This window comes from Paenibacillus sp. FSL K6-2441, from assembly GCF_037964765.1.
GTDB classification, from domain to species: Bacteria; Bacillota; Bacilli; order Paenibacillales; family Paenibacillaceae; genus Fontibacillus; species Fontibacillus phoenicis.
Genome location: NZ_CP150174.1, coordinates 170,001 through 400,686, shown reverse-complemented (window position 1 = coordinate 400,686; position 230,686 = coordinate 170,001). Strand labels below are relative to the sequence as shown.

General features: G+C 51.0%; 183 protein-coding genes, 9 tRNA genes, 1 rRNA gene, 2 other RNA genes, 6 pseudogenes and 3 CRISPR repeat arrays (2 of these 204 only partly in view). Of the genes and pseudogenes, 42 read left to right on the top strand and 159 right to left on the bottom strand.

The features are described 5' to 3' along the window. The 3 genes from NSQ80_RS01755 to NSQ80_RS01745 form a co-directional block, all read left to right on the top strand. A protein-coding gene (locus NSQ80_RS01755; protein ID WP_260070097.1) for an ABC transporter ATP-binding protein crosses the window boundary here: on the top strand, positions 1–1,622 show its 3' portion. It extends 133 nt beyond the left edge of the window; only the last 1,622 of its 1,755 coding nucleotides appear in the window; the start codon falls outside the window, past its left edge; it ends in the stop codon at positions 1,620–1,622. Then, positions 1,612–3,447, top strand: coding sequence for an ABC transporter ATP-binding protein (locus tag NSQ80_RS01750; RefSeq protein WP_339301092.1), 1,836 nt, complete (start codon positions 1,612–1,614; stop codon positions 3,445–3,447). Before NSQ80_RS01755 ends, NSQ80_RS01750 begins: the two co-directional genes overlap by 11 nt. Positions 3,448–3,576: 129 nt before the next feature. Continuing rightward, positions 3,577–4,245, top strand: a complete 669-nt coding sequence (locus tag NSQ80_RS01745; RefSeq protein ID WP_036644361.1) for an SGNH/GDSL hydrolase family protein — start codon at positions 3,577–3,579, stop codon at positions 4,243–4,245. A 53-nt stretch (positions 4,246–4,298) separates the two neighbouring features. Here NSQ80_RS01745 and NSQ80_RS01740 read toward each other — a convergent pair whose 3' ends face one another. Then, positions 4,299–4,511 carry a DUF378 domain-containing protein gene (locus NSQ80_RS01740; protein WP_009223806.1) on the bottom strand — a complete coding sequence of 71 codons (213 nt, stop codon included), beginning with the start codon at positions 4,509–4,511 and terminating at the stop codon, positions 4,299–4,301. 198 nt (positions 4,512–4,709) lie between these two features. On the opposite strand from NSQ80_RS01740, the gene NSQ80_RS01735 reads away from it, so the two are divergent. Beyond that, on the top strand, positions 4,710–5,396 hold the full coding sequence (locus tag NSQ80_RS01735) for a hypothetical protein (RefSeq protein WP_339301089.1): 687 nt from the start codon (positions 4,710–4,712) through the stop codon (positions 5,394–5,396). Positions 5,397–5,453: 57 nt separating this feature from the next. On the opposite strand, the gene NSQ80_RS01730 is transcribed toward NSQ80_RS01735, so the two are convergent. Beyond that, positions 5,454–5,642 carry a hypothetical protein gene (locus NSQ80_RS01730; RefSeq protein WP_036644358.1) on the bottom strand — a complete coding sequence of 63 codons (189 nt, stop codon included), beginning with the start codon at positions 5,640–5,642 and terminating at the stop codon, positions 5,454–5,456. Positions 5,643–5,832: 190 nt separating this feature from the next. Here NSQ80_RS01730 and NSQ80_RS01725 point away from each other — a divergent pair, with 190 nt between their 5' ends. Further along, complete coding sequence (locus NSQ80_RS01725) at positions 5,833–6,741, top strand: DMT family transporter (RefSeq protein ID WP_260070102.1); 909 nt, start codon at positions 5,833–5,835, stop codon at positions 6,739–6,741. Positions 6,742–7,124: 383 nt separating this feature from the next. Further along, complete coding sequence (gene mscL / locus NSQ80_RS01720) at positions 7,125–7,520, top strand: large conductance mechanosensitive channel protein MscL (RefSeq protein WP_009223803.1); 396 nt, start codon at positions 7,125–7,127, stop codon at positions 7,518–7,520. A 62-nt stretch (positions 7,521–7,582) separates the two neighbouring features. Here the strand turns inward: mscL and NSQ80_RS01715 are convergent, their stop codons facing one another. The 17 genes from NSQ80_RS01715 to NSQ80_RS01635 form a co-directional block, all read right to left on the bottom strand. After that, positions 7,583–8,617 (bottom strand): SPFH domain-containing protein, encoded by a 1,035-nt coding sequence (locus tag NSQ80_RS01715; RefSeq protein WP_009223802.1) that lies wholly within the window; start codon positions 8,615–8,617, stop codon positions 7,583–7,585. A 21-nt stretch (positions 8,618–8,638) separates the two neighbouring features. Then, positions 8,639–9,442 (bottom strand): TPM domain-containing protein, encoded by an 804-nt coding sequence (locus NSQ80_RS01710; protein WP_085169381.1) that lies wholly within the window; start codon positions 9,440–9,442, stop codon positions 8,639–8,641. After that, on the bottom strand, positions 9,439–10,470 hold the full coding sequence (locus NSQ80_RS01705) for a hypothetical protein (RefSeq protein WP_028538570.1): 1,032 nt from the start codon (positions 10,468–10,470) through the stop codon (positions 9,439–9,441). Before NSQ80_RS01705 ends, NSQ80_RS01710 begins: the two co-directional genes overlap by 4 nt. A 40-nt stretch (positions 10,471–10,510) precedes the next feature. Beyond that, positions 10,511–11,194 (bottom strand): PspA/IM30 family protein, encoded by a 684-nt coding sequence (locus tag NSQ80_RS01700; protein WP_036644501.1) that lies wholly within the window; start codon positions 11,192–11,194, stop codon positions 10,511–10,513. A gap of 189 nt (positions 11,195–11,383) precedes the next feature. Next, positions 11,384–11,533 (bottom strand): hypothetical protein, encoded by a 150-nt coding sequence (locus tag NSQ80_RS01695; RefSeq protein WP_009223798.1) that lies wholly within the window; start codon positions 11,531–11,533, stop codon positions 11,384–11,386. A gap of 78 nt (positions 11,534–11,611) precedes the next feature. Then, positions 11,612–12,631 (bottom strand): PHP domain-containing protein, encoded by a 1,020-nt coding sequence (locus NSQ80_RS01690; protein ID WP_260070105.1) that lies wholly within the window; start codon positions 12,629–12,631, stop codon positions 11,612–11,614. 17 nt (positions 12,632–12,648) lie between these two features. Then, entirely contained in the window at positions 12,649–13,485 is an 837-nt protein-coding gene (locus tag NSQ80_RS01685) for an alkaline phosphatase family protein (protein WP_323078654.1), read from the bottom strand. Between the two features lie 16 nt (positions 13,486–13,501). After that, complete coding sequence (locus tag NSQ80_RS01680; protein ID WP_260070106.1) at positions 13,502–14,290, bottom strand: DeoR/GlpR family DNA-binding transcription regulator; 789 nt, start codon at positions 14,288–14,290, stop codon at positions 13,502–13,504. A gap of 5 nt (positions 14,291–14,295) precedes the next feature. Beyond that, entirely contained in the window at positions 14,296–15,339 is a 1,044-nt protein-coding gene (locus NSQ80_RS01675) for an ABC transporter ATP-binding protein (protein WP_009223794.1), read from the bottom strand. After that, positions 15,336–16,145: an ABC transporter permease subunit gene (locus NSQ80_RS01670; protein ID WP_339301079.1), complete on the bottom strand. Its 810-nt coding sequence runs from the start codon at positions 16,143–16,145 to the stop codon at positions 15,336–15,338. The genes NSQ80_RS01675 and NSQ80_RS01670 overlap by 4 nt, the downstream gene beginning before the upstream one ends. Beyond that, positions 16,145–17,065 carry an ABC transporter permease subunit gene (locus NSQ80_RS01665; protein WP_028538575.1) on the bottom strand — a complete coding sequence of 307 codons (921 nt, stop codon included), beginning with the start codon at positions 17,063–17,065 and terminating at the stop codon, positions 16,145–16,147. The genes NSQ80_RS01670 and NSQ80_RS01665 overlap by 1 nt, the downstream gene beginning before the upstream one ends. 95 nt (positions 17,066–17,160) lie before the next feature. Further along, positions 17,161–18,297 (bottom strand): ABC transporter substrate-binding protein, encoded by a 1,137-nt coding sequence (locus NSQ80_RS01660; RefSeq protein ID WP_339301077.1) that lies wholly within the window; start codon positions 18,295–18,297, stop codon positions 17,161–17,163. Positions 18,298–18,739: 442 nt separating this feature from the next. Beyond that, entirely contained in the window at positions 18,740–18,985 is a 246-nt protein-coding gene (locus NSQ80_RS01655; protein WP_254899822.1) for a hypothetical protein, read from the bottom strand. A gap of 290 nt (positions 18,986–19,275) precedes the next feature. Further along, on the bottom strand, positions 19,276–20,712 hold the full coding sequence (locus tag NSQ80_RS01650; protein ID WP_164744097.1) for a TIGR02679 domain-containing protein: 1,437 nt from the start codon (positions 20,710–20,712) through the stop codon (positions 19,276–19,278). An 11-nt stretch (positions 20,713–20,723) separates the two neighbouring features. Further along, the gene (locus NSQ80_RS01645; RefSeq protein ID WP_339301074.1) at positions 20,724–24,929 is read right to left on the bottom strand and encodes a TIGR02680 family protein; all 4,206 of its coding nucleotides are present in this window, start codon (positions 24,927–24,929) and stop codon (positions 20,724–20,726) included. A gap of 38 nt (positions 24,930–24,967) precedes the next feature. Beyond that, a complete protein-coding gene (locus NSQ80_RS01640; RefSeq protein WP_009223784.1) occupies positions 24,968–26,176 on the bottom strand; it encodes a TIGR02678 family protein in 1,209 nt (402 codons plus the stop codon). Further along, positions 26,177–27,853: a TIGR02677 family protein gene (locus NSQ80_RS01635; protein ID WP_323078639.1), complete on the bottom strand. Its 1,677-nt coding sequence runs from the start codon at positions 27,851–27,853 to the stop codon at positions 26,177–26,179. It lies immediately after the preceding gene. 430 nt (positions 27,854–28,283) lie between these two features. Between NSQ80_RS01635 and NSQ80_RS01630 the strand changes: the two are divergent. Next, a pseudogene (locus NSQ80_RS01630) lies at positions 28,284–29,565 on the top strand (arsenic transporter). A 23-nt stretch (positions 29,566–29,588) separates the two neighbouring features. On the opposite strand, the pseudogene NSQ80_RS01625 reads toward NSQ80_RS01630, so the two are convergent. After that, a pseudogene (locus NSQ80_RS01625) lies at positions 29,589–29,807 on the bottom strand (DUF6809 family protein). Between the two features lie 44 nt (positions 29,808–29,851). Here NSQ80_RS01625 and NSQ80_RS01620 point away from each other — a divergent pair. Beyond that, complete coding sequence (locus NSQ80_RS01620; RefSeq protein WP_339301071.1) at positions 29,852–30,400, top strand: nucleotidyltransferase domain-containing protein; 549 nt, start codon at positions 29,852–29,854, stop codon at positions 30,398–30,400. Beyond that, positions 30,397–30,808: pseudogene (locus tag NSQ80_RS01615) on the top strand (DUF86 domain-containing protein). The gene NSQ80_RS01620 and the pseudogene NSQ80_RS01615 overlap by 4 nt, the downstream one beginning before the upstream one ends. A gap of 295 nt (positions 30,809–31,103) precedes the next feature. Then, a CRISPR array of direct repeats spans positions 31,104–35,747; the repeat unit is 32 nt; unit sequence ATTTCAATCCACGCACTCACAAGGAGTGCGAC. A gap of 170 nt (positions 35,748–35,917) precedes the next feature. On the opposite strand, the gene cas2 reads toward NSQ80_RS01615, so the two are convergent. The 7 genes and pseudogenes from cas2 to cas3 form a co-directional block, all read right to left on the bottom strand. Continuing rightward, positions 35,918–36,208, bottom strand: a complete 291-nt coding sequence (gene cas2, locus NSQ80_RS01610) for a CRISPR-associated endonuclease Cas2 (RefSeq protein WP_009223774.1) — start codon at positions 36,206–36,208, stop codon at positions 35,918–35,920. Between the two features lie 10 nt (positions 36,209–36,218). Then, positions 36,219–37,252: pseudogene (gene cas1c, locus NSQ80_RS01605) on the bottom strand (type I-C CRISPR-associated endonuclease Cas1c). Beyond that, entirely contained in the window at positions 37,249–37,908 is a 660-nt protein-coding gene (gene cas4, locus NSQ80_RS01600; protein ID WP_339301068.1) for a CRISPR-associated protein Cas4, read from the bottom strand. Before cas4 ends, cas1c begins: the two are co-directional and overlap by 4 nt. Beyond that, on the bottom strand, positions 37,898–38,749 hold the full coding sequence (gene cas7c / locus NSQ80_RS01595) for a type I-C CRISPR-associated protein Cas7/Csd2 (protein ID WP_009223771.1): 852 nt from the start codon (positions 38,747–38,749) through the stop codon (positions 37,898–37,900). The genes cas4 and cas7c overlap by 11 nt, the downstream gene beginning before the upstream one ends. After that, a complete protein-coding gene (gene cas8c / locus NSQ80_RS01590; RefSeq protein WP_339301066.1) occupies positions 38,746–40,626 on the bottom strand; it encodes a type I-C CRISPR-associated protein Cas8c/Csd1 in 1,881 nt (626 codons plus the stop codon). Before cas8c ends, cas7c begins: the two co-directional genes overlap by 4 nt. A gap of 1 nt (position 40,627) precedes the next feature. Beyond that, positions 40,628–41,341 (bottom strand): type I-C CRISPR-associated protein Cas5c, encoded by a 714-nt coding sequence (gene cas5c, locus NSQ80_RS01585; RefSeq protein WP_009223769.1) that lies wholly within the window; start codon positions 41,339–41,341, stop codon positions 40,628–40,630. A gap of 465 nt (positions 41,342–41,806) precedes the next feature. After that, on the bottom strand, positions 41,807–44,224 hold the full coding sequence (gene cas3 / locus NSQ80_RS01580; protein ID WP_339301064.1) for a CRISPR-associated helicase Cas3': 2,418 nt from the start codon (positions 44,222–44,224) through the stop codon (positions 41,807–41,809). A 490-nt stretch (positions 44,225–44,714) separates the two neighbouring features. Then, a CRISPR array of direct repeats spans positions 44,715–45,215; the repeat unit is 32 nt; unit sequence ATTTCAATCCACGCACTCATATAGAGTGCGAC. An 81-nt stretch (positions 45,216–45,296) separates the two neighbouring features. Between cas3 and NSQ80_RS01575 the strand changes: the two genes are divergently transcribed. The 3 genes from NSQ80_RS01575 (at position 45,297) to NSQ80_RS01565 (ending at position 51,449) form a co-directional block, all read left to right on the top strand. Next, positions 45,297–46,417, top strand: a protein-coding gene (locus tag NSQ80_RS01575) for an IS3 family transposase (RefSeq protein ID WP_157274695.1) whose coding sequence is annotated in 2 segments (ribosomal slippage) — positions 45,297–45,546 and positions 45,546–46,417 — 1,122 coding nt in all. Because the reading frame shifts where the segments join, the coding sequence is not laid out codon by codon here. 53 nt (positions 46,418–46,470) lie between these two features. Next, positions 46,471–49,524: a CRISPR direct-repeat array (repeat unit 32 nt; unit sequence ATTTCAATCCACGCACTCATATAGAGTGCGAC). 496 nt (positions 49,525–50,020) lie between these two features. Further along, complete coding sequence (locus tag NSQ80_RS01570; RefSeq protein ID WP_164744094.1) at positions 50,021–50,170, top strand: hypothetical protein; 150 nt, start codon at positions 50,021–50,023, stop codon at positions 50,168–50,170. A gap of 151 nt (positions 50,171–50,321) precedes the next feature. Next, complete coding sequence (locus NSQ80_RS01565) at positions 50,322–51,449, top strand: ROK family transcriptional regulator (RefSeq protein ID WP_260070120.1); 1,128 nt, start codon at positions 50,322–50,324, stop codon at positions 51,447–51,449. An 85-nt stretch (positions 51,450–51,534) separates the two neighbouring features. Here NSQ80_RS01565 and NSQ80_RS01560 read toward each other — a convergent pair whose 3' ends face one another. The 5 genes from NSQ80_RS01560 to NSQ80_RS01540 form a co-directional block, all read right to left on the bottom strand. Next, complete coding sequence (locus NSQ80_RS01560; RefSeq protein ID WP_260070121.1) at positions 51,535–52,572, bottom strand: NAD(P)-dependent alcohol dehydrogenase; 1,038 nt, start codon at positions 52,570–52,572, stop codon at positions 51,535–51,537. 35 nt (positions 52,573–52,607) lie between these two features. After that, positions 52,608–53,612 (bottom strand): sugar ABC transporter substrate-binding protein, encoded by a 1,005-nt coding sequence (locus tag NSQ80_RS01555; RefSeq protein WP_323078621.1) that lies wholly within the window; start codon positions 53,610–53,612, stop codon positions 52,608–52,610. Between the two features lie 43 nt (positions 53,613–53,655). Further along, positions 53,656–54,675 (bottom strand): ABC transporter permease, encoded by a 1,020-nt coding sequence (locus NSQ80_RS01550; RefSeq protein ID WP_323078619.1) that lies wholly within the window; start codon positions 54,673–54,675, stop codon positions 53,656–53,658. After that, positions 54,676–56,184 (bottom strand): sugar ABC transporter ATP-binding protein, encoded by a 1,509-nt coding sequence (locus NSQ80_RS01545; RefSeq protein WP_323078617.1) that lies wholly within the window; start codon positions 56,182–56,184, stop codon positions 54,676–54,678. A gap of 237 nt (positions 56,185–56,421) precedes the next feature. Next, positions 56,422–57,258, bottom strand: a complete 837-nt coding sequence (locus NSQ80_RS01540) for a YitT family protein (protein WP_323079168.1) — start codon at positions 57,256–57,258, stop codon at positions 56,422–56,424. A 417-nt stretch (positions 57,259–57,675) separates the two neighbouring features. On the opposite strand from NSQ80_RS01540, the gene NSQ80_RS01535 reads away from it, so the two are divergent. After that, positions 57,676–60,738 carry an endo-1,4-beta-xylanase gene (locus tag NSQ80_RS01535; RefSeq protein ID WP_339301059.1) on the top strand — a complete coding sequence of 1,021 codons (3,063 nt, stop codon included), beginning with the start codon at positions 57,676–57,678 and terminating at the stop codon, positions 60,736–60,738. A gap of 53 nt (positions 60,739–60,791) precedes the next feature. On the opposite strand, the gene NSQ80_RS01530 is transcribed toward NSQ80_RS01535, so the two are convergent. The 17 genes from NSQ80_RS01530 to NSQ80_RS01450 form a co-directional block, all read right to left on the bottom strand. Next, positions 60,792–62,312, bottom strand: coding sequence for an ABC transporter substrate-binding protein (locus NSQ80_RS01530; protein ID WP_009224887.1), 1,521 nt, complete (start codon positions 62,310–62,312; stop codon positions 60,792–60,794). 27 nt (positions 62,313–62,339) lie between these two features. Continuing rightward, on the bottom strand, positions 62,340–63,101 hold the full coding sequence (locus tag NSQ80_RS01525; RefSeq protein ID WP_339301056.1) for a response regulator: 762 nt from the start codon (positions 63,099–63,101) through the stop codon (positions 62,340–62,342). A 7-nt stretch (positions 63,102–63,108) separates the two neighbouring features. Continuing rightward, positions 63,109–64,836, bottom strand: a complete 1,728-nt coding sequence (locus NSQ80_RS01520) for a histidine kinase (protein ID WP_009224889.1) — start codon at positions 64,834–64,836, stop codon at positions 63,109–63,111. A 135-nt stretch (positions 64,837–64,971) separates the two neighbouring features. Next, complete coding sequence (locus NSQ80_RS01515) at positions 64,972–66,483, bottom strand: ABC transporter substrate-binding protein (RefSeq protein ID WP_009224890.1); 1,512 nt, start codon at positions 66,481–66,483, stop codon at positions 64,972–64,974. Between the two features lie 64 nt (positions 66,484–66,547). Further along, positions 66,548–67,477: a carbohydrate ABC transporter permease gene (locus tag NSQ80_RS01510; RefSeq protein ID WP_009224891.1), complete on the bottom strand. Its 930-nt coding sequence runs from the start codon at positions 67,475–67,477 to the stop codon at positions 66,548–66,550. Positions 67,478–67,489: 12 nt separating this feature from the next. Further along, a complete protein-coding gene (locus NSQ80_RS01505) occupies positions 67,490–68,434 on the bottom strand; it encodes an ABC transporter permease subunit (RefSeq protein ID WP_339301053.1) in 945 nt (314 codons plus the stop codon). 170 nt (positions 68,435–68,604) lie between these two features. Beyond that, positions 68,605–70,134: an alkyl hydroperoxide reductase subunit F gene (gene ahpF / locus NSQ80_RS01500; protein WP_009224893.1), complete on the bottom strand. Its 1,530-nt coding sequence runs from the start codon at positions 70,132–70,134 to the stop codon at positions 68,605–68,607. Positions 70,135–70,145: 11 nt separating this feature from the next. Beyond that, a complete protein-coding gene (ahpC, locus tag NSQ80_RS01495) occupies positions 70,146–70,709 on the bottom strand; it encodes an alkyl hydroperoxide reductase subunit C (RefSeq protein ID WP_009224894.1) in 564 nt (187 codons plus the stop codon). A 241-nt stretch (positions 70,710–70,950) separates the two neighbouring features. Next, positions 70,951–71,370, bottom strand: coding sequence for an HNH endonuclease (locus NSQ80_RS01490; protein WP_339301050.1), 420 nt, complete (start codon positions 71,368–71,370; stop codon positions 70,951–70,953). A gap of 120 nt (positions 71,371–71,490) precedes the next feature. Next, positions 71,491–71,709 carry a hypothetical protein gene (locus tag NSQ80_RS01485; RefSeq protein ID WP_009224896.1) on the bottom strand — a complete coding sequence of 73 codons (219 nt, stop codon included), beginning with the start codon at positions 71,707–71,709 and terminating at the stop codon, positions 71,491–71,493. A 111-nt stretch (positions 71,710–71,820) separates the two neighbouring features. Further along, a complete protein-coding gene (mnhG, locus tag NSQ80_RS01480) occupies positions 71,821–72,243 on the bottom strand; it encodes a monovalent cation/H(+) antiporter subunit G (protein ID WP_339302148.1) in 423 nt (140 codons plus the stop codon). Then, complete coding sequence (locus NSQ80_RS01475) at positions 72,218–72,496, bottom strand: Na(+)/H(+) antiporter subunit F1 (protein WP_269724334.1); 279 nt, start codon at positions 72,494–72,496, stop codon at positions 72,218–72,220. The genes mnhG and NSQ80_RS01475 overlap by 26 nt, the downstream gene beginning before the upstream one ends. Further along, complete coding sequence (locus tag NSQ80_RS01470; protein WP_260070132.1) at positions 72,496–72,975, bottom strand: Na+/H+ antiporter subunit E; 480 nt, start codon at positions 72,973–72,975, stop codon at positions 72,496–72,498. The genes NSQ80_RS01475 and NSQ80_RS01470 overlap by 1 nt, the downstream gene beginning before the upstream one ends. Before the next feature lie 13 nt (positions 72,976–72,988). Then, on the bottom strand, positions 72,989–74,464 hold the full coding sequence (locus NSQ80_RS01465; protein ID WP_339301047.1) for a Na+/H+ antiporter subunit D: 1,476 nt from the start codon (positions 74,462–74,464) through the stop codon (positions 72,989–72,991). After that, on the bottom strand, positions 74,457–74,795 hold the full coding sequence (locus NSQ80_RS01460; RefSeq protein ID WP_009224901.1) for a Na(+)/H(+) antiporter subunit C: 339 nt from the start codon (positions 74,793–74,795) through the stop codon (positions 74,457–74,459). Before NSQ80_RS01460 ends, NSQ80_RS01465 begins: the two co-directional genes overlap by 8 nt. Positions 74,796–74,797: 2 nt before the next feature. Continuing rightward, a complete protein-coding gene (locus NSQ80_RS01455) occupies positions 74,798–75,220 on the bottom strand; it encodes a Na(+)/H(+) antiporter subunit B (protein ID WP_036645051.1) in 423 nt (140 codons plus the stop codon). Further along, positions 75,207–77,624, bottom strand: coding sequence for a Na+/H+ antiporter subunit A (locus NSQ80_RS01450; RefSeq protein WP_339301044.1), 2,418 nt, complete (start codon positions 77,622–77,624; stop codon positions 75,207–75,209). Before NSQ80_RS01450 ends, NSQ80_RS01455 begins: the two co-directional genes overlap by 14 nt. 122 nt (positions 77,625–77,746) lie before the next feature. On the opposite strand from NSQ80_RS01450, the gene NSQ80_RS01445 reads away from it, so the two are divergent. Then, on the top strand, positions 77,747–78,433 hold the full coding sequence (locus NSQ80_RS01445; protein ID WP_009224904.1) for a universal stress protein: 687 nt from the start codon (positions 77,747–77,749) through the stop codon (positions 78,431–78,433). A gap of 93 nt (positions 78,434–78,526) precedes the next feature. On the opposite strand, the gene NSQ80_RS01440 is transcribed toward NSQ80_RS01445, so the two are convergent. The 8 genes and pseudogenes from NSQ80_RS01440 to NSQ80_RS01405 form a co-directional block, all read right to left on the bottom strand. Next, entirely contained in the window at positions 78,527–79,090 is a 564-nt protein-coding gene (locus NSQ80_RS01440) for a tyrosine-type recombinase/integrase (RefSeq protein WP_009224905.1), read from the bottom strand. A gap of 247 nt (positions 79,091–79,337) precedes the next feature. Beyond that, a complete protein-coding gene (locus NSQ80_RS01435; RefSeq protein WP_339301043.1) occupies positions 79,338–79,514 on the bottom strand; it encodes a hypothetical protein in 177 nt (58 codons plus the stop codon). Positions 79,515–79,695: 181 nt separating this feature from the next. Then, positions 79,696–81,060, bottom strand: coding sequence for an ISNCY family transposase (locus tag NSQ80_RS01430; RefSeq protein WP_339300023.1), 1,365 nt, complete (start codon positions 81,058–81,060; stop codon positions 79,696–79,698). A gap of 169 nt (positions 81,061–81,229) precedes the next feature. Then, entirely contained in the window at positions 81,230–81,763 is a 534-nt protein-coding gene (locus NSQ80_RS01425) for a sensor domain-containing protein (protein WP_339301041.1), read from the bottom strand. A 131-nt stretch (positions 81,764–81,894) separates the two neighbouring features. Next, positions 81,895–82,077: a hypothetical protein gene (locus NSQ80_RS01420; RefSeq protein WP_085169414.1), complete on the bottom strand. Its 183-nt coding sequence runs from the start codon at positions 82,075–82,077 to the stop codon at positions 81,895–81,897. 41 nt (positions 82,078–82,118) lie between these two features. Continuing rightward, positions 82,119–83,261 (bottom strand): enolase C-terminal domain-like protein, encoded by a 1,143-nt coding sequence (locus NSQ80_RS01415; RefSeq protein WP_085169416.1) that lies wholly within the window; start codon positions 83,259–83,261, stop codon positions 82,119–82,121. Positions 83,262–83,347: 86 nt separating this feature from the next. Beyond that, complete coding sequence (locus tag NSQ80_RS01410; protein WP_339301038.1) at positions 83,348–87,040, bottom strand: GH92 family glycosyl hydrolase; 3,693 nt, start codon at positions 87,038–87,040, stop codon at positions 83,348–83,350. A 190-nt stretch (positions 87,041–87,230) separates the two neighbouring features. After that, a pseudogene (locus NSQ80_RS01405) lies at positions 87,231–87,746 on the bottom strand (slipin family protein); the annotation flags it as partial. A 19-nt stretch (positions 87,747–87,765) separates the two neighbouring features. On the opposite strand from NSQ80_RS01405, the pseudogene NSQ80_RS01400 reads away from it, so the two are divergent. Then, a pseudogene (locus NSQ80_RS01400) lies at positions 87,766–88,053 on the top strand (WYL domain-containing protein); the annotation flags it as partial. Further along, positions 88,040–88,858: a WYL domain-containing protein gene (locus tag NSQ80_RS01395; RefSeq protein WP_323078588.1), complete on the top strand. Its 819-nt coding sequence runs from the start codon at positions 88,040–88,042 to the stop codon at positions 88,856–88,858. The pseudogene NSQ80_RS01400 and the gene NSQ80_RS01395, both read left to right, overlap by 14 nt. On the opposite strand, the gene NSQ80_RS01390 is transcribed toward NSQ80_RS01395, so the two are convergent. The 11 genes from NSQ80_RS01390 to NSQ80_RS01340 all read right to left on the bottom strand — a co-directional run bounded on the left by NSQ80_RS01390 (position 88,855) and on the right by NSQ80_RS01340 (position 100,528). Then, on the bottom strand, positions 88,855–89,460 hold the full coding sequence (locus tag NSQ80_RS01390) for a response regulator transcription factor (protein ID WP_009224921.1): 606 nt from the start codon (positions 89,458–89,460) through the stop codon (positions 88,855–88,857). The genes NSQ80_RS01395 and NSQ80_RS01390 overlap by 4 nt on opposite strands. Positions 89,461–89,466: 6 nt before the next feature. Continuing rightward, positions 89,467–90,576, bottom strand: a complete 1,110-nt coding sequence (locus NSQ80_RS01385) for a sensor histidine kinase (RefSeq protein ID WP_009224922.1) — start codon at positions 90,574–90,576, stop codon at positions 89,467–89,469. Between the two features lie 27 nt (positions 90,577–90,603). After that, positions 90,604–91,758, bottom strand: coding sequence for a DUF418 domain-containing protein (locus NSQ80_RS01380; protein WP_339301036.1), 1,155 nt, complete (start codon positions 91,756–91,758; stop codon positions 90,604–90,606). 197 nt (positions 91,759–91,955) lie between these two features. Then, positions 91,956–92,081 carry a hypothetical protein gene (locus NSQ80_RS01375; RefSeq protein WP_232228314.1) on the bottom strand — a complete coding sequence of 42 codons (126 nt, stop codon included), beginning with the start codon at positions 92,079–92,081 and terminating at the stop codon, positions 91,956–91,958. A 346-nt stretch (positions 92,082–92,427) separates the two neighbouring features. After that, positions 92,428–93,180 carry an ATP-binding cassette domain-containing protein gene (locus NSQ80_RS01370; protein WP_028538461.1) on the bottom strand — a complete coding sequence of 251 codons (753 nt, stop codon included), beginning with the start codon at positions 93,178–93,180 and terminating at the stop codon, positions 92,428–92,430. Next, positions 93,177–94,241: an iron chelate uptake ABC transporter family permease subunit gene (locus NSQ80_RS01365; RefSeq protein WP_339301033.1), complete on the bottom strand. Its 1,065-nt coding sequence runs from the start codon at positions 94,239–94,241 to the stop codon at positions 93,177–93,179. The genes NSQ80_RS01370 and NSQ80_RS01365 overlap by 4 nt, the downstream gene beginning before the upstream one ends. Continuing rightward, positions 94,241–95,254: an iron chelate uptake ABC transporter family permease subunit gene (locus NSQ80_RS01360; protein WP_028538463.1), complete on the bottom strand. Its 1,014-nt coding sequence runs from the start codon at positions 95,252–95,254 to the stop codon at positions 94,241–94,243. Before NSQ80_RS01360 ends, NSQ80_RS01365 begins: the two co-directional genes overlap by 1 nt. Positions 95,255–95,273: 19 nt before the next feature. Next, a complete protein-coding gene (locus NSQ80_RS01355) occupies positions 95,274–96,326 on the bottom strand; it encodes an ABC transporter substrate-binding protein (protein ID WP_260071194.1) in 1,053 nt (350 codons plus the stop codon). Positions 96,327–96,467: 141 nt separating this feature from the next. After that, positions 96,468–97,832, bottom strand: a complete 1,365-nt coding sequence (locus tag NSQ80_RS01350) for an ISNCY family transposase (protein ID WP_339300023.1) — start codon at positions 97,830–97,832, stop codon at positions 96,468–96,470. A gap of 514 nt (positions 97,833–98,346) precedes the next feature. Next, positions 98,347–99,807, bottom strand: coding sequence for a HAMP domain-containing sensor histidine kinase (locus NSQ80_RS01345; protein WP_339301030.1), 1,461 nt, complete (start codon positions 99,805–99,807; stop codon positions 98,347–98,349). After that, positions 99,797–100,528: a response regulator transcription factor gene (locus NSQ80_RS01340; protein WP_339301028.1), complete on the bottom strand. Its 732-nt coding sequence runs from the start codon at positions 100,526–100,528 to the stop codon at positions 99,797–99,799. The genes NSQ80_RS01345 and NSQ80_RS01340 overlap by 11 nt, the downstream gene beginning before the upstream one ends. Positions 100,529–100,679: 151 nt before the next feature. Here NSQ80_RS01340 and NSQ80_RS01335 point away from each other — a divergent pair, with 151 nt between their 5' ends. Both NSQ80_RS01335 and NSQ80_RS01330 read left to right on the top strand, forming a co-directional pair. Beyond that, positions 100,680–102,977 (top strand): MFS transporter, encoded by a 2,298-nt coding sequence (locus NSQ80_RS01335; protein ID WP_339301026.1) that lies wholly within the window; start codon positions 100,680–100,682, stop codon positions 102,975–102,977. Beyond that, a complete protein-coding gene (locus NSQ80_RS01330; protein WP_339301024.1) occupies positions 102,974–103,729 on the top strand; it encodes a CPBP family intramembrane glutamic endopeptidase in 756 nt (251 codons plus the stop codon). Before NSQ80_RS01335 ends, NSQ80_RS01330 begins: the two co-directional genes overlap by 4 nt. 285 nt (positions 103,730–104,014) lie before the next feature. Here the strand turns inward: NSQ80_RS01330 and NSQ80_RS01325 are convergent, their stop codons facing one another. Continuing rightward, positions 104,015–104,461, bottom strand: a complete 447-nt coding sequence (locus NSQ80_RS01325) for a hypothetical protein (RefSeq protein ID WP_323078576.1) — start codon at positions 104,459–104,461, stop codon at positions 104,015–104,017. Positions 104,462–104,741: 280 nt separating this feature from the next. On the opposite strand from NSQ80_RS01325, the gene NSQ80_RS01320 reads away from it, so the two are divergent. Continuing rightward, on the top strand, positions 104,742–104,885 hold the full coding sequence (locus NSQ80_RS01320) for a ribbon-helix-helix protein, CopG family (RefSeq protein ID WP_084770855.1): 144 nt from the start codon (positions 104,742–104,744) through the stop codon (positions 104,883–104,885). A gap of 92 nt (positions 104,886–104,977) precedes the next feature. Here NSQ80_RS01320 and NSQ80_RS01315 read toward each other — a convergent pair whose 3' ends face one another. Both NSQ80_RS01315 and NSQ80_RS01310 read right to left on the bottom strand, forming a co-directional pair. Then, complete coding sequence (locus NSQ80_RS01315; RefSeq protein ID WP_339301022.1) at positions 104,978–107,365, bottom strand: DUF2357 domain-containing protein; 2,388 nt, start codon at positions 107,363–107,365, stop codon at positions 104,978–104,980. Beyond that, entirely contained in the window at positions 107,337–109,553 is a 2,217-nt protein-coding gene (locus tag NSQ80_RS01310) for a DUF3578 domain-containing protein (protein WP_339301020.1), read from the bottom strand. The genes NSQ80_RS01315 and NSQ80_RS01310 overlap by 29 nt, the downstream gene beginning before the upstream one ends. A gap of 481 nt (positions 109,554–110,034) precedes the next feature. Here NSQ80_RS01310 and NSQ80_RS01305 point away from each other — a divergent pair, with 481 nt between their 5' ends. Then, positions 110,035–111,690 (top strand): IS5 family transposase, encoded by a 1,656-nt coding sequence (locus NSQ80_RS01305; protein ID WP_339301019.1) that lies wholly within the window; start codon positions 110,035–110,037, stop codon positions 111,688–111,690. Between the two features lie 115 nt (positions 111,691–111,805). Here NSQ80_RS01305 and NSQ80_RS01300 read toward each other — a convergent pair whose 3' ends face one another. From NSQ80_RS01300 to NSQ80_RS01290, 3 genes are all read right to left on the bottom strand, one after another. Continuing rightward, positions 111,806–113,170, bottom strand: a complete 1,365-nt coding sequence (locus NSQ80_RS01300; RefSeq protein WP_019007868.1) for an ISNCY family transposase — start codon at positions 113,168–113,170, stop codon at positions 111,806–111,808. A 216-nt stretch (positions 113,171–113,386) separates the two neighbouring features. After that, entirely contained in the window at positions 113,387–115,276 is a 1,890-nt protein-coding gene (locus NSQ80_RS01295; RefSeq protein WP_339301017.1) for an ATP-dependent helicase, read from the bottom strand. Continuing rightward, the gene (locus tag NSQ80_RS01290; RefSeq protein ID WP_339301015.1) at positions 115,269–117,347 is read right to left on the bottom strand and encodes an AAA family ATPase; all 2,079 of its coding nucleotides are present in this window, start codon (positions 117,345–117,347) and stop codon (positions 115,269–115,271) included. The genes NSQ80_RS01295 and NSQ80_RS01290 overlap by 8 nt, the downstream gene beginning before the upstream one ends. Before the next feature lie 662 nt (positions 117,348–118,009). Here NSQ80_RS01290 and NSQ80_RS01285 point away from each other — a divergent pair. Next, positions 118,010–118,195, top strand: coding sequence for a hypothetical protein (locus NSQ80_RS01285; protein ID WP_339301013.1), 186 nt, complete (start codon positions 118,010–118,012; stop codon positions 118,193–118,195). 199 nt (positions 118,196–118,394) lie between these two features. Continuing rightward, the gene (locus NSQ80_RS01280; RefSeq protein WP_339301011.1) at positions 118,395–119,513 is read left to right on the top strand and encodes an IS110 family transposase; all 1,119 of its coding nucleotides are present in this window, start codon (positions 118,395–118,397) and stop codon (positions 119,511–119,513) included. A gap of 575 nt (positions 119,514–120,088) precedes the next feature. Here the strand turns inward: NSQ80_RS01280 and NSQ80_RS01275 are convergent. The 3 genes from NSQ80_RS01275 to fliD form a co-directional block, all read right to left on the bottom strand. Then, positions 120,089–120,778, bottom strand: a complete 690-nt coding sequence (locus NSQ80_RS01275) for a 2OG-Fe(II) oxygenase (protein WP_339301009.1) — start codon at positions 120,776–120,778, stop codon at positions 120,089–120,091. Positions 120,779–121,166: 388 nt separating this feature from the next. Continuing rightward, on the bottom strand, positions 121,167–122,078 hold the full coding sequence (locus tag NSQ80_RS01270) for a phosphotransferase family protein (RefSeq protein ID WP_339301007.1): 912 nt from the start codon (positions 122,076–122,078) through the stop codon (positions 121,167–121,169). A gap of 91 nt (positions 122,079–122,169) precedes the next feature. Continuing rightward, positions 122,170–123,417, bottom strand: a complete 1,248-nt coding sequence (gene fliD / locus NSQ80_RS01265) for a flagellar filament capping protein FliD (RefSeq protein ID WP_339301005.1) — start codon at positions 123,415–123,417, stop codon at positions 122,170–122,172. A gap of 301 nt (positions 123,418–123,718) precedes the next feature. Between fliD and NSQ80_RS01260 the strand changes: the two genes are divergently transcribed. Next, positions 123,719–124,537: a type II CAAX endopeptidase family protein gene (locus NSQ80_RS01260; protein WP_339301003.1), complete on the top strand. Its 819-nt coding sequence runs from the start codon at positions 123,719–123,721 to the stop codon at positions 124,535–124,537. Positions 124,538–124,592: 55 nt separating this feature from the next. On the opposite strand, the gene ssrA (NSQ80_RS01255) is transcribed toward NSQ80_RS01260, so the two are convergent. The 7 genes from ssrA (NSQ80_RS01255) to NSQ80_RS01225 all read right to left on the bottom strand — a co-directional run bounded on the left by ssrA (NSQ80_RS01255) (position 124,593) and on the right by NSQ80_RS01225 (position 133,674). Next, positions 124,593–125,087, bottom strand: a transfer-messenger RNA (tmRNA) gene (gene ssrA / locus NSQ80_RS01255). Positions 125,088–126,538: 1,451 nt separating this feature from the next. After that, positions 126,539–127,903: an ISNCY family transposase gene (locus NSQ80_RS01250; protein WP_019007868.1), complete on the bottom strand. Its 1,365-nt coding sequence runs from the start codon at positions 127,901–127,903 to the stop codon at positions 126,539–126,541. A 159-nt stretch (positions 127,904–128,062) separates the two neighbouring features. After that, the gene (locus NSQ80_RS01245) at positions 128,063–128,962 is read right to left on the bottom strand and encodes a hypothetical protein (RefSeq protein WP_339301001.1); all 900 of its coding nucleotides are present in this window, start codon (positions 128,960–128,962) and stop codon (positions 128,063–128,065) included. Between the two features lie 184 nt (positions 128,963–129,146). Next, positions 129,147–130,745 carry a recombinase family protein gene (locus NSQ80_RS01240; protein WP_339300999.1) on the bottom strand — a complete coding sequence of 533 codons (1,599 nt, stop codon included), beginning with the start codon at positions 130,743–130,745 and terminating at the stop codon, positions 129,147–129,149. A gap of 92 nt (positions 130,746–130,837) precedes the next feature. Beyond that, positions 130,838–131,680: a recombinase family protein gene (locus tag NSQ80_RS01235; RefSeq protein WP_339300997.1), complete on the bottom strand. Its 843-nt coding sequence runs from the start codon at positions 131,678–131,680 to the stop codon at positions 130,838–130,840. Between the two features lie 252 nt (positions 131,681–131,932). Continuing rightward, positions 131,933–132,808, bottom strand: a complete 876-nt coding sequence (locus tag NSQ80_RS01230; protein ID WP_339300995.1) for a hypothetical protein — start codon at positions 132,806–132,808, stop codon at positions 131,933–131,935. Continuing rightward, positions 132,805–133,674, bottom strand: a complete 870-nt coding sequence (locus NSQ80_RS01225) for a hypothetical protein (RefSeq protein WP_339300993.1) — start codon at positions 133,672–133,674, stop codon at positions 132,805–132,807. Before NSQ80_RS01225 ends, NSQ80_RS01230 begins: the two co-directional genes overlap by 4 nt. A gap of 179 nt (positions 133,675–133,853) precedes the next feature. Here NSQ80_RS01225 and NSQ80_RS01220 point away from each other — a divergent pair, with 179 nt between their 5' ends. Both NSQ80_RS01220 and NSQ80_RS01215 read left to right on the top strand, forming a co-directional pair. Then, positions 133,854–134,093 (top strand): hypothetical protein, encoded by a 240-nt coding sequence (locus NSQ80_RS01220; RefSeq protein ID WP_339302147.1) that lies wholly within the window; start codon positions 133,854–133,856, stop codon positions 134,091–134,093. 127 nt (positions 134,094–134,220) lie between these two features. After that, positions 134,221–139,752 (top strand): DUF3320 domain-containing protein, encoded by a 5,532-nt coding sequence (locus NSQ80_RS01215; protein WP_339300991.1) that lies wholly within the window; start codon positions 134,221–134,223, stop codon positions 139,750–139,752. Positions 139,753–140,168: 416 nt separating this feature from the next. Here the strand turns inward: NSQ80_RS01215 and ssrA (NSQ80_RS01210) are convergent. The 14 genes from ssrA (NSQ80_RS01210) to rnr all read right to left on the bottom strand — a co-directional run bounded on the left by ssrA (NSQ80_RS01210) (position 140,169) and on the right by rnr (position 155,553). Continuing rightward, positions 140,169–140,536: a transfer-messenger RNA gene (gene ssrA / locus NSQ80_RS01210) on the bottom strand. 175 nt (positions 140,537–140,711) lie between these two features. Then, the gene (gene smpB / locus NSQ80_RS01205; protein WP_036645069.1) at positions 140,712–141,191 is read right to left on the bottom strand and encodes an SsrA-binding protein SmpB; all 480 of its coding nucleotides are present in this window, start codon (positions 141,189–141,191) and stop codon (positions 140,712–140,714) included. A 375-nt stretch (positions 141,192–141,566) separates the two neighbouring features. After that, positions 141,567–143,309 carry a phosphoenolpyruvate--protein phosphotransferase gene (gene ptsP, locus NSQ80_RS01200; RefSeq protein WP_339300989.1) on the bottom strand — a complete coding sequence of 581 codons (1,743 nt, stop codon included), beginning with the start codon at positions 143,307–143,309 and terminating at the stop codon, positions 141,567–141,569. After that, a complete protein-coding gene (locus tag NSQ80_RS01195) occupies positions 143,306–143,572 on the bottom strand; it encodes a phosphocarrier protein HPr (RefSeq protein WP_009224955.1) in 267 nt (88 codons plus the stop codon). Before NSQ80_RS01195 ends, ptsP begins: the two co-directional genes overlap by 4 nt. Further along, on the bottom strand, positions 143,566–145,608 hold the full coding sequence (tkt, locus tag NSQ80_RS01190) for a transketolase (RefSeq protein ID WP_339300988.1): 2,043 nt from the start codon (positions 145,606–145,608) through the stop codon (positions 143,566–143,568). Before tkt ends, NSQ80_RS01195 begins: the two co-directional genes overlap by 7 nt. A 20-nt stretch (positions 145,609–145,628) precedes the next feature. After that, positions 145,629–146,081, bottom strand: a complete 453-nt coding sequence (rpiB, locus tag NSQ80_RS01185; RefSeq protein WP_009224957.1) for a ribose 5-phosphate isomerase B — start codon at positions 146,079–146,081, stop codon at positions 145,629–145,631. A gap of 199 nt (positions 146,082–146,280) precedes the next feature. Then, positions 146,281–146,964: a ribulose-phosphate 3-epimerase gene (rpe, locus tag NSQ80_RS01180; RefSeq protein WP_323078555.1), complete on the bottom strand. Its 684-nt coding sequence runs from the start codon at positions 146,962–146,964 to the stop codon at positions 146,281–146,283. 203 nt (positions 146,965–147,167) lie between these two features. Beyond that, the gene (locus tag NSQ80_RS01175) at positions 147,168–148,199 is read right to left on the bottom strand and encodes a zinc-binding dehydrogenase (protein ID WP_009224959.1); all 1,032 of its coding nucleotides are present in this window, start codon (positions 148,197–148,199) and stop codon (positions 147,168–147,170) included. Positions 148,200–148,490: 291 nt separating this feature from the next. After that, entirely contained in the window at positions 148,491–149,753 is a 1,263-nt protein-coding gene (locus tag NSQ80_RS01170) for a PTS galactitol transporter subunit IIC (RefSeq protein ID WP_339300986.1), read from the bottom strand. A 28-nt stretch (positions 149,754–149,781) separates the two neighbouring features. Beyond that, a complete protein-coding gene (locus tag NSQ80_RS01165) occupies positions 149,782–150,066 on the bottom strand; it encodes a PTS sugar transporter subunit IIB (RefSeq protein ID WP_009224961.1) in 285 nt (94 codons plus the stop codon). Beyond that, positions 150,059–150,553 carry a PTS sugar transporter subunit IIA gene (locus tag NSQ80_RS01160; RefSeq protein WP_009224962.1) on the bottom strand — a complete coding sequence of 165 codons (495 nt, stop codon included), beginning with the start codon at positions 150,551–150,553 and terminating at the stop codon, positions 150,059–150,061. The genes NSQ80_RS01165 and NSQ80_RS01160 overlap by 8 nt, the downstream gene beginning before the upstream one ends. Beyond that, positions 150,534–151,151 (bottom strand): PTS sugar transporter subunit IIA, encoded by a 618-nt coding sequence (locus tag NSQ80_RS01155; protein WP_339300984.1) that lies wholly within the window; start codon positions 151,149–151,151, stop codon positions 150,534–150,536. Before NSQ80_RS01155 ends, NSQ80_RS01160 begins: the two co-directional genes overlap by 20 nt. An 85-nt stretch (positions 151,152–151,236) precedes the next feature. Next, entirely contained in the window at positions 151,237–152,595 is a 1,359-nt protein-coding gene (locus NSQ80_RS01150; RefSeq protein ID WP_339300981.1) for a transcription antiterminator, read from the bottom strand. A gap of 228 nt (positions 152,596–152,823) precedes the next feature. Further along, the gene (rnr, locus tag NSQ80_RS01145; protein ID WP_339300979.1) at positions 152,824–155,553 is read right to left on the bottom strand and encodes a ribonuclease R; all 2,730 of its coding nucleotides are present in this window, start codon (positions 155,551–155,553) and stop codon (positions 152,824–152,826) included. Between the two features lie 236 nt (positions 155,554–155,789). Between rnr and NSQ80_RS01140 the strand changes: the two genes are divergently transcribed. Next, positions 155,790–157,430, top strand: a complete 1,641-nt coding sequence (locus NSQ80_RS01140) for a methyl-accepting chemotaxis protein (protein ID WP_339300977.1) — start codon at positions 155,790–155,792, stop codon at positions 157,428–157,430. A gap of 54 nt (positions 157,431–157,484) precedes the next feature. Here NSQ80_RS01140 and NSQ80_RS01135 read toward each other — a convergent pair whose 3' ends face one another. After that, positions 157,485–158,057 (bottom strand): GNAT family N-acetyltransferase, encoded by a 573-nt coding sequence (locus tag NSQ80_RS01135; protein WP_009224966.1) that lies wholly within the window; start codon positions 158,055–158,057, stop codon positions 157,485–157,487. Positions 158,058–158,647: 590 nt separating this feature from the next. On the opposite strand from NSQ80_RS01135, the gene NSQ80_RS01130 reads away from it, so the two are divergent. Then, entirely contained in the window at positions 158,648–159,553 is a 906-nt protein-coding gene (locus tag NSQ80_RS01130) for an IS1595 family transposase (RefSeq protein WP_339300975.1), read from the top strand. 265 nt (positions 159,554–159,818) lie between these two features. Here NSQ80_RS01130 and NSQ80_RS01125 read toward each other — a convergent pair whose 3' ends face one another. From NSQ80_RS01125 to NSQ80_RS01065, 13 genes are all read right to left on the bottom strand, one after another. Further along, entirely contained in the window at positions 159,819–159,977 is a 159-nt protein-coding gene (locus tag NSQ80_RS01125) for a hypothetical protein (protein WP_323078546.1), read from the bottom strand. 200 nt (positions 159,978–160,177) lie between these two features. Next, positions 160,178–160,411, bottom strand: a complete 234-nt coding sequence (gene secG, locus NSQ80_RS01120) for a preprotein translocase subunit SecG (RefSeq protein ID WP_260071836.1) — start codon at positions 160,409–160,411, stop codon at positions 160,178–160,180. Positions 160,412–160,621: 210 nt separating this feature from the next. Then, entirely contained in the window at positions 160,622–161,914 is a 1,293-nt protein-coding gene (gene eno / locus NSQ80_RS01115; protein ID WP_009224970.1) for a phosphopyruvate hydratase, read from the bottom strand. A 53-nt stretch (positions 161,915–161,967) separates the two neighbouring features. Continuing rightward, positions 161,968–163,515, bottom strand: coding sequence for a 2,3-bisphosphoglycerate-independent phosphoglycerate mutase (gpmI, locus tag NSQ80_RS01110; RefSeq protein WP_339300972.1), 1,548 nt, complete (start codon positions 163,513–163,515; stop codon positions 161,968–161,970). Then, entirely contained in the window at positions 163,516–164,268 is a 753-nt protein-coding gene (gene tpiA, locus NSQ80_RS01105) for a triose-phosphate isomerase (RefSeq protein ID WP_260071835.1), read from the bottom strand. Positions 164,269–164,383: 115 nt separating this feature from the next. After that, on the bottom strand, positions 164,384–165,565 hold the full coding sequence (locus NSQ80_RS01100; protein WP_323078541.1) for a phosphoglycerate kinase: 1,182 nt from the start codon (positions 165,563–165,565) through the stop codon (positions 164,384–164,386). Between the two features lie 218 nt (positions 165,566–165,783). After that, complete coding sequence (gene gap, locus NSQ80_RS01095; RefSeq protein WP_260071834.1) at positions 165,784–166,794, bottom strand: type I glyceraldehyde-3-phosphate dehydrogenase; 1,011 nt, start codon at positions 166,792–166,794, stop codon at positions 165,784–165,786. Between the two features lie 70 nt (positions 166,795–166,864). Continuing rightward, positions 166,865–167,914 (bottom strand): sugar-binding domain-containing protein, encoded by a 1,050-nt coding sequence (locus NSQ80_RS01090; RefSeq protein WP_260071833.1) that lies wholly within the window; start codon positions 167,912–167,914, stop codon positions 166,865–166,867. Between the two features lie 335 nt (positions 167,915–168,249). Further along, positions 168,250–169,596 (bottom strand): glycoside hydrolase family 30 beta sandwich domain-containing protein, encoded by a 1,347-nt coding sequence (locus NSQ80_RS01085; RefSeq protein ID WP_339300969.1) that lies wholly within the window; start codon positions 169,594–169,596, stop codon positions 168,250–168,252. A 34-nt stretch (positions 169,597–169,630) separates the two neighbouring features. After that, positions 169,631–171,274, bottom strand: coding sequence for a sugar ABC transporter substrate-binding protein (locus NSQ80_RS01080; RefSeq protein ID WP_009224977.1), 1,644 nt, complete (start codon positions 171,272–171,274; stop codon positions 169,631–169,633). A 78-nt stretch (positions 171,275–171,352) separates the two neighbouring features. After that, on the bottom strand, positions 171,353–172,240 hold the full coding sequence (locus NSQ80_RS01075; protein WP_339300965.1) for a carbohydrate ABC transporter permease: 888 nt from the start codon (positions 172,238–172,240) through the stop codon (positions 171,353–171,355). Positions 172,241–172,256: 16 nt separating this feature from the next. Then, positions 172,257–173,213: an ABC transporter permease subunit gene (locus tag NSQ80_RS01070; RefSeq protein WP_260071830.1), complete on the bottom strand. Its 957-nt coding sequence runs from the start codon at positions 173,211–173,213 to the stop codon at positions 172,257–172,259. A 120-nt stretch (positions 173,214–173,333) separates the two neighbouring features. Beyond that, entirely contained in the window at positions 173,334–174,338 is a 1,005-nt protein-coding gene (locus NSQ80_RS01065) for a LacI family DNA-binding transcriptional regulator (protein WP_009224980.1), read from the bottom strand. A 148-nt stretch (positions 174,339–174,486) separates the two neighbouring features. Between NSQ80_RS01065 and NSQ80_RS01060 the strand changes: the two genes are divergently transcribed. From NSQ80_RS01060 to ade, 3 genes are all read left to right on the top strand, one after another. Further along, positions 174,487–174,561: transfer RNA gene (locus tag NSQ80_RS01060), tRNA-Arg, on the top strand. Between the two features lie 216 nt (positions 174,562–174,777). Further along, complete coding sequence (gene clpP / locus NSQ80_RS01055) at positions 174,778–175,374, top strand: ATP-dependent Clp endopeptidase proteolytic subunit ClpP (RefSeq protein ID WP_009224981.1); 597 nt, start codon at positions 174,778–174,780, stop codon at positions 175,372–175,374. 380 nt (positions 175,375–175,754) lie between these two features. Beyond that, complete coding sequence (ade, locus tag NSQ80_RS01050) at positions 175,755–177,545, top strand: adenine deaminase (protein ID WP_339300961.1); 1,791 nt, start codon at positions 175,755–175,757, stop codon at positions 177,543–177,545. Between the two features lie 83 nt (positions 177,546–177,628). Here ade and NSQ80_RS01045 read toward each other — a convergent pair whose 3' ends face one another. The 16 genes from NSQ80_RS01045 to NSQ80_RS00970 all read right to left on the bottom strand — a co-directional run bounded on the left by NSQ80_RS01045 (position 177,629) and on the right by NSQ80_RS00970 (position 194,072). Continuing rightward, positions 177,629–178,639 carry a LacI family DNA-binding transcriptional regulator gene (locus tag NSQ80_RS01045; protein ID WP_339300959.1) on the bottom strand — a complete coding sequence of 337 codons (1,011 nt, stop codon included), beginning with the start codon at positions 178,637–178,639 and terminating at the stop codon, positions 177,629–177,631. A gap of 19 nt (positions 178,640–178,658) precedes the next feature. Beyond that, positions 178,659–180,071 (bottom strand): glucuronate isomerase, encoded by a 1,413-nt coding sequence (gene uxaC / locus NSQ80_RS01040; protein ID WP_339300957.1) that lies wholly within the window; start codon positions 180,069–180,071, stop codon positions 178,659–178,661. A 179-nt stretch (positions 180,072–180,250) separates the two neighbouring features. Beyond that, on the bottom strand, positions 180,251–181,030 hold the full coding sequence (locus NSQ80_RS01035; RefSeq protein ID WP_339300955.1) for a DUF3298 and DUF4163 domain-containing protein: 780 nt from the start codon (positions 181,028–181,030) through the stop codon (positions 180,251–180,253). A gap of 131 nt (positions 181,031–181,161) precedes the next feature. Further along, positions 181,162–182,208: a spermidine/putrescine ABC transporter substrate-binding protein gene (locus tag NSQ80_RS01030; protein ID WP_036645077.1), complete on the bottom strand. Its 1,047-nt coding sequence runs from the start codon at positions 182,206–182,208 to the stop codon at positions 181,162–181,164. Between the two features lie 46 nt (positions 182,209–182,254). Then, positions 182,255–183,061 carry an ABC transporter permease gene (locus NSQ80_RS01025; RefSeq protein WP_339300953.1) on the bottom strand — a complete coding sequence of 269 codons (807 nt, stop codon included), beginning with the start codon at positions 183,059–183,061 and terminating at the stop codon, positions 182,255–182,257. After that, on the bottom strand, positions 183,058–183,909 hold the full coding sequence (locus NSQ80_RS01020; RefSeq protein WP_009224988.1) for an ABC transporter permease: 852 nt from the start codon (positions 183,907–183,909) through the stop codon (positions 183,058–183,060). The genes NSQ80_RS01025 and NSQ80_RS01020 overlap by 4 nt, the downstream gene beginning before the upstream one ends. Further along, the gene (locus NSQ80_RS01015) at positions 183,906–184,880 is read right to left on the bottom strand and encodes an ABC transporter ATP-binding protein (RefSeq protein ID WP_009224989.1); all 975 of its coding nucleotides are present in this window, start codon (positions 184,878–184,880) and stop codon (positions 183,906–183,908) included. The genes NSQ80_RS01020 and NSQ80_RS01015 overlap by 4 nt, the downstream gene beginning before the upstream one ends. 180 nt (positions 184,881–185,060) lie before the next feature. Beyond that, positions 185,061–185,684, bottom strand: a complete 624-nt coding sequence (locus NSQ80_RS01010) for a hypothetical protein (RefSeq protein ID WP_339300950.1) — start codon at positions 185,682–185,684, stop codon at positions 185,061–185,063. A gap of 100 nt (positions 185,685–185,784) precedes the next feature. After that, positions 185,785–186,564: a hypothetical protein gene (locus tag NSQ80_RS01005; protein WP_339300948.1), complete on the bottom strand. Its 780-nt coding sequence runs from the start codon at positions 186,562–186,564 to the stop codon at positions 185,785–185,787. 417 nt (positions 186,565–186,981) lie between these two features. After that, positions 186,982–187,737, bottom strand: coding sequence for an SIMPL domain-containing protein (locus tag NSQ80_RS01000; protein ID WP_339300946.1), 756 nt, complete (start codon positions 187,735–187,737; stop codon positions 186,982–186,984). Positions 187,738–187,891: 154 nt separating this feature from the next. Beyond that, positions 187,892–188,161 (bottom strand): HPr family phosphocarrier protein, encoded by a 270-nt coding sequence (locus NSQ80_RS00995; protein WP_009224994.1) that lies wholly within the window; start codon positions 188,159–188,161, stop codon positions 187,892–187,894. 109 nt (positions 188,162–188,270) lie between these two features. Then, positions 188,271–189,200, bottom strand: a complete 930-nt coding sequence (gene whiA / locus NSQ80_RS00990) for a DNA-binding protein WhiA (protein WP_036645079.1) — start codon at positions 189,198–189,200, stop codon at positions 188,271–188,273. Between the two features lie 5 nt (positions 189,201–189,205). Further along, a complete protein-coding gene (locus tag NSQ80_RS00985; protein ID WP_260071877.1) occupies positions 189,206–190,150 on the bottom strand; it encodes a YvcK family protein in 945 nt (314 codons plus the stop codon). Between the two features lie 124 nt (positions 190,151–190,274). Further along, positions 190,275–191,165, bottom strand: coding sequence for an RNase adapter RapZ (gene rapZ, locus NSQ80_RS00980; protein WP_009224997.1), 891 nt, complete (start codon positions 191,163–191,165; stop codon positions 190,275–190,277). Between the two features lie 308 nt (positions 191,166–191,473). Continuing rightward, positions 191,474–192,424: an ROK family glucokinase gene (locus NSQ80_RS00975; protein ID WP_260071473.1), complete on the bottom strand. Its 951-nt coding sequence runs from the start codon at positions 192,422–192,424 to the stop codon at positions 191,474–191,476. 376 nt (positions 192,425–192,800) lie between these two features. After that, the gene (locus NSQ80_RS00970; protein ID WP_260071474.1) at positions 192,801–194,072 is read right to left on the bottom strand and encodes a DUF438 domain-containing protein; all 1,272 of its coding nucleotides are present in this window, start codon (positions 194,070–194,072) and stop codon (positions 192,801–192,803) included. 198 nt (positions 194,073–194,270) lie between these two features. On the opposite strand from NSQ80_RS00970, the gene NSQ80_RS00965 reads away from it, so the two are divergent. From NSQ80_RS00965 to NSQ80_RS00945, 5 genes are all read left to right on the top strand, one after another. After that, positions 194,271–194,951 carry a response regulator transcription factor gene (locus NSQ80_RS00965; RefSeq protein WP_323078521.1) on the top strand — a complete coding sequence of 227 codons (681 nt, stop codon included), beginning with the start codon at positions 194,271–194,273 and terminating at the stop codon, positions 194,949–194,951. After that, positions 194,948–196,345, top strand: coding sequence for a HAMP domain-containing sensor histidine kinase (locus tag NSQ80_RS00960; protein ID WP_339300942.1), 1,398 nt, complete (start codon positions 194,948–194,950; stop codon positions 196,343–196,345). The genes NSQ80_RS00965 and NSQ80_RS00960 overlap by 4 nt, the downstream gene beginning before the upstream one ends. Positions 196,346–196,469: 124 nt before the next feature. Continuing rightward, positions 196,470–197,384, top strand: a complete 915-nt coding sequence (locus tag NSQ80_RS00955; RefSeq protein ID WP_260071477.1) for an ABC transporter ATP-binding protein — start codon at positions 196,470–196,472, stop codon at positions 197,382–197,384. Beyond that, positions 197,381–198,097, top strand: coding sequence for an ABC transporter permease (locus tag NSQ80_RS00950; protein WP_260071478.1), 717 nt, complete (start codon positions 197,381–197,383; stop codon positions 198,095–198,097). Before NSQ80_RS00955 ends, NSQ80_RS00950 begins: the two co-directional genes overlap by 4 nt. A gap of 1 nt (position 198,098) precedes the next feature. Then, positions 198,099–198,839 carry an ABC transporter permease gene (locus tag NSQ80_RS00945; RefSeq protein WP_260071479.1) on the top strand — a complete coding sequence of 247 codons (741 nt, stop codon included), beginning with the start codon at positions 198,099–198,101 and terminating at the stop codon, positions 198,837–198,839. A 162-nt stretch (positions 198,840–199,001) separates the two neighbouring features. On the opposite strand, the gene NSQ80_RS00940 is transcribed toward NSQ80_RS00945, so the two are convergent. The 3 genes from NSQ80_RS00940 to NSQ80_RS00930 all read right to left on the bottom strand — a co-directional run bounded on the left by NSQ80_RS00940 (position 199,002) and on the right by NSQ80_RS00930 (position 202,308). After that, positions 199,002–199,856, bottom strand: coding sequence for a carbohydrate ABC transporter permease (locus NSQ80_RS00940; protein ID WP_009225005.1), 855 nt, complete (start codon positions 199,854–199,856; stop codon positions 199,002–199,004). A gap of 3 nt (positions 199,857–199,859) precedes the next feature. Then, positions 199,860–200,831: a sugar ABC transporter permease gene (locus NSQ80_RS00935; protein WP_009225006.1), complete on the bottom strand. Its 972-nt coding sequence runs from the start codon at positions 200,829–200,831 to the stop codon at positions 199,860–199,862. Between the two features lie 70 nt (positions 200,832–200,901). Next, positions 200,902–202,308: a carbohydrate ABC transporter substrate-binding protein gene (locus NSQ80_RS00930; RefSeq protein ID WP_323078519.1), complete on the bottom strand. Its 1,407-nt coding sequence runs from the start codon at positions 202,306–202,308 to the stop codon at positions 200,902–200,904. A gap of 278 nt (positions 202,309–202,586) precedes the next feature. On the opposite strand from NSQ80_RS00930, the gene NSQ80_RS00925 reads away from it, so the two are divergent. The 4 genes from NSQ80_RS00925 to NSQ80_RS00910 are packed head-to-tail and all read left to right on the top strand — an operon-like array spanning position 202,587 to position 206,058. After that, positions 202,587–203,498, top strand: a complete 912-nt coding sequence (locus NSQ80_RS00925) for an ABC transporter ATP-binding protein (protein ID WP_323078517.1) — start codon at positions 202,587–202,589, stop codon at positions 203,496–203,498. Between the two features lie 2 nt (positions 203,499–203,500). Next, positions 203,501–204,238: an ABC transporter permease gene (locus NSQ80_RS00920; protein ID WP_323078516.1), complete on the top strand. Its 738-nt coding sequence runs from the start codon at positions 203,501–203,503 to the stop codon at positions 204,236–204,238. A gap of 6 nt (positions 204,239–204,244) precedes the next feature. Then, a complete protein-coding gene (locus NSQ80_RS00915; RefSeq protein WP_009225010.1) occupies positions 204,245–205,459 on the top strand; it encodes a sensor histidine kinase in 1,215 nt (404 codons plus the stop codon). Beyond that, complete coding sequence (locus tag NSQ80_RS00910) at positions 205,456–206,058, top strand: response regulator transcription factor (protein WP_323078513.1); 603 nt, start codon at positions 205,456–205,458, stop codon at positions 206,056–206,058. Before NSQ80_RS00915 ends, NSQ80_RS00910 begins: the two co-directional genes overlap by 4 nt. Positions 206,059–206,356: 298 nt before the next feature. Here NSQ80_RS00910 and trxB read toward each other — a convergent pair whose 3' ends face one another. Beyond that, entirely contained in the window at positions 206,357–207,316 is a 960-nt protein-coding gene (gene trxB, locus NSQ80_RS00905) for a thioredoxin-disulfide reductase (protein WP_323078510.1), read from the bottom strand. A gap of 108 nt (positions 207,317–207,424) precedes the next feature. Continuing rightward, positions 207,425–209,170 carry a tetratricopeptide repeat protein gene (locus NSQ80_RS00900; protein ID WP_323079166.1) on the bottom strand — a complete coding sequence of 582 codons (1,746 nt, stop codon included), beginning with the start codon at positions 209,168–209,170 and terminating at the stop codon, positions 207,425–207,427. Between the two features lie 348 nt (positions 209,171–209,518). On the opposite strand from NSQ80_RS00900, the gene NSQ80_RS00895 reads away from it, so the two are divergent. Next, positions 209,519–209,920, top strand: coding sequence for a DUF1801 domain-containing protein (locus tag NSQ80_RS00895; RefSeq protein ID WP_260071482.1), 402 nt, complete (start codon positions 209,519–209,521; stop codon positions 209,918–209,920). Positions 209,921–209,982: 62 nt separating this feature from the next. Here the strand turns inward: NSQ80_RS00895 and NSQ80_RS00890 are convergent, their stop codons facing one another. From NSQ80_RS00890 to NSQ80_RS00840, 11 genes are all read right to left on the bottom strand, one after another. Next, positions 209,983–210,930, bottom strand: coding sequence for a ribose-phosphate pyrophosphokinase (locus NSQ80_RS00890; RefSeq protein WP_009225015.1), 948 nt, complete (start codon positions 210,928–210,930; stop codon positions 209,983–209,985). 114 nt (positions 210,931–211,044) lie between these two features. Next, complete coding sequence (gene hisJ / locus NSQ80_RS00885) at positions 211,045–211,875, bottom strand: histidinol-phosphatase HisJ (protein WP_323078506.1); 831 nt, start codon at positions 211,873–211,875, stop codon at positions 211,045–211,047. A 17-nt stretch (positions 211,876–211,892) separates the two neighbouring features. Beyond that, positions 211,893–212,588: a bifunctional phosphoribosyl-AMP cyclohydrolase/phosphoribosyl-ATP diphosphatase HisIE gene (hisIE, locus tag NSQ80_RS00880; RefSeq protein WP_009225017.1), complete on the bottom strand. Its 696-nt coding sequence runs from the start codon at positions 212,586–212,588 to the stop codon at positions 211,893–211,895. Further along, the gene (gene hisF, locus NSQ80_RS00875) at positions 212,585–213,343 is read right to left on the bottom strand and encodes an imidazole glycerol phosphate synthase subunit HisF (protein ID WP_260071485.1); all 759 of its coding nucleotides are present in this window, start codon (positions 213,341–213,343) and stop codon (positions 212,585–212,587) included. The genes hisIE and hisF overlap by 4 nt, the downstream gene beginning before the upstream one ends. A gap of 48 nt (positions 213,344–213,391) precedes the next feature. After that, positions 213,392–214,135 carry a 1-(5-phosphoribosyl)-5-[(5-phosphoribosylamino)methylideneamino]imidazole-4-carboxamide isomerase gene (gene hisA / locus NSQ80_RS00870; RefSeq protein ID WP_260071486.1) on the bottom strand — a complete coding sequence of 248 codons (744 nt, stop codon included), beginning with the start codon at positions 214,133–214,135 and terminating at the stop codon, positions 213,392–213,394. A 490-nt stretch (positions 214,136–214,625) separates the two neighbouring features. Then, on the bottom strand, positions 214,626–215,249 hold the full coding sequence (gene hisH / locus NSQ80_RS00865; protein WP_339300935.1) for an imidazole glycerol phosphate synthase subunit HisH: 624 nt from the start codon (positions 215,247–215,249) through the stop codon (positions 214,626–214,628). Positions 215,250–215,252: 3 nt separating this feature from the next. Further along, positions 215,253–215,867 carry an imidazoleglycerol-phosphate dehydratase HisB gene (gene hisB / locus NSQ80_RS00860; protein WP_323078502.1) on the bottom strand — a complete coding sequence of 205 codons (615 nt, stop codon included), beginning with the start codon at positions 215,865–215,867 and terminating at the stop codon, positions 215,253–215,255. Continuing rightward, positions 215,851–217,164, bottom strand: coding sequence for a histidinol dehydrogenase (gene hisD, locus NSQ80_RS00855; protein WP_339302146.1), 1,314 nt, complete (start codon positions 217,162–217,164; stop codon positions 215,851–215,853). The genes hisB and hisD overlap by 17 nt, the downstream gene beginning before the upstream one ends. 67 nt (positions 217,165–217,231) lie before the next feature. Next, a complete protein-coding gene (gene hisG / locus NSQ80_RS00850) occupies positions 217,232–217,876 on the bottom strand; it encodes an ATP phosphoribosyltransferase (protein WP_016314048.1) in 645 nt (214 codons plus the stop codon). 35 nt (positions 217,877–217,911) lie between these two features. Continuing rightward, positions 217,912–219,111, bottom strand: coding sequence for an ATP phosphoribosyltransferase regulatory subunit (locus NSQ80_RS00845; RefSeq protein ID WP_339300931.1), 1,200 nt, complete (start codon positions 219,109–219,111; stop codon positions 217,912–217,914). Between the two features lie 255 nt (positions 219,112–219,366). Further along, positions 219,367–220,584 carry an acyltransferase gene (locus NSQ80_RS00840; protein WP_339300929.1) on the bottom strand — a complete coding sequence of 406 codons (1,218 nt, stop codon included), beginning with the start codon at positions 220,582–220,584 and terminating at the stop codon, positions 219,367–219,369. Positions 220,585–220,800: 216 nt separating this feature from the next. On the opposite strand from NSQ80_RS00840, the gene NSQ80_RS00835 reads away from it, so the two are divergent. Continuing rightward, a complete protein-coding gene (locus tag NSQ80_RS00835) occupies positions 220,801–221,325 on the top strand; it encodes a sigma-70 family RNA polymerase sigma factor (protein ID WP_339300927.1) in 525 nt (174 codons plus the stop codon). Then, positions 221,318–222,709, top strand: a complete 1,392-nt coding sequence (locus NSQ80_RS00830) for a DUF4179 domain-containing protein (RefSeq protein ID WP_339300925.1) — start codon at positions 221,318–221,320, stop codon at positions 222,707–222,709. The genes NSQ80_RS00835 and NSQ80_RS00830 overlap by 8 nt, the downstream gene beginning before the upstream one ends. 415 nt (positions 222,710–223,124) lie before the next feature. On the opposite strand, the gene NSQ80_RS00825 is transcribed toward NSQ80_RS00830, so the two are convergent. The 15 genes from NSQ80_RS00825 to NSQ80_RS00755 form a co-directional block, all read right to left on the bottom strand. Beyond that, a complete protein-coding gene (locus NSQ80_RS00825; protein WP_339300923.1) occupies positions 223,125–223,613 on the bottom strand; it encodes an acyltransferase in 489 nt (162 codons plus the stop codon). Next, positions 223,610–224,263: a pyrophosphatase PpaX gene (gene ppaX, locus NSQ80_RS00820; RefSeq protein ID WP_316009680.1), complete on the bottom strand. Its 654-nt coding sequence runs from the start codon at positions 224,261–224,263 to the stop codon at positions 223,610–223,612. The genes NSQ80_RS00825 and ppaX overlap by 4 nt, the downstream gene beginning before the upstream one ends. A gap of 7 nt (positions 224,264–224,270) precedes the next feature. Continuing rightward, positions 224,271–225,311 carry a prolipoprotein diacylglyceryl transferase gene (gene lgt, locus NSQ80_RS00815; RefSeq protein ID WP_339300920.1) on the bottom strand — a complete coding sequence of 347 codons (1,041 nt, stop codon included), beginning with the start codon at positions 225,309–225,311 and terminating at the stop codon, positions 224,271–224,273. An 11-nt stretch (positions 225,312–225,322) separates the two neighbouring features. Then, positions 225,323–226,264 (bottom strand): HPr(Ser) kinase/phosphatase, encoded by a 942-nt coding sequence (gene hprK / locus NSQ80_RS00810; RefSeq protein WP_009225031.1) that lies wholly within the window; start codon positions 226,262–226,264, stop codon positions 225,323–225,325. A 260-nt stretch (positions 226,265–226,524) separates the two neighbouring features. Continuing rightward, a complete protein-coding gene (gene ugpC / locus NSQ80_RS00805) occupies positions 226,525–227,646 on the bottom strand; it encodes a sn-glycerol-3-phosphate ABC transporter ATP-binding protein UgpC (protein ID WP_009225032.1) in 1,122 nt (373 codons plus the stop codon). A 136-nt stretch (positions 227,647–227,782) separates the two neighbouring features. Beyond that, positions 227,783–228,883, bottom strand: a complete 1,101-nt coding sequence (locus NSQ80_RS00800) for a helix-turn-helix domain-containing protein (RefSeq protein ID WP_339300918.1) — start codon at positions 228,881–228,883, stop codon at positions 227,783–227,785. 133 nt (positions 228,884–229,016) lie between these two features. After that, positions 229,017–229,089, bottom strand: a tRNA-Lys gene (locus tag NSQ80_RS00795). A gap of 8 nt (positions 229,090–229,097) precedes the next feature. Beyond that, positions 229,098–229,183, bottom strand: a tRNA-Tyr gene (locus NSQ80_RS00790). A gap of 52 nt (positions 229,184–229,235) precedes the next feature. After that, positions 229,236–229,308: transfer RNA gene (locus NSQ80_RS00785), tRNA-Phe, on the bottom strand. An 83-nt stretch (positions 229,309–229,391) separates the two neighbouring features. After that, positions 229,392–229,468 (bottom strand) — tRNA-Asp (locus NSQ80_RS00780). Positions 229,469–229,477: 9 nt separating this feature from the next. Continuing rightward, positions 229,478–229,553 (bottom strand) — tRNA-Thr (locus NSQ80_RS00775). A gap of 34 nt (positions 229,554–229,587) precedes the next feature. Then, positions 229,588–229,663 (bottom strand) — tRNA-Val (locus NSQ80_RS00770). 9 nt (positions 229,664–229,672) lie between these two features. Beyond that, positions 229,673–229,749, bottom strand: a tRNA-Met gene (locus NSQ80_RS00765). A 19-nt stretch (positions 229,750–229,768) separates the two neighbouring features. Further along, positions 229,769–229,860, bottom strand: a tRNA-Ser gene (locus tag NSQ80_RS00760). Between the two features lie 142 nt (positions 229,861–230,002). Continuing rightward, positions 230,003–230,686, bottom strand: a 23S ribosomal RNA gene (locus tag NSQ80_RS00755) (it continues 2,375 nt past the right edge of the window).

Below are 230,686 nucleotides of genomic sequence, written 5' to 3'. Positions count from 1 at the left end.
ACCTCCAGCAAGGCGGGCTGACGAGAAGCGGAGTGGGCCGATACGCGCTGACTCTGGCTGCCATCGCCGTCGTTTATGGCCTGTGCTTCGGATTCGGGCAGTACATGAATCATCGCCTGGGGCGAATGTTCGAATTTCGTGCCCGGAACCAGTTGTTTCGGCATTTTACTCAATTAAGCGAAGCGTTCTTCTCGAAACACGGGATCGGCAAGCTGCTCAGCTACGTGATGAATGACGTCACCGGCGTGCGGGAGTCGATCGCCAACGGGTTGAACCAATTAACCAATGCGTCGGTGTTGTTGATCTCCGTCATTACGATGATGACAGTCAGCGATATTCCGGCGCTTTTGATCGTGGTATGTGTTTTGCCGCTGCTTGCGATCCCGTTTATCGTAAGCGGATTCGGCCCCAAAATCCGCGATAACTCGCGGAAGGTGCAGGAGTCGCTTGCAGCGATGACGGAAGCCGCGGAAGAACAATTTGAAGGCATCAAAGTGACGAAGAGCTTCGCGACCGAAGAGATTGCCCGCGCCCGGTTTGGGCAAACCGTGGACCGCATCCTAAGCAGCCAGCTGTCGCTGGTCCGGATGAGCTCGCTATTTCAGGTGCTGCTGCCGTTTACCGGCGCGGTTTCCATGGCCGTGGCCATCGCTTACGGCGGCCTGCTCGTCTCGCGTGGCGAGCTGTCGCTCGGCAATTTTGTTGCCTTAACCTTATACCTGCGGATGATAATGAACCCGCTTCGGCTCATCGGCAACGTGATTAACTTCATGCAGCGTGCGCGTGCTTCACTTGACCGGCTGAACCACCTGCTGTCTATGAAGCCGGACATCTACGATGAAACCGGGGCCCTGCCGCTGCCGGAGGATCCGCGCAGCCTCAGCATCGAGATCCGCGGATTGACCTTCACCTATCCGGACGCTGCCCGCGCCTCACTGCAGGACATTCATCTCCGGCTCAACCCCGGAGAAACGCTGGGTATCGTGGGCCGGACCGGCAGCGGTAAAACGACGCTCGTCAAGCTGCTGCTGCGGGTATACGATCCTCCCCGCGGCACGATCTTCATCGGCGGCCGCGATATCCGAAGCTTGAGGCTGGAGAGCCTGCGTACCCGGATTGCCTACGTGCCGCAGGACGGTTTCCTGTTCAGCACGACGCTCCGCGACAACATCGCCTTCTTCGACCGAACCTCCGAGCTGCGCAAAGTGGAGGATGCCTCAAGGCTGGCGGATCTCTATGACAACGTTATAAAATTCCCGAAGCGGTTTGATACCGAGCTGGGCGAACGCGGCTTGACGTTGTCCGGCGGGCAGCGCCAGCGGACCAGCTTGGCCCGAGGGCTGATCAAGGACGCTCCGATCCTGCTGCTCGACGACAGCGTCAGTGCGGTAGATTCCGTAACGGAGACGCGTATCCTCTCCAATCTGCAGGAAGTCCGTAAGGGAAAAACAACGCTGATCATCGCCCACCGCATCAGTGCGGTGAAACATGCCGACCGCATTCTCGTGCTGGACGACGGGCGGATTGCCGAGCAAGGAACGCATGAGCAGCTGCTGCAAGCCGGGGGCTTGTACGCTGACCTGCATCACCTGCAGGAAGGAGACGATCGCGATGTCAACTAATTCCGAAACGGCCGATACCCGCAGGAAATACGAGGTGACTCCGGAGCAGCGGCGGAAGGCGTTTGCGGCGCTGCTCGCCTATGCCAAACCGCACCGGAAAGCGTTCCTCGCCGTGTTTGGCTTTGCATTTCTGGCCATTTCCGCTGACTTGCTGCAGCCGTTCCTGATCAAATATGCCATCGATGAGAAGGTGCTGTTTGGCGTACACGGACCAAGCATCCTGCTTGGCCTCGCTTTGGCCTACCTCGCGCTTGAGGCGGTGAGCGGCGTGTTCTCTTATTGGCAGGCAAACCTGCTGCAACGGGCCGGGCAAAGCATCGTCGCCTTGCTGCGCAAAGACCTGTTTAAACAGATCACAAGGCAGTCGATGTCCTTCTTCGATCGCAACTCGGCTGGCGGCCTCGTCACGAATGAGTCAAGTGATACAGAGACGATCAACCAGTTTTTTACCCAGGTGCTGTTGAGTCTGGTCCGCGACGGATTATCGCTCATCTTGGTTGTCGTCTTTATGTTTGCGCTAGATGTCGAGCTGGCCTTATATTGTTTAATTCTCTTTCCAATCATCACGGTCATTGCGATCGCCTTCCGCAAGTATTTGCGCACCAGCTATCAGCGGGCCCGCTCGCTGCTGTCCCGGCTCATCGCGTTTACGGCCGAAAATCTGAGCGGGATGAGCTTGATTCAGTCGTTCCATCAAGAAGGGGAGCAAACATCCCGCTTCGGGGAGCGGAACACCGCTTATTTGAAGGCGAATCTGCGGGAAGTGCAGGCCACGGTCCTGTTTAACCGTTCCTTTGATGTGCTTGGCAATTTGTCGGTGGCCTTCGTCGTTTGGATCGGCGGCTTCGCGGTGCTGGGCCATCGCATCGAATTTGGCGTGCTGTACGCCTTCATCAGCTATATCCGCCAATTCTTTCAGCCGATCAACCAGATTACCCAGCAGTGGAATACGCTGCAGTCCACCATCGTATCGGTAGATCGCCTGTGGCGAATCTTCTCCGCTGAGCCGGAGGTGAAAGACCCTGCGCCGGAGGAAGCCAAGACGTTGCCGGCCCAGGCGGTTCGCGGGCGGATCGATTTCAATCACATCCGCTTCTCATACACGGAAGGCCAGGAGGTGCTGCATGGCCTCGACCTTCATGTGCGAGAAGGAGAGTTCATCGGCATCGTAGGCACGACCGGCGCAGGCAAGAGCTCCCTGGTAAACCTGCTGACGCGGTTCTATGACGTAGACGATGGCAGCGTCGAAATCGACGGCACGGACATTCGCCGCCTGCCGCAAGCCTCGCTGCATCGCATCGTCGGACTGGTGCAGCAGGACCCGTTCTTGTTCGCCGGGTCCATTATTGACAACGTCCGCCTCTTCCGCGAAGACATCAGCCGCGAAGAAGTGATCGAAGCCTGCCGGCGCATCGGCGCAGAGCCCATGATCACGCGGCTGAAGGACGGCTACGACACCCGGTTGTCCAATCGGGGCAGCGGACTGTCCGCCGGAGAGCGCCAGTTGATCTCCTTCGCACGGATCCTGGTCTTCCGTCCGAAAATCCTCATTCTCGATGAAGCGACGGCGAACCTGGATTCCCAAACCGAGCTGTTGATCCAGAATGCCTTAAGCGTGGTGTCGGCTGGCCGGACAACGCTAGTCATCGCGCACCGGCTGTCCACCGTCCAGCACGCTGACCGCATCCTCGTGATCCAAAGCGGTCGGATCGCCGAGCAGGGCACGCACGAAACGTTGCTGGCCCGCGGCGGCTACTATGCGGAGCTGGTACGCCACTCACGGCAAGGTCGTGTGGAGTTGCAGCAGCTAGCGCCGCGCAGGTAAATCTATCAGGTATCATGCCTAAGGGCTGGTCCGAATGGAATCGGGCCAGCCCTTTTTTATAACCTGCACCTCCCCACCTTGTTCGCAATACTATAGTTGTAAAGTCTATCTTAGGTGGGTGACCTGGAGATGATTTACACCGCACTTGGGGATTCCATTACGTATGGCGATAACGCTTCCTCGCCGCGGCTGGCCTATCCTCAGTTGATCGTATCGGATTATAATCGCTCTAACCCCCGGCCTATCCGGGGTTATGTATTAGCCCGGTCCGGCTGGACCAGCAGCAATCTGCTGGACGCCGTGCTGTGGCAAGGCTCGGACATGATTAGAAGCTCCTCTGTCGTATCGGTCTGGATTGGCGGCGTCGATTTGGCAAATTCGGCGATTACGCCGCTTGTGAATGGCGGTCCGTTTCCGAATATGGAGCTGCTCTTCCAATTCCGCCGGAATCTGAGCGCCATCCTGGAGCGTATCCGCAAAACCAGCTCCGCCCGGATCGTATGCTGCACGCAGTACAACCCGTTCCCGAGCAGTTCACTTGCCGTCGAGTGGATCGGCCGCCTGAACCAGACGACCCATGGCATCGCCGCCGCTTACGGCGCCAAAGTCGCACCGGCGCACAAATGGTTCGAAGGGAAGCAAGCTGAACTGATCGACGGGTACCGAGGAGGCCAATTGGAGGACATCCTCGGCGGAACGCTGCCGATTCATCCGAACAATCGGGGGCATCGGGTGATTGCGAGCGGCCTTGCGCCCTATCTTTTTCCTAAAACCAATGTGTCTTCGAAAAAAAAATAGCCGGGATGCTCCCGCATCCCGGACTTCCCGCATACTTCCACGGATTCCCCGGCTTATCTGGCGACTTCATCGTCCGTGACATCGTTGAAGAACTTAAACGCATAGATGGCGCAAATGCCGACGAGCGTGTAGATGATCCGCGACATGGTCGAATCTTGCCCGCCGAAAATGCCTGCCACTAAGTCATATTGAAAGAGCCCCACCAACAGCCAGTTTAATCCGCCCACAATCAGTAGTGCGAGCGCTATTGCGTTTAACGTTTTCATTCCGGGCCAACTCCTCGGTCGAATTTTTTATTCATTAGTTAAATTTCCAAGTTGCCCAAAATTTATTCAGGTGCCGGCAAATATCACGAAACGGGCCAAAAACTGAGGAACAAGCACAGGCAGCGCACCAAATTCGGAAGTAAGATATATCGAGCAAAACGTCTACCGTAAAAATTTTAGCACCGAGGTGATCCTTGCATGGCAAGTTCGGCAAACATTCGCAAACGTGCGAAACAGCTGAAGGGCCAGCCGGTTCGCGTGGTATTGCAAGACGGGCGTTCTTATATCGGATGGATCGCCGGGCTGGATCCGAACGGCCTGCTTCTCTCCGTGCCCCCGCGCGGCAAGAAGAAAACGAAGAAAAAAACGGCAGCCCGCAGCAAAAAAGCACGGTCATCGGCCATCCAGCAGCCATTTGACAGTGGCTTCCCAAGGGATCCCCGCTTCGTCGAGGGCATTCGTCCCAGCGTCGGCTGGGGTTTAGGCGGCGTGCCCATGGGATATGGCCCTGGCGGCAATTGGGGTAGACCCCGGGAACTGAGCTATGGCGAAAGCTTTAACGGAGGTTGGGGAAGACCCGGAGGTTATTATGGCTTTAGTGCAATTCCAGGAAGACCCGGCCCCGGACCCTTTGGCTATGGCTTCGCTGGAGGGCCAGGGCGTCCGCGGAGACCCGGGTTAATTGGCTTTGGCGGATCAAACGGAGACTCCGGCGGAACGCAGGAGCAAAACACGGAGACCTCTCCTTTGGAAAGACCCCGCCGGCCAGCCATTCTCGGAATGGTGCAAAAAGTGCAAAAATACGTGCCCCTGATGAAGATGGGCTATAACGCCATCAAATCGATTATCCCGTTGTTTAACGGCATCAAAGCCTTGATGGTCTGACCTATTAGGAATGGCTCCAAACAACAAAGAGACGCAAATCCTGCGTCTCTTTGTCTATTACTTGCGGCGGTTCTTCGAAAATCGGGTATACACGATCAAAGCGGCGAGCATCATCGCCACGAATCCGATATTCCCGGCAGCTTCAGTCGACATTCCAAACAAGATGCAAAGGTTCGTCACCAAACCGTTGGTCAGCAGCGCGATCAAGATCAAAAATACCGGCCGCCACAAGTTATATCCTCTCATACCGCGACACTCCTGCCCCTTTATTTTCAACGAATCTATGATTTCATGTTAGTAGCATTTTACCATAAGTAGAGAGCGTTTGCATTTTTACGGGGTGCGGCCGGCTCACGGTAAGTTTTTTCATAGACACTCCCCGCAGGCTGGTTTGTATAATCAGTAAGATTGTTATTTTCATGGAAGGAGCAAAGACATGTGGTTTCTATTTGCACTACTGACGTCTCTAGCTTGGGGGAGTGCCGATCTGTTCTATAAAAAAGGCAGCGACAGCCGGGACCCGTTCAGTCATCTGAAAATCGTCGTCATGGTGGGTCTGGTGATGGGGATTCACGGCACAGCCTATCTGTTGATCCAAGGGCTGTCCTTTGATCCGATCGATATGATTCGTTATTTGCCGGTATCGGCGCTGTACATCTTATCGATGGCGATCGGCTACTTCGGGCTCCGGTACATCGAGCTTTCCATCGCATCGCCGGTACAGAACTCGTCCGGGGCGGTGACAGCGATCCTGCTGTATCTGTTCTTCCCCCATGATCTCGGATGGATGGACATTACAGGGGTAGCGATCATTACCTTCGGCGTTGTAGGGCTGGCCATTCTGGAGAAGCAGGAAGAGCGAATGGCTCTGAAATCCGGGACTGAGAACCTTAACGCCAAATATCAAATCGGCGTGATGGCGATCACCTTTCCGCTGCTGTACTGTCTGCTTGACGGCTTAGGCACGTTTGCCGACGGCATTTATCTGGACGAGCTGAAGCTGATTGGGGAAGATGCTGCACTTCTGGCTTACGAGTTCACGTTTTTCCTGTGTGCTGCGGTGGTCTATATCTACTTGGTTGCGGTCAAAAAACAGCGGTTCAACCTCTGGAGAGAACGCGTCAAAGGCGTTGCCGCGATCTTCGAGACGGCCGGCCAGTTCTTCTACGTATTCGCTATGGCCAGCAACGCCATCGTGGCGGCTCCGCTGATCGCTTCGTACAGCGTCTTCTCGGTGATTTTATCCCGCCTGTTCCTTAAAGAACGGCTCAGCCGGTTGCAATATGCAGTCATCGTACTCGTGCTGGCGGGGATCGCCTTGCTTGGCTTGGCGGACGAGCTGTAGGGTGAGGCGCGGGACCTCGGCAAGGCGAGCATCGGGCCGAGTGAGGGGCTGAGTGAGGGGCCGCGTAACGAGTTGGCCGCAGTAGCTATTGCTGTAACTGCTTGCCTTAACACGTAACGGACCGTAATGACCTTATTCGCACATTTCCCGGGTATTTCCCAGTGTAACGGACTTCACGGGCCTTATTCGGCTTGGAGAGCTGCAATTCACGGTGACTACCCTGAAATAACGTCATCTCTGTCCGTTACGTTCCAGAAGTCCCCGATGGCTCCCTATTAACGTCTCTAGTGTCCGTTAGAACACCCTGCCTTCCCTCCTATGGACTACCTCCGGTTCGCTTATGGTATACTGCTAATATTATGCCGAATGCGAGGTACTCCATCATGTGGAAGGAATTTAAAGCCTTTGCGCTCAAAGGGAACGTGCTTGATCTGGCCATCGGGGTGATTATTGGTGCCGCCTTCGGAAACATCGTGACTTCCCTGGTCAACGACATGCTGATGCCGGTTATCGGGTTGCTGGTAGGCGGTATTAACTTGAAAGAGTTACAGTTTCAATACGGAGACACGGTGTTGAAATACGGAGCTTTCCTGCAAACCGTCATCGATTTCTTTATTGTCTCCTTCTCCATCTTCCTCTTCGTCAAGGGTATCAACAAACTGAGACGCAAAGAGAAAGAGGAGCCCAAGTCCGAAGCGCCGCCCGCCCCTTCCAAAGAAGAGGTGCTGCTGGCCGAAATCCGTGATTTGTTAAAGCAAAGAGCGTTGGAGGAGAAGTGACTCCTTTGAAGCCAAAAACCCGCCCGAGCCGTTTATGCTTAGGCGGGTTTTCTCGTATGCGCCTACACCAGCTTCTGCCCGCAATTCGGACAGAAGTTCGCGCCTTCGTTCTTATTCCCGCAGTTGGGACAGAAGTTCGGCCGCTTAGAGTCCGCTTCCGAGGCGGAAGGCGCTGCAGGTTGCGACGGTTGGCTCGCCCCCGAGTTTTGCGACTGGGACTGCGGCTGCGGATGATCTTTCCCCTGACCCGGTTCCGGATTCAGGTTTTTCATCATTTCCTTGGCCAGGTTCATCCCCATCATCATCCCCGCCATATCCGAAGCGGCCCCGCCGCCTTGCACCTTGCCTGAGGCGATGCCGTCCGTCATGCTGACCTGCTGGTATTTCGCTAAATTGCCGATCATTTCATGCGACGCCGTCTTCGTGATCATCTCCTGAATTTCCTTCGGATAACTGAAGCTCATCACCTGGAAGCCTGTGATGGCCAATCCGTCGTCCATGACCTGCATATCGAGGTCTTCCCGAATGCCTCGTGCGATCTCCGCGGCGTTGGCCTGCAGATTAAACATATCTTTGCCTTCCCGGCTAATCCACTTCATCAGCAGTTGATCGAGCACGGAGGTGATCCGAAGCTTGACGTCCTCCACCAAATAGCTTTGCTTGACCCCTGCAATCTTATCGATTAAGGTCACATAGTCGTTGACCTTGAAGTTAAACGTGCCGTTCGCACGAATCGGCATTCCGCCGGGGAGCTGCGGCGTAGGGATTAACACCGGATTTTGCGTGCCCCACCGGACGGTAAACTCCTTCGTATTGACGAACAACACCTCAACCCGCATCCCGCTGTTGAAGCCGAACTTAAACCCCTTCAGCGTGGACAGGAACGGCACGATCTCCGAGGCAATGTTATATTCGCCTTCCTCCTTAAAAATCCCCTCGATTTTCCCGTTATTCATAAAAATCGCGTCCTGCCCCGAGCGGATGATCAGCTTACTCCCTTTTTTAATTTCACGGTTGCTCCATTTCCAGAAAATCATGTCGTCCCGGAATTCTTCCCACTCCACGACATTGGCAAATTGGCTCTTAAAAAAACTCATCAGCTCTTCCTGCCCCTTCCTTTAAAATGATCCTCGGCTTCCGCTATGGGAGTGTCCGCCGCTGGTTGTACCGCCGCCGCCACCTCCACTGCTGCCACCGCCGCCGCTGTTGCTGCTCTCAATCTTCGTCTTCGTTACCGTCGTATGCAGATAATTGTCTTGTCGCCAAATGACGCCAGAATTGGCCGAATCCTCATAGGTACGACCGCTCACCGTGATCCGACCGCCGCTTCGGAACGCCATCATGAAGACGACCCCCGCCCCGATCACCAGTGCAATCACAAGCTGAATGCCGGTGTTGAACAGCGGGTTATCCGGATTCACCCCCGGCCGAAACTCCGCGTACCGGTAGGCCGTGCGTATGTATTCTGCAAACGCACCGTGATAATCGCCTGCGGACAGCATCGGGGTAATCTTGTTGCGGATTTTGTCCAAACGGCTGTCGTCCAGGTATTTCTCCCCTTTATAGAACCCTGCCAGATATAGATCCCGGTTCAGCATATCCAACGTCAAAATCACGGCGTTGCCATGCGGTTTGTCGTAACCCGGAGCCCGTTCATCGTAGAAATCCTCCGTCAGCTTCACAACATCCTCGCCTTCAGGATTGTCCGTGGTATAGATGATGATGTCGAGCTCTCTTTTGGGCCCATATTCATTCGCCAACGCGTTTAGGTCTTCAATTTCTCCCGGAGAGAGAAGTTCGGCCTCGTCATAAATCAGCTGCTTATTCGCAAGCGGCGATTCAGCCTGAGCCGTTAACGGGGTCAGCATATTTAGCATGATCAAGAGCAGCAACGAGTACACCACGACCCATCGCTTGTTCATAAGAATACGCCTCCCCACAGCCAGGCCAATATTTTAAGTCCAACAAAAGAGAGGGCCGAAACGCCGGCAAACCATGCCGCCATTTTCCCTTTGCTTAGCGGCGGCTTTCCGACCACTTTGCCTGTTTGGCCGTTCATCGCGAACGTGTACTGCTTCCCCTTGTAGTTGTAATAGACCATCCAGACCGGAAGCAGCACATAATTCGCTCGTTTGACCGTCGTATCGATCTGTTTGTCCGCGTAGCTTACCGTCGTGTATTCGGAAACGGTTGAAGAAATATAGGATTCGATATAAGGCATCGTTTTTTCCCGAGCTCTCGGGGTAAGCTGCTCGCTGGTATAGTTGTATTTTTCAGCAATGTATCCCGCAAGATATGGCGTCTTAAACGTCTTTAATTGGTCGTAGGGAAAAGGCTCCAGCTTATCCATCAGCTCATCGTCCATCTTCGCCGAGGCATCGATCGGCAGCCGGACATAATTCAGCCGAATTCTCCGGTAAAACTCGTAATGATCGGTTTCGGTATATTGATAATCGCCTCGGCGATAGCTTCTTACCTTCGTTCCTCGGCCGCGAACATCGATATTGTTCAGCAAATCGTACAGCCAGAACGGCACGTACATTCCGGTAATCCCCTGGATGCGGTTCGCGGTCATGAAGCCGCGGGGCGTAAGCAGCCCTTTTCGGCACCATTTCTTGAAAGCCGCCATCGCTTCTTCCTTGCTGATCGCAAAAGGGATCACCTGCTGCGGCGCCAGCTTCCCGGTCAGGCGATCGCTAAGCACCACAGCGGAACCGCAAAAGCTGCACGTCGTTGCGCTGGTTTCCGGCTCCGTTACGATGACCGCCCCGCAGCTTTCGCAGTGGTATTCCCGAACCTCGTCCTCCGTGAACACCTGTTGCTTCAATGGGTCGGGAAGTTGCTCGATGTTGTCCTTGCGACCGCAGCTTGGACAGGACAGCATACCTGTTGTGCTGTCAAACGTCATGCCGCTGCCGCAGCTCGGACATTTGTATTCAATGACCGGCAAATCGTTCACCTCAATCCATCCAAAATCAAGTTCAGGTAGCTCATTTATTTAATTTCGCCTTGAGCGCCGCTAGTTCATCTTCAGGAGTCGATGCTGTTGCTTCCTCCGGCTTCGCTCCCGCAGCATTGCTCTTCTCCAGCTCCGCGAAGATAGCGTCCAGATCGTCTTCCTGCGATCCCGCCCGAAGCTCCGCCAAAGCCATCGCTTCATTCAACGCTTGATCGGCCTTCGCCTCCAGCTCGCGAAGCGCCGCTTCTGTTCCCCCAGCAGCCTGGGCCTTGTTCAACGCAGCGGCCTCTGCCAGCTTGCTCTTAAGCGTCGCTTGCCGCGCTTCCAGCTTCTGCAGATCGGAGACCAGCCTCTCCTCCATCTGCTTCATCTGGGCGGCCTGATTCGCTGCTTGCTCATAGGCCGTCTGCAGCTCCTGCAGCCGTTCCGCCTGCTTCGCCTTCCGCTCCAGGAATTTTAGCGCGGCAGATTCATCGCCCGATTCCACCGCCTTCTCCGCATACCGTTGCAGCTTCCGGACTTCCTCGGCACATTCGTCCAGCGCGCGCTTCGCCCGGTCTTCCGCCGCCTGAACCGCAGCTGACTCCGCCTTGACCTGCCCTAAATCCAGCCGTAATTGACGCAGGTATTCATCCACCGTCGCCGCCGGATCCTGCGAACCCTCCAGCATGGCGGAAAGATTCGACCGCATCACATCTTTAAATCTCGACAACATCCCCACTTCCCGTCCCTCCTTCAGTTGGTCACTTACTTAATAATACATCAGATCCAACCGATTGGTTTCATTGCGGTACCAAAGGCAGGGCAAAATAAAAACGCCCCTAAGGGCGTTATCCCGTACAAGTGTTATCGCAGACCGCATGAACCATGGGATCAACCGATCCTCAAATTCGCAAATGGCGTTCTAGTGATTTGGCTGCTCTTTTTTCTCGGAATATGCGATCAGATTGACCTTCTCTCCGATGGACTGCTCGATTTTTTCTTCCAGCTTCCGAATCTCCTGAACTAACGACTCCCGGCCTTCCAGATCCGTGAATACGTAATCTTGCTGCATGATGCACGCTCCTCCCTGTTTTTTTAGGTAACTTGCGCGGAAAAGCGTGGTTCTATGCAGGCGAGGTTGGCAAGCCCCCTACTTGGCCGCTGTGTGATTTGCGAAGATCGGCACCATCCGCCGCTTCCCGTCTCGAAACACTGCCAGCTCCTTGTATCCCTGATCGATCGCATCGGCCAAGGCCGTATCAAGCAGCGTACCGATATCGTCCGGAAAATGAGCGTCCGAGGATAACGTCAACGGGACCCCGTAATGGGCTAATACAGACAGGAACAATGGGCTTGGGCAACTCTCCGCGATAGGATAGCGGTATGCGAGACCGGTATTGATCTCCGTAGCTACGCCGCTTCGCGCCATTTCCTTGGCGATGCTCCGGTAATACGGCAGCAGCTTCTTCTCATCGGCCGGCCGGAACCCAAACACCTTCAAGTTATCCGGGTGCGCGATGATGTGAAACAACCCTGAGACGCAGGCCTGCCGCAGCAATTCATAATAATCTGCGTACGTTTGCACGGGGTCCCGGCCGTCGAAGCCTGTCTTGGCCTCCGGATTGTCGAACCCCCATCCTTCCAGGAAATGCACCGAGCCAATCACGTAATCCCAATCATAACCCGCCAAAATTTCGCCCAACTCCGCTTCGCCGCCGGGGAAGAAATCCGCCTCGATGCCAAGCGCGAGATCGGGCCGCGTCTTCTTCGCTTCCGTCACAAAGTCAACGAAATCCTGGATGGAAGCTACGCACACCTGATCCAACCAGGCCCGTTGCAGCTTGCCAACCCGGCTGTCGTCCAGCAGCATGTGTTTTTCGTAATATGGCCGACACTCCCGGAACCGGTATAAATGATCAACGACGCCAAACTCCTGAATTCCGCGTTCGCGTCCCCGGATCAAGTAGCGATCCAACCACTCTTCGCTATAACATCCCTTCTCCATCCGCCGGGACAACAGCTTTGTCATTTCCTCGGCATATTCGATCGTATGATGCCCCAAGGCCGGATCCGGCCCCGGCTCGGTCGCCGCCAACCCTTGCAGTGTACGCGAAAGCCAGCGCAAGGAATACGGACCTTCCTCCAGATGAAAATGCATATCAACCTTCACCCGCAAACTCCTCCTGTCTACTCCCATTTCACCATGGCCTCGGAAGGCTCGATTCCTAGATAATGGCACATCAGCGGAGCCAAGTAGAGCTGTGACAGCCCCTGATCGCCCTGGAGCTTCGGCGAAGGAATCGGCAGCTCACCAAACACATACAGCGGAACGTTGCGCTCCTCCGGCTGAGTGCCGCCGTGTTGCCCCATCGCGTTCATCCCGTGATCGGATGTGACGATAATCTCATACCCTTGCGATCTCCACAGCGGTACCAGCGTAGCCAGAATCCCATCCACCGTCCGGACGGCGCCCTCATACTGCTTGCTTTCCCCGCCGTGCTTATGCCCCATATCGTCGATGTTCATCGAATGGATATACAGGAAGTTGGGGTCGTACGTTGTGCGCAAATGCTCCGCATCAAGGAACAGATGGCTGTCCGGATAGTGATCCTCGAAATAAAAAATCCCGTGCTGTATCGGCTGCTTCTCGTCATGCTGATGCCGGTCGGTCACCGGGTTAAACGGCGCACGGTTGTACAGCTCGCTAACCCAGTGGTACGCGGCGGCAGCCGTTCGTAATCCCGCGGCGACGGCAAGGTGAAACACGCTTTGCTCCCGGCTTAGCCTGCTGATATGGTTCGCCGTAATGCCGTTTCGGGTCACCGGCGTACCGGTCAGCAGCACTTCATAGAGCGGGCGCGATAGGCTCGGCAGCTGCGACTGCACTTGATAGCAGGCCGCCTCCCCTTGCTCTACAAGATGCTCCATATACCCGAGATACTTGCGGGCCGCATCATATCTTAATCCATCCAGCACAACCACAACGAGCTTCTTGGCTTCTGCTTCTGCCTTTGCGAATGACATCCATCTCTCTCTCCCTTCAGTTAGTGGCCTCGATCCATTGAATGCGATGGCCGCGCAGCTTCTGCAGCCATTCCTTCGGGGCGGCAACGTCGCTGACAATGGCGTGTACTTGGCTCAGCGGCGCGATCTCCACGAATGCTTCCTTGCCCAGCTTTGACGCATCAGCCAGCACAATCGTACGGGATGCCGCCTCGATCATCCGGCGCGACATGCCCGTTTCATCGACGTCATAATCGCTGATCCCCCGCTCCAAGGATATTCCGCCAATGGAGATAAACGCCTTGTCGACCCGGAATTGCGACAGAATGTGCTCGCCAATTGTCCCCGATAACGACTGCTGCTCCGGATTTAATTCCCCGCCGACCACAAAAATCTTCCCGGAAAACCTCCCGCCATTCAGCGACTCCATCAGGTGATACGCCACCGCCAGCGAGTTCGTCAGGATCGTCAGCCGCTCCCGGCCGGCGATCGCCTTGGCCATCTCCAGCGTTGTCGTCCCGATGTCGATGGCGATGGTGTCCCCAGATTCGATCAGCTCGGCAGCAGCGCGGCCGATCCGCTCCTTCTCCTCCGCCTTGTCCTTCTGGCGCTGCAAATACGGCGGCTCGTAGCTGGTCAATTTGGGGAGGACCGCACCGCCGTAGACTCTTTTAGCCAAACCTTCTTTCTCCAACAGGATCAAATCGCGGCGCACGGTCTCCTCCGATACGGTAAAACGATGCGACAGCTCCGGGACCTTCACCTGTCCCTCCTGCTTCAACTGCTCCATAATGACGCGCTTGCGCTCCTCAGATGAAATTGACAACTTGCCTAAGCCCCTTCCTTCTCTAGCTGCAGCAATTGCGCGTGATCCATAACGAGGGTGACAGGGCGGTTCTCCTCGAACCGCCGAGAGCGTCCATCGTTCAGCACATCCACCGTCAGGCGGATGCCGGCGGCATCGATGGCGTAACGAATAACGTTGCCGAGGATCGACGCCGAGTGAACGTTGCCCTCCACGATGGGCTTGCCCGCATGGGCCGGGTCAGCCGCTTGCTCCGGTCCAATAAGCGAGAGCGCCTCCGGCCGGATGGCGTAACTCTCCGCATCGCCGGGCACCGTGCCGAATAGCCGTAACGCTTCGGCCCGCGTCAGCACGTTATAGCTGCCCATGAACCGCGCAACGAACTCCGTTGCGGGCTTGGCGTACAACTCCTCCGGGGTCCCTTGCTGTATGATATTCCCCTGGTTCATCAGGCAGACCCGGTCGGACAAGGTTAACGCTTCTTCCTGATCGTGCGTGACGAAGATCGTGGTCATGTTGAATTGCTTCTGAATCTCGCGGATTTCTGTGCGCAGATTTTTGCGAATTTTCGCATCAAGCGCGCTGAGCGGCTCATCCAACAGCAGCACCTTCGGACGGACGGCCAGGGAACGGGCGAGCGCTACGCGCTGCTGCTGTCCCCCCGACAGCTGTGCGGGATAAGCGTCCCGCTTATCGGTCAAATCGATGAGCTCGAGCAGTTCGCTGGATCTCTGGCGGCGTGCTTCCTTGGCCATGCCGCGCATCCGCATGCCGTATTCGATATTTTCGCGGACCGTCAAATTCGGGAACAAGGCGTACGATTGGAACACCATGCCGATCTCCCGACTGCGGGGAGGCAGGTTGACGATGTCCTTATCGTCCAGCCAGATCTGCCCTTCGTCGATCTCCGTCAGGCCGGCGATGCAGCGCAAGAGCGTGCTTTTTCCGCAACCCGAAGGCCCGAGCAGCGTAACCAGCTCCCCTTCGCGGATATCTAAATTCACACGATTCAGCACCGCCGCCGATCCGAACTGCTTACGGATCCCTTCCAGCTTCAGATATGGCTTCATTCCGAAATCCCCCTGTTTACTTGTTTGCCGAGCTTCATCAAGACCATGGACAACGCCAGAATAAACAAAAAATACGAAATCGCAATCGCGCTGGCCAAATGCCCGCTTTCATTCATCCGCCGCGACAAATACACCTGGATCGTCTGAATATGACCGCCCACCAGCATGTTCGTCATGACAAACTCCCCAAAGAGGACGGAAAAAGACAGCAGCGTCGACGTCACCACCCCCGGCCAGATGTTTGGCAAAATCACGGTCACAAACGCCTTTATGCGGCCGGCGCCCAGCATCTCCGCGGCATTCAGCAGCTCTGGTGCCGATACGGTGAGCAGGCTGTTGCGGATACCCTGATACATATAAGGCAGGACGATGACGAAATACGCGCCGATCAAAATATAAGCGGTCCCCGAAATATTCATCGGGCCGGAGGAATACGCTCGGATCAGCCCCACTGCGGCAACGACGCCGGGCACAGCATAAGGAAGCACGACAATTCCCTTCATGAAGCTCTCCATCCGGGGCAAATAGACGGTGATAATGAACACTGCCGGCAGCATGATGGCTAGGCTAAGCACGATGCTGATCGCGCAGAGGTACAGCGACTTCCATAACGCATCCAGAAAACGCGCATCCTGAAACATCTCACCAAACCATTCCAGCGTCCAGCTTTCCGGCAGAAGGGTTGCTTGCCACTCTTTCGCAAACGCGTAGATCATCGTTGCCAGCAAGGGAAGCAGCAAGTAAATCATGAGCAGCAGCATCAGGGTTCTCGGTGCCCACCCTGCTTTTTTGCTTGGGGTCTGCATCACAATTCCTCCTTCAGCGCAGGCGACTTCAGCTTTGGCCATTTCCGATGGTTGCGTGCCTTCTGTTCCGCCGAGCCGGGTTGGAACCGGTGCAGCCGCTGAGTCATCTTGTGGTTCAGGTACACCGCCAATAGCGTCGACAGGCCTAGGATTACTGCCAGCGCATTCCCCAGCTGCGGCTCGGTTACAACGTCACCGGAAACCAGGTTGCCAATCCGTACGGCGAGCAGGTTGAAGTTACTTCCGACGAGGGCATAAGCAGTCGCGTAAGCACCCATGGCATTCGCGAATAAAATCCCCAGCGTACCGAACACGGCTGGCAGCAGTACCGGAATCCCGATCGTTCTCCAAAACTGCCAAGGACTTGCGCCCAGCAGCGATGCCGCCTCTTTCCATTGCTCACGAATGCCGTAAAACGAAGGGTACAGCAGCAATAAAGCCAGGGGAACCTGGAAATAGACATACACCAGCACCAGCCCCGACCAGCTGTATAAGTTAAAACCGGCAAGCACGTCCCAGCCCCACTGCTTAAAGAGCAAAGTAAATACCCCGTTACTCCCCAGCAGAATAATGTACGCGAAGGCGAGCGGTACGCCGGCGAAATTCGATGTCATATTGGACACCATGATCAGACGGTCCCGCATCCTCGGTGCAAATCGCGTCACCGCGTAAGCGCAGGCCAATCCAACGGCAATCCCGATCACGCTTGAAAAGACCGAAATCAGCAAGCTGTTCTGAATCGCTTTGAGATAATACTCGCTTTGAAAAATTCGGGTGTAATACCCCAACGTCATTCCGGCGCCGTCCTCCAGGCTGACGCTTCCCGTAATCATCGACACGATTGGCACCAGCTGGAACAGGGCCACCATGACGACGAAAGGAACGAGCCCAAGCAAATACCGGCGATTTTTCCGCTTCACGCCACTCCCTCCTTGTTAAAAAAAGGGGCGCCTCCCGTCCAAGACGTTTGACGCACCCCTTCAAATGGTTGAACACGGGCCCGTGATTTGCCCGATTAGTTCATATGAACGAGCACGCGCTCCTGCCACAGCTGCGGCAGCTTCTTCGCCGTCTCTTCCCAGGCCTTGTAGTCGCTGACCGGTTTCACATTGGCATAGGCCTCAGTCGGCAGCAGCTTGGCAGCAACGTCTTCCGGAAGCTGCACGCTATCGCGGATCGGACGGGCATAGCCCTTCGCCAGGTTGATTTGGCCGGCATCGCTCAAGATGTATTCCCGCGTCAGCTTGGCGGCATTCGGATGCGGCGCGTATTTGTTGATGATCGTGGCGTAGCCGCTGACCACGCTGCCTTCCTTCGGAATCGCCACGTTAAACTTCTCCGCGCCGCCCAGTTGATCGCGGTAGTTCAGGGCATTGAAGTCCCAGAACAGGGTCACTTGCACTTCGCCCTTTTCGATGTTGGCCAGCGAAGCTTCCGCACTGGACAAGCGGCCTTTTTTCGCCAAGTCTTCGAAGTAAGCAATCCCCGGCTCGATGTTTGTCTCGTCCCCGCCGTAGGCGATGGCGGCCGCCAGCACGGCCATTTGCGCTTGCGCAGCTTTGGTCACATCGCCAACAATGATTTTGTAGTCGTCGTTCTTCAGGTCTTCCCAGCTTTGCGGCGGATTTTTGACCAGGTCCGTGTTCGTGAAGAATGCGATGGAACCTTGATAACCTACGACCCAGTGGCCGTCCTTGTCCTTGGCCCAATCCGGGATCTCGTCCCAGTACGAGGTTTTGTACGGTTGAGTTACGCCCTTATCCACCGCAACCGGACCAAATGCGATACCGACGTCACCGATGTCCGCGGTCGGCTTATCCTTCTCCGCTTCGAATTTGGCGATCTCTTCGGCGCTCGACATATCCGTATCCGTGTGATCCAACGAATACTTCGTTTTCAGATCCGACCACGTATCTTTCCAGTTCGCCCATGTGTCCGGCATGCCAACGCTCACGACGGAACCTTCTTCTTTGGCCCTCGCTTCCAGATCGGCCAGCGAGAGCTCTTCCGCCTGCGCCGCCCCGCTTGTATCCGTTGCAGTTGCGTTACTCCCGTTGCCTCCGTTGCCCCCTGCACCACAAGCGGCCAGCATCAATACAAACAAGGATAAAACCAGACCCAGCGCTAACTGCCTCTTTAATCCGAATTTCATGGTTTCTATGCACTCCCTGTGGATTATTGTGGGTTCGCTATGTATTTCTGTTGATTTCGACCCAAGAAGAGTATAGGTTTTGACTGTTTACGCTGGATTAATGGAGATGGCGAAGTTTATTAAAATCATCATAATCATGCACATTGTCACCCCAGGCGGAAATAAGGGACTTTTATGGCCTTATTTCACCTTTTGGTCCCTTTTTGCGTTGAATAAGGGAATTTTGTGGCCTTATTTTCCTGAACTCCCGTCAAACTCACCTCTTCACCGCCCATTTTTCAAAGATAAGGGTAAAAATGTCCGCTATTTCAAGCCAAACTCTATCTTTGGAGCGAATAAGGCCCTTTTTTACCTTTATTACTTACGGCACGCTCATGCAAAAAAAGCCCGGAAGGCCTCCGCCCCCGGGCTTGCAAATCGTAATCTCACGGCAACCCGCCGCTCACCCCTTGATCGAACCGATCATCACGCCTTTTTCGAAGTATTTTTGAATGAACGGTCGCGTGAACGTGTCCATCGACGTCATGAACTGCTCCGTGATATGAGCGTTCCAATCCATTTCCTTCGCTCTCACCGCCGTCGCCGACTGCGGATAATAATAGAACAAAATGATCAGCACCGGAAACAGCAGCACAAGCCAATAGGAAATCAACAGCTTGGTCAGCAGATTGATCTTGTTCTTCCCCAAGCAGATCACCTTCCTTTCCGTCCTTGTCCACACCAAAGTTACTTTAAGCATACGGGATCGGTGCCGAAATGAGAACGTCCTTTGTGCTCGATATGGACAGGAATGCAGGGTTGGCGCGAGAAATGGGAATAAAGAACAGAAAACAAAAATAAGACCAGCACGAGGCAGCTCCTAGACAGAACCACAGCACCGGTCTTAAGAAGAATACATTTACAGCTTTCACTTTAACGTCATATCGCTCATAAATGTCCAGCTTAATTCTGTACATCCGTTGCATGATATTGCGCACTTCATTTGGAATGCAAACGGCCGCCGATCTCCCCTCCTATGACCGCTTTTCGCCAATCATTGATCAAATTTACGATTATTTGCTCTTGAAATAGCTTACGTCCTACATCGCGCATCGTGTTGCACAGCGAGTTATCCCAAATGGCCTGCATCTTAGCCAAACGAAGCCGCTCTTCTGTTGATAAGGTTACGCCATTGGGAAGCGCCAAGGCACACCCCTCCATGTAACTTTCCCGGTTAAAACGCCAGGCGGTAAATCGGTCCCCATAACGGGAAGCCAGAACATTTCCGATCGAAATCCCTTTAACATCAAAATCACCAGAGTAATATAGGTGGCCGGAAACCAGGTTTTCCTCCAAATAACGATCGATCAGGCGCAATGCCGCTGCGCTTGCCGGTCCACTGGTGCAAACTAGCATCGGTCCCGCAGTATAGGCGGATTCATTGGCTTCATTCAAATCAACCAAAGTGGAAAATACCGCTGGATTCTCTACCACATAAAAATCGGTGATCGGAGAAAGCACGCTGGTTATCTCAACTTGCCTTAACGATAAAACATATGGCCCGTTACCGCCGTCCCAAGGGCAATAAATATGAACGAGAGAAGATATGTCGTCATCAAAAATTCCCGCGCTGCGGTAAATCTCCCGCGCCTCCAAGGTATCCACTCCGGATGACAAGCCGGGTATCGCCTCGGGATCTGATGGGTCAGTTTGATCCGTTTCGGCAAACTGCTTCCCAAGCTCCTTGGAGCGTAAGGCCTGGAACAGCAGCCGCCCTGCCGGGACGTTCCGGTCCAGCGCATGCGGATCGCCGGTAGTTTGCGCGGCCAGCACCGGTAGGCGGACAGCTGATGGTGGGCTACCGTTCTCGCCCAAACCTGCTGTTGCATCCCCCGCAAGCAGCAGGTTCCACGCGCATGTGGCACTCGCCAGCTCTCTTTGCGCCGTCTCGGGAGCAGCGCGCCACAGCTCACGCAAGGTGCGGTAACCGGCTGCACGGCCGTGGCGCAAACCACTTAACCATTCCGCCACAGCCGGCTGGAGTGGCGTTCCTTGCTCCGCAAACTGGGCTTCCAGGGTCTCAAACAACCTCCCCCACTCCTGCATCGCCAGCAATTCCCGATCCGATTTGGTTCGCAGCGGCTCGCCGGTCAGGACTTCATGAAGTTCGGTAATCGTGAAGGTAAATGCCGATTCCAGCAATTCCTGTTCAAAATCCGCAAGTGGTACTCGGATATCGTCCCCCGGTTTTTTGTACCAGCCAAAAAAGGTATTGATCGCCTCGCATTCCGCTGCAGTAGATCTACTGATGACGGCGTGCCCGCCCGCCTTCTCCAGACTGGCGTATCGCTTCCAGACGGCTTCGAGCATTCTCTTGAACCCGGGACGAGAAAAATAGTCCCGGGCTTTGGCCGCCTGATCTGAACGATCGTTCATCCGCCCGCCGCTCATTCTTCTGCACCGCTTTCTATATATTCCTTGATTTTGCCATTCCAACGGTAGCGGAACAAGGTAACGAAATCGACGTCCTTCGGCCGGTAAATCTCATAAATCGCCAGCTTTGGAACCGTATCGTAGCAACCCCACAGCACCTGGGAGGTCATCATATAGTCAAAGCCCATATCCGTCAGCAGCTTGAACATATCCCGCATGTTCTCCTCATCCACGCCCGCGAACGCTTCGTCAAGAGAAATAAGCCGCGGCGCGTCGGTTCTCGCGTCGGAATACCGCGACCATGTGGCGGCGAACAGCGGAATATACATGGCCATTGCCTTTTCGCCCCCGCTCAGCACGTTGAAGCGCGCATCGGTGAGCGGACGGTAACCAATCTGCTCACCTTTTTTGTATTTCAGTTCAAACTGGAACCAGTTGCGATAATCTAGCACTTGGTAGAGATGTTGACGCAGCGATTCCTGCTCCTCCTGGGCTGCCTGTTTTGCGCTGACGATTTGCCCACGAAAATGCTCGATCATCGCGTCGATTTCGTCCTCGCGCAGCCTATGAGAATCCCGCTTCAACAGTTCGACCAGGTCGGAGACATCGAGTTGCTGTTCCCCCGCCGCGACTTTAGGTTGCCACTCAAGCTTCAAGCGAAGACCGCTTGATGTGTCTCGCTCCTCCATTAGCTTGTTCATTTCCCGCACCCATTGCTCCGCACGGTGAATTCGCTGCCGGATCGCTTTGCCAACACTGCGGAGAATGATTTCCTCATACAGTTCGCGGTCTTTCTCACTTAACAAAGCGCTTTGCTCCGCTTCCTGCTGTTCGAGTTCTTCCAGCAACGCCTGCGGCGGCAGCGGCTGGCGGGGGTTACGCATGGAAAGCAGCAACAAACGTCCGGTTGTTTCATCCGCAACCGTCTCCAGCACATACTCCGTCAGCAGCATGCGCGCGGCATTAAACTGCTCCAACAAACGGTTAACGATGTTTTCGGCATTACGCCCGGTAAACAAGGGTTCGTATTGCCGCAGAATTTCTTTGGCAGAGGCCTGCAGGAAAACTGCCCGAGTTGTGGCTGCGCCCGAGTTCGCCGCGTTCGCTGTATCCGCCTCAGTCGCTACGCTCCGCCACTCGTCAACCAGACCTTGGCGCAGCTCTGCTAGCAGTTGCTCCAGCGTTCGTTCCAACTCGACGTGCAGCACTTCTGCCTGCTCCCGCAGCAGCACCAGCTGTGCTTCCGCCCGGGATGCCTTGTCTTTGGCCGCATCGAGCAGCCGCTCCTGTTCTTTGACGCGGACAAGTAACGCAGATTGCTCGCGCTTCAGTTCCTCCAGCCTCCGCGCAACATCGGCCAACCCTAACTCCTCGATCAGCCTCCGCAACGTATCCACCTGAGCGCGCTGATCCCGCTGCCGCTCGCCGAGCTCTTCCGCCAGTGCTTCTTCATCCTCCAGTTCCAGGATCAAAGCGTCCAACTCATCCTTGAACCGCTCCCAAGACGCGTGAGCGTCCCTGTACTGCCGCCAGGCGGAATGCAGGTCCGAAAGCGACGCTTCATAATCGCGCAAGGCGTTAACCGCCGCCGCAAGATCCGGCTCGCGTTTCAACCGGGTCCAGTTCGCGGTCAGCTCTACCAACTCTCGCTGCAGTTCGCGCCACTGCGCCGACTTCGCCTTGAACCGCTCATTGGCCTGCGCTTCCTGCCGGGCCGCAGCCTGCAGCCGATAATCCGCTGCCTGTAGTTCGCGCAGGGCTCCAGCCAGGTCCGCCCCGCCGGGAAAAAGCTCACGCTCTACCGCCAACTGCCTTTCCGCTGCCTCCTGACCGGCAAGCCGTTCGTCCAGCTCTCGCAGCACGGCGTCCAATCTGGCGATCGCCTCGCCCAGCCGGGCAATTTCCATCATGCGGGTACGGCGGCGCGTCTCCTTGCCGATATACTCCGCCCGCTCCTTCACCGCCGCCTTCCCGGCGAGCGGGCCAAGCCGGTAAGAGCCGTCGGCTGCGATCATGCCGCTCCAGTCGCCGTCATCCAGTAGGCCACCTTCCTCGTCCCACAAAAAGCTGCGCAGTACCGCATCGATCGCCGCGGCCGTGAGCCCGCTTCCCTCTGGTGGATCGGCAACCAACATGTCCGCCAGCGTATAGCCGAATTCCTGCGGACGAGGTACGATCCAGGCTTCTTCATCGTCATTGCCACACTCCTGCACCCGGCCGTCCGGGGACAGCCAGGCATCAAGCAACCCCGAACGCTCCAGCGCTTCCTCGATCCGCGCCTTGGTGTCATCGCCTACGTGCGGCCGGAAATCGCACGCAGCGAAGAGCGGCGCCCCGCCTCGCTCTGCATTAGCTTCGCGGAATTTCGCACGTGCCGTGCTGCGCCCGGGTTCCGGCTCCCGACTTTGCTCCCAGCCGCGCTTCTCTTCCTGCAAGCTCGAGCGCTCCGCCAACAAATCCCTCCGCTGCTTCTCCATATCGAGCCGGCGGGCCACCAAACGATCCCGGGCCGCTTCGTACCGGTCCAGCAGCGGCCCCCGCACCGGCTCCAGCGAGGCCTGCTCCAGTCCGTACTCGCGTAGCGCCCCAAACGTCTCGCGCAGCGCCTCCTCATTAAAAGGCAGTTGCCGTAGCCCGCTTTGCCAGGCGACAATCTCGTCCTTAAACGCCTCCTTGCTGTCAGCAAACCGCTTATCCCGCTCGCCGCGCTCGCGCTCCGCCTCATCCCGCGCTCGGCTCGCTTCACCCAACTCGATTTCGCTTTCCTTGACCAGCGCAGCCGCCATTTTTTCCTCCGCCGCCTTGGCCAGGCCCCGTTCCACAGCATCGCGATGCGTGCGCAGATCTTTTCGCCACGCCTCTTTCCACAGATCATCCACCGGCACGTTCGCTGTCCAATACCGGTGATATACGACATGCCCGGCAAACTCCATGTCGCCCGCAATCGCCTCCAACTCGTTCAGGAGTTCCCGTTGCTCCCGTTCGGCGGTGTCCCGCTTGGCTTCGGCCTCCTGCAGCCCGCGCTCAAGTTGCTCTTGCTTTATGCGGGCCTTGCCCGCTTTTTCCTTTGCGCGTTCCAACTGCTTTTCCGTGTCCGCCAAAGCCGCCGCGGCCGCCTCATACTCCCGTTGCTTGCCGATAGCTTCATGCTTCTCCAACAATTCGCGCTCGACGGCAATCTCCTGCAACCGGTTCTGGATGCCGCTGCGCTCTGTCACAGCCCCCGCCTTTTCCGCCTCCGCTTGCGCCAGCGTCTCTTCGGACCTTCTTACTCTGGCAGCGACTTCATCATAAGCAGCTTTGGCCTCCAACATGTCCTCAGATTTCGTATACAACACATGCTTGTTGTAAAAATCGTACCGCTCCTGCAGCTTCACCATCTCGGCGCGATGCCGCTTCAGTTCGTCCAGCCGGTCGGTCATTTGGTCCATGTCCTCCAGCACCTCTGACAACGGCCGCAGCTCCTCCTCCATCAACGGCGGCAGCGCCTGATGGAGAATCTCATAGATCGCCGACGGCTTGAAGTCCTTGGACAGCTTTGGACTCCGCAACTGAATCATGAGTTGGAGCAAGTCCTGATAAGCATCCGTATCCGCGAACCCGAAAATATGCTTGTTCACCATATCCTGATACGATTTCTGATCCAAAACGACCTGGCCGCCCGTTCCCACCTTCGCTTCCAGTTCCTTGCGGTCGAGAGGAATGCGTACGCCGTCCTCCAGCCATCCATTACGGTCGTAAAGCCAGAAGTCACGCCCGATGCGCCGCCCATCCTCCAGCAAAAACCCCCAGAACTGCACCTGGGCCGCGTTTCTTCTCGCCCGCAGCCCGATGCCTACCGTTCTGTACGCTCCGGTCGCACCATGCTTGAATTCCATCCATAAGTAGCCCGTCGTATCCGTCTTACCGCCGTCCTCCTCGCCAAGCAAATAATACTCGATGCGGCGGTCCCGCGAACCGAACGGGTCAAGCCGGTGCGCCCGCTTGTCGCCGTCCAGCACGAGCGGCAGGAAGCTTTGCATTGTAACCGACTTGCCCGACCCGTTGGCGCCGCGCAAGATCAGCCGGCCTTCCTCGAGTTGAAATTCCTCTTCATCGTAATACCAGAAATTCAAAATCCCGACGCGATGCATCTGCCACCTTGCGGCCGCTCGGCCGCCTTGACCGGAAGCCCCGTCCGCTCTCAGACCGCTTTCCTGCTCCACCATTTGCTGTTCCACCAGTTAAATCCTCCCGTTTGGATGTTGATCCACCACACCTAAGTATCAAAATCGTTATTTGCATATTCCGAACTCCATCTAGCCAGTACGGGCGAGATCAGGAACGAAGTCTCGCCCTCCCACTCTCCCAGCCCCCATTCGGCTAAATGGTTCATACACAGTTCCGCCAGTTCCTGGGAGGCAGCTTCCCGAAGATCCTTGCTCCAAAACTCTTTATGTTTAAGCTGTAGCCTGTACAGAAGCGTCTCGATATCCGCCTTGGTCAATCGGACCGTGCCGTTGTCCTCCACGTACAATACGCCTCCCTCCGCCAGTTCCTTGCGGATTTCGCTCGCAAGCAGCAGCGCCAAATCCGAAGCGGCCGACATCGTCGGAAACAGCTCGCTCTCGCCGGTCAGCTCGGGATGGAAAAACCACAGCCCTTCCCGGTAACGCCGCCCGGTCCAGCCGAGCATATTTTCCAGTTGATCGATGATCGCCCGCCGCTGCCACAGCACATAATTCAAATCTTCCTCATCCCAGTGCCTGTCCACCACCGCCGGCTCCAATAGCAGCCGGCGGTATATCCGGTGCCGCCGCCGCATCGACTGCCCGTCCTGTGTGTCGGCGTACGGAATAGGGTCTTCCAACTCCTCCAGCCGCGAGCAGCCCGTCAAATCGCGCGGAAAGCGCCGAAGCACATATCGGGCCAAAGGCGAACACTCGTACAATGCATTGCGCTCCGCGTCCTGCGCCCACTGGCCCTCATCGCCGTCGACGCTGTGCAGCACGCCAAGCGCCCGCAGCTTCTTCAGCGCTCTGGCCATCGACAAGCGGTCATAGTAATTCCGCCAGTCGGCCTCCAGCCCCGCGCTCAGCATCTGCTCGCGGATTTCCTCCACGATGTCGGTGAGCAGGAACTGGTCCAACTCCGTTTTTCCTTCCAAATACCACAGTCCATAGGTAAAAAAAACGTAGTCCCGCTTTTCGCGAAACTCAGGAAAACCCATCCACGGGTGCGCCTTCACAGGCGTCTTGTCCAGCTTGGCGATTGTCCGGGTCATAATCAGCGGAAAACCTGCCTTATCCATAAACCAGTCGCGCAGCTCCTCGTAATGGTCCCGGATGGCAAAATACAAGTCCGGGTCTTCCTCCTTTGCAACCCACGGACGGTTCAAGAGCGCGTGCATGCACGCGCGCTTTCGTTCGGCCGCCTGCTCGGCGTTTATTCCCCGTTTGCTTAGTCTTTTGAGCGCACCTCCAGCCATCTACCGCCCCTGCCTTTCCGCCTCGTTTTCGGATCGGACCTCCGATTCAAATCTTGATCCGGCTTCTCCCTCGACTTCTGCCGTATCGGCCGCCGCAGCCGCTTCCGCAGCGGCAATATCGGCCCCGTTTGCCCCCTGCTTTGCGGCTGTTCCCACGGCCAAGCCATTCGCCGCTTCCGTCAGCCTAAAATGCAGCTCGTAGTTTGCCATTTCCAACTCGCCGTCTTCCGCGTGCAAGATTGTCCGCTCCGCCGTACGCGGATTGCTCATCCGAATCAACACGCCTTCCGGCGTAACAAACGAGTGGCCATTTCCTGTCGTCATGCACCGGCCGATCCACTGCAGCAACCGTAGCCGCTCCTTGGCCGTCACCGGCCCGAGCTCCGACACTTTGACGGAGCTCCGCTCTAGTAACGCCGCGATCATCCGCCATTCCTCTGCCTGCCGCAGTTTGAACGCTTCCCGCTCCCGCTGCTTCCGCCGCTCGTTGTCACGCACCGCGTCCGCCGGCTGACGCTCTCCGCGCTTGCGGCTGCGCGAACGCAGCATGCGCACCATCGGCCGCTCCTCCCAGGACGACATGTCCGCCCGGTCCGAGTCGCGCAGATCCTCGCCCTGCAAGTGCCTCGTCGGGAACAATCCGAAAGCGTATGCGGACAACCTGTGCGCCTCCTCGACCGTTTCGATCGAAGCAAACCAGCGGGCCAAGTGCTCTAGCTCCTTTTTGCGGCTTAGTCCCGAACGCTTCCGTTCCTGAATACGAATCGCGCTGCGTACAATACGGGCAATCGCATCCTTCGTCGCCCGCTCCAGCAAGGTGAGCTCGCTGGGCGCAGCCCCCTCGCCCACAAACCAGCGCCGGATATTCGTCCAGCCTTGACGAAGTTCTTCCAGCAGTTCCTCCCGATCCGGTTCGTCCTCCAGCCGCGGCTTTCGGAGCTCACCTTCCACGACCTGCTCTAAAAACAGATCCCGTACCGAATCGTTAATTCGCTGCAAATTACCTTCGATTTTATAAGCGCTCCGCTGTAGCGCCTGTACGAAATTTTGCAGGTAATCGGTCAACTTTTCCTTAAAGATCAAGAAAGCTTCCGTCACCATCATCTCTTCCGCCCGAGCCGTATGCAGGCTAGCGATATAGTCCGCCGCATTTTCATGGAGGTTAACAAACGAACGGTACAAGACGTTCCACAGCTCCAGCGCCGCGTCCGGCTCCAGTTCTCCGACCTGGCTACGAATGTCAAACAGTTTATCCGCAATCGTGTCGAATAAGGAAGCTTCCAGCGAACCGCCATACCCCGTTACCTTCTCCAGCGTCTCCAGCAGCCGTTCGATTTCGATGGAATACGGGCGGAGCAAATACTGCATCTTCTTTTTGAGATACTCTTCCAGCGTGGAGGAGCGTCCACCGTCGTGACGGGCAGTCAGGTTTTGCCACTCCACCAATTGATCCAGGTCGCCTTGGCACAGTTCAAGTGTATAATCCGGCCACACGTTCCAAGCCTTGACCGCTTCAAAGACGTCTTCCGGCTTCAGCCAATACCGCAGTCTTTTATACTCCTGATAGAAAAAACGCATGATCGCCCGGTAGCGAACCACGTTGTCAGCATTGACATACTTCAACTCGGGTATCCCCCGCAACGATTGCACCGGCAACCCCGGCAAATGAGACTCCATTCTCGCCCCCCCGTTCCTTTCAGAAAACTACTTTCATCTTAAAATACCCGCCACCTTGTGACAAGCCGAGAGGGGGGAAGTCATACGATGTTATTACTTGTCGTTGATGGATCGGGGACAAACTGAAACCACAAAAAAACGGTACCTTGGAAATGCGATGTATAACAAGTAAAACAGAGCCAGCAACCATCGGCTAGTCCTGGCTTGGCTGGGAATGATGCTCCGTCTTCGATCGAATGGAGCTTCTATAGCAAAAGAAAACAGCCGCCGGCTCTTCAAGCCGATCCCAAATTTCATTTGATTCGACATCAGAAATCCTCCGAATTGGGACGCTAGTCCCCTCCACCCTATGTACAAAAAAGGAAAGCAGTGAGACAATGATAAACGGCTTGTTTACAGAGAGAGATTTTTGGGGGAAGAAGAGAAACCGATGGGATTTGACATCATTGCGGCAGCACTTATTTTTGGAATGACTTTAACCTTTGTGATTTGGCAGCCGAAGGGGCTGAATATCGGGTGGTCCGCGTGCGGCGGTGCGGTGTTGGCGCTGCTTGCCGGCGTCGTCGGCTTTGACGATGTGGGGGAAGTCGTGCAGATCACGTGGAACGCCACTCTAACGTTTATCGCAATCATCATCATTTCGCTGATCTTGGATGAGATCGGCTTGTTCGAATGGCCCGGGCTGCAAAAAACAGCGGCATCCGCATGTTCATTTACGTCAGCTTGCTGGGGGCGGTGGTCTCGGCGTTTTTTGCCAATGATGGGGCAGCCTTAATCCTCACGCCGATTGTGCTGGCGATGGTTCGCCATTTGAGTTTTGAGGAGAAAATGATCTTCCCGTTCATTATGGCGAGCAGGTTTATCGCGGACACTACCTCTTTACCGCTGGTTGTCAGCAACCTGGTGAACCTCGTGTAGCGGATTATTTCGGAATTGGCTTCGCGCAATATGCCGCTCGGATGATTGTTCCAAACCTGTTCTCGCTCGGGGCAACGGTGGCGGTGCTGCTGCTTTATTTTCGCAAAGGTATTCCTCGCACCTATGACCCGTCCAAGCTGAAAGCACCATCTGAGGCCATCAAAGACCAGCGCCTGTTCCGCATATCTTGGGTGGTGATGGGAGTCCTGTTGATCGGCTACCTCGTGAGCGAGTTCCTTCATCTTCCGGTATCCTTGCTCGCCGACACCGTGGCTTTGATCTTCTGGGCCATCGCCCGCCGAAGCCAAGCGGTCGATACGAAGGCCGTCATGAAAGGCGCGCCATGGAACATCGTCGTCTTCTCGATCGGGATGTACGTTGTCGTGTACGGCCTCGGCAATGCCGGGCTGACCGAAGTCTTGGCCAAGCTCCTCCAAACGGTGGCAGATCAAGGCCTATTCGTATCCACGATGGCCATGGGCTACATCTCGGCGTTCCTATCGTCGATCATGAACAACCTGCCGGCCGTCATGACCGGCGTACTCGGCATCGCCGACACGGCCACCTCCGGCACGATCCGCGAGTCACTGATCTACGCCAACGTCATCGGCACCGACCTCGGCCCGAAGATCACACCCATCGGCTCACTCGCCACTCTCGTCTGGCTCCATGTCCTCGCCAAGAAGGGCGTCCGCATCTCCTGGGGCACGTATTTCAAAGTTGGCATCGTGCTGACGATCCCGATTTTGTTTGCGACGTTGTTGGGGTTGTGGGTGGTGTTGTGGGTGTTTTAGGAGGGGCAAATTGCCCCCTCCTTTCATTCCACGAATAACAGCACCTCAATCATCAACCCCACACCCAACCTAAAACCCTGCGCGAACGCGGCTGCCATCTCCATCTCTTGAATTTGCTGCTGTAAGTCGATTAGCGCCTCAATTTGGTAAAATCCTCACCAGATCGTTTCTCTCTCCAAGCCATTGTTGGCTTCGGATAATGCGTTGCTGAGTTGGCGGTATTGCGGGTCTTTGGGGGCCATCTGCTCGGGGATGAGATGACCGTAGTAGAGAGATTCCAGAAAGGATGGCATCGAAAAAAGAAAATAGCAAAATCGGTGGCCGCATGTGGTACGTATCTGCGAAACACTTGTATTTTCAAGCACATTTGGATACGCTCAAGATAAGGTTCCAATTTGACAGAATGAATGGATGGTGTCTTATGCCTAATCCAAAACTTGAACCACAACAAATATCCGCCATAATCGATTATTTAAACGAGCGTTTCAATGCGCATACCGTGATATTATTCGGGTCAGCAGCAAGGGGGGAGATGCGCCAAGACAGCGATGTAGATATTGCCTATATTTCTGAAGATCCACCTCACTCCGCGTATGAACTATTTATGGCTGCTTCTGAACTAGCCAATCGGGTAGGGCTTGAGGTAGACCTGATTTATTTTCCCCAGGCGAATCCCGTCTTCAAAGCACAGATCATTGGAACAGGTGAGGTATTGCAAGATGTCGAGCCTTATGTCCGGCAGACCGCATTTATGCAAGCCCTCAAGGAATATGCCCTGCTTAACGACGAGCGCAAAGAAATCATGGAGAATTACCAGAGAGGGGGAGCCAATTGAACCGCGATATACTAGCGAACAAAACAGAAACGATCAACCGTTGCCTGAAACGGATCCATGAAGAGTATGAAGGAAAGCGAGAGAACCTCGAAAATTACACCAAACAGGATTCCATTATCTTGAACCTACAGCGGGCCTGTGAAGCTTGTATCGATTTAGCCATGCATCTGGTCTCAGAAAATAAATGGGGAATCCCTCAGAGCAGTCGGGAGGCTTTTTGATCTTCTATTAGATAATGGAGTGATTGACAAAGAACTTAACCGTAATCTGAAAGCCATGGTTGGTTTTAGTAACATAGCCGTACACGATTATCGAAGTATACAAATCGAAATCGTCCAGGCCATTCTTGATCACCACCTCGGAGATTTCGTTCTTTTTGCATCAAAAGTCAGAGATTTTGGTGCTTAAAGCCTCCGGAAAGAAACTATGTTTTCCAGGGGCTAGTATCTACACCCCCCCACTCCATTCTGCCGCCCTTTTGCAACAAATCCACGCAATACCCGCAATGCGTTTGCGGAGTTTTTTTCCTATTTGGAAAAAGACACTTGCGACCATTCATTGCTTCGAGACTATGATCCTGTAAATTATCAACCAACAGCCGCTCCCAACCGGAGCACAAGCAAACAAATGCCATGACCAGTCTGTACTTTGACTCCCGAGTAATCAGTAACAAGTGAATCCGGTCATCCGGAGTACGGCTCCTGTTTCGATCTACGCACTCACGAGGAGTGCGACGAAAGAGATCAAGCGGGAGCTGCCTAAGTTTATCATTTCAATCCACGCACTTACAAGGAGTGCGACTCCATATATGGGCGGATTTTCGTGGTTTTATGGGATTTCAATCCACGCACTCACAAGGAGTGCGACTCTTGCATCTCCCGGTCATAGTCCAGGACATAGGGATTTCAATCCACGCACTCACAAGGAGTGCGACCGAGCGAGAGCCGTTACGGTACGTCCGGCCTGACGGATTTCAATCCACGCACTCACAAGGAGTGCGACAGACGTTCCATACCGTCTCGAATCGCTTAGCGGTATTTCAATCCACGCACTCACAAGGAGTGCGACGGTTTTCGCTTGTTCTTCGGAGTTTGCAATGACGATTTCAATCCACGCACTCACAAGGAGTGCGACGCATTCTCTCCGTTGAGCGTCATTTTGAGCAGATTCATTTCAATCCACGCACTCACAAGGAGTGCGACTCCGCCGGATCCGCTCCGGTGCCGGTCGGGATGATATTTCAATCCACGCACTCACAAGGAGTGCGACATGCTAAATGGTGGACAAGTTTTTTAGGTGACGCTATTTCAATCCACGCACTCACAAGGAGTGCGACACGAGCTTACAAAAACGCCAACACCGCCTGATTTTATTTCAATCCACGCACTCACAAGGAGTGCGACGCTCAATTTATCAAAATGGTAGATCGGCAAATCAGGATTTCAATCCACGCACTCACAAGGAGTGCGACATAATCTCCTGGGGGTGGCCTTCCAAAACATCTGATTTCAATCCACGCACTCACAAGGAGTGCGACCTTGTTTATTGATGTGGCTTCCGATGCGGCCAAGCTATTTCAATCCACGCACTCACAAGGAGTGCGACAAAAAGTCAGCGCCGAAGAACTCGCGGAAGAAGCATTTCAATCCACGCACTCACAAGGAGTGCGACTTTGAGAGTCGCACGATTCCCGCTTCGGTCAACATTTCAATCCACGCACTCACAAGGAGTGCGACTGAGGGAGGTCAAAAAATCCCTCCAAGCCGCTGAATTTCAATCCACGCACTCACAAGGAGTGCGACCGTTCCTCCGGAGCTTGGGGGCGTCGATATGATCATTTCAATCCACGCACTCACAAGGAGTGCGACGATGGTAAATTTGCTGTATTTGGCGACCTGACTGATATTTCAATCCACGCACTCACAAGGAGTGCGACGCATAGATTCTTTAATCATCTGATCGAGGACACAATTTCAATCCACGCACTCACAAGGAGTGCGACCTTTTCCTTTGCCATTCATCTCACCTCACACATAATATTTCAATCCACGCACTCACAAGGAGTGCGACGAAAACGCCGCAGCCTTTGGCATGAGCCGTTTGATTTCAATCCACGCACTCACAAGGAGTGCGACTTTTACATGTTAAAAAACGGAATATTTGTGGAGGTCATTTCAATCCACGCACTCACAAGGAGTGCGACTAGTACTTCCGCCGAATTGGAAGATGCAATCAGCTTTATTTCAATCCACGCACTCACAAGGAGTGCGACAAAAAACTAGATGCCGATCCATTGGTATATCAAGATTTCAATCCACGCACTCACAAGGAGTGCGACTGGTACGGTAAATGTGATATTGTCGGCATTTGTCATTTCAATCCACGCACTCACAAGGAGTGCGACCGCCTTCTGGGGTGGGGACGCTGCCGATCTACATTGATTTCAATCCACGCACTCACAAGGAGTGCGACAATGAAAGGCAAGCGCAACAGCAAGTAAGCGCGATTTCAATCCACGCACTCACAAGGAGTGCGACCGATAAGCTCGTCGCGAAGTATAAAGAGCTGAACATTTCAATCCACGCACTCACAAGGAGTGCGACACGGCAGTGAGATATCGGGATTACAAGGCAGATCGATTTCAATCCACGCACTCACAAGGAGTGCGACATGACGATGAGCGGTATGCATCCACGATCATCCAGGCATTTCAATCCACGCACTCACAAGGAGTGCGACGCGATCTCAATGATCTGGTCCGTCGACATCTCATATTTCAATCCACGCACTCACAAGGAGTGCGACGCTTGGACAGCATGCCACCTGAAGATCGCTGAAATCATTTCAATCCACGCACTCACAAGGAGTGCGACGGGATAAATCCATATTCCTGTTCAAAAAACGTTTATTTCAATCCACGCACTCACAAGGAGTGCGACTTTTTCGCCATATACAGGTTGCCTTTGCGATCCCGGTATTTCAATCCACGCACTCACAAGGAGTGCGACGTAAGCCGCTGGAATACTTCAAAAAACGCTGGCCATTTCAATCCACGCACTCACAAGGAGTGCGACGATCGGCGAGATGGCTGGCGAAGTGGTGGACCCGATATTTCAATCCACGCACTCACAAGGAGTGCGACAATCGCCTCCGGCGGCCAAAGGACACGTCCTTTGATTTCAATCCACGCACTCACAAGGAGTGCGACGCTTGATACCGGGAGTCTGAACATCTTTCACAAAAAGGAATTTCAATCCACGCACTCACAAGGAGTGCGACAAAACGCCGCACAGCGCGACGAATACGATCGGATCAATTTCAATCCACGCACTCACAAGGAGTGCGACGCTGTAAGTAGTAATAATCATTACCAAAAGCTATATTTCAATCCACGCACTCACAAGGAGTGCGACAAATTCTATTACCCGTCCTGTACCTACTTCATCAAGATTTCAATCCACGCACTCACAAGGAGTGCGACTGAAAGTTACTGTTGAGGGAGTAGTAACATCTATCATTTCAATCCACGCACTCACAAGGAGTGCGACATCAAGTAGAAATTTTTGCTGGACAGTTGGTCATGTGATTTCAATCCACGCACTCACAAGGAGTGCGACTACAAAAACGCCAACACCGCCTGGATTTGAGGCGATTTCAATCCACGCACTCACAAGGAGTGCGACAACAGCTATTTGTTCCTAAAGCCTTGGAGTAACGGATTTCAATCCACGCACTCACAAGGAGTGCGACACAAAAACGCCAACACCGCCTGGATTTGAGGCGATTTCAATCCACGCACTCACAAGGAGTGCGACTGTTTCAGGCTATTATACAAGTGTTTTTGATCGTATTTCAATCCACGCACTCACAAGGAGTGCGACCGGATGTACATGCAAAAGGTCGAGAGAGCTGTCAGTATTTCAATCCACGCACTCACAAGGAGTGCGACACTTTCTCTCTTTCACGGAGTTTAGCTATATACGCAATTTCAATCCACGCACTCACAAGGAGTGCGACAGATCTTCCCACGGGCCAGACAGGTCGCGCAGCAATTTCAATCCACGCACTCACAAGGAGTGCGACTCCTCTTCCCCATCACCGTAATCGACGACGATATATTTCAATCCACGCACTCACAAGGAGTGCGACGCAAATGCAATACCAGCGATCAAACCAACAGCAAAATTTCAATCCACGCACTCACAAGGAGTGCGACAGGGGTATCCGGGTAATAGTAGTCATCTCGATACAGATTTCAATCCACGCACTCACAAGGAGTGCGACGCCGATCAGCTCAGGGAAGTACGACAAGATTCGCTGATTTCAATCCACGCACTCACAAGGAGTGCGACGCGTTCCAATCGGGTTATCCTCCGTATCAGGAAATTTCAATCCACGCACTCACAAGGAGTGCGACTCTCCAGCAGCCATGATATCCCAGCACACCTGGCATTTCAATCCACGCACTCACAAGGAGTGCGACGGGACAGGAATGATTCAGATGTTTTTCAACCGGAAATTTCAATCCACGCACTCACAAGGAGTGCGACGGCAAATTGACAACAAACGGTATCAGATCAAGCAATTTCAATCCACGCACTCACAAGGAGTGCGACGTAGTGTTGGGTAGCTGCCCTCATCACTTCTTTTATTTCAATCCACGCACTCACAAGGAGTGCGACCTTTTTATCCATCATCGCCGGCCTGTCGTTTCTCGATTTCAATCCACGCACTCACAAGGAGTGCGACTTCGATGATGACGAAAATCAGATGACGCTAGATATTTCAATCCACGCACTCACAAGGAGTGCGACCAACTTCCGCGCCGACCATGATCTTCGGAATAACGATTTCAATCCACGCACTCACAAGGAGTGCGACAAGGAGCTGGTAACCATGTGGAACCCGTTCGCAGCATTTCAATCCACGCACTCACAAGGAGTGCGACGCATACCTGGACATCATACTTCGCGTTGTGAGCATTTCAATCCACGCACTCACAAGGAGTGCGACAATAACATGTCTTTGAAATCAACGGGAATTGTAAATTTCAATCCACGCACTCACAAGGAGTGCGACCGTTCACCATTGACGATCCGAAGCAAGGTGACGGATTTCAATCCACGCACTCACAAGGAGTGCGACGCTTGAAGACGAGAAAATCTACATCCAAGCCAAATTTCAATCCACGCACTCACAAGGAGTGCGACACGCGAGTCGTACGTTTTCGGACGGGCCTTACCGCTGATTTCAATCCACGCACTCACAAGGAGTGCGACTTTTCGTTGTTATATGCGTAATTGATATCCGTTTCAATTTCAATCCACGCACTCACAAGGAGTGCGACTGCGGGCCTTGTGAAGCCTTGAGCCACAAGGCCTCACATGCCCAGAAGTGCGAACCTGTTTTGTGAGTGCGAAATGTTATTGTTTATTCCAACAAAAAACTCAACAACCCCAGTAATAGCGCGGGGTGCGAACCTCATAGGGATTTTATGTGCGCTTGGGGTTCGCACCGTTAGAAGATGAGCGGGTCCTCTAAATCGATCGACGGCTTTGCACCAATATGCTCGACTTTGGTTTTGTAGTTATTGCCCAGCCGATAAAATCGCAGGCTGTCTTTTTCATGATCAATGAGTTGGGATAACTCCAGTTTCAGAGCGGTGAACTGGGATGCATCGACGTTACATTCAAACACGGAATTCTGTACCCGTTGTCCGTAGTTCTGACATGCCTTAGCCACTCTACGGAGCCTCGCAGCTCCTCCCACGCCTGAGGTTTGAACATCATAAGTAATGAGTACAAGCATCCCGAGTCACCTACTTCCATAAAAATGGCGGATACTCATCTAAATCACCGCGCAAGAAACGTGCCAATAATAAGGCCTGAGCGTAAGGAACCAGCCCCCAGGAGATTTTTTCATCCAGGAAAGGGTGGGTAATCCTCTCTTGCTTCTTGGTTTGCCATGCTTTCAAAAACTTTTTGCGAGCCTCGTCCGTCATCAGCACAGCCCCGTTTTCTTTTGTCACAAAATCAGTTGCTGTCACTTCTTTCCGATTAATCAACGAAAGCACAAACCGATCGGCATAAATTCCTCGCAGCTCTTCCATCAGATCCAAAGCCAGGGATGCTCGGCCAGGACGGTCCTGGTGCAAAAAGCCGACATAAGCGTCGAGCCCCACGGTCTCCAAAGCCGCAGCCGTATCTCTAGCCAAGAGAGTGTAAGCGAACGACAGCATGGCATTTACGTTGTCCTTTGGGGGCCTTCTGGATCTCCCGTGAAAAAAGAAGCTCTCCTTCTGCTGCAAAATCATCTGATCAAACACCTGGTTATAGAGAACCGCGGCTTGGCCTTCCCAACCCCGCAAGCTTTCCAGGTTATTACTGTCACGGACTTCACGCAAAATATCCGAAAGCTGGCCTGATATGGACTTGAATATTGTTCAACATCAATCCGAAGCGGATAATCTCTCGTCATCCGTTCGAGGATCCACTTGTGGTTATAAATCTTCCCTGTAATGAAGTTTCGTGCGATTTTTGCAGATCCCTCTTCATGATCCGAAATCCGGTACTGCGTTTTTCTCAAAATGACATTTCCCCGGCTTTCCCCAATGACTCTTGCCAGAAATCTTCCGTTTTGTGTCAAAAAGGTGATCGAAATATTCCGATCCGCACAATACCCCATTAATGCAGGACTCGCCCCCGTGTAGCCAAAGCTCACGATCGCTTCCAGATTATGAAGCGGCAAACGGCCAATCTTTTCATCGCCTTTAAGTAATAACACATTATCACCATCAAGCGCCAAGTACGTATCCGGCTGAGTAACATATAACGTATTTAACAGCTTCTTCAATCACTCAGCCTCCCTTCGATGTAGCTTTGGACCGAGCGTTTGTGCATTAAATGAGGCACGCAGATATGCTGCAACGAGCAGTTTTTGCAAAAGGGCCCCGTCTTTACCTTCGGCGTATGGCGTTTATCGTAATAATGATGCATTTCTGCAGCCATCTGTCTCACTTGATCTCGCAGCCTGTCATGAATTGGCACTTCAACACGATGCTTGATTTCGTTGTAGAATATGTACCCCGTGTCCACGCGGCATAACATCATCTCTTCCAGGCACATCGCTTGGGCTGCAAGCTGGATGATGTCTTCATCACCTGTCTTCGGCTTCCCCCGCTTATACTCGACAGGGTAGACCTTATAAGTGCCTTCCGCTCCCGCCACTTCAACTCCTTCAGGGTCTTGAACAAATTCGACAACATCACAGATTCCGCTTAATTGCAGTTCCGTTGACTGAATCGGCATCGCGCGAACGATTAACTTGTCTCCACGCTTTTCCCGGATAAACGGCTGATCCGCCTTTTGATGTAAATGCTGCCCTTCGATGGTTCTGACATTTTCATCCCACTGTTGTTCGATATGAATCAGGGCCCACTGACGTTTACAAAATTGGAAATGCTGGAGCCCTGACAACATCAAATAGCGATCCTCATCATTAACGACCATTAATAACCTCGACATTCAAGCCATCGAGTTCCTCAAGTTCAATCGTATAATCCTCAAATCGTTTGGGTTCAGGAGTTGTAGAGTATACTTTTAAAGACCGGTGCACTTTGGCCGAAGAATATTGCCCCAGCTTGGAGGAATGATTCCACCAATATACCTTATGGACTTCCATACTGCCGTCCGGCCGGGCAGAAGAACTGTCATTTTCAAAAAGCGTGATCAGCGCCTGCTTAATCTTCTCTGCATCTTCTTCGGTAAAACCTGTCTTCTCCGCAAGTTGCGTATTAATGCTGCCCTTGAACAGATATACGCCAAAATCTACACGATGCTTCATTCCCATCGTATCGGAGCTGCGTTTGTCCCCTGTTACGGAGTTAACGCTTTTGGTAATCTGGGTGCTGACAATGTCAATCGGATCAATACTTGTAGCGGTATGAATGGAAACAGGACCGCGAACGCCTACAGACAGCTCGGAACCTTTAAAAGCGAAAACTTGTCCAAAACTGCGTACATCGATCCACTCCTGGCAAGCCAGCTTGGCAAACTCGTCGGCCGATGCATTTTTACTTTTCAGCATCTTTGCCAGCTCCGGATGGGCATCCGCACGTTCACGCAAACTTTTGAAATCATCCACTTTTCTGTCATCCGACTGAACAAAAATCTTTTCTCCCATATCCAGCAAGCGATTGCGGATTTTACGCTTAATAGCCACATCGGAGATTTCTCCATGGCCGTCGTAATTTTGGCGTGGTCGGTTACCATTCAGAGGGTCCCCGTTTGGATTGGCTTTTGTCACAGACAAAATCACAGCAAAATCGATTTTATGATCAAGCGTGCTCATTCGTTTGTATCCTCCTCTTTTTTCTTATAGAGTTCACGGCGCTGACTGTAAAATCCAAGCAAATATTGTTCTGTTAATGGAAGATTATTGAAATCTCCTTCCTCAAATTGATCGGCGATTTCATCAATCAGCTTGGATAAATAGGTCGCTTTCGTTCCCAGCTTGGCTTGATAAGGCTGAAGGCTGGCCTGAATTGTCTTCCAGGTTCGACCCGGATTCTGGGCATACGAGTTCATATAACGAATCGCATTGGTAGACCTTGTCTCGTCTTTGCCGAGTGCTCCTCGTTCAAGCACATCCGCCACAGCCAACAATCGGCCAAACAGATAACTCCGTTCCCTGGATTCGGTGTTCAGCGGCACGTTCCATTCCTCCCCTTTTTCCAACAGCATTTTTCGAATCAATGCGCATGCGATGCTTAACGTCTTCTCCCAATCCCAACGTTCCATTGATACTGGATTGGAAGCCCGGTGGAAGGCGCTTCTGACAATATCTCGAGGGACTGCACGTCTATCGACAATACAAGGAATCATCCGTTCCATCGTCCCTTTGATGATCTTCTCACTTGCTCTGGGACCATAAGCAGCAAATGCAATATCCTTCGTTGCCGGCGCTCCATAAAAAGTGATAAGCTGCTCTTCTTCCTTGCGGTAGCGGTGCTCCCAGGCACAAGAGTTATGCCACTCTTCCAGACGATTCAAATACAGCTCCTTATTCAGATGACGATAGTAAAGCACCGCCATCCGGCCGGTCGTTGCCGAGTCCAGAACGAGAATATTCACCTCTGCTTGATACGTCAGATCATTCCGAAACCCGTCGATTGCCCGTCTAACCTGATCAGCATAAGGCTTGTCCGTATCCGGTTCTCTTTCGATTTCCCGGCCCGAATGACGCATCATGTCCACAATATCCTCATCGGTATTCGGAACGGGATCGTTATCGTTGCCCCACACTAGAAAGACGCGTTCATCCATCGTTTTCCCCTGACGGTGAATCAACCACTTCAAGGCATTGTGCGCTTTCTGCGACACCTCATAACTGATGGATACCGCTTCCTTGCTTGTTTTGAAGCGTCCTCTAAAGGTGAAGCCCGAATTGTCATTCGCAGAAATTAACTTGGCTTTATCAGCTGCATGACGAATTTTGTTCGCATGCCGTTCCGTACTCGGACGCATTTCTCCTGTAACGAAACAAACGTCCGTTTCTCCCAGCTTCTGATTATAAAAGGCAATAAATGAATCAAACATCGCCTGATCTTTCCATACTTCTTCGGGTGAATCAGGGGAGAGCACATTAAATCTGATAAAAGCACTGGATGTCTCCGCAGCCCCGCTTGAGAAAATGGGCGGCTTTTCCCCGAACTTAGCCGTATATTTCTCATCCCATTTCTCGATCAGATGCTGGTTCTCATCAAGCCTGATGATTTTGGCGGCGACCAGGTCCTCGATTAACTGCCCCTTGCGCAAATACGTATAAATACATTTCAATTTCTCTGTGGCATAGGGCGAATTGGCCCATTCCTCCAAGTTGCGGATGTACTTGTCAAAAGGTACTTCATCCGGATTTTTGATCTGCCCGCCATACTTCACGAAGTCGCCAGCGACATAACTAAGCTTATCGTGTAACGGGTAAGGTGCGACCTTAGAGCCTGACCGACTGGCTGATTCCTCTGTACAGGGAATTAAGGTGCTCTCCTTCTCCAACACTCTGGCTTCAAGAAAGTCCCCGTCTTCATCGATCGTAACTTCAATGTGAGCATTCTGGGTTGTATGTGAAACCGGCAGCAGGGTGTATTCTCGGTCGCGTTTTTTTACCGTTTTCCCGACTTGATCCAGATTAGCCTCATACGTTTCATACAGGTGGAGCAGCCAACTCATCTCATTCACCTCCTAAATTACGGAGCAGTTGTTCCGCAGACTCTATGCTATCCGAATGGAACGATTTAGGCTCCATTTCTCTGACTGAACGGACAATGGAGCACTCCTCTGGCTTTGGAAAACGGATATACCCTTTATTCATCTCAACAGACCATAGCCTTACCGAAAGCTCATTCCTCCCCGTTTCATCGGGATAATTGAACCCGTGAACCATCGTTCCTAAATAATGCGTTCTTTCATCCGTATCGTAATAACCTGCTCCACTGCCAAATTCACAAGGCTGCACATACCCCTGACACTCTCGAGTACCCAGGAAAATATCCCTGCGCCCACCCGCTTTCAACGAACGTTGAAGGATGCTGTAATGCTTCCCTTCATTACGGTCAAAGGCGAGATCCGGCCGATGTTCGTTAAAGACAAAGTGGGCCTTTACTTGGTAATGAACATCCTTCAGATACGTATAATTAGCCAGCGTGTTCCCGCCCCCATAGTCAATCGGGCGCACTCCCTTCGATTCCATTTGGATCGGCTTCATGACACGCAACTCGTCGATGATGTACATGATCGTCGGCTTCCAGTAAACGGATTCGAGGATTCCCTTGATCGCTTGATAGGTAGGGACACTATAGGACAGCTTCTCACCGCCTATTTTGGTTAACGGATCGGTGAATAAAGCGTAGTCGCCGAAAACTTCGAACTGGACTTCGTTTCTCATGGTTTAAATCACCTCCTTTACAGGAGCAGCCTGATAAAGATTTTTATTCCTCTCAGGCTGCAACTTTCATTATCTAGCTAGTTCTTTTTTAATTACTTCAACAATTTGCTTTAAAATCTCAGCATAGACCAACTCGACTTTCTCACTCATCGACTTAGTTTGGTAAGAATACATTTACATTCACCTCCTAGGATCTTTATAACAACCACGGATTGACATACTTCTTTATTGAAATTAAGTCTTAATCCTTAATCACTATATGAATCATTCCAGAAGAAAGTGCAAAATTACATGAAGCTTATAAAATTGTTCTTATAAAAGGTCCTTAGTTATATACATTAATCAAGTCCTTATGAAATTAATCCTACTGAGGTTCAACATTTGATTAGACTAGAGTCGCATCCTAGACGAATGCGTGGATTGAAATAATAATGAAGTATGTCAGAAGCCTGTTTAGGGATGGACTTACCAACCTATAAAGTCCATTCCCCCCTCCCCCTTCAAATCCACACCGTACTCATCGCTGTACCAATTCTCTTTCAATTCATAAATCATGCCGTCCAAGTGCATTACAATGGCATTATCCCGTTTTAATTGCTCCATCTCTTGCGAGTACAGGTTCACCGTAAACTGCTGCGCTTGTTTCAAAAATTTGGTTACATCTTCAAGCCAAGCTCCGCTGTTCAATTGAGCAATCAGTTCTTTGCCTCCTCCATAAGGCACGAGGACGGAAGTCGTTTTTTGATCAATGACCCGAAAATGCTCTGCTGCTGTTTTGTAGCTGCCATTTAAAATTAATGGAAAGCTTGTCCCATGTTTCTTTCGGTAGTGAGTCACATAATCATTTTCCTGGGAGAGCGACATCAGGAGCTTGGTCATCTCTTTATCTAATTTCTTAACGTAATAGTTTAAATTGGCCTCCATTCGATTGTAGTAATAGCGGAAATACTCACTCATCGCCTTTGGCAAAAGCAAGTTTCCTTCATATTGATCCGCTTTCTTCTTAAACCGCGCTAGTACGTGGCTGGACATCTCCTTTCCGACTTTAATCTCCTTCAGCTTCGAGACGGCTTCCTCCGCATGGTTAATAATGTATACATTCTGCGATTCATCTTCTCCATGCCGGTTGCATCGTCCAGCTGCCTGGGCAATCGAGTCCAGCCCGGCCAGAGAACGAATCACACATTTAAAGCTGACGTCGACCCCAGCTTCTATCAATTGTGTAGTCACACAGATGAAAGGGACTCGCTGATCCAGCATATCTCGGATTTCTTTGAGCTGATCTTTTCGGTGTGCCGCACACATGGACGTGCTGAGATGATAGACAGGCATAGCGGCATCCTTTAGCTTTTCATATAGATCCTTGACCACCTTTTTGGTATTCAGAATGATAAGTGTGCTGCCCCATCCGTTGATTTCCGACTTCACCCAATCGGCTAACGTCTCATTCGTCATAGGTTCTTCCGTTCGGTCAATAAGTTCAACTCGCTTAAACGCCTTCGCAACTTCAGTAAGATTCGACACAATCTCCCCATCCCGCTCCTTCAAGAGGCTATGCTTCACATTCTCCAGAGTAGGTTGAGTCGCCGTGCAAAGGAGGATGCTGCAATGGGCATCTTGTTTCAAGAAATTCAACGCCTCATTAAACAGGGATATGCAATGAATGGGAACCTTCTGTACTTCATCAAACACAATCACCGAATGACTCAAATTATGCAAACGACGAGTATTGCGGTTGCCTTTGGCATAAAAGACATTGAGAAATTGGACAAGGGTCGTAAAAATGATCGGGCTATCCCAGTTGTCGCGAGCAAGCCGGAGTTTCTCTTTGTCTGTAATGAGCCCGTCATCTGCTTCATCACCATCCTCCATATCTTTCTGTTCTTCCTCGATAACATTGGAGTGGTGTTCTAAAATATGTTCGTTGTCCTGCAGAATTTTTCTGACCTCATCCGCGTTTTGTTCGATGATTGTCGTAAATGGTACGACATAAATGATCCTCTGTTTCTCGTACTTGCAGGCATGTCGAAGAGCATATCGCAGACTAGCCAGTGTCTTGCCTCCACCCGTGGGGATAGATAACGTATAAATGCCGGACGGACGTTCAGCAGCGAATACATCGCACTGTTCCGACATTTGGGCTCTTAGCACGTTGATCGGTTCGCTTGCATTACTTTTATCTTTTAATTTAGTCAGATGATTCATTAAACGACGATAGTAGGTTTCAAATAATTGAAGATGCTGGTTGGACTCCGCTACCTCAACCTGTTCTTCAAAACAACGTGTGTCGGTCCGATCCGCATCAATTAAACAGCTGAAAATATACTTTGTAACAAAGAAACTTTGTGCAGGCGTGCGATCCCAAAATTGTTCCAGTTCATTTACGGCAGCTTGAATATAACGAATAAGCTCTTCCTCGGACATCGTGTCCTGAAAAAAACGTTCAACAGCCAAATCGTATTCAGGAAGGTCCGTATCATGTACTCTTCTTAAGTAGTCAGATTTGATTTCAGGTGAGAGATAGTCTTGGAGGTTAGAGTGATGAGATATGATAGCATTGCCGACGATTTCAGCTAATAGCTTCTCTAGGAAGGTACTTTCTTTATGATGGAGCAGCGAAAACAGTAATCTGCCTCCAGCTGTAGAGTGATCAACCTCACCGCGCTTCGGTTGAGGCCATCCAGGGTGAAAGGCAACGACGTCTATATATTCTTGGAACTTATCGCTATATTTCCCCAGATCGTGAAGCAAACCGGTTAACCCTGCGACATGTTTCAGACCCAACTTTGCTCCGAATTGTTCCGCCAGTCGTTGCACTCCAAGTAAGTGTGCTTTTAACGGTTGGATTTCTTTATCAAGTTCTCGTACATGAGCAATAAACACAAGCACATCTCCTCGCACATGATCATATACAATCTAGTTCTATTTTACCGCATTGATTGTCATATTTCACCAATATTCGGGCAAAAAGTACTATGATTACAAATAAAGGAGAAGTTGAATTGATAGAATGTGGAGAATAAGAAAGAAGCTGTTTGTCTCGGGGAGGAATGTTCGTATTCCATGAAGGACAAGCTGGGATTAGGGAAAGCTTGGTGACCGCTCTCCGGTGGATACCGGGAATCGATTTTGCTTAATATACCTCTTTTCTTACTGTCTGTTTGACGAAAAAGGTGACCTCCACACCATATAGAGTGCCGACAAGGAGTGCAAGACCGTCGATCTAACGCTCACCCCATTTCAATTCCACGCACTCATATAGAGTGCGACGCTGCCCGTTGTCGGCAGATCCGTAATACTTGAGCAAATTTCAATTTATGCACTCACAAGGAATACGGCGGCGTGCTGGGCATTGATTCAGGATCCTGATGCACTTTCAATCCACGCACTCTTATAGAGTGCGACGCGGAAACAATTACGCGTGCTCTCCTCGGATTTAACATTTCAATCCACGCACTCATATAGAGTGCGACCCAGGAATGGTGCCATTTACAAAAACGAGATGACAATTTCAATCCACGCACTCATATAGAGTGCGACAAGCCACCGGGCGGGACTTCGAGATGCTCCGGGAATTTCAATCCACGCACTCATATAGAGTGCGACGCTATACAACGACTTGGACATGGATGCCAACATCCTTATTTCAATCCACGCACTCATATAGAGTGCGACCCTTTTTGATCGTTATTCCCGAAGCGACCTTGCAATTTCAATCCACGCACTCATATAGAGTGCGACTAACGTTTCCCCATGCATCTAAACTATTCTTAATATTTCAATCCACGCACTCATATAGAGTGCGACCAAGCCGGCTGCGGGACAATTGGAGTTCAGTCTATATTTCAATCCACGCACTCATATAGAGTGCGACTTGGATCGGCTACACTTAGTTGGACAATAAAAATAAGGGCTTGTAGAATAGACCTATCATGTTAAGGAGTGGATCTCAACAATGCCTAAACAACCACGACGCACGTTTACAACCGAGTTCAAAAAGCAAATGGTGCAGCTCTATGAAAACGGGAAATCCCGCGCAGCGATTGTGGAGGAATATGACCTCACTGCGTCTGCTTTAGACCGCTGGATCAAGCAAGCCCAGACCACAGGCTCCTTCAAGGAGAAGGACAATCGCTCTTTCGAAGAAAATGAACTCATCACTTTACGTAAAGAGATTCAACGACTTAAGATGGAGAACGATATTTTAAAGCAAGCCGCGCTGATCATGGGACGAAAGTAGCTATCATCCAGAACAACCGTGATAAATACTCGGTATCAGCAATGTGCGACGTCCTACAAATTGCAAAGAGTACGTTCTACTATGAAGCAAAGGAACGAGCGAAGGAAGATGAACTAACAGAAACGATTGTGGAGATCTTCCACAAGAACCGCAAAGCCTACGGCACGCGCAAGATTAAAGCCAAGCTAAAGGAACAAGGAATAGTTGTATCTAGACGTCGCATTGGCCGCATTATGAAGGAGCAGGGGTTGGTCTCCACCTACACGATCGCTCAGTATAAGCCCCACAAAGCGGCCTCCAATGAAGCAAAGACGGCAAATGTGCTGGCTCGTGAGTTTGAGCAGACAGAAGCAAAGCGCTTCGTCGTTAGCGATCTAACGTATGTAAAGGTTCAAAACAAGTGGCATTACATTTGTGTGCTGATCGACTTGTTCAATCGAGAAATCATCGGGCATAGTGCGGGCCCAAACAAGGATGCGGCTCTGATTTCCCGTGCCTTCTCTACCGTACAAGGTGATCTGCGTCAAATCCAGTGGTTTCATACGGACCGCGGTAGTGAGTTTAAAAACGAAAAGATGGACGAGCTATTGGAGACCTTTAAAATCGGTCGATCTCTCAGCATGAAAGGCTGTCCCTATGACAATGCCGTGGCTGAAGCTACCTATAAAATTATGAAAACGGAGTTCATTAACCAGATGAGCTTCCACAGCCTTCTTCATCTAGAGGTGGAACTGTACGATTACATCAACTGGTTCAACAAGCATCGGATTCACGGAACACTGGGATACCTGACACCTGTTCAGTATCGTCAAGAAGCCCTTAATAAAGTTGTCTGATTTACTGTTGACAATCCAACTGATCAGCAGCCCCATGCCGGTTGCGATAGTTAATTTCAATCCACGCACTCATATAGAGTGCGACCTTCCAAGCTCGTTATTACCATTCGCACCGGAGAATTTCAATCCACGCACTCATATAGAGTGCGACTGTTTTCTCGGCCCACACTAAGAAATTAAAGTCAACATTTCAATCCACGCACTCATATAGAGTGCGACCCAGTTGTCGCCATCGGCAATCTCCGTGTTATCCGGATTTCAATCCACGCACTCATATAGAGTGCGACCAGGACTTTGATAGATTTGTGCAGCTTGGCCTAATTTCAATCCACGCACTCATATAGAGTGCGACAATGCGTATCTTCAACGAAAATCAGCCGAAACGATGATTTCAATCCACGCACTCATATAGAGTGCGACGCCGGGCCCGTTCCGCTTCGTTCTCCTTGATCTGAATTTCAATCCACGCACTCATATAGAGTGCGACGTACCACGACCGAAATAGCATTGCCGCGCGTCCCGATTTCAATCCACGCACTCATATAGAGTGCGACGTGTGGGACTCGCTCGACGCGATGAACTTACTTAATATTTCAATCCACGCACTCATATAGAGTGCGACGTAATTGAACAGGTTGATATGGTGCAAGCGTGGATTTCAATCCACGCACTCATATAGAGTGCGACGATGAAAACGCCGCAGCCTTTGGCATGAGCCGTTTGATTTCAATCCACGCACTCATATAGAGTGCGACCTGAGATATCCGGGAAAGCTTCCTCTACCGGAGATTTCAATCCACGCACTCATATAGAGTGCGACCATGATCAGCAGCCCCATGCCGGTTGCGATAGTTAATTTCAATCCACGCACTCATATAGAGTGCGACAAGCTCACCGATGGCGGCTGCTGTCTCCTCAATGATTTCAATCCACGCACTCATATAGAGTGCGACGAAAGCTCACCGATGGCGGCTGCTGTCTCCTCAATGATTTCAATCCACGCACTCATATAGAGTGCGACGTTTACCGGAGGATGACGCGTCGACCATCGTTCCGATTTCAATCCACGCACTCATATAGAGTGCGACCGCTTTTCGCGCGTTATCTCCGCGTTGATTTCGCATTTCAATCCACGCACTCATATAGAGTGCGACGCGAACTCTACCAGTGGTTCGGCCAAGCGTGTCGCATTTCAATCCACGCACTCATATAGAGTGCGACGCTTAGGTGGAGGGATTTTCCCCTCACCTACAGGAATTTCAATCCACGCACTCATATAGAGTGCGACTCTGTTGGTCAATCATCTTCATCAAACGGTTTGTTCATTTCAATCCACGCACTCATATAGAGTGCGACTACAGCGTTGGTGCCGGGATAACGGTAAGCCGGTTATTTCAATCCACGCACTCATATAGAGTGCGACAGACGTTGTGTGTATCGTGTCACAACAAGAAGCATGATTTCAATCCACGCACTCATATAGAGTGCGACCTGTATCGCAGGAAAGATAATACCCATTACAAGCCCATTTCAATCCACGCACTCATATAGAGTGCGACCGGATCCGGACCGGTACCCGTCGGGATGATCTCCAATTTCAATCCACGCACTCATATAGAGTGCGACCACCTTGTTGACGTTATCTCGGCAGTTTGATGACGAATTTCAATCCACGCACTCATATAGAGTGCGACACGATCTGTTTTTTCAGTGGGCCTATTTTCGCCGATTTCAATCCACGCACTCATATAGAGTGCGACATTATTGGACCGGTATGCTTAGGGTTTTCCTTGATATTTCAATCCACGCACTCATATAGAGTGCGACGAGGTAAAGGGAGATTCGTCGGCTGAGAAATCATTCATTTCAATCCACGCACTCATATAGAGTGCGACGAGATAATCGCGAGCACATGACCCGGACCTCCCGTCATTTCAATCCACGCACTCATATAGAGTGCGACCACGGGAGTTAACCCACAGGTCATTACGCTTCTATTTCAATCCACGCACTCATATAGAGTGCGACACAAATCGGAGAGAGCAGTTCTCGGCCGCGAAGTTATTTCAATCCACGCACTCATATAGAGTGCGACTTCATCAAGGGTGGATCCTGACCAATCTCTCAGAAAATTTCAATCCACGCACTCATATAGAGTGCGACGTTTTTGCTATTTTGGATATGCGTTTTAAGCTGCGCATTTCAATCCACGCACTCATATAGAGTGCGACTATCGCTACCTTCAATGTAGACAAGCAGATTCAACGATTTCAATCCACGCACTCATATAGAGTGCGACCTGGCTTGGTTCGTGGAAAGAGCACCGAGCCGAACTATTTCAATCCACGCACTCATATAGAGTGCGACTGCGCGGCGATCGTCGCAATCGCAATTATCATTATATTTCAATCCACGCACTCATATAGAGTGCGACCTTCAGGTCTTCTTCCTTCTTGTCGACGATCCCCCGATTTCAATCCACGCACTCATATAGAGTGCGACGGAGACCAGTCCAGTTCACCAAACACGATAACGTTAATTTCAATCCACGCACTCATATAGAGTGCGACATTTCCCTTCGCATGGCCGAAAAATCCGCGCCCGCCCATTTCAATCCACGCACTCATATAGAGTGCGACAACAAAGCTATAGGATCGTATGGACAGACGGAGGGATTTCAATCCACGCACTCATATAGAGTGCGACGACAACGTACAGCGTACGCAACGCCGGACCAACTCATTTCAATCCACGCACTCATATAGAGTGCGACAAGAAGAGCGGCGTATGGAGGAGTCCGGCAAATCCATTTCAATCCACGCACTCATATAGAGTGCGACTGGAAAGCGCGATTGTTGGCGTACATGACGCGGTTGAATTTCAATCCACGCACTCATATAGAGTGCGACGCGTGCACAGTGCGCGTGTTCCAGTGTTCTAACGATTTCAATCCACGCACTCATATAGAGTGCGACCCAAAGGCTGCGGCGTTTTCGTCAGCCCATTTGCGATTTCAATCCACGCACTCATATAGAGTGCGACGATTGCGCCTGTGCAGCGCCTATCATTTGGTATATTTCAATCCACGCACTCATATAGAGTGCGACTGCGATTTCACGCATATTTTTTAACTATGAATTAACAATTTATGAAAATAATGCACGAAAAGTGGCCGGTTCATTTGAATTTAATGGTAAAAATGGAAAAATAAAAAGAAATTTGTGGTGCGAACCTCCTAGGAAAATCATGTTCACTTCAGATTCGCACCAAGTTAATCACATTCATGACGAAATGCATAAAAAAATTTTTTCACCACGAATCTCCTACTATTTCATTTTGAACTGCACATTACCAGTGAAATGCCCCTCTTCTGTAACATCCCATACGGCAGCTTCCATCAGGTAGATTCACATTACTTTTGGGTGGCCCTATTCATAAGTGAATTATAGCATGAAACCCTGTCTGTTAATCTGTCGTTTATCATGCCCCTTCCCCAACACCGCCCTTTTGCAACAAATCCACGCAATTGGGGGCAACGCCTCTGTGGATTTTTTTCCTATGCAATAATTTGGGGAAAAGATCACCTGCGATCTCACAGGAGGCATGCCGCATGGCTGGATTGACAAACCGCCGGCGCAAGCGAGTACACCGTCTGTGGATACCGCCGTCCCGGTCAAAGCCCTCCAGCTGGTCGTTGAGGAGACGAACGGGTCGCAGTTTTCTGAAGTAATTGAGATTCGAGTGTATGGGTAACCCCAGCATAAAAGAAACAACCAGTCCTTCACTGATAGGGCTGGTTGTTTTGTTACTACTATGACTTTATTGGTTTGCAAGATTGGGCGGTTCCGTATAATATAAAGTAATTAATAAAAGACATTTATTAAAGTTGGTGAACCTGCTCGTTATGAAGACTCCCCGCGCTAACAGCATTGAGGTCAAGAAGATCAATCGCAAAATTATCTACCAGTTCTTATACCGACATGATCCGATATCTATCCAGGAAATTGCGCATACCTTGAAGCTCTCGCTGCCAACCGTGACGCAGAACCTGAAGGAACTTCAGGAGCGGGACCTCGTCATCGAAACCGGGCTTTTCGAATCGACGGGCGGCCGAAAGGCCAAGGCGATCTCCTATAATCCCCTGGCCAAGTATGCTCTAGGACTAGACGTGACGCGCAATCACATCGGCATCGTTTTGATCGACCTTGGCGGGAACGTGATTCACCACGTGCGCCACACGTATCCGTTTGTGAACCAGCGGGTCTATTTCGAAGGAATTGGCCAACACGTGGAGCGATTCCTGGACGAATCCGGAGCCGACCGAGAGAAGCTGCTTGGCGTTGGCATTGCGCTGCCAGCTATTTTATCTCATGGCAATGAGACGGTTCAATACGCCTCTGTGATCGACTTTCAAGGAGGCAGCGTCCGCAGCTTTGAAGAGTTTATTCCTTATCCATGCGTTTTGATCAACGACGCCAATGCCGCAGGGATGGCCGAATTCTGGAACGAGGATGGCGTCGAAGACGTTGTCTATTTGTCCCTTAATAACAGTGTCGGCGGTTCAGTCATTATCGGTCAAAGCACCTATGCCGGGCAGAATCAACGAAGCAGCGAATTCGGGCATATGACGATCGTGCCGGACGGTCGAACCTGCTACTGCGGGCAGCGCGGCTGTGTAGATGCCTATTGCTCCGCAAAGATTCTGTCGGATAGCACAAACGGAAATATGGCAGAGTTTTTCCGTTTACTCCGGGAGAAAGCCCCCGTGCAACAAGCCCTTTGGGAGGAATATCTCTCTTATTTGGCTATCACGATAAATAATTTAAGAATGCTGTATGACTGCAACGTTATTGTCGGGGGCTATGTGGGGGCCTATATGGACGAGCACCTCGGCCAGCTTCAGGAGCTCCTGGCCCGCAGGAATACGTTTGAGCCGGATGGCACCTATTTGCAATGCTGCAAATATAAACTGGAGGCAACGGCCGTAGGCGCTGCCCTGCAGCTGGTGAAGAAATTTATCGAGGAGATTTGATAGGCCCCTCGTGGGCCGCAGCACAACGAAAAGGCGGACTCTTTCCTAATACTAGGGAAGCGTCCGCCTCTTTTACCATAAAAAGCTATAATTTTATCAATGCCTTCACGACCTCATTCTTGTTCTCGATGACGAAGTCAAACGCCTGCTTGCTGTCTTCAAATGCAAATTCGTGGGTAATCATCGGCTTCACATCAATCCGCCCGTCCGCCAGCGCTCCAATGGCTGGAGGGAACAAGTTGCGGTAACGGAACACCGATTCAATCCGGGCTTCCTTCAACAGGATCTGCATGAAGTCATATTCGATAATATCCTTCGGCGGGAACCCTACAAGCACAATTGATCCTCCCCGTTTGACGAGGTACGGTGTCTTCTTCATCGTTATCTCGCTTCCCGCCGTTTCGATCACAACATCCACGCCCTGTCCGTCCGTGCATGCCGCGACGACGGTAGCGACATCCTCCTGTCTTGCCTGGACGACCCGTGTAGCGCCCAACTTCTTGGCAAATTCCAGCCGATTCTCGATCACATCAACCACAATCGTCTCCAAGGCTCCGTAGGCACGACAGGCCAGCAGCGTCATGAGACCGATAGCGCCGGCACCCAAGATCACGACGCGGTCCCCTAGCTTTACATGTCCTTGGCTGGCTGCGTGTAATCCTACAGCTAACGGTTCTACAAGCGCACCTTCGCGTGTGCTGACCTGCTCCGGAAGCTTGAAAGCCATATCAGCTGGATAAGCGATATAGTCGGTCAGGCACCCGTGAATCGGCGGGGTGGCCAGGAAGCGTACATCCGGACACAGGTTGTAACGGCCGGATTTGCAGAACTCGCATTGTCCGCAGGTGAGCCCCGGCTCCAGGGCAACCCGGTCGCCTACCTTCAAATGCCGGACCGCCGATCCGACCTCTGTGATCGTCCCCGCACATTCATGGCCGAGGATGAAATCCCCCTCAACCACGAAGCTGCCGATCCGTCCGCTTTCATAATAGTGGACATCGGAGCCGCAAATCCCCACGTATTCCAGTTTAACAAGCACCTCATGATCTTGCGGTACAGGGATATCTCTCGTTCGAAGCTCCATATCTCGAAGTCCTGTCATGTAGGCTACTCTGTTCAGCATGGTTTTCTCCTCCTAATAAGTTATAGAGTATTCCATCATTGAATTGCGCCGGCCTTCTTCAGCAGCTCAATGTACTCGTCGACATTCTCTTTGTTAATCAGCGGATTGCCGATATCCGTATCGATTTGCTTCTCTTCACCGGTTAGTAACTTATGGCTCGTATCGAGCAGCTTCTCCGCAAGCTCAAATGCGTTTTGCAGCGTTGTGGAAGTCATTTTCCCCTCTTTGATCAAAAGCACTGCCTCAGCCGTCCCGTCCACACCGTAAACCAACATATCTTTGTATTTCGGGTTATCCTTCACCACTTCGATGGCTCCGGCAGCCATATTGTCATTCATCGAGATGACGGCATCGATCTTGTCGTTAGCCTGCACCCAGTCCTCCATGTACCGCATGGCCTCGTCCTTGTTCCAGTTCGCGATCTGCTCACCGACAATCTGCACATCGGGGCGTTTATCGAAGAACTCTGCCTGCCAGCTTTTGCGACGCTCATCGGCATGGAAATTGCCAGATGGACCTTGAAGGACAACGACTTTGGCGTTCTGCGGCACCTGTTCAACGGCAACCCGGGCATTAACGGCCGCTTGCTCATAAGGCTGGGCATCTACCGATGAAGCCCCTTCGATCCCCGAAATCCGGGCATTTGTCGTAATCGCAAAGATCCCGGCCTGCACCACCTTCTCGACATAAGGCTGCTGGGCCTCACCATTGTTGGGCTGAACGATCACCAGGTCGTATTTGTTCGTAATCGCATTTTCGATTAACGAATTCTCTTTCTCGTCATTCGCCTCGCCGTCGAAGACATCCAGCTTGATATCTTCATATTTCTCAGCCTCCTCCTTGACCGCATTCGCCAGCCACGCTGCGAACGAATCGGATTGTGCCCGGGCAATATAGGCAACCTTGTAAGTTTTACCGGATGCCTCGCCGCTGGAGGAAGCGTTGGATGGAGATGGAGCTGCCCCATTGTTCGAGCTGCAGGCAGCTAAGATCAGAGCAAATAAACAGATCATTCCCGTGGAAAATCTAATTTTTCTCACATTGCATCCATCCTTTATCCTTAAATTTGAATTCCTTGGTTTCTTAAACTGAAGTGTTCTTCGATTGCTTCTGCCGGATCGCCTGGCGATTGTCCTCTACGCGGCCAAGCAGACTTCTTGTTTTCCGTTTCTTCGTTTGGATATCATAAATAACAGCTAAGGCAATGATCGCTCCACGAATAATTTGCTGCATGTAGGAATTTACACCGCTGAGGTTCATGATGTTGTCCAGGAAACCTACAATAAAAGCCCCTACCAGGGTTCCCCCAGCTGTACCAACGCCTCCCGAGAAGCTGGTGCCCCCGATAATAGCGGCGGTCAGAGCCGTAAATTCATAGTTCACTGCGCCATTGGGCAATCCTGCGTTCACCCTTGCCATGAACAGCACCCCAGCTATTCCGACAAAAATGCCATTGATGATAAAGGCGGTGTATTTGATCTTGTGTACGTTAATCCCGGAGGCAACCGCCGCCTCCTCATTGCCTCCCACAGCGTATACGGATCGACCAAATCGAGTATGGCTGAGCAAATACCAGGTCAGCACGCCAATTGCGGCTAGAAATATCACCGGAATCGGGATTCCCAGCAGCTTCCCTTGCCCAAGGACGACGAAGTCTCCCAGCTGGAGAATATTTTGACCTTTCGTATAGTGAAGGGCGACACCGCGAGCCATGGCCATCATCGCCAAAGTTGCGATAAACGGCGGCGCCTTGAACGTGCTGATCATCACTGCGTTGATTACGTTACATACGACGCCGGTCAATATGCCGACAAACACGGCCAAGAGCATCGAACCGGTCGATTTATATGCAGATACAGCGAAAACTCCGGATAATGCCAGTACAGAACCCGCGGACAGGTCCAACATACCGCAGATGATCAGGATCGTGGCACCAAATGCAAGAATTGTCGTCACCGCCAACTGAGTTGATACGTTCGTTAAGTTCGTAACGGAGAGAAAGTTTGGATTCGCGAACGTACAGATCAGAAACAGCACGAGCAGCACCAGGTAGATACTGTATTTCCGCTTGATTAATTGCCAGATATGAAGAGTGGCATCCATCTATTTCACCTCGCTGGTCATCATTCCAGTTGCATATCTCATAATGGTCTCCTGGGAAAAATCCTCGCGGCCGAGCTCCCCCGTCACCTGACCTTGTGCCATCACATAAATTCGGTCGCACATCCCGATCAACTCCGGCAACTCGGAGGAGACCATGAGAATCGCTTTGCCCTGTTCGGCCAGTTCACCGATCAGCTTGTAAATTTCGTATTTCGCCCCGACATCGATCCCCCGGGTTGGTTCGTCCAGGATCAGGATATCCGGTTGGAGCAGCATCCACCTGCTAAGCAGTACCTTCTGTTGATTCCCGCCGCTGAGTGACGCAATAGGCGTTTCCAAAGAGGGGGTTTTCACTCTCATCTTGTCGAACATCCCCTTGACCAGCTCCTGCTCTCTCTTCGGACGGTGCCGTAACCCGTAAAACACCTGCCCCAATACGGACAGCGTTGTATTCTCCCGTACGGAACGAACAGGAATAATCCCGTACCTCCGCCGATCCTCCGAAAGCATGACCATCCCTTTCTCTAAACTGCCTTGCACAGTGGGCTTGATCACACCCTCATCCTTAATCCGGATCGTGCCGGAGGTTAACGGATCAAGACCAAACAGGGATCGCATCACCTCTGTCCGTCCCGCTCCCATCAGCCCCGCGAAACCAATGATTTCGCCTCTCCGTGCGGAGAAGCTTACATCGCGAAATACCCCCTTACGAGATAGTCCATCGACTCGGAGAATTTCCTCCCCGATCTCCGCCTTCACCTTCGGGTACGTATCCTTCAGCTGACGTCCGACCATCAAGCTGATCACGGTCTCAATATCCAGCTCCTCCTTGGGTCTGCTATCCACTACAGTCCCGTCTCGGAACACGGTGATTTCATCAGCAATCTGAAAAATCTCGTCCAGCTTATGCGAGATGTAAATGATGCTAACGCCTCTGGCTTTGAGCTCACGAATCTTAGCAAACAGCCGGTCGACCTCCTTTTGCGTGATGGCCGACGTCGGTTCGTCCATAATGATGAGCTCCGCTTGATTTGATACCGCTTTCATAATTTCTAGCATCTGAATGTCCGAGACCGTCAAGTCCTTAAGCAGCGTTTTCGGGTCGTACGGCAGCTGCTCCGCTTGCAGTAATTGCAGGGTTTGCCGGGTCACTTCTTTCCAGTTGACCTTCCCCCATCGATTGACCGGCAGCCTTCCCAGGAATAGATTTTCCTCCACGGACATCTCCGCCACATAATTCAACTCCTGGAAGATCATCGATATCCCTAGTTGGCGCGCTTGCAGCGGACTGCCAATTTTCACAAGCTTCCCATCCAGATAAATCTCACCCGCATCCGGCTGGTACACACCGTTGATGATCTTCATTAAAGTGGATTTCCCCGCTCCGTTCTCGCCGCAAAGGACATGCACCGTCCCCTTCTTGACGGAAAAATCGATCTTATTCAGCGCTTTGACCCCGGGAAATGACTTTTCAATTTGAGATACCCTAAGCTTAATGGGTTCTCCCATACTCTCCCTCCCTGCTTCTTCATTTTTGCGGTTTCTCCACGTTTGCTATCCTTATTTCTTTTGAACTTCATTTTAGATAATACTTTTTTAAATGCTTTTAATAAAAGTATATTGATAATCTATTGGTTGTCAATACATCAAAATGGTGTTTTAAGAAAAAAACCATCAGAGAGATTACCCTGATGGTTAATTTTAGGGGGATATTTCATCTTCTACAAATTTCTAACTATGGTTACCTCACTTCGATATATCCAAAAATCCCTCCCCAAACACATCCCGCACGTCGTGGATTGTCAGGAATGCGGAGGGGTCGATGGAGCGGACGATTTTTTTCAAGGTGGATACCTCTTGCTTGCTGATAACAATATAAAGGACCTCCTTCGGGTTCTTCGTATAGTAGCCATGACCCGACAGGACGGTTACGCCGCGGTCCATTTCGGTGATGACCATTTCGGCGATGTCATTCTGCTTCTCGGAAATGATGGTGACGGCTTTCTTGGGATTGAGACCTTCGATCATGAAGTCCATCACCTTCGTGCCTACATATAAGATCACGATCGTCAGCATCAGCTTTTCCGCGCCAATGATGAAATAAGAAGAGAACGCCACGATCAGGTCAAAAAACAACAGCGCGTAACTGATATTCCAATCCAGATATTTATTGGCGATCCGAGCCAGAATGACGGTTCCCGCCGTTGTCCCGCCGACCCGTACGATCAGACCGATGCCAACTCCCACGATCACGCCGGCGAACACTGCATTGATGGTTGGCTCGTGCGAATCGATGCGCCAGTTCTCCGTCAAATGCAGGAACAACGAGTTAAACGCAACCGCAATGATCGTATAGATCGTCGTCCGCCGATCCAGAAATTTGTACCCGACAATCAGCAGCACCCCGTTGATCACGATATTCACCAGCGACGGCGACCACTGGAACAGGTAGTACAAAATGATCGTGACCCCCGTGACGCCTCCCTCACCGAAGTCGTTCGGAATAATAAACAAATTGACGGCCAACGCAAATAAAAAAGCCCCAACAATTAAAACCGCGATATCCGCGATATACTTCTTCATCTTCATCCTAACTTTAAACCTCTCTCCACCATGTTTCTGCCATAACAACCAGAACATCGTAGCGATTCGGATTTCGAAAGTCAAGATGACTTTAACACTTTATTTCTCTAGTCCGCTCGCGTGAATGCCTCCTGTGCGGCCGCTTGGAAGTTCCCCCTCTGCTACACCCACAAGCCATAAACGTCAGGGGAAAATAGGCCAGCACTGAAATGAAAAAGACACCCATCCTAGAGCTCGCTCGGCTTATTGCGGCCATGTCAATCCAATTTATATAAAAAAAGTACGATATCCCCTTTAATTTCGAGAAAGCCGAGGCTGCCGGCGGGATGGTATGATTTGTGGCAGGAAAGGAGGAGCCTTCCAATAAAAAATGAAAGCGCTTAACAAAACTATTCCAAGACAAAGGGGAGTGAGTCAATGAATCAAACGATGAAACGTATCTTCATGCTGCTGATCGCCGCTGTTTTACTGCTGCCTGCAGGATGGCCGGCCAAGGTCACGAAGGCCGAAACCTCGGCTTCGGACGGCACGGTGACGGTGTATCATGAGGACTTCGCGAGTGGAATTGGCAAAGCGGTTCAATCGGGGGGCGCGACCCTGACAAAGGTATCCGGCAAGGTGTTTAACGGCAACGAGGACGGAGGTGCCCTTTATGTTAGCAACCGGGTCAACAACTGGGACGCCGCCGATTTCCGGTTTAGCGACATTGGCCTCACGAACGGCAAGACCTATACGGCGCACGTTACGATTTTTGTAGACGCTAACGTTAGTTTGCCAGCCGGCGCGAAAGCCGCGCTTCAAACCGTGGACAGCTATGGCAATTATGCCGAGACCGACTATGTCGCGGGGCAAGCGGTGACGCTGACGAAGGAATTCACCGTGGATACGAGCGTGGACAAGGCGTTGCGCATTAACTCCAACGAAGCTGGCGCTGCGGTTCCTTATTACATCGGAGATATTCGCATCACGGAAAAAGACGGCTCCGGCGGCGGCGAACAACCGCCAAGAGATCCGGCCTTGCCTTTCTCCACGATCACCTTTGAAGATCGAACCACCGGCGGCTTCACGGGCCGGGCGGGTACCGAAACGCTGACCGTGACGAACGAAGGTAATCATACGCCGGGCGGCGCCTATGCGCTGAAGGTAGAGGGCCGTACCAACACCTGGCACGGGCCAACGCTGCGCGTCGAGAAATACGTGGACCAAGGCGCCGAATACAAAATCTCGGCATGGGTGAAGCTGATCGATCCCGCCAGCTCGCAAATCCAGCTGTCCACGCAAATCGGTGATGGCAGCAGTGCGAATTACGTGGTTCTTTCCCCCAAGACCCTCAGCACCGGGGACGATTGGGTTCTGTTTGAAGGAACCTACCGTTATAACAGCGTGGGCGGCGAATATTTAACGATCTATGTCGAGAGTTCAAATAATGCGACCGCTTCTTTTTACATTGACGACGTCACCTTCGAACGCACCGGATCCGGTCCGATTGCGATCCAGAAGGATCTAGTCCCGATCAAAACGGCTTACCAAGACGACTTCTTGATCGGCAGCGCCATCTCGGCGGAGGATTTGGAAGGCGTGCGGCTGGAGCTGCTTAACATGCACCACAACGTCGCCACGGCCGGCAATGCGATGAAACCCGATAGCTTGCAGCCGACGAAAGGCAATTTCACCTTTACCGCGGCCGATGCCATGGTGGATCAAGTTCTTGCCGAAGGCATGCAAATGCATGGCCATGTATTAGTATGGCATCAGCAGTCGCCCGCCTGGATGAACACCACGACGGATGCGCAAGGCAACACGGTGCCCTTAAGCCGGGAAGAAGCCTTGGCCAACCTGCGCACCCATATTCAAACCGTCATGGAGCATTTCGGCGACCGGGTCATCTCCTGGGACGTCGTGAATGAAGCAATGAACGATAACCCGGGGAACCCGACGAATTGGCAAGCCTCCTTGCGGGAAACCCCATGGAAAACCGCGATCGGCGCCGATTATGTTGAGCAGGCGTTCCTCGCGGCTAGAGAAGTGCTCGACCGCCATCCGGAATGGGATATCAAGCTGTATTACAATGATTACAACGAGGACAACCAAAACAAAGCCCAGGCCATCTATCACATGGTCAAAGCACTAAACGACAAATATGCGCTGACGCATCCCGGTAAACTCCTCATCGATGGCATCGGCATGCAGGGTCACTATAACGTTAACACGAATCCGGAGAATGTGCGGCTCTCCCTGGAACGCTTTATCTCCTTGGGTGTGGAAATCAGCATCACCGAGCTGGACATCCAAGCCGGCAGCAACTACGAGCTGTCCGAGAAGCTGGCTAATGCACAGGGGTATTTGTACGCGCAGTTGATGCAGATTTTCAAGGCCCATACGGATCACATTGCGCGCGTGACCTTCTGGGGTCTGGATGACGGCACAAGCTGGCGCTCCTCGACCAACCCGTTGCTGTTCGACAAGAATCTGCAAGCCAAACCGGCTTATTACGGCGTGATTGATCCCGCCAAATTCATCGAAGAGCACCAGCCGGATGTGTCGGAGGCAAACCAGTCTACCGCCCTCTATGGTACGCCTGCCGTAGACGGAGCCGTGGACGCGGTTTGGAACCAAGCGCCGGCGATGCCGATCGAGCGATACCAAACGGCTTGGCAAGGGGCGACTGGCACGGCCAAAGCGCTTTGGGACGACCACAACCTGTATGTCCTGATCCAAGTCAGCGATGCGCAGCTGGATAAGAACAGTCCCAACCCATGGGAGCAGGATTCCGTCGAGGTGTTCCTGGACGAAAATAACGCCAAAACCTCGTTCTACCAATCCGATGATGGACAATACCGCGTGAACTACGCGAATGAGACCAGCTTTAATCCGGCGTCCATCGCTGAAGGCTTCGTATCGGCGGTCCGGGTCAACGGAACGAACTATACGGTGGAAATGAAGATCCCGTTGAAAACCATCACCCCGGCGAACGATGTAAAAATCGGCTTCGACGCGCAGATCAACGATGCCAAAGACGGCGCGCGCCAAAGTGTAGCCGCCTGGAACGACACCACCGGCAACGGGTATCAGGACCCCTCCGTCTTCGGCGTGCTGACGCTGACGGGCAAAGGCCCTGTCGATACGACGCCGCCGGTCTTGAAGTTGACCGTTAGCCCGTCCGTCCTTTCCACGCCAAATCACAAGCTAGTTCCGATCAAGGTCACCTGGAAAGCCACCGACAAGGGATCCGGCATCAATACGATCAAGCTGGTCTCCATCACCAGCAACGAGAGCGATAACGGGCTGGGCGACGGCGATACAGCAAACGACATCCAAGGCGCTGACTACGGGACAGCGGATCAAGAGTTCCTGCTTCGAGCCGAGCGTTCGGGCAAAGGGAACGGAAGAATCTACACCATCACCTACGAAGCAACCGACAAGGCTGGCAACAAGACGACGGCCCAAACCACAGTCAAAGTCCCGAAGGGGAAAAAATAACACCAAAAACGGCGGTGCAGGATTCCAACTCCTTGCACCGCCGTTTTTCAGACTCACCGCTGATTCGAAGCCCGCCAGGCGTCCAGCTGCTTCTGCACCTCGGCCCGGACCTCGTCCAGCCCCGCCTGCTTCAGCTCCTCGTTAAACTTCGGCAGCTCGGTGTCCACGTCCACGCTGCCGGTCATGAGGCTCGGATAGTATTTTTGCCACACCATCTTGATGTTCTGGATCTGGATCGGCATCATCGATAAATCCGGCGTAAACCCCAACGTGCTTGATTTCATGGCCCGGGCGTTCGAAGCGCGGAACTCCTCCCATTTGTTTAACGGCTCCGGATCTTCTCCGCCTCGCGTCTTAAGAATGAACCAGTTGCCTTGCGTATATGTCACGCCCGTATACCCCGGCAAAGCGCCCGGGATCGGGTTGCCGTCGGCATCCTTCCGGGGAATCAGCACGATTTGACCGTTCTTGTCTAGGGTGTAATGCACGCCTTCGATCCCATAGTTAAACAGGTTCCGCACCTCAGAATCGGTGTTCAGCAAATTCAGGAACTTAATACATTCAACCGGGTATTTCGTATCCGCGCTCACCGCCATAACGCCTCCCCGCACGTCTTCGGTCGTCACGACCTCCGTCGTTACGGGATGCGCCACCACTTTGTACCCGCGATCCTTGCTCCAGCTATGCTCGGACAAGGGGCCGCCGCTCGACGCTTTCCAGAACACCTTCTTCCCGCGCTCCAGCTCCTGGCTCTCCCGCAAGGCCGCATCCTCGTTGATGTAGCCAGCCTGATAATAACGTCGCAGCGTATCCATCACCTGACGGGCTTCCGCCGTTTCAAAGATGTTCACGACTTGAGGGTTTGGGTCTAAGGACCGCACCATCAACGGGAGCTCCTTGTCAATGACGTACTCATACCCATATAAAGCGAAGAAGTTATGGGAGTCCTTATCCAGCTCCATCGGCAAATACTCGGGTTCCTTCTGCTGAATCATCTGCAGCAACGGCTCCAGAGATTCCAACGTGTTGTACTTCGTAATATCGATGTTATACTTGCGGACCAGCTCTTCCGGATACATCCACTGTTGGCGCACCGCGAGTTCCTTGTTGGTCGGCACCCCGTAAATCCCCCCGTCGTCCATGCGCACCCCTTCCCAAAAGATCGGGTCGATCACATCATACATATCCTTGCCCGTACTGGACAGATAGTCATCCAGCCGCAGCCAGGCCCCGCGTTTGACATAAGTCGTGAATTCAGGGGCATAGGCGATGTCAAAGGGAGTCCCTGCCGATACCATCGTGTTCAGGCGGTTTTCGTATTCCTGCCATCCGACCTTGATATAGGTGATCGTGATGCCGATTTTCTTCGCCAACACTTCATTGATTTTGTCATTCACCTTCTCCAGATCCGGATCCGGCTCTCCAATCGTATAGTAAACCAGATTGACCATGTCCTTATGGGGCGCCGTATCCCCTTTATCCGAGAAAAGGGAACAGCCGACGGCAAACAAGGCCAACAAGCCGGCGACCACCGCGCATAGGGTCAGGCGACTGAACCAAGAGGGCTGCTGCATAACATCCTCCTTTCCGCTACGAGGAGCCTAGCTTTTTTTCCGCAGATCTGAAGGGGACATGCCAAAATATCCTTGAAACTGGGTATAAAAATAATTCAAATTCGGATACCCAACACGATGCGCAATGCTGGAGATTTTCTCGTTGGTGGTCAGGATCCGTTCCTTCGCTTGCAGCATCCGGTAAGCCATCAAATACTCTGAAAATTTCATGTGCGTTTCCTTTAGAAACAGCTGTCTCAGGTACGTGCTGTTCATGCGAAAACGCTCGGCCACCGACTTCAGTGTAATGTTCTGGGCGTATTCCGCCTTCACCATCAACAAAATGCGGTTGGTCAGCTTGGACAGCTCCTCGTAAGGAATCCCCAGGATCGGATCCGTGTTCAGGTCTTTCTTGTGGACCCCGTCCAATGCCCCGTTCAGGTCCTCCACAATGATCTTCTCAATCACCTTCTGCAGCTTGGAACGATCAACGGGTTTCAGCAGATAGTCCTTCACGCCGCAACGGATCGCCGCTTGAGCATATTCGAACTCGCTGTACCCGCTCATAATGATATATTTGGTTGGAAGACGCAGCTCATTGAGCTTTTGGATAATCTCATAACCGAGATCCGGGCCGATGCGTACATCGAAGATCGCGATATCCGGCATGATCTCTACGGATTTGGCGATCGCTTCTGCTCCCGTTTCGCACGTCTCGATCAGGTGGAAGCCGTACTCTTCCCAATTCAGGGTTCGCTTCATCCCCTCCAGAATCTGCGGTTCATCATCAACGATCAGAAGTTTGTACATCCTGCAGTCACCCCTTTGAGATGATCACGGTAATCTTGACTCCTGCTTCCTCGTTATTCTCGATTTCCATCCGAAAAGCGTCCCCATAGAAAAAGCTCAGCCGAGTATACACATTCCGCAGCCCAATGCTCCGAACAGGCGCATCATCTCTGCTGTAAAGACTGCCTCTTATTTCCTCCAAGCGCGCTTCAGGTATTCTTTTGCCATTATCCACAAACTCCAGAACGAAGCGACCGTCCTCCTCCCAGCCATTCACGACGAGCAAATTAAACTCACTGCTCGGATTAAAGCCATGAACGAAGAAGTTCTCCGCCAGCGGCTGCATCCAAAATTTCACCGTGGATATGGCCAACAGCGGCTCCTCCACATCAATTTGGTAATAGAACCTTCCCGGATACTTGAGCTCCATGATGCTCAGAAATTTCTGCAGTAACTCCAGCTCTTCGCCGATGGTAATAATATTATCTTTATGGACGATATCGCGGTACAAGGAGCCTAAGGTCGCGATAGCATCCGCGGTGTCCACGTCCCGGTGCAGCAAAGCAGTAGAGCGAATCGACTCCAGCGTATTATAGAGAAAATGCGGGTTGATCTGATGCTGAAGCGCTTTCATCTCGGTTTCCTGCTGCTTTAGCTTCAGCAAATATTCGGTGCGGATATGTTTGTCCAGCTCATGAACCATATCGTCCAATTCCCGGGCAATCATCCCGTACTCGTTGCGGCGATACCGGGCGGGGGAATTCGGTGTGAAATCCGCCGTTTTCACCCGTTTGATCGAATTTATAATGTGCCTCAAAAATCTGGCGTCATCCCGCATGTTGTAGCCGATGAGCAGCAGAACACTAATCATGGCCAGCAAGACACTGCCTACGATGGTGATCAGAATGCCCGCTTTCTGACGCATCAGGTGGGACAAATCTACAAGCATCACCAAACGGTAATCGAACTTCGTGGATTGGAAGTTCATGAAGAAGACATTTTTTAATCCGCCCAGGGAGGAAAATCCGCTGCTGCGTGTCTCTTCAGCGGCGCGCAGAACCATCTCCTTCGTTCCGTGATCCATCCCGGAGATCATGTACACTTCGCCCGAACTACTTACGGCGGCAGCGATGTCCAATTTATAACCAAGAATCTTCCGGAATAAGGGTTCACTGCCGATCAAGAAGCGAAATTCCCCAATCTGGCGAGAGATCTGGTTCGGATCAGACAGCTTCTTCCGGTACACAAAGCCCTTCTCTATCTTTTCACGAAAAATCTCATCCGTATTGGGAACGCCAAACCGGAAGCTAACATTGCCGCTGTCGCTAAACCGCACGATATTGGCACCGTTCTCGGTATGCAAGCTGACTTGCGTCAGATCCCCCTTCATCGAGCTGTATAAGAAGGCCCTCATATCTTCAGGGAAGGAGACCAGCGGCTCGTTATACAAGCTATATTCCAGCCTGCTCGTCAGGTACCCTTCCGCCGTGTTCCCCAGGAAATAACGGACATCCGTCATCAAGCGGTCATTGGAATAGATGCGCTGCATATACGCCTCAATGCGATCCGTATCATACTGCAGCTCACTCTCAACCCGACCAAAGGCGCTGACCGCCTCGTTTCGGGCACTCTCAATCCACTGATAGATGAGAACCGCGCAGGTCATGAGACCAAGCACCAGACCGATCGTTACGACAAACACCGTATAGGCAATGAATTTGCTGCGATAGATTTTAATCTGCCAAAAGGAACCCATTCTCGCGCCTCCTTCACCGTTAATGTTGCGGCGCTGATTCCATTGCCCTCATCTATCCCCATTATATCATCATATGGGAAAGCCCGAACGGAGAATACCTCCTCCGTCCGGGCTAACTCAATCGGGCTTTATTTCTTATTGAAAGAAGGCATCGATTTGCTCTTGTGCAGCCTTCATGATGGTATCCATCCCGGCTTTCTTGAGTTCGTCAACAATCTTCGGTACCATCTTCTCCGGATCGGATGCACCAGTCAGCAACTCATAACGGTATTTATCCCACGTTGCTTTCACGTTCGCAACTTCCGTTTGCAGGTTGGTCGTGTCGAGCGAGAAGCCCAGCAAGGTCGAAGCCGTTGCTTGTTCGTTCAGCTTTTGAACTTGTTGCCATTGATCTTCTGGGGCCCCTTTGGTTGTCGCCATGTTGAAGAAGGTGCCTTGCGTATAGGCTGCCAGCGGCCAAGTATCCGAGATCCGTTCAACCACTTTCTCTCCGTCTACTTTCACGTAGTCTACGCCTTCTTCACCAAAGGCCAGCATGTTACGCAGCTTCGGATCGGTATTAACGAGCTCCAAGTATTTCAGAGCTTCCTTCTTATACTTCGAATTCGCCGAGATTCCGTTGAGGGAACCTTGAATCGTAGCCGTCGTGTAGAGCGGACCGTAAACCTGCGTCATATCGTACTTCTCAACGCCTTCATTAATTTGCCAAGTGATATCCGCCCCTGGGAAGCCTTGAGCACTAAAGAATGGACGGCCTTTGTCGGCTTCAGGCTTGGTCGGAGCATCCGGATTGATAATGCCGTCTTTGTACCATTGGTGCAAAATCTTCAATTCATCCATGATATCCTGCTGTTCCAGCACGGAAACTACCTTGCGGGAAGCGTCATCCACCTTCACGCCAATCGGAGGGAAGCCCAGCGCAAGATCGTCATACCGGTTGAAGAATCCGTTAAACCCATCGCCTTGCGTCAACGGCAATGGATAGAAGCTCTTGCCTTCTCCCGCCTTCATATCGTGGAACGGTTTATCCAGATCCTTCAGCGTCTTGATGTTGTTTAAGTCGATGCCGTATTTCTCAACATATTTGTGGTCGAACACCCAGTATTGGGTCATCGAGGAGTCCTTATAGGTTGGCACGGCGTAGATCTTGCCGTCGACCTTCGTCCCATCCCATACCTTCTCCGGAATGAACTTGTACAACTCCGGCGTCTCGCTTTGCACCAGCTCAGTGATATCCGCCAGCGCTCCCATCGTCACTTGCTGATTGTATTTGGAGACGTTGGTAAACAGAATGTCGAAAGGTTCACCCGTATTTACAATCGTATTGATTTTGGTGTCCCATTCACCCCAGCTAGCTACCTTGATATCCACCTTCACGCCAATTTTCTCTGCGGTGTACTCATTCATCGCTTCGATGGCTTTCTCAAAGTTATCCGGAATTTGTCCGCCAATCGTCCACCACACCAAAGTCGGGATTTCCCCCGAATCTGTTGTCGTAGAGTTATCTGTAGAGGTGCTAGAAGAAGTGTCCGAAGTATTGCTTGCCGACGAAGAATTGGAGTTCGAACCGCCGCCGCAAGCCGCAAGAACGGACAAGAGAAGCATCACAGCACATAGAGTAGAGATGAGCTTCAAAGACCTTTTCATAGATATTTCCTCCCTTTTGAATATGCTATATTCATAAACTGAGACAAGCTCAGCTTATTTCGAATTAGCCTTTGACCGCGCCTACCGTCAAACCGGAAATGAAGTAGCGTTGGAAGAAAGGATACGCAAAGGCCACTGGAAGCACGATGACGATGGCCACCGCCATACGGGCTGACTCTTTAGGCATCGTTGCCACCAGCTCGGCGTAGCTGATCCCCAGACTTGAAGCGTTTCGAGCCAGCGCGTCCACATTGCTCATCAGGTTGTTTAACAGCGCCTGCAAGGAATACAGGTCCTGATTGTTGATGTACAACATCGATTGGAACCAGTCATTCCAGTAACCAAAGCACAGGAATAAACCAATCGTAGCGATCACCGGCAACGAGATCGGCAGGATGATCGAGAAGAAGATCCGGAGCTGACCAGCCCCGTCGATTTCGGCGGATTCGATTAACCCGTCCGGGATCGTGCTTTTGAAGAACGTTTTACAAATGATGACGTTAAAGGAGGAGACCGCCAGGGGCAGGATCAACGCCCATACCGTATCTTTCAGCCCCAGCAGATTCGCATTGATATAGTAGCTGGAAACCAAGCCGCCGTTAAAGACCATCGGAATAAAAACGACCCAAGTCAGGAACCCCTTCAGCTTATAGTTCGGCCGGGAGAGAACGTACCCCATCGAGGTGGTGAGCAGAATTCCCAGCACGGTTCCGACGATCGTAACGAAGACGGAAATCCCTAGCGCCTGCAAAATGACCGTTCCTTGCTTGGCGATATAACCGTAAGCCTCTCCCGAAAACGCCGTTGGGATCAGGTGATAACCGTTCTCCCGGATCGATTGCTCACTGGACAGCGAGATGGACAACACCACCAGCATCGGCACGACGCAAATCAAAGCCAGGAAGAAGAAGAGGAGATGAAGGAGCACGTTCACCACTTTACTTGGACGATTAAATCGGTCCAGGCCGCTTTCATACACCGTTCTTGCTGCCATATCTGCACCTCCTTAAATCATCGCGCTGTCGGGATCGATTTTGCGAACCGTCCAGTTCGCGGCCAGAATCATCAGACAGCCCAGAACCGACTGCACGAAGGCTGCTGCCGAGGCCATGCCAACGGTTGCGGTTTTCAGCTGCTTGTAAACCATTACATCAATGGTCGTGGTCACATTAAACAGGGAATTGGAATCCCGCGGCACCTGGAAGAACAGCCCGAAATCGGTATAGAAAATACGTCCCACCGCCAGGATGAACATCATCACGATGACCAGCTTCATCAAGGGCAGCGTAATGAACCGAGTCTGTTGCCAAAGGGTGGCGCCGTCGATTACGGCCGCTTCGTAGTAGGTTTTATCGATACCAGCGATGGTCGCTAAATACACAACCATGCCGTACCCGAGTCCCTTCCAAACATTCATAAAGATCAAGAAGTAAGGCCAATATTTCGGTTCCATGTACCAGTTGATCGGCTCTACTCCCCAACCTGCCAGCATTTGATTGAGAATCCCTTTATCGAAGCTCAAGAACGCCCAGCCCACGGCCGAGACCACAACCCAGGAGAGAAAGTAAGGCAGGAACATCATTGTTTGGTAACCCTTGCCTGCTCTGCGGTTATGGAGCATTCCGATCATTAACGCTAAGGCTACGGGGATCACAATCCCAAGAACGATAAAAATAATGTTGTAGCCGATCGTATTTCGGATAATGATCCAGGCATCGTTGGACTTGAATAAGAACTCAAAGTTCTTGAGGCCTGCCCATGGGCTCTTGAACACATTGCTCAGAAAACCGCCGGTGATTTTGAAGTTCTTAAAGGCGATGATGATCCCGAACATCGGCAGGAAGCTGAACAAGATGTACCATATCGTGGTTGGCAAAGCCAACAAAGTCAGCTCCGTGTCTTGCTTGCGCCAACGCGTTCGTAAGCGCTTTCCATTTATTTTCGAGTCCATACGCGGTCACCTCTTTCCACTTCAGCTTGTTTTGTTCTGGATACCCTCATTTTATTGGAAAGATAGCGCTTTCATCTAGACAACAAACTTGAGACTATAGTCAAAAAACGTTAGATTTGCACAGCAAGAAAGCCCGCTCAAAGAGCGGGCCTTATCCATAACGCAATATATTATTGATTGCGAATCAGGTAATCAAAAGCGCCTAAAGCTGCTGTCGCGCCAGATCCCATGGAAATGATGATTTGCTTGTAAGCCGAATTCGTGCAGTCGCCGGCGGCAAATACGCCTGGGACGGTTGTAGCCCCACGGTTGTCCACAATGATCTCGCCCATCCGGGTGCGCTCCAGCGTGCCTTCCAGCCATTCGGTGTTCGGTACGAGACCGATTTGAACGAATACGCCTTCCAGCTCAAGATGCTTCTCTTCGCCGCTTTCCCGGTCGATGTAGGTCAGTCCGTTCACCTTGCTGTCGCCCGTGACTTCTTTCACTTGCGCGTTCTTGATCACAGTCGCATTCGGCAAGCTGTTCAGACGTTCCTGCAGAACCGAGTCCGCTTTCAGCTCAGACATGTATTCAAGCACAGTCACATGCGAGGCGATGCCCGCCAGGTCGATGGCTGCTTCTACGCCGGAGTTTCCTCCGCCTACAACGGCCACACGTTTGCCTGCGAACAGCGGACCGTCACAGTGCGGGCAATAAGCCACGCCCTTGTTCTTGAATTCCGCTTCGCCCGGTACATTCATGTTGCGCCAACGTGCCCCCGTGGATACGATAACGGTCTTGCTCTTCAGCACGGCACCGTTCTCCAATTCCACTTCAATCAAGTCATTCTTGCGAAGACTCTTGGCCCGTTGCGACGTCATGATGTCGATGTTATATTCCTTCGCATGTTCTTCCAAGCTTACTGCCAGCTTCGGCCCTTCGGTATATTTCGTGCCGATCAGGTTCTCAATCCCCAGGGTATCGTTGACTTGGCCGCCGAAGCGTTCTGCCACGATCCCTGTACGGATGCCTTTGCGTGCAGCATAAATCGCTGCGCTGGCACCGGCAGGTCCGCCCCCGATCACAAGCACATCGAATGGTTCTTTGCCTTCAAACGCCGACGTGTCCGAGGCACCCAATTTCGCCAAAATATCCTCGACGGACATCCGGCCATTGCCAAACAACTCGCCGTTCAAGAATACCGTAGGCACTGCCATAATCTCTTTGCTCTCGACTTCATCCTTATAAGCCGCGCCGTCGATCATGGTATGGGAAATGCCAGGATTTAGTACGCTCATCAGGTTCAACGCCTGAACCACGTCCGGGCAGTTGTGGCAAGACAAGCTCACATAGGTTTCAAAGCGGTATTCGCCTTTAATCGCTTTGATTTGATCAATGATATGTTGTTCCACCTTCGGTGGTCTTCCGCTGACTTGCAACAAAGCCAGTACCAGGGAAGTAAACTCATGGCCCAGAGGAACACCGGCAAAGGTGATGCCGGTGTCTTCCCCAACGCGATTTACGCTGAAGCTTGGGGTTCTGGGTAAACTCGTTTGCTCGACGGTAATTTTATCCGACATGCTGGACAACTCGTTGACGAGGTCCATCATCTCGTTCGAAACCGTATCGGTTCCGGCACTGACTTTCAGCAGAACATTCCCTTCCAGAAGCTGAAGATATTGCTCTAATTGTTGTTTAATGTCTGCATCCAGTTTCATAATGGTTCTCCTTAGATTTTGCCAACCAAGTCAAGGCTTGGTTTCAAAGTAGCGGCGCCCTCTTTCCATTTTGCCGGGCACACTTCGCCTGGATGGTTGTGAACGTATTGAGCCGCTTTGATCTTGTCGATCAGCGTGCTTGCGTCACGTCCGATGCCACCAGCTGTAATTTCAATCGCTTGAATCACGCCGTTCGGGTCGATAATAAAGGTAGCGCGGTCAGCTACGCCTTCTTCTTCGATCAATACATCGAAGTTACGGGAAATCGTGTGAGTTGGGTCACCGATCATGATGTAAGTAACCTTGCCGATCGCTTCGGAGCTGTCATGCCATGCTTTGTGCACGAAGTGGGAGTCCGTGGAAACGGAATATACTTCAACGCCAAGCTCCTTCAGAGCAGCGTAGTGATCTTGCAAGTCTTCCAGCTCAGTTGGGCATACGAAAGTGAAGTCCGCTGGATAGAAGCAAACAACGCTCCATTTTCCTTTGAAATCTGCGTCGGAAACCTCGATGAATTTCCCGTTGTGATAGGCTTGAGCTTTAAAAGGCAATACTTCTTTTCCAATCAACGACATGATTTGAACTCTCCTTTTATCTTTTTGTTTTCTACTAGTTATTTATATTAATTATTATATGCTAATGATTCTCACTGTCAATTCAGTTCATCAAGTCTTCATAATTAATATACCCGGAATAGCCGAATATAACCCTTAGGCCGACAGACGTGCATGATCCCCCATCGCCAATCGTTTTGATAACACAATACTGATTTCCACCCAGGGCCGCGAAATCCTTTCTTTCCGACTATAGATTTATTTAATGAGATCTTGGTTTGATCCTGGAACAGCATAAAGCTATCAAAATATGAAAACCAAGCTTGATTGGACGGGGAATGGAACGCAGCTTCTCTTTAAAATAGTCCAGCGCCGGGCGATTACTCCGTCTTGAGTTGCACTCGCCGCAGGAGGCGATGAGGTTCCGCGGCAGATCCGAACCGCCCTTGCTTGAAGGAATCAGATGATCCACCGTTGTTGCAGGCTGCCCGCACCATAGGCAGGTGTAAAGGTCTCTTTTCAGGGCGAGTTTACGATATTTCCGGAACAAAAAAGGGTTGTATAACAACTGAATGGTCTGCTCATCGATCCAGACGGCACGCGACCGATTCACCTCCCGCCAAGCTCGGTCCAGTGTACAAGGGGTTAATTCCTGGCCATCCGTATTTAGTACCGTAATCATCACCAGCTCCTCCTTAACGATAAGGTCTCTCCGACAGAGCCAGGCATTCTCTCATCCCCTTGGAACTTCGTTCCAAAGAAAAAAGCACCCCTGCGGGTGCTATACATCAAGCGATTTCCTTTAATCGTCATCCGGCAAGCTCTCGACTGCCGTAAAGAAAACATCGAGCAGTTCCATACCAAAGTTCGCTTTAACGTATTCAGAGATTCGGTCCAGCTCTTCCCGGCTGTCGTATTCCAGGCAGGGTCGCCCTTCGCTCCACAACACCCGGCATGTAAATAAACTCTGAACCTTTTCAATGACTACGTCTTGATCTACGGGTCCCCGATGAACAGCCATGCTACTTGCCCCTTTTTAACCAATGTGATTCCTTTGGTGTGTGCCACTTCATTATTATCTAAAATTTTAACGACTGTCATCTATGACAATCCTCACATGGTCGAAAGGCGCTTAGGGTGTACCTTGAAGCATCGTCTCCTGCTCAACCGGCTCTACCTGATCTTCTCCCTCGAAATTCTCATCCGGCTGGTAGTATTCCCTGAGCTCATCCTCGGCGGTTCCCTCCGCTAACGGCACGCAATGTCGATAGGCGGCACGGCTGATCACGTGGGCAGACACCGGGGCCGTCAGAAAGACAAAGAAGATCCCCAAGATCAGGCGAATACTGAAGTAGCCATCGGTAATGATGAAATACAACAAAGTGCCAACCATCGCGCACAGCACGCCTAGCGTCGAACTCTTCGAGGCGGCATGAGATCTTGTGTACACATCAGGCAACCGTAAATTGCCAATCGCACTGATCAAGCTAAAGACAGCACCCGCGAGGATCAGAATCGCACCAACAACTTCACCGCTTCCGCTCAATGACAGCACCCCTTTCCATAAACCGGGCAAACGCCACCGTTCCAATGAAGGATAAGATCCCAATCAGCAAAAGAAGATCAAAGAAGGCATGAGTATGCAGCAATACCGAGAACACGGCGATACTCGAAATTAAATTGATGCCGATGGAATCCAGCGCCATGACCCGGTCCGCACTGGACGGACCTTTGACGACACGGTACAAGTTAGCTAAGATCGCCGCCAGCAACAAACATAAAGCGATGATCAAGATCGTATTAAAAATCATTTTCGGGTCACATCCTTTATCGCTTTCTCGAACACGGCTTTTGACTTCAGAACGGAATCCTTCGACTCCGGCATATTCAGTCCATGTATATATAATGTCTTCGCATCCGGGGTAATCTCCATTACGACGGAGCCCGGCGTCAGGCAAATCAGCAAGGACAACAGGGTCACTTCCAGATCCCCTTCCAAATCCGTCTCCACCTTGAAAATCCCGGGCTTCACATCGACTTTGGGACGAAGCACGTGCTTCATGACCGTCATCGACGAGATAATCAACTCATGAATGAAGATAATGAGCAGCTTCCCTACCGCCGCCAACGTAAATAGATAGAACGGCTTATTAAAGAAGCGACGTATGCAAAATAGAATAAACATACCGACGAAATAACCGCCAATAAAGTTGATGATGCTGGTTTCATCCTGTAGAAACATCCACAGGTAAGCTATAAAGATGTTGAGCAGCACCTGAATGGGCATGGCTGTCCCCCCTTTAGTCCATCACAGCATGGATATATCGATTTGGATCAAGCAATTCCTGTGCTGCTTGGGCCACATACCCAGCCGCCCCCTCAGCACCCAGCCCTAAAGCCAGGCTGGCAATGGTCAACAGTGCGATTGGAAGCAGGAGCCCCTGGGTCGTCCCCTTCTCATCATCTACGCTCAGAATGGTCTCGCCCCAAAAGACGCTCATGAACAATTTGATCATGGAATACAAGATAAACAAACTGGCGGCAAGCCCGATTCCCCCAAGCCAATAATCACCGGACTCGAAGGTTCCCTGAATCGTAAATACTTTGCCGAGAAAGCCGCTGAGCGGCGGAATTCCAACCATAGATAACGCGGCGATCAGAAACATCCAACCTAAATGCGGGTGAAGCCGAATCAGACCACTGATGTCTTGTAACCTGCTGGTCCCCGTAAGATAGATCACCGTACCGCCGATGAGAAAGATCAAGGCCTTGATCAGAATATCGTGCAGTAAATAGTAGATGGAGCCCATCATGCCTTCCTGTGTCATCGAGACCAGGCCAAGCAGGATAAACCCAACGCTGATAATCACATTGTAGGTGATGATTTTCTTCAAATCCCCGAAGCCCACAGCTCCAAGTCCTCCAAGAATCATCGTTGCAGCCGCCAATATTCCAATAATTAAATGAGTGATCTGCGGTTCATGATAGAAGATGAGCGTAAACATCCGAAAGATCGCGTAGATCCCCACCTTGGTGAGCAGCGCCGCAAAGATGGCCGCAATGGCAGTAGGTGGAACGCTATACGAGCCTGGCAACCAGAAGAAGAGCAATAATCCGGCCTTTAATGCGAACACGATCAGGAACAGCAAGGCTACCGTGGTGATCAACCCGTCCTGGCCTACCTCTGCGATCCGAATGGATAAGTGAGCGAGGTTCAACGTGCCTGTGATCGAATATAAATAGGCGACCCCCATCAGGAAGAACGCAGAGGCGATAATGTTCGTGAAAATATATTTTAACGCCTCGCGAAACTGCTGCCGTGCCCCGCCCATCGTGATCAACACATACGAAGCGACGAGAAATACTTCGAAGAAGACATATAAGTTAAATAAGTCCCCTGTCAGAAACGAGCCGTTCACCCCTGTAATCAAGAACAAAAACAACGGATAAAAGTAAAGCTTCTCCTGTTTCCGTCCGATCGACGGGAAGGCATACAGCAAACAGCCAATCGAAACCACCGAGGTTGCGAGCAACAGCAACGCGCTGAACATATCACCGACGAAGCTAATGCCGTAAGGGGCTTCCCAGCCGCCTAGCTGCAACGTCTGAATACCACCCGCATTGATCTGGTGAATGAGTAGAATGGAAACCAAGCACGTTGCCAACAGGGCAAGCAAGCTAAGGATCCGCTGAAGCCGGAGGTTTTGCTGAAAAACAATGAGAACCATCCCCATCATCAGGGGAATAATCACCGGACCGATCAACCAATTATTCATGCTCATGTCCCCTTAACTGCTCCATGTCATCCGTCCCAAAATGCTGATAGGCCCGATAACATAAAACTAAAACTAGTGCCGTCACGGCAAAGTTGATTACAATAGCCGTCAGGATCAAAGCCTGAGGCATCGCATCCGTAAAACCGGCTTGCTTCTCGCCCAGCAGGGGGGCGCTCCCCCGCTTCAGCCCGCCGGAGGTGATCAGCAATAAATTCACGGCATGACTCACAATAGATGCTCCCAGCACGATGCGAAGCAATTGCTTGGATAAGATCAAATAGGTGCCGATCGATACGAATATCCCGACGAGTATGACGATGAGTGTCTCCATATTTATCGATCCTCACTTATGCTTAGAATGATATTTACCGCCGTACCTATGACCGCCAGGGCAACCCCCGTATCAAAAATAAGAGCGGAGGCAAGCTCAGTATCCCCGAATACCGGTAACTCGACGTGGCCAAAGGTTTGGGTCAGAAATGGCTCTCCGAACACAACCCCGGCCATTCCGGTGACCACCGCGATCAGCACCCCAATCGCCGCGAGCTTCTTAAAATCCATGCGAATGTTCTCTCTCACCTTCTCGATCCCGTAGGACAGGTACAATAGAACAATTGCGGATGCCGTGCTCAGCCCGCCGATAAATCCGCCCCCCGGATGATGGTGGCCGTTCATGAACAGGTATATCGAAAAGGTCAAAATAATCACGGCGGCCACGCGGGTGACGCTTTTTAAGATCACATCATTCGTTTTCATTTGGTTCCCTCCTTTTGGAACGCTGATGAACCAAGAGATAGACGCCCAGCCCGGCAATCGTCAGCACGGATATTTCCAGCATGGTGTCAAAGCCGCGGAAATCCACAAGGATGGCGTTGACGATGTTTTTTGCCCCGGCCAGTTCATAGGCATTTTCAAAAAAAGAGGTAATTGGCGCGAACAGCTTATGTCCGTTCGCAGCTAAAGCCAGGAGACTTACCGTTAATCCCATCGCGATGGAAATGATGAGATTGGTCAGCTTAAACGATAGGCGTTCGATGCTCTTCTTCAGCTTCGGTAAATGGTAGAAGCACAGCAAGAACAGGACCGTTGTCACCGTCTCCACCACCATTTGCGTTAATGCCAAATCAGGAGCCCTGAAGATGACGAAGAACATCGAAATCATATAACCTATCGCCCCCAAAGCCACAATGGCGACGATACGATTCGGGGCGAACAAGACGACAAAGGCAGCGATGATCATCGCAACCACCAGTCCAGCTTCGAAGATCCCGATAGGAGCGTCCTTCGAGAAATCGAGTTGCAGGCCATGGAACCCTAACAGTGAAGCCATCAGCACAATCACAAAGAATGAAAAAGTGTAGATGAGGTAATGTCTCAGCGAACCTGTCATATATCGATTAGTCAGCGATCGCGAGAGCTTCTCGGTTCCATCCAGCCCTTGATTAAACCAGTGATTTAGCGTCAGCCTCTGCGGAAAGCTCCGAATCGCCGGAACCCATCGCTTCGCTGTCCGAAAGAGCAATAACCCAAAGAGGATGACGCCCACGGTCATCAGCAATTCGAGGTTCGGGCCATGCCACGCGCTGATTTTGAGATCATAGGCAGTCACGGACATCATCGGCAAAACCGCGTTCAAAGCGGGAGTTAGAATATATTTCCCAAGTACATTCGGGAAGAAGAAAATGAGAATCACGAGCACACCCAAAACGATAGGGGAGATCAACATCCCCAGAGGGGCTTCATGCACTTCTTTCATCAATCTTTCCGGGCGGAAGCTGCCTCCGAAGGTTTTGAAGATAAAGAGCATGCAATACACAAAGGTGAATATGCTCGCTACCCAAGCCAGGAGCGGGAAGATGAAGCCGATGTTGCTGAGCCCGAAGATTCCCGCTTGGGTAACTTCATTGACCGCAGCAAAAAACATCTCTTTACTCAAAAAGCCGTTAAACGGCGGCAACCCGGCCATCGATAAACCGCCGACCAAGGCGACCGTAAACGTCACCGGCATCACCTGCAGTAAACCGCCCAAATAGCGAATATCCCGCCGACCTGTCTCATGGTCAATAATTCCCACGACCATAAACAAGCTGCCTTTAAACGTGGAGTGGTTAAATAGATGAAACAGGGCGGCGAAGGTCGCTACCGTAAAGACTGTGCCGCTCTCACCGGGCCCAAAATAAACCGCCAGCGAGCCGATGCCAAGCAAACACATGATCAATCCTAATTGGCTGATCGTAGAATAAGCTAAGAGCGCTTTTAGATCTGTCTGTCTGAGCGCACTCAAGGAACCGTAAAGCAATGTAATCAGCCCCACACCGGCGACCAGCCAGAACCAAACCGAACTGCCGCCAAAGATCGGCGTCATTCGCGCCACCAAGTAAATGCCAGCTTTCACCATCGTTGCGGAATGGAGGTAGCTGCTGACCGGGGTTGGTGCTTCCATCGCATCCGGCAGCCAAATGCTAAAGGGGAACTGTGCCGATTTCGTAAATGCACCCAATAACACGCATAGCATCGCCGGGATAAACAACACGTGATTTTGAATAATGCCCACATTCGTAATCAATTCTCGAATGCTATAGGTATCCGCCATAATGATCAACATAATAAATCCAGCTAACATGGCAAATCCGCCAAACACAGTAATCAGCATTGCCTTTAAGGCGCCTTGCCGGGAGCTTCGCCGCTCAAACCAATAAGAGATCAATAAAAACGAAGACACGCTGGTTAACTCCCAGAAGCCGTAGAAGACCAGGAGATGATCAGAAAATACGACGCCTAGCATCGCACCCATGAACATGAGCAAATAGATATAGAAGTTATGGAGAGCCTCCCGCTCCTTGGACATGTAGAAGACGGAATAAAGGATCACCAGGGACCCCACACCCGAAATCAGAAGCCCGAATAAGAGACCCAGTCCATCCACATAAGAGGTCAACTGGATATCTAGCGTCGGAATCCACGGCAGCGTATAGACATAGGTTTTCCCGCCCGCAACATCGGGTATATATTGTAATAAATAGACGAAGATGGATAGGGGTATAATTAGCACAAACCATCCTGTATGGACTTGACGATTCAAGTACTTATACAGAAATGGTACGAGTATAGCACTTAACAACGGAAGAAAAATGAAGGTATAGAATGTAACCAAGCGCAATCCTCCTTACTTGAGAATCATTCTGTCGATAACACGATTTGACTGGGGATAAAACATCAATTATAGTCTTACGTAGTTTATTTAAGCGATCTATTATTATCCTTTGAGGTGAATAATGTAAAATGGATAATCCATGCAATGAAAGTGTTCTGGTTTGCGTTTATTATGGTCCGAACGGGGAACGACTAATCAAACGCGGTTGCAAAATCGCTAACTTGATGAAGGCCCCGCTGTATATACTGACTGTGGATCCCAAACCTTTCGACGAATTGGATGCAGATAAAGTATTTCATATCGAACAGTGGAAAGAGTATGCCAATTCCCACCCGACAGCACAATTTATTATGAAGGACAATGAAAGCCGCCCTGTTTATAAGGTCATTGCTGAAGTCGCTAGGGAGAAGAACATTACTCAAATCATCCTTGGACAGACGGCCCAGAGCCGTTGGGAGCAAATGACGAAAGGGTCCATTATCAATGCCTTGATCCGGGAGATCCCCTTTGTGGACCTGCATCTTATTTCAGTTGCCCGTTATATTCCTGACGAGGAAGGGATTTACGAAAAGGGAGTTCGTGCTTACTTGATCAAGGACGGTGATCATTATACCTTAAGCTTTAACCACCTCAAGGATGCCGAATATGAAGGGATCTTCTTCAAAGAAGCCAATACGGATTTCGATAATGGCATTTTCCGCTTTATGAAGGACGCTGAAACGCTTCAGGTCCTGGTTAAGGACGGAATCGTCACCGAACTCAGAAATGTGGACATTCAAACCGCGATGAATCGGGTAGCCGCTGAAGAATCATAGGAAATGTGAATATCAACGAATGATGGGATGAACAGACTCTCCGCATGCTTCATGTGGAGAGTTTTTTTGTTTGTCATGTGCTAAATAGGAAATTTACAAATTGACGTCCACCTTGATCGGCAACCTTTCATTTTTATCAATCCCTAAATACTTTAAGGTTTCGGCGGTAGAGTGATGATGCAAGATCGATTTAATGATCGAGATGGCAACCCCTTTATAGTAGGCATGGTAACCGAAGGTCTTGCGCAACGTATGCGTTCCGATCTTCTCCGAAATACCAACCTCTCTGGCCGAACGATTAATAATGCGATAGGCCTGCTGGCGGGTAATCGGCCGGCAATCCTTCTTGGACTTGAACAAGTAGTCCCCTGGTTGCCAATCGATCATGCTCAAATACTCCTTCAAGATTTCCCCGATATTGCAGTTGAGATAATGCGCCTGGTCTTCCCCTGTTCGTTCATTCTTCACGTATAGGAACTGCTTCGGTTTCTCGCCGTCCCACACATCCTCGACAGTAAGACTTAGTAAATCAATTAAACTAATGCCGGTATTAATCCCCAGCACGAAAAGTAATAAGTCTCGAACCGAATGTTTACGCAACTCCTCCTTCATCGCCTGAATGGTTTCAAGGTCTCGAATCGGATTAACAAACTCCACAGAGAATCCCTCCGCATAATGTTACATAAATTCATTCTAACATATATTAAGTAACATCGCAATAAATGGCTGGCATCGTTTCACAAGAAAAGACGCCTCCGTTATCAGCAGTATCTGCTAAACGAAGACGTCTATTCCAAATTAGAATCCATTCCATCCGGCGAAACCCGGAGCCCTATCCATTTTCTCTTCATCGTTTTGTCGCTATTAATAATATGTTTAATTTATTCAGTACCTACTCAACCTCTTAAGCAAGCCACACTTTCTCAGTCGTAGGATGCTCGTGTAGATCATCCTCAAATTGCGGCAGAACCGGCGCATGGAATTGGTGTGGTGCTGCGGCTGGAGCAGGCTCTGATGTCGGCTGCAAATAGGCTTCGTCCACATACATGATTCTGCGCTGAACCTGCATGAGCCCATTCACGATGCGAAGCGCAACCCAGAACAGGAAGAGCCCCACGCCCACGTAAAACAGGTATTGTTGATTATAGGTCCAGTTGATATGGAAGTAGGTAGTTGCTCCTGAAAAAGTCGATTTTCAAAAATAGTTTCGGGTTGCTGGCTGGGTTGTGAGGGGGAACTTTCCCTAATGATCGGTTTCCATGTTAGTTTTGGAGCATTTTTGCCGCTCTTTGCAGGTTGTGGGTCAGAATCCCGAAGCCGACCCAGCATTTTGAGCCGACAAAGCCCCGATACCTGCTGCGGTTCAAACCGTACTTCCGCTTGAGAAGACTAATCTTCGCTTCTCCAGCTGCACGGTAACGCTGCAAGTCTTTGAACCATAATTCGTTTTCGTACTCGGATCGGGCAATGCCTTTTTTGCCCTTTCGCGGCAAGCTAGCTCGCTTCACACCAAGTTCGGTAATGGCCGTTTCGTTCTTCTTGCTTGAGAAACCGCGGTCGGTCGCTACAGCTTGCGGCGCTTTGCCGAATTGCTTGATATGCGCCTGTACAGCGGGAACGAGCAGTTCATCATCCGAGGGGTTCCCCTCGTAGACAGCATAGCCGGTCACAAAGCCGCTTTCCGTCTCGTCGATTCGCACCTTGTAGCCGAACTCAGTTCCTTTGGCCAGCTTACCTTTCTTAATCGGTCTTGCTTCCGGGTCAAAGAAACTGACGATCCGATCTGCGATGATTCGATTGCCGGAAACGACCTGTTTGGCTTGTTCCAACAACTTGCCGGTTAGCGTGACCGCCTCGGTCAGTTTGGTTTTACTTTGTCGAAGAGCAGCTTTGCCCTTGTCTTGCAGTTTCTCGATAACGGCTTGCGCCTTGTTCACAACGTTCTCGGCTACTTCGATTACGCTCCCAGTGATCCGGTCAACTTCTTCCCAAGATTCACGGGTGCGGCGACGTAGAACTTTCGCGATGGACAGAATCTTTTCCTTGATTTCTGCCGTACGATCTTCAAAGCCTTGAACAGTGTGGGAGGCGATTTTCCGGATTTTCTGAATCGTTCGAGTGATGACTTTTACGCCATCTTGCAACAGCGTAGCGTCTGTCGGGTGATGGATGTCGGATTCCACAACCGTCGTATCCGTGCGCAATTTGCGGGTTTTCAGAACGGCTTTTTCCTCACACTGCTTTACGAGTGCGGCATTGATGTCTTCGACGATCTTGTCGCCGTAGCGTTTGCGGGCATAGATGAGCGTAGACGGGTCGGGCATCGGTTCGTCGATGGCAAACCGGCAGAACATTCGCCATGTGATGCTGTCACCGACTTCCTTCACGAGTGACTCGTAGCCCAAATTGTATTTATGCTTCAGGACCATAAGACGGATGTACTTTTCAATTGCAAGCGTAGGACGGCCGCTTTTCTTGCCTTTCGGGTGCAACTCAGTAAACGGTTGAAGAAAACGGTCGTCGTCCAGTAATTGATCTATGATTGCAAGCTCGACCGGCAACTTTCTAACAGATTCCGGGAGAATGGCATCCCAGATGGTCAATTGCTCGTCTCGAAGTTTCAACATTTTCTTCACCTCTTGGAAGGATTCCCGAGGGCTTCTGTTGAACTCCTATAGCAAAGGAATTCTTCCCTCGGGGTGTGGAACTTTGTTATCTCGTCAATAACAATTTCCATTTTGAGGTGCTGAATTCCTTTTAATTATGCTCAAAACACCCTAACTTTTTCAGGGGAAACTAGGTAAACAGGTTATTTTCTAAAATATCCAGCTTATATTCATTCATCAGAACGATATGCACCACAGGAAGCGCTATAAAGCCAATGCCCAGGGCAAGAGCGACGATCATTACCGCAAAGAATACGATGCCGGTGACAAAGCGAAGCAAGACCAGCATCAAGTTGCGGATGAACAGTCCCCCGTCAAACCCTTTGACCATGCGCATGAACCAATTGGACCCGACTTCTGCCGATGGATGGTTTAGAGCCGCTGCAGGCGGAACTGGCAACCCTAAAATATGCCGAATCAAACCTTGCTCAAAGCTTACAATTCCGTTCAACAGCTTGGCCATTCCAAAAAACATCGGGATTCCGACAAATACCGGAGTCAACGCTATGGAGAGGGTAAGCCCGGTGATCGCCACCGTAAAATAGATGATCCCTAACGGGAGGGCTAACAGCAAATAAAGAATCGTTGCATAGGTTTTGGGATTAAACAGCGCCCAATTCACCTTCCCCGCTTTCGCCACATTCGTCGCTTCAACTGCTTTCACGTTCAAACACTCCTTTGACTGCTTCAGTCACGCACAAAATTTATAAGTTCATTATAACTACCCTACTGGCGTGACATAACCGTCTTAGGTGGTGTTTGAAACTAGACTTTAGGCTAGGACGAGCCCAGTGATTACTCTGGTTTCGGCGGCTCCGCCACCAAGCTGGCCAGCTTCTCCAGAAAATCGGCAACGATCTCCAAGGACGCCGTATCGTAACTCTTGAACAGCTCAATCCCTCGTTTCTCTTGCGCTTGGTGAAATACCCGATGCATTTCGGCCAATTCGGTACCAAGCGGAGTGCAAAAAAGAACCATCGGCCAGGATTTCCTGACCGATGGTTTGCCATCTGGTGAGCTTATACCGTCCAGCCGCTTTCCCGAACTTCCCCCTCATAATAGGTATCGTCAAGGTGTAAACCAAACCCTGGGGTCGAGGGAAGGGCTACGATGCCGTCGTGAATCGAGTAACCCGACGTATCGATGCCGGGGATATGGGTCTCATCCCACTCGACAGACATAAACCCTGGAATCGCAGGGTAAGCCTGAGCGGAAGCAAAATTGCCATAGAATACGCCGTAATGGTGCGGTGCAGCGTGAACCCCGCTTCGGGCCAGCCGCTCCCCGAGCTTCATCCAATTCACAATGCCGTAATCCAGTAAGTCATACTGAATCGCGTCAATCAACCCTTGCTCGGCCCATTCCACGATGGGCTTTGCAGCGTGACCTTCGCCATCCGTAATGAGCACATTCAGCTTCTGTTCGCTCATCCATTCCTTCAGGTTGCGATACAGACAATCGTCCTCATGAAACGCCTCTTCAATCCACGACAAATTGGACGATGCCGTCTCTTTTAGCACATGCTTGGTCAAGTTCAAGTTGTAGCCATTATTGGCGTCAATCATGAGCTTGCATTCGGGGCCGACTGCCTCCCGGATCCCGTTAACAATCGCGATGTCGCGTTTGGTTCCGTCCACTAAATCCATATGCATCGCTCCGCGTCCTACCTTAATTTTGAAAGCGCGGAAGCCTTCATTGTAACCTTGCATCGCTTCTTCTTGCAGCAGACGTACCGCATCGCTCTCGGAGCTCAAATGCAAATCGTCAAAATATAAGGACGTATCGTAACAGGGCACCTCCAACGGAGATGCAGCCTTTTTGCCTGTTAATAGTTCATAAACGGGTTGATTTCTGACCTTGCCCAACCAATCGAAGAGCGGGAATTGCAGATGTAGAAAGCGGTCTTGAATCCACTGCTCCTCGGAGAAAATCTCTCTGACCGGAGTCCCAATAAGAGAGGCTGCCTGTTCACGGGTAATCCTTGACCAGCCGAAGCCGGATATGCCCCCGATGGTGATGCGAACTAAAGGAAAGCTTACTTCTTTGCCGTGTACCCCTAGCCGTGCATTGCAGCCAGCCAACCGGCGGCGTTCCCCCTTCATATGCACTTGTTCGATGCGCTGGATTCGCCAACTTTCATCTAAATAGGTAAATAGGTTCATCCTATTCAACCCCTTTCTCTTCTTCTTAGTAGAATCAAACTCAGAATTCAGCTGAAACCGCTCTCAATTCTTTTGCTGAACCGACTTCACCAAATGCTACGTAAATTCCACGCGAAAAGGGACTTCATCGTAACGCTTGACCCTTGGATAAACAGTCGGATCGAGTCGCTGTCCTCCCGAAGAGGGTACACTCGGCCCGTCAAGCAAAGCTCGTCATTCACGAACACTTCCACAATGGAGTGGTCGAGGAACAGGTGAACTCGGAGCTGTTTATGTTGCTGCATTTCGTAAGGGGCCACGAGCTCCCAGGAGTGGACGCCCGCCGCTTGGCTCGATCGAGAGCGATCCAATACGATCTGTCCCCCGGAAACGTCGAACTTAAGGGTGGTTTGTTCCTCCCCGTCCGGGGAACGGAAGACCTCGAATCCAAACGACGTCTCCGAACCGATTAGCTCAAACTCAGCGATAATCTCGGCAGCTTTTCCTTGGATCCCTAGCTCATGGTGGCCCGGCGACCAGACCGTCTTCGGCAGTTCGTAGGGGGTTTCTCTCAACACCTGAAGCTCCACGACCGGCTTAAAAATCAGGGTGTTCGTGTCTGGATGGAGCTCCACGGTTCTTGGGATCGACTGCACCCCCGACCATCCCTGGATTTCCTTCATCTCCCCGCGGGCGTTGTCGGGGAGCCAGCCCCACAGGATGCGACGGCCGTCCGGCGCCAACATCGATTGCGGTGCATAATACCCTTCCCAGCCGCCATGGTCTACGAAGCCCTCCTGTTCCTTCACAAATCGCAGATCGTCTCCCATGGAACCTACAAGATATTTCACCTTGTCGCTAGGCGAGTAAATCAGAACCGCTTTGTCTTGCAGGCGGAAGGCGTTTGGGCATTCCCAAAGGCTTTCCTCCCCCGTATGAAGGAGATGCCGAAACGTCCAATCCTGTAAGTTCGCCGATTCGTACAGTAACGCACAGCCTTTGCCCTGCAGGCTCCCTCCCAGTACCATCAGCCACCGGTTCCCCTCTTTCCACACATACGGGTCCCGCCAATCCCGCACCGCCAAATCCTCTCCATGCATCTCCTGGGTCAGCACCGGATTCGCGTCGGACTTCACCCACGTCCGCAGTCCATCCGGGCTGGTGGCCATCCATTGCTCCGCGCCGGTCTCGGCATTTCGTTCGCCCTCACCAATGCTGGTGTAGAACAGGGTTGGCACGCCCTGGTCATCAATCACCGCACAGCCGGAGTAGCAGTGCACTTCGCCAAGCTCGGCGGACGGCGCCAGCGCGATCGGCAGATGCTGCCAATGCACCAGATCCGTACTCACCGCGTGCCCCCAGTGAATGGTTCCCCACCGATCCCTATACGGGTTGTATTGATAGAACAAATGATATTCACCCTCGTGATAGATCAGTCCGTTCGGATCATTCATCCAATTGGCCGGCGGGGTAAAATGGTAAATGGGCTTGCCTAGGGTCATGCCGCATTCCTCCGTTTCACAGGGCAGGGATCCTAAAGAAGTCATCGAAGACGGCGCATCCTCTGGCGAGCTTCCCCATGCCTTGTTGGGTCGCGGCCCCATCTCCAGCACAAGTCGCCCTCCGCTCATCAGATCCTGATGGCTGAGCCAAGGCCGTGAATACGGCTGCCCGTTCAAAACCGCGGATTGGATGTACTTGTTCGCTTTTGAGACATTACGCGCTTCAATGACAAACGTCCGGCCTTCCCCGACATGCAGAGTCGTCTTCTCGAAGATCGGGCTGCCGATATCATAGACAGGCCGTCCCGGGCACACCGGATAGAAGCCCATCGCACTGAAAACATACCAGGACGACAGCGAACCAATGTCATCGTCTCCGCACAGGCCTGCCGGTCCGTCGTTATACATCAGGTGTTGGATGTCGCGTACGCGCCGCTGGGTTTTCCAAGGAGCTCCCGCATAATTGTACAGGTACGGGATATGAAAGCTAGGTTCATTGCCATGGGCATACATGCCGATCAGTCCCGACATATCGGGGAATTGCCCGAGAAACCACGGCTTCTCCATCGTGTATTGCTCCGTAAACAATGCGTCGAGCTTCTGCACGAAAGCCTCTCTCCCGCCCATCAGCCGGATTAACCCCTCCACATCGTGCTGTACATGGAAGGTATAGATCCAACTGTTCACTTCGGCAAAATACCCCTCCCCGGCAAACCCGCCGGACAGCTTCGGATCAAACGGTTCAACCCATTCCCCTTCCGCTGTCTTGGGCGCCATCAGCCCGAGGTCAGGGCGGAACAGATGGCGGTAGTTGCCCGCGCGTTGAAGGAAAAACTCGGCTTCCTCGTCCCTCCCCAGCTTACGGGCCACTTGGGCGACGCACCAATCGTCATAAGCTCGCTCCAGCGTAACGGACACGGATTGCCGGCGATGCCAAGGATCCACCTCGGGCACCCATTCGTCAACGCCAACCTCAGGAACCCAGGTGATTTGATTAGGCATCTTCTCCATGACGAGGTCCCAGAGCTTTTTTCTCCACTCGTCCGGATCTGCTACCTTCGCGTCTTCCCTTACAGGGAGGGCCGGAAACCAGCCTTGTTCGTAGTACACCCGGTCCAATTCCGTTGCTGGCACCGTCCGCCAGGGAATCAAGGACATTTCCGTCGCATCCTTCAGCATTCCTTCAAAAGCCTTCTCGACATGGATATCATCCAGCCCTTTCGCACAGGCATCGGCAATCAGCGAAGCGGCATGATGGCCGATCATCACTGCATGATCTCCTCCCGGATGGGGGAATTTCGGCAGCAACCCGCCTTGTTCGTACATTCGGACCAACGAGTACACCATATCTTCAAATACGCGGGGTTCGATAATGCTTTGTAGAGGTCGGGCACAGCGATACGTATCCCAAAGCTGGTCGTGCGTGTAGAAATCCCGCCCTTCCGTCTTGTGGACCTTTCCGTCGAAGCCGCTGTAATATTGGCCATCTTCCGTAATGTTCCGCATCCGTTGCAGCGTACGGTACATCGCCGTGTAGAAAATCGTCCGCTCTTCCTCCGTCCCGCCTTCCACCTCGATCGCCGAAAGCGCACGGTTCCAAGCGTCGCGGGCTCGGGAAACGGAAGCCTCGAAGTCCCAATCCGGCAGCTCCTGCTGTCGGTTCTTCCGGGCTTGCTCCAAGCTGATGTAGGAGATCCCTACCTTGAACTCTATCGTTTCTTCCTTCTGCTGCGGCTCGTAGGTTAAATAGATTCTCGGGCTGTTTTCGATCACACCAAACGACGACGTTGCCTCTTTCATTTCTAAGCTAAAATAGCAAACATATCCTTTATTCACGCGCTCCCCTTCGATTATGCGGCCATCGTGCTTGTGAATTTGCGTCGTCTCGCCGCCGTCGATGATGACATGAACCGGCCCAGCGGAGTGGAAACGAAAATAAGCGCTGCGCTGAGCGGCCGTCATCTCGGCATCGATCTCATGATCCTCCAGGAAGACGCGATACTTATAGGGCCGGGTCTCCTCCAAATCATGATCGAAGGTGGAAGCATGCTCCTCCCGACGATCGGACAAAGGGCTGCCGGAAACCGTCACCGAGGCCGGTCCGAAGGAAAATCCGAAGATTTTGTCCGCCAAATACTTGTCTCCGATGCCCGGCGTGGTGACCGGATCGATCTCCATCATCCCATGAGGAAGCTGCACGGTTGGAGACGTGGACCACGTTTTGTAGGACAACGTGCCGATATTCGTATTGACGTACGATGCCCAATCCCGATCAGCACGGGCGGTTGTGTTCTTCAAGCTGATCCCTCCCAAATTATAGTTCTGTTTTAATTATATATAATATATTTATCATGACATATAGTACAGTAGTTTTTACGTGATAGAAGTTTTCTCAAAAATAAAAAAAGCGACCTTTTTAGTCGGAGTCGCTTTTGAAACTGTATATGGAGGGTCGTTGCGGCTCAACCGAACATCCCCTTGAAGAATCGATTTTCTCACAAATCTTCTCGAGGAATTCCAGCTCTTTCAGACGGTACGACGTTTGATTCTCATCCATCAGCTTCGCGGTGTTAAGCAAGCTTCGGGTCGAGGCTGTCTCTTCCCGGCGGGTGATCAGATTCGCTTGCGCTTTTTTCTCCGCCAACAGGACGGTGTTTAGAATCTCTTTCATTTCTCCTGGTAAAATCACATCCTTTACCCCCGCACTCAGGAACTGAACGCCGAACTCTTCCCCCTTCTCGCGCAGCCGAGACAGGACGAATGTTGCCACATCCTCTTTCCGTTTCAAGAGATCATCTAATCTAAGCGTCCCTACATATTCTCTCAGCATGAGCTGGAGCTGGATGTAGATTTGCTCGTCAAACGACTTTATCTCCAAGCTACGTAAAGGGTTCACAATTCGATATTGGCAAACGAAGTTTAGACGCAGTGTGACCTTGTCTTCCGTCATGAGTTCTTGGCCAAGGAGATCCATTTGCTGCTGTCTCCTATCAATCGGCTTCACCATGACCGATACGGGTCCACTCATAGATACAGGCCAAACTGTAAGAGTACGTGCCCGATTTTATAACCCGGAGGGTTCAGTACCGAATTTCGTGAAAGAACGGGTCCTGCTGCAAGGCCAGTGGGGACAAATCGTGTTTGAAGATGAGAATTCCTTTATTTACGAAATTACGGTAAACGGAACAACCGAAATCAAACCGTGGCTGCGAAGCTTCGGGTCCAGCTGTGAGGTCATAGAACCTGCTTCGCTTCGTCGTGAAATGATTGCCGAATGGAAGGAGATCCTGTCTTACTATGAATCTGTTTGAGAAAAACTTTAACCACCAGATCATCTCCCGGCTGGAGGACTCAGGAACGTTCACGGTGACTTCTCATGAACGGGCATGGCTGAAGACGATGCTCAATCACCCCGCGGCAACGGATGCCTTCACTGCGGCTACATTAACCAAGCTGCGATCCGTTCTAGAGCCGGATCCCGTGATGGATATTGACGATCATTTGATTGAAAAAGCCCGCGCCAAGGAAAAACAGGTCTACCACCCCCTCCTGCGGCTGCTACGCCGACTCATCATGAATCAATCGGGCTTCCGGATCACTTACGAAGTCAAGGGTGAACGCGTGTACACCGACTATTCGGGGTTCCCTTATAAACTGGAATATTCCATGGTCAAGAGAGAATGGTATCTGATCTGGTATAACATCAGGCATCAATCTGTGATGAGCACCCGGCTGAAGAAGATCCACGCTGTTACGCAAGAACCTATCGAGCCGGCAGAAGTGGAGATGATCCGGAAGAAGATCGAGGAAACACTGGATAACCGCAGGACTGAAGCCGTCATTGAAATTATCCCTAACTACAACGAAGAATTGTCCCGCATCCTTTATGCTTTCTCTAGCTTTGAGAAAAAAGTAGAGTACGATGAATTGCACGACACCTACCGAATCAAGGTTAGCTTGCCTAGTGACGAGTTGGAGTATTTGCTTTCAAAGCTTCGTTTTCTAGGAAAGCGAGTTCGGGTCATCGAGGGAAATAGATATGAGTCACACCCTATCCCAATGGTTCAGCTATATATTAAACCGGGACTTTGCCGAAAGTACCCAACCTTCGTCTAAATCCAGCCTCGCTCCTTCGCCCGCTCAGTGGCCTGCTGCCGAGTCTCCACTCCGAGCTTCTGAATCGCCAGGGACAAGTAGTTTCGGACCGTTCCCTCCGTCAAAAACAACGTTTCCGCAATCTCCCGGGTTGAACGTCCCGCGTGCGATAACCGCAGCACCTCGGTCTCCCGCTCGGTCAGCGGATTGTCCTCTTTCAGAAACAGTACCTCCGCCAGGTCCTTGCTGATCACGCGTTCTCCGGCCATGACTCTCCGGATGGCATCGATCAGAAACTCGATCGGTTCATCTTTTAACAGATACCCCTCTAACTTGAGATCCATCGCTTTCTGTAAATACCCCGGACGGGCAAAGGTGGTCACGATTATCACTTTCCCCGGATTTCCGGACCGTTTAAGCCGCTCGGCAACCTCCAACCCCGTCAGCACCGGAATTTCAATATCCAGCAAGCACACGTCAGGCTCCAGGCGCACAATCGCCTCCCATGCGGCTTCTCCGTCCTCCGCTTCGGCGACAACCTCCATATCCTCTTCAAAAGACAACAGCGATTTAAAAGCCCCGCGCAGCATTTGTTGATCCTCGGCAATGACAATTCGGATCATCCGTCTTCACCCCCTATTTCCCATGAGCGGTACAATAAACGTAATGGATATCCCTTGCTCCGGGCGCTGCTTCATTTCAACTTCACCTTGCAGCATCGCCATGCGCTCCTGGAATGACTGCACGCCGTTACCTTTTCCCGGCTCCAGCTGACCATTCCCGTTATCGCTCACTTCAAGATAAAGTCGCTGATCCCGCTCGTATCGGGTGATCATGCATTCGCTAGCCCCGCTATGCTTGATGATGTTCGTGACCGCCTCTCGGACGGATAACGCTAGCATCGTTTCCGCCACCGGGGATAGAGGGGTTAACGGCGTCTCATTTGAAACAAGCAACCGAATCCCCACCTTTTGCAAAAGATCCCCCGCCAGCTCGATCTCCTTCTCCAGCGGAACATACTTCATTCCGGTCACCAGCTCCCGCACCTGCTTTAAAGCGTGTCTGGAGGTGTTCACGATATCTCGCAGCTCCTCCTTGGCTTGATCAGGGTGTTGATCCACTAACCGGATGGTCAGCTCGCTTTTCATCTTAATCATCGTCAAGGTTTGCCCCAACGTGTCATGAAGATCCCGGGCGATCCGGTTTCGCTCCTCCTCTTGAATATATCGTTCCAGCTGAGCATTCGCGAGATTGAGCTTCTCCTTCAGCGCCTTATTTCCCTCTCGAACCTGAAGGATGGGAGGGACCGCCAGTTGAATAATCATCACCGGAAAATAAACCGTCCGAAAGACTCCCGCCGGCTCCCCTTCATGGATCCAACCGGCCAGAATGAACATCGCGGCAATGCCGACCATACCAATGCCGATGACCCGCTTGCGATCCGCCCTTCCCAAAAAATCCGCAAACACGAAGCCATACAGCAAAGCCCCCATCCCTTCATAGATGCTCAGCGCGAGAATCAACAGGAAGCCAACGCAGCTGCCCAGGAGCATCAGCCACCGACGTTGCCATAGGCAAATATAGTATGAGGCTAGGAACAGGAGAAGAAACCCTATTTTGACGAGGATCGGATAGGGAACGTCCAGCACCAGCACCCGGTAGATTAGAAATACAATGATAATAACGTCCAGCAGTAAAAACTTCTCGATTTGGTCCGCAGGATACAGCTTCCGTAACAATGGGCATCCTCACCTTATGCTTGATCCTCAAGCGGCCAGCTTGCCCGCGAGGTTCGTCATCCACCTTCTCGTCGCTTCCAGCGGCCCGAATCGGAACCGCTTGGACCACAGCGAGGCAAATACGATTTGGAAACTGGAGATGGCCAGCCAGATGAGAACCGTGGTAAATGCGTCCACCTTGCCTCCCAGGCCAAGACCCCATCCATAAAAAATAAGGGAAGCGGTGATATTTTGCAAGACATAGCAGCTCAGGGACATCCGCCCCACCTGCTCCAGCCGATTCCACAGCCACAGCCCTTCGTATCGTTCAAACAGCTTCGCGATGAGTGCAAGATACCCCAGCGAGAGGATCGGTGCAAATAAGTACCGTACAGGGAAATCCAGATACCCGCCCGGGATAAAAATCAGCAAATTCAGCGGAACCCCGATCGCCAAGCCCAGCTTCAACAGCTTTCCTCGGTGCCGCCGCCCCTGCTCATCGGGGGCAAACACCCCGGACCGCATCATCCGAATGCCCAGCAAGAACAGAAACAAATTCATGGGAATTACGAACACGGCTTCCAAACGGAGCGCCACGAAATTCGCCAGGCGATCCTGTACCTGTTGAACCCAGCTGCCGCCGCCATATAACGCTGTCGTCGCACGCATATCTCCCATGGAGATATGCGCCCCGGAGAGTCCGAGATAGATCCCGAAGCCCAGGATCAGCAGCATGATTCCTCCATGCCCCCCGCCAAAGATCCACATCGCCCGCCGAATCGCCCGATCCCCGCCTTTGACGATAAAAGCGGCAATGATCGCCGTGATCCCGTAGCTCATCAGAATGTCATACTCCATCACCAGTGTAAAATGCAGCAACCCTTCCGCCATCAGGATAAACGACGTCCAAAGGTACATTCCCGGCCAGGCGTTCCCCCGCTTCAAGGCCTGGCGATACTTCATCTCCAACCCAACGCCAAACATGATCGTCAACAAGCCCAGCAGCTTGCCGTTGACCAAGAACAACACGAAGACTCGCACGAAGTCCTGAAGCGACGACCACCACGCCGCATGATAAAAAGTAAAGACATAATTAACGTCTCCCAAATGCGCGAAAATCCAGATATTCGTCCCCAGCGTCCCCAACACCGCGAACCCTCTCAGAATATCGAGCAAGCGTATTCTCCCGCCGTGATTCTCCATCCCTTTCCCGTCCTTTCGTTTCTCTTGGTAGCTTCATTCTACCTTTGAACACCGGGGCGGCGGAATTCACAGTTGTCAGGAGATTGGGATGACAGTGTCATGTGATCACTTTTATAGGGCTCAAGGCTGCAGATCAGCCTCGTCCAATGTACTTGATTCTCCGTTGAATCTGAATCAAGCCTTCTGATAATACAATTTCACTTTACGGCAGGCCAGATTTCATTCTTGGAATTCGGACTATAGAGATCTTGACTGATATAAGCCTCAATAGTCGGGAGTTCAGCAGGCACATACCCATTTGAAGGCAGCCATTCCGAATAAATTTGTCTGTAGGTATTTACAAATGCGGTTGGGACAGGTCCCTGGATTGTAGTTTTCCGATCCCTTTTCGGGCTTCACTCGGAGTAACACCATGCTGTCTGTGCTGATTAATTCTTGTGCCGCCAGCGTTAACCGACGCCGCCGAATATAATCACCAACCGTGATATCGGTCAGGATCAAGAACGTGAGCTTCCATATAATCAATCGCCTTCTGCAATGATTCAATCAATGCCAATTTAGCTCAATCAAGGGGCTCTCCTTGGTTCAAAAGACACCAAAAAGGCGAGCCCAGGACAACCTGAAACTCGCCTCGTACAGCTTTATGCTCTTAACTGATCTCCCGCTCACCTAATAAACTGCGATCGGACCATAAGGTCCTTCGATAATTTCAATTTTCGTTTCGAAAATGTCCGACAAAATTTCAGGCTTCATAATCTCTTGAACCGTTCCGAATGCGGCAATTTGTCCATTCTTCATCGCGCAGATGCGATCGGAATACTTGGCGGCGAAGTTGATGTCATGCATGACGGTAAGAATGGTTCGGCCAAACTCATTCGCGGCGATCTTCAGATGCTCCATCATCTGTACCGAACGGGCAATGTCCAAGTTGTTGAGCGGTTCATCTAACAGCACGTACTCGGTTTCCTGGCAGAGCACCATGGCTACATAGGCTCTTTGTCTCTGCCCGCCTGAAAGCTCATCCAAAAACCGATGCTCGAGGTCCGTCAGTTTAAGAAAATCAATATACTTCGAAATGATGACTTCATCTTCCTTGGTTAATCTTCCCTTGGAATAGGGAAATCTACCGAACCCCACGAGCTGTCTGACGGTAAGTCTAGTAACGAAATGATTCTCTTGGCGCAAGATCGTGAGGATCTTTGCTAGATCATCGGATTTCGATGTTGTCACGTTCATATTGGCGACGGTAACTTGACCCTCATCCATGTTCAGCAATCTGCCGATCATGAGAAGCGTCGTCGATTTTCCAGCACCGTTCGGGCCAATTAAGGAGGTTACCCCGGCTTTGGGAATTTCGATGTTTAAGGGCCCGATTTTGACTTCATCCCCGTACCATTTCCTAGCGTTCTGAATACTTATCATAGCGACCTCTTCCTTAAGATTACAATAAGAAACGCAAGTCCACCAAATAACTCAATAATGACACCTACGACGGTTTGTGCATGAAAGACGTGATACAACAAGAAATAAGCAGACGTTAAAATACAAAAACCGATGGCAAAAGCCATTGGAAAGACGTATCTGTGATCATACGTTGGTGCGGCTTGGTAGCTCAGCATCGCCACTAAAAAACCAAAAAAGGTCAGCGGACCAAGCAATGAAGTAGAAATAGCCATTAAGACAGCGACTAAGACAAGCGTAAAGATGATGCCCGCCTGATAATTCAAGCCGAAGGTCGTTGCCACATCTTTTCCTAGCGCCAGGACATTTAACTTTCTAGAAAAGAAGAATAGACCTAAGGCAGTAAGGATAACAAGCGGAATCACGATAGGAAAATATTCAGAATCCGCATTATTGACCGAGCCAATAAGCCTGGACTGCAGCAGGTCAAACTCCGATGGGGCAAGCATTCGTCTCATAAAGCCCGAAACGGAATTCAGGCCTGCTCCAATAATGATGCCGATGAGAAGCATCAGCTGCAAATTGCCATACTTCCCGGACAGCAGCCATCCATACAAGGTTAAGCTCAACAGAACCATCAGCGAAACCTGAAGGAAGAAGGCGCCCTGCCCCGTGAAGCTGACGAGCGCACCCGCTCCGAAGAAGAACAACGTACCGGTCTGGATCGCTGAATAAAGGGATTCGTAACCCAGCAGAGAAGGGGTAATCATCCGGTTATTCGTTACAGACTGAAACGCGACGGTTGAGAAGCTGTGACATAATGCAGCAATGAACATAGCGACAATGGCCACGAGCCGTCTCTTTACAACAGGAACGAAAGAGGGAGAGTCCACCGGTACTGGATTGTTATAAAGCAACAACCCAAGTGCAGCAAGCAAACCCACACCAATGAACAACACTAATAAAATCCAGTAGCGTTTCGCTTCTTTCTTGGTTCGAAAAGCGCTGGCAGATCTAGCACGAGGGCTGGCGTTTAATTCGCTGTTTGTGCTGAGTTGAGAATCCACTGTTAATGTCTTCATCACAGCCTCCTGCTTTTTCGTTGTCTTAGCAAAATTAGGATGAAAACGACCGCTCCTACGGTACCTAGAATTAAGGAGACGGGCACTTCGAACGGCATAATGATAACCCTGGATACGATATCACACAGCATGATCGTCCCCATCCCCATGACACATACCCAAGGGAGATTGCTGCGAAGATCGTCTCCGCGAACCATGGATATGATGTTAGGGACAATTAATCCTAAGAAAGGAAGATTGCCGATGACCGAGGCGACAATCCCTACGGCAACTGCAATGAGTAAATTCGCCAATAGAATAAGTCGTTTGTAATTGACACCTAAAGCAGTGGCTACGTCTTCTCCCAATCCAGCTAGCGTTAGACGATTGGCATACAGAAAAATGAAGAACGTGACAATGATAATAATCCACAAATATTCATATCTTCCAGCTTGAACTGGAGCGAAAGAACCGATGAACCAGCCTTCGATCACTTGAGACATGTTAAAGAAGAGCGACAAGAAAGTGGACAATGCCGAGATGACGGCACCAAGCATTAATCCAATGATCGGAACGATCAGAGAAGAGCGAAGTCTTACACTCCTTAGGAAGAAGAAGAAAACCATCGTTCCAACGAATGAAAATATAATTGCACCCGTCATCCGTACTACTAATGAAGGGCTGGGGATTAGCAAGTAGACCGTAAGCAGACCTAAACCCGCCCACTCCGTTGTTCCGATGGTGGTCGGCTCGACCATTTTGTTCTGTGTCATCAGCTGCATGATCAGCCCTGTCATGGCCATCGCCGCCCCGGTAAGCATTAAGGCCACCGTTCTTGGAATCCGAGTGATGAAGAACATATCCCAGCCGTCTTCTTGTCCAAAGATATCATACACCCCCGTAAACAGAGAGATGATACCTAGAATAATAACGCCGAGGATGGCAAGTATGAAGGGAAACGTCCATATCTTTTTACGCTTAGAAAGCTGAGGTTGAGAAGTAGTCTCAACCTCAGCGATAACATTCTCGGGCACAATCATGTACTCCTTTATTTTACTTCTTTAGAGTTTGCGCAATTTCTTGGAAGATTTCAATGAACGTTTGAATCGATTCATTTGTGTAGGTGTCCGTAGGAGCATACAAAACTTGTCCTTTAGATACGGCTGTTGTATTTTGAAGTGCCGGAGCGTTGTTAATTACGTCTTGAGCAGGAACACTCTCTTCTCCGCTGGAAGTTGCAGCGTCGCGATCAAGTACGAACATCCAATCCGGATTGCTTTGCGCAATAGCTTCTACAGAAACTTCATCCCCTTGGTGGTCAGTAGTTGCGTTCTCTACCTCCAGTGCTGGAACCCAGCCGAAGATATCGTACAGCGGACCCCATACGCGGCCAGTAGATGGAGCAGCGAAACCAATGTTACCACCAGAAACAATGACGCTCATGACTTTGTCTGTTCCATTGTAAGCTGCTTTCGCGTCAGCCAGCGCTTGATCGAATTCGGCTACCAGTTGAGCTGCTTCTTCATTCTTATCGAAGATTTCACCAAACTTCGTTGTAATCTCTTTGAAGCCGTTGACTAGATTGTCACCTGGCGTGCCATTTTCACCGGATACATCAACGTTTACATCAATGACGGCTGCATTCGGAACAAGCTTCTTAATATCTTCGTAGTAGCCGGAGAAACGTTGACCTACAATCACCAGATCTGGGTTAACCGCAGCGATGACTTCCAGGTTAGGCTCTCTGTGGTTACCGATATCTTGTACCGATTCGTCGGCAACATAAGGGGAATCTTTAGGCATTACCCCTTTAGGTGCAGCCGCGAGCTTAACCCCCCAATCCGCAAGGGTTTCAAACGTTCTGTTATCCAAAGCAACGACGCTCTTCGGATTAACCGGAACCGTTACCGTACCATGGCTATCTGTAAACTCAACGGTCGTTGGTTTTGCTGCTTCCGTCGATTCAGCGGACGTTTCGGTTGCAGTGGAAGCGTTGCTGTTATTTGCTTTCGTATTGCTTTCCCCCGCAGTGTTTGTATTAGAGGAACATGCGGCTAACGCCAATACCAAGATGACCATCAAGATGCTCGTTATGAATCTTTTCATTTGTATGACCTCTCCTTTAAATAAAAATTATATAAATAGAATGATTAACTAGTTGCTCCTGAAAAAGTCGATTTTCAAAAATAGTTTCGGGTTGCTGGCTGGGTTGTGAGGGGGAACTTTCCCTAATGATCGGTTTCCATGTTAGTTTTGGAGCATTTTTGCCGCTCTTTGCAGGTTGTGGGTCAGAATCCCGAAGCCGACCCAGCATTTTGAGCCGACAAAGCCCCGATACCTGCTGCGGTTCAAACCGTACTTCCGCTTGAGAAGACTAATCTTCGCTTCTCCAGCTGCACGGTAACGCTGCAAGTCTTTGAACCATAATTCGTTTTCGTACTCGGATCGGGCAATGCCTTTTTTGCCCTTTCGCGGCAAGCTAGCTCGCTTCACACCAAGTTCGGTAATGGCCGTTTCGTTCTTCTTGCTTGAGAAACCGCGGTCGGTCGCTACAGCTTGCGGCGCTTTGCCGAATTGCTTGATATGCGCCTGTACAGCGGGAACGAGCAGTTCATCATCCGAGGGGTTCCCCTCGTAGACAGCATAGCCGGTCACAAAGCCGCTTTCCGTCTCGTCGATTCGCACCTTGTAGCCGAACTCAGTTCCTTTGGCCAGCTTACCTTTCTTAATCGGTCTTGCTTCCGGGTCAAAGAAACTGACGATCCGATCTGCGATGATTCGATTGCCGGAAACGACCTGTTTGGCTTGTTCCAACAACTTGCCGGTTAGCGTGACCGCCTCGGTCAGTTTGGTTTTACTTTGTCGAAGAGCAGCTTTGCCCTTGTCTTGCAGTTTCTCGATAACGGCTTGCGCCTTGTTCACAACGTTCTCGGCTACTTCGATTACGCTCCCAGTGATCCGGTCAACTTCTTCCCAAGATTCACGGGTGCGGCGACGTAGAACTTTCGCGATGGACAGAATCTTTTCCTTGATTTCTGCCGTACGATCTTCAAAGCCTTGAACAGTGTGGGAGGCGATTTTCCGGATTTTCTGAATCGTTCGAGTGATGACTTTTACGCCATCTTGCAACAGCGTAGCGTCTGTCGGGTGATGGATGTCGGATTCCACAACCGTCGTATCCGTGCGCAATTTGCGGGTTTTCAGAACGGCTTTTTCCTCACACTGCTTTACGAGTGCGGCATTGATGTCTTCGACGATCTTGTCGCCGTAGCGTTTGCGGGCATAGATGAGCGTAGACGGGTCGGGCATCGGTTCGTCGATGGCAAACCGGCAGAACATTCGCCATGTGATGCTGTCACCGACTTCCTTCACGAGTGACTCGTAGCCCAAATTGTATTTATGCTTCAGGACCATAAGACGGATGTACTTTTCAATTGCAAGCGTAGGACGGCCGCTTTTCTTGCCTTTCGGGTGCAACTCAGTAAACGGTTGAAGAAAACGGTCGTCGTCCAGTAATTGATCTATGATTGCAAGCTCGACCGGCAACTTTCTAACAGATTCCGGGAGAATGGCATCCCAGATGGTCAATTGCTCGTCTCGAAGTTTCAACATTTTCTTCACCTCTTGGAAGGATTCCCGAGGGCTTCTGTTGAACTCCTATAGCAAAGGAATTCTTCCCTCGGGGTGTGGAACTTTGTTATCTCGTCAATAACAATTTCCATTTTGAGGTGCTGAATTCCTTTTAATTATGCTCAAAACACCCTAACTTTTTCAGGGGAAACTAACTAAATCCGTATGTACCTTGTTCCATCCTGCATGAATTTACTTCCTTACATCGCAAGTTATCATTCATTGATAATAATTATCATTATCACTGAGTGTTATTGTAGCATCATGAAAAATTAATATCAATACAGAAATTCAAATTTTTTTGCATCTAAAATTAGAGAATATCAAAGTCTACGATCCAGAGAAGGGATAACTATACAGCGGTCGCACAAGGTTAAACAGGTCTGGTTGAGGAGGGGGAGACAGGAAAAAAGCCCAGTCTTGATACGGACTGGGCTTTCAGAATGGGGGTGAACTGCGGTATGGCAAATCGACAATTCGCTGTCGTGTGACGCATTTAAGCTCCGACTTCGCTCACCGCGTGCGGCTCTTCCATGACCGGGCCCATCTCCCCTGTCTTCGGCAAGGTCAGCACAAAGCGCGTCCAGCCTGCGTCACTGTCGAGCGCGAGACTGCCCCCATGCTTCTCTGCGATATGCTTGGCGATCGTCAGGCCAAGCCCTGAGCCGCCATCGCTCTTGCGCGCGGCGTCTCCGCGGACGAACGCCTCGAAGACGCGGGCACGCAATTCAGCGGGGATGCCAACGCCATTATCGGCGACCTCAATCCGCACTGCGTCCTGCCCGTCTATGAGTGACAGCCGCACATGAGTTACCGGCGGATTGTATTTCAGCGCGTTTGCAAGCAGATTGGAGACCGCCCGGTACAGCAACTTCGTATGGATCGGCACGGGCAGCTCGTCCGAAGGAATGTCGAATTCGAACATCATCCCCTTTTCTTCGAACATATCGTAATAGTCTACGGCCATTTCGCGTGTGAACTCTGCAAGATCGCAAACTTTCTTGACGACAGGATAGTCGGGAACCTCCAGCTTCGCCAACTCGAAGACATCGTCGATCAGTTCAGCGACCAGCTTCGTTTTGCTGTGGATAAGACCGAGGGTCCGCTGACGTGCGGCTTCCTCCTTGATGACCCCATGCTGCAGCGCCTCCACGTAACCCTGAATCGTCGTGATTGGCGTTCTCAGATCGTGCGAAATATGGACGAGCATCCGCTGCTTGCTCTCAGCCAGCTGCCGATTGTTCGCTTCAGCTCGCTCCAGCTTTTCCGCCATCTTGTTGAAGCTCTCCTGAATTTGCGCAAGCTCGTAATTCGCTTCGATGTGCAGCCGCTCATGATAGCGCCCATCCGATACGCTGCGGATACCCGCGGCAATCGCGCCAAGCGGGTTGGTCAACCTGACTGCGGCCAAGCGGCTGTACACATAGACGTTGATGCCAAATAGCAGGACGAATAACGCCCCCGTCTCGGCCAAAGCGATCCAAAAGATCCTCTGATAGTTCTCTGTCTTCTCATTGAGCATGAAATCCGCCCGGATCTGCTGTTTCGGCAGCCTGACCAGGACGTAACGACGCTCTCCGTCATTCGTATGGAATGGAGCCATAGACGTATAGTACGGATTGTCGTCCGAATCGTAAAATAAAGCGTTTAGTTCCCCCTCCGTATAGCCCGTCACGTTGCCGTCCCGCTTCTCTCCTCGGACCTCCATGATCCGCAGCTGCTCATCGAGAATTTCCACCCAGCCATCCACCTCTTCAATCACATCGCTCTGGATGTCAGCCGGATCCGGACGAACGATCGCATGCGCTTGCAGCAACGACATATCCTTAGGCATTCGCACGTTGGTTCTTTCCACGAAAAAAAGCAGCAGCACGATGAAGCTCATTCCCAGCGTCAGTGAAAAAATCACGTAGTTCCGAAGCAACATCCCAAACAGCTTTTTTGGTTTACGTTGCATCCAGCTCATCCTTTTTGGCGAACCGGTATCCGAGGCCGCGAACCGTCCTAATGTAAAAGGGTTCCCGCGGCGAATCCTCGATTTTGTCCCGCAGCCGACTGATCTGCACCATAATCGTATTGTCGTCAGCGATATAGGGTTCGGACCACACCTGCTCGAAGATTTGCTTTTTCGTATAGATGCGCCCCGGCTTGCTCATAAACAACTTCAGCAGCTTGTATTCGATCGCGCTCAGCTCGATTGGTTCTCCGCGCTTGTATAACAGGCACGCTTCATGATCCAGGATTAGCTCACCCAGCCGGGTCTCAGCAATGGCCGTGTCCACGCCTGCTCCCGCCGCCGCACCGGCATCGTTAAATTCGTACGTTCTCCGCAAATGCGCCTGAATTCGGGCCACCACCTCCAAAGGACTGAACGGCTTGGCGATAAAATCATCCGCACCGAGGCCAAGCCCGGCAATTTTGTCCGCCTCCTGATTTTTGGCCGACAGAACAATCACCGGAATCCTGGAATGTTTCCGTATCCATTGAAGGAGCTTGAAGCCGTCCACATAAGGCATCATGATATCGATCACCGCCAGGTCGATTGACGCGCGAGCGAACATCTCCATCGCGAATTGTCCGTCATTGGCTTCAAGAACGTGATAATCTGGCTCCAGAAAAAGCTTCAGCATGTCCACGATGTCCTGCTCGTCGTCGACTAACAGTATCGTTTTGGGCATTATTCCACCACCTCACTCCTTCGTATTGTTCGCACCGTAAAGCCGATTTCCTGCTATGTAAGGTTATTGTAAGAAAAGCGACAGGTGGCGGAAAGACGAGGTCTCTATATTGGATGTTGTTGTAACAATCATCTGAGAAAGAGGTCATGATATGGCAGAAACAGAGTTGTCCAGAAGGGGTTCGATCCGAACGTGGCGGGAACGGATTGTCGGGGGGATCAAGCGTCAACCCCCGCTGACTCCGGGCTGGAAAGGAGCATCGATCGCGCTCTTTGGCATAGCTGGCGTCATTTTTCTCATCCAAAGCTATCATCTGATCGGGTCGCGGGGACTGTGGGATTATGTGACCGGGACCGGACTGTTCCTGCTTGCCATTGCTTTAATCGCCATGGTTATTGCTGGAGTGCTGCATCTTGCCAAACGTATGCCTTCGCGGTACATAGGTCTGGCGCTTGCCTCCTTCATCCTGCTGTTCATCAGCTTTATTGGTCCGATGACGGTCATGTTTATCGTCACCTTGTCCGTGCTGGCCGGCTGTTCCTTATCGGGAGCGATGATATCCCGCTGGATCCGGGGTTCATATCGCGAAGCAAAAACACGCACGAAGGTGATAGCCGGAATTGCGACGGCAGTGACCGTTGTGTTTACCCTCTGCACGGGAGCTTGGCTGGTGGATGGCGGGCGCGCGGAACTGGCGAAGCCTTACCGGCTGTCGGTCATGAAAGCACCAGAGCATTACCCGGGAACATTAGCGAATCCTGCGGAGCCGGGGACGTATCCGATCAAAAAACTAACCTACGGCAGCGCAAACGGCTACCGAAAGGTTTTTAACGCAGAAGATTCGCTGATCACGGAGCCGGTGGACGGCTCGGCCTTTGTGGCGAACTGGTCCTCCCTCCGTACAAAGACATTTGGTTTCGGACCGGAAGCGATACCGTTAAACGGGCTGGTCTGGTATCCTGATGGAGAAGGGCCATTTCCACTCGTGATGATCGTGCACGGCAACCATCTCGCCACCGATTATTCAGACCCGGGCTATGCCTATTTGGGGGAACTGCTGGCGAGCCGCGGCTATATCGTCGTGTCGATCGATGAAAATTTTCTCAACACCTCGCCCTTCGACGACCTGTTCATGTTGAACGTGCTGGAGAAGGAAAACCCGGCACGCGGCTGGCTCATGCTGGAGCACTTGAGCGTATGGAAGAAATGGAACGGCACGGTGGGCAACCCGTTCTATGGGAAAGTGGATATGCACCGGATCGCGCTGATCGGCCATTCCCGCGGCGGCGAGGCGGTAACGGTGGCGGCCGCGTACAACCAGTTGCAGTCACCGCCGGAGGACGGCAACATCAAGTTCAATTACGGCTTTGGCATCCGTTCCGTCATCTCGCTTGCGGGTACAGACGGCCAGTACGAGCCGGCAAGTCGGCCGACGGAGCTGACTGATCTCAACTACCTCGCCCTTCAAGGCGCTCACGACATGGACGTCAGTTCCTTCGCCGGAGCAAGCCAGTACAACCGGGTCGATTTTACACCGGGCAGCGATGATTTCAAAGCGTCGGTCTATATCTACGGGGCCAATCACGGGCAATTCAATACGGTGTGGGGGCGGAGCGATGCACCGGGACTCGGCAACCTGCTGTATAACCGGGCCCAGCTGATCCCGCAGGAGGAGCAGCTGCAAGCGGCGAAGGTGCTCATCTCGTCCTTCCTCGATGCAACCTTGTACGGGAGGACCGAATACCGTGCCATTTTCCAAGACCTCGGCCACGCAAGAGAATGGCTGCCGGATACGATGTATATCAACGATTATTTGGACGCCCGGACGACGCTTATCAGCACCTTCGACGAGGATATCGATCTTTCCACAACCACGTTGCCCGGCGGTCAACTGATTGGAGAGCGGCTGACGGAATGGAAAGAAGAACAGGTCGAGATGAAATTCGCCCCCGGTCCGTTCAGCGCCGTTCGCCTCGGTTGGGACCGCGGCAAGGTCGACGGGATCCCTTCCTATACGATCGTCCTGCCCGACACCGGGCTTGCCGTCCCGCCGAATGGCACCCTCGTCTTCTCCATGGCTGATCGGTCGGGTACGCAGGAAGAGCTTGTTGATCTGACCATCGAGGTCGAGGATACAAGCGGCAACACGGCTTCCATGCCACTGAGTGCAGCGGGCGGTCTGCTGCCGATGTTCGAAGGCGGTATCGTAAAATGGCCGTTTACATCGCTGATGCCGACCAAGGAGCCGGTCTTTCAAAACTTCGCTTTCCGGCTATCCGACTTTCGCCACGTCAATCCGTCGTTCCAGCCGGAGCGGATCAGCCGAATCCGTTTCGTGTTTGATCAATCCGCCAACGGCTCGATCTACTTGCGCGATGTCGGCCTTCGTGACGATGCTGCCATCAGCGATGCAGTGAAATCCACAATTGGGAAGGAAAACGAGCGATGACCAAGATAAAGAAGATGGTATCTGCGAAAAAAGTGATGGCCGTTATGGTGCTAGGCTTGATCTCAGGCGCTTTGTTAGGAGCGCAGCAAGCGATGACCTTAACGCCTGAACTGGAAAGTCAAGTAGCGGCTCAGCTCGGGTCGAAGCAAGTGATTATCCTGATCGCTATGCTTCAAACTGCAGCGTTGGCGAGTCTTGCTACAATCGCAGGAGTATGGGCTTCTCCAAAAGTACATTTGAACAAACCGTTTGCTTGGAGCAGAACAAGCATTGCCGCAGCGGTGAGCATCGGACTATTGTCAGCCAGTTTTATTGCCATTGCAGAAAAGCTGGTTTTTGCCGAAAGTTTGGGACTGGCGGAGAGATTTGAATTTTCCTGGCTTTATTTTCTGGGAAGCGTATTGTACGGAGGAATCATTGAGGAGCTTCTGCTCAGATTCGGACTCATGTCGATCATCATATGGCTGGCCAGCAAGCTTACGAAAACTACAGATCGCAATGGCATTTATATCGCGGGGATGGTCATGGCCGCATTGATCTTTGCCGCAGGGCATCTTCCTGCGACTGCACAAATGTTGGGGTTAAGCACCGTTACCGTAATCCGGACGTTATTGCTTAACTTCTTGCCGGGCATCGGATTTGGCTATTTATATTGGAAACACGGATTAGCCTACGCCATGCTCGGACATATCGCCACGCATGTCATCAATCAATTGGTCTTGCTTCCTATATTGTTCAATGTCATGAACTGAGTATAATGAAAATCCACAACCGCTTAAGGTTGTGGATTTGATTTTTTTTAAATCATGCTCAATCCGTAATGCATATATGTGCGTTCGCCTAAGGAGGTTCGAGGGGATTGTAGACATACAGGGCAAATCGGCCATTTGCCGCCGTCGGAAATAGAAAAATCCTCCAACTTATGCGGTAGTGGATTTACATGGTGGAGGCGAGGGGAGTCGTCCCCCTGTCCTATATGTCAATGGGTTTTATGATGTGTTAAAAAGTACCAAGGAGCCATTCAATACGCGTAAAAACTAAAAGTCATTTGACAATTCATTTAGCATTTTCTCGTACTTATGAAGTTTTCTTTGTGCATCGTACTTACTGTAATGTAGAACTTCCCTTTTTGTTAGATATAACAATGTCCACCATTTACTCTTATCGCGTGGTTCCCATATTTTCGCGAGTTCTTCGGGAGTAGCTGTGTTTAGTTCCTGTTCATAGAAATTCAATTCGAATCTTGCATCCGATATCAAATTCTCTAATAGAATTCTTTTAATCCTAACATCATCTACATAGGGTAGCAAACTGCTGAAATATAGTTCAGTTTTGAATTCCTTACCTTCTGAATTTGGACCATAAGCATAAATGGGACTAACGATTTTTTGGTCTTCCAGATAAAATTTCACTTTAAACCAATCGTTTATGTATTCATCAAAGAATAAGGCTCCACCTGGAATTGATTCTAATATAATTTCCATAAATGATGCCCTCCTACATGATATACCGCCCCGGGATCAAAAAAACCGTGTGCTTCTATAGAGTATGAGTGCAACAAGGTAGTCTTTTTCACATTTTCAGTCAGTTCATTATATTTGTAATTATATATGTAATGTTATTACATTGCAATTTGTATTCATAAATTAACACTTTTTGTGTTATGTTATAATCCCTCACTTTCTATCTATACTGATATGTGAGGTGATTCGTGTGAGCAATGATGAGTTCATCATAACTCCAAGGGAAGACAAGACTGTAACGATGTCCATTCGCATTGAAAAAATCCTTCAAGAACAATTAGATGAACTTGCCCGAAAGAGCAATCGTTCTCGGAACGAAATCATTAACATGGCATTGGAATATGCCCTTAAGAATGTAAAGTTTATCGATTCTACAAACGATTAATTCATGTAAATTCAATCATATAACCTTGAAAGCAAAAACCCGCTCGTTGAGCGGGTTTCATTGCATCAAACTAACTTTTTTCAGAAGTGCTCCTAGGATTCCTCAATCCGAATCCCCACCACTTTCTCTGCTAAATCCACATCGGTGTGATCCAGTTGCACTTTCACCTTGCCAAGTCGACGTGCTTCACGCCATTTCCGTAGGTCTTCCTCATTCTCCAGCTTCAATTCCGCAATTTCACTGGCTCGATCAAACATGTACTTGCTTGTGTACAGGCAGGTATATATCCCTTGTCCACCTAGCGCAATGGGCTTGTCCCGCCGCTCCCACCGTTCGATCGTAAACTTAACATACAGCTCCTCTTCCGTCCCGGGCCGAGCCGGCCGTTCCTTAATTTCCCGTCTCCGGACCACCTTCCAATCCAGAACGCGACCAAACCAATGAATCCCCGTATTCCCGGGACCTTGGAACTTCTTGCGAGATTGGCACATCGCGATGTATTCGATTTGAGTCAGCAGCTTGTGGTCGACGATATTTTTCAACGGCATATGGTAAAAACGGAGCTTCAGCGCCATTTCCAGCTGGGAAGGCTCCCTGAGAGAACCCACCAGGACATTTTTGCCCGCAAACTTATTGTAGTAATATTCCTTCGTCCCGCTGGGGCGAGTGGAACGTTCATAGGCTTTCTCCGGGCTGTCTTGAATGATCTCATCCAGCAGTTGTTCCATCAGACCGGTTGTGTTCGGCAGAAACGGGATCGCCCCGATGTTGACGAGCTGAATGCTTTTGTAAAAAGGATGCTCCTTAAACTTCACCTCATCCGGATACGGAAAAAGCACATACGCTCCAAACATACTCCGCTCGTAATCACCGTTCCGTTGATCCTGGTACACAATCGCATCCCGATAGCGGTGCATTATGTTGATGTCTTCCTCTTCAGGACCTGGCTGCTTGTACTTCTTCCAGTAAGGCGTCCCCTCATAGGCTGAATTCAAGCGATATTTGGCATCAAAAATATACTTATACTCAATCGCCGCGTCATTCTTTTTTAATGTCAGCACATTATCCGGTTTCTGTGCCAACGTAGTGTGGCTGTCTCCCGGTGGCAGAGAATTATAGTAGAGGGTAAACACCTCTCCATTTCGCGGATTCCGATACACCATCTTCGCCTTCCGTCCCTGGTTCAACGTCACAAATAGACCGTTTCGATTTACCTTAATCAGATCCTGGCTTACCAGCTCATATTTTCGCCGCATCAAATCATGAATTTTCAGGAAACACCAGTACTCATACAATTGCGCCAGATCCTTCATCGACAACCGGAACAAATCGCCTTGGATCGAGAGCCCCTTCATCAGCAAGAGATAAATCCGATAGACCTCCCGATACCCCGGAGCCATCTGTAGGACCAGGGATAGCGAAACCTGCTTCATATCCCCAACTTGCAAAAAATCCTGTCTCAACAGTCGCAGTAACTGCGAGCTCATCATGTCGACTTTCTTCAGCAATACGGGGTCCACGCTTTCTTTCCTTGCTGCATGGGATCGTAACTCCTTCAATTTCGAAGTGATGCGAAGTAAGGCCCAGCGGATGAATCGATTTTCCGCCGTATCGAAGTCCCTATACCGCCGGGTCTCAAGCACATGCGTAGGTAGCTCCTGCCCAGGAACACACAGCTCTGGCCGTTTGCGCAAAAAAGCGATATTCTCCTTCCCTACCCGCTTCGCCTTCGATGCTTCCACAAGATGAGGTTCACGGCGCATTTTGTAGTGGGGAGCGTTTTTGATGCGGTCGACACCTTGGGTCAACTGCCCAAAAACCTGCTGTAATATCGTAAAAAACTCCGTCACACTCTGATGTCGTGTCTCCCTTAACCCGGTAAGATGAAACGTCTTACGCAGAAAGTCAAAAGACAGATTATAAATCTGCTCATTCACCTCTCGCAAAATCACTTCGTAATCGCGTTTGTAGTCCATTTTGGACGGAAACACTTCAAGCTGCAGCTTAAAGATCACTTCGCCATGCAAGCGAAGCTCCAACTCCGACAAGCCAACCTCATTTTGAAAGTTAAGTACCCCGGACAAGATCCGGCCACGACTCCCTATTGGTTTCACAGCTTGACGTAAGTGAAGATTTTCATGGAAAAATACGATTGGTAGATCCTCCTGCTTCTTCTCCACCACGAATTCATAAGGTTGTGTTTCAAAAAACAGAGGCTCTGCCGGATCGCCCGGATTCCAAGTCTGAAGATCCATCGTCTGATGAGAAAAGACCTCAATCGAAGTCATCTCCACTTTCGGAGATGGGACATCGATTTGGAAATGGGCATCCACCCACACATCCCCTTCTTGCCGATGAAGCTGCATCGTTTCGACGGTCGGATGAAATGGCTTCCCTTTGATATACAAATCAAACAGATTCGTCTCTATGCGTAGTAACTCTATTGGCGCATTACGATAACCAGTAAGAGGTGAATCCATCTTCTTCTAGCCTCCGTAACATCGAAGCGATTTTCCTTGCACTACGCAGATACTTGGCCCGATCGAGTAGGGGTTTGAGCTTATCGCCCTCGAACAATGAGGTCGTGTCCTCCAAATACTCATTGACGGTAAAAGAAGAATCCACACACTCCCGCATCAAATTCAGAAGAACTCTCCGGATCGAAGCGCTGCTGCCTTGAATGCGAGGAAGTATTTTCTGGAGCAACTGGTGATCAAACGCCTCATCCTCGGCCAGCAATCCAAACCGTTGATTATAGAGCATATAGAAGCACACCGCATCCCGAATGCGAAAACCAACATGCGCATGGATCTCCTCCAAAATGCTGTTGATCTTCATTAGCTTTTCGGTCGTACTACTAATCAGATCTTTGGAATCCGCATTATAGGCATCTACTAGCTGCAGATAATCACTTCTTAGGAACCGATTAGGTGTTGCCTCTGGACGTGGCCCCGCCCCTAACTCCTCGTCAGGAAACTGATCTAAAAAGATATCATTAAACTCGATGGTATTTGCCCGGTCGAGCACCTTTTTACTGAAAGGATGCGTCGTCTCGTCCATATTGACCGTTCCGATCAAGTACACATTCTCCGGAATCGACAGATTGCCATACACTTCTTGATCCTCATCCTGCACGAACGAGCTGCTGTGAATGATTGGAGCGGTAGCAATACGTCCGTCGCGCCATTCCTGAGTCTCCAAAATGCTGAGCATATCACTGAAATAGTGCTCTACTCGAGCTAAGTTCATCTCATCCAGGCAGATGAAATAAGGTTTGCTCGGGTTACGGGAGGCCTCTAACAACACCTCAGTAACACGCCCTGGACGAAACTTGCCGGACAAGTCACTGTAGCCAATCAAATCCGACGGATCACTCCAATCCGGCCGGACCGGAATTAGCGTAAACTGTCCATTCTCCGAAGTCGCTCCCAACGCCTCCGCAAAGAGCTTAATCAGCTTGGTTTTCCCGGTTCCCGATACGCCTGCAAGGATGACGAAAGGTTTGGTTTTGAGGGAGAGGTAGAAGTTTTCGATCAATCCTGTAGGATAGGCAAACCCCTTATTTTGAATGTACGATTGGATTCTATCCAAATGCCCACGAACTGCCTCATCATCCATGTTCTCTTCCACCGTTTCCAAAGGAAATTCTGGATCTTCGATCTGATCTGTTTGAAGCTTCCGTTCGACGTATGCTTGGTATGTCGTCATTAGCTGTTCTAGATCAGCAATTAATTGCTCATCGCTCGGAATATGAGACGCATCGTATCGCTTATAAGCGACCGTCGAAACTTGATAGTCGCGCCCCAAGCCTGCCTCAGTGAGATGGATATTTTCATCTTTGGAGAAGCCTTGAAAATCGAGACTCTCCCTTAATTCCGCCACCTTTTGCTGTAGGAACTTGTATCCTTCTTTTCTCCCTCGCTCCTGAATAGGTTTCGTGACCCCTTGGTTAAAGGTCAGGTAGACCGCGCTCATGTCCTCTGCAAATAAGTAGACGATATACTCCCCGTACTGGGTAGACTTCGTAATTCGAGTGTCCATAAGGGCCAGCCAAGGAACCGTTGCCCAATTGCCTTGTCCCACAGAACCCTGAATCCGAATATGCTCTGAAATAAAAGGAAGCGATTGGAGCTGTTCTGGTAACGTTTTTCTGAACAAAACACCTAAATCATGATTCGCAAAAGTCTCAGTTTTTGCTTGAGAATAGGTTTGCAAGATATGGACCAAACTCTCCTTAAGGGAAAAGCTTGGCCCCTGCTCCAGGTGCCTATGATACAGGTCCAATTCACGGTTAGCATAATCTTGAAGTTCGAACAGCACTGCCTCCCCTTGCGACCACACCGAATTCGCAAACGTCAAAAAAGCCCCGTCCGCCTGTTTAACAACAACCGAACGAAGCGCTTCTATTGGGGTATCGAGCAGGGATCTCACCTGAAATAGGTTCATGGACTCCCACCGGGTTGATAAATATGACGGCGGTGAATCTACAACATCACCACTGCTCTCTCTATATTGATAGTAGGTCAGGAACCGCCGGGCTACATCATCAAACTTAAGCATCTGATCATGCGTTTCCCGCCAAGTATCAATCATCGAATTCACAAGCACCATTTTGTAGGACTTTTGCTTAGAACGAAATATATTGGATAATTCAACTGGAAGTGACATGCTTTGCCCTCCGGGATAGTGATATATAGCAATAATTGCTTATTGCAGAGATACTAAGTATAGTTACTCTTCCACCTAGATATAAACTAGTCAGTATTACTAAACCTATTTCAGATAGATTTTTTGAACTAAAGGAGCTTCTTTTCCGCCTTGTAGAGGGTAATATAATCATCTTAAAGCTCCCGGTAAATCTTCATTAGTATTGATTATTTACGCTCCTGAAGATTAATTCTTGTAAATTTGAAAGAAAATGCGAAAAAGATAAGCCTTCCTTCATGTTATATAGTGAGGGGGCCCTTCTTTCCATTCATGTTTGGCCTCTTCATTATTGACCCCATTGGCCATAATTAGGGCTTGCTGAAAGCTTGAAAAATTGCTAAAAACCGCATCACAACAAGGGATATGGGCTCATCCTGTCGAATTAATATGCAAAGGAAATGCAGATAATGAGAGCCAAAACCTTGCAGATGGAGTGACGAACGTGTACAAGCCGACGGCGCACCTGGAAAACCAAATGATATTGCCCGACGACTTCTTTCTGCCCTTCGGCGGGAAGCTGGACAAAGAGAATCGTTGGGTTCAGTTGGCAGGATTGATCCCGTGGGCGCACGCTGAGAAAAACTACGGCAAGTTCTTCAAAGACACGTTTCGCGGGCAGCACACGCTCAGCTTGCGCATGGGGCTTGGCGCTCTCATCATTCAAGAGCGGATGCAACTGACAGATCGGGAGACGCTTGCTTCGATCAGCGAAAATCCGTACATGCAATACTTCATCGGCCTTTCCGGATTCGAAATGAAGCCGCCCTTCCATCACTCCATGATGACGCATTTCCGTAAGCGCCTGAAGGATGTGCTCGCTGAAATCAATGAGATCGTGGCTACCGAAGGCGCTAAGGAAATTCAGGACGATGACGAAGACGACACGAACGGCAGAATGGGCGGCAAAGGAAAACGAGCAAGCAAGAAGATTGCCGCTTCCGAGACGGCCGAGCAGCAAACGATGTTTGACGAAGTGCAAGCCCATGCCAAGGCATCGGACCCGGCTTCTTCAGAGCATACCTTCCTGGAACAAGCCATAGAATCAGCGAATGAGCAGATGCCCGCGAACGAGCCCGTTTCCGAAGAAGGACAAGAGTCCGTCACTGAAGCGGAATCGCCGCTCGCTCCCAATGAAGGCACGATGATGGTGGATGCCACATGCGCACCTGCGGATGTCGCTTATCCGACCGACCTGAATCTGTTGAATGAAGCGCGGGAGAAGCTCGAAGCCATTATCGATACGCTGCACGAACCGGTTATGGGTCAAGTACCAAAACCGCGAACCTACAGGGAAAAAGCACGCAAGCAGTATCTGGCGGTCTCCAAGCAACGCCGTCCGGGGCCGAAAGTGATTCGCAAAGCGATCAGGCGGCAGCTTGGATACGTCGGGCGAAATTTGACCATCATCGCCGAGCAGGCGAAAGCGCAGCCGCTTACACTGCTTAGCCGCAAAGCCTATCGCGACTTGTTGGTCATTCATGAACTGTATCGCCAGCAGCTTCAGATGTACAACGGTCGTACCCATCAGATCGAAGATCGGATCGTCAGCATTCACCAGCCGCATGTCAGGCCGATCGTGCGCGGGAAAGCCAAAGCGCGAGTCGAGTTTGGAGCCAAGATCGCTGTCAGCATGACGAAAGGCTATGCGTTCCTTGATCGTATGTCTTGGGACAATTTCAACGAGAGCACGACGCTCATCGAGGCGATCGAGAAGTACCGCAGCCGCATGGGGTACTACCCGGCGGTCGTACAAGCAGATCAAATCTATCGCACACGCGAGAACCGGAACTTCTGCAAACAGCACGGCATTCGGCTTAGCGGACCGGCTTTGGGGCGACCGCCGAAAGAGGGTCAGACAAGTGAGCAGCGGCATCTTGCTAAACAAGATGCCGGACAGCGAAACGCAATCGAAGGCAAATTCGGAGAAGGCAAGCGCAAGTACGGGCTTGGCCGTATTCGAGCGCGCCTTGCACAGACGAGCGAGTCCGTCATCACGCTGCAATTGCTGGTGATGAATCTGGAACGCAGGCTGCGCGTTCTCTTTTGCTTCATTTTTGCCATACTGCTCCGCCGTCGCCCGGCACTGAATTTCAGGTAAACAATCGTTCAGCAAGCCCTAATTAGTTGCTCCTGAAAAAGTCGATTTTCAAAAATAGTTTCGGGTTGCTGGCTGGGTTGTGAGGGGGAACTTTCCCTAATGATCGGTTTCCATGTTAGTTTTGGAGCATTTTTGCCGCTCTTTGCAGGTTGTGGGTCAGAATCCCGAAGCCGACCCAGCATTTTGAGCCGACAAAGCCCCGATACCTGCTGCGGTTCAAACCGTACTTCCGCTTGAGAAGACTAATCTTCGCTTCTCCAGCTGCACGGTAACGCTGCAAGTCTTTGAACCATAATTCGTTTTCGTACTCGGATCGGGCAATGCCTTTTTTGCCCTTTCGCGGCAAGCTAGCTCGCTTCACACCAAGTTCGGTAATGGCCGTTTCGTTCTTCTTGCTTGAGAAACCGCGGTCGGTCGCTACAGCTTGCGGCGCTTTGCCGAATTGCTTGATATGCGCCTGTACAGCGGGAACGAGCAGTTCATCATCCGAGGGGTTCCCCTCGTAGACAGCGTAGCCGGTCACAAAGCCGCTTTCCGTCTCGTCGATTCGCACCTTGTAGCCGAACTCAGTTCCTTTGGCCAGCTTACCTTTCTTAATCGGTCTTGCTTCCGGGTCAAAGAAACTGACGATCCGATCTGCGATGATTCGATTGCCGGAAACGACCTGTTTGGCTTGTTCCAACAACTTGCCGGTTAGCGTGACCGCCTCGGTCAGTTTGGTTTTACTTTGTCGAAGAGCAGCTTTGCCCTTGTCTTGCAGTTTCTCGATAACGGCTTGCGCCTTGTTCACAACGTTCTCGGCTACTTCGATTACGCTCCCAGTGATCCGGTCAACTTCTTCCCAAGATTCACGGGTGCGGCGACGTAGAACTTTCGCGATGGACAGAATCTTTTCCTTGATTTCTGCCGTACGATCTTCAAAGCCTTGAACAGTGTGGGAGGCGACTTTCCGGATTTTCTGAATCGTTCGAGTGATGACTTTTACGCCATCTTGCAACAGCGTAGCGTCTGTCGGGTGATGGATGTCGGATTCCACAACCGTCGTATCCGTGCGCAATTTGCGGGTTTTCAGAACGGCTTTTTCCTCACACTGCTTTACGAGTGCGGCATTGATGTCTTCGACGATCTTGTCGCCGTAGCGTTTGCGGGCATAGATGAGCGTAGACGGGTCGGGCATCGGTTCGTCGATGGCAAACCGGCAGAACATTCGCCATGTGATGCTGTCACCGACTTCCTTCACGAGTGACTCGTAGCCCAAATTGTATTTATGCTTCAGGACCATAAGACGGATGTACTTTTCAATTGCAAGCGTAGGACGGCCGCTTTTCTTGCCTTTCGGGTGCAACTCAGTAAACGGTTGAAGAAAACGGTCGTCGTCCAGTAATTGATCTATGATTGCAAGCTCGACCGGCAACTTTCTAACAGATTCCGGGAGAATGGCATCCCAGATGGTCAATTGCTCGTCTCGAAGTTTCAACATTTTCTTCACCTCTTGGAAGGATTCCCGAGGGCTTCTGTTGAACTCCTATAGCAAAGGAATTCTTCCCTCGGGGTGTGGAACTTTGTTATCTCGTCAATAACAATTTCCATTTTGAGGTGCTGAATTCCTTTTAATTATGCTCAAAACACCCTGACTTTTTCAGGGGAAACTAATTAGAGACGAACATCAATACATTATCTCATATACGCAAATTGATCATTTGAAATACCATTCGAACTTCTCCTCAAAATTTTCATCGAAAGCAAAGAAATCACAAGTTCCAGAGTTTTTAAGGAGTTTATAAAATAATTCTATAGTATTTATTGATACTATATGGTTATCCCTTATTTTGCAGCAGGTTAGATACAATCTCTCTATCGCTCTCGAAACAGAAACAAAGAACGTACATAATTCTTCACTAGGGTTATTTTCATATCCAAAGAACGCCTGGTCCTCTACGCCCAAAACAAATACCGTATTGAATTCTAATCCTTTGCTTTTGTGAATAGACATTATTGGGATGGAACCTTCGCCATTAAAACGTTCGATTGATAAAACCCAGTCATTGCAAAGTTCGTATTCCTTCCATATTAAATCACCAAACTTCTGGGTAAGGTATGAAATATACGCATTATTGTATTGTCGGTATTGTCCGTGTAATAAATCACGATCAAAATAATCAAGAATAGTTTCTAATCGTTTCATAAACTCTTCTTTGTTCTGAACGGTTTTCATCTTATTTCGGAACGATGAAAGAAAACTGTTAAAGCTCTCTTCTACATTCTGATGTAATTGTAATTGATTTGCAGATCGCAAGTTATAACCTTTTATGCTTTTTAGCAAATTAACCGAAAAAATCCATTCGTCAGGAAATGAGTCTCCTGCAGCCAGCAAAAGAACCGACTTAAGCAAAGTTATGAGATCCTCTTTCAACAAATCCTGGTAAGGTTCTTCCAATCTCGCTTCCAAACCATGGCGTTTTAATTCCCTGATAAGAGCGGAGGAATATTCACTTGGTCTTACCCTTGCCAAAATACAAATATCACGGGCCTGAACACCGTCAATAGCCATCAGACTCAATATTTTCTTTGCAGTCATCAATGCTTCATCGTCCTCATTCTTAAATCGCCAGACTTCAGCAACCCCTTCATCAACTTCCCATCTAGTACTGCAATTAATTGGTATCTCTTCTTCTGTTAAGTATTTAACTATAGGTTTCTGGAGTTCGACTAGCCTAGGTGCCGAACGATGATTGACGAGCAAGGTCTCTGTCAGCGCGTTAAATTCGATCGAGAATTTTTCAAACACATTTTCAAGAGCACCTGCCCATCCCATAACCCTTTGCTTCTTGTCTCCAACTGCCGTTATGATACAGCCTGATCCCCCGAAGCACGTTTTAATAAGGTCGAAGTGATGTGCTGGTGTGTCTTGAAATTCATCCAAAAACACATATTGATAGCTCATTTGAATCGATTTTCGGATCATTGGATTTAAGCGAACAATCATTTCGGCCAAGCGGGAAATCATAGAAAATGTTAACTTCGGTTCGAGCATGTCGCTGCCTTTTAACAATATCGGCCATACACGCCTTGCAATGTCACCATACGGAGTGTCCACTGCTGGAAGTTTGTATTCAGTAAAATAACGGCCTGAAAAGTAAAATTTGTTGTTAGCTTCTTGCCAATATCCTGCTTTATTCAAGGCATTTTTAATATCTGTCTGATTTGCAATATCATAATATTGTGATGGTTGGTACTCATCAGGAAGCAGGTTGCGGAATTGGTCGAGAATTGATTTAGCAAAAGCATCATACGTCCGAGAGTCAAAACGAACGGCCAGCAAATTACCGCATCGTTCTACCACTCTATCAGTCAAATTCCCAGCAGCATCCACTTTATAGCTTAGAGCCAATATTTTCCTAGGGAATACGCAAGTATTGGTCTGCAGCAAGAAAGATGCCCGCTGAGCAAGTAGTTCCGTTTTGCCTGCACCTGGACCTGCAGATACAAGAACATTACGATTAGACTTGATAATCCTAAGGCTTTCCGGCTCAAATGAGAGATTTGCTGCTGGCATCCATTGCTCCGAAGAAATGTATTTATTCACTAGTTTCACCCCTATCATTGAGCCTGGATAGTATAGCTCTCGACATATGAATGAATACTTCCGGAAGACTTGCCCGGAGCATTTCATCTTTCATTTGCGAAAGCATTTTCATATGGATCACAGGCTTTCCTCGATAGAGGAAAAAATATTTGTACCAGATCATTAATTCCTTTTGAGCATCACTATAATTGACACCCTTCTTTTTCGCATCCTTAAGCGTGCTTGCCACATCATGAAGAACCCTTTCATCAAATTCTGCACTTTGTTTCAAATCTGTGGTCAATTCCTGAATAGCATACTGTTTCTGTCCTAGCCTTATTTGAGGGCCTTCCCCCTTTTCTAGTACCGCAATATAAGCCTCCTTATAAGACTCTAGCATCATAAAATCGATATCCAATGGATAGCTGAAAAAGACATGAAAATTTTCTAGGTATTTGATCCAGCCTAGCATTATATCTAGTGATTTTTCCCAAGTATGCATTTTTTCCAGATCCTCTAGTGTTAACCGCCCAGTCGCCGTAGTAAGCAATTTATCCTCATCGACACCGTTAAGTAATAGTTGCTGGATTACATACTTTATTCTGCCCCAATCCCCGCCTCCACGCTCCAAGTCAAAGTCAAGCAAAGTTATATATGGAATATCAAGCTGAGCAAGAAGACGCCAAAAATGGTTAACATGCCTACCACCCAATGGAACAATGGCAATTTCATGAGTATTGATATCCAGACTAATAAGGTCCATAATACGCGGAAGAATGACTTCTTCACTATCTCCCTCACCTAGTATCACCAGACTGGAGAAGTAAATCTCCGGATATGCTTTTACAGCCTCCTTAACGTATTTAAATGCTTCATCGTCGTCCTCTGGAAGTAAAATTGTCCGCGAAATGGTCGATTTCAGTTCAGAGCACATTCGGAAATGGCGTATTTCAGTAGGATCAATACGTTTTATTATGGCAGGGTTATGTGAAGACAGGATTACTTGAGCATTGTTACTGTCTGCTATAATACGAAGATTTTGAATGATTTTTCCTAACAAATGAGGCGCTACATGATTCTCTGGTTCCTCGACGGCCACAATCGTTAAACAGGGCGGAATAATGCTAAAAGTGCGCTCGTCAATGGACTTATTCGGATCATTTATCATCTCTTCAAGCGTATCTTGCTCTGTTTGCAAAAGTGAGGCAACCAGTGAGAAGTAAAATAAGGAACGCAATCCATCCCCGAGTTTATCCACAGTGTATCCAGTCCCAATTTCTGAAGGGGAGAAAAACGGATCAATTTTCTTTAGAATGCTATCAATATCCTGGGTGTTGAAGTGTAGATCGATCTCAGAGTAACGTTTGTCCTTATGAAAGGTTTGCCACTGTTCTTTCAAGATTTCCTTAACGCGCGAGACACCAGAATGCCTGGAGAAAGAATCCTTAACATGCTGCATCTGAGCAGAGATTTCCTGTTTGAAAGAATTATCGAAGTTAATTCGCTGAATAAGTCTCCATAGTAAAGTACCAGTGACCATACGAAGTTGAGTAGAGGGATCACGTAATGCCGGGACGTATATCATTTTGATCAATGATAATTGAGCTTGCGTCACGCCCTTTTTATTTTCGTTAGAAATTGGAGTTCCCTCAGGAGCGACTACAAAGAATGTGCTAGTCTCAATTAATCCTTCAGGCTGGTTACTTCTTATCCATTTTGATTCTAATCGAATACGTATATATGGAGGTTGGTTCGATCCTTGCTCAGCTACAAAGTTAGTGAAAAAGCTAGGGATAGTGTATCTCTCAACTCCGTTTTCTACTATCACCTCCGGAAACTCAAACACAGCTTCAATACTCAGATCAGTCTCGTTCACGGAATCCGGATTGACATCGAAAGGAATATGGAAATCAACTCGTGTAATTTCTCTATCTTTTGTTGTATCACCAAACAAACGGAGAAGAGCTTGGAAAAATGTTGTCTTACCGCTACTATTACTGCCGATAAGCGCTGTCATATCACTAACGGTAATTGTAGTTTCTTTATCACCAAAAGATCTAAAATTACGGATTTTAACTTTAGCTAACTTCATAACACCCTCCAATGTAGCGATTTTAAATCTAATATATCACATCACACCTCCTAGTCTCTTCCAAAAAAATAAAGGAAACATAATAGAGGAAAACTCTTTAATGTGGCCGTTGATTAATAGATCATTTAAAAGCATCTGGAATAAATCACTTGTGATTACTTATAGAAACATAAAATCCTCAACTAATTTGGTTGTGGATTTTAATAATGGATAAACCGTGGTATTGGTCACAGTTCATCGTAAAAGTGTCGCATTTAAGCTCCGACTTCGCTCCTGGTTAATTAGTATATGTGAAAATATAATAGTAATAAGATATAATATTATTGTAGGGATGTATTTTTTAACTTAATTCAATTTAAGGAGGTTATGCCGATGAAAATAAAACCATTTCTATTCAAAATGTTAGTAATGTCAGAGTTAACAAACTAACTATTTTATTGTGAAATTATTTTGAGATTTACTTTCGCTGGGTAAATCGCCAATTCTCATTCGTTATCCTCTTTAATTTTGAATTTTTATATGTCCCTACAAAATCTCGCTGAAACCATAACCACTTCACACTAATTCGCCTCCAAATAGTGTGGGGCAACGGTGAGAGTCCGTTGCCCCCCTCGAATTAACCTTAAATTATTCGAGGCACCACATTATGGAGGGTAATTAGAATGAGTAATTGGTATGGAACAGCGAATTATGTAATTGAAGTGTTAGTATTTCTAGTAGGAGCCTTCGGTATGAAAGTTTTCCCTTGGCTTCAGGGAGTCATTGCAACTCTTGATCCTACGTTATTTGGAATTATTGGCACTTCCTTGACGGGAATCATTTTATTATACTTTCTAAGGAGAAAATAAAAGTTCCCAAATTACAGGTAGAGAGGAGAGCTGATCACTCTCCTCTTTGCTTTTATCTATATGCAGAAAACGACTTATTAGCTAAGATGAACGTAAAACAAAGACAGCCCTCCAAATTGCTACATCTCGTAGGTTAAAATGGATAGTGTAGTATAAACCAAACCATTTCAGAGCTACATAGCAAAGGAGAGCTGATACTATGCAGTCTACCACAAAATTCGTCGGTTTAGATGTATCCAAAGAAAAAATTTCGGTTGCGATTGCAGATGTGAGCGGGGAAGCTCCACGCTATTACGGAACCATTCCCCACACACCGGCAGCGTTACGCAAGCTTATCAAAGAGCTGGGAGAGGCCGAAACGCTATCGTTTTGCTACGAGGCAGGACCCACAGGTTACGAAACCTATCGCTGGATCACCTCCATGGGGGCCCACTGTGTCGTCATTGCTCCATCGCTCATTCCCAAACGCCCCGGCGACCAAGTGAAAACAGATCGACGGGATGCCGAGCAACTCGCGCGTTTGTATCGTGCAGGAGAGCTCACTCCCGTTTACGTCCCCGAACGGGAAGATGAGGCTCTGCGAGAATTGGTTCGCGCCCGTGAAGCTGCCAAGGAAGATGCCCACCGGGCTCGTCAGCGGATCTTGAAATTCCTGCTTCGTCACCAGATTGAACCACCCGCCACCATAAAGCGTCGCTGGACCAAGAAGTATCGCGTCTGGTTAGGGCAGCTTACGTTCCCGTATGAGTCCATGCACGTGGCATTCAGCGAAATGCTTCATACTTTGGATGAGATCGAGCAACGCATGGGGCGCCTAGAAAAAGCACTGGTCCAGCAAGCTGCGACCGGTTCTAAGGCTTCTCTGATCCAAGCTCTTCAGTCCCTACGGGGGATTGGATTGCTTACAGCCATTACCCTTGCGGCTGAAATCGGAACCTTTGCGCGTTTTCGCTCCCCTGCGCAACTGATGGCGTACTTGGGACTGGTCCCTCGTGAGTATTCCACGGGCCTAAGTACTCGCCGCGGCAGCATGACCAAAGCCGGAAATGGCCGCTTACGACGGACTTTGGTGGAGTCCGCTTGGAGTTACCGTCACCGTCCTGCCGTAAAAGGGGATCTCGCTAAGCGATTAGATGGTATGCCCGCCGACGTACAGCTGTTGTCCTGGAAGGCGCAAGAAAGATTGCATTACAAATACCGTCATCTTGTGTTTGGAAAGAACAAGCACAAGAATGTGGCCGTCGGTGCGGTGGCCCGGGAATTGATTGGGTTCATATGGGCGGTTGCTCGAACCGTGGAGCAGCCAGCAGCCTCCTAACGCCTTTGGACGATGAAGGACGCAGGGGACGTTGCCCCCTGCACCCCCACACTCGCCGTGTGGCGTTCCTCATCTTCGATGAGGATTTGGAAAAGTGTTGAATTGTACCCCACCGCTTGTCAAGGAAGACGCTTGACAAGCTCACGCCGGAGCACGAGGCCCGGGAGCAAACGAAGGTTCAGGAGAGAATTTGCGTAGTCCGTTTGCACTAGGTTTTGAAAGAAACTGAACGTGCGTTTCTAGCTTGCAAGGGCTCTCCCTGACGAAGGCATAACATGTGGTAACCAACCCACGGATAGCAGCGTGCCGACCGTCGCTCGCATTTTTGCTCTCGCGCCACGTGCTCAGGCAGATTTAAAACCGAGGGCTTGACAAAAACGTTCATAGCAATGGACTTGTGATGCCATCTCTCTAAAATTCACCTCGATGTCATATTCTCTAAGATATAGCCCCTTTCCATAATAATTTCTGAGGAAATTATGAATTATTAATAGCAAACTAGTAGAGTTGCCCTGAAATCACTCTATATAATCTTAAATGTAGAGTGATGTAAAAAGATACTGAATAGTCTGATCTCATCTAGCTTTCTTTTGATAGAAACACGGATATAAGCATCCCCAATCGCCCAAAACAACCCCACCCCTCACACGCTGCCTCCGCATCCACTGGGTCGCTACCCACTTCTCACCGCGAACCACCGGGACGCTGCTGTGCAAGGTCAAGTTGTTGAGTTCTTGTTGACGGTAGAAGTATTCGAAGTACAGGGCAGACCCGCGCTCGGGTTTGACCTCTAGATCCAACAAGGGAAAGACGGTCTCTCCTCCTGCCTCCACATCGTTCAAGTAGATGATCAGGGTGCTGATCCGATTGTTCTCTGCGGAGGGGCTGTTCGGGCCGAAAAAGTCATAGTGGGCTTGGTATTCTTGGCCTGGGCTGTAGTGGAGGATTTGCAAGCCTTCCGCGTGTTCGATGGGTACATTCATCAAGGCGGGGATTCGTTTTTCGATGCGATGGATAAAGGGGTTCTCTTCTTCTTCGAAAAACATCCCGCGGCTCGTGCGGATTTGGCTGGTCACGTTGTTCACGAGTTTGGAGTCTCGCAGTCGGGGAGCGGCTGCCTTAATCAATTGACGGCATTCGTCGTCCGTCAGCAGCCGTTCGAATTTCATGATCAAAGGCTCTTGGTGCAGTACCGTCGCCGCAACGGTACGATCATCGAGCGAGTAGAAGGATTGAATCGGCAAGATGGAAATCTCCTCGCTCATCTCTATCACCTCTACTATTCAGATTTTTGATGGAATTATTATACATCAGCCTAAATTCGCCGAGTATCCCCTTTGTTTGCCGTTCTCCCACGAATCATTCCATCAAACAAAAAATCAACAACCTCGCAGGGTTGTTGATTTTAGCGTGCTTCAGTTCACTTCAAGAGAGCCGCATCCCACTCCCGTTTCAACTCCACAAGGGATTGCTGACGCTTGCTCCGATCCTCACTCACAGCTCTTTAAGAGACCTCATCGATAACCGCACCCAGCGTAATTTCCTCTGGAGACATGATGCGCGAGGAGCAGCAAAGTCTTACAGGACACAACCATCATAAAAATCAATCGCCGCAAATCCTCCACCCACACTTCAACTTGTACGGAATCCCATCTATATACTGGATATAAAATCGGACAAGTACCACGCCGGCACCGGGTTCCTCATCCCGTCAAACCACGTTAAGACATCCTGGGCCTGTTGCTGCATCACGGCGACTTCCGCTTCACCCAAAGGGATCGCCCAAGGAATCGAAGACAACGCATTGTTGCCGATATAGAGAGCCAATAGCTTAAAGAATTCGTCTGGAGGATTCCCATGAAAATACCCGTGAATCTGCCCCGTCGCAAAATGCGGACTGACCTTAGCGCTCCACACGATGCGATTAAACTCCTCCCACGGATCCCCGTAATCCCAGCGATTAAAATCGATGATCCACAGCTCCCCTTCGGGCGAGATGATCATATTCCCCACATGATAATCCCCGTGCTGAAAGCACTGCGGCCTCTCGCTAAGGTAGTGCCGATTCGCTTCAATATAAGTAATGATCTGCTCGTCGCCCTCCATTTTTACACCGCAGTCTTGATATTGCTTGATTTTCCGGTCTACTTTTCGATTAAAAAAGGATTCCCACGGTTCTTGATCCACCGGAGCAGGGATACTGTGAATTTGCCTTAAGATTTGCCCGGCTGTCACGCCAAGATGGTATTGCCTCGTGTCCGTCAGCTTCGGCAATACCGCTTGCGCATCTTCGCCGTCACACCAAGTCAAGAGGGAATAAACACTCTGGCCGTTGTTGCATACTCCAGAATCCACAGGCCGCGACATGGGCACCCCGCTTTCGGCTAATCTTTTCATCATTTCAAATTCATGTTTCTTGTGGTCGTACTGGGAAATATCTGAGATGCGCAGCAGCCATCTCTCGTTGGTGACGGTTTCGATGTAGTATTTTTGGTCGCTCGACCAGCCTTTGGTGATCAGATCGATTTTTTTGAACGTTTCATAACCTTGGATATCCGCAAACACAGAATGCTCCCTCCCCAATCCGCCTAGAATCATTATACCTGATGCCAAAAAAGGCCAACCAATTCTGGTTGACCCGATGATTAATCTAAAGCTAAAACAGCATATTCACAAACAAACCGCTTCCGTAGGTTGGCATCGTGATTTGAATCGAGGACTGGTAGATCGCGAATTGTTGTAACTGACGAGCCGTCTGGTTCATCAGGCTGCTGGCCGGCACGGTATTGAATCTTTCCATAGCTAAGGCTAGACGGTAAGCCAGGCCGACATGGCTGCTAATTGCTCGCGTGGTTTGATCGAAATTTAAGCTCAAATTCTTTTTGAACTGTTCTTCATCCAGCTGGAGTAAGCCGTCGCCGTCACGATAGAGGCCGAGTTGCTCATAGGTCGGGGAATCGACTAAGAAATCCAAGCTTTTTCGGATAGAGGGGTTCAAGATCCCGCCAGCTTCTGTCAGACGACCCACCATGGCATTGTAACTCGATATCAACTCACTCACTTGTGAGATGATTTTATCGACATTCGGATTAACCTGAATCCTCACCGTTTCCATCGATGGAGCCAGAAGTGTTACCGTCACTTTGTCCTTCTCCAGCTCAATTGTGTTCGACTGAGACGTTTGAATTGCACCGCCGTTCACACTGTATGAGGCATTAGACGCAATTTGGGTTGCATTCCGTACGCCTGTTGCTGACATCGCATTGCCGATAACGTCTTCAACCTCGAAAGCCTGATCCGTTCCGGTTTGGTCACTGCATAATTCTAGCTTCAGGTGGCCCGTATCCGCATCTGGGACCATCGTTGCAGTGATCCCTGTCTTTGCTGCATTGATCGCCTCTTGTAACTTGCTCAGCGCTTGATCATTCGTATCGTGCTCAACGATCACCACCGATAGCTTGGTCGTCTTGCCGCCAAGAGCAATGGTGAATTCATTCACCCCTTGGCTTACGACGGATGCACTTGCTCCTGACAATGAGGTTCCGCTGTTCTTTTGAGGGGTTGCAATCGCTTTCAACTTCACTTCATAGGTTTGCCTTGCAGCTCCAGCCGATGCCATTGCAATAACCAGGCTGCTGTTCGAGGTTTCCACCGTTCTTGCTTCGAATAATGGATTATTCCGCAGCATCAATTTTTTTGCCGCTTCTTGCACTCTGTATGTAGATTTCAAGAAGTTAACAATTCCGGTTGCCGCTGTCTTGAAATATTGCACATAATGCATGCTTGGTGAGATGAGCCTGGACAATAAAGACGAACTTTCACTCATTCTATTGGAGGATTCAACATTCATGGCTGCCGTTCCGCTCGTCGAATCGATCAAGCTATACGAGTCGTTCGATAACATTCATCCATCACTCCCTTTATCATGGAACTGTAAAGTTTATTCTGGATGCATGGTCCCGCTTCGCACGATGATTCGACACTTTTCCTCTTATTTTATCTCCGAATTATCGCCGATAGTTGAAGTTTAAAGAAAACTTTAACTTCGCATGTGATTAGAATTATTGCATCTTCTCCAAGCCTTGGCAAGTCCACGGCATGACAGATATGACTTTTATTATGACAACGGTCACTATGTAGATATGACATGACTTTGATACTCTTGGAATGCAGCCACTCATGCGGTTGTATTCTTAAGAGAAGGTGTGATTAACATATTTTCCTCCCTGAAAGATTCAACTAAATCCATTGTATTTATTCTGCTCGTCTTGCTTCTGGCGGTTGGTTTCAGCTTCATCCCTCATATGAATACCTTTGCTTATATGATGACGCCAACGATTGCAGTGCTCATCATGATGTTGATCGTGACGCGTGACGGTTACCGTAAATCAGGCTGGAAAAAGCTTGGTTTGCATAAGCTCGGTTTCAAAAGTTGGGGATTTGCGCTGGTCATTCCAATCATCCCGTTGGCTGTGGGATTTGCCGTCGCCTATGCGGCGAACCTATCCTCCTTCGAGCCTGGAAGTGACTTTGAAGGCTTCAGTTGGCCTGTATTTCCGCTGCTCATTGTCTTCTTATACATCAAGTCGGTGTTAACCCAATCCATGGGCGAAGAACTCGGCTGGCGCGGGTATCTGCTGCCGACCATGCTTGGATGCATGAGCCGAAAAAAGGCGATGTTACTTCACGGAGCCGTCCACGGGGTATGGCACTTCCCGTTAATTCTCAACACGGAAGCGTACCACTCCGGTGAGAATCTCTGGCTCCTGCTGCCCATGACCGTGCTCAGCACGATCTTTCTTGGCCCCGTGATCGGCGAAATTCGCATGCGGACCGGCAGTGTATGGACCTCCTCGATGATCCACACTACGCATAATTTAGTATGGCTCATTTTTGCCGGAGTGACGGTCGAGCATCAAGAAGCCGCAAAATATATCAGCGGGGACATGAGCCTCTTCGTTATTCTGTTCTACGCTGGACTGACATTCTATATGTGGAGACGGGGAAGAGCGTCTCACAATTGATGCCCATATAGCAAAAAACCACAACCATGAGGTTGTGGTTTTCCAAAATGGAGGCGAGGGGAGTCGAACCCCTGTCCGAAGATAACGCCACATAGGTTTCTACGGGTGTAGTGACAGATTTGATGTCACCCGGGAGGCCGCCCCGTAACCGGCTTCCTCCCGGGTCAGCCTGATTGTCTTCTTCAGCTAGCCCCAGGCGGAGACTAGACAGCGTATCCCACTAAAGTTGAGCCCTTAGCCCGCCACATGGGCGATGGAGGGTAAGAGCCTGGAGGCCGTTATTAGGCGGCCAGAGCCAGAGAAGGTAAGATTACTAGATCAATTCCATTATTTTATTAGTTATAATACGATTGATCTCCCTAAGGTTCTCAATGTTCTCTACATTGATCTCCATAAGTTCTTGTATTTCTTTTTGAGGTAATGATTTTATATTACCTTTAGATTCTAATTCCTTAACAAATTTATTCACATAGTAGCTTACATATTGTTTTTTTTCCTCATTGTTCAATGGCTGGAACTCACAAACCAAATCCAGACGTGATTGCAACTCTGGTGGTATAATTTGATAAAATTTATTTTCGTCGAGATTGGATGTAAATATGATAATATATCCATTTAAGTCAAATTCACGTGAGACAGAATCGGTAAATTTCCCGTCTTCAAGTAGTTCAAGGAAGAAGTTAAATATTGGAGAATTAGCCTTTTCAAATTCATCACAGAGTATAACACCTGCCTTGCTTTTATTCACTTTAACACTTAATTCACCGTCTTCTGAACCTATATATCCTTTAGGGCTACCTATTAAACTATTCAATGCTTCTTTACTACTATAGTTACCAAAATTTATTTTAGTGAATGGAGTATCTTCCTTTAATTCATTCTTTAAGATGGTTGCAAATTCAGTTTTGCCCAACCCAGAAGGACCTAAAAGAAAAATGGATAGTATCTTTTTTTTGTTTATCTTATTTAATATGAGAAAATTTCTTAAAACTGTCTTAAAATGAGATTTAAACTTCTCATGACCAAATAATTCGTTGCATACACGATCCTGTATACGATTTAATCTCTCCTCATCTAAATCAATAACTCTTATTAACCGATCATCAGCTGTTTCAATTATTGTATCATCATCTTTAAAATCCTCTATAACTTCTCTAATTTCTCGTGAATGTTTAAATGTTAATTGAAATGCTTTTAATGCCGCCTCCACTTGATCGTCTCTTATAATAAATACGCCATTCTCTAATGTGTCAAAATATTGTTCAGAAAAATAGATCAATTGAGGGTTACTTGTAATCGCCTGTATTAATGAAGTAATATCAATATATAGAATGCTTCCTTTGGAATTAAAGTCCTTAAGCTCACTACTAGAGTTTAACCTGCTAAAACTTACTAACGGGATGCTATTTTTATCTAGATATTTTATTATTTCATCAAATTGCTCTATACGATAACTATATAAGATTTTTCTTTGGTTGATAGCTTTAATAGTAACAATTTTTTCTTCTAAGGCTTCATCTGCAGAATCAAAATATGGAACTTCTGTACAGAATATAGTGTTAAATGATCTTAATGCAAATTCAACCAAATCTTTCCTTATAATTACTTTATCTGATTCATCTAGATATTCAAAATTAATGGACGCACTATAAATATCTGAAGGATTTTTCATTAGATATAAAACAAGATTAGATATGTCTATAGTCATATTTTTATTTACTCTTAACAACTCGTGCGTCTCTTGAAACCTAAATGCAATAACTTCTTCGTCTTGTTCCTCCAATTGTTTATAAATTTTATTAAACTCGCTTAAATCTTTGTAGGTATACAACTGATATCTTGTCAAGTTTCTCACCTATTTTCTGCGAAAACGAAATATTGACTTGTACCAAGGAACTTTCACCTTAGTTAGTTGCTCCTGAAAAAGTCGATTTTCAAAAATAGTTTCGGGTTGCTGGCTGGGTTGTGAGGGGGAACTTTCCCTAATGATCGGTTTCCATGTTAGTTTTGGAGCATTTTTGCCGCTCTTTGCAGGTTGTGGGTCAGAATCCCGAAGCCGACCCAGCATTTTGAGCCGACAAAGCCCCGATACCTGCTGCGGTTCAAACCGTACTTCCGCTTGAGAAGACTAATCTTCGCTTCTCCAGCTGCACGGTAACGCTGCAAGTCTTTGAACCATAATTCGTTTTCGTACTCGGATCGGGCAATGCCTTTTTTGCCCTTTCGCGGCAAGCTAGCTCGCTTCACACCAAGTTCGGTAATGGCCGTTTCGTTCTTCTTGCTTGAGAAACCGCGGTCGGTCGCTACAGCTTGCGGCGCTTTGCCGAATTGCTTGATATGCGCCTGTACAGCGGGAACGAGCAGTTCATCATCCGAGGGGTTCCCCTCGTAGACAGCGTAGCCGGTCACAAAGCCGCTTTCCGTCTCGTCGATTCGCACCTTGTAGCCGAACTCAGTTCCTTTGGCCAGCTTACCTTTCTTAATCGGTCTTGCTTCCGGGTCAAAGAAACTGACGATCCGATCTGCGATGATTCGATTGCCGGAAACGACCTGTTTGGCTTGTTCCAACAACTTGCCGGTTAGCGTGACCGCCTCGGTCAGTTTGGTTTTACTTTGTCGAAGAGCAGCTTTGCCCTTGTCTTGCAGTTTCTCGATAACGGCTTGCGCCTTGTTCACAACGTTCTCGGCTACTTCGATTACGCTCCCAGTGATCCGGTCAACTTCTTCCCAAGATTCACGGGTGCGGCGACGTAGAACTTTCGCGATGGACAGAATCTTTTCCTTGATTTCTGCCGTACGATCTTCAAAGCCTTGAACAGTGTGGGAGGCGACTTTCCGGATTTTCTGAATCGTTCGAGTGATGACTTTTACGCCATCTTGCAACAGCGTAGCGTCTGTCGGGTGATGGATGTCGGATTCCACAACCGTCGTATCCGTGCGCAATTTGCGGGTTTTCAGAACGGCTTTTTCCTCACACTGCTTTACGAGTGCGGCATTGATGTCTTCGACGATCTTGTCGCCGTAGCGTTTGCGGGCATAGATGAGCGTAGACGGGTCGGGCATCGGTTCGTCGATGGCAAACCGGCAGAACATTCGCCATGTGATGCTGTCACCGACTTCCTTCACGAGTGACTCGTAGCCCAAATTGTATTTATGCTTCAGGACCATAAGACGGATGTACTTTTCAATTGCAAGCGTAGGACGGCCGCTTTTCTTGCCTTTCGGGTGCAACTCAGTAAACGGTTGAAGAAAACGGTCGTCGTCCAGTAATTGATCTATGATTGCAAGCTCGACCGGCAACTTTCTAACAGATTCCGGGAGAATGGCATCCCAGATGGTCAATTGCTCGTCTCGAAGTTTCAACATTTTCTTCACCTCTTGGAAGGATTCCCGAGGGCTTCTGTTGAACTCCTATAGCAAAGGAATTCTTCCCTCGGGGTGTGGAACTTTGTTATCTCGTCAATAACAATTTCCATTTTGAGGTGCTGAATTCCTTTTAATTATGCTCAAAACACCCTGACTTTTTCAGGGGAAACTAGTTAGAGGTGCTTGTTTAAAATGAACGTCCTGAATAATAGCAATAATATCAATAAATTTATAAGACTTATCTGAAAATGCCAGTGGTTGTGACCCAGTCTCAACAGGATAAGAACTTTGAATTACTTTTTTCTCTTCTTTTGGCTGTTGTATTCCCAAATTATATAAATAGTTGAACGTATTAGTATTAATAAATTTTTCCGTAACTTCTCCCTTATAAACCCCAATAACAGAAACACTACCAATCAGCAAATCATCAACATTGTATTTACTTTCAAATTCATTATTAAATTCCATAGGTATTTTTATTACAATTTCCTCATCCGAGTTCTCTAATCGTCCACATAGAATATATGAGTAGTCTTGTAACATAGATGATATTAAATTGTTTATTTCCATTCCCTCAACCCTAAAACCCTTTAAAGCATCGCTTCTCAATATCTTGAACTGCCTTAGATTCTCTTCGTTTAGAATTCTAAGTTTCACCTTATCAAGTTTCACCAAATCTCCTTCAACACATTTTAAAATATCATTGGTAAATGAACATTTTTCATAAATTCGTCTAAGCAATATGGACTTTGTTGTCTTTACATCAAGGGATTCGATCATTTTTGATGATTGCGTGTTTTTTTCACTTATCTCGCTACCTAATACTGATTTGATTTTAGCTAAATACTCCTTACTCCCTGCCTCTGATTCAATATTTGAATGTATTTTCTTACCCTTTTCCAACTGCGTACTATTCTCTCGTTGTATAGATGAAATCATAACATTATTGATCATCATGGATATTTCGTATACTTTTGAAAAATTAATATAATAGATATTAAACGCACTATTTGTCATGTTATTATCCGATGCCACACTTAATTTTTTCTTATCACTCACTGTAGATTCCCTCATTCTACTTAATCGTTTTCAAATTGATATATTTAGATTATCTGGACTCGATTACTGTAACAGATCGATAAATTAAAAACAGGGGGCGAGAAGGGTTTTTAACCCATCCCGCTGTACTATATGCAAGTATTTCCACATGATCTGACAAATTCCTGCTTTTTTCATCAAGGCTTTACCATTCAGCGACTATCGTTTTCTCATAGACTTCAACACCCTCAAAACTGAAGCGGATCGTCAAGAACATTTTTTTCGTCTCCCGCTGAATGAACAGCTTCGAAATGAACTTCCCGGCGAGTTGATGTAACATCTGCGGATTGGCTACCTCATCATCCAATAGACTAATAAAAGTCTGAATGTCATATTTAAGAGATGCAATATATTCGTCGGGCAAATCAACCGTCGTAATACCTTGAGCAAGAGCTTCGTACTCCGTCATCTTCAAATGTAACTCCTGATTCATCTCGTCCAGCGTCTCTTGATGGTATGGCTTTCCTTTTCCCAATTGTATGTCCGCTTCGATGGCTTTAACCTTTTTCTTCAGAAAGCTGATCTCAGCCTCCAGATTCGATTGTTGGACAATTAGATGCTTATTTTTGTCGTTATGGTACAAACGGATTTCATCTGCCAAATAATTGTCCATCGACAACCTCAACAACGTGGTACGCAATTTATTTGCAACCAATTCTTCAACCCGTTCTTTCCGCCAACCAACATAAGGACAAAAATCTTTTCCCTTCCTTAAATAGCCGCCGCAAGTGTAGTAGCGTTGTCCTCCGCTCTTTGTTCGTGTTGAAGCTGAATTGCCAACCATTTTAGTGCCGCACTTGTCACAGACCATTACTCCTCGAAGCCAGAACGGAGACGCCGGCTTTGAACCAAACGGCTTATGAGTTTCTCCGCCGCCATTGTGCCGCTTCTTGGCGATCTCTTGGCACAGGTCAAACAATTCCTTGGAGATCAAGGCTGGATGAGCATTCTCAGTGATAATCCATTCTGAACGGTCTCTCCATTTCTTGCCCTTGGTCTGATAATCCTGTTTGTTCCACACCTTGCGGCCAATATAAGATTCATTGTAGATGATTGTACGGATCGTGCTTGCCGACCACGTACCGCCTTTTTGCGATGGAATCTTTCGCTCATTCAGTTCGGACGCAATTTTATGATATCCCTTATTCTCGTAGGCGTACTGATTGAATATCCACCTCACAACATCCACTTCTTCACGCGGCCCCGGAACCCATACAGCTTTGGTTTTCTGATTCCCGAGAGCAATATGTTCAGTCCGGTATCCATAAGGCGGTGTGCCGCCATTGTTGTAACCTTGCTTGGCATTCTGTTCCATACCCTTCCGTACTTCAGTAGCCAGGTTTGCATTGAAAAATTCGGAGATAACTTCAAGCATGCCTTCAAGCAATAAATCCTGCGGTGTTTCCGCCTCTGTCTGCTCGGTAACAGAGATTACCTTTACTCCGAATTGGTTCAACAACGCTTTGTAGATCACATGATCGTCACGTTTCCGCGAAAACCGGTCAAATTTATGCACGACAACCGCATCAAAGGGGCGATTCGGACGCTTTGCCAGAGCGATCATCTTTTGAAATTCAGGGCGATCATCAGTCTTGGCTGATTTGCCTTTCTCGATAAATTCGTTAACGATGACCCAACCCTTGAGCTGGCAATACTGCTGAATGGCCTTAATCTGTGCCGGGATTGACAATTCCTTGTCAGCTTGACGTTCCGACGATACACGGGCGTAAATAGCAACTTTCATGAGTGAATATCTCCTTTGTATAGTGATTTTGGGGCATAAAAAAAGCAGGTACACCGATGTGAAACCAGCATACCTGCGAATCTGCTTACAGTTTATTTTTGCTTCCGCATCATCAAGGATGCTTGGGCGGCATTCCATAGTTTTTCATCAATAATTGCTGGATGTGCATTTTTCATAACGATCCACTCATCCGCTGGATTTATTGTTCCGTTAGCAACCGATTTTTTGTTCCATACGCGATGACCCAAATAAACTTGATTACCAAGTATGGCGAGTATCGTCGATGGTCTCCAGCGGTGTCCTTCCGGCACTCCTTGCAAATTCAATTCACGGGCAATACGTTTGCCTCCCATTCCTTCTGCCGCCATCCGGAACATTTGCCGGACTAATCTTACTTCTTCATCCGGACCAAACACGTACGTGACCTTACTTCCCCGCTGGACACGGCGATAGCCAAACGGCACTCTTCCGCCGCAATGGAATCCCTGTGCCGCGTTCTCACGCATTCCCTTTAGTGTCTCATGCTTAAGATTGACGTTATAGAATTCACTAATGACTTCCAACATACCTTCGAGCAGAACGCCGTGGGGCGTGTCTGGCTCTGTAGGTTCTGTTGCCGATACAACAACAATACCCTGCTTCTTTAGCAGGGCTTTGTAGACAACGTGATCCGCTCGGTTGCGGCTAAAGCGGTCAAACTTGTGAACGAGAATCACTTCAAAATTCTTGTCCGGCTGTTGAGCGGCGGCGATCATCCGTTGGAAATTCGGCCTGTCTGCGTTTTTTGCCGACTTCGCCTCATCCACAAATTCATCGATGATATTCCATCCGCGTTCATCCGCATATCGTTGCAGTGCTTCCCTTTGAGCGGGAATGGACAGTTCACGTTCCGCTTGCTGTTCTGATGAGACTCGAAGATAGGTAACGACATTCATTGCGTTTCTGCTCCTTTCGACATTCATTGATGTATCGAGGACTGAGACGACAACATAACCAACTGCGGTTGAGATTGTTCTACATATCGCATCACTCCCTTCAAGGCTTCCTTTCGTATCTGCAGTAACTGCTGAAAATAGAAAAAGCCCGATCTGCGTGAGATCAGGCCAAAAGAACAGGTATTTAATTCTGAATACTCTTTAGATAGTCTTTACTTCACGGTATCTATGCATCGTATAAAGCCTTATGTATCAAGGGCTTGTACTCTGTTTAACATGCTGTAACGGATGAGGATGTATCTGCATAGAGACCGTGCTATTAAGTTTCTTGCCGCTCCGCTTGTTCAGGGTTACACGATGTATAAGGTCATCCGCTATGCCCAGTTCATTGAAGAGCGGCAGATATATCTTCGCCATGTTATCGATATCGAGCCGTTTCACATCTCCGATAAATTGTACATCGATGTGATACCGCTCATATTGAGGTACGCTTATAATCGGACGTAATTGGGTCGCGAAATCCTTATGATGCGTTTCCTGCAAAACAACAGGCTTGTTGTTGCCATCGTAGTACATGGGCGGCTCCTTTGGAATCACATACACATCAGCAGCAATACGTGCGATTGGGGCCGCCGGTTGTTGAGATGCATCATACAGCCCGACCTCAAGATGATCTAATTTGGAGCGGCCACAGCCGGATGCTGGCTCGTATACTATCTCCGAACTGTTTATTTGGCTGTCGTTGCTCACGATATGTCCATTGAGAGCATCCATAACCGACTTGAGGACATTTAGCAACGGGGAGGCTGGAGAAACATATTTAATAGTTGGAGCGGGTAACTCGCTTATTTTCCGTGCTGACCGTAACTTCACTTTAACTTTGTACTTCCCGTCCGGCAGAGGAAGCTTGATGCCCGCAGATTTCAAGTAGGCTCTGAAGAGCATAGATAATTTCTCTTGAAAGGCCATCACGCTGGTGATTTGATGGCGTGTTACATCGTCTCCCGCCGCATGCACTAATCCCTCTGGCGGCTCGTGGATGATGATCTGAGAATGCTGATCGGTCTCGACCGTTATACTCCCGGTCAAGTAGGTATTGATTTTCTTCGATATCAGATTTGCCGTCATGGAATCATTAAGCCTCCCAACTTGTATTCATCAACTTGTTGCTTGAATATGAATCTTGGCCGCAACACATACATTTGCTTATCGCCTGCTTCGGGCAGATATTTTTCCGTAACGTCTCCGGCGTAAATACTTTCTCCAAATCCCAGTTCTCTGATAATGACCTGTACCGGTTTGAAGAGAGATTTTTCTATAAATGAAACAATTGTGCTCTCGACGTATCTCTTATCCTCTTTCACATCATAACTGAAAGAATCGTGAACGCTTAAATACCAGTTTTTCGAGGACTTGTCCCGATGAAGACGTACAATGTTCGGATCAACGCCGCCGAAATAACGCATCCAAAAATGAGAATACATCAGCATCAATATCTTTAATTTCCGTTCATCCCAATGCGGCTGTTCCCAAATAGGGGCTTTGCCCATAAACCGCTTTGACTTAGATTTCGAGGCAGACAGCATTTTTACTGTAAACAAGTTGGGTGGTAACATGATGAACCCATGGTTATGAGCTTTCAATCCTTCCAGCGTCCTTTCAACGCCTGAGCAACTATAGAATGGAGGGGTTCCACCCGGCAAGTAGTCGGGGGCTGCCAAAACCCTGCGTAGAACCGTCCTGCCTATCTTCTTTTTGGCATTCATAATGAAGTGGTTTCTCTCCAGCCAATCCATCGACTTATTGACAGTGTAAGCACTCATGTTCAATTTTTGTTCGATATGCTGTTTGCCTATAAATATGTCTCCCGGTGTCTGTCCGTCCTTGCCTGTAGAAGCACAATGCATAGATAAATAGATATAAATCTTCAGCGTCTCATCATCGGGAAAATCCGGATAAATATTGGAAATGATCTTTCTTGGCATGATGAACATAGACTGACACTGCACGAAATGAGAAATATTCTGATTTGACTTTACGGTTAGCGGTCAAGGCAACTGTCGATGAATGGCGGCTATTCTATAGAACATATGAGATATTGCCGTGTTACTTTCCCGAAGTGTGGCCGCCTAGAAATCCTGGAGACGCCTACGAGAAAAAAGCGGCAGAGGAAATGCGTGACCGAATCGCACATTTACCTGGGATGGATGAAAATATTGCAGCAACCATTCAAGTCCGCACATTTCACTCTTTTTTGCTTAAAATCATTCGAAAACATGGTGTAACACAAGTCATCTTGAGCGAAACCCGTTACCAGCATATCCTGCTGCAGCGTATGAAAAGGACTTGGAGGACGCTTATCAAACAGAATCGTTACTGTCCCTTATCTTGTTGTTGTTTAGCTTTTTCATAGAGTTTGTTGAGATTTGGCAATTTGCGACTGGTCGAAAGAAGGAGATCTTTGTCAATTGTTGAACTTAATAATAATTAGTTAGCTTTTTACATTCATATGATTTAGTCCTAATGGCTGAGGTGTTATTATGGCTGCAATTGATTTCCGCATAGATAAATGGAAGAAGCGTCTTCTTGATTTGGGCAAGAAAAACAGACTTATCAACTATCGAGAAACCAAACGTTCAAACATCAAGATAGTAGCCCCTGATCTCACTGAATTGTTTAGACTGCTCGTCGTTAATGAAACAGCTTTAAAATTCCCAATCCCATTTGAAGATTTTGATGACGATGAAGACGAAGTTAGTGAACCATATACTTCAAATGGCGATTTACAAACCAATCAAACCATCAAAGAGCAACAGAAAACATTAAGAAATCTTAGAAACAAAGCAAAGACAGCACTTGAAGAGCAAGGTGTCAACATCCTATATCTTTCATTTGGTTTCTTGAGGTGGAAGGAGAACCAAGACTCTGATCAGATCATCACCTCCCCCATCGTACTTGTTCCGGTATCACTTACACTAGAGTCCATTACCTCGCCCTTCGTCCTACGTCTACATGAAGACGAGGTCGTGGTTAACCCAACATTAAAATATAAAATGGAACATGAATTCGGAATTACATTACCTGAATTTGATGCACACGAAGATAGCATTACCGAGTATCTCAACAACCTCAATAAATCTGTTAATAAAAACAAATGGGAAGTTTCTTTTGAGACTGGATTAAGCCTGCTTTCTTTTTTGAAAATAAATATGTACGAAGACCTGGATAAGAACCAGGATAAGATAAAGGCACACCCGGTACTTCTCGGATTGGCTGGAGACAGAGGCCAAATCAAAACACTGCCTGCAGAATTCAATCAGTATGATCACGACAGGAAGACTCGAGCTATTGATACATTTCAAGTCGTTGATGCAGATTCTAGCCAGCAAGACGCCATTCTTTACTCCAAGAAAGGTGTCAGTTTTGTGCTGCAAGGGCCCCCTGGTACTGGAAAAAGCCAGACCATTACAAACATAATCGCTGAGAGTCTTGCTGAGGGAAAACGAGTGCTATTCGTTTCGGAGAAGATGGCAGCACTTGAGGTTGTACACAAACGATTGACGCAAGCAGGCTTATCTGATTTTTGTCTCACCCTACATAGCCATAGAGCTAATAAGAAGGAAGTCCTAAACGATCTTGGAAATACATTGGCTCTTAGTAGATTTAAAGTTCATGATGAGGCAGTCTCCCAACTAGAATTACTTGAAAAGCAAAGGGAAAAATTGAACCGTTATATTACTGAACTTCACACTCCCATCCAGCCTCTCAATCAAACACTATACAGTGTTAATGGGAAATTAGCTAAGTTATACGAAACTCCAGATGTCATTTTCTCCATAGACAATGTAGGCGAAACGACACCGGAGAAGTTGAATAGATATATTTACCTTTTGAATGAACTCTCCAAAACTATCGGAAAAATGACGGAGGACTACGCACTCAACCCATGGAGAAACTGCATAGTCCCCAATGTTTCGCACGAACTTCGGCATGACATTGAAACAAACTTAAGGAAGTTGGCCCCCGCTTTCCACGTACTTGTAGAGAATTTTAATAAAGTTAATAATAACTTCGAACTGAACAGGGATTTGACCCTGGCTGCAACAGAGGATATCCTTGAGATTTTCGATATCTCGGAGAAATCACCAGGAATTCCGATTCATTGGATAACTACTGAAGATATTACTCCGCTTATTCAGCAAGCGGAGAAATATCTTGCAATGAAAAAGGAATATGAAGATTACCAGTCCGAGTTAGATAAAATTTATGATAACGATTACTTCAATCTGCAAGCTGAAAATATAAAATCACTACTCTTATCAAGAGTTGCAACAGTTAAGCCTATATTAAATGAGGATAGTTTCCCAAGTGACAATGATATTTTGAGGTTCGCAAAATCGATCATTAATGAACTGGCTTCCATTTGCGGAAAAATAGAAGCTGCTTCAGCCGCGGCAGAAAGTATTTTTGAAACATTAAAAATTCCTTATAAAAGATCAATCATGGGTTTAGAAGCACTTCATACATTATTGAGCTTAATTCTTCTAAATCCAGGACCTACTGAGGCATGGTTTGACCCTGGTAAATATAATGCTATTAAGAAGTTGTCAGAAGAAGCAAAGAATAAGTACGATCAGATTAACAATCTCACAACATCCATAAGCAGCCGCTTCGATAAAGAGATCTTTGACATTGATTATTCATCTATGCTGAAACGATTCAAGATTGAATACACTTCTTGGTTCAAGGTTTTTAAAAGGAGCTACAGAACAGATAAAAAACAAATTCGTGTTTTGATGAAAGATAATTCTCAGAAGTTCGATGATCAAACCATTATCTCTGTCTTAAACGAATTAAAAGAAATCTCTGATATTCATTCTTGGCTAAATGAAAATGAAAAGATACTTACTCAATTATTGGGGAGCCATTATCTTGGGAAAATGACAGATTGGGGGCTCTTGGATCAATCGTTCAAACAATTCTCAAGCATTCTCAACTGTTTCTCAGGTGAGCCTATTCCTGTTAGCGTTAAAAACTTTCTCGTTGATGGAGAAGCGAAATATCAGGACATTAAAACACGACATGAGAAGCTTGGTATCATAAAAGACCCTGATCTGATTCTTACTCTTCAAAGGATACTGCCAACTACTTCCGATTATAAGAATTTGGATGTATCTGTACTTCTTGAAATGGTTACCGGTGTAATGAATTCACTTCAAGTACTGGATGGATTGTTTACAGAAGTGACTAAGCATAGTCATAAAGAACTTTCATATGACGAAATTATAGATGATCTCTCCAAGTTGGAAATTATTCAGATTATTGATCGCACAATCAATAAGGAGAGCGATAACCTAAAAGAAAACTTCCAGAGTTTCTTCAACGGTAGTATCCAAACTGATTGGGGCTCCATCTTAGGATCATTATCTTGGGCCGGAGATTTTAAGAAGTTACATGAGAAGTATTTATTGCCACCGAACTTTATTGATCGCATTTGTTCTGATTCCTCATATGTTGCAGAGGTCTCTTCTTACAAAAAGATTCTTAAGGATAGCTTGAATCATATACAGAAAGAATGGCGATGGTTTGCAAACCTCTTTGACAATGTAGAGGAGTTACAACGAACAGACTTAACCTCCATCTTATTAAAGATCAGCAAATGTCTAAACAACATATCATCTTTGGAAGAATGGATTGATTTCCGTAACATCAGGGATGAGTGTAAGAAAGAAGGATTGTCGGAGTATGTCCAGAAAGTAGAAGAACTCAAGATCGACAAAGATCTGATAGTCGGTACATTCCTTAAGCGTTTCTATCGACTGTGGGTAGACTCTGTAATCTCACAGTTTCCTGCAGTTAATTCTTTCCGTAGCCGTAGCCACGATGAGATCATACGGGAATTTAATCGCCTCGATATAACTCAACTTTCCTTGGCAAGAACAAGGATAAAAGAACGTCTTGTCTCAAGATTGCCAGATTTGAACATGGCGACAATGGCTATGGATGAGATTGGAATATTAAAGCGTGAACTAGGAAAACAACGCAAAATACTTCCATTACGGAAACTATTCAAGGCGATACCCAATTTATTACTTACTCTAAAACCATGTTTGATGATGTCGCCCCTTTCCGTAAGCTTATTTCTCGATGCAGAGAACTATAACTTTGATGTGGTAATCTTCGATGAGGCATCACAGGTTTGTACTGAAGATGCAATAGGAGCAATTATGAGAGGGAAGCAAGTCATTATTGCCGGAGACAATAAACAGCTGCCACCAACCAACTTCTTTGCCACGAATACTTCAGATGGAGACTTTGATGGCGATGGAGCAGACGATGAAGAATTTGACGATACCGACGCATTTGAGTCTATTCTTGATGAATCCCTTACTGTTCTGCCGGAGCGAACACTAAGATGGCATTATAGGAGTCGCCATGAACACCTGATTGCTTTCTCAAACGCCAAAATTTACAATCATAATTTAATCACATTTCCTTCTCACATTGATAAAGTTCCTGACCACGGAGTTGAGTATATTTATGTTGAGAATGGAGTTTATGATCGTGGCGGTAAGAAATGTAACGTAAAAGAGGCAACACGTGTGGCTGAATTGGTTTATGAGCATTTCCGCAACTACCCTGAAAGATCCCTAGGAGTTGTCACTTTTAGTGAAGCCCAACAACAGGCCGTTGAAACAGCAATCCGTCAATTGCGTCTTCAAAATCAGGAATTTGAAAAATTCTTCAATGAAGATAAAGAAGAAGCGTTTTTCATAAAAAACCTTGAGAACGTGCAGGGGGATGAACGCGATACCATTATCTTCAGCATTGGTTATGCAAAGGATTCAAATGGCATTATGTATATGAACTTCGGGCCTTTAAGCAGATCCGGCGGCTATCGTCGGTTGAATGTTGCAATAACTCGAGCTAAATATAATGTTAAACTTGTTGGATCGATCCGGCCAACAGATATTAAATTGGAGAGCACGAATGCTGAAGGTGTAAAGATGTTACGATCTTATATAGAATTTGCAATGAATGGGCCCGATGCAATTCTTAATGAGCTGACATATTCCGATTCGGTTAACGTTGACTCTCCATTTGAAGAGTCTGTGTATGACTTCTTAGTAAAGAATGGATTTATGGTTGCTACTCAAGTTGGTTGCTCCGGATATCGAATCGATCTTGCCGTTAAACATCCTACGTTAAGTGGCAGGTTCGTCCTTGGAATAGAATGTGATGGAGCTACATACCACTCTGCTAGAACGGCTAGAGAACGTGACAGGTTGCGTCAGACCATCTTGGAGGACATTGGTTGGAAAATCTATCGTATATGGTCAACTGACTGGATTAAAGATCCTATTACAGAAGGTCGTAAATTACTGGATGCTGTCAACAAGGCCATAAGCGAGTACAAGGAAAGCAATGTTAATTCTGGATCAATGCATAAGTTTCAAAGCGAGCTCTTACAGCAAACGATTGGTATCGAAATTATAGAGAACCCCACGGATCTTGGCGAACATACTTACGATAACCCTTATTCCTTTGACTACTATGAAGAAGCTAATGTCTATGAGGTTAAACGTTATTCCGATGATACGACTTATCTTAAGAACGTGATTAAGTATGTTGTCGAAAAGGAATACCCAATCCATTTTGAATTGCTGTGCAAAAGAGTAGCCGGGCTGTTTGGCAATCAAAAGGTAACAGTAAAAGTGAGAGATTCAGTTAACTATGTAATCAGTAAATACCTTACCGATCAGTTGATGAGAAAGGGTGATTTCCTTTGGATTAAGGGAGCTGAAAACATAAAAGCCAGGGTTCCGCTTTCAAATGACGTTGGAGTAAGATCAATCAATCATATTTCCAAAGAAGAGATCGCTGAGGCAATGCTACAAATAGTTAGTAAAAGTTTTGGAATCACTACAAACGACCTTTATTCAGTTACAGCTCGGGTATTCGGATTCAGCAGAACGGGCAGCAATATTAGCAATGCAATGCAACAAGCTTGCGATTATCTCGTTGAATCAGGGGTTGTTAAGAATTCAGGCGGCAAAATTATGTTAGTGTAGAGAAGGAGAGGTTTATATTGCCTCTCCTTTGTTTTTAGTTTACCCATCGATAGATACGGGGATCCTTATCATCAATTAGTTCAACAACCGTTTTTACAAAAATCGACTGAACTGAGAGGGATATAGGTTAGTATAGTCGAACAATCTTCCGCCCGTCAAAACATGAATACCGAACCTTTAAGAATAATAATCAGTTGAGCAAGCCGCGTTCTACTGGATCGGTTGAAGGAGCGAGCCCGTCTATTGGATGACATTAAAAACTGGTATACAGTGTGGCACCACCCCGTACACCATCAGAGATATTTCTTATTCAGAGTCTGAAAAGGCGAAAACCCAATAACCAGGAGGTTTTTAAACCGCCACAATTACCGAAAACGCAGAAAAGACACCTAACGCGGTGTCTTTTCTGATGGTTATGGTGGAGGCGAGGGGAGTCGAACCCCTGTCCGAAGGCAACGCCACACAGGCTTCTACGGGTGTAGTCACGGTTTTGATGTCACCCGGAAGGCCGCCCCGTAACCGGCTTCCTTCCGGGTCAGCCTGATTGTCTTCTTCAGCCAGCCCCAGGCGGAGACTGGACAGCGTAGCCCACTAGAGTTGAGCCCCTATCCTGCCACATGGGCGATGGAAGGTAGGAGCCTGGAGGCCGTTATTAGGCGGCCAGAGCCAGAGTTGGTTGTTTAGCTTTGCCGTTTAAATTTGGCGTTAGCGTTGATAAAGCGGACGCTCCCCACTACCCGCTACCCATGCTCGATCTACCCCCGTCGAATCCAAAAACGCCCCCGAATGAAAAAGGTTTTGGAACATCGGTGCAGCCGGCAAAGGTGTGCTGCTTTGCAGTCACTTTCCTTGTCCGACCAAGGATTAGCGACCGCATTGTTACAATACATAGTATAACACGTTTAAACTGCCTCATGTTTATGGACTTGATGGAAACAGAGGGAACTGAGCAACTGAACTTACCTTGCCACCTTCTGCTTTTCGCGAAGCGCGCGCTGGATATCGCGCTGTGCGTCGCGTTTGGCGGCGGCGTCGCGTTTGTCGTATTGCTTTTTCCCTTTGCCCAGGCCCAGGAGCAACTTCGCGTATCCGTTGCGGATGTAAATCTTCAGCGGCACGATCGTATAGCCTTCCTGTTTGGACAAGCCGAGCAGCTTGTTGATTTGCGCTTTGTGCATCAGCAGCTTGCGCGTTCGCGTCGGGTCGGCCGGATTGAACCGGTTGCCTTGCTCGAACGGGCTGATATGCATGTTGTGGATAAAAATCTCGCCGTTGCGGATCGTCGCAAACGCATCCCCGATGTTCACTCGGCCATTGCGGATCGATTTGATTTCAGTTCCCGTCAAGACCATGCCCGCTTCGTAGGTGTCTTCGATGAAATAATCATGGGAAGCTTTTTTGTTCTGCGCGAGTACCTTGCCTTCACTTTTCTTACCCATGTTCATCCTCCTCCTGAAGCCCCACGGGGCAGTTTACCAGACATTAATTGTATCAACTCCGGCGGTCAAAAGCAAGGATGCGCTGCCGAAAATGAACCCCCGGACTATGAATAATTCCTCCGTAATTCCTACAACAATAACAAGGAGCAAGAAAAGCGCCTTTTATTTGCCGAAAAAACAGGAATCAAGTGGTAAACGGCAAAAGACAAAATAAGGCCACTGTGTTCCAAGCCACAAGCACGCAAACTCAGGACGTAAAAAAGAACCCGGTTCTCCCAAAACGTGAAAGAACACGGGCTTCTCAAAACGGATCAGAAACTCAGAAACCGGATGCGCCTAAACAAAACGTCTCAAAATGTCCTCCTGATGCCAATATCAAGGAGATACGACCGCGGCGTTAACGGAGCGCCGGACGAAGTCGGCGACCTCCCGGGCATCGGCCAGCCGCAGGGCCTGCTGCGCCATAACGGCCATCTCCGCCCTGGACAGGCTGCGGATCAGACTGCGGGCAGGAAGGATGGACGCGGCGCTCATGCTGAACTCGGCCAGCCCCAAACCGAGCAGCAGCGGAACGGCCAGGCGGTCTCCGGCCATTTCCCCGCACATGCCCACCCATTTGCCGTGGGCGTGCGCGGCGTCAATCACTCCCGCGATCAGCCTAAGCACCGCCGGATTGAACGGCTGGTATAGATGCGAGACCCGGCCGTTCATCCGGTCGGCCGCCATCGTATACTGGATCAGGTCGTTGGTTCCAATGCTGAAAAAATCGACTTCCGGCGCAAAAAGATCGGCCATCACCGCAACCGACGGAATCTCGACCATCATCCCGACACTGACGTTATCCGAAACCTCTGCCCCTTCAGCAAGAAGCTTCCTTTTCTCTTCCGCCAGCATTTGCTTGGCCCGCCGCAGCTCCTCCAGAGCGGCGATCATCGGAAACATGATGTGCAGCCGGCCATACACGCTCGCCCGCAGCAGAGCCCGCAGTTGGGTACGGAACAGCTCCTCCCCCGCGCTATCTAGGCACAGGCGGATCGCCCGGAAGCCGAGAAACGGATTGTCCTCCCGCGGCAGATTCAGACAAGGCGCCTCCTTATCGCCGCCGATATCGATCGTGCGCACGACGACCGGCTTTCCGGCCATCGTCTCCAGCACCTGGCGGTAAGCCGAAAATTGCTCTTCTTCGGACGGAGCGTCGGCGCGCCCCATATACAGAAATTCCGTACGGAACAGACCGATGCCTTCACCGCCGCATTCAATGACCTCGGCGGCGTCGGCTGGACTGCCGATATTTCCGGCCAGCAGCACCCGCTGCCCGTCGCCGGTGACGGTAGGCTGCCCGACGAGCAAAGCCCATTCCCGTTTCTTTTGCGCTTCTTCCCTACGTCTGTCTTCATACTCCGCGACAAGCTCGCGCGAAGGATTCACCAGCAGGACGCCTTCATGGCCGTCGAGGATCAACAGATCGTTGTGCCGGACAGACTCCATCACGTCCGTGCTTCCGACGATCGCCGGAATCCCCATGGATCGGGCCATAATCGCTGAATGAGAGGTGCGGCTGCCGGCGCTGATCGTGAATCCCTTCACAAAAGTCCGGTTCAACCGGGCCGTATCGGAAGGCGTCAGGTCATGCGCGACAATGATGACCTCCTCCGTGATCCCGCCGAGATCCTGGAACGGTTCGCCGGATAAGGCAGCCAGCACCCGCCGCGTTACGTCGCGGATGTCCGCGGCACGTTCCCGCAGATATTCCGTGCCCAGCGCTTCGAACGCCGCGGCGATTTCCCGCGCCGTTTCCCGCAGGGCGAATTCAGCCGTCACCGCTTCATTGCGGATCTTGTCCCTGACCGGGCCGAGCAGCTCCGGGTCCTGAAGGACAAGCAAATGCGCTTCAAATATTTTAGCTTCTTCCTCTCCAAGTTCAGCGGCGGTATGCTCACGGATTTCCTCAAGCTCCCGGCTGCTTTGGGCTACGGCGGCTTCCAGACGTTCCAATTCCGCTTCCGCGCCAAGCGCGCTTTCCTTCTCGATCACCGGCTCATGGCTTTCCATCACATAGGCCTTCGCTATCGCAATGCCCGGCGAAGCGGGAATGCCTCGCACCATCTTCACGCTCATTGGCCAAGCCCCTCCCGGATGATAACTCCGCGCAAAGCGGCGATCGCTTCCTCTTCATCTTCCCCGGAGCTCGTGATCGTGAAGCGATGCCCATATTCAATACCCAGCGACATGACGCCGACGATGGACTTCAGATTGACGGTCTTCCCGTCGTATTCCAGCCGGATGTCCGATTTGAATTTGCTCGCGTGCTGCACCAGAACCGATGCCGGGCGGGCATGGATGCCGGACTCCTCCGTCACTACAAACGTCTCGTTCACCATGATCCGCCACCCTGCCTTTTCACCGCTGCCGCCAGCGTCTTAAATCGGTCGGCCGCATGCCGGACCGTAAAACCGTACTCTTCGAGCAAAACCTCCGCCGGCGCGGACGCCCCGAAATGATCCAGCGCAAGCACATCCCCTTGCTCCCCTATATACTCTCTCCAGCCAAGCGGCGAACCGAGTTCAATCGCTAGCCGCGCCTTCAGCAAAGACGGCAGCACGCTTTCCTTGTACTCGGCGCTCTGGCGCTCGAAACGGTCCCAGCTCGGCATGCTGACCACCGATACCTTGATCCCCTCTTCCGCCAGCTTCGCCTGTACGGCCAGCGCCAGGGCAACCTCCGAGCCGGTCGCCAGCAATAAACCTTCCGCCTCGCCCTGCGCAGGCGAAAGGACATATGCGCCCCTCGCCACGCCTTCGTAAGCCGCTTCCCGGGAAATGGGCAGCGTCGGCAGGCTCTGGCGGGACAGCACGAGCGCCGTCGGCGTATCTTGGCTCTCCAGCGCAAGCCGCCAAGCCGCGGCGGTCTCCATCGCATCCGCCGGACGGATCAAGGACAATCCTGGCATCGCTCGCAGCGAAGCCAACTGCTCGATCGGCTCGTGGGTCGGCCCGTCTTCCCCGACCGCCACGCTGTCATGCGTAAATACGTAGATGACCGGAAGCTTCATCAACGCCGCCAGGCGAATCGCCGGACGCAGATAGTCCGAGAATACAAAGAACGTCGCTCCGTACACCTTGACGCCTCCATGCAGCGCCATGCCGTTCATCATCGCTCCCATGGCGAACTCGCGTACGCCGAAGCAGATGTTCCGCGCGGCGTAATCGCGGCGGCTGAAATTGCCTTCGCCGGCAAGCAGCGTTTTGTTGGAGCTTGCCAGATCGGCCGAGCCGCCGATCAATTGCGGGATGGCCTGCGCCGCCGCGTTCAGCGTCTTGCCGGAAGCATCGCGCGTCGCCAACATCTGGCCGGTCGCGAACGAAGGCAAGCCCACATCCCAGCCTTCCGGAAGCTGCCCGGATACGGCGGCGGCAAACCGCGCAGCCTCTTCCGGGAACTTGTGCCTGTAGCTGTTCCACAGTTCATTCCAGGCGGCTTCCCGCTCCCGTCCGCGCTGCGCCAACTGTGCAAAGTGCGCCTTCACTTCCTCCGGCACATAAAACGGCTCTTGGTAATGCCAACCATAGGCGGCCTTGGCGGCCGACGCCTCCTCCGTTCCCAGCGGAGCGCCGTGGCAGGCCGACGTCCCGCCCTTGTTCGGCGCGCCGAAGCCGATGACCGTCTTCACTTCGATCAAGGTCGGCCGTTCGGTATCGGCTTTGGCTGCGGCAATCGCCCGGCGGATCGCCGCAAGATCGTTCCCGTCTTCCACGCGCAGCGTCTGCCATCCGTAAGCCTGGAACCGCTCCAGGACATTTTCCGAAAAAGACAGGTCAAGATCGCCGTCGAGCGAAATATCGTTGGAATCGTACAGCACAATCAGCCGCCCTAGTCCCAAATGTCCGGCGAGTGACGCCGCTTCCGCGGACACGCCTTCCATCAGGTCGCCGTCGCCGCAAATGCTGTAGGTGTAATGGTCTACAAGCGGGTAACCTTCCTTATTATAGATGGAAGCCAAATACCGTTCGGCCATGGCCATTCCCGCCGCCATCGCGATGCCCTGACCCAGCGGGCCGGTCGTCGCGTCCACTCCGGGCGTATGGCCGAACTCGGGATGCCCCGGCGTTCGGCTGCCCCACTGCCGGAAGCTTCGCAAATCTTCCAAGGTCAGCCCGTAGCCGAACAGATGCAGCAGACTGTACAGCAGCGGCGATCCGTGTCCGGCGGATAATACGAACCGATCGCGGTTGAACCATCCCCGATTGTCAGGATTATGGCTCAGCTCACCGGCCCACAGCGCGTAGGCCATGGGCGCAGCGCCCATCGGCATGCCCGGATGGCCGGATTTCGCCCGCTCGACCATATCGATGGACAAAGTGCGGATCGTATTCACCGCCAGCATTTCGATACTGTTTGCAGCAGAATCAGTATTCATAAGGTTTTCTCCCTCTTTCTTTATTCGGATCGGGCGGAACGCTCGTAATTTGACACCTTGTCAATCCGCCGTTGATGGCGTCCGCCTTCAAACTCCGTCTCTATCCAGGTCTTCACGATTTCTCTTGCCAATCCGGGCCCGATAACCCGCTCACCCAAAGCCAGCATGTTGCTGTCGTTATGGAGCCGCGTCGCCTTCGCGCTGAACACGTCATGCGCGAGCGCGCAGCGAATGCCGGGCACCTTGTTGGCCGCGATCGACATGCCGATTCCCGTTCCGCAAATCAGAATTCCCCGCTCCGCTTCTCCGTTGGCGACCATCGCCGCCGCCCGAATCGCATAGTCGGGGTAATCCACCGCATCTTGGGTATCGCAACCGAGGTCGACGACTTCCGCGTTCATTTCCCGCAGCAGGGACGCAAGCTCCCTTTTCAGCATCAATCCGCCGTGGTCATTGGCTATGACAACCTTCATCGCAACAGTCTCACCCTCCTTTCCTCATTTTCATCATATCATTGTGAAAATTACGAATGTACGCGTTTTCATCCCAATTTATCGCCCGCGCCATGTGCATCATTGGGATGCGCCGCTTTCGGCTGCACAAGGCATCCTCGCCCGGCCGCGCGCCGTACCGGGTGCAGCCCATCCAAAATTCGCGACCAGCGTGTAGCGGTCACATCCCTTTCGGCAAAGCCGCGTTGTCCATGGCGGCTCTGAAACGGGCGGCATTGTGCCCGATGCCTTCGCTGTTGTACAGAGCGGAACCGGCGACGATCACATCGGCGCCCGCTTGGACAACCTTACCGACATTGGACAGCTTGATGCCTCCGTCCACCTCTATATCCACACTCACGCCCAGCGCATCGATCGTTTTCCGCACCGCCCTGATCTTCTCCAGAACAGCAGGGATGAAGCTTTGCCCGCCAAACCCTGGATTTACGCTCATCAGCAGCACCATGTCGATCTCTCCAATCACGTAATCCAGCACGTCCGGCGGTGTCGCCGGACTGAGAGCGACGCCGCTTTTGACGCCGGAAGCCTTAATTTCCTGAATGGTCCGGTGCAAATGGCGGCACGCCTCCGCTTGAACCGTAATGATATCGGCGCCTGCAGCGGCAAAACGGGCGATGTACCGCTGCGGCTCCTCGATCATCAAGTGCACGTCGAAAGCCAGATTGGTATAGGGGCGGACGGATGCGATGATGTCCGGCCCCAGCGTAATATTCGGCACAAACGCTCCGTCCATCACATCGATATGAATCATATCGGCTCCTGCCTTGTCGGCCGCCTCAATCTCGCTGCCAAGTTTGGAGAAATCCGCCGCAAGAATCGATGGCGCCAGCTTCGGCTTATTCATCGGTTTTCTCCTTTCGTCCCCTGCTTTTTTAGCGCCGTCCGACGAACGATTTTGAAGATGGCATAGATAAAAACGGCGCAGCTTGCCGGGAATTGATATTTAAGCAAAAGTCCGCTAACATACCTGCCGTGCGGTCCCAAAATATAGTCCAGGAAGCTTTCCACCATACAATCACCCGCTTCCGCTAAATTGAAGACCCTGCTTTAAGAAACGGGGGTTAGAACAACCTTGATCGCCTCGCCGTTTCTCATCAGCTTAAACGCTTCAGCCCATTCCGTTATAGGGAATTTGTGCGTCACCAGCGCTTTCGCGTTGACGCGCTGTTCGTTCATAAGCCGCAGGGAAGGCTCCCAATCGAACGGATTCTGGCTGCGGCAGCCGATGACGCTGATTTCCTTCTGGATAATTTTCTCAAAATCAACCGGAATTTCCGGCGATGCGAATATGCCCACCTGCACATAACGCCCTTGTTTGGCCAGAACGTCCAGTCCCATCGCAACAGCCGGCACCGCGCCGGTGCATTCCAGCACAACATCCGCGCCGTATCCGTTCGTCAGCCCGTTAGCCAGCTCCTTTAAGTCCTCGTTTTGGATGTTCACAGCATAGTCGATCCCCAGTTCAAGCGCCTTTTCGAGACGGACCTTATCTTTGCTGAGCCCGGTAATGATCACAGTTGCGCCCAGGCTTTTGGCGATCTGCGCCGTCAAGAGCCCGATCGGTCCCGGGCCTAGCACCACAACGACCTCGCCTTCCTTAATGCCGGCCTTGGAAACGGCATGATGCGCGCAAGCAAGAGGCTCGGTCAGGGCAGCCGACAAATAATCCACGTTGTCCGGCAGCTTATGCACGCTTTCTTTGCGGGCGACGACATATTTGGCGAAACCTCCGTTTTGCTGGGTTCCCAGCCCTCTGCGGCTTGCGCACAGATTGTATTGCCGTGATTTACAATACCTGCACTCCCCGCAAATGAAAAAGGTCGTTTCCGAAGTGACGCGATCCCCGACCTGGATTCCCTCTACGTTCGCTCCCACCTCTACCACCTGGCCGGAAAACTCATGGCCCAGGGTAACGGGCGCCTTGACTTTATACTTGCCTTCATAGGTATGCAGATCCGTTCCGCACACGCCGGCATACTTCACCTCGATTTTGACCTGATCCGGCCCGATCTGCGGTTCCTCGACCTCCATGACCTCCAGGTTTCCAAATCCAAGCTCCTTTTTAACCAATGCTTTCATCTTCGCCCCTCCAATTTGTATCTATTTATTTGGTGGTGCGCCGCTGCCTGCATAAGGTATAATGAGGAAGAATAAGCGCGGATGTAAGGATCGGTTTTCCGCGTTTATTCGGCAGCTTTGCAGCCCCCAAAAAAAGTCATAAACGGCCCGTTTCCCGTCTGTTCGGGGTGAGCTTATTTGAAAAACAGGCCGTTTGTTGTCCAAGCCATCCGGATGCAAAGACTGTTGTTTCACACGGGCTAATATAAGTGCCAGCTTATATTAGCTCTGGAATGCAGTTGTTTGCCGCCCTTAGTTAAACAAGGCAAACACTTTATATATGACGTAGTTGATCAGATTCCCGCTCTGGTCGATACTGGAGATTTGCGTTGTTCCCTCAGGCATGTTGAAATGGGCATCTATCGCCATTTGCGTATTCAGCGGCCCCAGGTCGGTCGCCATATATAGCGACAAGGCGATGAGCACGGTCCCGGCAATCACCGAGTGGATGATGTTGCCTTTGGCCGCGCCGACGATGAAGGCTACAATGAACGGAATCGTGGCCAGATCAACGAAAGGCAGCACCTTGTTGCCGGGCAGGAACACCGCCAGCGCAACAGTAATCGGAACCAGAATCAGCGCGGTGGCAATGACCGACGGATGGCCGATGGCCACTGCGGCGTCAAGCCCGATGTACACGTTGTCGGCGCCGAACTTGCGTTTGAGGAAATCGCGGGCCGATTCGGAGATCGGCATCAGACCTTCCATCAAGATTTTGACCATCCGCGGCATCAGGAACATCACGCCGCCCATCGCCATACCGACCTTGATCACCTCGCCCGCGTTGTACCCGGCCAAAATGCCAAGCGCGATCCCCAGCACCAGCCCCATGAAAATCGGTTCTCCAAAGACGCCAAAGCGCTTTTGAATGCTTTCCGGATCGGCATGCAGCTTGCTCACTCCCGGAATTTTCTGAATCAGCTTCACCAGCGGAATGCCGAGCGGCGCATAAGATACGGTGCTGCCCGTCGGCACGGAAATGCCGGGCAAATCGAAATAGCTCTCCAGCATCGGCGCGGTCCAGTCGGCAATTTTGAGCACGATAATCTGGAAAATGATCGCAGCCAGCAAGCCTAAAACGACGCTTTGGGTAAGCGCATACACACAAGCGCCTGTAAAAGTGAAATGCCAGAAGTTCCAAATATCGACGTTCATCGTCTTGGTCGTTTTCGTCACCAGCATGATCACGTTGACCAATAGCCCTGCCGGGATAATGAACGGCGCGATCGGCGAAGCCCACGAGATGGAAGCCGAACCGGGCCAGCCGACATCGATCACGTTGAGCTGGATGCCAAACCGCTCGACCATCCCGTTCGCCGCCGGTCCAAGATTATTAACCAGCAAATCCACGACCAGAGAGATGCCGATAAACCCTACGCCGATCGTCAGACCGGAACGGAAAGCCTTGCCCGGCTTCTGCCCGAAGATTATCCCCAGAATAAAGATCGCCACCGGCAAAATGACGGTCGGACCTAAATCCAAAAATGAGCGTAAAGCGCCAACCATATCTTGCATTCCAATCCCCCCAAAATGTAAAAATGTATTATTTCAACAGTTCCTGCAAAATTTTGGCTTTGACTTCATCGATGCCGATCCCGGTCAGAAACGCTCTTGCGTTGATGACCGGAAATGGATATTCTTTGTTGGCGATGGTCGTGCTGACGAGCAGGTCCGCACCTTCAGCCAGCGAGGGCACTTCGGTAATTTTGCACTGCACTAAATTGGCCTCGATATGGTTGGCCTTGCACAATTCCTTGAGCGCTTCAGTGACGATGGTTGAGGTGGCGATGCCCGCCCCGCAGGCGACCAGAATGGTCTTTTTAGTCATATGATTCGACCTCCTTGATTTCTTCAGGCTGCAATTTGTCGTTCATCAATGCTTTGACGGCGGCGGCGCTCTCCCCATGGCGAAGCGCATCAAGCATCCGTCCGTCCTGGATAATTTGCATCAGTCGCGTCAGCAGCCTAAGCTGGGATTTCTTCTGGTCCATGGCCAGCATAAATACGATCTCCACCGGGGTCGTCGCGCTCTCTTCGCCCATAATGCCGAACTCCACCGGCCGCTTTAAAATGCCGATGCTGATCGCCTTGCGGTTCACATGCTCGATATCGGTATGGGGAATGGCGACGGAGCAGGACACGGTCGGAAGCCCGGTGGGAAAGGTCTGCTCGCGTTCGATGATCGCCCGGATGTAGCTCTCCTTCACAACACCGTGGGCCAGCAGATTGCCGGCCATTTCGCTTAACACTTCTTCCTTGCTGTCTCCCTCCAAGCCAAGCAAAATGAAAGATTCCTCAAGCCATTCGGTACTCATGTACGATCCCTCTCTCTTCATCTATGGAAAATGCGGCGGCGATTTCGTGGATTTTCTCGGGCGTATCCGCTTCAATCAAGGCCATCACCTCCTCTTGGTTGCCGGCAAGCTTCATCAGTTGGTTCAAGGAGCGCAGATGCCGGTACTTATCCTTGGCGGCAATGACCACAATGACATGGATCATGTACCCTTCCGCGTAACATACCGGTTCCTCCAGACGCAGCAGGCTCATGGACACTTCATGGACTCCGCATTCGGGATCGGCGTGCGGGATGGCCACTTGATGGCCGATGATAATGTAAGGATCCCTGCTCTCACTGGCTTCCAACATAGCCTGCACATAGCCCGCAGTGATGCTGCCGCGGCGAAGCAGCGGCTCCGCGGCCATACGGACGGCTTCCTCCCAAGATTTTGCGCATCTGGCCAGCGTGATCGTATCTGGAACAATTAGATCGCTTAAGTCCGGCATCTCCGGGGCCATAAAGGGGTTGTTCCTTAGCTCGCGTTCAGGCATGAGATACTGCTTAAGCTCCAGGAGCAGCGACTGGCTGTTTTGGATAACGGCATATTTTCCGATGATCTCCATGATTCTGTCCATGTTGAACTCGGAAGGAACATAACCGTGGAGCTCCTCCATCACCTGCTTGCGCAGTCTGTATCTGTCCTCCTTCCCGAGAAATGTCTTAATGAGAAACAGCTTCTTGTCGGTACTCCAGCGCGTAATTGTGGAACTCGCGGACGGACAGCGCATCGAAAAAGACGAATTCCGGGAACAGTTCGCGCAAAGTGCTCTCCAATAGCCTGGAGACACACACGCCCTTGGGGCAAACGACAAGCGCCCTGATCTTCTGCCGAATGCTGTCCCCCTGCCTTGTGCACCAGCCGCCGATCAGCATCGTCAAATAAGTCGTTTCGCTCTCCGGTATTTCGGCGCCAATCAGTTCCACGAGAGGGCCGCAAGATTTTTTGACCAGATGATGCAGTTCCTTGAACTCCTTGCTGACCGATTCCTGCAGCGGATTCGTAATGGAGAGACGGTATTTGATCCGGTAATAGGCCGGCTTCAGGTGCAGCAAAATTTTGTTGTGCAACTGCTCCTTGTCCTGCAGCGTGACACAGGCGTTACGCTCGAACTGGGACAGCATCTCGGACAACGCCCGGTTTAGCTCCGGCAACGTATCGTCGGACAAATAATCGGTGGAAGAGATGTTGGTCGTAAGCAGATGCAGCGTAATGAACATTCTCTCTTCCATCGGAATGGGCTCAAGCTCGCTGAGCAGTTCTTCCACGGCCCTGTACTCCTTGGTATCGGACAGTTCATCATAGTGAATATGGAACCCCTCGACAACTCGCCCCTGCTTCACTCTTCTGAGCAGCAACAGCAAAATATAGGGCATGGACTCCAGCTTTTCGTCGGTGAATTTCAGGTTCAGCTTGCTTTCCACCGCTTCGATTTTGCGGCGAAGGGCGGCGACTTGGGAAGGAGCGGCTCCGGCAAGCTCTATGAGCCAGTTCTCTCCGCCATACGTTTCCAGCGTTTTGTGGACGATGTCGATCAGGGCCTGCCGCTGGTTAAACTCATTTCCCTCGATGTAGTAGCCGTGCATTCTGGAGTATTTGATCTCTAAATGCAGCGGGCTTATGGCATCCTGCGCATTTTTCAAGTCGCGGAGAATCGTATTTTTGCTCACACCGAGAGCATGCGTAAAATGAAACAGCGACAATTCTTCGTTTTTGCTCAGCATCATCAAAATAATCAGATTGGCGCGTTCTTCCGCGGACAAATTGTAGTTGCCCTTCGTGTTCCGCTCCCGGTCCATCGACAGCGCGGTAAACAGCGCCTTGCCGATCAGAAATTGCCCGGTCCTGCTTCTCTTGATTTCCGGCAAATAATTGGCTTTGAGCCAATCATTGATTTTGCTCAGGCTGTACTCCACCTGCCTTCGGCTTAAGCCGTACTTATGCTCCAGATCCTTGTTCTTGATTCCGGGATTGGTCAACAGCTCACGCAACAGTTGACTGCTTCTCGCATCAAGCTCCATATTCTCCTCCTTTCTCCAAGTAGCTGGTGGTGGAATCAGCCTCTTTCGCCCAAAATCATCTTATCATCCCGCATCCGGAAAATGTACGCGTTTTCATCCCAATTTCTAGCATGCGAATTGTACAACATTGTGATTTTCCTCGCTCCCTTATAGAAGGACAATAAGCAAGCAAAAAAAAGACACCGCCATCGGTGTCTTTAGCTCCAAATCGATAATCTGGAAACGTGTTTACTTTTTCTTCTTGCGCACAAACGCGGCGGTGGCGTTCCCGCCGCCGCTCTTGCCCTTGCCTCCGCCCCGCTTGCGGCTTGGGGCGGCATCCCCGGCGCCCTCGTCGCGGGCGCCGATGAAGATCCCGCTCGCGGACGTCTTCTTCCGCCGCGAGCTCTTGCCCTCGCCGGTGCGGTAACCAGGGCCGGCATCGCGGGCGACGGCGACCGTCCCGGAGGCATAGCCTCCCTTGCCGGAGCCGAAGCCAAACATCGGCGCCGGCGCGCTCGCCGCGGCGCCGGTGTCCTCGCCCGCGCTGCTGTCGGCGCGGGCCTCAGCGCGGCCAAGCGCGATGCCGCCGCTGCCTTTGGCAGCGCCGCCGCGCTTGCCGCGCTTCCCGCCGGGGGTGCCCACCCCGGCGTCCTCATCGGCGGCGACGAAGTCCGCCGCCGATGCTCGGCCGGGCTTGCCGGCTCCGCGGCCGCCCTTGCCTTTGCCGCCGCCGGCTTTGCCACGGCCGGCGTCCTTGCCCTTGGCGGCCTTGTTGCCCCGGCCGCCGCCCCAGCCGCCGCGCCCGCCCGCGAAATCCCCGCGCTGCCGCGGCTTCATGTCGACCATCTCAAAATCAATCGTATGGTCGTCCATATTCACGCGGGCCACGCGGATTTTCACTTCGTCTCCTATCCGATAGATCTTCGACGTCCGTTCCCCGATCAGCGCCATATGCTGCTCGTGGAAATGGTAATAGTCATCCGTCATCGCACTAAGCCGGATCAGCCCTTCCACCGTGTTCTCCAGCTCGACGAACATGCCAAAGCTGGTTACGCTGCTGATAATGCCGGTGAATTCTTCCCCGACCTTGTCCAGCATGAACTCCGCTTTCTTCAGCTGTTCCGTATCGCGCTCCGCCTCCACGGCGATGCGCTCCCGCTCGGACGATTGCTGCGCGATATCCTGCATGCGGCTGGCCAAATACTCCATGCGCGCTTCGCTCAGCGTCCCGCCGCTTTCGATGACCTCGCGGATAACCCGGTGGATCACCAAGTCCGGATAGCGCCGGATCGGCGACGTGAAGTGCGTATAGAACTCTGCCGCCAGCCCAAAATGCCCGGTGCTTTCCGCATCATACTTCGCCTGCTTCATCGAACGCAGCATCATCGTGCTGATGACCGTCTGCTCCTTCGTGCCCTGAATATCCTCGAGCAGCGTTTGCAACGCGCGCGGATGCACCTTGTTGCCTTTGCTGCCTTTGACCGTATAGCCGAAGTTGGCGACAAACGCCAGGAAGTTCATTAACTTCTCCTGATCCGGATCCTCATGGATCCGATAAATAAACGGCACCTTCAGCCAATAAAAATGCTCCGCCACCGTTTCGTTCGCGGCCAGCATGAATTCCTCGATGATCTGTTCCGCGATCGAACGCTCGCGCTTGACGATATCCACCGGTTTCCCGTTCTCATCAACGATCACCTTCGATTCCACGAAGTCGAAGTCGACCGCCCCGCGCCGCATACGGTTCGCCCGCAGCTTCAGCGCCAGCTCCTTCATCAGCTGGAACGTCTCAACGAGATCCGCATACCGTGCCGTAACTTCAAGATCTTCCTCCTCCAGGATCTTGCGCACATTCGTGTAAGTCATTCGCTCCTTCGTACGGATCACGCTGGTGAAAATATCGTGCTTCACGACCTTCATCTGCTCGTTGAATTCCATCTCACAGGACAACGTGAACCGGTCCACCTTCGGATTCAACGAGCAAATCCCATTGGACAACCGGTGCGGCAGCATCGGAATAACGCGGTCTACCAAGTACACACTGCAGCCGCGGTTATAGGCTTCCTGATCGAGCTTCGAATTCTCCCGCACGTAATACCCAACGTCGGCGATATGCACGCCCAGCTTAATATTCCCGTTGGGCAGGCGCTCTACGTTTACGGCATCATCCAGGTCCTTCGCATCCTCACCGTCGATCGTCACGATCACCTTGTCGCGTAAGTCCCGCCGTCCTTGGCGGACGATCTCCGCCTCGTCGATCACGTCGGGAACTTCCTGCGCCTCTGCCATCACGTCATCCGGAAAAGCCTCCGGCAACTGATGCTTGCGGATGATCGACAAAATGTCGACGCCCGGGTCATCCTTGTGACCTAAAATCTCGATGACCCGACCAACCGCCGCAGACCGTCCCTCGGGATACTCCACGATTTCGGCCACGACCTTCTCGCCGTCAACTGCAGCGCCAAAGCCTTCCCGCGGGATAAACAGATCCTTGTTGATCCGTTTATCGTCCGGGATCACAAAGCCAAACGATTCGTTGTTCTGGAAGACGCCTACCACCTGCGTGATGGCCCGGTGCACGATGCGTACGACCTCACCTTCCAGCTTGCCGCCGCCCGCGCTCTTCGAGCTGACGCGCACCAGCACCGTATCGCCGTTCATCGCGCTCTTCAAATCATTAGCATGAATGTAGACGTCCGGATGATCGCGATCCTCTGGGATCAGAAATGCAAAGCCTTTGGGATGAGCCTGCAAGCGCCCGCGCACCAAATCCATTCGTTCCGGAACCCCGTAGCGATGAGTGCGGGTAAGAATAATTTGTCCATTTTGCTCTAACCGGTTGAGCATTTTCAGAAATTCTTTAAAATCGGCGGCATCGGTGATCCCAAAATGCTCCTCCAACTCCTGGTACGTCATCGGTTTATATGCCGTTTCCCGCATAAAAGCGAGCAGTTCCTCTTCCGTAATTACTTTCAAATGATTTCACCTCAAACCCGGCTCGTCCCGCAGGGGCCGGGGTGTTATTTTGCATGATGATTCCATGATCTTCCTCACGGTGTATATCCCCTAGTATACACGAAATTCGGGTTTGGCATCCGTTTTCGCCCGGGATTGGGTGAAATCGCTTGATTTTCATGAAAAAGCCTTCATTTTATGAAAAAATAACCGACATTATAAAGTAGGGATTCCATGAATTAGGAGAGGGAGAGGGTATGGAGAATTATCGAATTCTGCAACGACGTAATAAATTATTCGTCAAAATTATATGGGGAATGGTCGCCCTTGGCGTCCTGACCGACATCATGATCCAGGTGGACAGCAAAGTTCTATATACCTTGATCATCGTCGGCGGAATTTGTTGCTCCATCGCAACCTACATGACTTACGCCAACAAAGGAACCCGCTACGTCATGTTTGTCATTCCCGTGATCACCTCATTGTTGACTTTTCTGCTGATCTATCATGATCCCGATCCGATCGTCAGCACGTATTTGCTCGTCTACGTATCTATCGGCATCATGACGTTGTATTCGAACTACAAGCCGATCATTCTATCTGGCTTATTGGGGATGGGGATTACGATTTATTTCTTCAACGTTCCCTTCTACCACGATAAATTATTCCCCCGCGAGTCGTTGAGCTATCTGCTGCTGTTCCTGGCATTTCTGACAGTTGGTTTAGCTTTTGCTGCCCGGTTCAGCGAACGTCTGCAGAAGGATGTATTATCTCAGCAGCAGGATACGATGGAGGCAAAACGCCGCAGTGACGAGCTGCTTTCGAAACTGCAAGCTTCACTGGACGTGCTGGGACGTCTAAGCACTCAGTTGCGGGAGAACGTAACCGTCACGGGGTCCATCTCCAAAGAAATTACGACGACCTTTGGCAGCGTCTCCTCGACCTTGGAACGGCAGACGCTGGGGCTGCAATCTACAACCCAATCGGTGCAGGAGGTCGGCGGAGCCGTAGAGGTGACAGCCGAGATCTCAGCCCGGCTTCAAGAGCTGTCATCAGACATGCTGCATAATACAGAAGCCGCCGGAGCGAAGATGAACGCCTTATCCGTACATATTCAACATTTGCAGCAAATCATTACCGACACCGTCACCCAAATGCAGAAGCTTCGGGACCAAAATGAGCAAGTCAGCCAAATTGTCGATACGATCCATGGTATCTCTGCGCAAACAAACCTGCTGGCGATGAATGCCGCAATTGAAGCCGCTCATGCCGGAGAGCATGGCAAAGGCTTCGCCGTGGTCTCCTCGGAAATCCGCAAGCTTGCCGAGAACTCACAGCAGGCCACCCAGCGGATTAACGATATTCTGGCGGACGTCATTGGGCAAATCAACAACGTTGCTGAACAGATCACACTTGGCTCCACTGCGGTTCATTCCGGGCAGGAAGAAGCCCAAGAAGTCCAAAGCTACATGGGCAAAGTGTCTGACAATGCCCGCACGGTGAATGAGCACTCTGGCGAAGTCGATCGCTCGGTACGGCAGATGCAGGACCAGTACACCAGCATTATGACAGAAATTATGGAGCTAGCTGAGAGCACCGAGCACAACATGAGCGCCGCGCAGCAAATTCTGGCGGGCATCGAAGCGCAGGACAACAAAATTCACGAGATCGTGAGACACTATCAAGATCTCGACAACTTGATTCTCACCCTATCGGCGACGGCTGCAGGGGATACGACGCAGGACATCACTCCTCAACCAGCAACGGTGTCGTCCGGGTCCACTTCAGAATCACACGAACCTTCTTCGAGTTCGACCAACCCGGAAGCGAAGACGATTCAAGATCAAGAGACTTCCGTTCCGGCGGAACCTACCAAAGAGCCTGTCTCAGTCGGCTAGCAAAGAATCACACAAAAAAAGGCTTGCCTGAGGCAAGCCTTTCCCTTTATTGCATTATGTGGATAAAACCGTGTCCAGACTTAAGGACTTGATCGTTTCCAAATACCAATCATAACGCTCCGGATGCTCATAGAACTCTGCCGCATGAATAATGGCCGGTATAACGTCGTCTCCTTTATAGAATTGGCGTTCCCCAACTTGGGTCATCGGAACATGAAAAGAGATACGAAGCGCCCGGAACAAGGTGGGCTCAAGCAAGGTGACGTAATGGCGAATCCCGTTCTGCTCTGCAAACAGGACGATCGTTGCGAGCAACCGGTTCAGGTTGCGGCCGCGGTATCTCTTCAGCAGAGCGACTTTATCCACCTCGGCGATCTCCCCTGGCCCAGAGCACATGATGGCCGGATGATCGTCAAACGGCGCCAATCGGTTCAAGGGCTCGTCCGAGTGCGGGACATAGGGTTTAAACTCCACCGTTCCCACCGGCACCCCCGCCTCGTCATATACGAGGCAACGACCTAAGACGTTCTCAGCAAATTCCGGCTCAAAGCCTTTTTCCATCCAGGCCTCCATCCAAATCGAGTGGAACAAGGTTCCTTCCTCCAGCGTTTCCACCGGCTTGTACAAATTCCTTCCTCCTCTCATTGCATGTACCAAAATTGTAATATTTTTACCCCTCACAAACCACGAAAATCCTACATAATCTAACATTTATTACTAAAAAATTCCTTTCAATATTGTTACAATTCTCTTTCAGAACTCAGACCCAAGATCGTCTCACCGCATCGCCGCCCATTTACAGAACGGCATCTTTCGGGCACTTAAACTTCGTCGTTGAGGTCCTTTCTCTTGAACGTTATAGATACCCCTCTGTACCTCCGCTTTTCGCCGTTCCATCGTTCCACCGTTATCCTTCTACACTTTCCACCGCTCTATCTTACCTTTGCTCCATCTTACTTCCGCTCCATCTTACCGTCGTTCCACCCTTCCCACCTTTATACCTTCCTCCCCTCTTTACCTGATTATCCCTTTCGTTCAGATGGGGATTTTAAGAGGTTTCCATCCTCATTTTTTTGCTGATCATCCAAAGCAAAATAATTAGGTTAAAAATGGAATTTAATTCTTGTAATAGGAACGTATGTTTGGTATAATAAGGAAAACAAGAATATATGTGCGTATATTTGATTTTAGTTTCGTTTGAAGCGGAGGGATCGGGCATGGAATTAAATATGAATACGGATCTTCACCCTATAATCAGCCGTTTTCAAAGTGAGGCGGACTGCATCGAGGCGATCATCACTATGAAGTGGCCAAACGGATTTGTTTGCCCGCGTTGTGCTTATACGGAGTGCACCCGCCTGTCCTCCCGACGCCTTCCTTTGTTTGAGTGCGGACGATGCGGCTATCAGGCATCGCCTTTGGTCGGCACGATTTTTGAAAGAACCCATCTGCCCCTTGTGAAGTGGTTTCGAGCCATCGAGTTGTTCCTGCTTCCCGACGGCATCTCGGCGCTGCGGTTGAGTCAGGTCATTGAAGTTACCTACAAGACCGCTTGGCTCATGCTGCACAAAATCCGTCATACCCTCGGCGAATGCGATGCCCGGGAACTGCTCTCTGGAGACGTGAAAGTAAACTGCGATCAGTATGCGTATGATTCGTCGCGTTATCATCCGGCTGCTCAGCCTTATGCCACCGCGGTTGTAGCCGGCTGCACGGTCACGGAGTATGGCGAGCCGGAGCGGGTGAAGATCCAGCTGATTTCGCATAAAAGAGGACAACGGGCCGACCGGCATGATCTCGCCGCGTTCATCCATGATCATATCGATGTCCATACCTCCACCGTTCAGTCGTTCCATTTGGCTTATCGGCTGTATCTGCCTTTGCGGAAAGAAGTAAGAGCGGCATGGAATTCTCTAAAGCGTACATATGTCGCCTTAGGAATAAAGCATCTTCAGGCATATTTGAATGAGTGCACCGTCCGCCGCCATCTGCGTTTGTCCGGTTCCGAGGAAGAAATGCACCAGAACATGCTGCAGATGTGCATATCCATTCCAGCTATCCCTTACCGCGAGTTGATCAACCATCACCAGAATCAGTCCATTGCGATTGCGGCTGCTGCTTAATCGAAGTGCTAGAACGGTCGGGAAATGGCAGGATGAGGTGCTATAGCTTGGGGTTATTGGAGTGTATGTAATCAGGTAGGTGGGTGGTTTGTTTCACAATGGGTGCCATTTGTACTCAATCAGCCTAAACAAGGCTCCCTTCTTTTCTCAAACAATTCGTTATCTCTGAACTCGTTCCAAGACGGCTTTTATCCATACCCTTCGGCTTGATCGTGATATCCTTACCAATCAATTTTTTGCAACTTTTCTTATAGGCCCGTATCGATTAGCCTTTTTCGCAGACAATTTTACTTCCCCACTGTGCTTGGGTTTCGGTTCCTGTTGCTATTTCTGTTTCTACTTCCGTTTCACTTTCTGTTTCTGTTGCTATTTCTGCTTCTACTTCTGTTTCACTTTCTGTTTCTGTTGCCCTATTTCTGTTCACTTTTCTGTTTCTGATTCTGTTGCACTTTCACAACAACCTGATGCAACGGGATAATCCTCAAAAGAGGCGGGCGGAGATACTATGTTGCCGGAAGGAGACACTATGTTGCCGAGGAGAGGCCGTACCGAAATGCGGGTAAAAGCTAAAAAGCCCCCGTCTCCCCATAGGAGACGAGGGCTTGCCTGACAAATTTGATTTGCTTAGTCTGGTACGATGGCCACGATGATCGACAAGATGAAGAAGCCAACCGCCAATCCAACCGTGACTCGTTCGAGAACGAGCTCCATGCCGCGAGCTTTCGTTTTTCCGAAAAGATGTTCAGCACCCCCGGAGATGGCTCCGGAAAGACCCGCGCTCTTCCCTTTCTGCAGCAACACAACTGCGATCAAGCCGATCGAGAAAATAACGAGCAATACCTTAAGCAAAATATCCATTCAATCCACCTCCTAAGTGAGAAACATCTTTCATCTATTCCATAACTTTGATGTTTACGATACAAAAACAGCATTATTATTGTACCACAGCGTTCCCGAAATAACAACCGTTTCGTGCGTACAACCCCGTCCAACCATACACAAAGTCCCCTGTTTCTTACGAGCAGGGGACTTGCGTTAGTTAGGCCGTGATCTGAACGGCCGCCCTTCTTAACGATGAGCTTTCAGGTTGTAGAAGGATTTCAAGCCGTTGTATTGAGCGAGATCGGCCAATTGATCTTCGATGCGAAGCAATTGGTTGTATTTCGCGATACGGTCCGTACGGGACGGAGCACCGGTTTTGATTTGGCCAGCGTTCGTTGCCACAGCGATATCGGCGATCGTGCTGTCTTCGGATTCGCCGGAACGGTGGGATACTACCGCAGTGTAGCCAGCACGTTTTGCCATTTCGATTGCGTCGAACGTTTCGGTCAACGTACCGATTTGGTTTACTTTGATCAGGATCGAGTTACCGATGCCTTCTTTGATGCCTTTATACAAACGTTCGGTGTTGGTTACGAACAGGTCGTCACCCACGAGTTGGATTTTGCTGCCCAGTTTCTCAGTGAGCAGTTTCCAACCTTCCCAATCGTCCTCAGCGCAGCCGTCTTCGATCGTGATGATCGGATATTTTTCAACCCAAGAAGCGAGCAAGTCAACAAACTCAGCGGAGGTAAAGGATTTGCCTTCGCCTTCCAGATGGTATTTCCCGTCTTTGTAGAACTCGGTGGAAGCAACGTCCATACCCAGGAATACGTCTTTACCCGGTGTATAGCCAGCTTTCGTAATAGCTTCCATGATCGAGGACAATGCGTCTTCGTTGGAAGAGAAGTTTGGTGCAAAGCCACCTTCGTCGCCTACTGCCGTGTTCAGGCCTTTCGCTTTCAGAACGGATTTCAGGTTGTGGAAGATTTCAGCACCTGTGCGGAGCGCTTCTCTGAAGGAAGGAGCGCCTACCGGCAGGATCATGAATTCTTGTACGTCTACGTTGTTGTCAGCATGCGCGCCGCCGTTAACGATGTTCATCATCGGAACCGGAAGCTGCTTCGCGTTAAATCCGCCCAGGTAAGCGTACAACGGCAGATCCAATGCATCCGCTGCTGCGCGAGCAACTGCCATCGAAACGGCCAGGATCGCGTTAGCGCCCAGTTTGCCTTTGTTTGGCGTGCCGTCCAGCTCGATCATCAATTTGTCGATGCCGACTTGGTCCAGCGCGTCCATGCCAATCACTTCAGGAGCGATGATTTCGTTAACGTTCTTCACGGCGTTCAGTACGCCTTTGCCTAGGTAACGAGTTTTGTCGTCATCGCGAAGCTCTACAGCTTCATGCGCACCCGTGGATGCGCCGGAAGGAACGATGGCGCGGCCCATAGCACCGGATTCAAGATAAACTTCAACTTCAACCGTTGGGTTCCCGCGGGAGTCCAGGACTTCGCGAGCGTATACGTCAGAAATAATCGTCATGGTTACAGTCTCCTTTTTAAGTAGTTATTCCATTCAAATGGTAATCTATGTTCTTACGCCTTGCGGCTGACAATCATCGATTGACCGGTCATTTCCGGCGGCTTCGGCAAGCCCATCAGGTCGAGCAGCGTCGGAGCTACGTCGGCGAGAATGCCTTTATCGCGAAGCACCACGTTCTCGTCGGTTACGATAAACGGTACCGGGTTCGTGGTATGCGCTGTATACGGACGACCTTCATCGTCGATTTCCATATCCGCGTTCCCGTGGTCGGCAATAATGACAACCACTCCGCCTTTGGCTTGAACGGCGTCTACGACTTTGCCTACGCACTCGTCCGTCACTTCAACCGCTTTGATCGTTGGCTCCATTTTACCGGAGTGGCCGACCATGTCCGGGTTTGCGAAGTTCAGAATGATCGCGTCGTGTTCATCGGATTCGATTTCCTTCACGCAAGCTTCAGCGACTTCGTAAGCGCTCATTTCCGGTTTCAAGTCGTAAGTTGCGACTTTCGGGGAGTTAATGAGCACGCGCTTTTCGCCTGGAAGCTCAACATCGCGTCCGCCGCTGAAGAAGAATGTCACGTGCGGGTATTTTTCCGTTTCGGCGATCCGCAGTTGTTTCTTCCCGTGTTGAGCTAACACTTCACCAAACGTATTGTCGAGATCCTTCGGCTTGTACGCAACGTACCCGTTCACCGTTTCTGCAAACAACGTCAAGCAGACGAAATGCAGATCTTTCGGGAATTTAGGGCCGCGATCGAAGCCTTGGAAGTCTTTATTCGTGAATACGTTGGACAGCTGAATCGCACGGTCTGGACGGAAGTTCAAGAACACGACGGAATCGCCGCTCTCAACTTGTGCGATTGGCTCGCCTTTGTCGTCCACGATTACGGTTGGCATCACGAATTCGTCATAGACCGATTTCTCGTACGATTCCGTGACTGCTTTAATCGGGTCGGTATATTTGGGACCTTCCGCATAAACCATGGCCCGGTACGATTTCTCGACGCGGTCCCAACGTTTGTCGCGGTCCATCGCATAGTAACGGCCTTGGACGGTGGCAATCTTGCCCACGCCAAGCTCGTTCATCTTAGCGATTAATTGCTCAAGGAAGCCTTTCGCGCTGTCCGGAGCTACATCGCGTCCGTCCAGGAATGCATGCACATAAATTTCATGCATATCTTCCTTCTTCGCCAGTTCGAGCATCGCAAACATATGATCGATGTGGCTGTGAACACCGCCGTCGGACAGAAGGCCGTACAGATGCAGCTTTTTACCCTTCGATTTCGCGCTACGTACCGCATCCACCAGCGTCTCGTTCGTGAAGAATTCCCCTTCGCGAATCGATTTGGAGATCCGAGTCAAGTCTTGGTAAACGATCCGGCCGGCGCCGATGTTCAAGTGGCCGACTTCGGAGTTCCCCATTTGCCCTTCTGGCAAACCAACGGCTTCCCCGCTGGCCGTCAGCGTAGTGTTCGGGTATTGTTTCAAATAACGGTCATAGTTCGGCTTCTTCGCTTGGGCAACCGCGTTGCCTTCCACTTTGTCGCGAAGCCCGAACCCGTCCATGATAATCAGAGCTACTGGTCTTGGAGCCGTCATTTATTTCGCCCCCTCAACGAGCTTGATGTACGATTCTGGCTGCAGGCTGGCACCGCCGACAAGCGCACCGTCGATGTCGCTTTGGCCCATATACTCCTTCACGTTTTCTGGTTTTACGCTGCCGCCATATTGAATGCGGATTTTCGCCGCTACGTCGTCACCGTAAAGCCCCTGAACCAGGCTGCGGATGTAGGAAATTACTTCGTTCGCATCTTGTGCGGTCGAGGATTTGCCCGTACCAATTGCCCAAATTGGTTCGTACGCAATCACCACTTGCGCTGCTTGCTCTGCAGTCAGACCTTTCAAAGCCGCTTCGGTTTGAACCTTCACGACTTCTTTCGTTTGGCCAGCTTCACGCTCTTCGAGCTTCTCGCCAACGCAAGGGATCGGGGTCAAGCCATGTTTGAAGGCAGCCAGGATCTTCTTGTTGACGATTTCGTCGGTTTCGCCGAAATACGCCCGGCGCTCGGAATGGCCGATGATCACATAGTCCACGCCAAGCTCTTTCAGCATGCGACCGCTGATTTCGCCAGTGAAAGCTCCTTCGTCTTCAAAATGCATGTTTTGTGCGCCGATTTTGATCGACGTGCCTTTCGCAGCTTCTACCAAAGCCGGCAGGTTGGTGAACGGCGCGCAAATGACGCTCTCTACGCCGGCAACCTCCGCTTTCCCTTTCACGGCTTCGAAGAAGGCTTTGGCTTCGGAAACGGTTTTGAACATTTTCCAGTTTCCGGCGATAATAGGTGTTCTCACAGAGCCCACTCCTTTTATTTCATAGAGGTAGCTCAAAAAACGAACTTCATTACTTCATCCAACCTTCTGAGGTGCTGGAAGCCCGTTTTTTGAGCCTTGATCTAGCTACTTTTTCTTACTTGTCGTTCAATGCTACGACGCCAGGAAGCGCCTTGCCTTCCATGAATTCCAGGGAAGCGCCGCCGCCTGTGGAGATGTGGTCCATTTTGGAAGCCAGATTGAACTTCTCGGCTGCTGCTGCGGAATCCCCGCCGCCGATAATGGTGTAGCCTTCCGTCGTTGCGCAGGCTTCCGCCACTTCTCTTGTCCCGTTGGAGAAAATATCAATTTCGAACACGCCCATCGGTCCGTTCCATACAACCAGCTTGGAGTTCTTGATAATTTCAGCATACTTCGCGCGAGTCTTCGGCCCGATGTCCACGCCTTCCCAATCTGCAGGAATGCTGTCGATATCCACAGCTTTGTGGTTTGCGGTTGGGCTGAAGTCATCCGCTACGATGCAGTCGACAGGGAGAAGGAAGTTTTTACCCAGCTTCTTCGCTTTCTCGATGAAGCCAAGGGCAACATCGAGTTTGGTTTCATCCAGAAGCGATTTGCCGATTTCGTAACCTTGGGCTTTGAAGAAGGTATAAGCCAAACCGCCGCCAATCAACACGTTGTCCGCGATGTTCAACAGGTTGTCGATAACGTCGATTTTGTCTTTTACCTTCGAACCGCCGATAATTGCGGTGAAAGGACGGTCCGGGTTCGTCAAGGCCTTACCGAGAACGGACAATTCTTTCTCCATCAGCAAGCCGGATACGGCTGGCAGATAATGAGCGATCCCTTCGGTCGAAGCGTGCGCGCGGTGTGCAGCGCCAAATGCGTCGTTGACGAACAGGTCAGCCAGCTCAGCGAATTGTTTTGCGAGTTCTGGATCGTTCTTTTCTTCGCCTGGGTAGAAACGTACGTTTTCAAGTACCAGGACGTCGCCATTGTTCATCGCATTGACTTTCGCTTTAACTGCTTCCCCAACAGCTTCATCGACTTTTGCTACTTCTTTGCCAAGCAGCTCGCTCAAGCGTTTTGCCGGCAGCGTAAGCCGCATATCTTCATTCACTTGGCCTTTCGGACGGCCCAAGTGGCTCGCAAGAATCACCTTCGCGCCTCGTTCAACCAAGTATTTGATCGTTGGCAGCGTTTCGCGAATCCGGGTGTCGTCGGTAATTTGACCATCTTGCATTGGTACATTGAAATCTACGCGAACAAACACGCGTTTGCCGGTGACTTCCACATCACGTACACTTTTCTTGTTCATCTCCACGTTCCTCCTAAACGGTATGCGCGGGTCTCTCAGACCAAAAAATGCGCGTCTACGGCTTTGTCTTGGTTCCTCTCCTAAATAAAACGCAATGAAACGAATCTCTATCTATTTATTTGGGGTGTGTGTGAATGCCGTATTACATGCAAGAACCAAAGAGGAGTCCTGAACAGGTTGCTCCTCTTTGGGATGAATCTCTAATATGGGTAACTGGATTATTTTACTTTTTTCGCGAAGTATTCCAGCGTACGAACCAATTGAGCAGTGTAGGACATTTCGTTGTCATACCAAGCTACAGTTTTCACCAGTTGTTGGTCGCCGACAGTCAATACTTTCGTTTGCGTAGCGTCGAACAGGGAACCGAAAGTCATCCCTTTGATATCCGAAGATACGATTTCGTCTTCCGTGTAACCGAAAGTTTCTGGGTCAGCAGCAGCTTTCATTGCAGCGTTAACTTCGTCAGCAGTTACTTTCGTTTTCAGAACGGATACCAGCTCAGTCAAGGAACCAGTTGGAACAGGTACGCGTTGTGCAGCGCCGTCCAATTTGCCTTGCAGTTCAGGGATAACCAGGCCGATTGCTTTTGCAGCACCAGTGGTGTTAGGAATGATGTTTTCAGCAGCTGCGCGAGCACGACGGAAGTCACCTTTCGCATGCGGAGCATCCAGCGTGTTTTGGTCGCCAGTGTAAGCGTGGATTGTTGTCATCAAGCCTTGAACGATACCGAATTTGTCATTCAGCGCTTTAGCCATTGGAGCCAAGCAGTTCGTCGTACAAGATGCACCGGAGATTACCGTTTCCGTACCGTCGAGGATTTCATGGTTTACGTTGTAAACGATGGTTTTCATGTCGCCAGTAGCTGGAGCGGAGATTACAACTTTCTTCGCGCCGCCTTTCAGGTGAAGCTCAGCTTTTTCTTTCGTTGTGAAGAAGCCTGTGCACTCCAGAACGATGTCAACGCCAAGCTCGCCCCAAGGCAATTCTTCAGGGTTACGGTTAGCCAGAACTTTAACTTCTTTGCCGTTTACTTTGAAGAATCCATCATGTACTTCGATGTCGCCTTCGAAGCGGCCTTGAGTTGTATCATATTTCAACAAATGAGCCAACATTTTTGCATCTGTCAGGTCATTGATTGCTACGACTTCGATACCTTCAACGTTTTGAATGCGGCGGAAAGCCAGGCGTCCAATACGTCCAAAACCGTTAATCCCTACTTTTACACTCATTGATAGTTCCTCCCAGTGTTTGATTTTTTATTATTCAAGACAGGCCCGATAAAACCCGTCATGAGTAAACCTATTTATTCCCGGAGCCGTTGATCAACTCATTTACGATCTCTTGTGCCGCCGCTTCGTCGGTCACTAGGATATCCTCTTGGCCAAACCGCAATACGGCATGGATCGCTCTCGCTTTGCTCTTACCGCCCGCAATGCCGATCACCGTCTCGGTTCGCATGATATCCTCGAGACGCAGGCCTAGGGTCAGCATTTTGTGCACGACGACGCCGTCTTCATTAAAGTAATATCCAAATGATTCCGCGAGCGCGCCTTCTCTTCGGATTTCTTCGACCATGCTTGGCTCCAGCTTGCGCCGGCGCGCCATCTCCATAGCGTCTCCGACCCCGTGCACTACGATACGCGCCTGACGGATCATGTCCACGATATCCTGGATATTCGGATCGTGTACCAACGACTCGTAAGCTTCCTTCCCCAACAGATCGGGGACATGCAGCAAACGATAACCCGCACCCACGCGCTTCGCCATACCGGAAGCAATCGTGTTCGCTTGGATTTCCAGGCTCTCGCCAAGACCCCCGCGTGCCGGTACGAACCAGCTCTGCTTCATCGTGACGTTAGGCGGCGGATTCAGCTGATCCGCGACCTCCGCCAGCGTAGTGCCGCCGGTTACCGCGACCACCTCATCCCCGCGCATTACACTAAGCAGCGCTTTGGCACCTGCTCGCCCCAGTTCCCGCTTCACCAGCGGGGAGGCCTCGCAATCTCCAGGTACAATTACTACTTTGCGCAGCCCATAATGCTGACGGATCGTCTCCTCCAAGTTGGAGAGGCCAAACAATTCTTTGACGACCGGCTCCAAATCCTCAAGCAATCGCCGTCCCGCGTCGCTGATTCTCATGCCTATATTCTCGATTTCTATCAGGCCCTGGGCCTTCAGGAGATCTGTTTCGGCACGCAACACACGCTCCGTCATGTCCAGCGAATTCGCCAAGGTTCTACGGCCAATGACATCAGACAACATGATCTGGTGAAGTATGGTGTACCTTTTCTTGAGAATGTCCATGAGATCAGGAAGAAGCTGCTTTTGAATCTCTAATATGTTTCGCATGCTTTCCACTCCTGCAAGCTTCGTCTTCTCTCTCCATCTCCTGGCCTTAAAATGTCCCGGGATAACTTTTTAAGTCCCACTGTTATTTTACTCAATAATCTCCTTAGTTGCAAGCCTGACGTCCGTATCATTTACTTTCTTCCGAGCAGTTATACCCCTAGGCACAAAGAATCCCGTAAGATCCTGACATTTGGATCAGAGAGTTGTCGAAAATAGGCCTGCTGTGTCTCAGCAAAATTGCGGATGGCGGCAAAGCAGATCGGTTGTTTTCATAGAAAAAAAGACCCTCCCGCATAGGGAGAGCCTCGTCTACTTATTCCTCGTTTCTCAATTTCTCAATTGGTCAGTCGGATCGACAAAGCGCTTTTTGATTCCATCCGGAAACTCGGCAGCTCGGTTCCCCGGAGACACAAGCGAACATCAGAGGCCTGCTCGCCGTCATTAAACAATACGACCCCAATCGAATCGTCCGTATTGCGGAACGCGACGGAACGTATCGAAGGCTGTCCCGACTCGGCGGCGATTCTTACGGCCTTCGGACGGATCACTTTGCTGAAATGGGCCAGTGCATAGTAGTCCAGCGTATACTCGAGCTCGCGGGTCTGCTGGTTCACTGTCACGATCCCGCGGCAGGTGCTGCGGCCAAAGCCTGGTACAGTCGGACCATTTTGCTCATCCAAAGCCATATTCCAGAGCACCAATGATTGGCTGTGATTTCGCAATATCTCGATCCCCGTCCGCATGACATTGGAGAACGCCGGTTCAAACGCCGGAATCCATTCCCCGCCAGAGCCTTCGGTAAAATGAACCTCTTTGCCCGGGAAGGCCTCCTTCACTTGGCTTTGCGCCGAGGCTTCCCCTCCATACCAGTGCCACGCCACCCCGTCGACCGCTTCGGCCGCTTCCTTCAGCACAGTCAGCGGATAATCCGGCCGATCCCAGTTATGGTCATACGCCAAAATCTTCGTGGACAAGCCATGCTTCACAAAAGCCGGCTTCAGATAATTTTTCACGAAATCGGTCTGCATCTCAGCCGTCATCAGCATCCCCGGATAATGTCCCGGCACATAAAGCGGTTCGTTCTGCGGCGTCACCGCATATATGGATAAACCGTGCTTGGCGTAAGACTCGATATAACGGACAAAGTAGTTCGCGTACGCTTCGTAATACTCCTTCTTCAGTTCCCCGCCGATCATTGAACCGCTGGTTTTCATCCATCCCGGTGCGCTCCAGGGGGAGCCAAACAGCTTGATGGACGGATTTAAGGCCAGCGCTTCTTTTAAGAGCGGAATGACATCGACTTCGTCGTGACGAATCGAGAACCGCTGCATTTCCGGATCGGACTCACCTTCGGGCAAATCGTTGTAGCTATAGAAGAACCGGGCATAATCCGAGGCCCCCATCGGGTTGCGCAGCACGGATAAGCCAATTCCCTCCTCCGGGTCAAACAGCATCTTCATCAAGGAAGAACGCTGCTCTTCAGGAAGCACCTGATGAATCAGATAGGCGGCCGAATCGGTAAAAGACGCTCCAAACCCATCCATCGTCTGATAGTTGACGCTTTCGTCTAATCGGACCTCGACATCCCCGGCATCGGAATCCGCCGGCCTCAGCTGTTCCTCCGTTGTACGGACGAAGAGTGATTTTTCTCCAGTGGAATAATAAATGTCAAGCTCACGCATGCTGTTTCCCTCCACTTCGATTAATGGCCACGGTTTACTGGAGGCCGAGTTTTTCTTTATTGGCTTTCATTTTCTCCGTACGGATTTGCACGATTTTATCCCAACCGTTGTCCTCAAGGAACTTCTTGTAATTGTTGAGCGTGCTCTCGAATTCTTCGTCGCTCTTGGCGCGGATCAAGCTGACCATCGTCGTGTTCCAAGTGGTGTTAATCGCCGTCAAAGAGCGAGCTTCCGGAGATCCGGCATCCGGGTTGATATTTTCAAGGACGAAGTGAGGGTACAGCTTTCCTTTGCCCCACTCTTGCATTTGCTTGATGGAATCCGGGAAAGCATCGGCGCTGAGCGCTTTGTGACGGTCATGGCCAAAGAACATGAATTCGCCCATGCGGTATTCCTTCTTGAATTTATCGGCATCCTTTTGCTGCAGCTCTTTCACTTCTGGTGTGAATTGCACCGTTCCGTCCGCATTCTTCGTGTAGGTCTCGCCTTCGATGCCGTAGTTCATCAGCATTTGGCCTTCTTCATCCAACAGGTACGTGAAAATTTGGATCGCCTTCGCCGGGTCCTTGCATTGCTTCGTGATAAAGCTGATCATCCAGCCGGTAATCCCGGATTGGTTCAGCTTTGGCGTGTTGCCCACCGTGCTTTGCGGTCCGTCGATCGCCAGGTAGGCTTGATTCGGATGAGCGGTGGCGAAGATTTGCAAGTTGCCGCCTTGCTGCGGCGTTCCGTCCAGCAATATCGTGGCGTATTTGCCGGCTTTCACTTTCTCTTCAAAAGCAGGGCCGTCATCGGCAAAGCTGTCGTCACTGATATTGCCAACTCTATGCACTTCATTTAACGTCTTGAGCCAAGTCAGATAATCCTCGTCCAAATTACGGTTGTAGAACTCGCCGTTCTCCGTTTCCAGCGGAACTCCGAGGAAGTCTTGGAACACATCCCCCAAGGAGCCCGTCCCCTCGCCAATTGAGTTAAATCCAAACGGAATCAGATCCGGGAATTGGGTTTTAATCTGCTGCATCACATTTTTGAATTCCTCAGGCGTACCGATCTTAGGCTGACCCAGCGCTTCGTACACGTCTTTGCGGATTACAAAAGCCGTCTTCGCTGGAATGTTACCGCTGTCATAATCGGCCTGCGTATTGGAGTAGTTCGGGTAACCGTACGTGTTGCCGTCCGCTTGCTTAAACCAGTTGAGCGTATCTTGCGCGGCGACTTTGTTGAAATAAGGGTCGTATTTCTCCGCCAGCTCGTTCAGCGGCAAGGCCCAGGAAGAAGCCTTCTGCACAACGGCCGAATTGGAATCGAACACGGTAATCAAGTCCGGCATGTCGCTTCCGGCAAAAAACGTATTCAGCTTGGTATCGTCGCCGGTAATAAATTTGATATCAATATTCAAATCTTCCTTGATCTTCTTCGTGACCACATCGTTGCCGAAATCGGTATTCCACCAATCGGCGTTCACGTACCAGGTCAGCTGGGTTGGCTCTTCTTTCTTGTCCAGCTTCCATGCCGGCGTGTTCGGGTCCAAGGTATACCGATCTTCCAAGGATACCTCTGTTGCGGCCTTCGAACCGCCGCCGGAGCCGCCGCAGCCGGTAACGATCAGCGCAGCGGTGAGCAGTGCAGCGCATGCGGTCATCCCTTTTCTTGCAAGACTTTTGTTCAACTTAAGCATTCGTTGTACCCTCCTTTTTTTGTAAGAAGCACAGCTAGTCCAACTCGCACATCAAGCCTAGCGTTTCATGCGGATGCGTTACTCCTTCACCGCCCCCAGCATCATGCCCGAGATGAAGTATCTTTGTAACAATGGATAAATCACAACAATCGGCAAAGTCGTAATCACAATTGTTGCGAGTTGAACTCCTTTGGTTGTCGTTTCAATGACGACGGAACCCGCGATGTTCTGCATCGATTGGGTCTGGGACTGTACGATGATTTCGTACAGCTTCATTTGCAGCGGGTACAGGTATTCATCTGTGATGTACAACTTGGTTGTCATAAAGTCATTCCACTGACTTACCCCGTTGAACAAAGCGATGGTAGCCAAGGCCGGCATCGATAACGGGATAAAGATCTTCAAGAAGATTCTCCAGTCGCCGGCACCGTCAATCTTGGCCGATTCCTCCAGGGAATCCGGCACATTGCGGAAGAAATTCATCAAGATCACGACATCGTAATAACTGAACAAAGCCGGAATGATATACACCCAGAAGCTGTTCAGCAGCCCCAGGGATTTAATCAGTAAGTACGTCGGGATCATACCGCCCGAGAAGAACATCGTAATGACGCCCATCGTCACGTACAGCTTGCGGCCGCGTACATTGTTCTTGCTGAGACCGTAGCCAATCATCGCGCAGAAGAAGACGTGGGTCACAACGCCGATGACTGTCTTGAGGACGGAGATCAGGAACGACTGCCAAATCGTATCGTCCCGAAACACCGCCTGGTAGTTCTCCAGAGAAAACTCTTTAGGCCAGAAGACAAACCCTCCTTCGGCAAGAGCTCGTCCCGAACTGAAGGAAGAAACGATGACATTCCAGAGTGGAATCACAATAATGATCGTAAATAAGATCAGGATCACAGCATTCACCGTATCAAAGATTCTGCTGTCGAGATCCTGTTTGAGCACCTTTCGATTCATGGCTGCTGCTCCTTCCTTACAGGACAGATTGATTATCGTTGAGTTTGCTGGTCACCTTATTCGCCAGCACCAACAAAATGACCGATACAACCGAAACCCCAAGTCCGACGGCAGTCGCGTAGGAGAAGTCCCCCTGCGTCATCCCCATCCGGTATACGTAGGAGTTGATGACCTCGGCCTTTTCGCGGTTCTGGGAATTCATCAGCACCAAGGTCTGGTCCAGGTTGGAACCCAGCAGGCCGCTGATGGTCAGAATCAGGTTCAAGCTAATAATCATCCGCATGTTGGGCAGCGTGATGTTCCAAATTTGCCGGAGCCGGCTCGCCCCGTCGATCTTCGCGGCTTCATAATAAGTCGGGTCGATCTTGGCCATGATGGCGAGGTACAGGATCGTTCCCCAGCCCGCCTCTTTCCAAACATCCGACAGCACCGCGATCCACCAATACTTGCCCGGATCAAGCAGAATGTTCTGAGGCTTCGAGATCAAGCCCAAGTCCAGCAGCATCTGGTTGAACATCCCGGTGGTCGAGAACCAGGTGATGAGCATCCCGCCGAGCACGATCCAGGACAAAAAGTGCGGCAGGTACGAGATCGTCTGCACGATTTTTTTAAACCGGCCCAACCCGACCTCATAGATCATAATCGCGAGAATAATCGGGATCACAAAGCCGATGGCCAGCTTCAGGAAGCTGATCCCCAGCGTATTCACCACGGATTCCCAGAAGTATTTGTCGGTGGCGATAATTTTGAAGTTGTCCAAACCTACCCATGGAGCGGAGCTTAACGTATCGATGACCGTATAATTTTTGAAAGCGATCGTAAGTCCGTAGATGGGAATGTAGCAAAAAATAATCATAAAAATGATGCCCGGCCAGATCATCGACTGGATTTCCCACTGCCTGCCGAAATCGATAAAGAACTGCTTCATTCTTAATCCCATCGGCTTTTTGGCTGACGCAGCTGACTTCGCCATTTTGCGCTCCTCTCTTTATCCCGTATGGATAAAAACGTTTTTATTTTCGTCAACAGAACCCCTGTAGTTAACCGCTTACATTTTCCGCTGAGCTCAAGATCAGCTTCGTCTCCGCTTCTCTTAGCTTAAACGAACATGACTTGAGCCTCGCACGATCAGTTCCCCGTCCAGCTTCTGCACCTTCCCCTGCTCCTGCTTCTTAATCATGTTCACCAGATGATTGACCGCCAAGATCCCTTGTCTGGCGATCGGATTGCGAACCGTGGTCAGGGGCGGCGTAAAATACTGGGCAATATCAATATCGTCAAACCCTACGACGCTGATGTCCCTTGGAACCTCGAGGCCGTACGAACGTAACGCTTTAATACAACCAATGGCGCTCAAATCGTTGCCGGCCAGAATCGCGTCCGGCACTTTGCCCGGATGCTTATGAATAAACGCCCGAATCGCATTGTAGGTACTCTCTTCCTCAAAATACCCCTGCACAATAAAATCCTCATCAATCGGCAGCTGATGCTCCCGCAAGGCCGCGAGATATCCCTCTTTCCGCTGTACGCTGTCGTACATCGTATCAACGCCGGAAATGTAGGCGATTTTCTTATGGCCCAGGCTGATCAGGTATTTGGTCGCTTCATAAGCGGACGCATACGAATTAAAAATCACGGTCCCCATCGTTTCCTTCTGAATCACCCGATCCAGAAATACCGCCTTGATCTTGTCCTTCTCCATCATGGCGATATCTTGGTCATCGACCCGCAATTCTTCGTAGATGATCACGCCATCCACCCGGCGGCCCATGATATTGCTGATAATCGTTTGCTTATCGGCGGTAACCATGACATGCAAACCGTATCCCAGCCGCTCGCTCTCGCGCGCCATCGACTCCACCAAAATGTAAAAATAAGGTCCGGATACACTCGTCGTAAAAAAACCAAGCATATTCGTCTTCTTCGACTTGAGCTGCTTCCCGTTTAAGTTCGGTACGTAATTGAGCTGCTTGGCGACCTTCAGCACATGGGATTTGGTCTCCGGATTCAACACATCCACATCGTTGAGCGCGTTGGATACCGTAGAGATGGAAACCCCTGCTGCTTTGGCTACATCCTTAATGGTGACTTTCCCCATCCCTGATTACACCCTTGTCTATAAAAACGTTTTTATATATTCCTCAAGTTATCATAGAAACGCTTTCATGACAATCCCTATTTTATTTGGATCTACACCTTGCGTTTTGAGACAAAATGTCATATAATCTATTTTGTTCGCTAAATTTGCGCCCGTGGTCCAATGGATATGACGTAGGCCTCCGGAGCCTGAGATCGAGGTTCGATTCCTCGCGGGCGCGCCATATATTGCACATTCAAAGTCCTGTGACACAAGTCTTCTGGACTTTTTTATTACCTTGAGTTTGACTTTCTTTGACTTTCTCAAATAAATTGTTTATGATGAGATTAATCCCCATCATTTCCGTCAATTCTTAGATTGATGGAAACGATGAATCCCAAACCATTCCATTCGACGGGGCGTTCCAGTTGAACAGCCTAAATTTAAGGAGGTTTTATCGGTGAGTTATATTCCTATGGTCGTAGAACAAAGCAACCGCGGCGAACGCGCTTATGACATTTATTCCCGTCTGCTCAAAGACCGGATTATTTTCCTGGGCTCCCAGGTAAACGATGTTGTTGCCAACTCCATCATTGCCCAGATGCTGTTTCTGGACGCGGAAGATCCAACCAAGGACATCCACCTATACATTAACAGCCCTGGCGGTTCCATTACGGCCGGCATGGCGATTTATGATACGATGCAATTTATCAAGGCGGACGTCTCCACGATTTGCGTTGGGCTGGCCGCTTCGATGGGCGCCTTCCTGTTGAACGCAGGTGCGCCGGGGAAACGTTATGCGCTGCCAAACAGCGAAATCATGATCCATCAACCGCTCGGCGGAGCGGAAGGTCAAGCGACGGACATCGAGATCCGCGCCCGCCGTATCCTCAAGATGCGCGATAAACTGAACCGAATCCTCTCGGAACGCACCGGCCAACCGCTGGAACGGATCGAGAAGGACACCGACCGCGACTACTTCATGAGCGCGGCAGAAGCGAAGGAATACGGCTTGATCGACCAAGTCATCGAGAAAGTGAATCCGGCCAAAGCTTAAGGCTATACAGAAAAGGCTGCTCTTCGAACAGAAAGTGCTGTTCGAGGAGCGGCCTTTCTTGTTATATTTATCTTTAAATAACTTAACGAGAGAGTTCAAAAGGTCAGAATAGCAAGCTACAGGCACACACCTCGAGATAGCCCTTCTGCTCTAACGCTGATGAGAAGCGCTATGTTGGCAAAATTGGCGTGCCCGCGGCTCTAACGACGCTGAGAAGCACTATTTCGACGCAAGTGCTTATTTTCAGGCGGATATTTGGTAAATAAGCATTCTGGCAAGCGTTATACTTTCAACATCGTGATTTTGGCGGGTATAAGGTCGGTGGTAAGCGTTAGAAGGATGACTTTTTGAACGACTTTTTTAAAGGAGCGAACCGGGAGATGGAACAAAGAAAAAAATTGTATGAAGTAAGCCGTACGTTGGCGGATGTCGCCATGGGCAAAGCCAAAGCCGATTTGGTGGTTAAGGGCGGCACCTTAGTCAACGTCTATACCGGAGAGCTGCTGCCGAATACGGACGTCGCGGTTGCCGAAGGGCGGATCGCCTTCGTAGGGGACGCCGCGCACACGATCGGCGAGAACACCGTTGTGATCGATGCGGCAGGCCGCCACATCGTTCCCGGGCTCCTGGACGGGCATATGCACGTGGAGAGCACCATGCTGTCGGTGGCTGAGTTCGCCAAGGCTGCGCTTCCCAAAGGAACGACCGGTATTTTTATGGACCCGCATGAAATCGCCAACGTGTTTGGAGCGGAGGGCGTGCGCTGGATGCATGAGGAGGGCCAAGGCTTGCCGCTTAAGGTGTATACTACATTCCCTTCCTGTGTACCGGCCACCGATCATTTGGAGGATGCCGGATCGTCGCTGGACACCCGCGATATCGCCGACGGGATGACCTGGGACGGCGTCGAGGGGCTGGGCGAGGTCATGAACTTCCCCGGCGTCGTATACGGAGACCCGAAAATGCTCGGCGAAATCCAAGCCACAATGGAAGCAGGCAAAACCGTCACCGGACATTTTCCGAGTGACGACGAGCGCATGCTTCAGGCCTACCTGGCCTCGGGTGTGACTTCCTGTCATGAGACCGTAACCCGGGAGCAAGGGCTCGCCAAGCTGCGCCTCGGGATGCACCTGATGATCCGCGAGGGCTCAGCATGGCATGACGTCAAGGAAGTGATCAAGGTGGTCACCGAAGATAAGGTGAATACCTCGAACATTATGCTCGTCACCGACGATGTGTATCCGCAAACCTTGATTGAGCAAGGCCACATGAACCATGTCGTGCGCCGGGCGATTGAAGAGGGCGTCGATCCGGTTACCGCGATCCAGATGGGAACCATCAATACGGCGCGGTACTTCAAGGTCGACGGCGACGTGGGCGGCATTGCGCCGGGCAAATGCGCGGACCTGCTGCTGATCGGCGACCTGCGGCGGATGGAGCCGTCGACCGTGATCGCCGACGGCAAGGTCGCCTACGACGCCGGGCAGCTCCGCGTCCCGTTCCCGGCGTACCCGTACCCGGCGCAGGCGCGCGCTTCGGTGAAATTGGCGCGTCCGCTGACCGCCGACGATTTCCTCTACCGCAGCGCCAGCGGCAAGACGGAAACGACGATCCACGTCGTCGACGTGATCGAGAACAGCGCCCGCACGGCGAAGGGAACGGCAACCGTTCCGGTTGACGGGAAGGGAGTCGTGCGTCCGGCCGTCGAGCAGGACATCGCCACACTGGCCTGCATCGACCGCCACCGCGGTTCCGGCGAGCTGTCCCTCGCCTTCGCGCGCGGCTTTGGACTCAAGCAGGGGGCTGTAGCCTCTACCGTTGCGCATGACAGTCACAATCTCATCGTCATGGGTACGAATCCCGAGGACATGGCGTTTGCTGCGAATGAGCTGGCGAAGCTGGGCGGCGGCATGATCGCCGTACTGAACGGCCAAGTGCTCGCCGCCGTGCCGATGGCCATCGCCGGCCTGATGTCCGATCAGCCGCTGGAGACGGTGGTCGCCCAGGTGAAAGAGCTCGAAGCCGCCTGGAAGCAGCTCGGCTGCCAACTGAACGCGCCGTTCATGACGTTTTCTCTGATTGCCTTGCCGGTCATTCCGGAGCTGCGTATCACCAACCGCGGTCTAGCGGACGTGAACGAGTTCAAGCTCGTGCCCGTGGAAGTCGGTTAAGCCGCATGCATGTAAATAACCCGCCGAGAAAGTGAACCCTTTCTGGCGGGTTTTGTTTTACTCCATACCGGAGTCGCTCGCACCTACAAATGAGGGTGCAGCTCTTCCACCGACTCACGCCGAACCAGCTTCGTATCCAGCAGAACTAGCTCCCCGCCGGCCGGCGGCCCCTCGATCAGCTCGAGGATTTTGCGCGCGCCCATCCGGCTGAGTTGCTCAATGGGCCGCTTCACCGTTGTCAGCGGCGGATTCGTATAGTGCGAGAAGCCGATGTCGTCAAAGCCAACGACCGAGACGTCCGCCGGAATCCGCAATCCCGCCTCCGCCGCGGCCTTCATCGCACCGATGGCCATGTCGTCGTTGCAGCAGAACACCGCAGTTGGCCGCTCCGGCAGCGCCAGCAACCGGTGCATCGCCAGATAACCGCTCTCCACGTCGTAGCGGCCCTCGACGAGCCATTCCTCCCTTACCGCCAGGCCAGCATCCTTCATGGCTCGCAAATACCCTTCCTTGCGCTCCTGCGTCGACTTGTAGCCGGCGATCCCCTCCACCAGGCCAATGCGTGTATGCCCACGGCCCGCCAAGTATTGCGTCAACTCGTAAGCTCCTGCCCGGTCATTGGACACGAAATTAACGATGGTCGAGTCACCCGCATTCCGGTTCAGCACGACCAAAGGAATCCCCTGCTCTCGCACATGGCGAATAAACGTGTCGTCACGCTCACTTTGGCTCATGAGCAGAATGCCGTCGAACCGTCGCCGATGGATCGAGCTAAAGTCCTCAAAATCGTCGATCCCCAGCAGAAACAAGTTGTACTGGACACCAACCTCCTGACTCACACCGCGGATGGCCTCTGCCAGGAAACTGGAGGACGTCCCTTGAACCATACTCGTAAAAAACAACCCAATCGTATGCGAACGCTGCAGCACCAAACTTTTGGCGTTATAATTCGGCACGTAGTTCAGCTGCTCAGCGATCTCCATAATCTTGCGTTTGGTCTCCTCCTTAATCAGCGGGCTGTTGTTCAGCGCCCGGGAAACCGTCATATGCGAGACATTCGCCAGCTTGGCGATGTCTTTGATCGTAGCGGACATACAGCAGCGTCAATCCTTTCTATGCCTCGGGAAAAGCAAAATACCGCTTGGCATTGCCATAGCAAATATCCGTCACGATCCGGCCCAGCAGATCATAGTCCTCCGGCGCCTCGCCGCGCTCCACCCAATCGCCAAGCACGTCGCATAAGAGGCGGCGGAAATATTCGTGCCGCGTATACGACAGGAAGCTGCGGGAGTCCGTCAGCATCCCGATGAACTGCGACAACACGCCAAAATTGGCTAGCGTGTGCATTTGCTGGATCATGCCGTCTTTGTTGTCATTAAACCACCAAGCGGTGCCAAATTGAATTTTACCAGGTACGCCGCCGCCCTGGAAGCTGCCCATCATGCTGGCGAGCGCCCAATAATCGTTAGGGTTCAGCGAATACAGGATCGTCTTTGGCAGCCCGCCGTCCTGCTCGATCGCGTCCAGCAACCGGGCCAGCGCTTCGGCCAGAGGCCCGTCGTTAATCGCATCATAGCCCGTATCCGGACCCAGCCGTTGAAACATGGCCGTATTCGTGTTCCGTAACGCATGAATATGCAGCTGCATCGCCCAGCCGCGGGCAGCGTATTCCTTGCCCAGGAACACCATCGTATACGATTTGTATTTCCGTTCCTCCTCCGGCGTTACCGAACCTTGGCTCAGCGCCTTCGCGAAGATCGCCTCCACTTCCTCCAGCGTCGCTTTCTCGTATTCCAGTGTATCCAGCGCGTGGTCAGATACGCGGCCGCCGATCTCATGGAAGAAGTCGATCCGTTCTCTTAACGCATCCAATAGCGCCCCATAATTCTGAATCGGCTTCCCAGCCGCCGCCTCCAGCTTTGCCAGCCAAGGCTTAAACGTGGCACGATTGATCTCCAGGAACTTGTCTGGGCGGAAGCTGGGCAGCACCACCGTATCGAAGCCTTCCAGTTTCTTGATCTTCAAATGGTACTCCAGCGAATCCGCCGGGTCATCGGTTGTGCAGACCACTGTCACCTTCGATTTCGTAATCAAGTCCCGCGCGCCAAAGCCTTCACTTTGCAGCTGGGCATTCGCTTGTTCCCAGATGACCGGCGCAGTCTCCTCATTCAGCAGCTCATCAATCCCAAAAAACCGCTGCAGCTCCAAGTGCGTCCAATGGTACAGCGGATTCCCCAGCAGCTGCGGCACTACCTTCGCCCAGGCGAGAAACTTGTCGTAATCGTCCGCCCCACCGGTGATCAGTTCCTCGTCGATGCCGCAGGCCCGCATCACCCGCCATTTGTAATGGTCGCCGCCCAGCCAAGCCTCGGTTAAGTTGCGGAACGTCTTATTTTCGTAGATCTCCTGCGGGCTTAAATGGCAGTGATAATCGATGATCGGCAGTTCCTTCGCGTATTGATGATACAACTTCTCCGCCGTCTCGCTGTTCAGCAGAAAGTTTTCCCCTAAAAATTTCTTCGCCATTTCCCATTCTCCCTTCATTTAGTTCAACTAATTGTTAACGTTAACATTAGTATGCTGCTTAATATTGTAAACGTTTTATCGGAAAACGCAAGAGAGAATATGGGCCCTTGACCGATTAAAAAAGCCCCCTCAGCCACGAATGCAGCCGAGAGGGCGTTTAACATTGATTCGATAAAGCTTCAGCGTGTTTTGAAATCAAACGGATTCGTTCCCGGCGGCAGCAGCTGGCTAAACGGGAAATAAAATTCCGGGAAACCAAACACATAAGGCAAGTATTCGTACAGTTGGAAAAAGATCGTCACGCCCTCATCCTTCACATAATATGACGGATTCGAGCCGATCGTTTTGAAGTTACCGAAGTAACCTTCCGTTTCCTGCAGCTTCTTGGCGATTTCCGGATCGACGATGCTGCGGTAATTCGGGTTTGCCCGGAGCAGCTCGTCCAGCGTCAGCAGCTTTCCGTTATCCAGCCGGAATGTTAAGCCGTCGCGTACGGTAATCCCATGCGCACCGCCGGTGTAGGAGTACCAGTCCTGATAGAGGCTGAGCCCCCCGTCGCGGTTGTACGTCACTTTGTAAGTACCGACATACTCATAGGGGTTCCCACTTTGTGTCGACGGTTGTCCCGCCTTCGCTTCCTTCAGCGCATTAGCCACAAATTTTTCCGCCTTGTTCTTGAACAGCTTATTGATCTTCTTCTGCACCGACTTGTGCTTTAATCCGCTCAGCTGTGGATAGTCGACTTTAATCGACGCTTCCGGAATCTTCTTCTCGATCGTATGGTTCGTGATTTTGACGCCTTGCCGCTCCTGCACAAGCGCCGAGCCTGCCTCATTCGCCTTCCCGCTGATCTCGACTGGAGACTGCGGCGCAGCTTCGGCCGGAACAACGGCTAAGCCGGATATCATCAAGCCTGCGGTCATCAGCAAAGTGATCATTTCTACCGTGTTACGCTTCACTTGTTATCGCCACCCTCTATCGGTTAATACCTAAATTATGACCCGGGTGGCAAAAATTCATGTACGCAAAAACGCCAGCACGCCTTCCCTCAAGGAAAGCGCCTGACGCTATTGTAAAATGTAAGCCGATATTACTCACGGCCGCTCTTCAATTCAGTCCAGTACCGGTCGTACAGCTGCAGCTTATCGCCTACGTCACTCAGCCATTCGGTACGGGACAACTCATCCTCTGACAGGTTAATCATCTTGTCGTTCCGGTATTCTTCGCTGTGGAACTCCGCTGCTTTCACATTCGGATCGCTGTATCCGATCGCTTCGTAGTTCTTCGCGCTAATTTCCGGATCGAGCATGAAGTTGATAAACTTCTCGGCCAGCTCTTTATGCTTCGAATCCTTCGGAATCGCATAGTTATCCGACCAGATCGTGCCGCCTTCCTTAGGTACTACATAAGCGACATCCGGATTGTCTTGGGCAATGTAGGAAGCGTCACCCGACCATACGGTGGCGATCCAGCCTTCTTCTTGAATCATTTTTTGCTTGATGTTGTCGGTATCGAAAGCCAGCACACTTGGCAGCAGCTTCTTCAAATCCTCCACAGCCGTCGTGATTTCACCTTCGTCGGTGGAGCTGTTGGAATAGCCGTTCTTTTTCAAGGCCATACCAATTACTTCGCGGTTATCGTCCAGCAAAATGACCTTGCCCTTGTATTCCGGATTCCACAGGTCCTCCCAGCTGTCGATCTCGTCTTTCACGTATTTCTTGTTATACGCAATCCCCGTAACCCCCGAAGTGTATACGATCGAGTATTTGTTCCCCGGATCGTAGGAAGGGTTTTTATACGCGTCAGACACGTTCGCAAAGTTCGGAATGTTGTTCATATCCAGCGGTGCCAGCAGATCCTGCTTGATCATCGTAGCCACCATGTAATCGGACGGTTGAATCAAATCGTAACCGCCGCCGCCCGCCTTAATTTTAGCCAGCAGATCCTCATTGTTGGCAAACACGTCATAATTGATTTTTACGTCAAACTCTTTCTCGAACTGCTCCAGCACTTCCTCGTCAAAGTTATCCGCCCAGCTGTAAATGTTGAGCGTCTCTTTCGACGATCCGCAACCCGACAATAGTCCGGCAACCAACATCCCTGCCAGTACGAGACCGGCCCATCTCTTTTTGTTCAATTCCCAATCTCCCTTCGGTTTCGTCTTATGGAATATCAAAATTCGCCTAAAACGGCAGCAATGATTGTTTCTTCTGGCCCTTGCCGCGATTCAGCACAAATTGCGCCAGGAAGATCAAAGCGACCGTCACCAGGATCAAAATCGTACACAGCGCGTTAATTTCCGGGGAAATACCCCGTTTGACCTGCCCATAGATATAAATCGGCAATGTGGTCGAATTTGGCCCGCTAACAAAGAAGCTGACCATGAAATCGTCCAGCGACAGCGTAAACGCGATCAAGGCCCCGGAGATAATGCCCGGAGCAATCTGCGGCAACGTCACGTATCGGAAGGTTTGCCACGAGCTCGCCCCCAAATCCTGCGCTGCCTCCTCCAGTTGTCCCCCCATGCCGGAAAGACGCGTAGTCACGACAACGTAGACGTAGGACAAACTAAAGGTGATATGGGCAATAATAATCGTTATTTTACCCAGCGGCATATGGAGCTGATTAAACAGTACCAGCAACGACAAGCCCATGATGATATCGGGAATGATGATCGGCAAATACAACAAGCCGCCCATGCCCGGCTTCAAGCGGCGTCCGATCTTCCGCATCGACAGCGCCGCCAGCGTGCCAAGCACCGTCGAGATTACCGTTGAGACGATCGCCACGGTTAAGCTGTTGGCCAAGGCCTCCATGACATGGCGGTTATCAAACAGCGAGATGTACCAGTCGAACGTAAAGCCGCTCCAATCGGCCGCTAGCCTGGAACTGTTAAACGAATACGCAACGATAAACAGGATCGGCACATAGATGAAAATCATCATGATCAGCGAATGAACGCCGAGCAGCGGATGGCTTTTGGTTTTCATGAACGCACCTCCCGCACCCTTTGATACCGGGACGTCATCGCCCGATTAAACAGCGCAATCAGAATCAGCGAGGTGATCACGAAGATCACGGACAACGCCGAGCCAAACGGCCAGTTGCGGGCCCCAAGGAACTGACTCTGAATGATGTTGCTGATCATTGCCGATTTCGCCCCGCCGAGAATGTCCGTCACGACAAACATGCCGGTTGTCGAAACGTACACCAGCACGGAGCCGGTCATGATCCCCGACTTCGTTTGCGGCAGCGTAATGTGCCAGAACGCTTTCCAGCTCGACGCACCCAAATCGCTGGCCGCCTCCAGCAGTCGCTTGTCCATCTGCTCCAACGCCACAAATATCGGCAACACCATAAACGGAATAAACGTATACACCATGCCGAGCAACACAGCGCCCTTCGTATACAGCATCTGCAGCGGTTCGGAGATCAGTCCGATGCTGAGCAAGAACTCATTGACGATCCCTTGCGTCCGCAGCAGCAGCACCCAGGCATAAGTGCGGATCAGAAAGTTGATCCAAAACGGCACGGTAATAAGCACCAGGCCCCAGGTTTGCATTCTCGGACCGGCGTTCGCAATATAATAGGCCAACGGGTAACTGAGCAATAGACATAATGCGGTCGTCATCACGGATAACACAATCGTATCCCAATAAATGCCCAAATATAACGGGTCAAAAAATAACGCATAGGCATCCAAATTAAAGTCCAGCACCACATTGCCAAGCTCGTCACGACCCATAAAAGAGATGCCTATGACGATCAGCATCGGCACAACCAGGAACAGGCATAACCACAGGAACACCGGCAGCATGCTTAAGCCAGATTTTTTCATGATCCGATGACCACCTCATCCTCCGGCTTCCAATCCACCCCAACCGTCTCCCCGATTTGCCACGTACGCTCATCGTTGACATCCAGCACGATGGATACGGTCATCGGTTCGTTATCCAGCTGCACGATCAGCTTATGCACGCCGCCGAGGTACAGCACGTCCATCAGCTCGCCGCTGCGCTTCGTTTCGACGCCTTCGCCGCTCCGCACGGCCTTGAGCTTCTCCGGACGCACGGCGAACAGCTGCCCGTCCCGGGAGAAAATATTGTTCTCGCCAACGAAGGTGGCCGAAAACAACGTAGCCGGCTGTGCGTAAATTTCCCGCGGTGTGCCGATCTGCTCCACTCGGCCGCTGTTCATCACGACGATGCGGTCAGACATCATCATCGCTTCTTCCTGGTCATGCGTCACGTAGACGAACGTGATGCCCAGACTGCGCTGCAGCTGCTTGAGCTCGGCCTGCAGGCTTTTGCGCAGCTGCAGGTCCAGCGCGCCCAGCGGCTCATCGAGCAGCAGCACCCGCGGCTTGTTGGCGATCGCCCGCGCGATGGCCACCCGTTGCTGCTGCCCGCCGGACAGCTGGTGCGGATACCGCTTCGTGAGCGCGGTCAGCTGCGTCATCTCAACCGCCTCCCGCACACGTTCCTGCTGCTGCTTGATCGGCATCTTTTTCATCTTCAGTCCAAAGGCGACATTCTCTTCCACCGTCATATGAGGAAATAATGCATAATGTTGAAAGACAAGGTTCAAATCCCGGCGATTCGGCGGCAAATTCGTCAGGTCCTTTCCGTCCAGCAGGATTTTCCCGGAGGTCGGTTGCTCGAACCCGGCGATCATGCGCAAAATCGTCGTCTTGCCGCAGCCGCTTGGGCCCAGCAAGGTGAGGAATTCCCCTTCCTTAATCGTGAGCGATAGCGGATGCAAGGCGACCTGTCCCGCAAAGTGCTTCTCCACCGCGGCCAGTTCTATCATCTTTGCATCAACTCCTTCAATGTAGGCTTGTCTTCCTAAGAAAAAAAAGCCATATCCATTGGTATGGCTTTATCGGGTACTTCGATTCATTTTTTCGCATATTCACTATACCTTGTTTTGGCGCGGGTTACAATAGTTTTGCTATAATTCCCTTGGGTTTTCAAGGAACTCTGAGTAATGCTACTCACTATCCCCTAGCTTCATCATTTGATCTATAACTTCAGAAATCCCCCTATTAACAGTAATCATGGTGTCTCTATATTGGGGTTGCGTAATGAATTCCCTGGGATAGCTTGTAATATTATACAAGGTTAAATCCTCCGTGGATGAAGATGCTAATAAAGGTCTTATTTTCATCAGTGAGCCTTTTACTTCCGCCCAACTTTCAGGAAATTCTGAATTATTTTGTTGACTAAATAAATATTTATTTAGAACATAGACCATCCTTTGCAAGTTCTTATTCGTTTCAACAATGTTAGTAAGTTCATAATTGTATTCTTTCCCATCCATTTTTTCCAATAATACATCCAGTTTTGTATAATAATCAGAGCTAATTCCCATTAAAAAACCCTCTGAGAATAAGTACGCTTCCTTTGGTGTTCGATCATCATCTTCTAATTCAATTAAAAATCTATAGGTACTTAGAACGCGATCAGAATAAGTAGTAAATATATCATAAATATTTTGAGTTTCAGATTTCTTTTCTACCTTGGTTTGATCGAATATGATGTATTGGATTAAATTCGATAACAATACAACTATAGCTGTGATTAAAATCCACTTGAAATTAACACCTTTTTTCACTATTGGGAACACTTCCCTTTATTAGGAATTATAATCCAAAAAAAATAAAGTAAACGGGAACAAAATCACTGCCCATTTACTTTATTATACATAAAATGTACTATTTTGAAAGTGTAACAGAGGCAGTTGCGGCCTTTGTCCAATTTTTTTCGACATCTGTTGTTGTTACTGTGTAGTTCACACCTATCTCAAGAGGACTACCCCATGTCCAGCTTGCTGTACCTGAATATTGTTCTGATTTTTGAGTTGTATCATAAGTATGAGTATACTTGGCAGCTGTTGTAGTTTGTCCTGTTGTTTTTGCAGATAATTTTGCATATGCACTTACTGTCCATGCATCTCCACCGCCCTCAAGGTTATCATAGATGTTGAAAAGTATTGTTCCTGAGTTTCTATTATCGGCATCGGCTAACCACATATTCGCAGAATTACTTGTCCCACTCGACACGTAATTAAACTTTTTAGAATCCCAGTTAATAGAAACAACGTCGTATGAAGCTGGATACAATTCATAGGTAGCATCTGCAGGAAGTGATGCTTTTTTCTCAACCTGTACCCAAGCGTAGTACCTGTCACTATCCTTCGTAATATAGTTTGTAAGTACTCTTAATTGGGGACTGAGTGCCATTGGAGTCATGCTATTAGATTCATTTCCTTTAGCATCAAAAATAACAGTATCACTTGCTAGTACTTCAATACCCTTTGATTCCAGAAATTGTATGACATCTTGTTTTGTAGCACCGTTAGTTTTCATTCGGTCAACTTGCTGTACTATTTTGCCGAAATCTTCTTCACTGCGCCCTATATCTGCACTTGCAACTCCTGAAAAACTACTGAGAATAAAAGATAAAACCAATAAAAATAAACTTAATCTTTTCATTTTTCTTTACTCCTTAATTTTGGTATTTTATACCTGTTTCTATCTTATTTTCCCATGTTAAATTTGTCAATATTTACTATATAAATTCCTTTTTCTATCTTAATTTATGGCACACTTCTATATGGCTCCTGCCCCGTTGTCATTCAATGCCGATACCTACTAATACAGCAAAGGACAATTTTCGATATAAACTCCACCGCCACTCTTAGGTTGAATATAAATAGCGTCGACTGTAGACAGGGTTTCAAGAATCTTCAATTGATCTGGGCTAACTATCAAATTAAATGTGTTATATCCCACTTTCTCAACAGTCATTTTATCTCCAAAGGCTTTAAAGTTAGTAAAATACAAAAATGAGCTATCACACAAACCTATGCGGTAGCTCATTAAGTAACTGATATAGATTCCCTATATGCCCTATTTCAGCTCATACATCACTGTTAACGTGGTTTGCAGGTCGATTTCGCCTGGTTCCACCGGTGTACTCACCGCAGAATCCGCTGCCGCCATTTCCATCATTTTCACGTTCTGCGTGAAGATCGGCGTGCTGGTGCTGCCTTGGCTGATGCTAAGCACAATGCCCAGCTGGCGGTTCGCGGCTTTCGCGATCGATGCGGCTTTCTTGTTCGCGTCATTCATCGCTTTTTGGATCACTTGGTCTTGGTACTGATCCGGATTTTCGGTGCTGAAGCGGATATTATCGATCCGGTTGGCTCCCGCAGCGGATGCCGCATCCAGCAGCTGCCCTATCTTCGACAAGTCGCGGTAAGTGACCTCCAGCGAATGCTGGGCGCTGTACCCCTTGATCTGCTGGCCTTCTTTGTCGCTATACGTATAGTTTGGCTGTACGTAGAATTGGCCGGTTTGGATATCCTTGTCGGCAATCCCCCACGTCTCCTTCAACAGCTTGATGAGCGCGGCCACTTTAGTTGCATTGGCGCTTTGGGCTTCCTTCGCCGTCTTAGCTTCCGTCACCACCCCAATCGACAGGTACGCCACGTCCGGCTTCACGGACAATTCGCCGCTGCCCACCACCGTCACCACATTCTTCTGCATCTCGCCATCCGCATAAACCGGCACCGGCGCGTTAAGGGCACCGCTTACAAACATACCTCCGGTAATCAATGTTCCCGCAACCAGCAAGGAAGCTGCAGGCTTCAACCATGTTTTCATGTTCATGACCTCCGTTCATTTTTTGGGATAAGTATTGGTAATTTTACCTTCTAAACGTAAACCGTGGACAAATGTTGCAGTAAAAAGCAAAAAAGGATGATCCCGTGATCCTTTCACGGAAACATCCCCTTGTTTCGTAAGGCGAAACCAGCGTTTACTGGTTCTCCAGCTCCTCTTTGCTGACTAAATTGATTAAAGCGTTTGCAGCCTGCTCAGCGTCCGCACCTTCCGCACTAATGTAAATCTCGGTACCGGTACTGATTGCAAGGCTCATAATCCCCATGATGCTCTTGGCATTCACTTTTTTATCGTCTTTTTCAACGAAAATCTCTGAAGAATATTTATTCGCTTCCTGAACGAAAAGCGCAGCCGGCCGAGCATGCAGCCCCGTTTTCAAACGAACGGTAACCGGGTGTTTGACCATGAAAACTTACCCCCTATACGAATTCAATCCATTTCGTCACATTCGTTGACATTATAATTTCTATCATTATAGCATACGGAGTACAAAACACACTAGCAGCAAAACCAGTTTAGCCCCCGCGAATTTTTTCGGCAAGCTCATCGATCTTGCGCAACCGGTGATTTACCCCCGATTTGCTGACCGTTCCTTTCAGCAGTTCGCCCACTTCCTTCAGATTCATATCCGGGTGAGCCAAGCGAACCTCAGCGACCTCCCGCAGCTTCTCCGGCAAGTTCTCCAGACCGACTTCCTTCTGGAGCAGCTTGATGTTGTCGATCTGCCGGACAGCGGCACCAATCGTTTTGTTCAAGTTCGCCGTCTCGCAGTTCACGATGCGATTCACGGAATTACGCATGTCGCGCATAATCCGCACGTCCTCGAATTTGAACAACGCCTGATGCGCGCCGATGATGCTGAGGAGCTCGATGATTTTTTCGCCTTCTTTGATGTACAAAATAAAACCTTTCTTCCGCTCGATGCAACGTGCGTTCAGATGAAACTCGTTCGCCAGATCGACCAGCGCCTTGCAATGCTCTTCGTACATCGAGGCGATCTCCAAATGGTAAGACGAACCCTCCGGATTGTTGACCGACCCGCCGGCCATAAACGCCCCGCGCAGATAAGCCCGCTTACAACAGTTTTTCCGAGTGAGCTCCGGATTAATCCCGGGATTAAAAATAAATCCCTCGGAGACGATTTTCAGCTCCTTCAGAATCTCCTCAACCCGGGCCGGAATGCGAACGATGTAGACGTTGTTTTTCTTGAGGCGCATCTTTTTGCGGACCAGCAGCTCCGTGTGAATGTGAAAATGCTTCTTCAACAGGGAGTAGATCCGCCTTGCGATCGCGGCGTTTTCGGTGGAGATATCCAAAACGATCTTTTTGTTCGAAACCTGTACCGATCCGTTCATCCGGATCAAAGCGGATAGTTCGGCCTGCTCGCAGCAGTCCGAGGCTTCGACCATCGTCAGCTCTTTTTTGGTTTGCGCCGCAAAGGACAAGAGACTCACCTCTTTCGTAAAATCCAGTTTTCAACCAGCTGGTAAATATGATGGCTTAATTTATCGGCGTCATGCCGCAAATACCTGCGGAACAACACCAGCGTATCGGCAATGACCTTATAGCCTTGACCCGTCACGTTATCCCAGTCCACTTGGACCGGCTTGGCGCCTTTCTCGGCGTAAAAATCCTGAACCTGCGGCGGAATTTCGCCGTCGTTCACGATGACGTAGTCAAACAGATGCTTGCCGACGTGATTATACACGGCCTGTAAGTGGTCACTGACCGTATAATTGTCCGTCTCGCCCGGCTGGGTCATGACATTGCATATGAATATTTTGATCGCGGAGGTATTTTCCAATACAGCCTCTGCCAGCTTCGGTACAAGCAAATTCGGAATAATGCTGGTGTACAAGCTGCCCGGTCCGATCAGAATGGCGTCCGCCTCGCGAATCGCCTCTACGGCTTCCGGCAAAGGCTCCACCTCCTCCGGTTCAAGGAAAATGCGCTTGATCTTACCTCGAACCTCCGGAATCTTCGATTCCCCGGTCACGATCGTACCGTCTTCCATCTCCGCATGCAGCACGACGGCCTGACCCGCAGCCGGCAACACGCGCCCGCGTACGGCAAAGACGCGGCTCAGCTCGCGCACCGCGGTCACGAAATCGCCGGAAATATCGGTAATCGCCGCCAAGATCAGATTGCCCAAGCTATGCCCAGCCAATCCCGAACCCGATGCAAACCGGTAGTTCAGCATATCCGACAGCAGCGGTTCGACGTCGGCCAGCGCGGTAAGTACGTTGCGTATATCCCCGGGTGGCGGCATTTGTAATTCATTGCGCAAGATCCCGGAGCTGCCCCCATCGTCGGCTACAGTTACGATAGCCGTGATATCGAGCGGTCTCTCTTTCAACCCGCGGAGCATGACAGACAAGCCGGTACCGCCGCCCATCACGACGATCCGCGGAACTCTTATATCCTTAGCCCGATGTATCACTTGGTTCACCTCTTAATGAGGGTTCAAAAAGGGAACAGGTTATCCTTTTGAATGTCCTCTATACTTGCAGGGGGCTTGGTTAGCGGTCCCGGCCTTCGTCGCGATGACTTACGCGGACCGTTTCCGTTTCGCTGACGCCAAGCATCTTACCCAGGTATTCGGCAATCGCGACCGAACGGTGTTTGCCGCCGGTGCAGCCGATGCCGATGATGACCTGGCTCTTCCCCTCTTTATGGTATTGCGGCAGCAAGAAATGCAGCATATCCAGCAATTTGGCCAGGAATGTCTGCGTCTCCGGCCACTTCATAACATATTCATATACCTCGCTGTTTTGTCCCGTGAGCGGCCGCAGCTGCTCGATGTAATGCGGATTCGGCAGGAAGCGCACGTCGAACACCAGGTCGGCATCGATCGGAATCCCGTATTTGAATCCAAACGATGTAATGTTCACCGATAAGTTGCTGCTCTCCAAATGCGAGAATCGGGAAATGATCTTCTCCTTGAGCTGTGCCGGCTTCATATTGCTGGTATCGATGACTTGAGTTGCCGACATCCGCAAATCATCCAGCATTTTGCGTTCCAGCCGGATGCCGTCCAGCGGCATCCCGTCCGGGGCCATCGGATGGCGGCGGCGGCTTTCCTTATACCGCTGCACAAGGACCGAATCGGTGGCATCGAGGAACAGGATTTCACACTTGATGGTGAAATGCTCCTTAATAAAGCTAAGCGACTCCGAAAGCGCCGTGAAGAACTCCCGGCCGCGCAGGTCGATGACCAGCGCAACCTTGGCAATTTTCCCTTTGGATTGCTCAATCAATTCTGCGAATTTGGGAATCAGCACCGGAGGCAAATTATCTACGCAAAAAAATCCGAGATCCTCCAAACTGCGCACGGCCAGCGACTTCCCTGCCCCCGACATGCCCGTGATAATGATCAGATTGGCGACCGAACTTGTTTCCTTCTCCGGCATGATTATTCCCTCCTCGCGTAATTCTCCTTGTCCATTCTAAAAGGATGATGTAACGGACTGTAATGACCTTATTTGCTTATTTCCCGACCATTTCCCACTGTAACGGACCCCAGAGACCTTATCTGGCTCTGATGACGACCCTTGAGCTGCAATTGACCGAAATAAGATCTCCTAGGTCCGTTAGAAACTGTAATCTGTCCAAGACTGCCAAATAACGCTTCTAGAGTCCGTTAGATGCGACACCAGCGACACCAGCGGTACCAACGGCCCCCAGCTAGCTGCAAGCAGTTCCGCTTAGCACCTTTTCGTTAGGAACGGAGGAAGAGACCAGCGGCGCCGACCATCCCCGCATCATTCCCCAAGGTAGCCGGAACGATTTGCATGCCTCGTTGCACCGGCTCCGGCGTCAATTTGGCGAATACGCTGCGAACTTCGTTAAACAGAATGTCACCGGCTTTGGACACGCCGCCGCCGATGATAAACATCTCCGGATTCAGAACAACAGCGACAGCCGCCATCGATTTGCCCAGATAGAAAGCTGCCCGGTTCACGATGCGAATCGCCGCCTCATCACCAGCTTTAGCCGCATCAAAGACGTCCTTAGCCATAATGTTCTCCACATGAGCCAGCGAGGTCCGGTCACCGCGCGCTACGGCGTCTTTCGCCATGCGAATAATCCCTGTTGCCGAAGAGACGGTTTCCAGGCAGCCCATTTGGCCGCAGCCGCAGCCGATGGCTTCCAGATCCGGAACCACAGACATATGTCCAAGCTCGCCGGCCATTCCGGAGAAGCCTTGATAAATCTTCCCGTTAATAATGATCCCGCCGCCAACGCCGGTTCCCAGCGTGTAGCATACGCAGTTGTCGATGCCTTTTCCTGCGCCGCCCCAAGCTTCGCCGAGTGCAGCCACATTGGCATCGTTGTCTATTTTGATTGGCTTGCCCAATCGCTCCTCCAAAATGTCGCGAATCGGCAAATCCTTCAAACCTACATTCGGCGCCAAAATGATGATCCCTTCGCGGACATTCGTAAACCCGGCGACCCCGGCGCCTACCCCGGCCACCTGTTCCCAGGCAAACGGCGATTCTTCCACGACACGCCGGACGTACTTCTCGATATTCGCGACGACCGTATCCGCGCCCTTATCGACTTCGGTCGGCCCTTCATACGTATGAAGAAGCTGCCCTTCTTCATTGCAAATGCCGACTTTGACTGCCGTACCGCCCAAGTCAACGCCAATGTAGATTTTTTCAGACATGTTCACAAGCCACCTTTTTCTTAAATAATATATAGATCATTTACGTGCCTATACGTGCAAAAAGGCCATTCTCGATCCATCGCCGCTTTAGTCCGCGCCATGACTGAAAACGCCTTCGCAAGTAGTTTTCTCCTACGTACCAACTATAAGCGAACCCATCGGTTCGGTCAAGAGAAGGGAAGAAACGGCAATCCCAATACCGATAAGGGATTTTGCGTAAATGACACAGATCACAGACAAGCGTATACGAACTTAATTTCCCTTGTTCCCCTTTCCTTCTCTCCCCGCTACTGCAACTAAAAAAACCGGCATTCGCTAGTGCAAACGCCGGATGTAAGCCCAATGAGGCAAGATAAACATGATAAAGCCATCCCTGCTAGGACAAAATACGTTTTTGTCCTTGCAGTTCGCGGATAGGGGCGATGTTCTGCGTGAACTCCAGCGTCCCCAGATAACGTCCATCCTCGCTGCGTACAGCGAAATAGCGGATGTACACAAATTTGTCCTTCACCGGAATCCAGAAGTCCTCGACATCCTTCCGCCCCGCCTTAAAATCCTCCAACAGCTGGTTGACGACATGAACGCTTTGCGGCGGGTGGCAATTTTGTACGGTCCGGCCGATGACGGCCTTCGTCCGGGCAAAGATCCGTTCCTTGCCGTGGGAGAAATATCGGACGACATCGTTCTCGTCGATAAACGTCAGGTCCACCGGAAGATGGTTCATCACCGCCTCCAGCTGCTCCATCGAGAGAACGCCGGTCTCGAATTTGATGTAGCCTTGCGGAACCCCCGCTTCCGTGCCTGCCTGTGCGGTCCCTTTCACTTCTTCGCCCGAGGGCTGCAGCGGCACGCGCTCCGGAATCCATTCACGCTCCGGTGCGGTCAAGCAGAAGCCGATCTGGTCGCTTTCCCGGGCAATGCTCACCCATTCGTCTTCCGTTAACTTTTCAAGGGCCATCGGGAGCAAAATATTTTCTTCCTTAAAAATCATCTCGTTGACTTCCTTAATAATCCGTTCCAGATCCATCACCATCGTCTCCGGATCCGCGCTGCCGTCCGCCAGCTTGCCCTTCGTTTCCTTGATCATCATGCGGATGCCGTCGTCCACGCCCCACATCACCTTGGTTGGGCCGTAGATGCCGTACTTCTCCAGATACGGGAACAGCAGGTTTTCCTTGCGGCTGTAGTGCTTGTCGAGGTCCATCAGCAGGTTTAAATCCTCCAGCAGCTTGAATACGATCTCGCTGCCGGGATCCTTCCGGTACTTGTCCAGGTGAAGCTGCAGCTTGAAGTTCACCAGCCGTTCGATCTCGCGATTTTCCAGCTTGAAGGTATGAACCGGGTGACCCGGCTGCTCCTCCGGCTTGGACGAACGGTGAATGTCCTCGATCGAGCCCTTGAAAATCGCCGTATGCACCGAGCACAGCCGCTGAACCTCCTCGACCGGAATGCCCTCCTCTTCCATCAACGCATGCTCCATCGCGGAAATTTCCGCGACCGTCACGTCACCGACAGCCTCTTCGAACCGTGCCTTTACTTCATCCACGCTCTTCCCCTGATGCAGCTCCTTGATAATCTCCTTTAACAGCTGCTGGCGGCGGCTTTGTTCCGGTGCGCCATACTCCCGATTATTGATCAGTTCGCTCATCGCCCAACCCCTCCTTATTGAATTTCAGCCGAATTTCTGTTTCGATATGTCCCGATGACTTCATTGATAACCATTCTCAATAACAAGGTAGCACAAGGAAAATGTCTGACTTGTGATTTCAATCACAAATAATTCATCGATCCTTCCGTTTCTTTTTGCTCCGTCTTTTGCCAAAATAGAATCAGGAGGAATGCCATTATGCCTATTACGCATTTGCTATATATTGAAGACGATCCCGAAATCGGTGAATGGGTCAGCTCCAACCTGGAAGCGCGCGGGTACGCGGTCACTTGGCTGAAGCACGGGGATCAGGCCGTGGAGAAAGCCGCCGATTGCCATCTCGTGATCCTTGACGTGATGCTTCCAGGGCTGGACGGCTTCACGATTGGGGGGCGGTTAAAGCAGAAGTATCCGGAGCTGCCGGTATTGATGCTGTCGGCCCGAACTTCGATTGACGACAAGCTGCAGGGACTGAAGTTCGCCGACGACTATTTAACGAAGCCGTTCCATCCGGACGAACTGGCCGCCCGGATTGAGGTGCTGCTCCGCCGCAGCGGGGGAATCGCCGACCCAGCGCCGCTGCGTATTAAACATTTACTTGTGTATGAGAAAGAAAACCGGATCATCAATCAGGATACCAACGAGGAAATCGTGCTGACCGGCAAGCAGTTTCATATTTTCTCCTATCTGCTGCGCCATCTTAGTCAAATCCTGACTAAGGAGCAGATCTACGAAGCCGTATGGAACGAGCCCTACCTCGACGGGGACAAAACCTTGATGGTCCATATCCGCCACCTGCGTGAGAAGCTGGAACGGGATCCCGCAAATCCTGAAGTGATCGAGACCATCCGCGGGATTGGTTATCGGGTGAGAGCATGAGACTTCATCCGGTGCGCAAGTTCCGTAAATCCCTGTTGACGAGATACGTCTTGATCTTGGGGATCGCCTTCGTGTTTATCCCTGTCCTGATTCCAGTCAGCTTTATTGCAGCCTGGGGGGTGAATGTCCTCCTAAACCCTGGCCATTATGTGCACGAGAGCCGTCCTTACGGTACCGGACAGGAGATTGAGACCGCTTGGCATCAAGCTGCTGCTGAGTTGAAGGGAGCTCAAGCCGATGCCATCGATGCGAAGCTCAGAGAGATGAAGCTGCTGTATCCTGATGCCGCGCTGTATTGGGTCGACACGGCTGGCCAAACCCGCCTGCAGCTGCCGGAGCAAGAGTCGGTGCCCCAGCAGTGGTCCTTGGAGGATACTATCGCCTTCATGAAGCAACGTGTGGACGCCGACCCTTTTACGGTTGTCGCTTTTATTGGCGGGGACGAACAAGCCAAGCAAGGCTTCATGGTGTTGGAGCTTCCGCGTAAATTTATGGTGATTCAAAAAGGGGAACAGCTTAGTGACATTCGTTTTTACGGGGTGTTTCTAGCGATTCTGCTGGGGGCGTTCGTCCTGCTCTCCTATCTGTTCTTTAGCGATATCCGCAAGCGGCTGCTGCGCCTGGAAGCCGGCATGACCCGCCCGGGTCCCGACGGGCTGCCGTCTCCCATCGAAGAAGGACGCCCGGACGAAATTGGCCGATTGGAGCTTGCTTTTAACCATATGGTGTTCGCACTGAAGGACAGCCGCCAGCGGGAGCGCGAGGAAGAGGAGCTGCGCAAGAGCCTGATCAGCCACCTATCCCATGACCTGCGGACGCCGTTAACCGTGCTGGGCAGCCATCTGTATTCGCTCCGTCAGGAACCCCTATCCGAACAGGGACGACAGTCCCTGGCTTTGATGGAGACGAAAATCAGCGATTTATCCGGACTGATGGATCATCTATTATCGTATAACCTGCTCTCCAGCGGACGGTATGCCATGTCTTTGGAGCGGCTGGATATCCTGCGGATCGTGCGGGAAAGCGCGGCCGCCTGGTACCCCGTCTGGGAGAAGAACGGGATTACGGCCGATATTGAGCTGCCGGAGCAGCCGATCTACTGGAACGTTGACGCCCAAGGGTTCCGCCGCGTACTCGATAACTTGTTCCAGAACCTGGTCCGCCATGCTGGATCGGGCCGTTATGCCGGGATTGCGGTAGAGCAATACGAAGGCACCACGGCTCTCACGATCAGCGACCACGGCCCTGGAATGGAGTCGGTTTCCGCTAGCGGAGGCGCGGGGCTTGGCCTGCAAATCGTCGACCTGCTGCTGCGGGAAATGGGTCTCGCACGGGCCACCGTATCGAGCGAAGCTGGAACGAAAGTTTATATTTATCCAATGGCGCTATTGTAATTGAGATGAGGCGAGGGACTGTTTACAGTCCCTTTTTTCATGCCCCAAAATTAAACGAATCTTAAACTTCTCCTGTCTTTGCCTTTAACCTCCGGGCGATATGATCATGACGAGGTGATAATTCGTGAATGAAATGATCATTCAAACGGAAGGTTTAACGAAAACATACCGCGGCCGCTACGCAGTGGACCACTTAAACCTGGAGATCGCGAAGGGGGACATCTACGGGTTCCTCGGACCTAATGGTGCAGGGAAGACGACGACGATCCGCATGCTGCTGGGCTTAATCCAGCCGACTTCGGGTACGATTCGCATCTTCGGCCGCGAGCTGCACCGCGATAAGCTGGCAATCCTGCGCCGTATCGGCTCGCTGGTCGAATCCCCGTCTTATTACGGACATTTGAGCGCCATCGACAACTTAGAGGCCATCCGCCGCATCTTGCAGGTGCCGAAATCGCGCATCGACGAGGTGCTGGACATCGTCTCGCTGACCAGCGACGCACGCCGGCCGGTGAAGGGCTTCTCCCTCGGGATGAAGCAGCGTCTGGGCATCGCCGCGTCGTTGCTCGGCAACCCCGAACTGCTCATCCTGGACGAACCAACCAACGGGCTGGACCCGTCCGGGATCCACGAGATCCGCGAATTAATTAAGAGCATGCCGAAGCGTTACGGCATCACCGTGCTCGTATCCAGCCACCTGCTCGGGGAGATGGAGTTGATGGCCAGCAAAGTGGGCATTATCCGCGAAGGCCGGATGGTGTTCCAGGATACGATCGACAATCTGCGGCTCCGCGCAGCTCACGATATGGAGCTCGTTGTTTCGGAGCCGGATGAAGCGCTTTGGATTGCCCGTGATCTGGGCGCCATCGGCAAGCTGCAAAGCGGAGTTCTCTCGTTCCCAGGGATGGCTGACGCCCAGGTCGCCCGCCTGGTCAAACAGCTGGTGGAAAACGGACATGCCATTTATCGCGTCGAGCAGAAGAAGAAATCGCTGGAGGACATCTTTATGCAGGTAATCGGGGAGGGGGCCGCGGTATGATGTTACGCTCCCTCTCGGCCGACTTCCTGAAGATCCGGCGCAAAGGCATCTGGTTCCTGATCTTTCTTGCTCCGCTCGGGTTGGTCGCCATGCAGGCGCTCAATTACGGGCTGCGCTTCGACTGGATGATCAAGCAATATGCCGATGACCCGTGGGGAGGCCTGCTGCAGAACATTTCCTTCTTCGTGCCGATGGCCATATATCTGGGATGCACCCTAGTAAGCTCACTAGTGGCGAACGTCGAGCATCAGCTTAGTTCCTGGAAGCAACTGCTGGCGCTGCCGATCTCACGGACCGCCGTGTATTGTGCTAAATTTCTGTTGTGCTTCCTGCTGCTGTCCGTTTCCTGCGTATTGCTTTCGGTCGCGACCGTAATTCTTGGTATAGCTCTCGGTTTTGAGGCCGGGTCCATCCCTTACGTGGATTTGGCGCGCCTTGGATTTTATCCGTTTTTTGCCGCGTTGCCGCTGCTGGCCCTCCAGCTCTGGCTTTCGCTCACCTATCGGAACCAGTCGTTGCCGGTATCCCTTGGCGTCACGATTTCGATCCTTTCGCCGTTTACATTGAACCTGTCCGAGTGGTTTCCGCTGAACTGGCCGGTGTTCGGGTTCGAAGGCCCGCACCGCGAATGGTTTGTCGCAGCCGGGCTTGCCTGCGGCGCAGGAATCCTGCTGACCGGACTTGTTCATTTCAACCGAAAGGACGTGGATTAATATGAAGACGTTCCTGAACGTCTTGGCCGCAGAACGGCTAAAAATGGCGCGCTCGCGCCTCTGGCTCATCCTGCTGGTCAGCCCGGCCCTGTCTGCCTTGATCGGCGCCTTGGTCAATCTGCCGAAAGGAGCCAATGCGGAAGTCTGGCCGCTCCTGATCAGCGCCATGTCGATGCTGCACGCGCTATTGTTTCTGCCGATCATGTCCGGCTTATTTCCGTCGTTCCTCTGCCGTTACGAGCACACCGGCGGCGGTTGGAAGCAGCTGTTGGTGCTTCCCGTCTCACGGAGCGCCGTTTATCTGGCCAAGTTCACTGTCGTTGCCGTCTTGTTGGCGGCATCCCAGCTGCTCTTTCTAGCCGCGCTGCTGATTGTAGACCAAGTCCAAGGGATCGCTGGCCCCTTGCCATGGGGGATGATCGCAACGAGCCTCATCGGAGGCTGGATTGCCTGTATGCCGCTGGTTGCCTTACAGCTGGGCGTCTCCCTGGTGTGGTCCAGTTTTGCAGCTCCGCTTGCGGTGAACGTATCGCTGACGATTCCGAACCTGCTGATCATCAATTCGGCCAAGATCGGCCCTTTCTATCCTTGGGCACAGCCGCTGCTGGCCATGATGCCGCGCGGACAAGCGAACTACGGTGCCTTTAATCTGCCGTACGAGAGCCTGTTCATCACGGTCCTCGGCATCTTCCTGTTGTTCCTGATCGCCGGCATGCTGTACTTCCGCCGCAAAGCGGTCTAATACAATCGCCCCGCAGCCGTTCTGCCCCTGTAAATGACGAAAGGCCTGTAGATGAGCTGGATGAGCATGTTGCCCATCCTAACCCTCTACAGGCCTTCTTATTTTATGGGGAGGTTATTCATCATTCATTTGGCTTTCAAGCAAGGCAAGTGAAATGCCCGATTATTCTTTGACGCCGCCCAACGCTACGCCGGCAATAATATACCGGGACAGCAAGAAGTAGACGATAAACAGAGGCAACGCCGTCAAAGCCAGACCCATGTAAATTGAACCGAATTCCGTCTTGTAAATATCGCCGCGCAGCAAGCTGACCATAATCGGCATCGTATATTTACTCTTATCTGTCAACAAAATGAGCGGCATAAACAGGTTATTCCAGTTCGCGACAAAGGCAAAAATCGCTTGCGTCGCAATCGCCGGCATCATCAGCGGCAGAATGATCCGGTTAAACGTCTTAAATTCGCCGGAGCCGTCGACACGCGCCGCTTCAACAATCTCAAGCGAGAGAGTACCCAGCAGGTACTGGCGCATGAAGAACACAACCGCTGGAGCCGCGATGGCTGGCAAAATCAAAGGCAACAGGTTGTTGGTCCAATGAATTTTGTACATAAATTGATAGAAACCAATCGAGCTGGCTTGAGCCGGAATCAGCATCACCGCCATAATAAAGGTAAAGAACGGCTGCCGCAACTTCCAGTTATAAGCGACCAGACCATAGGCCGTCAGGGACGAGAAATAAACCGTCAACAAGGTAGCCGATCCCGAGATAATAAACGAGTTTATGAACCCTCGAACCGGATCAAAGCTCTTGTCCAGCAGCACCTTCAGGTTGCTCATCATATGAGTGGATGGAAGCAACGAGAGGCCCGCTTGAATTTCCGCCGTCGAACGCGTAGCGTTCACGAACATGATCCAGAATGGAAGGATACTGAGGAGTGCCAGCAAAATACATACGACATATACAATCGTCCGATTAATTCGGAGGGCGACCGCACTGCCTTCTTTAATTTTTTCCATGGCTTACACCTCCCCTTTCATTGCTGCACGCTCTGCTTTTCTTTGTTCTTTGATCGCTTTATTTAATTTCGCCGCATCCCGGTCACGCATCAGATAGAACAGGATGGCGGACAACACGGCAGCAATAACGAACAGAATCATACTTGCGGCTGCCGCACGGTTATACATATAACTTCCTTTAAACGCTTGCCCGTAGATAAACATCGAGGTGGTCAGCGTTGCGTCGTCCGGTCCGCCTTGAAGGAACAGCTGCGGAATATCGAACATCGTCAGACCGCCGATCATCGACGTAATTAATGTATATAACATGATGGTGCGCAGACTTGGCAGTGTAATCTTGAAGAAGGTCTGCCAGCCGTTGGCTCCGTCAATCGCAGCGGACTCGAAGATCGACGGATTGATCCCCATTACACCTGCAATCAAAATAATCATGGTGTTCCCGTACCACATCCAGAATTGAATGAAGGAAACGATCCCACGTGCGGTCGTCTTATCCTGCAGGAAGAAGATCGGAGCATCGGACCAACCAAGCAGCTGGAACAAGCTGTTCACCGGCCCCATCGGATATGCAAACAGAGAGCTAAAAAGCACTGCAATCGTACTTGCAGTGATAATATTCGGCATATAGAGCAGGATCTTAAACGCGCCCTGGCCTTTAATGTTCAGACGTTTATTCGTAAACCAGGCCGTCAGCAACAGCGCAAGACCTATCTGCGGAATAAAGTTAACGATCCAGAGGATAAACGTATTCGCGAGAGATTTCTTGAAAGAAGCATTTTCTAGAATCAGATCTTTAAAGTTCTGAAACGGATTATCGAGAATTTCCAATGGTTTGGGGATGATCCCCTGTAAATTAGTGAAGCCGATAACGGCGGTATATAGAATCGGATACAGTGAAAAAACCAAAAAAGCCAACACAAATGGCAACGTAAAATAGTAACCGTATCTCGAATAATTGACACCTTTGCGGCGCATGCTTTCACCTCTTTCATGGATATGAAGGGGCGGGTTATACTCCCCGCCCCTTCGCATCTACTGCGTATTCTTATTCGCTGTCGATGCCAAGTTGGTCTTTCACTTGTTGTTTGAAGGTTTTGATCGCATCGTCACGGGATTTGTTACCTGCCGTGTATTCACGAACTTGATCGCGCCACAGTTTGTTGATCGTTTCGTCGTATTGCGTCAAGTTCTTACCGGAAGCATTTTCGTTCGCTGGAACGAAGATGTCAAACATGTTTTGACCGCCCAGCATTGCAACTTCACCGTTCGATTTCGCCATCACCACGGAGGAAGCTACGCTATCCTTCGTACCTGCTTCGCCCTCTTTCATCGTACCGTTTGCCCAATAGTATTGGAGGCCGGTTTCGGAGGTATCCAGCGTTACCCAGTGAATGAAATCAGCAACCGCTTTCTTCTTCGCTTCGTCTTTCGTTACGTCTTTGTTAGCCAAGAGCCAAGTACCGCCCCAGAAGAACCCTGTTGGAGATTCAGTTACAGCCCAATCACCGTTTGTATCTTTAACTTGACCGTTCATGACATAGTTGATCAACCAAGCCGGACCAAAGAACCCGAAGATCGGTTGAGCGCCGGAGCCAGACATGTCAGCATACCAAGCTTCCGTCCAGTCTTGCGTATCGTTGTGGTAACCGTTGTCTTTCAACTTCTTGGAGAGATCCAAGAACTCTTCACGCTTCGGATCGATGTGCAGTTTGCCGTCAACAATCCAGCCTTTGTCCGAGCTGTTTTCGATTGCGTGCCAGATATCACCGTCGCCGGATACGATACCATAGCCTTTCGCTTTCAGCTTCTCAGCTGCTTCGAAAAACTTATTCCAGCCAGGACCTACTTCGTTTTTGATTGCAGCCGGGTCGTCAGTTCCGAATACGTCTTTCGCGATCGAACGACGATAGATGAAAGCGCCGCCAGTTGCTTGGTAGCCAAGGCCTTTCAGCTCGCCGTCTTTACTACCGATATCTACAGAGTATTGAGCGATGCCAGCATCTTTAACCATTTGATCGGTCAAGCCCAGGTCAGCATAGTTCGCTGCATACCCGGAAGCGTCGCCTTGCGTATATTTCAGAACGAACGCTGCTTCAGCAGCATAAATGTCTGGTGCGTCTTTGCCGCCGCCGGCAAGAGCTTGGTCAAGCGCAGGCTGGTAAGCGCCATCGGTTGTAGCGATAACCGTCGTTTTGAACTCTACGTTTGCGTCTGGATGCGTTTCCAAATATTTTGTAGTCATGTTTGGAATTTCATCCGTGAAGCTCCACAGGTTGATGGTTACTTTTTCACCAGTAGAACCCGTACCTGCGGAAGAATTCGTTTCCGTAGGAGTCGTGTTCGAGGACGACTCATTCTTGGAATTGCCTCCGCAAGCCGTGAGGGCTGTCGTCATCACCAGCAAGGCGGAGATCCCGATCAACAGGTGTTTCATACGTTTCATGCGTTTCATGCTTTGCCTCCCCTTTTGTTTACTCTTCTCGGTATTTTGTAACCGCATTCACATTTTAATACATCTTTTTGTTCTCCATAAGTAAGCGCTTATTGGGAAAAGTTCAACTATTTTTGGGTCTTGAGATGGAGGGGCTTTTTCAGACTCACTTCAGGTGACAATTGTCATCTCGATGTCATGACAGTCCTTACTAACGGAGGGGCCGCAGTTCCTTTAAGCTTAAGTTAACCGAGGGAGAAATAACCAAGGCGAAACCCTTTAGAGGAGGCGAAGCTTTCGTGGAACCTATTATTGAAATGAAGGACGTCAGCAAGAGCTTTAAAGATAAAAAAGCGGCAGATCATCTATCTTTCTCCATTTTCAAAGGCACCATCACCGCCATTCTTGGGCCTAACGGAGCCGGGAAGACAACGGCAGTCTCCATGCTGCTCGGCTTGCTGGAGCCAACAACCGGAACGGTCAAGCTGTTCGGGAAGCCGCCCAAAGACCGCTCAGTCCGTGAGCGGACCGGTGCGATGCTGCAAGAGGTCAGCGTGATGGATCGGCTGAAGGTGCGCGAGATACTTGAGCTCATTCGCAGCTACTACCCGAACCCGATGACGATGGACGAATTGGTCCGTTTGACCGGGCTTGGAGATGGCGATCTGAACCGATATGCCGAGAAGCTGTCCGGCGGGCAGAAGCGCAGCCTTAGCTTTGCCCTTGCTTTGGCGGGGAACCCTGAACTGGTCTTCTTTGATGAGCCCACAGTGGGGCTGGACATCACGGCGCGCCGCCGCTTCTGGGACAGCATCCGCAAGTTGGCCGCGCAAGGGAAGACGATCGTCTTCACGACGCATTACCTGCAGGAAGCCGACGATATCGCTGATCGGATCCTGCTGTTTAACCGGGGATCCTTGGTCGCCGACGGCACGCCCGAAGCGATCAAATCGCGTATTGTCAAACGTTCGATTTCCTTCCTTGCCGACGGCGACGGCCCAGAACTGCGGAGCCGGCTGCTGGCGCTCTCCCCTGTCGCGGAATGCTACAACAAAGACGGACGTATCCATGTGACAACGGATGATACAGATGCAGCGTTAGCTGCCTTGTTTACCGCCGGTCTGCCCGTGCATGACGTACAGATCGAGCAGGGACGGCTGGATGAAGCTTTTGAGCAGCTTACAGGAAACCATGAAGAGGAGGCGGTCTAACGATGCGTACCATTACGATGCAATGCAAAGCGGAGATGCTGCGGGTGATCCGCAATCCCTATTATGTATTCTGGTCGCTGCTGATGCCGGTCTTGTTCTACTTTATTTTCACGCGGGTCGTAAATACCGGGGCCGACAATCCGGGCGAATGGCGGGCGCATTACCTGATGTCGATGACGACCTTCAGCGTGATGGGGTCGGCGATCATGACTCTGGGCATCCGGCTGGTGCAGGAGCGCACCCAAGGTTGGGCCACCTTCATGCGAATCACGCCGCTGCCCGGTTCGATCTATTTCTTCGGCAAAATGTTCGGCCAAACCATGATGCATCTGTTTTCCGTTGTGTTTATTTTTATTGCCGGGTATTTGATTAACGGGGTATCGCTGCCTTGGCATTTGTGGATTTACAGCGGATTGTGGATCGTCGCGGCTTCACTTCCTTTTCTCGCGCTGGGTACGCTGGTGGGGCTGATGAAACGCGTGGATACGGCGAGCGGCGTCAGCAACGTTTTGTATCTGCTTCTAGCCGTCTCGGGCGGCATGTGGATGCCATTCGAAGTGCTGCCCAAGGTGATGCAGGCCATCGGCAAATGGCTGCCCTCCTACCAGTTCGGAAGCGGTGCCTGGTCCATCGTTCAGGGGGATGCGCCGAGTTGGCAAAGCGTGCTGATTTTGCTGGGCTACCTCTTTCTGTTTATGGTACTATCCACATATATCCGAAAAAAACAGGAAGCGGTGTAATTTCAAATGCGGTTCGGCAAGTTCGAGTTCGAATGGTTTCCGAAAAAATACGGCTGGTTCCCCTACATCTGGCCGATCTACTTGGTTCTTCCTTTCTTCAACATTCGGGGAGAGCATGGAATCAAGCTGTGGATCGGCTGCGCGATGATCGTCTTGTTTGCCGTGACCTACCGCCAGTTATATTGGGTTACCGGCAAAGTATTTAACCTCTGGCTTGCGCTGCAAATGGCACTCATCCTCGCGCTCTGCATGTTCTATAGCCCGTATAACTTCTATTTGGGCTTCTTCACCTCGAACTTTATCGGTTGGTACACCGATCACAAGAAGTTCCATGTCGCCATTTCCTGCTTTGCTGCGGTGGAGGTGCTGTCGCTCCTGTTCGGCGCCCGGGATCTGGTGGCCGGCGACCTGCCGTTCATGATGCCCTTCCTCGTGATCATGCTGGTGATGCCTTACGGCATCCGTTCGATGGCGAGACGGCAGCAATTGGAGCAGGAGCTCGACCGGGCGAACGAGCAGATTAAGGAGCTGATCAAGCGGGAGGAACGCATGCGAATCGCCCGCGATTTGCACGATACGCTTGGGCATACCTTATCCCTGATCACGCTCAAAAGCCAGCTCGTCGAGAAGCTCGCCGCCAAAGACGCCGAACGGGCCCAAGCCGAGGCGCGGGAGATCCAGCGCACCTCCCGGGCCGCGCTGCGGCAAGTGCGGGAGCTCGTCTCCGACATGCGGGCGATCACCGTCGCTGAGGCGCTGGCGGAAGCCGGCGAGATCCTGCGTGCGGCCGACATCGCCTTTGACGTAGAAGGCGATCCGCGGCTGACCGGCGTTTCGGACTTGACGCAGAACATCGTCAGCCTCTGCATTAAAGAGGCGGTGACGAACATCGTCAAGCATAGCCGGGCCACGCGCTGCGCCGTCACGATCGAGACCGCACCGGCGGAGGTGCGGCTGCAGATCGAGGACAACGGGATCGGGTTGTCCTCGCGGAAAGTGGGCAGCGACGGGGTGTCCTCGCTGCCGGGCAACAGCGCCGCGGGCAACGGCCTGAAGGGCATGGCCGAGCGGTTGTCGCTGATCGACGGCACATTAACCGTCGGAGCGGGGAGCCTGGAAGGCTCGGACGGTTCCGAGGCCGGCTCCGGCCGGGGCACTCGGCTGCAGATCACCATCCCGCTGATCGTGAAAGAAGCTGCCAAAGAAGGTGAAACCGCATGATTCGCATCGTCATTGCCGAGGATCAACGTATGCTGCGGGGAGCGCTGGCCTCCCTGCTCGATCTGGAGGACGACCTCGAGGTTGTCGGTCAGGCAGGGGATGGCGCGGAGGCGCTGGCGCTCATCGAGAAGCTGCGCCCCGATGTCTGCCTAATGGACATCGAGATGCCGCTGATGAGCGGACTGGAGGTGGCCGAGCGGCTGCAGGCCCAGGGATCGCCGTGCCGCGTTATCATCCTGACGACGTTCGCGCGGCCGGGCTACTTCGAGCGGGCGGTGAAAACCGGTGTCCAAGGCTACCTGCTCAAGGATGAATCCAGCGATCGGCTGGCGGAAGCGATCCGGCGGGTGATGGCCGGCCACCGCGAGGCTTCGCCGGAGCTGGTCTTCGGCAGTCTCCGCCGGGACAATCCCTTGACCGCCCGCGAGCAGGAGATTCTGAGGCTGGCCGCCAAAGGCTGCATCGCTAGCGAGATTGCGGCTTCCCTGCACTTGTCCTACGGCACCGTCCGCAATTATATTTCCGAAATTTTGAACAAGCTGGAGGTCAAAAGCCGCATCGAAGCGGTCCGCCTCGCCGAAGAGAACGGTTGGATTTAAGCACACACGTAAGACGTGCAAAAGGACGCCGAGGTCGGCGTCCTTTTGAGTTATTTTCGGGATGCAATCTATTCGATTTTTCGCATACATCCACGCGTTTGACGATCAAAAATCCGAATTGTATTCGATTTTTCATATAGATTCTTGGAGTTTGGGGTGGGATCGGCAAAATCTGTATGAAATTTCATATACAATCCTTTGAAATTGCCGAAATCCCCAAAATATACTTGATTTTTCGCATACATTTAGGACGGCAAAGTGACATCCCCTGACTTCCCCCGTGATTCCTTCCCCAACTTTAACTCCCGGTCGGGCCGCTCCAATCATGCACCATGCTGCCCTCCAGGAACTTCTCGCAGTCCATGGCCGCCATGCAGCCGGACCCCGCCGCGGTGATCGCTTGGCGGTAACGCGTATCCTGTACGTCGCCGCAAGCAAATATCCCTGGCACGTTCGTCTCCGTGGTTCCCGGCTTCACAACGATATAGTCGTGTTCGTCGGTCTCCACTGCGCCGCCGAGAAACTTCGTGTTTGGCGTATGACCAATCGCCACGAACACCCCGTCGGCCTCCAGCAGTTCCTCCTGACCATCGGCATTGTTCCGCACCTTCAGGCCCTTCACTTTGACGCCGCCCTCATCCGTCACCACTTCCAACGGTGTACGGTTCAGTGCCCAGCGGATTTTCTCGTTGGCTTTGGCGCGATCCTGCATGATTTTGGAGGCGCGCAGCTCCTCCCGCCGATGCACGATCGTTACCTCGGTCGCGAATCGCGTCAGGAAGTTCGCCTCCTCCATAGCGGAGTCACCGCCTCCGACGACGAGGAGTTTTTTGCCGCGGAAAAAGAACCCGTCGCAGGTCGCGCAGGTACTAACCCCTCGGCCCACGTTCTCTTGCTCGCCTGGGATACCCAGATATTTCGCCGATGCCCCGGTCGATATAATCACCGATTCGGACTCTAGCACCTGACCGCCTTCCAGCGTCACTTGAAACGGCCGCTTGGAGAAATCCACCTTCTCCGCCCAGCCGCTCCGAAATTCTGCACCAAACCGTTCCGCTTGCTTGCGCATGTTATCCATCAGCTCAGGGCCCATAATTCCTTCCGGAAAGCCAGGAAAATTTTCCACTTCCGTCGTCGTGGTCAACTGGCCGCCCGGCTCCAATCCCTCGATCACCACCGGGCTCAGATTCGCCCGCGCCAAATAAATCGCCGCCGTTAATCCGGCCGGCCCCGTTCCAATCACCAATACTTTGTGCATACGCTCGTACCTCCTTGGTTCCTAGGAAATAGCTCGACCCGTCGATTCCTATGTAAATGGAATACTCCATCAAATTTTCCCCAAGTTGGACCTGCTTTACCCATCAAACTATTGGACCGAAGGAAAAATCTCCGCGAGCTTCTCCTTCACGCCGCATACTTCATCCACCCGTTGAACATAACGGCGTGCCGTAGAGGCGGAAATATTGTATTTCTGCGCCACCTGCTCGTAAGTGACGGATTGTCCGTGCATTTTGGCCGTCAAGTATTCAAGTGCCGCGGCCCAGCCCTCCAAATGGGAGACCGTTGGCGTATCCGGATATAACCGGGTGAGAAAATCCGCCCACAACGTCTCCATATCATGCTGCTGCTGAAGATCAAAGCTCCGCTTCATCCGCTCCAGAGCCAAATCCACAACCGCTTGCCACTCGCTCCGCCATACCGGCAGCTGCGTGGTCACCCGGCTTGGATCGACCAGCGTTGTCGTCGCACCGGAACGAACCGGCAGCGGCTGGTTCACGCCGAGATTGCGGAGCACGAACAAAGCCATTTCCTTCAAATACGCATCTTCCTCCGGCTCCAGCAAGAAGGCTTGCAGCGCCTCCTCAACCTCCCGGTCAGCAATCAGGCCCATCGCCTGAATGACTTGAAGCTTGGTTTTGTTGTCCCCGTGGCGCAGCGCCCAGAAGAATGAGGAACGAATCAGCGGGTTCTCTTTCATCTCGGCCGGGATTCCTTCTTCTGAAGCCTCCCACCGCTTCATTTGCTCCTCGAACGGAAGCAGGTACTGATAATTGACAGGAACCGGTTCCGCCTCGGGATGCTCACGCTCCTGGGACAGAATATTCAAATAATAGCCCGGCACGCTCGATTTCGGATCCAGCCTTTTCGCCGTATTCCATAGCTGCTCGGCTTCAGCCTTCCGTCCCGTATGGTAGGCAGCCACCGCAGCATAGTGATACAGGCTGGCATCCAAGTTCGTCTCATTCCCGCGCATCAGCCGCATAAAATGGCCAAAGGCCGCTTCGTGCCGCCCCAAGATGCCCATGGTTGTCGCCAGCTTGAACACGTGCTCTTGGTGGAAAGGAACGATATTTTCCAATCGGCCGGCCAACTCTTCCAGCGCCTCGCGGTTTCCAGCATGCTGATAAAAAATCGCCAGATTACATAAGGCGTGCAAATTTCCGGGATCCTTCACCAGCACCTCTTCCACGGTTTCCACCGCCTTGTGGAACAATCCCAGGTAGTAATACCCTAATGCGAGATTGTTACGGGCCGCCAGGAAATCGGGAAGGCTCTGCACCAGCTCCTCCAGCATTTTGACGGCTTGAGCGAACTTACCTTCTTCTAGCAACGCACGCGCCTGATCGTGCTCATAGACGCCATGCCGCGATTTGATGCTCTTTAATTTCGTTGGGCGGTCCAGCTCGTATTGCAGCAGGTCGATCATCTCCTCGGCCTCGCTCAGGAACTGCCCCTGTTCATCCTCCTCCAAATAGCGGATGAGCGCTTCTTCGGCCGCTTCAAACATATCCATATTGGCGTAATTGTTCGCCATATAGAAATAACATTCCGTCATGGACGGGTCGATCTCCTCCAGCACGGTCTGGAGCACCTCATTGGATGCCGCATAGTCCCCCATCTCCGATAGAATACCGGCCATATTGCAGTGGTTCACCGGGTTGTTCGGCTCGTATTCTACGGCTTTGCGGAAATATTTTAATGCCTTGTCGTAGCGATAACGGTCCAACGAAGAAACGGCTCTCTCGAAGAAAAATCCCGCATCCATCGAGATCGGCAGCACTTTCCCCCGCTGGGTTTTAGCCGGTCGCTTTCTTTCCTTCAAGCAAGGCACCTCCTTTGATTTCATTCTTCCAAGTCTACTTTCCGTACGTTTCAGGTAAACTCTCCATTCCACAGTATAACATAGGAGAAGCTGTCCTCCCACGGGGAATCCGAGCGGAAAATAACGGATGCGCCGCTACTGGAAGGAAATCCACTCTCCGCAGGCGAATAATTGAGATATTTGCAGAGAAAGGAGCTATTTCCATTATGGAGTTTGTTTGGGAAAACACGGTTGTTGCCTTATTGATATTCGCACTGGTGATTTACATCCTCTGGTCCATTTTTTTCAGAAAAAAACGGCACTAAAGTTGAAAAGAACGCATGCACACAAGCGGTAAAAAAAGGAGTCTTCCGAACGATGGACACGAATCAACCCCTATTTACGACGATCGACGAATATATCGCCCAATTCCCGCCAGAGATTCAGGACAGATTGCAGCAAATCCGTAAGCTGGTTCAGGAGGTTGCGCCTAACGCAATCGAGCGGATCAGCTATCAAATGCCGACCTTTGAAACCGATGGCAGAATCCTGGTGCATTTCGCAGCGTTTAAGAAACATATCGGTTTTTACCCAACCCCCAACGGTACTAAGGAATTTGCGGAGGAACTGTCCCATTACAAAGGCGGGAAAGGGTCAGTACAGTTTCCCTTGGACCAGCCGCTGCCGTTGGATCTGATTCGCCGCATCGTTCTCTTCCGCGCGGCGGAAAACCGCCTGGCCGCCGAAGCCAAAGCTGCTAAGAAGCGTAGGAACCAATAACTCGTGAACAAAAAAGCCGCTTCTTCAGCGGCTTGGCTTTTTACTTGAATGATGTTGGACTTCTAAATGCCTCGATCTTTGAACAAAGCGGCAATCGAACCGCCCTCTAGAATAAACTGCGTCGCCCGAGCCAACATCGGCGCTACAGAGAGCACCTGCACATGGGGCGAATGCAGCTCCGGCTGCGCGATCGAATCGGTGACGACCACTTGCCGGATATTGGGATGCTTCAGCTTCTCCAGGGCATTGTCCGAGAAGAGCCCGTGCGTTGCGCACACATAGGCGTCCTCCGCGCCCCGTTCCTTTAACCCTTCGACAACGTTTACAATGGTGGAGCCAGTGTCGATCAAATCCTCGATGATAATCGGCGTATGCCCGGCCACGTCGCCGATCACATGCGTGATCACCGACTGGTTGTGCGCGGGACGCTTCTTAATCATGATGGCAAACGGCGAGTCCAGTCCGTTGGCCAGCTTCTCCGCCATCGAGGCCCGTCCCGCATCCGGCGAGACGATCACGGGATTCGGAATCTGCTGGGCCCGCAGGTAATCGGTCATCAAGTCTAACGCGGTCAGATGATCGACCGGAATGTTGAAGAAGCCCTGAATCGCCGGCGCGTGCAAATCGATCGTCACGACCCGACTCGCCCCAGCCGTCGTCAGCACATCAGCGAGCAGCTTAGCCGAAATCGGTTCCCGCGGCGCGGATTTACGCTCCTGCCGGGCGTAGCCGTAATAAGGCATGATGACGTTCACCGTGCGGGCGGAAGCCCGCTTGGCCGCATCGATCATCACCAGGAGCTCGACGAACATCTCATTAATCGGATGGGATAGCGACTGTACGAGAAATACGTCATAATTACGGATACTTTCCTCATAATGCACATAAATTTCTCCGCTTTTGAAGCGCGACAATTTCACCTTCCCGGGTTCGATCCCGAGTCGACTGCAGATATCCGATACCAGCTTCGGATTGGACGAACCGGAAAACATGCGCATTTTGGCTTCCATAACATCCTCCCGAATCCTTATTTATGACATTTAAGACTTGGACATCCCTACACTATTATCGTACATGGATTCGATCGGGGCGTCCAGCAATTTCCAGCCATGGCTTTGGGGCTCTTACTTATCTGCTTCCAAAGGAATCATCGTCCGCCGACGTCCCTTGAACGTCGCCAACTCCCGCACTCCCAGTTTATACAGCAGCGTTCGCGCTTGATCCAAATGTTCGCTCAGCTTCTGGGGATCATGGGCATCCGACCCCACCGTCAGCGGGATCCCCATCTCGATGGCCGCCTGCAAGATCCGCTCGCTAGGGAACATCTCCGCACAAGGCTTCGACAGTCCCGAGGCATTAAGCTCGATCGCGATCCCGGCTTCTTTCACGGCAGCCAAGGCCCGCCGCTCCAGCTCAATCGTCTCTTGCTCCAGCTCCGGCCCGGGCTTGTACCCAAACCGCTTAATGACGTCGAGGTGGCCAAGGAAATCGTAAAACCCGGTTTGCGCCGCTTTGGTCACGGCATCATAGTATTGCGCATATACCGCGAACACATCCTTGCCTTCCCAGTTGTGGACCTGGCGGAAATCCGATACATCCCATTCCCCGAGAAAATGCACCGAACCGATCACATAATCCCACGGATATGCTGTGATGATGCGTTCGATTTGCTCCTCCCAGCCTTCGATATAATCGCCTTCCAGGCCGACGCGTACATCGATCTGCCCGCGGTATTTTTCCTTCAGGCGAAAAGCCTCCTCCACGTACCGCGGCAGCTCCTCCATCGGCATTGCCATTTCCGGATAATAGGCAGCCGGATCCACATGCAGCAGCGGCATATGGTCAGAGACGCCCAGCTGGGACAACCCGATCTCGATCCCTCGGCGGATGTAATCCTCCAGTGCGCCAACGGCATGACCACAGCGTTCATGATGGGTATGGTAGTCGATCAGCATCTTTTCACCCCTCCGCTTTAGTCACGCCGCGGCCGCTCATGACGCCGCTCCAGCTCCTGCATAATTTCATCCAGCGGCAAATTGCGCTCACGCAGCAACACCAGCAGATGGTAGATCAGGTCGCTGACTTCGTAACGCAGCTCATCGTTATCGCCGTTTTTGGCTGCGATAATTGACTCGGCGGTTTCTTCGCCGACCTTTTTGAGGATTTTATCGAGACCTTTTTCAAACAAATACGTGGTGTACGCCCCTTCGGGACGCTCGGTATAACGCTCCGCAATCAACTGCTCCAGCTCAGCCAGCACCTTGAACCGTTCATCGGCACCGCTCCCCGATCCCGTAGAGGCAGCAGCAGCCGTGCGATAGAAGCACGTAGGCTCTCCCGTGTGGCAAGCCGGCCCGTTCGCAATGACCTCAACGAGCAGCGTATCGCCGTCACAATCATACTTCAAGGCCGTGATCTGCTGCGTGTTGCCGGAGGTCGCCCCTTTATTCCACAGCTCCGCGCGCGACCGGCTCCAGAACCACGTCTGGCCGGTTTCCACCGATTTGCGCAGCGACTCGCGGTTCATGTAGGCCAGCATTAGCACTTCCTTGCTGCGCGCATCCTGGACAATGGCCGGCACAAGACCGGCTGCATCCCACTTCACCGTCTGCTCCAACGCTTCGATCGGAAGCGAGAGTTGCAGGGTCTGTTGATTTTCTGCGGTCATCGTATCTCCACCCCTTTGGCTTTTAACTCCTGTTTCAAATCCGGTATGGCAATTTCTTTATAGTGAAAAATCGTCGCCGCCAACGCCGCATCCGCATATCCTTCGGTAAATACCTCGTAAAAATCTTCCGTCTTCCCCGCCCCGCCCGAGGCGATGACCGGAATGCCTACCGCCCGGCTGACCGCGCTGGTCAGCGGCAGATCAAACCCGTCCTTGGTGCCGTCGGCGTCCATGCTCGTCAGCAGAATTTCCCCGGCGCCCCGTTTCTCGGCTTCCCGTACCCACTCCAGCGCACGGATGCCCGTCGGTTTGCGTCCTCCGTGGGTGTACACTTCCCATTCGCCCCACTCGGCGTTATATTTGGCATCTACAGCCACAACGATGCATTGGGAGCCAAAACGGCGTGCCCCGTCCGAGATCAGCTCTGGATTAACGACCGCCGCCGTATTGATGCCGATCTTATCGGCCCCGGCCCGGAGAAGGCGCTTCATATCCTCCACCTGGGAGATCCCGCCGCCCACCGTAAACGGGATGGCGATTTCGCCGGCCGTTTGCTTCACCACCTCGATCATGGTTGCCCGGCCTTCATGCGATGCGGAAATGTCCAGAAAGACGAGCTCATCCGCCCCCTCGCGATCATACAACGCGGCCAGCTCCACCGGATCACCGGCATCGCGCAGTTTCACAAAATTCACGCCTTTGACGACCCGCCCGTCCTTCACGTCCAGACAGGGAATAATTCGCTTTGCGAGCATGCTGGTTCGACTTCCTTTCCGTAATTCGTCTATTCGTTGATTTCGAGATCAACGATTCAAAGCTCCAATCGCCTCGATCGCCTGAGCCAAATCAATATTCCCCGTGTACAGCGCCTTGCCAACGATAGCTCCGCCGATGCCTTGATCTCTGTGGGCAGCGAGGCGCAGCAAATCGTCCTGCACCGTGACGCCGCCGGAGGCAATTACCGTCTTGCCGGACGCCTGGGCCAGAGACAAAATCGCCTCAACGTTAGGCCCTTGCATCATCCCGTCACGGGAGATATCGGTGAAGATAAACGTCTCCGCCCCTTTGGCCGCGAGTTCCTTCGCTAACACTTCCGCCTGAACCTCGGAGGTTTCCAGCCAACCGCGCGTCGCGACGAAGCCGTTTCGGGCATCGATGCCGATCGCGACTTTATCGCCGTAGGTGCCCAGCACCGCCTCAGTGAACGCCCGGTCCTCAATCGCCGCCGTACCTAGAATGACCCGGCTCACGCCAAGCGACAACAGCCGCTTAACGTCATCCAGCGTGCGCAGGCCGCCGCCAACCTGGACCGGCACCTGTACGGTGCGAGCGATCTCTCCGATCAGCTCATCATTGACCGGATGCCCCGCCTTCGCGCCGTCTAAATCGACCAAATGGATAAACGACCCGCCTTGGGCTTCCCAAGAACGGGCCACCTCAACCGGGTTCGCGTTATACACCGTTTCACGATCATAATCGCCTTGGACCAGCCGCACACACTTTCCGCCGCGAATGTCGATAGCCGGATAAATAATAAAAGATGACATGATGTTCCTACCTCCCGCCGTTCATGGTTAAAGACTACGTTAAATGAATGTTTGAATGCTCCGCACTGCCCCGTTATATTCCGTAATGGTGCGTAATGCTCCGTGTCAAAGCTACATATCCCGTTTCAAAATAGCGGTAATTTATGGCGTTATTTCAACGCAATCATGCCACTCAGTGAAAATAACGGTATTTCAAGGCGCTATTTCAGCCAAAACCCCAGCACTCGAGCGATTTGCTCCATAATAACGCCACTTTTTACCGCTAATCCTCCGCTAAGCCTGTCTACCTGCAAAAATAAGGCCATAAATTACCGCTACCCTCGAATGGCTCCATGCGAAGCCGCGTTCGCCGCTGGCAGTTGCGTCGGGGGGCGCTTCGTGTGCAACCAGTACGCCATTCGCCCCCAACCATCAAACGCTCCAAGCACACCGGACGCTTCATCGCATCTAGCTGGCGCTTACCTGCATCATGCGCGTCGATCTCGCAGCTTTATCCCTGCCGCTCCACCAGCGCCAGGAAATTGCGCAGCAACGCCATCCCGAGCTCGCCGCTCTTTTCGGGATGGAATTGCATCCCGAAGACGTTGCCGCGGCCGACGATGGCGGTCACCGGATGGCCGTAGTCGGTCACGGCCAGCACATCCCCCGGCTGCTCCGCCAACACGTGATAAGAGTGGACGAAGTACACATGTCCCTCTTCCAGCCCGGCGAGCAGCGGGTTCTCCGGCTGCAGGAACGACAGCCGGTTCCAGCCCATATGCGGCACCTTGTACCCGTCGGTGCCCGCAAACCGCACCGCTCGGCCCGGCAGCAAGCCCAGCCCCTCGTTCCGCCCATGCTCTTCGCTCTCGCCGAAGAGCAGCTGCATCCCGAGGCAGATGCCGAGCAGCGGTGTGCCTCCAGCGGCCGCCTGCCGTACCACGGCGTCCAGGCCTGACGCGCGCAGATGCTTCATCGCGTCGCCAAAAGCCCCGACGCCCGGCAGCAGTACGCCGTCCGCCGCCAGAATCTGCGCCTCGTCCCCGGTAATTGTACCTTCGTAGCCGAGGCGCTCCACCGCCTTGCTCACGCTGTGCAGGTTGCCCATCCCGTAATCGACGATGGCAATCTTCATCGGCTACAGCACTCCCTTCGTCGACGGCACCCCGCTGACGCGCGGGTCAATGCTCGTCGCCTCGTCAAGCGCCCGTCCGAGCGCTTTGAACACCGCCTCGATCATGTGATGCGTGTTCTGGCCATAGTGCACGATCACGTGTAGCGTAATCCGCGCCTCCAGCGCCAGCTTCCACAGAAACTCATGGACAAGCTGAACGTCAAAGCTGCCCACCCGGTCCGAAGGATACTCCGCCCGGTATTCGAAATGCGGACGGTTGCTGACGTCAATCACCACTTGCGCCAACGCCTCGTCCATCGGAATAAACACGCTGGAATAACGTTTGATCCCTTTTTTATCGCCTAGCGCCTCCCGGATCACCTGACCCAGACAGATACCGATATCCTCCACCGTGTGATGGTCGTCGATTTCGATATCGCCGCGCGCCTGAACCGAGAGATCAAAATGTCCGTGCTTCGTGAACAAATCCAGCATGTGGTTCAAAAAAGGCACGTCCGTCTCCAACTGCGCGTTCCCGCTCCCATCCACCGCAAAGGTCAGTTGAATGTCCGTTTCGTTCGTTGTGCGGCTGATGCTCGCTTGGCGTGGCACCGCTCCCCCGTTATTGTTGCCTGCCATCTTCGTTCCCCGCCTTTCCTTCTTGCTGCAGCCGGATTTCGATCGCCCGGGCATGGCCTTCCAGCCCTTCCCGCCGCGCCAGCTCCATAATGGTTGCTCCGTTCTCCAGCAGCGCTTCCTTGCTATAGTAAATCAGACTTGATTTCTTAATAAAATCGTCCACATCCACCGGTGACGAGAATCTCGCCGTGCCGTTGGTCGGAATGATATGGTTCGGACCGGCAAAATAATCCCCCACCGGCTCCGAGCTGTACGGTCCGAGGAAAATCGCCCCGGCATTTTCCACCTGCCCCAGATAGCTCATCGGATTGTCCACGATCAGCTCAAAATGCTCCGGCGCCAGCTGATTAATCACGTCGATCCCGGCTTCCACCGTATCGACGAGAATGATCGCGCCGTAGCGCTCGATCGAAGCTCCGGCGATCGCCTTGCGCGGCAGCGCGGCCAGCTGCCGCTCCACCTCGGCCTGGCACGCCTTCGCAAACGCCTCCGACGGCGTCACGAGGATCGCCGACGCCATCTCGTCGTGTTCGGCCTGGGACAACAGATCCGCCGCCACATAGGCGGGATCGGCGCTGTCATCGGCCAGCACGGCGATTTCACTAGGACCGGCGATACTGTCGATATCGACGACACCGTACACTTCGCGTTTGGCAAGCGCGACGTAAATGTTCCCCGGCCCGCAAATCTTATCCACGGGTCGGATCGTGTCCGTGCCATAAGCGAGCGCCGCAATCGCTTGGGCCCCGCCGACCCGATAGATCTCGTGCACGCCGGCTTCGGCCGCCGCCACGAGAATGTACGGGTCGATCCCGGCTTTGCCGCCCGTCGCCGGCGGCGTCACCATCACGATCTCCGGCACGCCGGCCACCTGTGCCGGAATCACGTTCATGAGCACGGAAGACGGATAAGCCGCCTTCCCGCCAGGAACGTACACGCCGACCCGCTTTAACGGGCGGATGATTTGTCCCAACAAGCTCCCATCCGGCTGCAAATCCATCCAGGAGTTGCGCTTCTGCCGGGCGTGGAACGCCCGGATGTTCTCGGCCGCCCCCCGGATCGCCGTCACGAACGTCGGCTCCACGGCCGCATACGCCGCTTCCAGCTCCTCCTTCGTCACGCGCAGCCCGGACGCCTCCAACTTCATGCCGTCAAACTGCTCCGTGTACCGGAGCAAGGCCGCGTCCCCTTCCGCTTTCACCGCTTGAACGATCGCTTTGACCGCTTCGTTTTGCTCCGGCGAGCCATATTCCACTTCCCGCCGCAAATCAAAATCCTGTGCCGATACCAGTTTCATCATCCGGCATCCCCCTGCTTTCTTCATCCTTATAGGTTCTTGTATCTGCCCTTGGCCCGTCTCAAGCTCAAGCCTGCGAGACTTCATCCCGCTGAATCACTTTACTCAGCGCATCGCATACGGCCTGAATCTCGGCGTTTTTCATCCGATAGCTGACTCGGTTCGCCACCAAACGGCTGGTGATGTCAAAGATCTTCTCCAGCTCAACTAATCCGTTCTCCTTCAACGTCTGCCCGGTCTCCACCATATCCACGATGCGGTCCGCCAAACCGATGAGCGGTGCCAGCTCGATCGAGCCGTTCAGTTTAATGACCTCAACCTGCTGTCCGTGCTCGCGGAAGAACTGCGACGCCACGTTCGGATACTTCGTAGCCACCCTTTGCTGAATCCCCGGCTTCCAATCGGGCAGCGCAATCACCGACATGCGGCAACGCGCGATGCCAAGATCAAGCAGCTCGTAGACATCCCGATTTTCCTCCATCAGCACGTCTTTACCAACGATCCCGATATCGGCCACGCCATATTCCACGTACGTCGGCACATCGACCGGCTTCGCAAGAATGAACTCCATGCCGATGTCCGGCAGCGGAATGACCAGCTTGCGCGTTTCATCTACATCATCTGGAATCTCGATACCCGCCTCACGGAACAAGGCGGATGCTTTTTTATAAATACGCCCCTTGGGCATTGCGACTTTAATAATTTGATTCAATGGATTGTGCCCTCCTTCTCAGGCAGCTGCCTTCACTAAAAGCTGACAAACGTCAGGATATCGCCGTATGCCGGTCCCAGCGGCCCCGCCTTCCGCACCGACTCCGGCGCACTGAGCAGATCCTCCGGCCCCTCCGCACGGCGCATTAGCACGCTGCAGCCTTCACTGCGCAGCCGCTCCGCTTCAGCAAACGCCCGTTTCCGGTTCGGCACATCATATTGCAGCACCACCGGCAGCTCCGGTTCCGTCTCCAGCCCGCCGACTCCGTCGAGAATCCGGTTCGTCTTCAGTGAGAATCCCGTAGCCGGCGCAGGTCGTCCGAACTGCTGCAGCAGATTGTCATACCGCCCGCCGCTGCACACCGGGAAACCCAGCTCTGCGGCATAACCCTCAAACGTCATCCCCGTATAGTAGGAGAAATCTCCAATCATCGTCAGGTCGATCATCACATGTTCGGCCACGCCAAAATCCTCCAAGGCATCCCACACCTGGCTCAGATGTTGAACCGAGGATTGGGCCAAGGGATTGCGGCTCAGCTCCAGCGCTTGGCCGCAAATTTCTTTACCGCCGCGCAGACGGAGAATCCCTTCCAGTTCATCACGCTGCTCCTGCGAGAGAGACAACTGGGAGAGTGTCTCCCGATAGCCTACAAAATCGCGATGCAACAGCCCGGCTTTTAACGCCTCCTGAACATCCTCCCGGCCCGGGACCACATCCTCCAGCAGACCATTTAGGAAGCCAACGTGACCAACCGCGATCTTAAATGACTTCACGCCCGCTGCTTGCAGCGAGGCTACGGCTAACGCAATCACCTCAGCGTCCGCATCCGGGGAATCATCTCCGACCAATTCCACCCCGGTCTGATAAAATTCCGCTTCCCGTCCCGCCTCTTCCTCAATCGCCCGGAACACGTTGGCGTGATACGACAAGCGAAGCGGCAACGGCTCTTCCTTCAACAACGAAGCGACGACCCGCGCGATGGGCGCCGTCATATCGGAACGGAGCACCATCGTGGTCCCCCGGTTATTTAACAATTTAAACAGCTTCTGATCCGACGTCGAGCTGGCTACGCCCACGGTATCGTAATATTCCATTGTTGGCGTCATAATTTGCCGGTATCCCCAGCCGGCCATGCAATCCAGCACACGCCGTTCGATCGCCCGCAGCTTATCCACGGCAAAAGGCAGATAATCGCGGACACCCGCCGGTTTTTCAAAGCCTTTTGGTTTCGACAAGTGTTTCACCTCACCGTTTTTCTCTCTTATATGAAATTTCTTTATTATATTAAAGTACTACCATACTACCAAATTAAAGAGTAGCCCAATTTTATCATAATTTCTTTTCGACCGTCAATTGCTTCTCTCCGGTTCCTACTTCTCAAATTAACCTGCCCTACAGTATTCCCCAAGCATGAGCCAAAACCCTTGCGACTTCCCACTCCATGCAAAAAAACCGGCCGGGTACGCCCGGACCGGTTCAACTGATCGAAGTTACATATTTGCGCCAACGGATGGACTTTGTCCGCTTTCCTGCGGTCCGGACGGTTTATTTTTGCGTAAGGAAGCCGGTACACTCCCCAAAAACCACGCGGCAAACGGCAGCCGCCGGAAGCACAACTGCACGAACCCCCACGAAAGAAATAGAGCTACCAGGGAACCGACGATGACATAAATCAGGTAGCCATAGGAAGCACCGGGCAGCCGTTGTTCATTCCAGAAGAGCCGGTACGCGAACAACACGACGGGATGAAACAAATAGATCCCGAAGGAGAGCTCACCCACCCGGGTCAGTGTCCGAACCCAGAAGGCCGAGCCTTTTCTCTGAATGTAAAATGCCGCCTTGAGCAGCACTAACGCCGAGAACATCGTGTGAACGTTCCATAACAATTCAAACCATAAGGTGTTGGGAGAAGCATAACCTTGGCGGTATAAATACCAGATCTGGACATGAACGAAGGCAACGGCCAGCCATCCGATCCACAACGCGGCGGTCCATCCCTTTTGGGATTTGGTCATTTCCTTCCAGTCCGTATTCAGCCAACCCTTAAGTTTGCTGAAGAAAATCGCCAGCACCGCACCTAACATGTAATACCCCATATAGCTCAGTGCGTAGCTCCCTTTATTCGGCAGATGCAGCTGATATTTGTTCCAGAATACGAAGCCCCACTGCAGCGCAAGACCAAAAGGTAAAATAAGCGCAAGCAAGAAGCGGCGATTCCGGAAGGACTGGAATAACCACAAGAAGAGCGGGAACAACAGGTAGAACTGAATGCTGATAAATACGAAGTAGAGGTGGGTGTAGGCCGTGCCGGTCAGCAGTGCCGTCCCCAGCGACTTCAATTCATACATCTTGGAGTTATTGACAAAATCGTTGCGGTAAATAGCTATTAACATGAAATAACAACAGGAGACCAGTAGATAGGGCAAGATGATATAGGTCAGACGCTTCTTGTAGAATTTGCTTACCAGCTTGCGACTAATCGGCTGATCGTAATAATTGTAAAAAAGGACGAAACTGCTGAGAAGGATAAACGACGGGGTGCCGATTTTAAAGAAAATGTTCATCCAATTATAAAAGTAGTAGACCGGTGAATTCAGCGCTTGTTCTGCCGCCGCGAACGATGAAGCGTGCACCTGGATGACGCTGAAGATCGCTAACGCGCGAAAGATGTCCAGCTGCGGCAAACGTTCCTTGACCACCTTGCTCACTCAACCAACCCCTGTTCATAATTAAGAAGAAGCCTGATTTATGTACTACTAGACGTCTGGGCTTGAGAAAAGTTTCTCTAGCACTCTCTTCACTATACCAAAAGTTGGACGATCATAAAACCGTTTGGCCTTCTTGCCCGTCTTTACATAGGGAATCAAATTACCGGCCGGTAACCCTGTTTCGCTGCATTTTACATGGGAAGGAAGGAGCCCGAATTGGAAGAGAGAGAATGGGCTGCCGCTGCCTGCAGCGGAGACGAACAAGCCTTTTATCAGTTAATATCCCTGCACCGGCGTAAGCTCTACGGCATTGCTTACAGCTATTTACGCAATGAATCGGACGCTCTGAAGGCCATCCAGGAAACGGTGTGCAAGGCCTGGATCAAATGTCGGCGCTTAAAGGACCCTGAGGCTTTTATTCCATGGCTGATCCGAATTTTGGTTCATTGCTGCATCGACGAATTGAAACGGCGGAAACGGGTTCTTCCGTACGTGGCAGAGCGAATGCAAACAAACGGAGAAATGGTGAGCGTGTTCAAAATGGATCTGGACTCCGCGCTGGACCAGCTTAAGCCAAAATATCGCCATGTCCTCACCTTGAAGTATTATCAAGACATGACCTTAACGGAGATTGCCCGGGTGTTGGACTGTCCGGAGGGGACGGTTAAGACCTGGCTGCATCAGGGCCTCAAGCAGCTTCGCCGCCATATGCATGTGGGAGGTGAATTGTATTATGGTTGATCGGGAGGAAGACCAGCTTGCCCGTTATTTTGATGGGATCCGTCTGGCCGAGAAGCAAATCCTAGACGAGAAACTGGACGCTGCGATCCAGCGTGGTCTAGAACAGGGGCGAAGCCTCCGTAGCAGATGGCGTGTGCACCGAGGGTGGGCATGGATCTCTGGAACTGCCGGGGTGATCGCGGTTTGTATGCTGATGTTATTCATCTGGCATGGCGGAATACCTCTTGTCGGTTCAATAACCACTACCGCGAGTTCTACCGATGCGATCCCAAGTTATGTAGATGCCTTGATGACCTCCGAGATGGAACGAGCCGCCGAACACGGATTGTACCAACCTATCGGGAAGTCAACGGAAGTGGAGGGAACGAAGGTCACTGTTGATGGTGTTTTGGCGGATGGAAGGACAGTCGTGGTGTTTTATACCCTTCGAAAAAAACTCGATAACGACATTCATTTGTGGCTATTAGATGCTCATGGAAATACATTTGATCATTTACCTGTGTTTCTTCCCGTTGGTACGTATCCCGTCGGCTCTGTCACCCATTTAAAGTACACATTAAATATCGAAGATCCCGATGCACCGAATCGTCTGGTGTTATCCGTAGGTACGGAGGAATCCAACGAGAAGCCTATCAGCCAAATACCAATTGAATGGAACAGTCGACCTTATACCAGAATGAAGAAGACCGTTCCAGTTAACCAAATCGCGACTATCTACGGCCAATCATTAACGATTGATCAAATAGTTATCCGCCCGTTGAGTACGACGATCCTGTTCAAGCCTCAGAAGAGCGTGAATCAATGGATGTCCCAACCTGTTAAAGCCAAACTATATTTAGGTGGAGAAGGCGAAGCAGAATTCCGACGGTATGCCCCGCTACGAAGCCTGATCTATGATTATCAGAAGGGATCTCCCGATGCGTTTCTTACCGGACTTGAATTTGAGAGTATCTATGACAAGGATTGGAAAGAAGTGACACTCGAAATTGATAATTTTGGCGTCTATCCTTTGAAACAGAGATCCTTTAGCCTGTGGGTAGATGCAGATAAGGAGCAGCTTTTCATTCCTGATCCGTCCGTCAAACAAGTGGAGGTACTTGAACACGAAAATGTCATCGAATTGGTTCTCCATATGAACCCAACTCCGGATAATCATTTAAGTAAGCCTTATACCGTGGACGAGTACTTCAACGACAATCAAGCCAAATCCGTTTATCGTATCCTTCAAGATGAGCACTCTCCCATGTATTCACTGGATGGGGACAACGAAACGATTCGCTTCAAAATAGAGAAACGCGATTATGTCCAGCCCTTGCACATTACCATAATGGAAGACTTCGACAGTTCCTATAAACCCCAAGAATTCAAAATCCCTCTAAAGTAACACACAAAAGCGGTCCCATCCGGCAAATTGCCGGGCTCAGGACCGCTTTTTTACGCTGGTGTCCGTAGCTGCCGCGTAGACTTTCAGATTTACTCCGCGACATCGTCGCCGCACCTCATGCCTTCGGACTTCGATTGCCCCAGACAGAGGAACGGCAGCTTAGCATCTAACGCTTACCACAAAGCTTATATCAGCCAAAATCAACGTTTTACGATTCTAACGCTGACCACCATGCTTATTGTTCCATTCTGCTGCCGAAATCAAGTGTTTTCTTCGAAATAGCGCTGCTCAGCGTCGTTAGAAGTTTCATCGCACCAAAATCGTCACAATAGCGCTCCTGATCAGCGTTAGCGCATCAGCAGATGTGGGTTGGGCCACATCGGGCTCCTGATGACATGAGGCATGCCTGCATCAACTAGGGATTCTTCCGCTCCAGCACCCGCAGCGGGTTGCCGCCGACAAACGCGCCCGGAGCCACGTCCTTATGTACCACCGATCCGGCGGCGACGACCGCCCCGTCTCCGATGGTCACGCCCGGGAGGATCGTGCTGTTCGCACCGATCATCACCTCATCGCCGATCCGCACCTCACCCAGGCGGTATTCCTTGATCAAATACTCGTGGGCGAGAATCGTCGTGTTGTACCCGATCACCGAATTGCGTCCCACCGTAATCAGCTCCGGGAAAAACACATCCACCATCACCATCAACCCAAACGCGGTATGCTCGCCCACCTTCATGCCGAGAACCCGACGGTAAATGGCGTTCTTCAGCGATAATATCGGGCAATACCGGGCGATTTGGATAAAAATAAAGTTCCGGACGCCCTTCCAAGGGCTTACCGTCCGGTACAGCTGCCAGAGTGCGTTGGGTCCTTCAACCGGATAACGCCTCACTCGTCTCACGATCTCACCGGCTCCAAACCTAGGATTCCATAGAGATCTCGCATCTCTTGCAGGATGTAATCCGGATGATACTGGCGCAGCACCGCCTCACCTTTCAACGACCAAGCTACACCGGCTGCCTTCACACCCGCTGCCTTCGCACATTGCAGATCGGCGGCACTATCCCCCACCATCAACGTGTGTGCCGGGTCAGCCCCCAGCTCGCGCAACGCCGTCAGAATTGGCTCAGGATGCGGCTTGGGATGTTTCACGTCCTCCACCGTCACGATCGATTTCATGTACGGCTTTAACCCGAACATGTTTAAGGCGAGCATCGTGGTCTCCTTAATTTTCGTCGTGACAATTCCCATCGTGATCCCCCGTTCGTGCAAATCGGAGATCACTTCTTTGACCTGGGGAAATTCACGGATCAGTTCATCATGGCGTTCCCGGTTGTATTTTCGGTAATCTGCTACCAGATCCGCTACATCCTCACGGCCTGAGAACACTTGCAACTGGTGCTCTAACGTTTGCCCCATATGCGGGATGATTTCTTCTCTCGTGCGCGGCTGGAAGCCATGCTTATCAATGACGTGCAAAAAGGTCGTAATGATCAGTTCATTGGTATCGATGATCGTTCCATCGAGATCAAATAACACGGTGTTTATCATGTGGCTGTTACTCCTTCTTGTCTTCCGGCGCTTCCGCCAACTCCTCCAAGGGCGATTCCTCCGTATTAGACAACTCCGCCTTCTCGGATTCAGCCGCTCCGGCCGTTACCGGCAAAGCATCTGCTGCGGCGACTTTCGTAGACGTAATAGGGTCACTATAATACGGCAGGTCACGAACGGTACTGCGACGTACGATAATGAAGATGATCGCCGCAATCACAATGCCCAAGGCAAGCAGCTGGGAAATGCGGACGTTGCCGTAAGACGGCGCCAAATATCCCTGTTTGAAGCCGAGCCAGGTCATTGGCGTCCATAATCCGTTTACGAACGACGCCAGCCAGGAAGCTCCCTGGAACGCCAAGCTGTCCGTCCGCAACGCTTCAATGAAGAATCGTCCGATCGAATACCAGATGAAATACGAGGCGAACAATTCCCCCGCGCGCAAAAATTTCTGTCTGCGCAAAATCATCAGCAAGATCAAGCCCACCAAGTTCCACAACGATTCATACAGAAACGTCGGGTGATGGAATGTCCCCTGCACGTTCATTTGATTAACGATAAACGAAGGCAAATGCAGGTTGTCGCGAAGGAAGCTTTCCGTTGTTGGTCCGCCGTAGGCTTCCTGGTTAACGAAGTTCCCCCAGCGTCCAATCATCTGTCCCACAATCAGTGAAGGCGCGCAGATATCAGCGATACGCCAGAAGTTATAACCGCGGCGCCGAACAAAGATCACCGCGCAGATGATCGCGCCGATCAGCGCCCCGTAAATGGCGATACCGCCGTTCCAGATTTTAAATACATCCCAGAAGTTATCCTTGTAATCGTCCCACATAAACGCGACGTAATAAATCCGCGCGGCGACAATCGCCGACGGTACACCCAATAACAGCAAGTCCATAAAAAATTCCTGAGGGATGCGAAACCGCTTCCCTTCCCAAACGGCTAACAGAAGGCCGACCAAAGCCGCGCAGCCCAGAATCAGGCCATACCAGTGTACTTTCAAGCCCCCGATGGAAAAAGCGATCGGGTCTAATAACAAAGTGCCCATCGTTCACGCTCCTACTCCAAATCGTCGATATCTTCTGAAATCGTTTCGGTCAGTTTTGTCGTAAACTGCAGCGCAGCGTTGTACCCCATTCGCTTCAAACGGAAGTTCATCGCGGCTACCTCGATAATGACGGCCAAGTTCCGTCCAGGACGCACCGGGATCGTCACCAGCGGGACATCGGTATCGATAATCCGCGTAGTCTCTTCATCCAGACCTAATCGGTCATACTGCTTCTCTTGTTGCCAAGCTTCCAGTCTGACAACCAGCGAAATTCGCTTGTTGTTGCGGATGGCCCCGGCACCAAACAACGTCATGACGTTGATGATCCCCACGCCGCGGATCTCAAGCAGGTGGCGAATGAGTTCAGGTGCTGTACCGTGTAATTGGTTATCCGACGTTTGCCGGATTTCTACCGCATCGTCCGCAATCAGACGGTGTCCGCGCTTCACCAGTTCGAGGGCCGTTTCACTCTTCCCGATCCCGCTGCTGCCGGTAATTAGCATCCCCACGCCATAGACGTCAACGAGAACCCCGTGAATCGTCGCAGTTGGCGCCAGCTTCCGTTCTAGGAAACTGGTGATCCGGCTCGACAGGATCGTCGTCGCCATACTGCTACGAAGGACCGGAATCTGCTTCTCTGAACTGATCTCAATCAGTTCCTCTGGAACCTTCCAAGAGCGGGTGACGATGATGCAGGGCGTCTCCTCGCTGCTGCATAGCCGTTCCATCCGATCTTTCCGTTCCTTCTCCGGAAGCATCTCGAAGAAGGCCAGCTCGGTTTTCCCCAGAATCTGAACGCGCTCCGGCGGATGGTATTCAAAATACCCGGCCATCTCCAGGCCCGGACGATACAAATCGTCGACCGTGATCGCACGTTTTAACCCTTGCTCTCCGGAAACCACCTCGAGCCCGAATTGGTTCACTAATTCGGATACTTTCACTTTTTTAGCCATGGTGCTCTTCCTTTCCCCTGCCGGCATTCAACATGAGGGTGCCCGTCAACTAACGAGCTCCGGCTCCGATATCAGCTGCCTGAATTAAGGCATGAATTCATCTTGGTTCGAGATCACTCAATGTATTCATCGTATAGGAAATTGTCACGTAAATCAATCATTGGGCCGTGAGCCGCCTAGGAATCGCCCCACTGCAGCTTTTTTGCCCCTGCCTAACAAAAAAACCGCCCCGAAGGGCGGTTTCTTCATCGCTTAACGGATTAGCTGAAGAACACGTTGCGTTCTGTTTCTTTGTCGAAGATATGAATTTTGTTCATATCGATCGCCAGTTTAACGTTGTCGCCTTCACGTGTATTGGAACGGCCGTCCACACGAGCGATCAAACCGTCGCTGCCTGCACCGTTCAGGTACAATTGCATTTCGTGACCCAGGTTTTCCGTCAGATACACGTTAGCAGTAAATGTCGTTTGCGGCGAAGCTTCCAGGAACACTGGCTCTTCATGGATGTCCTCAGGACGAATACCCATGATAACGTCTTTGCCGATGTAGCCTTTGTCTCTCAGGATCGTTGCTTTGCCTTGAGGCACAACAACGTCCATGTTGGTAGCTTTGAAACGAACGGTGCCCGCTTCTTCCACCAAAGTACCGTTGACGAAGTTCATCGTAGGCGAACCGATAAAGCCAGCTACGAAAATGTTGCCTGGTTGGTTGTACAGCTCTTCTGGAGAAGCAGCTTGTTGGATGATACCGTCATGCATAACGACGATCCGGTCACCCATCGTCATAGCTTCGATTTGGTCGTGTGTTACGTAGATGCAAGTCGTTTCCAGACGTTTAACCAGTTTCGTGATTTCCGCGCGCATTTGACCGCGCAGCTTAGCATCCAAGTTGGAAAGCGGTTCGTCCATCAGGAACACTTGAGGATCGCGGACAATGGCGCGGCCCAAGGCAACCCGTTGACGTTGACCACCGGAAAGAGCTTTCGGTTTGCGATCCAGCAAATGCTCGATGTCGAGGATTTTTGCCGCTTCGCGAACGCGACGGTCGATTTCGTCTTTCTTCACTTTACGAAGTTTCAAACCGAACGCCATGTTTTGATATACGTTCATGTGCGGATACAGCGCGTAGGATTGGAATACCATCGCGATGTCGCGGTCTTTCGGAGCAACGTCGTTTACGACGCGGTCGCCGATGTACAATTTACCTTCGGTAATTTCCTCCAAACCAGCGATCATCCGAAGCGTTGTGGATTTACCGCAACCGGAAGGTCCTACCAGTACGAGGAATTCCTTATCCTTGATATCGAGGTTGATGTCTTCTACGGTTGCTTTAGCAGCACCCGGGTATTTTTTGTAAATGTGTTCTAAACGTACGCCTGCCATGTCTTCGTCCTCCCATTACTTAAATTTGGTGGTATTAGGGTATTGGTTCTATGACTTTTATGAAATCGGATACATTTTATATTTATATATTAGACGATAGGGGGCTGCCCATCCATCCACAAACTGCACAAAAATCTTAAGGCCTTTTCGTCACTTTATACAATAGCAGCTCCAACTTGACCAAAACCGCGTCGTTAAACGTTCTTACATCCAGCCCAGTTTCCTGTTTGAATTTATCTATCCGGTATAATAATGTGTTTCGGTGAATATATAGCCGTTTCGCGGTTTCACTCACATTGCAGTCCAACGCAAAAAACGTCTCCAACGTGGTCCGTATCTCCTCATCCTGCAGCAAATCTGCGCGATCCCCAAGCTCCAAAGCAAATTGCCGACGTTGCTCCTCCGGTATGCTGTACACCAGCCGCTCCAGCCTCAGCTCCCAGGGAAAATGGATGGGGGCCGTTACATTAAACATCCGGCCGAGGGCCAACGTCTGACGCAAGAACAACGTGGCGGAGACCAATTCGGTCTCAGCAATTAAGGCACTTCCGACCGTAAGGTGAAATCCTCCAACCCATTCGTTCGTCACAAGCTCGTATAAGCCTTGGCATAAAGCTGCCATCAAGTCACGTTCCGTTTCCGCCGCCTCTTCGCTCTCCTCCCGCAGGCTCATAAACAGCTCTTCGCCCAGCAGAATCAGCCAAGCTTCTTTTAGCGGAGCCAGGATCACTTCGCCTCCGAAGTAACTCTTCAACAGCTTGTTCAACTTCGAAAATGAAATGGCCTGTCCTTGCCCCGAACTTTCCCAATTCAGCAAAAAGGGCAACATCCTTCCCTTGAGCTTCACCTTCAAGGTCAAGTGATCAGGCAGCGGCTGGGTCAGCTCCCCTTGCTCCAAACGCTCCTCCAGCCATTCGCCCAGCTGGATGCTGCGCATCTCATCCTCCCGCTTCAAGTTAGGTGAGGGGGTTGCCGTTTCTCGGGCAGCAGTCAGGAGCATTTGAATCAATCGGGCCTCAGACTCCGTTACTGTGGCAGCCTCCGATTCAAGTACGCGTACGCTTCCTTGTTGATGTTCCACGAACCATACCCATCGTTCGTCCACGCGATATGGCCCGAGCTCCGAGGAATTCGCTGCTCTAACAACATCGTTCCAGTCCTTTGCCTCCCAAACGCTCTCCGACAGCGACGTACCGATGACGCTCTCCACTTGTTGCTTTAGCAATTTGATCTCCATAGCGTAGCCTTTCTTTCCATGCGTTTTCGAGTTCATTAGACTCATTTTATCATAACCGCCGAAGCAAACCGAACTCCTCGTCCTGCCTTAAGCGCAAAAAAGCCGTCAACCCTAAGGTTAACGGCTTTGATCATGAGCCATGAAGGACTCGAACCTTCGACACCCTGATTAAAAGTCAGGTGCTCTACCAACTGAGCTAATGGCTCATAAAAACTGGTGGAGGCTGATGGATTCGAACCACCGAACTCGTCAGAGAACAGATTTACAGTCTGCTGCGTTTGGCCACTTCGCTAAGCCTCCATATGAATTATGCTGTCCAGTTCAGTCCAATATGATGCTGGAAGCATAAAAGTGGCTCGGGACGGAATCGAACCGCCGACACGAGGATTTTCAGTCCTCTGCTCTACCAACTGAGCTACCGAGCCATAAATTACACGGTAAAATCCCAAAAAAATAAAGCGGTGAAGTTGAACACTTTCCCACTTTACGGTGGAAATATTCAAATAAATGGCGGAGCCGACGGGATTCGAACCCGCGGTCTCCTGCGTGACAGGCAGGCATGTTAGGCCTCTACACCACGGCTCCGCAAAAAAATGGTGCCGGCGAGAGGACTTGAACCCCCAACCTACTGATTACAAGTCAGTTGCTCTACCAATTGAGCTACACCGGCACGGTGTAAACTATGATATTTCAAGTAAAGATCATGGTGGAGGCTGAGGGGATCGAACCCCCGACCCTCTGCTTGTAAGGCAGATGCTCTCCCAGCTGAGCTAAGCCTCCGAAATGTTATGGTAGCGGCGGAGGGGATCGAACCCCCGACCTCACGGGTATGAACCGTACGCTCTAGCCAGCTGAGCTACGCCGCCACAGATAAGCTTGTACAAATGGCGGAGAGAGAGGGATTCGAACCCTCGCACCGCTTACGCAGTCTAACCCCTTAGCAGAGGGTCCCCTTATAGCCACTTGGGTATCTCTCCAAACCATAAAAAATCAAGGTTTAATCCTTGAAAACTGGATACGAAACTAGATTTGCATTTTAGCCCCTATTCAGTTCCCGGGGTCCCCGAAAAGTACTCGGTGTACTCTCCGAAGCCTCCGCTTCACTTTTTGGGGTGAATTTTGGATAAGCCCTCGACCGATTAGTACCTGTCAGCTCCATGCCTTACGGCACTTCCACCTCAGGCCTATCAACCTTGTCGTCTTCAAGGGGTCTTACATACTGGGAAATCTCATCTTGAGGGGGGCTTCACGCTTAGATGCTTTCAGCGCTTATCCCGTCCGCACTTAGCTACCCAGCTGTGCTCCTGGCGGAACAACTGGTGCACCAGCGGTGCGTCCATCCCGGTCCTCTCGTACTAAGGACAGCTCCTCTCAAATTTCCTACGCCCACGACAGATAGGGACCGAACTGTCTCACGACGTTCTGAACCCAGCTCGCGTACCGCTTTAATGGGCGAACAGCCCAACCCTTGGGACCTACTTCAGCCCCAGGATGCGATGAGCCGACATCGAGGTGCCAAACCTCCCCGTCGATGTGGACTCTTGGGGGAGATAAGCCTGTTATCCCCAGGGTAGCTTTTATCCGTTGAGCGATGGCCCTTCCATGCGGTACCACCGGATCACTAAGCCCGACTTTCGTCCCTGCTCGACTTGTCAGTCTCGCAGTCAAGCTCCCTTCTGCCTTTGCACTCTTCGAATGATTTCCAACCATTCTGAGGGAACCTTGGGGCGCCTCCGTTACTCTTTAGGAGGCGACCGCCCCAGTCAAACTGCCCACCTGACACTGTCCCCGTACCGGATTACG

Excerpts from the sequence above, each read along its gene's own strand:
- NSQ80_RS01150 (WP_339300981.1), bottom strand. The coding sequence starts at position 152,595 with ATGGAGCTTGATGCGAGAAGCAGTCAACTGTTGCGTGAGCTGTTGACC.
- NSQ80_RS01175 (WP_009224959.1), bottom strand. The coding sequence starts at position 148,199 with ATGAAAGCATTGGTTAAAAAGGAGCTTGGATTTGGAAACCTGGAGGTC.
- NSQ80_RS01420 (WP_085169414.1), bottom strand. The coding sequence starts at position 82,077 with ATGGTTCTTTTTTGCACTCCGCTTGGTACCGAATTGGCCGAAATGCAT.
- NSQ80_RS01490 (WP_339301050.1), bottom strand. The coding sequence starts at position 71,370 with ATGATTACGGTACTAAATACGGATGGCCAGGAATTAACCCCTTGTACA.
- trxB (WP_323078510.1), bottom strand. The coding sequence starts at position 207,316 with ATGCACAAAGTATTGGTGATTGGAACGGGGCCGGCCGGATTAACGGCG.
- NSQ80_RS01090 (WP_260071833.1), bottom strand. The coding sequence starts at position 167,914 with ATGCGAAACATATTAGAGATTCAAAAGCAGCTTCTTCCTGATCTCATG.
- NSQ80_RS01195 (WP_009224955.1), bottom strand. The coding sequence starts at position 143,572 with ATGGTGAACGAGACGTTTGTAGTGACGGAGGAGTCCGGCATCCATGCC.
- NSQ80_RS01290 (WP_339301015.1), bottom strand. The coding sequence starts at position 117,347 with ATGAAGTTAGCTAAAGTTAAAATCCGTAATTTTAGATCTTTTGGTGAT.
- ugpC (WP_009225032.1), bottom strand. The coding sequence starts at position 227,646 with ATGGCAGGCGTACGTTTAGAACACATTTACAAAAAATACCCGGGTGCT.
- NSQ80_RS00985 (WP_260071877.1), bottom strand. The coding sequence starts at position 190,150 with ATGGGCGGCGGTACCGGCTTGTCTGTCATGCTCCGCGGGTTGAAAGAG.
- rpe (WP_323078555.1), bottom strand. The coding sequence starts at position 146,964 with ATGAATAAGCCGAAGCTGGCGCCATCGATTCTTGCGGCGGATTTCTCC.
- NSQ80_RS01485 (WP_009224896.1), bottom strand. The coding sequence starts at position 71,709 with ATGGCTGTTCATCGGGGACCCGTAGATCAAGACGTAGTCATTGAAAAG.
- NSQ80_RS01550 (WP_323078619.1), bottom strand. The coding sequence starts at position 54,675 with ATGGATGCCACTCTTCATATCTGGCAATTAATCAAGCGGAAATACAGT.
- NSQ80_RS01530 (WP_009224887.1), bottom strand. The coding sequence starts at position 62,312 with ATGCAGCAGCCCTCTTGGTTCAGTCGCCTGACCCTATGCGCGGTGGTC.
- ahpC (WP_009224894.1), bottom strand. The coding sequence starts at position 70,709 with ATGTCGTTGATTGGAAAAGAAGTATTGCCTTTTAAAGCTCAAGCCTAT.
- NSQ80_RS01340 (WP_339301028.1), bottom strand. The coding sequence starts at position 100,528 with ATGCCCAAAACGATACTGTTAGTCGACGACGAGCAGGACATCGTGGAC.
- NSQ80_RS00935 (WP_009225006.1), bottom strand. The coding sequence starts at position 200,831 with ATGCGCCGCAAAGGTGTCAATTATTCGAGATACGGTTACTATTTTACG.
- NSQ80_RS01070 (WP_260071830.1), bottom strand. The coding sequence starts at position 173,213 with ATGGCGAAGTCAGCTGCGTCAGCCAAAAAGCCGATGGGATTAAGAATG.
- NSQ80_RS01745 (WP_036644361.1), top strand. The coding sequence starts at position 3,577 with ATGATTTACACCGCACTTGGGGATTCCATTACGTATGGCGATAACGCT.
- NSQ80_RS00895 (WP_260071482.1), top strand. The coding sequence starts at position 209,519 with ATGGACACGAATCAACCCCTATTTACGACGATCGACGAATATATCGCC.
- NSQ80_RS01230 (WP_339300995.1), bottom strand. The coding sequence starts at position 132,808 with ATGACGGCAAATCTGATATCGAAGAAAATCAATACCTACTTGACCGGG.
- rapZ (WP_009224997.1), bottom strand. The coding sequence starts at position 191,165 with ATGCCGGAGAAGGAAACAAGTTCGGTCGCCAATCTGATCATTATCACG.
- NSQ80_RS01570 (WP_164744094.1), top strand. The coding sequence starts at position 50,021 with ATGCCGCATGGCTGGATTGACAAACCGCCGGCGCAAGCGAGTACACCG.
- NSQ80_RS01310 (WP_339301020.1), bottom strand. The coding sequence starts at position 109,553 with ATGTCACTTCCAGTTGAATTATCCAATATATTTCGTTCTAAGCAAAAG.
- NSQ80_RS01160 (WP_009224962.1), bottom strand. The coding sequence starts at position 150,553 with ATGAGTACCGAATGGCTTGAGGAATCTTTCATTTTGCTTGGCTTGGAG.
- cas8c (WP_339301066.1), bottom strand. The coding sequence starts at position 40,626 with ATGAGTTGGCTGCTCCACCTGTATGAAACGTATGAGGCTAATCTGGAT.
- NSQ80_RS01300 (WP_019007868.1), bottom strand. The coding sequence starts at position 113,170 with ATGTTGAAACTTCGAGACGAGCAATTGACCATCTGGGATGCCATTCTC.
- NSQ80_RS00930 (WP_323078519.1), bottom strand. The coding sequence starts at position 202,308 with ATGAAACGCATGAAACGTATGAAACACCTGTTGATCGGGATCTCCGCC.
- NSQ80_RS01325 (WP_323078576.1), bottom strand. The coding sequence starts at position 104,461 with ATGGAAATTATATTAGAATCAATTCCAGGTGGAGCCTTATTCTTTGAT.
- NSQ80_RS01525 (WP_339301056.1), bottom strand. The coding sequence starts at position 63,101 with ATGTACAAACTTCTGATCGTTGATGATGAACCGCAGATTCTGGAGGGG.
- NSQ80_RS01540 (WP_323079168.1), bottom strand. The coding sequence starts at position 57,258 with ATGAAGAAGTATATCGCGGATATCGCGGTTTTAATTGTTGGGGCTTTT.
- NSQ80_RS01715 (WP_009223802.1), bottom strand. The coding sequence starts at position 8,617 with ATGAGTTTTTTTAAGAGCCAATTTGCCAATGTCGTGGAGTGGGAAGAA.
- eno (WP_009224970.1), bottom strand. The coding sequence starts at position 161,914 with ATGACGATTATTTCTGACGTATACGCTCGCGAAGTCCTGGACTCCCGC.
- NSQ80_RS01535 (WP_339301059.1), top strand. The coding sequence starts at position 57,676 with ATGAATCAAACGATGAAACGTATCTTCATGCTGCTGATCGCCGCTGTT.
- NSQ80_RS00920 (WP_323078516.1), top strand. The coding sequence starts at position 203,501 with ATGCGTACCATTACGATGCAATGCAAAGCGGAGATGCTGCGGGTGATC.
- NSQ80_RS00945 (WP_260071479.1), top strand. The coding sequence starts at position 198,099 with ATGAAGACGTTCCTGAACGTCTTGGCCGCAGAACGGCTAAAAATGGCG.
- NSQ80_RS01020 (WP_009224988.1), bottom strand. The coding sequence starts at position 183,909 with ATGAAAAAATCTGGCTTAAGCATGCTGCCGGTGTTCCTGTGGTTATGC.
- NSQ80_RS01130 (WP_339300975.1), top strand. The coding sequence starts at position 158,648 with ATGGAATTAAATATGAATACGGATCTTCACCCTATAATCAGCCGTTTT.
- NSQ80_RS01685 (WP_323078654.1), bottom strand. The coding sequence starts at position 13,485 with ATGTCATTCGCAAAGGCAGAAGCAGAAGCCAAGAAGCTCGTTGTGGTT.
- mscL (WP_009223803.1), top strand. The coding sequence starts at position 7,125 with ATGTGGAAGGAATTTAAAGCCTTTGCGCTCAAAGGGAACGTGCTTGAT.
- NSQ80_RS01430 (WP_339300023.1), bottom strand. The coding sequence starts at position 81,060 with ATGTTGAAACTTCGAGACGAGCAATTGACCATCTGGGATGCCATTCTC.
- NSQ80_RS01710 (WP_085169381.1), bottom strand. The coding sequence starts at position 9,442 with ATGAACAAGCGATGGGTCGTGGTGTACTCGTTGCTGCTCTTGATCATG.
- NSQ80_RS01650 (WP_164744097.1), bottom strand. The coding sequence starts at position 20,712 with ATGAACGATCGTTCAGATCAGGCGGCCAAAGCCCGGGACTATTTTTCT.
- NSQ80_RS01015 (WP_009224989.1), bottom strand. The coding sequence starts at position 184,880 with ATGATAGAACTGGCCGCGGTGGAGAAGCACTTTGCGGGACAGGTCGCC.
- NSQ80_RS01240 (WP_339300999.1), bottom strand. The coding sequence starts at position 130,745 with ATGAAAGTTGCTATTTACGCCCGTGTATCGTCGGAACGTCAAGCTGAC.
- cas4 (WP_339301068.1), bottom strand. The coding sequence starts at position 37,908 with ATGGTCGTTAATGATGAGGATCGCTATTTGATGTTGTCAGGGCTCCAG.
- NSQ80_RS01005 (WP_339300948.1), bottom strand. The coding sequence starts at position 186,564 with ATGAAAAGATTAAGTTTATTTTTATTGGTTTTATCTTTTATTCTCAGT.
- hisA (WP_260071486.1), bottom strand. The coding sequence starts at position 214,135 with ATGTCATCTTTTATTATTTATCCGGCTATCGACATTCGCGGCGGAAAG.
- NSQ80_RS01545 (WP_323078617.1), bottom strand. The coding sequence starts at position 56,184 with ATGGGAGAACCCATTAAGCTTAGGGTATCTCAAATTGAAAAGTCATTT.
- NSQ80_RS01080 (WP_009224977.1), bottom strand. The coding sequence starts at position 171,274 with ATGCTTAAGTTGAACAAAAGTCTTGCAAGAAAAGGGATGACCGCATGC.
- hisF (WP_260071485.1), bottom strand. The coding sequence starts at position 213,343 with ATGCTCGCAAAGCGAATTATTCCCTGTCTGGACGTGAAGGACGGGCGG.
- smpB (WP_036645069.1), bottom strand. The coding sequence starts at position 141,191 with ATGGGTAAGAAAAGTGAAGGCAAGGTACTCGCGCAGAACAAAAAAGCT.
- NSQ80_RS00800 (WP_339300918.1), bottom strand. The coding sequence starts at position 228,883 with ATGGAGATCAAATTGCTAAAGCAACAAGTGGAGAGCGTCATCGGTACG.
- hisD (WP_339302146.1), bottom strand. The coding sequence starts at position 217,164 with ATGAAACTGGTATCGGCACAGGATTTTGATTTGCGGCGGGAAGTGGAA.
- NSQ80_RS01025 (WP_339300953.1), bottom strand. The coding sequence starts at position 183,061 with ATGAAAACCAAAAGCCATCCGCTGCTCGGCGTTCATTCGCTGATCATG.
- NSQ80_RS01335 (WP_339301026.1), top strand. The coding sequence starts at position 100,680 with ATGGCAGAAACAGAGTTGTCCAGAAGGGGTTCGATCCGAACGTGGCGG.
- NSQ80_RS01640 (WP_009223784.1), bottom strand. The coding sequence starts at position 26,176 with ATGGCTGGAGGTGCGCTCAAAAGACTAAGCAAACGGGGAATAAACGCC.
- NSQ80_RS01675 (WP_009223794.1), bottom strand. The coding sequence starts at position 15,339 with ATGAAGCCATATCTGAAGCTGGAAGGGATCCGTAAGCAGTTCGGATCG.
- NSQ80_RS01140 (WP_339300977.1), top strand. The coding sequence starts at position 155,790 with ATGGAGAATTATCGAATTCTGCAACGACGTAATAAATTATTCGTCAAA.
- NSQ80_RS01170 (WP_339300986.1), bottom strand. The coding sequence starts at position 149,753 with ATGCAAGATATGGTTGGCGCTTTACGCTCATTTTTGGATTTAGGTCCG.
- NSQ80_RS01460 (WP_009224901.1), bottom strand. The coding sequence starts at position 74,795 with ATGGAGACACTCATCGTCATACTCGTCGGGATATTCGTATCGATCGGC.
- NSQ80_RS01165 (WP_009224961.1), bottom strand. The coding sequence starts at position 150,066 with ATGACTAAAAAGACCATTCTGGTCGCCTGCGGGGCGGGCATCGCCACC.
- NSQ80_RS01350 (WP_339300023.1), bottom strand. The coding sequence starts at position 97,832 with ATGTTGAAACTTCGAGACGAGCAATTGACCATCTGGGATGCCATTCTC.
- lgt (WP_339300920.1), bottom strand. The coding sequence starts at position 225,311 with ATGGGCACTTTGTTATTAGACCCGATCGCTTTTTCCATCGGGGGCTTG.
- NSQ80_RS01565 (WP_260070120.1), top strand. The coding sequence starts at position 50,322 with ATGAAGACTCCCCGCGCTAACAGCATTGAGGTCAAGAAGATCAATCGC.
- ahpF (WP_009224893.1), bottom strand. The coding sequence starts at position 70,134 with ATGAAACTGGATGCAGACATTAAACAACAATTAGAGCAATATCTTCAG.
- NSQ80_RS01620 (WP_339301071.1), top strand. The coding sequence starts at position 29,852 with ATGGCATCGAAAAAAGAAAATAGCAAAATCGGTGGCCGCATGTGGTAC.
- NSQ80_RS01695 (WP_009223798.1), bottom strand. The coding sequence starts at position 11,533 with ATGCAGCAAGATTACGTATTCACGGATCTGGAAGGCCGGGAGTCGTTA.
- NSQ80_RS01520 (WP_009224889.1), bottom strand. The coding sequence starts at position 64,836 with ATGGGTTCCTTTTGGCAGATTAAAATCTATCGCAGCAAATTCATTGCC.
- NSQ80_RS00950 (WP_260071478.1), top strand. The coding sequence starts at position 197,381 with ATGATGTTACGCTCCCTCTCGGCCGACTTCCTGAAGATCCGGCGCAAA.
- NSQ80_RS00960 (WP_339300942.1), top strand. The coding sequence starts at position 194,948 with ATGAGACTTCATCCGGTGCGCAAGTTCCGTAAATCCCTGTTGACGAGA.
- NSQ80_RS00915 (WP_009225010.1), top strand. The coding sequence starts at position 204,245 with ATGCGGTTCGGCAAGTTCGAGTTCGAATGGTTTCCGAAAAAATACGGC.
- ptsP (WP_339300989.1), bottom strand. The coding sequence starts at position 143,309 with ATGAGCGTGAAGATGGTGCGAGGCATTCCCGCTTCGCCGGGCATTGCG.
- NSQ80_RS01380 (WP_339301036.1), bottom strand. The coding sequence starts at position 91,758 with ATGGAGAATCACGGCGGGAGAATACGCTTGCTCGATATTCTGAGAGGG.
- NSQ80_RS01725 (WP_260070102.1), top strand. The coding sequence starts at position 5,833 with ATGTGGTTTCTATTTGCACTACTGACGTCTCTAGCTTGGGGGAGTGCC.
- NSQ80_RS01275 (WP_339301009.1), bottom strand. The coding sequence starts at position 120,778 with ATGAGCGAGGAGATTTCCATCTTGCCGATTCAATCCTTCTACTCGCTC.
- NSQ80_RS00830 (WP_339300925.1), top strand. The coding sequence starts at position 221,318 with ATGGTTGATCGGGAGGAAGACCAGCTTGCCCGTTATTTTGATGGGATC.
- NSQ80_RS01045 (WP_339300959.1), bottom strand. The coding sequence starts at position 178,639 with ATGTCCGCTACGATCAAAGACATCGCCAAGCTGGCGAATGTCTCGCAT.
- NSQ80_RS00890 (WP_009225015.1), bottom strand. The coding sequence starts at position 210,930 with ATGGAAGCCAAAATGCGCATGTTTTCCGGTTCGTCCAATCCGAAGCTG.
- ppaX (WP_316009680.1), bottom strand. The coding sequence starts at position 224,263 with ATGATAAACACCGTGTTATTTGATCTCGATGGAACGATCATCGATACC.
- NSQ80_RS01415 (WP_085169416.1), bottom strand. The coding sequence starts at position 83,261 with ATGAACCTATTTACCTATTTAGATGAAAGTTGGCGAATCCAGCGCATC.
- NSQ80_RS01635 (WP_323078639.1), bottom strand. The coding sequence starts at position 27,853 with ATGGAGTCTCATTTGCCGGGGTTGCCGGTGCAATCGTTGCGGGGGATA.
- cas5c (WP_009223769.1), bottom strand. The coding sequence starts at position 41,341 with ATGAGAAACGAAGTCCAGTTCGAAGTTTTCGGCGACTACGCTTTATTC.
- NSQ80_RS01250 (WP_019007868.1), bottom strand. The coding sequence starts at position 127,903 with ATGTTGAAACTTCGAGACGAGCAATTGACCATCTGGGATGCCATTCTC.
- NSQ80_RS01280 (WP_339301011.1), top strand. The coding sequence starts at position 118,395 with ATGCAGTCTACCACAAAATTCGTCGGTTTAGATGTATCCAAAGAAAAA.
- NSQ80_RS01660 (WP_339301077.1), bottom strand. The coding sequence starts at position 18,297 with ATGAAATTCGGATTAAAGAGGCAGTTAGCGCTGGGTCTGGTTTTATCC.
- secG (WP_260071836.1), bottom strand. The coding sequence starts at position 160,411 with ATGGATATTTTGCTTAAGGTATTGCTCGTTATTTTCTCGATCGGCTTG.
- NSQ80_RS01225 (WP_339300993.1), bottom strand. The coding sequence starts at position 133,674 with ATGTTCATCATGCCAAGAAAGATCATTTCCAATATTTATCCGGATTTT.
- uxaC (WP_339300957.1), bottom strand. The coding sequence starts at position 180,071 with ATGGCGAAGAAATTTTTAGGGGAAAACTTTCTGCTGAACAGCGAGACG.
- rpiB (WP_009224957.1), bottom strand. The coding sequence starts at position 146,081 with ATGAAGGTTGTCATAGCCAATGACCACGGCGGATTGATGCTGAAAAGG.
- hprK (WP_009225031.1), bottom strand. The coding sequence starts at position 226,264 with ATGGCTAAAAAAGTGAAAGTATCCGAATTAGTGAACCAATTCGGGCTC.
- NSQ80_RS01100 (WP_323078541.1), bottom strand. The coding sequence starts at position 165,565 with ATGAACAAGAAAAGTGTACGTGATGTGGAAGTCACCGGCAAACGCGTG.
- NSQ80_RS01740 (WP_009223806.1), bottom strand. The coding sequence starts at position 4,511 with ATGAAAACGTTAAACGCAATAGCGCTCGCACTACTGATTGTGGGCGGA.
- NSQ80_RS01085 (WP_339300969.1), bottom strand. The coding sequence starts at position 169,596 with ATGCGTGAGCTTGACATTTATTATTCCACTGGAGAAAAATCACTCTTC.
- ade (WP_339300961.1), top strand. The coding sequence starts at position 175,755 with ATGGAACAAAGAAAAAAATTGTATGAAGTAAGCCGTACGTTGGCGGAT.
- tkt (WP_339300988.1), bottom strand. The coding sequence starts at position 145,608 with ATGAATACTGATTCTGCTGCAAACAGTATCGAAATGCTGGCGGTGAAT.
- NSQ80_RS01730 (WP_036644358.1), bottom strand. The coding sequence starts at position 5,642 with ATGAGAGGATATAACTTGTGGCGGCCGGTATTTTTGATCTTGATCGCG.
- NSQ80_RS01315 (WP_339301022.1), bottom strand. The coding sequence starts at position 107,365 with ATGGATTCACCTCTTACTGGTTATCGTAATGCGCCAATAGAGTTACTA.
- NSQ80_RS01320 (WP_084770855.1), top strand. The coding sequence starts at position 104,742 with ATGTCCATTCGCATTGAAAAAATCCTTCAAGAACAATTAGATGAACTT.
- NSQ80_RS01075 (WP_339300965.1), bottom strand. The coding sequence starts at position 172,240 with ATGAATCGAAAGGTGCTCAAACAGGATCTCGACAGCAGAATCTTTGAT.
- fliD (WP_339301005.1), bottom strand. The coding sequence starts at position 123,417 with ATGTTATCGAACGACTCGTATAGCTTGATCGATTCGACGAGCGGAACG.
- NSQ80_RS00910 (WP_323078513.1), top strand. The coding sequence starts at position 205,456 with ATGATTCGCATCGTCATTGCCGAGGATCAACGTATGCTGCGGGGAGCG.
- NSQ80_RS01670 (WP_339301079.1), bottom strand. The coding sequence starts at position 16,145 with ATGCAGACCCCAAGCAAAAAAGCAGGGTGGGCACCGAGAACCCTGATG.
- hisIE (WP_009225017.1), bottom strand. The coding sequence starts at position 212,588 with ATGACCGCAGAAAATCAACAGACCCTGCAACTCTCGCTTCCGATCGAA.
- NSQ80_RS00940 (WP_009225005.1), bottom strand. The coding sequence starts at position 199,856 with ATGGAAAAAATTAAAGAAGGCAGTGCGGTCGCCCTCCGAATTAATCGG.
- gpmI (WP_339300972.1), bottom strand. The coding sequence starts at position 163,515 with ATGACGGCTCCAAGACCAGTAGCTCTGATTATCATGGACGGGTTCGGG.
- gap (WP_260071834.1), bottom strand. The coding sequence starts at position 166,794 with ATGAGTGTAAAAGTAGGGATTAACGGTTTTGGACGTATTGGACGCCTG.
- NSQ80_RS01000 (WP_339300946.1), bottom strand. The coding sequence starts at position 187,737 with ATGAAAACATGGTTGAAGCCTGCAGCTTCCTTGCTGGTTGCGGGAACA.
- NSQ80_RS01365 (WP_339301033.1), bottom strand. The coding sequence starts at position 94,241 with ATGAAGACATTAACAGTGGATTCTCAACTCAGCACAAACAGCGAATTA.
- NSQ80_RS01330 (WP_339301024.1), top strand. The coding sequence starts at position 102,974 with ATGACCAAGATAAAGAAGATGGTATCTGCGAAAAAAGTGATGGCCGTT.
- NSQ80_RS01395 (WP_323078588.1), top strand. The coding sequence starts at position 88,040 with ATGAATCTGTTTGAGAAAAACTTTAACCACCAGATCATCTCCCGGCTG.
- NSQ80_RS01505 (WP_339301053.1), bottom strand. The coding sequence starts at position 68,434 with ATGGACTCGAAAATAAATGGAAAGCGCTTACGAACGCGTTGGCGCAAG.
- NSQ80_RS00965 (WP_323078521.1), top strand. The coding sequence starts at position 194,271 with ATGCCTATTACGCATTTGCTATATATTGAAGACGATCCCGAAATCGGT.
- NSQ80_RS01345 (WP_339301030.1), bottom strand. The coding sequence starts at position 99,807 with ATGCAACGTAAACCAAAAAAGCTGTTTGGGATGTTGCTTCGGAACTAC.
- NSQ80_RS01510 (WP_009224891.1), bottom strand. The coding sequence starts at position 67,477 with ATGGCAGCAAGAACGGTGTATGAAAGCGGCCTGGACCGATTTAATCGT.
- NSQ80_RS01455 (WP_036645051.1), bottom strand. The coding sequence starts at position 75,220 with ATGAAAACGAATGATGTGATCTTAAAAAGCGTCACCCGCGTGGCCGCC.
- NSQ80_RS01445 (WP_009224904.1), top strand. The coding sequence starts at position 77,747 with ATGGATAATCCATGCAATGAAAGTGTTCTGGTTTGCGTTTATTATGGT.
- NSQ80_RS01700 (WP_036644501.1), bottom strand. The coding sequence starts at position 11,194 with ATGTTGTCGAGATTTAAAGATGTGATGCGGTCGAATCTTTCCGCCATG.
- NSQ80_RS01465 (WP_339301047.1), bottom strand. The coding sequence starts at position 74,464 with ATGAATAATTGGTTGATCGGTCCGGTGATTATTCCCCTGATGATGGGG.
- NSQ80_RS01515 (WP_009224890.1), bottom strand. The coding sequence starts at position 66,483 with ATGAAAAGGTCTTTGAAGCTCATCTCTACTCTATGTGCTGTGATGCTT.
- NSQ80_RS01750 (WP_339301092.1), top strand. The coding sequence starts at position 1,612 with ATGTCAACTAATTCCGAAACGGCCGATACCCGCAGGAAATACGAGGTG.
- NSQ80_RS01155 (WP_339300984.1), bottom strand. The coding sequence starts at position 151,151 with ATGGACAGAATCATGGAGATCATCGGAAAATATGCCGTTATCCAAAAC.
- NSQ80_RS01560 (WP_260070121.1), bottom strand. The coding sequence starts at position 52,572 with ATGCTGAACAGAGTAGCCTACATGACAGGACTTCGAGATATGGAGCTT.
- NSQ80_RS01065 (WP_009224980.1), bottom strand. The coding sequence starts at position 174,338 with ATGGGGAAAGTCACCATTAAGGATGTAGCCAAAGCAGCAGGGGTTTCC.
- NSQ80_RS01285 (WP_339301013.1), top strand. The coding sequence starts at position 118,010 with ATGAGTAATTGGTATGGAACAGCGAATTATGTAATTGAAGTGTTAGTA.
- cas2 (WP_009223774.1), bottom strand. The coding sequence starts at position 36,208 with ATGCTTGTACTCATTACTTATGATGTTCAAACCTCAGGCGTGGGAGGA.
- cas7c (WP_009223771.1), bottom strand. The coding sequence starts at position 38,749 with ATGAGCACGCTTGATCATAAAATCGATTTTGCTGTGATTTTGTCTGTG.
- NSQ80_RS01215 (WP_339300991.1), top strand. The coding sequence starts at position 134,221 with ATGGCTGCAATTGATTTCCGCATAGATAAATGGAAGAAGCGTCTTCTT.
- hisJ (WP_323078506.1), bottom strand. The coding sequence starts at position 211,875 with ATGCTGATCGACTACCATACCCATCATGAACGCTGTGGTCATGCCGTT.
- NSQ80_RS01390 (WP_009224921.1), bottom strand. The coding sequence starts at position 89,460 with ATGATCCGAATTGTCATTGCCGAGGATCAACAAATGCTGCGCGGGGCT.
- NSQ80_RS01470 (WP_260070132.1), bottom strand. The coding sequence starts at position 72,975 with ATGCCCATTCAGGTGCTGCTCAACATCTTTATAGCTTACCTGTGGATG.
- NSQ80_RS00975 (WP_260071473.1), bottom strand. The coding sequence starts at position 192,424 with ATGTCTGAAAAAATCTACATTGGCGTTGACTTGGGCGGTACGGCAGTC.
- hisH (WP_339300935.1), bottom strand. The coding sequence starts at position 215,249 with ATGAAGATTGCCATCGTCGATTACGGGATGGGCAACCTGCACAGCGTG.
- NSQ80_RS01235 (WP_339300997.1), bottom strand. The coding sequence starts at position 131,680 with ATGAATGTCGTTACCTATCTTCGAGTCTCATCAGAACAGCAAGCGGAA.
- NSQ80_RS00995 (WP_009224994.1), bottom strand. The coding sequence starts at position 188,161 with ATGGTCAAACACCCGGTTACCGTTCGTTTGAAAACGGGGCTGCATGCT.
- NSQ80_RS01370 (WP_028538461.1), bottom strand. The coding sequence starts at position 93,180 with ATGATAAGTATTCAGAACGCTAGGAAATGGTACGGGGATGAAGTCAAA.
- NSQ80_RS01355 (WP_260071194.1), bottom strand. The coding sequence starts at position 96,326 with ATGAAAAGATTCATAACGAGCATCTTGATGGTCATCTTGGTATTGGCG.
- NSQ80_RS01220 (WP_339302147.1), top strand. The coding sequence starts at position 133,854 with ATGCGTGACCGAATCGCACATTTACCTGGGATGGATGAAAATATTGCA.
- NSQ80_RS00970 (WP_260071474.1), bottom strand. The coding sequence starts at position 194,072 with ATGAGCGAACTGATCAATAATCGGGAGTATGGCGCACCGGAACAAAGC.
- NSQ80_RS01735 (WP_339301089.1), top strand. The coding sequence starts at position 4,710 with ATGGCAAGTTCGGCAAACATTCGCAAACGTGCGAAACAGCTGAAGGGC.
- hisB (WP_323078502.1), bottom strand. The coding sequence starts at position 215,867 with ATGGCAGGCAACAATAACGGGGGAGCGGTGCCACGCCAAGCGAGCATC.